The organism is Paenibacillus polymyxa (assembly GCF_015710975.1).
Lineage (GTDB): Bacteria > Bacillota > Bacilli > Paenibacillales > Paenibacillaceae > Paenibacillus > Paenibacillus polymyxa.
Map to the genome: position 1 here is coordinate 1,582,844 of NZ_CP049783.1, position 169,657 is coordinate 1,752,500.

General features: G+C 46.5%; 137 protein-coding genes, 12 tRNA genes, 5 rRNA genes, 2 other RNA genes, 3 pseudogenes and 1 riboswitch (2 of these 160 cut by a window edge). Of the genes and pseudogenes, 41 read left to right on the top strand and 118 right to left on the bottom strand.

What is annotated here, in order from left to right; all coding sequences use genetic code 11:
- From G7035_RS07165 to G7035_RS07185, 5 genes are all read left to right on the top strand, one after another.
- On the top strand, positions 1–897 hold the 3' portion of the coding sequence (locus tag G7035_RS07165) for a Ger(x)C family spore germination protein (RefSeq protein ID WP_019685825.1). 258 nt of this gene lie to the left of the window's left edge; 897 of the gene's 1,155 nt are visible here — the last part of the coding sequence; the start codon falls outside the window, past its left edge; its stop codon occupies positions 895–897.
- A gap of 17 nt (positions 898–914) precedes the next feature.
- Positions 915–2,015, top strand: coding sequence for a GerAB/ArcD/ProY family transporter (locus G7035_RS07170; RefSeq protein ID WP_230877839.1), 1,101 nt, complete (start codon positions 915–917; stop codon positions 2,013–2,015).
- Between the two features lie 208 nt (positions 2,016–2,223).
- Positions 2,224–3,879 carry an SWIM zinc finger family protein gene (locus tag G7035_RS07175; RefSeq protein WP_019685823.1) on the top strand — a complete coding sequence of 552 codons (1,656 nt, stop codon included), beginning with the start codon at positions 2,224–2,226 and terminating at the stop codon, positions 3,877–3,879.
- A complete protein-coding gene (locus G7035_RS07180) occupies positions 3,876–6,839 on the top strand; it encodes a DEAD/DEAH box helicase (protein WP_019685822.1) in 2,964 nt (987 codons plus the stop codon). The genes G7035_RS07175 and G7035_RS07180 overlap by 4 nt, the downstream gene beginning before the upstream one ends.
- A 112-nt stretch (positions 6,840–6,951) precedes the next feature.
- A complete protein-coding gene (locus tag G7035_RS07185) occupies positions 6,952–7,296 on the top strand; it encodes a hypothetical protein (protein WP_016820169.1) in 345 nt (114 codons plus the stop codon).
- A gap of 89 nt (positions 7,297–7,385) precedes the next feature.
- Here the strand turns inward: G7035_RS07185 and G7035_RS07190 are convergent, their stop codons facing one another.
- A complete protein-coding gene (locus G7035_RS07190) occupies positions 7,386–9,485 on the bottom strand; it encodes a pectate lyase family protein (RefSeq protein ID WP_019685821.1) in 2,100 nt (699 codons plus the stop codon).
- Positions 9,486–9,825: 340 nt separating this feature from the next.
- On the opposite strand from G7035_RS07190, the gene G7035_RS07195 reads away from it, so the two are divergent.
- The 8 genes from G7035_RS07195 (at position 9,826) to lacZ (ending at position 21,230) form a co-directional block, all read left to right on the top strand.
- Positions 9,826–10,347: a ClbS/DfsB family four-helix bundle protein gene (locus G7035_RS07195; protein ID WP_019685820.1), complete on the top strand. Its 522-nt coding sequence runs from the start codon at positions 9,826–9,828 to the stop codon at positions 10,345–10,347.
- A 75-nt stretch (positions 10,348–10,422) separates the two neighbouring features.
- Positions 10,423–11,058, top strand: coding sequence for a uridine kinase (gene udk, locus G7035_RS07200; protein WP_013368919.1), 636 nt, complete (start codon positions 10,423–10,425; stop codon positions 11,056–11,058).
- 236 nt (positions 11,059–11,294) lie between these two features.
- Complete coding sequence (locus G7035_RS07205; RefSeq protein WP_017425627.1) at positions 11,295–12,860, top strand: response regulator transcription factor; 1,566 nt, start codon at positions 11,295–11,297, stop codon at positions 12,858–12,860.
- A 39-nt stretch (positions 12,861–12,899) separates the two neighbouring features.
- Positions 12,900–14,714 (top strand): cache domain-containing sensor histidine kinase, encoded by a 1,815-nt coding sequence (locus G7035_RS07210; RefSeq protein WP_019685819.1) that lies wholly within the window; start codon positions 12,900–12,902, stop codon positions 14,712–14,714.
- 311 nt (positions 14,715–15,025) lie between these two features.
- Positions 15,026–16,315 carry an ABC transporter substrate-binding protein gene (locus G7035_RS07215; RefSeq protein ID WP_016820162.1) on the top strand — a complete coding sequence of 430 codons (1,290 nt, stop codon included), beginning with the start codon at positions 15,026–15,028 and terminating at the stop codon, positions 16,313–16,315.
- Between the two features lie 101 nt (positions 16,316–16,416).
- Positions 16,417–17,313: a carbohydrate ABC transporter permease gene (locus G7035_RS07220; RefSeq protein WP_016820161.1), complete on the top strand. Its 897-nt coding sequence runs from the start codon at positions 16,417–16,419 to the stop codon at positions 17,311–17,313.
- Entirely contained in the window at positions 17,310–18,134 is an 825-nt protein-coding gene (locus G7035_RS07225) for a carbohydrate ABC transporter permease (protein WP_013368914.1), read from the top strand. Before G7035_RS07220 ends, G7035_RS07225 begins: the two co-directional genes overlap by 4 nt.
- A gap of 51 nt (positions 18,135–18,185) precedes the next feature.
- Positions 18,186–21,230, top strand: coding sequence for a beta-galactosidase, LacZ type (gene lacZ, locus G7035_RS07230; protein ID WP_019685818.1), 3,045 nt, complete (start codon positions 18,186–18,188; stop codon positions 21,228–21,230).
- Between the two features lie 117 nt (positions 21,231–21,347).
- On the opposite strand, the gene G7035_RS07235 is transcribed toward lacZ, so the two are convergent.
- From G7035_RS07235 to G7035_RS07245, 3 genes are all read right to left on the bottom strand, one after another.
- Positions 21,348–21,746 (bottom strand): hypothetical protein, encoded by a 399-nt coding sequence (locus G7035_RS07235; RefSeq protein ID WP_019685817.1) that lies wholly within the window; start codon positions 21,744–21,746, stop codon positions 21,348–21,350.
- Entirely contained in the window at positions 21,724–22,662 is a 939-nt protein-coding gene (locus tag G7035_RS07240) for a YwqG family protein (RefSeq protein WP_019685816.1), read from the bottom strand. Before G7035_RS07240 ends, G7035_RS07235 begins: the two co-directional genes overlap by 23 nt.
- 114 nt (positions 22,663–22,776) lie before the next feature.
- Positions 22,777–23,670 carry an AraC family transcriptional regulator gene (locus tag G7035_RS07245; RefSeq protein ID WP_016820157.1) on the bottom strand — a complete coding sequence of 298 codons (894 nt, stop codon included), beginning with the start codon at positions 23,668–23,670 and terminating at the stop codon, positions 22,777–22,779.
- Between the two features lie 130 nt (positions 23,671–23,800).
- Between G7035_RS07245 and G7035_RS07250 the strand changes: the two genes are divergently transcribed.
- On the top strand, positions 23,801–26,059 hold the full coding sequence (locus G7035_RS07250) for a glycoside hydrolase family 127 protein (RefSeq protein WP_019685815.1): 2,259 nt from the start codon (positions 23,801–23,803) through the stop codon (positions 26,057–26,059).
- A gap of 221 nt (positions 26,060–26,280) precedes the next feature.
- On the opposite strand, the gene G7035_RS07255 is transcribed toward G7035_RS07250, so the two are convergent.
- Both G7035_RS07255 and G7035_RS07260 read right to left on the bottom strand, forming a co-directional pair.
- Complete coding sequence (locus G7035_RS07255; protein ID WP_019685814.1) at positions 26,281–27,429, bottom strand: RDD family protein; 1,149 nt, start codon at positions 27,427–27,429, stop codon at positions 26,281–26,283.
- Entirely contained in the window at positions 27,413–28,279 is an 867-nt protein-coding gene (locus G7035_RS07260) for a LysR family transcriptional regulator (RefSeq protein WP_029515299.1), read from the bottom strand. The genes G7035_RS07255 and G7035_RS07260 overlap by 17 nt, the downstream gene beginning before the upstream one ends.
- A 134-nt stretch (positions 28,280–28,413) precedes the next feature.
- Here G7035_RS07260 and G7035_RS07265 point away from each other — a divergent pair, with 134 nt between their 5' ends.
- Positions 28,414–29,403 (top strand): zinc-binding dehydrogenase, encoded by a 990-nt coding sequence (locus tag G7035_RS07265; RefSeq protein WP_019685813.1) that lies wholly within the window; start codon positions 28,414–28,416, stop codon positions 29,401–29,403.
- Positions 29,404–29,488: 85 nt separating this feature from the next.
- Here G7035_RS07265 and G7035_RS07270 read toward each other — a convergent pair whose 3' ends face one another.
- From G7035_RS07270 to G7035_RS07280, 3 genes are all read right to left on the bottom strand, one after another.
- Positions 29,489–30,880, bottom strand: coding sequence for an MATE family efflux transporter (locus G7035_RS07270; RefSeq protein ID WP_016820153.1), 1,392 nt, complete (start codon positions 30,878–30,880; stop codon positions 29,489–29,491).
- Positions 30,881–31,157: 277 nt separating this feature from the next.
- On the bottom strand, positions 31,158–32,528 hold the full coding sequence (locus G7035_RS07275; protein WP_019685812.1) for a glycoside-pentoside-hexuronide (GPH):cation symporter: 1,371 nt from the start codon (positions 32,526–32,528) through the stop codon (positions 31,158–31,160).
- A gap of 27 nt (positions 32,529–32,555) precedes the next feature.
- Complete coding sequence (locus tag G7035_RS07280) at positions 32,556–34,499, bottom strand: glycoside hydrolase family 127 protein (protein WP_182096006.1); 1,944 nt, start codon at positions 34,497–34,499, stop codon at positions 32,556–32,558.
- 193 nt (positions 34,500–34,692) lie between these two features.
- Between G7035_RS07280 and G7035_RS07285 the strand changes: the two genes are divergently transcribed.
- Together G7035_RS07285 and G7035_RS07290 are read left to right on the top strand one after the other, a co-directional pair.
- Positions 34,693–35,571 carry a helix-turn-helix transcriptional regulator gene (locus G7035_RS07285; RefSeq protein ID WP_016820150.1) on the top strand — a complete coding sequence of 293 codons (879 nt, stop codon included), beginning with the start codon at positions 34,693–34,695 and terminating at the stop codon, positions 35,569–35,571.
- 110 nt (positions 35,572–35,681) lie between these two features.
- Positions 35,682–37,079, top strand: a complete 1,398-nt coding sequence (locus G7035_RS07290) for a phytase (protein WP_019685811.1) — start codon at positions 35,682–35,684, stop codon at positions 37,077–37,079.
- 150 nt (positions 37,080–37,229) lie between these two features.
- Here the strand turns inward: G7035_RS07290 and G7035_RS07295 are convergent, their stop codons facing one another.
- The 8 genes from G7035_RS07295 to G7035_RS07330 all read right to left on the bottom strand — a co-directional run bounded on the left by G7035_RS07295 (position 37,230) and on the right by G7035_RS07330 (position 49,401).
- Positions 37,230–40,970, bottom strand: a complete 3,741-nt coding sequence (locus G7035_RS07295) for an alpha-L-arabinofuranosidase C-terminal domain-containing protein (protein WP_019685810.1) — start codon at positions 40,968–40,970, stop codon at positions 37,230–37,232.
- Between the two features lie 205 nt (positions 40,971–41,175).
- Positions 41,176–42,168 carry an SPFH domain-containing protein gene (locus G7035_RS07300; RefSeq protein ID WP_016820147.1) on the bottom strand — a complete coding sequence of 331 codons (993 nt, stop codon included), beginning with the start codon at positions 42,166–42,168 and terminating at the stop codon, positions 41,176–41,178.
- 21 nt (positions 42,169–42,189) lie between these two features.
- The gene (locus G7035_RS07305) at positions 42,190–42,984 is read right to left on the bottom strand and encodes a TPM domain-containing protein (RefSeq protein ID WP_019685809.1); all 795 of its coding nucleotides are present in this window, start codon (positions 42,982–42,984) and stop codon (positions 42,190–42,192) included.
- Positions 42,981–44,015 carry a TFIIB-type zinc ribbon-containing protein gene (locus G7035_RS07310; protein ID WP_016820145.1) on the bottom strand — a complete coding sequence of 345 codons (1,035 nt, stop codon included), beginning with the start codon at positions 44,013–44,015 and terminating at the stop codon, positions 42,981–42,983. Before G7035_RS07310 ends, G7035_RS07305 begins: the two co-directional genes overlap by 4 nt.
- A gap of 26 nt (positions 44,016–44,041) precedes the next feature.
- Entirely contained in the window at positions 44,042–44,701 is a 660-nt protein-coding gene (locus G7035_RS07315; RefSeq protein WP_019685808.1) for a PspA/IM30 family protein, read from the bottom strand.
- A 179-nt stretch (positions 44,702–44,880) separates the two neighbouring features.
- Positions 44,881–45,723 (bottom strand): aldo/keto reductase, encoded by an 843-nt coding sequence (locus G7035_RS07320; protein WP_019685807.1) that lies wholly within the window; start codon positions 45,721–45,723, stop codon positions 44,881–44,883.
- A 278-nt stretch (positions 45,724–46,001) separates the two neighbouring features.
- Positions 46,002–48,386: a phosphoketolase family protein gene (locus G7035_RS07325; protein WP_019685806.1), complete on the bottom strand. Its 2,385-nt coding sequence runs from the start codon at positions 48,384–48,386 to the stop codon at positions 46,002–46,004.
- Positions 48,387–48,678: 292 nt separating this feature from the next.
- Positions 48,679–49,401, bottom strand: a complete 723-nt coding sequence (locus tag G7035_RS07330) for a GntR family transcriptional regulator (RefSeq protein ID WP_016820141.1) — start codon at positions 49,399–49,401, stop codon at positions 48,679–48,681.
- Positions 49,402–49,718: 317 nt separating this feature from the next.
- On the opposite strand from G7035_RS07330, the gene G7035_RS07335 reads away from it, so the two are divergent.
- Positions 49,719–50,867 (top strand): glycosyltransferase, encoded by a 1,149-nt coding sequence (locus tag G7035_RS07335; protein WP_019685805.1) that lies wholly within the window; start codon positions 49,719–49,721, stop codon positions 50,865–50,867.
- Between the two features lie 224 nt (positions 50,868–51,091).
- On the opposite strand, the gene G7035_RS07340 is transcribed toward G7035_RS07335, so the two are convergent.
- The 8 genes from G7035_RS07340 to G7035_RS07375 form a co-directional block, all read right to left on the bottom strand.
- On the bottom strand, positions 51,092–52,042 hold the full coding sequence (locus G7035_RS07340) for a ring-cleaving dioxygenase (RefSeq protein ID WP_019685804.1): 951 nt from the start codon (positions 52,040–52,042) through the stop codon (positions 51,092–51,094).
- A gap of 73 nt (positions 52,043–52,115) precedes the next feature.
- Complete coding sequence (locus G7035_RS07345) at positions 52,116–52,514, bottom strand: DoxX family protein (RefSeq protein ID WP_019685803.1); 399 nt, start codon at positions 52,512–52,514, stop codon at positions 52,116–52,118.
- Positions 52,515–52,583: 69 nt separating this feature from the next.
- The gene (locus G7035_RS07350; protein WP_016820137.1) at positions 52,584–52,811 is read right to left on the bottom strand and encodes a DUF896 domain-containing protein; all 228 of its coding nucleotides are present in this window, start codon (positions 52,809–52,811) and stop codon (positions 52,584–52,586) included.
- A 350-nt stretch (positions 52,812–53,161) separates the two neighbouring features.
- A complete protein-coding gene (locus G7035_RS07355; RefSeq protein ID WP_016820136.1) occupies positions 53,162–53,578 on the bottom strand; it encodes a DUF4280 domain-containing protein in 417 nt (138 codons plus the stop codon).
- Positions 53,579–54,100 (bottom strand): hypothetical protein, encoded by a 522-nt coding sequence (locus tag G7035_RS07360; RefSeq protein ID WP_019685802.1) that lies wholly within the window; start codon positions 54,098–54,100, stop codon positions 53,579–53,581.
- A 14-nt stretch (positions 54,101–54,114) separates the two neighbouring features.
- Positions 54,115–55,365 (bottom strand): pentapeptide repeat-containing protein, encoded by a 1,251-nt coding sequence (locus G7035_RS07365; protein WP_019685801.1) that lies wholly within the window; start codon positions 55,363–55,365, stop codon positions 54,115–54,117.
- Positions 55,366–55,441: 76 nt separating this feature from the next.
- Complete coding sequence (locus G7035_RS07370) at positions 55,442–56,857, bottom strand: contractile injection system protein, VgrG/Pvc8 family (protein ID WP_019685800.1); 1,416 nt, start codon at positions 56,855–56,857, stop codon at positions 55,442–55,444.
- A complete protein-coding gene (locus tag G7035_RS07375) occupies positions 56,854–57,528 on the bottom strand; it encodes a hypothetical protein (protein ID WP_019685799.1) in 675 nt (224 codons plus the stop codon). Before G7035_RS07375 ends, G7035_RS07370 begins: the two co-directional genes overlap by 4 nt.
- Before the next feature lie 1,089 nt (positions 57,529–58,617).
- Between G7035_RS07375 and G7035_RS07380 the strand changes: the two genes are divergently transcribed.
- The 5 genes and pseudogenes from G7035_RS07380 (at position 58,618) to G7035_RS27320 (ending at position 62,191) form a co-directional block, all read left to right on the top strand.
- The gene (locus G7035_RS07380) at positions 58,618–59,622 is read left to right on the top strand and encodes a hypothetical protein (protein ID WP_019685798.1); all 1,005 of its coding nucleotides are present in this window, start codon (positions 58,618–58,620) and stop codon (positions 59,620–59,622) included.
- Between the two features lie 158 nt (positions 59,623–59,780).
- Positions 59,781–60,104: pseudogene (locus tag G7035_RS07385) on the top strand (transposase); the annotation flags it as partial.
- 224 nt (positions 60,105–60,328) lie between these two features.
- Positions 60,329–60,556, top strand: a complete 228-nt coding sequence (locus G7035_RS07390) for a P-loop NTPase family protein (protein WP_019685797.1) — start codon at positions 60,329–60,331, stop codon at positions 60,554–60,556.
- A gap of 259 nt (positions 60,557–60,815) precedes the next feature.
- Positions 60,816–61,414, top strand: a pseudogene (locus tag G7035_RS27315) (recombinase family protein); the annotation flags it as partial.
- Positions 61,415–61,573: 159 nt separating this feature from the next.
- Positions 61,574–62,191, top strand: coding sequence for a zinc ribbon domain-containing protein (locus G7035_RS27320; RefSeq protein ID WP_230877454.1), 618 nt, complete (start codon positions 61,574–61,576; stop codon positions 62,189–62,191).
- On the opposite strand, the gene ssrA is transcribed toward G7035_RS27320, so the two are convergent.
- The 10 genes from ssrA to G7035_RS07445 all read right to left on the bottom strand — a co-directional run bounded on the left by ssrA (position 62,152) and on the right by G7035_RS07445 (position 74,028).
- Positions 62,152–62,516, bottom strand: a transfer-messenger RNA (tmRNA) gene (ssrA, locus tag G7035_RS07400). The genes G7035_RS27320 and ssrA overlap by 40 nt on opposite strands.
- A gap of 253 nt (positions 62,517–62,769) precedes the next feature.
- On the bottom strand, positions 62,770–63,249 hold the full coding sequence (gene smpB, locus G7035_RS07405; RefSeq protein ID WP_007428162.1) for an SsrA-binding protein SmpB: 480 nt from the start codon (positions 63,247–63,249) through the stop codon (positions 62,770–62,772).
- Between the two features lie 264 nt (positions 63,250–63,513).
- Positions 63,514–66,123 (bottom strand): ribonuclease R, encoded by a 2,610-nt coding sequence (gene rnr / locus G7035_RS07410; RefSeq protein WP_019685796.1) that lies wholly within the window; start codon positions 66,121–66,123, stop codon positions 63,514–63,516.
- Between the two features lie 188 nt (positions 66,124–66,311).
- A complete protein-coding gene (secG, locus tag G7035_RS07415; RefSeq protein ID WP_013368823.1) occupies positions 66,312–66,545 on the bottom strand; it encodes a preprotein translocase subunit SecG in 234 nt (77 codons plus the stop codon).
- A 330-nt stretch (positions 66,546–66,875) separates the two neighbouring features.
- Positions 66,876–68,162, bottom strand: a complete 1,287-nt coding sequence (gene eno, locus G7035_RS07420; protein WP_013368821.1) for a phosphopyruvate hydratase — start codon at positions 68,160–68,162, stop codon at positions 66,876–66,878.
- Positions 68,163–68,225: 63 nt separating this feature from the next.
- Positions 68,226–69,770, bottom strand: a complete 1,545-nt coding sequence (gpmI, locus tag G7035_RS07425) for a 2,3-bisphosphoglycerate-independent phosphoglycerate mutase (RefSeq protein WP_016820126.1) — start codon at positions 69,768–69,770, stop codon at positions 68,226–68,228.
- Between the two features lies 1 nt (position 69,771).
- Entirely contained in the window at positions 69,772–70,524 is a 753-nt protein-coding gene (gene tpiA, locus G7035_RS07430) for a triose-phosphate isomerase (RefSeq protein ID WP_013308264.1), read from the bottom strand.
- Between the two features lie 59 nt (positions 70,525–70,583).
- Complete coding sequence (locus G7035_RS07435) at positions 70,584–71,765, bottom strand: phosphoglycerate kinase (RefSeq protein ID WP_016820125.1); 1,182 nt, start codon at positions 71,763–71,765, stop codon at positions 70,584–70,586.
- A 122-nt stretch (positions 71,766–71,887) separates the two neighbouring features.
- Positions 71,888–72,898: a type I glyceraldehyde-3-phosphate dehydrogenase gene (gene gap, locus G7035_RS07440; protein WP_013368817.1), complete on the bottom strand. Its 1,011-nt coding sequence runs from the start codon at positions 72,896–72,898 to the stop codon at positions 71,888–71,890.
- A gap of 92 nt (positions 72,899–72,990) precedes the next feature.
- Positions 72,991–74,028, bottom strand: coding sequence for a sugar-binding transcriptional regulator (locus G7035_RS07445; RefSeq protein WP_013368816.1), 1,038 nt, complete (start codon positions 74,026–74,028; stop codon positions 72,991–72,993).
- A 260-nt stretch (positions 74,029–74,288) separates the two neighbouring features.
- Between G7035_RS07445 and G7035_RS07450 the strand changes: the two genes are divergently transcribed.
- Together G7035_RS07450 and clpP are read left to right on the top strand one after the other, a co-directional pair.
- Positions 74,289–74,360: transfer RNA gene (locus tag G7035_RS07450), tRNA-Arg, on the top strand.
- A gap of 210 nt (positions 74,361–74,570) precedes the next feature.
- Complete coding sequence (clpP, locus tag G7035_RS07455) at positions 74,571–75,167, top strand: ATP-dependent Clp endopeptidase proteolytic subunit ClpP (protein WP_013368815.1); 597 nt, start codon at positions 74,571–74,573, stop codon at positions 75,165–75,167.
- A gap of 114 nt (positions 75,168–75,281) precedes the next feature.
- On the opposite strand, the gene G7035_RS07460 is transcribed toward clpP, so the two are convergent.
- The 52 genes and pseudogenes from G7035_RS07460 to rpoE all read right to left on the bottom strand — a co-directional run bounded on the left by G7035_RS07460 (position 75,282) and on the right by rpoE (position 120,035).
- The gene (locus tag G7035_RS07460; protein ID WP_019685795.1) at positions 75,282–76,391 is read right to left on the bottom strand and encodes a PdaC/SigV domain-containing protein; all 1,110 of its coding nucleotides are present in this window, start codon (positions 76,389–76,391) and stop codon (positions 75,282–75,284) included.
- Between the two features lie 238 nt (positions 76,392–76,629).
- On the bottom strand, positions 76,630–77,385 hold the full coding sequence (locus G7035_RS07465; RefSeq protein WP_019685794.1) for an SIMPL domain-containing protein: 756 nt from the start codon (positions 77,383–77,385) through the stop codon (positions 76,630–76,632).
- A 272-nt stretch (positions 77,386–77,657) separates the two neighbouring features.
- Entirely contained in the window at positions 77,658–77,927 is a 270-nt protein-coding gene (locus G7035_RS07470) for an HPr family phosphocarrier protein (RefSeq protein ID WP_013368811.1), read from the bottom strand.
- A gap of 135 nt (positions 77,928–78,062) precedes the next feature.
- Positions 78,063–79,007, bottom strand: a complete 945-nt coding sequence (whiA, locus tag G7035_RS07475) for a DNA-binding protein WhiA (protein ID WP_013368810.1) — start codon at positions 79,005–79,007, stop codon at positions 78,063–78,065.
- Positions 79,008–79,012: 5 nt separating this feature from the next.
- A complete protein-coding gene (locus G7035_RS07480) occupies positions 79,013–79,999 on the bottom strand; it encodes a gluconeogenesis factor YvcK family protein (protein WP_013368809.1) in 987 nt (328 codons plus the stop codon).
- A gap of 12 nt (positions 80,000–80,011) precedes the next feature.
- Positions 80,012–80,911: an RNase adapter RapZ gene (gene rapZ, locus G7035_RS07485; protein ID WP_013368808.1), complete on the bottom strand. Its 900-nt coding sequence runs from the start codon at positions 80,909–80,911 to the stop codon at positions 80,012–80,014.
- A 62-nt stretch (positions 80,912–80,973) separates the two neighbouring features.
- Positions 80,974–81,924: an ROK family glucokinase gene (locus tag G7035_RS07490; protein WP_016820123.1), complete on the bottom strand. Its 951-nt coding sequence runs from the start codon at positions 81,922–81,924 to the stop codon at positions 80,974–80,976.
- A 405-nt stretch (positions 81,925–82,329) separates the two neighbouring features.
- Positions 82,330–83,283, bottom strand: coding sequence for a thioredoxin-disulfide reductase (gene trxB / locus G7035_RS07495; protein WP_013368806.1), 954 nt, complete (start codon positions 83,281–83,283; stop codon positions 82,330–82,332).
- A 39-nt stretch (positions 83,284–83,322) separates the two neighbouring features.
- Positions 83,323–85,091 (bottom strand): annotated as a pseudogene (locus tag G7035_RS07500) (tetratricopeptide repeat protein).
- 233 nt (positions 85,092–85,324) lie between these two features.
- Positions 85,325–86,149 carry a histidinol-phosphatase HisJ gene (gene hisJ / locus G7035_RS07505; protein ID WP_019685793.1) on the bottom strand — a complete coding sequence of 275 codons (825 nt, stop codon included), beginning with the start codon at positions 86,147–86,149 and terminating at the stop codon, positions 85,325–85,327.
- Positions 86,150–86,185: 36 nt separating this feature from the next.
- Entirely contained in the window at positions 86,186–86,926 is a 741-nt protein-coding gene (gene hisIE, locus G7035_RS07510) for a bifunctional phosphoribosyl-AMP cyclohydrolase/phosphoribosyl-ATP diphosphatase HisIE (RefSeq protein ID WP_019685792.1), read from the bottom strand.
- The gene (hisF, locus tag G7035_RS07515; protein WP_016820119.1) at positions 86,923–87,681 is read right to left on the bottom strand and encodes an imidazole glycerol phosphate synthase subunit HisF; all 759 of its coding nucleotides are present in this window, start codon (positions 87,679–87,681) and stop codon (positions 86,923–86,925) included. The genes hisIE and hisF overlap by 4 nt, the downstream gene beginning before the upstream one ends.
- An 11-nt stretch (positions 87,682–87,692) precedes the next feature.
- A complete protein-coding gene (hisA, locus tag G7035_RS07520; protein ID WP_019685791.1) occupies positions 87,693–88,424 on the bottom strand; it encodes a 1-(5-phosphoribosyl)-5-[(5-phosphoribosylamino)methylideneamino]imidazole-4-carboxamide isomerase in 732 nt (243 codons plus the stop codon).
- Positions 88,425–88,520: 96 nt separating this feature from the next.
- On the bottom strand, positions 88,521–89,150 hold the full coding sequence (gene hisH, locus G7035_RS07525) for an imidazole glycerol phosphate synthase subunit HisH (protein ID WP_016820117.1): 630 nt from the start codon (positions 89,148–89,150) through the stop codon (positions 88,521–88,523).
- Between the two features lie 3 nt (positions 89,151–89,153).
- Positions 89,154–89,762, bottom strand: a complete 609-nt coding sequence (hisB, locus tag G7035_RS07530) for an imidazoleglycerol-phosphate dehydratase HisB (protein WP_029514775.1) — start codon at positions 89,760–89,762, stop codon at positions 89,154–89,156.
- A complete protein-coding gene (gene hisD, locus G7035_RS07535) occupies positions 89,746–91,059 on the bottom strand; it encodes a histidinol dehydrogenase (protein ID WP_019685789.1) in 1,314 nt (437 codons plus the stop codon). The genes hisB and hisD overlap by 17 nt, the downstream gene beginning before the upstream one ends.
- Positions 91,060–91,121: 62 nt before the next feature.
- On the bottom strand, positions 91,122–91,766 hold the full coding sequence (hisG, locus tag G7035_RS07540) for an ATP phosphoribosyltransferase (RefSeq protein WP_016820114.1): 645 nt from the start codon (positions 91,764–91,766) through the stop codon (positions 91,122–91,124).
- Positions 91,763–92,968, bottom strand: a complete 1,206-nt coding sequence (locus G7035_RS07545) for an ATP phosphoribosyltransferase regulatory subunit (protein ID WP_019685788.1) — start codon at positions 92,966–92,968, stop codon at positions 91,763–91,765. The genes hisG and G7035_RS07545 overlap by 4 nt, the downstream gene beginning before the upstream one ends.
- Positions 92,969–93,195: 227 nt before the next feature.
- Positions 93,196–94,347, bottom strand: coding sequence for an acyltransferase (locus G7035_RS07550; protein WP_019685787.1), 1,152 nt, complete (start codon positions 94,345–94,347; stop codon positions 93,196–93,198).
- A gap of 145 nt (positions 94,348–94,492) precedes the next feature.
- Positions 94,493–94,987: an acyltransferase gene (locus G7035_RS07555; protein WP_019685786.1), complete on the bottom strand. Its 495-nt coding sequence runs from the start codon at positions 94,985–94,987 to the stop codon at positions 94,493–94,495.
- Complete coding sequence (ppaX, locus tag G7035_RS07560; protein ID WP_019685785.1) at positions 94,984–95,637, bottom strand: pyrophosphatase PpaX; 654 nt, start codon at positions 95,635–95,637, stop codon at positions 94,984–94,986. The genes G7035_RS07555 and ppaX overlap by 4 nt, the downstream gene beginning before the upstream one ends.
- On the bottom strand, positions 95,634–96,689 hold the full coding sequence (lgt, locus tag G7035_RS07565; RefSeq protein WP_019685784.1) for a prolipoprotein diacylglyceryl transferase: 1,056 nt from the start codon (positions 96,687–96,689) through the stop codon (positions 95,634–95,636). The genes ppaX and lgt overlap by 4 nt, the downstream gene beginning before the upstream one ends.
- A 43-nt stretch (positions 96,690–96,732) precedes the next feature.
- On the bottom strand, positions 96,733–97,671 hold the full coding sequence (gene hprK / locus G7035_RS07570; RefSeq protein ID WP_016820103.1) for an HPr(Ser) kinase/phosphatase: 939 nt from the start codon (positions 97,669–97,671) through the stop codon (positions 96,733–96,735).
- Positions 97,672–98,012: 341 nt separating this feature from the next.
- Positions 98,013–99,137 (bottom strand): ABC transporter ATP-binding protein, encoded by a 1,125-nt coding sequence (locus G7035_RS07575; protein ID WP_019685783.1) that lies wholly within the window; start codon positions 99,135–99,137, stop codon positions 98,013–98,015.
- A gap of 103 nt (positions 99,138–99,240) precedes the next feature.
- Entirely contained in the window at positions 99,241–100,383 is a 1,143-nt protein-coding gene (locus G7035_RS07580) for a PucR family transcriptional regulator (protein ID WP_019685782.1), read from the bottom strand.
- 160 nt (positions 100,384–100,543) lie between these two features.
- Positions 100,544–100,616, bottom strand: a tRNA-Lys gene (locus tag G7035_RS07585).
- A 7-nt stretch (positions 100,617–100,623) separates the two neighbouring features.
- Positions 100,624–100,709: transfer RNA gene (locus tag G7035_RS07590), tRNA-Tyr, on the bottom strand.
- 9 nt (positions 100,710–100,718) lie between these two features.
- Positions 100,719–100,791, bottom strand: a tRNA-Phe gene (locus tag G7035_RS07595).
- Positions 100,792–100,869: 78 nt separating this feature from the next.
- A tRNA-Asp gene (locus G7035_RS07600) sits at positions 100,870–100,946 on the bottom strand.
- Positions 100,947–100,964: 18 nt separating this feature from the next.
- Positions 100,965–101,040, bottom strand: a tRNA-Thr gene (locus tag G7035_RS07605).
- 4 nt (positions 101,041–101,044) lie between these two features.
- Positions 101,045–101,120, bottom strand: a tRNA-Val gene (locus G7035_RS07610).
- Between the two features lie 10 nt (positions 101,121–101,130).
- A tRNA-Met gene (locus G7035_RS07615) sits at positions 101,131–101,207 on the bottom strand.
- 28 nt (positions 101,208–101,235) lie between these two features.
- Positions 101,236–101,327, bottom strand: a tRNA-Ser gene (locus G7035_RS07620).
- Positions 101,328–101,456: 129 nt separating this feature from the next.
- A 23S ribosomal RNA gene (locus G7035_RS07625) occupies positions 101,457–104,382 on the bottom strand.
- Between the two features lie 140 nt (positions 104,383–104,522).
- Positions 104,523–104,598, bottom strand: a tRNA-Ala gene (locus G7035_RS07630).
- A gap of 21 nt (positions 104,599–104,619) precedes the next feature.
- Positions 104,620–104,696: transfer RNA gene (locus G7035_RS07635), tRNA-Ile, on the bottom strand.
- A 38-nt stretch (positions 104,697–104,734) separates the two neighbouring features.
- Positions 104,735–104,851: ribosomal RNA gene (gene rrf / locus G7035_RS07640) — 5S ribosomal RNA — on the bottom strand.
- 118 nt (positions 104,852–104,969) lie between these two features.
- Positions 104,970–106,523: ribosomal RNA gene (locus G7035_RS07645) — 16S ribosomal RNA — on the bottom strand.
- The 16S, 23S and 5S rRNA genes sit together here with 10 tRNA genes alongside, the layout of an rRNA operon.
- A gap of 421 nt (positions 106,524–106,944) precedes the next feature.
- On the bottom strand, positions 106,945–107,220 hold the full coding sequence (locus G7035_RS07650) for a pro-sigmaK processing inhibitor BofA family protein (RefSeq protein ID WP_016818582.1): 276 nt from the start codon (positions 107,218–107,220) through the stop codon (positions 106,945–106,947).
- Positions 107,217–107,528, bottom strand: a complete 312-nt coding sequence (locus G7035_RS07655) for a DUF2508 family protein (RefSeq protein WP_016818581.1) — start codon at positions 107,526–107,528, stop codon at positions 107,217–107,219. The genes G7035_RS07650 and G7035_RS07655 overlap by 4 nt, the downstream gene beginning before the upstream one ends.
- 212 nt (positions 107,529–107,740) lie before the next feature.
- Positions 107,741–108,340, bottom strand: a complete 600-nt coding sequence (gene recR / locus G7035_RS07660) for a recombination mediator RecR (protein WP_016818580.1) — start codon at positions 108,338–108,340, stop codon at positions 107,741–107,743.
- Between the two features lie 26 nt (positions 108,341–108,366).
- Positions 108,367–108,678 carry a YbaB/EbfC family nucleoid-associated protein gene (locus G7035_RS07665; protein WP_013368784.1) on the bottom strand — a complete coding sequence of 104 codons (312 nt, stop codon included), beginning with the start codon at positions 108,676–108,678 and terminating at the stop codon, positions 108,367–108,369.
- A gap of 40 nt (positions 108,679–108,718) precedes the next feature.
- The gene (gene dnaX / locus G7035_RS07670; protein WP_019685781.1) at positions 108,719–110,467 is read right to left on the bottom strand and encodes a DNA polymerase III subunit gamma/tau; all 1,749 of its coding nucleotides are present in this window, start codon (positions 110,465–110,467) and stop codon (positions 108,719–108,721) included.
- A 157-nt stretch (positions 110,468–110,624) separates the two neighbouring features.
- Positions 110,625–110,891: signal recognition particle sRNA large type (ffs, locus tag G7035_RS07675), an RNA gene on the bottom strand.
- 111 nt (positions 110,892–111,002) lie between these two features.
- On the bottom strand, positions 111,003–111,200 hold the full coding sequence (gene rpmE / locus G7035_RS07680) for a 50S ribosomal protein L31 (RefSeq protein ID WP_016818578.1): 198 nt from the start codon (positions 111,198–111,200) through the stop codon (positions 111,003–111,005).
- 152 nt (positions 111,201–111,352) lie between these two features.
- Positions 111,353–112,624: a radical SAM family protein gene (locus G7035_RS07685; protein ID WP_019685780.1), complete on the bottom strand. Its 1,272-nt coding sequence runs from the start codon at positions 112,622–112,624 to the stop codon at positions 111,353–111,355.
- A gap of 94 nt (positions 112,625–112,718) precedes the next feature.
- On the bottom strand, positions 112,719–114,056 hold the full coding sequence (rho, locus tag G7035_RS07690) for a transcription termination factor Rho (RefSeq protein ID WP_019685779.1): 1,338 nt from the start codon (positions 114,054–114,056) through the stop codon (positions 112,719–112,721).
- A 259-nt stretch (positions 114,057–114,315) separates the two neighbouring features.
- Positions 114,316–115,569: a UDP-N-acetylglucosamine 1-carboxyvinyltransferase gene (locus G7035_RS07695; protein WP_016818575.1), complete on the bottom strand. Its 1,254-nt coding sequence runs from the start codon at positions 115,567–115,569 to the stop codon at positions 114,316–114,318.
- Between the two features lie 225 nt (positions 115,570–115,794).
- The gene (gene fba / locus G7035_RS07700) at positions 115,795–116,649 is read right to left on the bottom strand and encodes a class II fructose-1,6-bisphosphate aldolase (RefSeq protein WP_016818574.1); all 855 of its coding nucleotides are present in this window, start codon (positions 116,647–116,649) and stop codon (positions 115,795–115,797) included.
- A gap of 248 nt (positions 116,650–116,897) precedes the next feature.
- Positions 116,898–117,266, bottom strand: a complete 369-nt coding sequence (locus tag G7035_RS07705; RefSeq protein WP_014599366.1) for a response regulator — start codon at positions 117,264–117,266, stop codon at positions 116,898–116,900.
- Positions 117,267–117,480: 214 nt separating this feature from the next.
- The gene (locus G7035_RS07710) at positions 117,481–119,082 is read right to left on the bottom strand and encodes a CTP synthase (RefSeq protein WP_016818572.1); all 1,602 of its coding nucleotides are present in this window, start codon (positions 119,080–119,082) and stop codon (positions 117,481–117,483) included.
- Between the two features lie 401 nt (positions 119,083–119,483).
- The gene (rpoE, locus tag G7035_RS07715; protein WP_013368770.1) at positions 119,484–120,035 is read right to left on the bottom strand and encodes a DNA-directed RNA polymerase subunit delta; all 552 of its coding nucleotides are present in this window, start codon (positions 120,033–120,035) and stop codon (positions 119,484–119,486) included.
- Between the two features lie 405 nt (positions 120,036–120,440).
- Between rpoE and G7035_RS07720 the strand changes: the two genes are divergently transcribed.
- The gene (locus G7035_RS07720; RefSeq protein ID WP_019685778.1) at positions 120,441–121,601 is read left to right on the top strand and encodes a S8 family peptidase; all 1,161 of its coding nucleotides are present in this window, start codon (positions 120,441–120,443) and stop codon (positions 121,599–121,601) included.
- Positions 121,602–121,619: 18 nt separating this feature from the next.
- On the opposite strand, the gene G7035_RS07725 is transcribed toward G7035_RS07720, so the two are convergent.
- Genes G7035_RS07725 through G7035_RS07740 form a run of 4 tightly spaced genes read right to left on the bottom strand, consistent with a single transcriptional unit; the run spans position 121,620 to position 126,765 of the window.
- Entirely contained in the window at positions 121,620–123,005 is a 1,386-nt protein-coding gene (locus tag G7035_RS07725) for an MBL fold metallo-hydrolase (protein ID WP_019685777.1), read from the bottom strand.
- A complete protein-coding gene (locus G7035_RS07730; RefSeq protein WP_019685776.1) occupies positions 123,002–124,672 on the bottom strand; it encodes an ABC transporter permease in 1,671 nt (556 codons plus the stop codon). Before G7035_RS07730 ends, G7035_RS07725 begins: the two co-directional genes overlap by 4 nt.
- A gap of 4 nt (positions 124,673–124,676) precedes the next feature.
- Complete coding sequence (locus G7035_RS07735; RefSeq protein ID WP_019685775.1) at positions 124,677–125,747, bottom strand: ABC transporter substrate-binding protein; 1,071 nt, start codon at positions 125,745–125,747, stop codon at positions 124,677–124,679.
- 19 nt (positions 125,748–125,766) lie between these two features.
- A complete protein-coding gene (locus tag G7035_RS07740) occupies positions 125,767–126,765 on the bottom strand; it encodes an ABC transporter ATP-binding protein (protein ID WP_019685774.1) in 999 nt (332 codons plus the stop codon).
- Between the two features lie 201 nt (positions 126,766–126,966).
- On the opposite strand from G7035_RS07740, the gene G7035_RS07745 reads away from it, so the two are divergent.
- Positions 126,967–127,845: a LysR family transcriptional regulator gene (locus G7035_RS07745; RefSeq protein WP_019685773.1), complete on the top strand. Its 879-nt coding sequence runs from the start codon at positions 126,967–126,969 to the stop codon at positions 127,843–127,845.
- Positions 127,846–127,986: 141 nt separating this feature from the next.
- Entirely contained in the window at positions 127,987–128,847 is an 861-nt protein-coding gene (locus G7035_RS07750; RefSeq protein ID WP_019685772.1) for a CYTH domain-containing protein, read from the top strand.
- Positions 128,848–128,974: 127 nt separating this feature from the next.
- On the opposite strand, the gene argS is transcribed toward G7035_RS07750, so the two are convergent.
- From argS to G7035_RS07765, 3 genes are all read right to left on the bottom strand, one after another.
- Entirely contained in the window at positions 128,975–130,654 is a 1,680-nt protein-coding gene (gene argS / locus G7035_RS07755) for an arginine--tRNA ligase (RefSeq protein WP_016818563.1), read from the bottom strand.
- Entirely contained in the window at positions 130,651–131,091 is a 441-nt protein-coding gene (locus G7035_RS07760) for a YwiB family protein (protein ID WP_016818562.1), read from the bottom strand. The genes argS and G7035_RS07760 overlap by 4 nt, the downstream gene beginning before the upstream one ends.
- A 94-nt stretch (positions 131,092–131,185) precedes the next feature.
- On the bottom strand, positions 131,186–132,076 hold the full coding sequence (locus G7035_RS07765) for a LysR family transcriptional regulator (protein ID WP_019685771.1): 891 nt from the start codon (positions 132,074–132,076) through the stop codon (positions 131,186–131,188).
- A 150-nt stretch (positions 132,077–132,226) separates the two neighbouring features.
- Here G7035_RS07765 and G7035_RS07770 point away from each other — a divergent pair, with 150 nt between their 5' ends.
- On the top strand, positions 132,227–133,978 hold the full coding sequence (locus tag G7035_RS07770; RefSeq protein WP_019685770.1) for an ABC transporter ATP-binding protein: 1,752 nt from the start codon (positions 132,227–132,229) through the stop codon (positions 133,976–133,978).
- Entirely contained in the window at positions 133,975–135,714 is a 1,740-nt protein-coding gene (locus tag G7035_RS07775) for an ABC transporter ATP-binding protein (protein WP_019685769.1), read from the top strand. Before G7035_RS07770 ends, G7035_RS07775 begins: the two co-directional genes overlap by 4 nt.
- Positions 135,715–135,833: 119 nt before the next feature.
- On the opposite strand, the gene G7035_RS07780 is transcribed toward G7035_RS07775, so the two are convergent.
- Positions 135,834–137,126, bottom strand: a complete 1,293-nt coding sequence (locus G7035_RS07780; protein ID WP_019685768.1) for an MFS transporter — start codon at positions 137,124–137,126, stop codon at positions 135,834–135,836.
- A 264-nt stretch (positions 137,127–137,390) separates the two neighbouring features.
- On the bottom strand, positions 137,391–138,218 hold the full coding sequence (gene speE, locus G7035_RS07785) for a polyamine aminopropyltransferase (protein WP_017427232.1): 828 nt from the start codon (positions 138,216–138,218) through the stop codon (positions 137,391–137,393).
- Positions 138,219–138,501: 283 nt separating this feature from the next.
- Between speE and G7035_RS07790 the strand changes: the two genes are divergently transcribed.
- The gene (locus tag G7035_RS07790) at positions 138,502–140,559 is read left to right on the top strand and encodes a transglycosylase domain-containing protein (RefSeq protein WP_019685767.1); all 2,058 of its coding nucleotides are present in this window, start codon (positions 138,502–138,504) and stop codon (positions 140,557–140,559) included.
- Between the two features lie 148 nt (positions 140,560–140,707).
- Here G7035_RS07790 and G7035_RS07795 read toward each other — a convergent pair whose 3' ends face one another.
- Together G7035_RS07795 and G7035_RS07800 are read right to left on the bottom strand one after the other, a co-directional pair.
- Entirely contained in the window at positions 140,708–141,172 is a 465-nt protein-coding gene (locus tag G7035_RS07795; protein WP_169315051.1) for a transporter, read from the bottom strand.
- 135 nt (positions 141,173–141,307) lie between these two features.
- Positions 141,308–142,357 (bottom strand): hypothetical protein, encoded by a 1,050-nt coding sequence (locus tag G7035_RS07800; RefSeq protein WP_019685765.1) that lies wholly within the window; start codon positions 142,355–142,357, stop codon positions 141,308–141,310.
- A gap of 122 nt (positions 142,358–142,479) precedes the next feature.
- Here G7035_RS07800 and G7035_RS07805 point away from each other — a divergent pair, with 122 nt between their 5' ends.
- Both G7035_RS07805 and G7035_RS07810 read left to right on the top strand, forming a co-directional pair.
- Positions 142,480–142,872: a VOC family protein gene (locus G7035_RS07805; protein ID WP_016818553.1), complete on the top strand. Its 393-nt coding sequence runs from the start codon at positions 142,480–142,482 to the stop codon at positions 142,870–142,872.
- 89 nt (positions 142,873–142,961) lie between these two features.
- Complete coding sequence (locus G7035_RS07810) at positions 142,962–143,774, top strand: pentapeptide repeat-containing protein (RefSeq protein ID WP_019685764.1); 813 nt, start codon at positions 142,962–142,964, stop codon at positions 143,772–143,774.
- 89 nt (positions 143,775–143,863) lie between these two features.
- Here G7035_RS07810 and G7035_RS07815 read toward each other — a convergent pair whose 3' ends face one another.
- The 4 genes from G7035_RS07815 to G7035_RS07830 form a co-directional block, all read right to left on the bottom strand.
- Positions 143,864–144,106 (bottom strand): hypothetical protein, encoded by a 243-nt coding sequence (locus tag G7035_RS07815; protein WP_230877840.1) that lies wholly within the window; start codon positions 144,104–144,106, stop codon positions 143,864–143,866.
- Positions 144,107–144,141: 35 nt separating this feature from the next.
- Positions 144,142–144,492, bottom strand: a complete 351-nt coding sequence (locus G7035_RS07820) for a YunG family protein (protein ID WP_016818551.1) — start codon at positions 144,490–144,492, stop codon at positions 144,142–144,144.
- Between the two features lie 165 nt (positions 144,493–144,657).
- A complete protein-coding gene (locus tag G7035_RS07825) occupies positions 144,658–145,164 on the bottom strand; it encodes a PTS sugar transporter subunit IIA (protein ID WP_019685763.1) in 507 nt (168 codons plus the stop codon).
- A gap of 348 nt (positions 145,165–145,512) precedes the next feature.
- Entirely contained in the window at positions 145,513–146,019 is a 507-nt protein-coding gene (locus G7035_RS07830) for a YwhD family protein (protein ID WP_016818549.1), read from the bottom strand.
- Between the two features lie 124 nt (positions 146,020–146,143).
- On the opposite strand from G7035_RS07830, the gene G7035_RS07835 reads away from it, so the two are divergent.
- The 4 genes from G7035_RS07835 to G7035_RS07850 all read left to right on the top strand — a co-directional run bounded on the left by G7035_RS07835 (position 146,144) and on the right by G7035_RS07850 (position 150,723).
- Positions 146,144–148,156, top strand: a complete 2,013-nt coding sequence (locus tag G7035_RS07835) for a M1 family metallopeptidase (RefSeq protein WP_019685762.1) — start codon at positions 146,144–146,146, stop codon at positions 148,154–148,156.
- Between the two features lie 11 nt (positions 148,157–148,167).
- On the top strand, positions 148,168–148,995 hold the full coding sequence (locus G7035_RS07840; RefSeq protein WP_019685761.1) for a hypothetical protein: 828 nt from the start codon (positions 148,168–148,170) through the stop codon (positions 148,993–148,995).
- Positions 148,996–149,271: 276 nt separating this feature from the next.
- A riboswitch (cyclic di-AMP (ydaO/yuaA leader) is annotated at positions 149,272–149,409 on the top strand.
- 5 nt (positions 149,410–149,414) lie between these two features.
- Positions 149,415–149,915, top strand: a complete 501-nt coding sequence (locus G7035_RS07845) for a C40 family peptidase (protein WP_016818546.1) — start codon at positions 149,415–149,417, stop codon at positions 149,913–149,915.
- Positions 149,916–150,216: 301 nt separating this feature from the next.
- On the top strand, positions 150,217–150,723 hold the full coding sequence (locus G7035_RS07850; RefSeq protein ID WP_019685759.1) for a GNAT family N-acetyltransferase: 507 nt from the start codon (positions 150,217–150,219) through the stop codon (positions 150,721–150,723).
- 78 nt (positions 150,724–150,801) lie between these two features.
- Here G7035_RS07850 and G7035_RS07855 read toward each other — a convergent pair whose 3' ends face one another.
- Together G7035_RS07855 and G7035_RS07860 are read right to left on the bottom strand one after the other, a co-directional pair.
- Positions 150,802–151,101: a 4a-hydroxytetrahydrobiopterin dehydratase gene (locus tag G7035_RS07855; protein WP_007428083.1), complete on the bottom strand. Its 300-nt coding sequence runs from the start codon at positions 151,099–151,101 to the stop codon at positions 150,802–150,804.
- Between the two features lie 117 nt (positions 151,102–151,218).
- Entirely contained in the window at positions 151,219–151,512 is a 294-nt protein-coding gene (locus tag G7035_RS07860) for a hypothetical protein (protein ID WP_016818544.1), read from the bottom strand.
- A gap of 187 nt (positions 151,513–151,699) precedes the next feature.
- On the opposite strand from G7035_RS07860, the gene motA reads away from it, so the two are divergent.
- The gene (motA, locus tag G7035_RS07865; protein ID WP_013368736.1) at positions 151,700–152,494 is read left to right on the top strand and encodes a flagellar motor stator protein MotA; all 795 of its coding nucleotides are present in this window, start codon (positions 151,700–151,702) and stop codon (positions 152,492–152,494) included.
- Positions 152,487–153,314 carry a flagellar motor protein MotB gene (motB, locus tag G7035_RS07870; RefSeq protein ID WP_013368735.1) on the top strand — a complete coding sequence of 276 codons (828 nt, stop codon included), beginning with the start codon at positions 152,487–152,489 and terminating at the stop codon, positions 153,312–153,314. The genes motA and motB overlap by 8 nt, the downstream gene beginning before the upstream one ends.
- Positions 153,315–153,450: 136 nt before the next feature.
- Here motB and rluF read toward each other — a convergent pair whose 3' ends face one another.
- Positions 153,451–154,152, bottom strand: coding sequence for a 23S rRNA pseudouridine(2604) synthase RluF (gene rluF, locus G7035_RS07875; RefSeq protein ID WP_019685758.1), 702 nt, complete (start codon positions 154,150–154,152; stop codon positions 153,451–153,453).
- 50 nt (positions 154,153–154,202) lie between these two features.
- A complete protein-coding gene (locus tag G7035_RS07880) occupies positions 154,203–156,479 on the bottom strand; it encodes a PAS domain S-box protein (RefSeq protein WP_019685757.1) in 2,277 nt (758 codons plus the stop codon).
- Between the two features lie 328 nt (positions 156,480–156,807).
- Between G7035_RS07880 and tadA the strand changes: the two genes are divergently transcribed.
- Both tadA and G7035_RS07890 read left to right on the top strand, forming a co-directional pair.
- On the top strand, positions 156,808–157,308 hold the full coding sequence (gene tadA / locus G7035_RS07885) for a tRNA adenosine(34) deaminase TadA (RefSeq protein ID WP_017427224.1): 501 nt from the start codon (positions 156,808–156,810) through the stop codon (positions 157,306–157,308).
- Positions 157,309–157,368: 60 nt separating this feature from the next.
- Positions 157,369–157,926, top strand: a complete 558-nt coding sequence (locus tag G7035_RS07890; RefSeq protein ID WP_019685756.1) for a GNAT family N-acetyltransferase — start codon at positions 157,369–157,371, stop codon at positions 157,924–157,926.
- Between the two features lie 123 nt (positions 157,927–158,049).
- Here the strand turns inward: G7035_RS07890 and G7035_RS07895 are convergent, their stop codons facing one another.
- The 12 genes from G7035_RS07895 to G7035_RS07950 form a co-directional block, all read right to left on the bottom strand.
- Complete coding sequence (locus G7035_RS07895; protein ID WP_031462570.1) at positions 158,050–159,126, bottom strand: hypothetical protein; 1,077 nt, start codon at positions 159,124–159,126, stop codon at positions 158,050–158,052.
- Positions 159,127–159,323: 197 nt separating this feature from the next.
- Entirely contained in the window at positions 159,324–159,479 is a 156-nt protein-coding gene (locus G7035_RS07900) for a small acid-soluble spore protein P (RefSeq protein WP_014599349.1), read from the bottom strand.
- Between the two features lie 72 nt (positions 159,480–159,551).
- Positions 159,552–159,722 carry a hypothetical protein gene (locus G7035_RS07905; RefSeq protein ID WP_017427220.1) on the bottom strand — a complete coding sequence of 57 codons (171 nt, stop codon included), beginning with the start codon at positions 159,720–159,722 and terminating at the stop codon, positions 159,552–159,554.
- Between the two features lie 27 nt (positions 159,723–159,749).
- A complete protein-coding gene (locus G7035_RS07910) occupies positions 159,750–160,091 on the bottom strand; it encodes a hypothetical protein (RefSeq protein ID WP_017427219.1) in 342 nt (113 codons plus the stop codon).
- 145 nt (positions 160,092–160,236) lie between these two features.
- A tRNA-Ser gene (locus G7035_RS07915) sits at positions 160,237–160,325 on the bottom strand.
- 90 nt (positions 160,326–160,415) lie between these two features.
- The gene (gene serS / locus G7035_RS07920) at positions 160,416–161,699 is read right to left on the bottom strand and encodes a serine--tRNA ligase (RefSeq protein ID WP_013368725.1); all 1,284 of its coding nucleotides are present in this window, start codon (positions 161,697–161,699) and stop codon (positions 160,416–160,418) included.
- Positions 161,700–161,735: 36 nt separating this feature from the next.
- On the bottom strand, positions 161,736–162,302 hold the full coding sequence (gene pdxT, locus G7035_RS07925; protein WP_017427217.1) for a pyridoxal 5'-phosphate synthase glutaminase subunit PdxT: 567 nt from the start codon (positions 162,300–162,302) through the stop codon (positions 161,736–161,738).
- 16 nt (positions 162,303–162,318) lie between these two features.
- A complete protein-coding gene (gene pdxS / locus G7035_RS07930; protein ID WP_013368723.1) occupies positions 162,319–163,200 on the bottom strand; it encodes a pyridoxal 5'-phosphate synthase lyase subunit PdxS in 882 nt (293 codons plus the stop codon).
- A gap of 132 nt (positions 163,201–163,332) precedes the next feature.
- Entirely contained in the window at positions 163,333–164,721 is a 1,389-nt protein-coding gene (locus tag G7035_RS07935) for a D-alanyl-D-alanine carboxypeptidase family protein (protein ID WP_016818537.1), read from the bottom strand.
- A gap of 331 nt (positions 164,722–165,052) precedes the next feature.
- On the bottom strand, positions 165,053–166,510 hold the full coding sequence (gene guaB, locus G7035_RS07940; protein WP_016818536.1) for an IMP dehydrogenase: 1,458 nt from the start codon (positions 166,508–166,510) through the stop codon (positions 165,053–165,055).
- Positions 166,511–166,853: 343 nt separating this feature from the next.
- Positions 166,854–166,970: ribosomal RNA gene (rrf, locus tag G7035_RS07945) — 5S ribosomal RNA — on the bottom strand.
- Positions 166,971–167,119: 149 nt separating this feature from the next.
- A 23S ribosomal RNA gene (locus tag G7035_RS07950) occupies positions 167,120–169,657 on the bottom strand (it continues 387 nt past the right edge of the window).

A 169,657-nucleotide genomic window follows, 5' to 3' on the forward strand; every position in this document is an offset into this window, starting at 1 on the left:
TCCAGGGAACAGGCCAAGCAGATATCCCGTGCTCCTTTATATAGTTTTATTCGCCTGATTTTGATTAGTGACCAAGCTATACAAAAAAGAAGAATCGATCAGTTGTTAGATACGTTTACTCGCTCCTATAAACCAAGTCGAAAATCACTTGTTATGATCATAAAAGGCAATGCAAAAGAAGCGCTCAATAAGATCGGTAAACATCAAGAGATCCCTTCTATTGACCTTGAAGCAATGGCTAAAAACAGCAATTTAAACTCAAAAATACCTTATAGAATAACATTAGGGGAAATTTCTACGCATATCTCACAAGGAGCTAACTTCATCGTTCAAGGCATAGAAACCAATGGAGGCAACCACTTCTCTGGCGCAGCTCTGATCAGCGGCAAAACGAAGAAATTTGCTTATTGGCTGGACGAAGAGGATGTCATCGGAATCAACTGGATGCTGGGAAAAACGAAGGGCTCAATTATTAGAATTGAGAGCTCAAAGTCAAATCAATCCGTGGTGTTTGAAGTTGAGGATGTCCACACAAAACTTATTCCTCACCTCAACGGGCAGGACCTCTCATTCACAGTTCGAATTAAATCAGATATTAAACTAAACGAAAGCACGGTTAATTCTGAAGACTTCCTGAAGGAATCATTCATTCAAACCGCTAAACAAGAGGCACAGGATGAAATCAAACATAACGTATCCCAATCGCTAAACACACTCCAGAAAGAAATGAGAGCAGATGTGGTCGGTTTTGGCACAAAAGTAAAAGTGAACTATCCCGCTTACTGGGATCGGGTAAAGGAAAATTGGCAAGATACATTCAGTCAAATACCGATCAATGTTAAGGCTGAAGTACAGATCGAGCGAACTGGTGCTTATACAAAAGGAGAGGGTGAATAATGTCTAATATACCTTCCATGAAACATGAAAAAATATCCACAATACAAGCCTTATTTACCGTCACTTCGACCGTGTATGCTGTGGGTATTGTCAGTTTACCAAGAACCATTGCAGAGAAGACGCAAACGCCCGACGTGTGGCAGGGACTTTTGCTGGCAACTCTGCTTGGAATCGTCGTCATTTTTATCCAGGTTAAATTGTGCCATAGATTTCCGGGGAAGACGTTCTATGAGTTCAATCCTGTGATTGCAGGTAAATTCATCGGCCTTCTGATCAATATCGCATTTATTGTATTTTGCATGATGATCTGCTCTTTTGTATGTAGAATGATGGCGGAATTCCTCAAGGGTCTTGCACTGGAGAGAACCCCGATAAGCATGATTCTCTTGCCATTTCTTCTGCTTATCGGGTATCTGACCTGGGGCGGTCTCCATGCAATGGTTCGATTGATTGAGCTTTTTTTCCCTTTAACCTTTATTGTTTTTTTATTGTTGATCGTTCTTAATGTCAACCATTTTAATCTTGATAATTTGCGCCCTGTTTTCCATAAAGGTTGGCGTCCGATCTTTGAATCACTTAAAGTTATACCTTTCTCTACAATGGGTTTTGAATCGATCCTTATCTTAACTAATGTGATGACCCACCCACAAAAAGCATGGAAGGCCGGGTGGATTGGCTACTCGATTGCAATGGGTTTGTATATTTTAATGGTAACGATGGTCATTGGCTGTATGTCAGTAGAAGAAGTTTCCCGATTGCAGTGGCCCGTCGTTTCTTTTGCACAGCAAATTGAATTCCCCGGTGCGTTCCTGGAACGATTTGAAATATTATTTATTATTTTGTGGACGATCAAAATCTTCATGACCGCCTCAAATTATTATTTCTATATTGTTACTGGAATCAGCCAGCTCACCCAAAAGTGGAACAGGTATATCTGTTATCTCCCGTTAATTATATTATTTTGCCTGAGCATGTATCCCCAAAATTTTATTGAAATAGGCAACTTCGATAAAATAATAGGTTACTTTGGAATAGTGGTATGCGCGGCAGTACCCTTGGTGCTTCTCGTCATCTCTATGGTCTTCCATCGAACAGAGAAGCCAAATGGGAAGAAGTAGGGGATACTTCCTCCTCGTTCTTACCAATGAATGCCCCCCTTATGCTATAGCGTAAGGGGATTTTCACTTTTTACCCAGCGGCTATCCTTCGAGATTTTCCAACTGCTCCCTCCACTCAATTTATATTCGTGAACTGATATAATGGAAGAGTTAAGCTACTATTAGATCAATACCAGATCAACTATTCTCTCTTAGGAGACTATTGCATATGAAACCAACCTATCTTATGGATGATATACAGTGGCAGCAGCTCATTCAAAACGTGGCTGACCATTTTAATGATGTGACGATCAAACGAGGTTTTCAGTACTTTAAGCAGGGAAAGGTCAAAGAATTCGCAATGCCTGATGCTGACCATATCGCGGCTGTCGTGGATGGGAATGAACTCTACGAAGTGGATCTCCACTTGAGTGCTTTTGCTGCTAGCAGATGTACATGCCCTGTTCGCACCAACTGCAAGCATATGATCGCCGTATTGCTGAATTACGCGAATGAACAGGAACGTTCCGTGCATGCATTAGTGAACGCTCATTCGGCAGGATTCACACGGCTGACTACACAAGCAGACACCCGTACCACACCTGCTTTCCGGTCGAACCCTTCGCCGGATCACAAGGAAGCAACAAGAGATGCTCTCCGTAAAAAAGCAAGCAACCTACCGGACATGCCCGTTTCCGAATGGCATGATCTGTTCGATCAGTGTATCGCCCTTAATCATGTGCACACTCAAAATTCCCAATATGTGCAAAGTGCTTTAGCTTCGATCTATGCTGTGAAGCCGCCGCTCTCACCCGGTATGCAGCAGCTATATGGACTGCATGCCCATCTGCGTGTACTGGAGAAGCTGGTACCTCAGGCCCCCATGACGGGTTACCCCACTCATACCTTTATGGGCTACTACACCCAAATCGCCGCAGATGAGCTGAAAGAGGCGATTGAACGTGATTTTGAGCGTCCTCTGGAGCTAACTGATGAACCGTTGCACGAAGCTCGTATGGCAGAAACTTTAGCTTATTTGCGCGAGAAAATGCTGATAGAGTCGCGGAACGGTACTTATTTTTCAGACGCGTACTATCAGTTTTGGCTGTACTGGGTGCATCCTGCAAGGCAGAAATCCAGCATATATGCGGAGGAATTGCAGCATTTACATGCAGCTGAAGAGGAGCATAGTGCTACGTTGGCACGGCTTCCGTGGATGCTGGCTCGGAGCTGGATGTATGTTTACCAAGCGCAGAATCCTAAAGCCTGGGAGCTGCTACATGAGGCAGAACAAGCTTTTCCACTAAAAATCTCCTCTAGCCAATTGCTATTGTTCTTACATGCGTTGCGACAGGGCGAAGATTGGATACGTCTCAAAGACGGCCTGCGACATATCGGTCCCCTGCTTCATAGTCATCGGGATTATCATTTACAGGATTATATGCATCATTGGGAGCTGGTTTTGCAGCATCTCCCAGAAGCAGAGCAGGACATGTGGAACACGCTGGTGGATATGCTTCCATTTGCGGGTGGGCTGTATGAAGAGGCCCTACTTGCTCATGAGAAATGGCGGCAATGGATCGACTATCAGCTAAGCATACGCAGTGAACCTTTGAGTTTTCGGGTGAGCGTGCTGCAACCCATCGAAAAGAACGCGCCTGAGTTACTGCTGCCCTTTTACCATCAAGCGGTAGAACGTTATGTGCTGGAAAAAAACAGATCTAGCTATAAAGCGGCAGTTAAACTGTTAAAGCGATTGTTCAAGCTGTACAAAAAAATGAAGCAAGAAACACGCTGGGAGCTGTTCTTCATGACCTTTACCAGCCGTCACAGCCGCCTGCGGGCGCTACAGGAGGAATTGCGGAAAGGGAAATTGTTATCATGAGCCAATATACCGAAACGATTACGGTGTACATCCAATTAACAACCTATGGAGACGCGCTAATTTATGGCGATTCCTCCATGAACTATAGCATTTCCGGTCAAATGTTGAAGCAACGTTTGTTTGCTTGGCATGAGGCTTCATTTTATGGCACCGAGCTAGAGATTCAGCATGTTCAAGACACAGATATTATCGTGCTACCCTCGGAGCAAGTGATTCCTTTTCTGGCAGAGCAGGAGTTGCTGAAGCACATCGAATGGATCTGGGACGAAGCCAATGCCCCGTGGCTTCGGCTGATCTCTCTGTTGGCTCACTGCATTGAAACGAAAGCCTATGTGCCCAGCTTCACGTCGTTCCAGGCGGGGAAGCTGCTATGGAAGTGGGATGCAGAAGCATTGGAAAATGTCCAACCGGCAGAGCTTGCCTTGCTGGACAGCCTGGATGAGAACGAGCGCGATGGCCTGGTAGCGGCGTTCTCGGCCGCTGTTTTTCAGCGCTGGTACGGCACCGAAGCGGAAGCCGCTGACTTGCGAAGAGAATATCCGATTCTCTTCGCTCCCCAACGCCAGGTCGCAGCAGGCCTGGATGCCCAGGCATGGCTGATCGCCATTGGCTGGAAGGCTGATACCGCGCCATTTCGCCCGCTTCTGCAACTGCTGGAGCCAGAGCTGGAGGACGACGAGCCGTCCTGGCAGCTCAAGCTTGTGTTGCAGGACAAGCAGGACCCGGCCTTGCTGGTGCCTGTACAGCTCGCCGCTGACGGTTATGCCTCCGGCTCATGGCCCGAAGCGTGGACGGCGCATGTGCGTGAGCGCTCAGGCGGGTGGCTGGAACGCTTGACCGCTATTTTGCCCGCAGGGCAGCGTGCCGGAAGCCGTGATGACATACTGAGCCGCCCGCTCTCTGACGAAGCCGCATGGCAATTCCTGACGACCGACAGCCAGCGTCTGCTGGAAAGCGGTTGGCAGGTGCTGCTGCCAGCCTGGTGGGAGGCAGCCACCCGCAAGAAGCCAAAGCTGCGGGCCAAGGTTCGCCCAGGCGAAGGGGCGGGAGAGCGCACGAAGGGCAGCTCGCTGTTCGGACTGGACTCCATTGTCCAGTTCGATTGGCGTGTGGCCATCGGCGATGCCGATCTGAGCGAGTCGGAGTTCGCCGAGCTTGTGGCTCGCAACGAGCGCTTGGTGCGCTTCCGCGGCCAATGGATCGCGCTCGACCCTGCGCTGCTGGCGCAAATCCGCCGCGCCATGGCCGGGATCGACAGCACTCAGGGATTGTCCTTTCAGGACATCCTGCAGCTGCATCTGCTCGGCAACACCGACGAGCCTGAAGGCGACGCCTCGGGCGAGCAGCCGGAGGACCCGGCACGCTTCCGACTGGAAGTAGAGCTGAACGCTCATCTACTGAAGCTGATCAGCCAGCTCGGACGGCAATCGGAATGGCCCGCTTTGGACGTACCCGATGGGCTGCAAGCCGAGCTGCGGACGTATCAGCAGGACGGGTATGCATGGCTTGCCTTTTTGCGACGCTTCGGATTGGGCGCGTGCCTAGCCGATGATATGGGACTCGGCAAAACGGTGCAGTTTATCACTTATTTACTGCACCTACAGGACATTGCCGCCGAGACAGGTGTGCGCTCCAGTTCGCTGCTGATTTGCCCGACTTCAGTGCTGGGCAACTGGCAGAAGGAGCTCAGCCGCTTCGCTCCCTCCTTGAAGGTCATGCTGCACTATGGAAGCAAACGGGAGCAAGGAGACTTGTTCCGCGAAAAAGTCGAGCAAGCTGATGTCATCCTGACCTCCTTCGCTACGGCAACTCTGGACCAAGAGCTGCTGCAGAGCATGACTTGGGATTCGATCTGCCTGGATGAAGCGCAAAACATTAAAAATGCGCAAACCAAGCAATCCACAGCTGTGCGCAGCTTCCCTGCACGTCATCGTATCGCGTTGACAGGAACACCTATTGAAAATCGGCTGTCCGAGCTATGGTCCATTTATGATTTCATCAATCCAGGTTATCTGGGCAGCTCACGCGCCTTTAGCAATCGCTTCATGAATGCTATTGAAAAAGAACATAATGAGCAGCGCACGTTGGATTTGCAAAAGCTGGTTCAGCCCTTCATGCTACGTCGCAAAAAGAAGGACCCTGCGATACAGCTTGATTTGCCTGACAAGAATGAGATGAAAACGTACATTCACCTCACCTCCGAGCAGGGTGCGCTCTATGATCAGATTGTTAAAGAACTGATGGAACGGATGCAGAAGCTGGAGGGGATCGAGCGCAAAGGAGCCATTTTATCAGCCCTGACCCAGTTGAAGCAGCTTTGTAACCACCCTGCTCTCTTAACTAAGGAGGCGCTCCTGGATGCAGCAGCTTCTGGTTATAGTCAGCCCGATCTTGAAGCGGTTATTAGCCGTTCATCCAAGCTGGAGCGCATTCTGGCTATGGTCAAGGAGCTGCGGGAAGAGGGCGAGCGCTGTCTTATTTTTACACAGTATATTGGTATGGGACAGATGCTTCAGCAGGTACTCGCTCAGGAACTTCAAGAACCCGTGCTCTATCTGAACGGTAGTACATCCAAAACTGCGCGTGACCGAATGATTGAGCAATTCCAATCGCATACGCTTCCCCCTGACGAGCAGCCGTCTGTGTTTATTTTATCGCTCAAGGCCGGGGGGGTGGGTCTCAATCTGACGGCTGCCAACCATGTCTTTCACTTTGATCGCTGGTGGAATCCGGCTGTTGAAAATCAGGCCACAGACCGAGCCTACCGGATGGGACAAACCAAAGATGTACAGGTTCACAAATTTATCTCGTTGGGTACGCTGGAGGAACGTATTGATGAAATGCTGGAGAGCAAGCAGCAGCTCAGTGACCAAATTATCACCAGCACCGAGGGCTGGATTACTGAGCTGTCTACAGACGCGTTAAAAGACCTCTTCACGCTACGGCGCGATTGGGCATAATGAGGTGCTAAGTTCGTTATATGCCTATTTTAAGGAAGAGTAGTTTATAGCACGGTCCAACACTCCTTTGTGTGCATTTAATATCTCATCACAACAAAGGAGTTGATTTTTAGTGGCCATTCGTCCTCCACAAACGCTGAAATCTACGGGCAGAAAGGTTCCTGTTACGAGATATCGCAATGTGAGTCCAACACAAACCCTTCGTAGATTCACAGTTATCTGGGCTAACAATGATGGTGTACCTTTTAACACGTCTGGATTTTTTGCAACACTCCGGCGTTTAGATGGAACCTTTGTCCAAGCTGCAGGCTTCGACCGCTTTGGTACTGCCCGATTCAACAGAGTCCGCACACCTACGAACCAGCCTTATATTCTGCGTACTTTTAGAGATGATGGAGTATTATTCCGCGTTAGATCCGTACCTGCTGGCGTATCCTCATTTGTCGTTATTGGTTAAGTTCGTACCGAACGCAGCCTAAACATGTTTAACAAAAAAAGCAGTCAGAACAGAGCGCATCTGTCCTGACTGCTTTTTTTCAAAACTACCTACTCGGAATCTTCTTCCACTTGTGCATCTTTCGTAGCGGCTGTATTGTACACCGTTTTGAGCCAGTTCTCACTCGACCAGTTCAGCTTGCCTGCGCCCGCTCCGTCCTTGGCCTGCAATTGAGCAACCAAGTTGGCAGGGTCTTCGGCTGTATAGCTGTATGGCAACGTTGTGAACCCATTCCAAGAGAAGCTCTTAGCCTTTGCTGGATAAGGAGCTAACGGGCTATTCGCAGCGTCACTGCCGCCTCTGAACACGGCACCGTTGTCCGACAAGATAACATCCTCGGCTTTGATTTCACCTGTATAATCCGCTTTGTTAGGGTCTTTTTGATTATTACGCACCGGAGAAAACACATCAATTAAATACGATTTTTCTAGCAGCACTGCGCCGTTTTCTGTTGAAATCGCACCATTACCCACGACGTCAAAATGATATCCTTTGGCAGCGATCGCTTTGGCCATGTTGGACGTAATTCTTTTTTTGGCTCTGGCCAATCCAGCATCATCCATAACGATGTTATATGCATGCGCATTACCACCACGCAAACGTGGCATACGGTCCTGAATATCCAGATAATAATTATGATGCAGCGTCACTTCCAAATCCGCATTGTCGCCTGCCATTTCCGTGGCACCCACCAGATGCGCTTTCTTTTGTCCTGCTGCAATATCAATGATATCTTCTTTACTCATGCCCACTGCACTGCTTCTCAAATAAGCGTACATAGGGTAGGAGGACTTATCTGCTTCCATGGCATTGACTTGTTGGGTTACCCAGCTGTTGGAGCTGCGGTCATCTCCTTTGAACAATGACCAGGAAATTGTAACTCCGTTACTGCCCTTTTTCACATCTACCAGGCCATCATAGGCTTTGTTAAATGTACAATGGTCGATCCATACCTTAGAGCTTGCACCTTCGATGGTAATATAATCCCAGTCATTCTTGTCATAGTTTCCTTTGGTTGCTTCATCCCATTCCCACAGTTCATCAAATTCAAGGTTACGGAAAATCAGATTAGAGCTTCGTTTGATAACAAAACCGGCATGCTTGATTTTCGCACCATTGGCCGAGAAAATCGTAACTCCATTCATATTCTCGATATAGACTTTGCTCACCCCTGTCTTTTTCAGAACAGGATGTGTTTGTACAGGATTGTTGGCGCTAAATGGCATTGCCTTCGCAGCGCTAGGGATTTCATTCCAGCCAAGGTCCAGATCGTTCATAATTTCAATCACTTTAACCTTGCTGCCTTTTTTCAGTGCTTCGTTGAGATCTACAGCATTGTACACCTTTTTGTAATTAGCATCGGTATCGGTAATGTTCCCACCACCTGTATTACCATACGAAAAGCCAGTCAAATTATAATTATTTTTGGAGGTTACACCGGGGTCCATCCCTGGAGTTGGTTGTTCTGTACCCGGACCCGGTGTCGGCTTCACAGGTGGTGTACTTGCATTCCCTTCTGAAGAAGCACCCGATACAATCACATTGTCGAACTGGGCAACTGCTTTAGACGTTACCAGACCCATAGCTCCAGCAGTGAGACTAGTGTCTGTGGCGGATAACTCCAGCTGATCATTAACATACATTTTGATTTCCGAACCGGATAGCTCCAGCTTCACTCTGTACCATGTATTGGTGTCTAGTTTGTATTTTTTATTGGTAGCCAATGTCTTCATAGATCCATTAACTTTTTTACGAATCTCAAGGGCTCCGCCTTTCTTATTGTACAACGATGCTGCATAGAAGTTGTTAGAATCTGTGTATCTACCTGCCACATATACTCGATTAGAGCCATTAAAATCATTTACATATACATCTGCTTGCACACTATAATTCGTCCATGAGGTATTTCCTTTAACGGAATGGCTTTCGCTTCGACTAGATTGTTGGTATGTAGAACCATTCCCGTCCTTGACCACAGACCAGTTCCCCGAATCTGCGGACCAGCCTCGAGCTTCTCCTTGTTCAAAATCATCACTTACCTGTACATTCTCATCAGCCTGTGCATGGCCTAATAGCGGTAATGATAAAGACAGTGCCAACGTACTGCTTAACATTACACTTGCACATTTTTTTAACAAACTCGATTTCATATAACAATTCCCTTCTCAATTGGATTTATGAATACTAAAGCAAACGGTATATAACGTATTGATGGAGGAAATCATATCCATACACCAATGAGGGCCCCTAATCGCTATACTCCAATAATTATAGGCACTTAAATAAATATTAAAATATGTCTAATTACTTATCTTTTGTCTTAATTTTTCTATTAATTTTTCGTTCTTTTTCGCGAACACACCAAATGATGTTTCATAAAATCACAAAAAACGAGATTTTTTTATTTTTGAATAAGACATACGGTTGTCATATTGAGAATGGTACATATAAAGGGTGAGTATCACCAATATCATGTAAAGGAGCGATTAGATGTCTAGCTACGACTACGCTTCCAAATCAGAGTTAAAAGAAGCCATTCATACCGCCTACTTACGGTTTGACGGTGAATTCCAGGACATCGACGAAAGCCACAAGGATACTCGAATCGACGAAGTAGATAAAACACCTGCAGAAATGATAGCCTATCAGCTTGGATGGCTTCATCTTGTCATGAGTTGGGACAGAGACGAACGAGAAGGGAAAACCGTCATCATGCCTGCCCCGAATTATAAGTGGAATAGACTAGGCGAACTATACCAATCATTCTACAAGACCTATTCCCACCACTCTCTATATGAATTACGCGATATGTTCAAGTTGGCTGAGCAAACGTGGCTGGATTGGGTGGACACACTCAGTCATGAAGAACTCTTCACCCAGGGCGTTCACAAGTGGACAGGCACCAATCCGAACTGGCCTATGGCGAGATGGATTCATATCAATTCCGTAGCACCGTTCAAAACATTCAGGGCCAAGATCCGGAAATGGAAGAAATACAACGTGCAACATTGATGAAAAAAAGCGTGCATTGTGCTACAATACTTGAGTTGTATCGGGATACATTTAGGGAAGGGTAAGTGAAACGCCATGCTAATTATTGGTATTGCCGGCGGTACAGGTTCCGGTAAATCGACGGTCGCACGCGCCGTCGTTGAGCGTCTGGGATCTAATAAAGTGACTTTCATATCTCAGGATAACTACTATAAAGACCATTCACATCTGAGTTATGACGAACGTGCTTTGGTCAACTATGATCATCCGTTTGCCTTTGACAACGACTTGCTGATTGAGCATCTTCAATGTCTGAAAAAAGGACAAGCAACTCAAGCGCCCGTGTATGACTTTACGGTTCATGCTCGTTCCACGGACGAGACGGTAGAGCTTCTGCCGAATCATATCGTTATGTTGGAAGGTCTGCACGTACTGTCAGACGAAAAACTCCGCAGCCTGCTTGATATTAAGGTATTTGTGGATACGGATCCAGATGTTCGCATTCTCCGTCGGGTTCTTCGCGATATTGAGGAACGCGGTCGCACCATCCATTCGATCCATGATCACTATTTAACGACGGTTAAACCGATGCACGAGGCATTTATTGAGCCTTCCAAGAAATACGCCGACCTGATCCTGCCTGAGGGAGGACATAACGAGGTTGGTATTCAACTGCTGTCTATTTTGACTGAAAAATATTTGGCAGGAGATCGGACATGGGGTACTGTATAAAGTAATCCCGGTTGTTCAGGCTGTCGAGATTTTCTCGGCAGCCTTTTTTGTCTTTTGTATGCCATTTGAACTAAATTATTTTTGGAATCACCCTGCCGTTTATGTTAGCATGTAAAGATTAAAAGCTTTAGATTTTAGTTAAAGTTGGAAGCGTTATCAACTATGTCCGTCAGATGATTAGGCCCTCGCCTTAATGGCGTCTTTTTTGAATAGATATAATTATGGAGAGTGCTGTCATGAATGAGCTATGCAACATTTTAATTGTAGATGATGAAATATTGGTACGGCAAGGGATCAAACATCATTTGTCGTGGGAACAATACGGATTTCGAATTGTAGGCGAGGCCTCCAATGGGAAAGAGGCGCTGGAGCTGATTGAAGCCTTGCGTCCTCATATTGTCATTACGGATATCGTAATGCCGATCATGGATGGCGAGGAGCTGACACGCATCGTCAGACAGAACTATCCAGATATCGAAGTGATTGTGCTCAGCAGCTACGGCGAGTTTAATTATGTGCGCTCCACCTTTCAGCAAGGTGTGGCTGACTATATTTTAAAGCCCAAGCTGGACACAGATGAGCTGCTTCAGGTGCTCCAGCGAACAGCCCGCAAAATTCCATCCATTCAGTATCAAGAGGATGCCGGGAATAACCAAATTACGATGGAACATGTGATCGAGAAATTGATCTCCGGCTATAGCATAGACTATGAAGCTGAGCTGCTGAAGCAAGCATTCCCTTATGCCCGTTTTGCGCTCATAGGTATAGAACAGTCGGCACAGCAAGATAAGGGACGCTCTACCACTCTCTCTGCTTCAGACCTATTTTCCAAGCTTACAGATCGAGTAGCCTCTGCCTGTGAACACGTGGTTCTGCGCCAGCTGCCATCGGATGGGTATGCGGCCGTTTTTTTAGCCAATCTGGGGCCACGGGAATTAGATGCCTGGATGGCTGCGGTTAGGGAAGTTGCTCAAGAGATGAAGCAGCTCGATCCGCAGACGGGCTGGGCGGTCAGTCATCTATTTGATGATTTTAATCAGATTAGCGATGTCTATCAGGATGAACTGCCGAAGCTGCTAAGCTATCGCTTTTATTTCCCGGAGACAGCACTGCTCATAGAAGATGAACTCCCTCAGCCTGTTCAGGTGAATCGTTCGTTTAACTTAAAACAGTTTACGGAAGAGATGAAGCGTGAGCATTTTGATACAGCTTTTCAGGATTTGAGGTCTTATGTAGCCGCCATGTCCGGCAACTATACCTCGACCGCTTTTGAATTCAAATCGCTGCTCGGAAATATCGTGTTCAACATTACAATTTTGCTCGGGAATCAGGGGTATGATATGAAGGAGCTGGATGCGGCGAAATATTCGTATTTCAAAACAATTAATGATGCCCCTCATGTACATGAAGCCGTACGGTTGCTGGAGACTTTTTTGGAGGAAGCGAACCGACAGATCCTGGCTAAGACGCAGCAAGGAAGTAGTGCAAGCATGAAAAAATTGCTGGAGTATATTGAGGAACATCATGCTGAAACACTCAATTTGACGACCCTTGGGCAATATTTCCATTTTAACCCCTCTTATTTGTCCAGTTATTTTACGGCACACCATACAGAGGGATTTAGCGAGTACCTGAACAAAATTCGGGTTGAAAAAGCTGCTGAACTACTGCGATCGGGGACGCTGCCCATTTCAGATATTAGCAGTACAGTAGGCTATTCGGACCCCAGCTATTTTACTAAAGTGTTCAAAAAAGTGAAGGGATACTCTCCCAGTCAGTACCGCCGGGAACATCTCCATTAGAGAACAAGCGCATATCTGCCAGCAGAAAAGAGATAACATATGAAAAGATATATCCATAAGATCAAATATCAAGGTCTGTTCTTCAAAATCTTTATTGTTATGGTGGTCAGCATCACTGCGGTATCGTTGCTGACCTCTTTGGTGACGATTCGAATGTCTGAACGACTATTCGCTGAGACATTCAGTATTACCAATGCCAAGGTGCTTAGCCAGATTCAATCCAGCTTTGAATCCTTCAATGACTCTATCGTGAATGCTGTAACCCACGCTTCGGAAAATGGAACCGTCAAAAACTATTTGACTAGCGGCCAATCTGACTCGATTAACTCGGCAAGGATTTACTTCGGTATGGCACAGCAAATGAAGCAAATTAAATCGAACGTCGATGCTTATGATGTCGGTGTCGCTGTAACAGGTCTGAACGGACGGAGCTTTTACTCCGATTCCTCCTATTGGCCTGTAACTGCGGAGCAGCTTAAGAGCAGTGCTATTACGGCCCGAAGTGTAGCACGCCCGGCACAGCTTATGTATCAAATGGATACGGAGTTATTTCATCAACAAATGACTAGCACCGTCCAAAAACCCTCACCCTATATTATCGCCTCTAAACCATTTATGGAGCGAACCAGTGGCACCTTGTACGGAATGATCTACATTGCCATTCGGGAGCCAGAATTTCGGCGTTTTTATAACAATTTCACGAGTAACGGTAATGATGTGCTTATTTTGGACAAATCAGGACTGATCGTATCGAGCAACCGTCAGGACCTAATCGGACAACGCTCCAGTGAGCTGCTGGGCTATGCCACCAAAATCAATGAACAGGGACTAAACTATATTAATGCGGATGTAATGAATAAGGAGAGCATCGTTCTTTCCAACTATATCCCTTCATTTGATTTTTATCTGGTGAACATGATCGATAGACAAACCGCGGTTGGGCAAATTATTGACGTTAAATCTGTTGTATGGATCTGCATCGCCATCGTACTGATTGCTTTGGTGATTGTTTTTCTGATTTCTCGTCGCCTGATTCGTTCTTTGACTCGGTTGGTCAAGCAAATGTCGACGATACGTGAGAAAAATTTTGATAATTATATCCCGGTTACGGGCAGCTACGAGGTCAGACAGCTAAGTCATGCTTACAACTACATGCTCGATGAACTAAATGATTATATTCGTAAGCTTTTAGAAACCCAAAAAGGCCAACGAAATGCAGAGCTTGCTGCACTACAACGGCAGATCAATCCACATTTTCTGTACAATACATTGGCTTCAATCAAAATGCTGGTACTCAAAGGAAACAAGGAAACCGCCGCCGAGACGATTAATGCGCTCATTTCCTTGCTGCAAAATACAATCAGCAATGTGAGCGAAACGATCACCATCGAGCAGGAAATGGCCAACATGCAAAATTATGTATTTATTAATCATGTGCGTTATGGGCAGCGGGTACAGGTAAATTATTTTGTATCACCCGATTGTCTGGAGTATCATGTGCCCAAGCTTATCATTCAGCCTTTTATCGAAAACTCTTTTTTCCATGCGTTTAATGAGAAAAATACAGGGCACATCTATATATTGGTGTCGAAAACAGAGGATACATTGATCTGTGAAGTAGTCGACGATGGAGACGGTATGGATTTGGACGGAAATACAGCGCAGGACGGACTGCCGAATCCCAAGAGCAAACGCCAACTATTTACAGGCATCGGCATTCAGAATGTACACAATCGCATTACCCTTTTGTATGGAGAAGAATATGGTGTGACCATCTCCAGCAAGAAGGGCGAGGGCACCAAAGTAAGAATGACACTGCCTCTAATTGTAAAACCCGCTCCTCCTACCCCATAAATATGGAGCGAGAACAGAGTGGGCCGAATGGTGCTTACAAGCAACAGCGATGGGAAGCACCATCGGCTGCGCAGTGGCGCTTCGTGAATATCTTTAGTCCCTCCTATAAAAAGTACCTAAACCTAAAGAAAACACAAATGTAAGCGGTACCTTTTTGGATAAATCATAATAATAAGACCAATCTGTATAAAGATATTCCTAACTGCCAGTAAAGCAAGGATGATAAACTAAATTCATAAACAAGGTAACCGCTTTCAAAAAAAGTTCTACATGGTTAGCAACATATAAAAAAAGAGTAGGGGTTGAACAAAATGAAAAAAATGTCTTTCCTTCTGCTGATTGCAAGCTTGATCTTGTTATCCGCATGCTCCAGCAATTCTGAGAAAGCAGCTACGACCACAGATTCAGGCAAGAAAGAAATTACAGTCTGGGCTTGGGACCCGAACTTCAACATCGCAGCCCTGAAGCTGGCAAAAGATCGCTATGTTGCCAAACATCCAGATGTAACCGTAAACATTGTCGAATATGCTCAAAACGATATCGTTCAAAAAATGAATGCCGGCCTCAACTCCGGTTCTACTAAAGGATTGCCAAACGTGGTTCTAATTGAGGATTACCGGGCACAGAACTTCCTGCAAGCCTATCCCGATTCTTTCCATGATATGACTAATTCGATCAAAGCATCCGACTTCGCTGATTATAAAATCGGGCCGACCAGCTACAACGGCAAGCAATACGGAGTTCCTTTCGACTCTGGCGTTATGGGATTGTATGTAAGAACGGATTATCTGGAACAAGCTGGCTACAAGGTGGCAGACTTGACCAATATTGATTGGGACAAATTCATTGAAATCGGTAAAGCTGTAAAACAAAAAACAGGCAAAGATATGCTGACTCAAGATCCGAATGACCTCGGTCTGATCCGTGGCATGATCCAAACAGCGGGTTCCTGGTACCTGAAAGAAGACGGTAAAACACCAAACCTGGCTGGTAATCCAGCTCTGAAAGAAGCGCTCTTGACGTACAAAGCCTTGTTCGACGCCAACATTGTTAAAATGAATGCCGACTGGAGTCAATTCTTGGCCGCATTCAACAGCGGTGCAGTTGCTTCTGTACCTACAGGTAACTGGATTACACCTTCAATTAAGGCAGAAGCTTCGCAATCCGGTAAATGGGCTGTTGTACCTTTCCCTAAACTGAAAAATATACCTGAATCCGTGAATGCTTCCAGCCTCGGCGGCAGCTCCTGGTATGTCCTCAACTCGGACGGTCAAGATACCGCTGCTGATTTCCTGAAAGAAACATTTGGTTCAGATACAGAGCTGTATCAAGATATGCTGAGCAAAATCGGAATTGTTGGTTCATTGAACGCAGCTTCCAGCGGTAAAGCTTATGACGTGGAAGATGCTTACTTCGGTGGCGACAAAGTATACAAGAAATTTGCTGATTGGACTAAACAAGTTCCAAAAGTCAATTATGGCCTGCACACTTATGCAATTGAGGACATCATGACTGTTGAAATTCAAAACTACCTGAACGGAAAAGATGTAGATGCAGTTCTGAAGGACGCTCAAGGACAAGCGGAAGCACAGCTTAAATAAGTCAGTCCATCTAGCCAAGGCTAAACAATAAAACGATAAGCACTTAAAACCTTGGGCTTGCGAGTTCAAGGTTTTATTGCTGCATAGGGAGTTGACATGGTATGAAGACAGCCGCGCCCAAAATGACTACAACACGTCTTAAAGCAGGTATGACAGGATGGTTGTTCATATCCATCGCAGTGATCATGATTGCCGCCTTTTATTTCTATCCGATGATTCAGGCGCTAATCTTATCCTTTAAGACGGGTACTGGGTCTAATCTGAGCTTTAACGGCATTGATAACTATAAGCGTCTGTTCACTGACAAAATGTTCATTACCGCTGTGAAGAATACGTTTATCTACTTAATTTTCCAGGTACCTTTAATGGTCATTCTGGCTCTGTTTATTTCCGTATTGTTGAATGATAAAAACCTGAAATTCAAAGGCTTTTTCCGCACCGCCATCTTCTTGCCGTGTATCACATCCCTTGTAGCCTATTCGGTTGTTTTCAAGTATCTGTTCTCGGCTGACGGTTTGGTAAACTCCTTGTTGCTGAACCTGCACGTGATTGGCACGCCAATCCAATGGATTACAGATCCTTTCTGGGCCAAAGTAACGATTATTATCGCGATCACATGGCGCTGGACAGGGTACAACATGATCTTTTACCTGTCGGGTCTTCAAAACATTGACAGTTCCATCTACGAAGCGGCCCGTATTGACGGAGCTTCCCCGATCCGGCAGTTTTTCAGCATTACCGTTCCACTGCTTAAGCCGATTATCCTGTTCACCTCGATTACATCGACGATTGGTACACTTCAGCTCTTCGATGAAATCATGAATATTACCAAAGGTGGACCAGGTAACGCGACATCTTCTATTTCGCAATATATTTATAATCTGTCCTTCAAGTATTCATCCGACTTTGGTTATGCGGCGACCGTATCTTATTCCATCGTCATTATGATCATTATCTTGTCGATTATCCAGTTTAAAGTGGCAGGTGAGAAAAAATGATGAAAACAAAAAGAGCATTTACGTACGCCTTTCTGATTCTTGTGTCATTCATTTCGATTTTCCCGTTCCTGTGGATGCTATCCAGCTCCACGAACCTGTCAGTCGATGTGACCAAAGGCAAGCTTCTGCCTGGCTCCCACCTGATGGATAACATGCACAATCTGCTCGAACAAGTAGACATCGTTACTGCGCTCAGTAACTCTGCAAAGGTTTCCATCTCAACGACGTTGCTGGCTATGCTCATTGCATCACTGGCTGGTTATGGCTTTGAAATTTACAGAAGTAAAGCGAAAGACGTTGTCTTCAATATCCTGCTGATGTCGATGATGATTCCGTTTGCGGCGATTATGATCCCGCTTTACCGGATGTTCGGCAGCATTTCTAATGTGATACCGTGGATCGGCATTGATACGCTCTCTTCTGTCGTTATTCCAACCGTAACTACGGCGTTCCTGATCTTCTTTTTCCGTCAAAGCACCAAGATGTTTCCCAAGGATCTGCTGGAAGCTGGCCGGATGGATGGATTATCCGAGCTGGGTCTGTTCTTCCGGGTGTATATGCCTACGATGAAAACAACCTATGCCGCTGCCGCAATTATCACGTTCATGTCCAGCTGGAACAACTACCTCTGGCCTCTGATTGTACTGCAAACGCCAGAAAATCAAACCATCCCGCTGTTGATCTCGAACCTCGGCTCCAGCTATGCACCGGACTACGGCGTTATTATGATTGCCATTGTCCTGTCCACATTGCCGACTGCACTGGTATTCTTCCTGATGCAGAAGCACTTTGTCGCAGGTATGGTCGGCTCGGTAAAATAATAGATTTCTGTATACGGTCTTCATTCAATTTAAAAATAAGGAGTGTTCGCCTTGACCATTCATACCCCTAGTCTGGACTGGCTCACCGATGTAACCAAATTCGCCGTAAATCGCTTGCCTGCCTATTCCGATCATAAATATTACACCACGCTTCAGGAAGCAGAACACCAGGCCGATATGGTCTGGCGTCACAGCCTGAATGGGAGTTGGAAGTTCAACTATGCGACGAATCCAGCCACTCGCCCAGCAGAATTCTATGCCCCTGACTTTGAATATGGCGGCTGGAGCGATATTCAGGTACCAGGTCATATTCAGACGCAAGGCTTCGGCCAAATGCAGTACGCCAATACGATGTACCCGTGGGACGGACATTCGGACGTTCGTCCACCTCATATTCCACAAGACCACAATCCGGTCGGTAGCTATATCAAAAGCTTTGTTTTGCCTGAAAATATGGCTTCTGACGCGCAGCCTGTGTTCATTTCTTTTCAAGGTGTTGAGTCGGCTTTCTATGTATGGCTGAACGGACAATTTGTCGGTTACAGCGAGGACAGCTTTACACCGTCTGATTTTGAACTGACACCCTACCTGCAAGCTGGCGAAAACAAGCTGGCGGTAGAGGTATATCAAAGAAGTACGGGAGCTTGGCTGGAGGATCAGGATTTTTGGCGTTTTTCCGGCATTTTCAGAGACGTATATTTGTACACGATCCCTACTGTTCACGTACGCGACCTGCATGCCAAGGCGGACCTGGATGCTACCTACACGCAGGGCCTGCTGGAATTGAAACTGACTTTGGAGCAACCAGCAACAGCCCATACAACTGTCGATGTGAAGGATGCCACCGGACATATAGTAGCTTCTTTGAAAGCTGACTTTACAGATGGCATCGCCTCGCTGTCAGCAACTTTGGAGCAAGTAGAGCGCTGGAGCGCGGAAAGGCCTTATTTGTACACGTTGTTCATTCAAATTTATGATGCCGATGGAACACTCGTCGAGGTGATCCCACAAAAGGTTGGTTTCCGCAAATTCGAGATGGTGAACAAGGTCATGCATCTGAATGGCAAGCGCATTGTGTTCAAGGGCGTGAACCGTCATGAATTTAACGCTCGTACCGGGCGTGCAATTTCCCGTGAAGATATGCTGTGGGATATTCGGACACTCAAGCAGAACAATATGAACGCTGTACGTACCTCTCATTATCCGAATCAGACACTGTGGTATGAGCTGTGCGATGAGTACGGGATATACGTGATTGACGAAATGAACCTGGAAACACACGGTTCCTGGCAAAAACTCGGCGCGGTCGAGCCTTCGTGGAATATTCCGGCCAATCTGCCTGAATGGCAGGATATCGTTATGGATCGCGCTATTTCCATGCTGGAACGGGACAAAAACCATGCATCCATTCTGATCTGGTCCTGCGGAAATGAGTCGTATGCAGGCGAAGTGCTACGCAATGTCGCTAATTATTTCCGGTCCACCGATCCGAGCCGTCTGGTACACTACGAAGGCGTGTTTCACAATCGTACGTATGATGATACCAGCGATATGGAGAGCCGGATGTACGCCAAGCCCGCTGATATCGAGCAATACTTGAATGACAATCCACAAAAGCCGTATATCAGTTGCGAATACATGCATGCTATGGGCAATTCTGTGGGCGGCATGCACAAGTATACCGAGTTGGAGAACAAATACGAGCTGTATCAGGGCGGTTTTATTTGGGATTACATCGACCAAGCGGTCATGAAAAAAGATCGTTACGGACGCGAGTACCTCGCGATCGGCGGCGACTTTGACGACCGTCCAACAGACTATGGCTTCTGTACGGACGGAATTGTCTATGCGGACCGGAAGGTTTCACCGAAGATGCAGGAGGTCAAATTCCTGTACCAAAATTTGAAGCTCATCCCGGATACCAAAGGTGTGACCATTCGCAATGAAAACCTGTTCGAGGGAACAGGGGACTATGAACTGGTATACAGCCTGTTGCATGAAGGTCAAGAGATCACGCGAAATGTGAGTCATGTGGATGTGGCGGCTCAGACCGAAGCCTATATTCCATTGACGTTCCCAAGCACAGACGGGAAGCCTGGGGAATATGTCATTCACACGGCGCTTGTATTGAAGGAAGCGACGCTCTGGGCTGAGGCTGGGCATGAAGTAGCCTTCGGACAGCATATTTTCATTGTGGAAAATCCAAATCCGCTGAAAGCTCCTACAGGTGGAGCCCTACGAGTGGTGCATGGCGATGTAAATATTGGCGTTCACGGTACAGATTTCAGCATCATGTTCTCCAAAGGAGCAGGCAGCCTGACTTCACTTCGCTACGCGGGACGTGAGATGATCGCTACGCCTCCTGCCCCGTTGTTCTGGCGGGCGACCACAGACAATGATCGGGGTACCGCACTCGGTTTTGAAGCTGGTGGCTGGTTCGCTGCAAGTCTGACGCGTAAATGTGTGGACATCGAGGTCACGGAAGAGCAGGCAGACCGTGTGACCATTACGTTCCGCTACACGCTGAGCATTCATGCCGACGTACAGGTAACGGTAGCCTATACCGTCTTGGCGGATGGCAGTCTGAACGTAAAATCCACCTATGAAGGTGTATCGGGACTGCCTAACCTGCCGATCTTTGCCCTTTCGTTCAAGGTTCCAGCGGACTACCGCCATCTGGACTGGTATGCGATGGGACCAGAGGAGAATTACATCGACCGGGCCTTCGGTGCTAGACTTGGCGTATTCCGCAACGAAGCTGCGGATAACGTGTCCGGGTATGTCGTGCCACAGGAATCCGGCAATCGTACAGGCGTGCGCCGTGTCGATATTACTGACGATTCCCAGCGGGGCATCCGCATTACCGCACCTGCCACCGCGCCGGTGGAATGCAATATATCGCCGTATACAGCGTTCGAGCTGGAAAGTGCATACCATGTGTATGAGTTACCAAACGTGTATTACACCGTTGTCACCGTAGCTGGCAAGCAAATGGGCGTAGGCGGCGACGACAGCTGGGGTGCTCCAGTACATGAAGAATATCAAATCCCAGCCGATCAAAAGCTGGAATTCGAGTTTACCGTGCAGCGGGTATAAATACACTCCCCGCATAGGCAAGTATATATAACAAAAGCCCTTCCGCTGCTTCCCTCATGGAAAGCCGGAAGGGCTTTTGTATTTACGTAATTGTAGAATAGGCGGCGGACGCCCTATCTATTTCAAAACAACTTCAATATCACGTCCAGGATCACTGTACTTGTAGATGCCAGGATTTAGTTCCAATCTTCCGTCTAATTTAATATCTTTATAACGATCAACATTAACGCCTGTGGATACCATACCCTTCGCAATGATCTCAGGTACTACTTCTTTGCCGTTAATTCGCATCGTTGTTTGGCTGACACCTTTGAAGCCAGGGGAACCGGATTTCGATTCGACAATCAAATCTTTTCCCTCTGTATAGTATGCAAAATCAATTTGATAACCGTCCGCTTTAAGGCCAGCGAACTGTTTCTCTTCTTTAGGTTTATGAAGTGTGACCCAATTTTTAGACGTATCACGTTTCTCAATGACAGCATCGGCGCCCCGGCTAGCTCGTAGCCAGATTGACATACGTTCGCGTGAAATCAAGGTTTTTCAAATCCCTTTGATCTATAAAAAACTCCAAATACCCTGCGTCCCACCAGCACATACCGACCTCATTCAAGGATGATACAGAGAGCAAAACATGCCAATTTTCCGAAGCTTGATCGTGCTTTTCCCGATTCGCCTGGTATTCTTGCAGCTGAGGCAGCACTTCAGATCGTAACTGCTCCGCATACTCCGTACTTCCCCTATGCATAGCTTGCTCGGCTTCCTGGTGGATCTGACTCTCACTCTTATGCCAGTTAAATAGAAGACCCTCCAGCCCGTTTCGGCGTAGATAAGCATCCCGACGAGTATTCCCGGCAAAAGACTGATGCTGTCCCCACACCGTGTCGCTATGTTCATATAGAAGCTCATAAAGCTCTTCGTACTGATCTAAAAGGATATCTCCCAGCTCACCCTCCGATGGCAGCGTCAAGATCGGCTGAAAAGAAATTGCATACGAGGTGAAATCCCTGTTCTCGGCACATACTTCAACCTTCCCATTCGGCGGCAAAGTTTTCTTCAAAGCGCTGCTGTCACCGTTATAGTAAAAGACTTTATGGTCAATATCATAAGCTGGCTCATCCAGCCCAAGAAAAAAGTATAATATGCCCTGATGAGGCAATCCCTCGAATGGTGAAAAAGGCAACTCGCTTAGATTGATCTGAGCAATAAACGTATAATATTCTCCGTCTGAATCACACGGCCACTCGATTGAGGGGGGCAAATCCGGGTAGCCAGCAATTCGACTATTGCCAACACGCTCGTAATTTTCTTTATGATCTAGATGAAATTGTATAGCAGCTTGAGCTTCTTGATTGATCTCTTTTTTTAATTCTTCACCAAGTGAATGCTCTTCGAGTATTCGAGTCAGTTCTTCCTTTAATGGTGGTTGTAGCATCTCACTCGCCCCTTTTAACAAAGTATTATGTATTGCACTCTCATTCAATCTCTCTTAAATCAGATTATCAAATTATAGTCTGATAAGCCATGCCTGCTGTAAAGCGGAAATGGACTAGACATTGTTCATAAATGTTTTGTGATAGGCATTCCGGTATTGCGAGGGAGTCATATGGACTCGCTTTTTGAACAATCGCATAAAATACTTCTCATCCGTGTATCCCGCTTCCTCCGCAACCTGCTTAATGCTCATATCTGTACGGGAAATTAGTTCCTTCGCTTTGTTGATTCGAATACTGTGAATGAACTCCAAGGGGCGCATGCCCGTATTTTGCTTGAATAAACGAGATATATAATCCTTGTTGTAATTGAACTTCCGAGCCAGATCGGTCACGGTCAGCGGTTCCTCAGCATGAATTCGAGTCCACTCGATAATCTTGTTCATACTCACGTTCCCCTGTGAATGGACAGGATTGGAGATCAAGCGACTGAGGGCCAGTTCAGATATCTCAATCAGCAGTGAGGTGAACAAATAGTTAGCACTGTGATATGTAAGATAATGTGAGTTGGCGACATGCAAAATTTGATTGACAATAATATGAATCCGATCTCCATTATCTGCCTGTACACTTTGCGGTAAATAGATATCGCGCATTACGCCATGACGCTGCAAAAGCCCGTCCATAGCACTTGTTTCCTGCTTCATTTCCTCACTAGATAATACATTCGGGGTCGCAGGCACATCGAAGTGAAACCAATAAAATTTAACCCCCGGCAATGATTCCCGGTATCCTCGGTGCGTACGACCAGGGTACAGCAATAGAATATCTCCTTCCCCTATTTCAAAATCCTCCTGTTCCTCCCGTATATATACCGTTTCTTGGACACCCAGGATCAACTCAAAGTTCTCAATGGAACGGCTCATATGCTTCCATGGCACCTCGGAAACAAACTCGCCTGCCGAGATTAGTTGGATCGGAGTATCTACATTCACTTTCAGATAGGTCATGTTATCGCCTCTTTAGATTCATGTTCGGATTTGTCCACCCATTGTATGGTTAAGCTACTGACATACCGCGGTTGCAATGCTAATGTAGTGGAGAAATATACACTTCCATCTTAGCTAAGGAGCGATGATTTTGAAAGCACAAGCTTTTGACTTGCATAAAGTAAGTATTGATTCCGGCCCACTTTACCACGCTATGGAACTGAATACGACCTATCTGCTGGGTTTGGAACCCGACCGTTTATTGTCACGTTTTCGTGAATATGCGGGCTTGGAACCCAAAGCGGCTCATTATGAAGGCTGGGAAGCACGCGGCATCAGTGGACATACACTTGGGCACTACCTGTCTGGCTGTGCACTAATGTTTGCCTCTACAGGCGATAAAAGATTGCTGGAACGAGTAAACTATGTGATCGACGAGTTGGAGATATGCCAAAACAGTCATGGAAACGGATACATTTCCGGTATCCCGCGCGGGAAAGAGATTTTTGAAGAGGTCAAATCCGGAGATATTCGTTCCCAGGGCTTTGATCTTAACGGAGGTTGGGTACCGCTATATACGATGCACAAGCTCTTCGCAGGCTTGCGTGATGCCCACCTACTCGCTCATCATCCCAAAGCATTAGCGATGGAAATCAAACTCGGCGACTGGCTGGAGGATGTATTCCAAGGACTGAGCGATGAACAGGTGCAACAGGTGCTCCATTGCGAGTTTGGCGGCATGAACGAGGTGCTGACCGATCTGGCGGAACATTCTGGAGAGACACGCTTTCTGAATCTGGCGGAACGCTTTTATCATGGAGAAGTGCTGAATGATCTGGCAGACAGCCGCGATACGCTGGCAGGACGACATGCTAATACGCAAATTCCTAAAATCATTGGTGCAGCACGGCAGTTCGAAGTGACAGGCAAACCTCTATATGCGGACCTCTCCCGCTTTTTCTGGGATCGGGTGGTTCACAAGCATTCCTACGTAATCGGCGGCAATAGCTATAATGAACATTTTGGTGAACCTGGCAAGCTGAATGATCGTTTGGGTGAGGGCACCTGTGAAACCTGCAACACCTACAATATGCTGAAATTAACAAGACATATGTTCGAATGGGACGCATACGCAGCTTATGCCGACTACTATGAACGGGCAATGTTTAATCATATTCTGGCTTCACAGCAGCCTGTAGATGGACGTGTTTGCTATTTTGTATCGCTGGAAATGGGTGGACACAAGTCCTTCAATTCTCAATATGAGGATTTTACATGCTGTGTCGGGTCCGGTATGGAGAGTCACTCTATGTACGGCACCGCGATTTATTTTCACACAGCAAATACAATCTATGTTAACCAATATGTCCCTTCTACTGTGACGTGGGGGGAAATGGATGTACAGCTCCAACAAGAAACTCTCTTTCCGCAAAATGGGCGAGGAACGCTGCGTGTCATAAGCAAGGAGCCCAAGTTCTTCACGATCAAGCTAAGATGCCCACACTGGGCGGAGCAGGGCATGATGATTAAGATCAACGGGGAAGAGTATGCCGCAGAGGCATGTCCTACCAGCTATATTGTAATTGAACGGGAATGGAACGATGGAGATACGGTCGAGTACGATATTCCTATGACAGTAAGAGTTGAGGAAATGCCAGATAATCCGCGACGAATTGCCTTCATGTACGGTCCACTTGTGCTGGCTGGAGATCTGGGTCCTGTTGAACAGGAGTCCAACGAGGAACGTCTGCTGGCATCTGTTCTGATCGGATCGGCTGATTCCTTGGCAACCAAGCTGACTGCTGACAGGATCGAGCCGAATACATTCCATCTAAGCGACCTGGGTTATATCGGAGAGTTGAAGCTTCGTCCGTTTTATCAGATATATGATCGTTCTTATACCGTTTATTGGGATCTCTTTTCCAAGGAGGAGTGGACATCAACAGAGGCAGAATACCGTACCGCGTTAGCGTACCAGCTGGAACTGGAACGACGTACAGTGGATGTTGTGCAGCCTGCCGAAATGCAGCCTGAACGGGATCATGCCTTTACTGGCGAACATGTAGGCTTGGGGTCCATCTATAACCGCAAATATCGCGATACATGGCCTGGGGGCTGGTTCTCTTTTGTCATGAAGGTGCTCCCTGATGAGCCTGTCCAATTAGCAGTGACCTATCTGAAGGACTCCGACCGCTCTCATCGTGACTTTGACATCATCGCAGATGGTCAGAATTTGGGAGAAGGCAAGCTGGAATCCGAGGAAATGAATAAATTCGAGACGTTTGCCTATGAGTTGCCTCTGTCTGTGACGAGCCACAAAAATGAAGTGACAATTCAATTCAAAGCCCATCCACAAGGCAAGGTGGCGAAAGTGGCTGGATTACGAGTGATCAGACATTCTATTGTATGACCAAATGATCTATATAAATCTACGATAACGCCACTACGCAGGCGGATAGTGTTTCCCAACTCCACCGCTTTGCTTGTCCAGCACTATTCTGCCTGCTCCGTTTTTTGATGTTCATCTTTTAAATTCAGCTTAAATACAAAAAAAACAGATGCTCCTATGAGCTATCTGCTTTTTTTGTTTACCCTAATAACTTCGAATATAGTGGCTGCTTCATGTTCACGTTACATCATGTTCATTTCACGGAAACTGTCTCTAATCTTGCGCAGCTCTTGCTGGGCTCGACCGTACCGGGAAGCGTAGGTCCAAGCAAGCACTTGATGATAATGCGAAGGCGTTTCAATCGTGGTCACATTATACATGATCGGAATCCCGTCTACTTCTCCTTTTAGGGTGAATTCAATGGCTGGGTATCCATTCACCACCCTGTCGGAGGCCAGCCCCAATTCGGGGTCCGTAATTTCTGACACCAAATGGTCTTCAATAATCCCTTTATATTCTTGAAGGGTCATACTGCTGTCAAAGTCGCTTTTCGGTTCAGACAATACAATCAAATATCTATCGGTAAATTCATTTTTAATGGAAATATCCGCTTCCTCATTAATCATATTATCTCGTGACCAATTCCACGGAGCCGTAATCGCAAACTGGTTATCCTTACTGATAAATACCTCTGGCTTCACGATTTGAGTAATGAGCGTAGAAATTAAGGATACAGCAAAGACAATCGAAGCGATCGTCATCAGGATGATTGCTCCTGCAATAATTCCGTTTTTCTTTCTGCCTACCTTCCCCAAATCCCGTACCTTAACTACATATGTATTGGCGACCATATCTCCAATTCGTTGTTTCCGAGGTGTCACCAGCACACAGATGCCGGCGGGCAGCCCCCAGAAAAGCAGCGGATTCGTATCCACCAGATATATGAGCGTACGGATCAACGATTTAATCATGCCTGGTGGCCTTCCTTCTCCATTCACAACCTGAATACGAAGTACAAACTTGCCCAGCGTATAGCCTGTAAGTCCTTCCAGTAACAGATAATAGCAGAAAGAGCCAATCAAGAAGAGAATCACTACCATGCCCAGATTTGGAGTTTCCGTTTCAGATAGTTTCTTCGCTGCGAAATAAACCAGCCCTCCATACCCAAAGACGATAAGAATGAAGTCAATCATCCAGGCGGCCCATCTTCTGAAAAAGATAGAGGCTCCGTATGTCTCTGATAATACCGCCATCCTATCTGGTTCTCGTCGTTGATAGCCGCCATTCCTCACAAATTCTCCCGGTGCTACTGTAGATGGATTTTTCGATAAATGATGTTCTTCCAAATGATACACCCCTGATGTCAATTTAATCCTAGTTAAGTATAGCATCCTTTTTCATCCAGTGGAGCAAGCCTGACAGCGCACTGGAGTAAGCCGAATCCCGCCGATGAACAAACCACACCTCTAATTTGCTATATGTTTCGGGTAAACGATGCGAAGCAATCCTTCCTGCCTCCTTCGCCTTTACAATTGACGAGTGTGGAAGCATGGACACCCCCAGGCCAGAGGCTACACCACCCACAATGACTTCCAATGTCCCAAATTCCATAGTCTGATACGCATCTACACCTGCTTCGCTCAGAAAGCTTTCCGCTCTTGCCCGATGTGTGCAGCCTATATCGAAGAACAGCATAGGCTTGGCGAGCAACTTGCTCATATCACTTTCTCCCGGTTCCGAAATAAGCACCAACTCCTCTTCGAAAGCCGCCATATGCTCTATATTGGGATCATCGACAGGGCCATAGACGAATGCCCCATCTAACTCGTAATTCAATACCTTTTGTACAAGAGCATGCGTCCCCCCGGTCATAAGCGACAGATGCACATCAGGGTATTGAGCGTGATATCCCGTCAATAATGAGGTTAGATGCGTAACCGCAGTCGTCTCAATCGAGCCCAGTCGCAACGGTCCCGCAGGCTGAGCCGAATATTGAGTAGACTTCTCTGCCTCGTCGAGCAAGGTCAGTATGGATTCTGCATACTCCAGCAGATTCTCTCCTGCCGACGTTAGCGTCATTCCGCGGTTAGATCTGCGAAATAGCGGTACGTTCAATTGTGCCTCAAGCTGCTGAATCCGCGAGGTCACATTGGACTGTACATAGTTCAACACTTGTGCAGCCCTTGTGATACTGCCCTCGCGAGCAACCGCCCGAAAAATTTTCAAATCACTGCTTTCCATATATACATCACCTGGTTGGTATGATCATTTATGATACTGACGTTCGATTTTGTTCATTTTACCGGATGCTTGCCGCTCTGTACAATTCAAAGTACATGCAAATGCATCTAAAATCGACTACAGGAGGCTTTAAAATGAAAGCTGTAATACATACCGGCAAAAGCGGCCTTGAGGGCCTGATGTATAAGGACGTTACGGACAGACATCCGGGGCACGGCGAAGTGAAGGTCAGACTCAAAGCCGCGGGCTTGAACCATCGGGATCTGTTCCTCATGGCGGATCGAACCAACAACGATGCTCCACTCATTCTCGGATCGGATGGAGCAGGCGTGATCGAAGCTGTAGGCGCTGGCGTTCCAAACTCGCTGGTTGGCACTGAAGTAATCATCAATCCTTGTATCGGATGGGAAAAGGCGCACCTCGTTCCCTTGGTTCCTGCCATTCTGGGTGGTCCTTCAGATGGAACATTGGCCGAATCGGTTATCATTCCCGTTCAAAATGCAGTCCGCAAGCCAGCTTACCTGTCTTGGGAAGAAGCTGGGGTACTGCCTCTGTCTGCCTTGACCGCTTACCGCGCTCTCTCCACTAGAGGCCAATTTCAGCAAGGGGATCATGTGCTCATCCCCGGTATTGGCGGCGGGGTAGCCACGTATGCCATGCTCATGGCTTTAGCAGCAGGCGCACGGCTCAGCGTCACATCACGTAGCGAAGCCAAAAAACAAGCTGCCCTCACCCATGGTGCTCATCATGCATTCGACAGTGATAGCGATTGGAAAGAAAGTATGAACGGAGACACCGTGGATCTGATCCTTGACAGCATCGGACCCGCTACATTCGACAATTATTTGGATGTCATCAAACCGGATGGTCGAATCGTTACATTTGGCGCAAGCTCAGGAGATCACATAGAGATTCCGCTTCGCTCCATATTTTTCCCACAGATTAGCATCATCGGTACCTCTATGGGGAGCAGCGAGGAATTCGCAGATATGCTCCAATTCATGGAGCGTCATTCCCTTCATCCCATTATAGACGGCGTCTTCCCTCTACAAGATACGGCGCAAGCCTTTTACCGTATGCAGCAGGGAGCGCAGGTAGGCAATATAGGGATCAGCATGGAGTAATACGCACCTAACCATATGCGTCTAGAAAAAAATCCACTACTATAAAGGGCCTCATCCGAGGTCAATTTTATAGTAGTGGACCTATTCAGTCGATCAAACGATGCTGAACCCATTTGTTGCCGCGGAAGCGCCAGAGGAAAACGATCCCCCGCACCCCCCATTCAATATCCATGGCCAGCCAAACACCCACAATTCCCCAATTGAACACAATACCCAAAACATATCCGAGCACTACCCGACATAGCCACATGGACAGCATTGAGGTGAGGGACGTAAATTTGGAGTCACCTGCCGCCCTAAGCGCAGAAGGTGTGATAAAGGCGATGGACCAGAGCGGAATCTGGGCCAACGTATTAATCAGCATGACCATAAAAATGTCATCTACAATTTCAGCAGGCGGATGAAACAGCCCTACCATCGGCTTAAACAAAGGCATTAGGATCAGCCCCATTACAATAAACGAAGCGGACGACAGCCAAATAAACGATTTGGTAAACTTGCGGGCATCGTGTACATTTCGCCGTCCCATGCATTGACCGACCACGGTCACAATTGTAAGAGCCAGAGCATTTGCAGGAATTTGGAACACATTAGCTAGGGATGAGCAAATGGCATTCGTCGCCAATGCATTGGTCCCCAGGTTCACAATGAAAATTTGGGTTAAAATTTTACCCCCATTAAAAAACATCTGTTCCGCCGCAAAAGGAAGACCAATAAACAGAATCTTTTTAAGCATAGCCAGATTAAAATAAAGCATATCCCTAAGCTGGACACGCAAGTCATCATCTACCCTGACCAAATAAATCAACGCGCAGGCAGCCCCTGCATATCTGGACACATTGACTGCAATCGTCATGCCCAGTACACCCATATCCAACAAGTTAATAAATACGACATTCAGCAGTACGTACGAAAAGTTCATGATAAGCGAAAGAGCCAGCGATGCCCTCGTCTTGCCGATCCCTCTCAGCGCTCCACATACCGCTTCAACAATCGCAATCCCTACAAAGGACATACAGCTTCCCAGCAGGTACACCTTGCCGTTAGCCAATACATCAGGCGAGGCGGAGCCAAACAGCACACTTAAAATTGGATTGTACAACACGATCATAAACAGACTGATGCATAAGGCCAGCAAGGAAACGGAGGATATGGTACCGGAGGTTGCTTTAGAGACCATAAGGTCATTACCGCTCCCCTTATACTGCGCCACGACAACCGTTCCCCCGGTAGACACAGCCACAAACACATTAATTAGAAAAATATTTAATGAATCAATCATATTTACGGCACTGACCGCCGCCATTCCTGACGAGCTAATCATAGCCGTGTTCACCAAATTAAGACCTACGATAAAAGCCTGATCAATCAGAAGCGGGATAAACAGGGCGATAATCTGCCGATAATCAATGGACTCTCCTGAAAAATGTCTATTTAGAAAGCCATGCGTTCTCATCCTTACACTCAGTTGACTCATATTATCACATTCTTTTTTATCAAATTGAAAAAAACCCTTCAGCAGAAGAGTCTTTCATGGCGAAAAAATGTATAAAGTTGCAAGGCTAGATGTCTCTGGCTCTTGATTCTGTACACTTTTCTCTACATAGAAGTATCACTCTAAAAGAAAATCCTGTCAATGGTTTTGCTCACATTTGAATAGAAAAAACCGAAAAAACCTGCTCAGCTTAATGAACAGGTTTTTAAGCAGTATGACCATGCTATGAAACGTTATTAACCTCTTGTTATAAGAATGATTATGATCTTCCCGCAATTAAATCTTGTTGAATAGAAGCTTCATTCTTCTCGAATTTCTTATAGAAAAACATAGGAATGATTCCGATTAAGAAGACGATAAACGGTAGCCAGATAAAGCTGAACTGAATGCCAGACAAAGCAGTCGGGGTCTGAACCTTTCCAGCAATATAGCCTGTGCTACCCATAACCCATGCTGGCAATAATCCGCCAATTCCGCTCCCCGCTTTAATACAGAATGCGCTTCCAATAGAAGTCAGGAATCCACTTGCCCGAATTCCATTTTTCCATTCCCCGTAATCTACTGTATCGGACAACATTGCAAATGGCATCGAGCACGCAAAGCCTGATCCTAAGGCACCTATGATCCAACCAGCAATAATAAGGGTTAAGTTTGTACTTCCCATTAAAATCACGACTTGACCTAGTGCAGCTAATATCAATCCGATAATCATGATCGTATTTTTACTTAATTTTCTGGCGAAAAACGGAATCAGAACCATCGAGATCAATTGCAAAGAGGTCAATCCATTGATTAAAGGCACCAAGTCCTTACTATCCAGATTGTATTGCAGATAAAAAATGAGCGTGGCAGAACGAATATTCAAGCCGATCCAGTAACACAGGTTAGCAGCTACAACGAGCATCCAGGGCCAGTTTCGCTTGATAGCTGTAAAGCTTTTAGCAATCGGGACAGATTTCGTTTTCACTGCCGCATTTTCACGCAAATCGCCAAACGCTATGAAAAACATAATAATCGCCATGATTCCAAATAAAACGAGCGTTAAGGAAAAGCCTTTTTGATCATTTCCCTGTCCAAAGAAGGCTACGAGGGGTAATGTGAACGTCGTGGCGATGAAGAAGCCCACGTTTCCCCCGACCATACGGAAAGAGTTCAAGACCACACGTTCATTGGAATTGGTGCTCAGGTTAGGCAGAATAGACGTAATCGGCGTACTGATTCCCGTATACAGGATACCCGCTATGATATAAGTGATAGCCGCGTATGCAATTTTCCCCGATTCACTCCAATTGGGTGTCGTAAACGTAAGGACCATGAACACGGCAAACGGAACAGCTAGCCATAGAAAATAAGGTCTGCTCTGACCATATTTGGACCTGGTCCGGTCAATCAGGATGCCCCAGATCGGGGCATCAATGGCATCAATAAAACGGGTGATAAATAGTAATGTTCCGGCAATCCCGATAGAAAGACCGAATACATCTGTATAAAAATATAACAGATAGCTGGAGATGACACAGTATAGTAGATTGCCAGCCGTATCCGTTAATGAATAGCTGATTTTACGATGAAAAGGAACGGTACTGGTTGCTTTTTCAGGTGGTTCCGTACTCACAATTCTCGTACTCATGATCTTTCCTCTCCTCATGCGAATGAATTATGATTCATAAACCCATACACGCATTTCCCCTTTGGCCCGATTACACCAGGCGTAGTAAGGAATAGCGGTAATTTGTTGAGGAACAAGTTCAAGGGGCTCGGAGCTGTATAATGCATTCGAACTTTTTACCCGATGTCCCTCTATGGTCAGCTTTACAATGCCACCTAGCAGATTTTCGCTAAACTCTTCTGTAATAGGACTATCCTTTGGTAATCTTAGCCCTGCCAGGTTCGCCCCATTATCCGCTTCTTCCAGACAGTACACGACTGGACCGCGTTGGAGAGCAATTTGCTGCTGGTTCATGGAGACAAGCGGGTTGCTCCGAATGCGCTCGACCGGCATAGCCAAATGCAAAGTGACCACATCGCCGTCCTTCCAAGTGCACTGAATCTCGACATAGCCCTTTTCAAGCTGGTCTAGCGCTATAACTTCCCCATTCACCTTGACCTCTGCCTGCTTGCACCACCCTGGGATTCGCAGTGCCCATTTAAATGTAGTTGGCTCTGCTACATGGATCGAAAGAGCGAGATCCGCATCCCACGGATAATGATGAGTTTGTCTAATTTCAACGTCTTGGCCAGATAAATTCATGTTCACCTTGCTGGCAATATACAGATGCGTATACAATGTGTCCTCGGTCTGGGTGTACATATTGTCCTCCACCGATGCAATCATTCGCGCCAAATTGGGTGGACAGCAGGCACAGAAGAACCATTTTTGCCGCTCTGTTTTTACATGTTCCTGATCTTTTCTCGATTTTTGAAAAGGATTGACTTCCAGCGGATTTACGTAGAAAAACCGTTTCCCATCCAGATCCATTCCGCTGATCGTTCCGTTGTATAACGCACGCTCCAGGACATCACCATATTTCCGGTCCGGCGCTAAGCGCAGCATACGGTTAGCCCAGAAAGCCAGCCCTACAGAGGCACAGGTTTCGCAGTACATGCTGTCATTGGGAAGATCATGATGGCAGGTGAATGCTTCCGCATTCACCGTAGATCCGATTCCGGCGGTAATGTACATTTTGTGGTTCGTGACATCATCCCACAGCGTTTCACAGGCTTGTAAAAGGGAAGCATCTCCCGTTTTTGCGGCCAGATCCGCCATCGCAATATACAAATACACTGCTCTTACCGCATGGCCGACGGCCTCTTTTTGCTCCCGCACAGGTTGGTGTGCCTGCTGATATTCAAAGCCAAGGCCAAAATTAATGTTGTTATCATCATTCCAGGTGGGCTCTGTTTGAATATGCTTTCTCTTTTCTTGCTCCTCCACAAAATAAATTGGATGCTGTCCCCGCTGTTCGATAAAATATTGCGCTAATTTAAGATATTGATCCTTAGCCGTTACGTCGTATAATTTGATCAAGGCCAGCTCAATTTCTTCATGGCCCGGATAGCCTTTCCGTTTCCCTTCTTCTGTACCAAAAGTCTGCTGAATCAGGTCTACGTATTTCTCCATAATGTGAAGAAATTTCGTCTTACCTGTCGTTTCATAATAAGCAACAGCCGCTTCTATAAAGTGCCCGGCACAATACAGCTCATGATTATCTCTTAGGTTCGTCCAGCGATTATCGGGTTCCTTGAGCAGATAATACGTATTCAGATACCCATCCTCAGCTTGAGCCCTTCCCAACAGTTCAATAACTTCATCGGCCCGCTTTTCAAGCGCAGAATTTGGATGATCCCTTAAGCTAAAAGCGACCGTCTCCAGCCATTTGGCAAGATCACTGTCTTGGAAAACGGTTCCATAATACTCCCCACTGGATTCACCGGCCGCAATTCTAAAGTTCTCAATCGCATGACTGGGTTCTGTATCTGGTAATTCATCATTTAGTGCTTTCCACTGATAAGGAATGACCTCTTCCGCCACAACCTGCTTATACTTTTTCCAAAATGAATCATCGACGATGACATGCTTCACTGGCTTTGCCGTTTTCATTGAATAAACATCCCTTCCTGGAAATAGAACGCTTTCATTTTTGAAAAAATAAGGATAAAGTAATGATAATATCGAACAGGCTAACCTGAGCGCCCCTTGCTACAGTCCTTATTTTATCAACCTGAATTTATAAAAAAAATCGCGATCTTTAACTAAAACTTATACGATTTCACACACAAAGGAGCTGACTTCTATGAGCAAAACAGACTTTCTATCTTTCCTTGTCCCTCCATTGCCCTATTTCATAGAGGGGAATTTTACTACATATCAAAAAGGAGACTGGCATCCGAATCGCTATAACTTGGGTTATTTTGACGTAATTATCATTAAAGAAGGACTACTGCACATCGGTGAGGAAGATGAATCGTGGAAGATAACTGAAAATCATGCTCTCATTCTTGAGCCGGACAAGCACCATTTCCCCATAGAGGCATGTACAGAACAAACCTCCTTTTACTGGTTTCATTTTCAAACCAACAGTATGTGGTGTGCCCAATCCTCGCCGAATTTTATTATCCCTAGCACCCCCATTCCTGAACTGCATTTTCACTCAGAACATACCACCATCCATCTACCCAAATATCAGAAATTAATTAATCCCCATGAGCTGTTCTCCAAATTGGACTACTTACTAGCCTCTACTCTAAAAACCCGAAAGCTGGCTCTATGGGAGACTCAACAAACATTTGTGAATATTTTTCAGAGTTTGGAATATGATGAGAATTATAAAAGCAGTTCCTCCAAGTTAGCTGAACAGATCGAAATTTTCTTAAAACAAAACTACAGAAATGCGATTACTAATAAAGACCTGGAGGCGCATTTTCACGTACATCAAAATTATCTTGCTAGATGCATGAAGGCCACCTTTCAGCGCACACCACTTGAGTATTTAATGGACTACCGTCTGGATCAGGGACGCAGTCTTTTGCTGCAAACCGACTGGTCCATCCAACAAATTACGGAGGAAACAGGATTCTCCCAAGCCAGCTATTTTTCAAAGTGCTTCAAGGAAAGATTCGGAATGTCGCCGAAAAATTACAGACAGCAATACTGGAAACCAGCCACCAATTGAATGTTTACGTCTCTTTTACATTTCTTTTACATTTCGATTGTATTCTTTTGATATTGTCGCTTTATACTGAGTCGGTTATATCATTTTTACATCAGAAAAGGGGCATACATATGAAGTCAACTAAACTAGCATTATTAACCATGTTAACAGGAATTCTGGTATCACCAGACCTGATCCATGCGGCAGACACTCAACCGTCTGGGTATGCACCACTACGAACACAAGCAGATAAATTGGGGGCAACTATTACATGGGATAGTGATGACCATTCAGTGTTGGTCAAGCTGAAAAATGGCATTGTGGGAACTTTTACAGTCGGTGAGAAGCAATATCGTCTAGCCGGCCAAACCGGAAAAGCAGACCGTGAAATTAAAATAATCAATGGAAATGTATATCTTCCTACAAAAGTGATTACTGCGCTTGAAGCAGAAAATAGCAAATATGCAGATCCTAAAGACGCAGTTCCCACCTATAAAGTGACCCCCTCTGTCGAAACAGAAGCCGTGGAGGATGGAGAAGATGCAGCTGACGACCCTGCCATCTGGCTCAATCCGGTTGATCCGGAGAAGAGCAGAATTTTAGCTACCAATAAAGGCGGCGGAATTTTAGTCTATGACCTGGATGGCAAGCAACTGCAAAACATGAAAGTCGGAAAAATGAACAACGTGGATCTTCGTTACGGTTTCACATTGGGCGGTAAAAAAATTGATATCGCAGGCGCAACCAATCGTACCAATAACACGATCGATATCTTTGCCATTGACGGTGAATCAGGAACATTAACCAACGTGGTTGATAAACCTATTAAAGCAACCATGAAAGAAGTATATGGATTCAGTTTGTACCATAGCCTCAAGACAGATAAGTTTTACGCACTCGTTTTGGGCAAAGAGGGCGAATTCGAGCAATATGAGTTGACTGACAACGGAAACGGCAAAATTGCCGGCAAGCTTGTCCGCCAGTTTAAGCTGGCTACGCAATCCGAGGGCATGGTCGCCGATGATGAATATGGTACGCTGTACATTGCTGAAGAGGATTACGCCATTTGGAAATATAGCGCCGAGCCAGACGGTTCATCCAAGCCGCTGCAACGTGTTGATATTGCAGATGGACGCAGACTTCACGATGACATAGAGGGACTCACATTGTATTATGGCAAGGACGGCAAGGGGTACCTGATGGCCTCCAGTCAAGGCAACAGCAGCTATGCGATCTATGAACGACAAGGTGACAATGCCTATATTAGCAACTTCACGATCGGCGACAGCCCTACCGTAGATGGTACGTCTGTAACAGACGGTATTGATGTTCTTGGCTATGGATTAGGCAAGAATTTCCCTCATGGTATCTTCGTTGCACAAGATGACGAAAATCTCCAAAACGGCAAGAAGTTAAATCAGAACTTTAAAATGGTACCTTGGGAACGAATTGCTACAGGTGCTCCTACCCCGCTAACGATAGACGATGGCACCAATCCGCGTGAATTGGTAAACAGAAGCACGAAGTAATGCCCGTCAGGGAAATCGAGACAACAACGTTCTGACTTGATCCATAGAAAAAAGGGGTGTCCTAAAAGCCATAAAACGGCTCTTGGGACACCCCTTTTTGTTTTTAAGCGAGAAAAGGTTCCAACATCCTTACCCTAACTATCTCGTACCCTACGCTTTAAGATCCAGTACCAGTACATTTACCGAATTAGCCGGTAATTGTAAGAGGACAGAATCTGTATGAAGTGTGACCTGCTGTTCGGTAAGCACTACCTTTTCATCATTTTTCTTATTCACGTTAGGTACATGAACAAGCGAGGAATCGCCGGTTAGTGTAATCAGCTTGGCGCTGGACTCAACATTCAAATCTTGTAGATTCAGCTGCGTTGCCTTATCTACGTTGTCGGCATTCACAAGCTTCACATATACATGTTCAGCATCTCGGGTCACCGAATGAAACACGTCTCTGTTATAAGCCTCCAGCTTGTAATCCAGCACTTTGCTGGTTGTCTTGCCGTCCGTGTAGGAGCAAATCAGGTTGCTGCCCGTTTCTCCCCCATAGTTCACCGTGATGGTGTAGTCGGTATTATCGGCCAGTTCTTCATAGCTGGCTGCTCTCAAGTTGCCCGCAGCTGTACTGGAAGAGTAGTCACCCATGGTATAGCCTTCTATGCCTTGCTTGTAAACCTTCACGCCGGTAGCATTGCCGCCATAGCCAACCGCGTATTCGATGACGTTCTTTTTCTCAGCGGTAATATCCGTGAGACCTGCACCCACATAAAAACCGTCCGTGCCGGAAATGCGGGAAGCAACGACCTCTACCTTATAGTTGTTCCAGCTGTCGTTCAAGATGTACAGGCCGTTCAGACCGCTATCTTGGGCTTTGAGGACAAGCCCCTTGCCTTCCTCCACCGTATATCCCACGGAACCAGGAATAACCTTCCAGGCTGAATTCAATGCCTTGGTAAAATCTTGATCCAGCAGCACACTGCCGTCCTTATTCGAAGTAACAGTCACACGCTTAACCACAACCTCGGCGTTACCTGTCGCGATCTCAATTCCACCCTGAGGAATGAGGTCAATTGGCTGGCCGTTTTTGTAAGTAGAGAACGAAGTGGCCAATACTTTATTACCCAAATATTGGGCATACATTTGCTGCACATAATAGTTTGGTGTAAACCATACAGTTTCGTCATCGAACCAGATACAATCCGGTGTCCATCTGTACGTTCCGTCCGTCAGGACTTTGTTAAACAGCGGCGCATAGGCAGCCAACCGGACGACATCAGCATTATTTTCGAAGCCCGTCATCACTGCTGCTTCTGCGACTGCGCCTGCCAATGTATTTTTATCTGTTGAGGCATACTCCCCAACAAACACCTTCGACGTTTCTTTCCAGTTGACACTGCCATCAGCGTTATAAGCTCTATAGTAATAATTATAGCGGTCCACATTATTCAACAGATACTCATTAGAACGGTAATAGTGCTCATCGGCAATGGTGTCCATATAGTCTTTTTGCTTCTCATACCAGGTTACAGTTTCTTCCGTCACCTGGTTACCGTCCGCAAAAGCAACCTTGGCAGAGCCCTTCATATTACCGCTCAGGAACTTCCAGCCCTGTTGATAGGCATCGTCGTCTGCTTGAGCGCCAACCGTGGAGATGATGTGCAGCTCATATCCTGGGTAGTTTTTCTCCATGTACTCATCAATCGATGTCTTGAACACTTCAAAGTTGGCGAAGAACTCTGTGCCCCAGTTTTCGTTCCCCACGCCCAGATAACGCAGATCGAACGGTGCTTCATGGCCCATTTTTTTACGCATGGCGGCCCATTCATTGTGTTCAAAATCAACGCTGATCGCAAAGTCGATCAGATCCGTAAAATTCTTGATATAGTATTCTCTTAATGCGCCGCCAGCCGGATGAGCATAATCCGAGCGGGCTTGGCAGAGCACACCACAGGCCATAACTGGAAGCGGAGCTGCATTGAGGTCTTCTGCCAACTGGAAGTATTCCATATAACCAAGACCCATGGTCATCATATAGCCCCATACATTAAAGTTTTCCTTGCGCAGCTCGATATCCCCAATGGATTCCTTCCAGTCATATACGTTTTCCCATATAAATGATCCTTCGGAAATACATCCCCCTGGAAAACGCAAAAACTTCGGATGCATGCCGACCAGTGCGTTCACCAGATCTTTTCTCAATCGGTAGTTCGGATTACCCTGATAGTTGGCGTGTGCCGATGAGGATTGCTCTTCCTCTCCCGCCCCCCATACATCTTGTGGGAATAAGGAAACCATATCAATGGAAATGTCGCCTTCAAATGTAAGCGCCAGCTGTCCCAGAACCGTAGCTGTACCTGTCAGCACCAGCTTGGAATCGACGCCGTACTTTTTCCACGTGTTGCCACCTTCCACCTGTACGGTTACCGAATCACTGATGGCCTTTTCCTTCGAGTCTTGCAGTTGCAGTGTGATTGTACCCGCAGATTCGGCCTTTGCCCAGATGGTAAACTCATACTTGGCACCCTCCTGGATGGACATGGCACAATTCTGGTTAGAATCGGAAAAGCCTTTGTTTCGAATCGTTGCCCCATCCGCTACTGTTACGTAATAAGAGTTCACATCCTTGTCTTTTGCGCCCAAAAACTCATTTAATCCACCGCTATGTTGTGGAGCCATCTTGTCCGTATCACCAGACCAGGCGAACAATGGATTGCGGTTCCGTCCTGTAGAGCAGCCGCATTCACCAGAAGCATGGGAATACGTATCAAACTCAAAGGATTCGAAGGAGCGATTTTGTACAAGTTCTGCATATATCCCACCATCTGCCGCGTTATTGATATCTTCGTAGAACAAGCCGTACATCACTTCGCTGACATCCACAACTTCTTTATTCCCATGAATGGTCAGCGTGTATGGAGGCAACTGTTCTGGAAGAACGGATACTTCAAAGCTTTCTTCAATCCTGCTTGAACCTCTGGTCAAGAGAGCCGTAACGGTGACCCCCTGTGCGGAGGTAATCGCCTGAACCTGCCCATGGTCAGAGAGTATGCTAGGCTGGCTGGATTTCCAGGTCACTTCTACTCTTCCACCCATCAGAACCGTTGGCAGGGATATGTCTTTGGTTATAATTGTCGTCGGGAATGACAAATACTTATCGCGGGCAAGCTTCACGATCTCTTCATCTGTCAATGAATCGCACATGACCTCAATAATTTCATCCGCCGTCAAACCTGCTTTATAAATTCGGAAGTCCGAAACCGAGCCAGCAAAGTCTACATCGGCTGCATGTTGGGAACGACCGATAAAATTGTTACTATAGTTGGTCGTATCTGCAAATGTTTCGAACCATTTGCGCAGCTTGGCATAGTTACCACTGGAGGTTTGGCTGATGGAGCCGTCCGCTGCCACTTCACCATTGACATATACCACTGGACCCGCACTGCTTAATGTACCGCCTTTTGTGCCGATGACAGACAGGGCGATGTGCATCCACTCATCCCTGACAAAGCCTCTTCCTGGGTCTACGGACAAATCCACCTCAGTGAAAAGAGTTCCGCGCAGATTCCGTGTCATAAACATATAAGGCCCAGTATGCGCTTTACCAAAGTCAAAAACACGTTCCCACATATCCGTGAATCTGCCGAAGTTTACCCAAGCCGTCACTGTAACACCGGTGTTATCGCTTACATCTTTGAACAGATCAGAAGGGAGCTGAATATAAGATGTTCCGTTGGGTCCTCCCTCAAGTGCCAAAGCCGCTCTTCCGGTAGCATGGGAGATCGTAGGTGCTGCTGTGCCTGAAGCAATCCCGTCATTACCTTGTCCGGAGCTATCCTTGCCGACGTTCTCTGCATCATCAAACTTGTACCGCGCAATGATTTGATCTTGGAATTTGGTCATCTTTGTGGCTCCTATACCTATAGTTTATTAATGTAATACCTAATTAGTTAATATAAATGCGTATTATATAGCTATAGTACCTTATCCTGTGTACTTTTTTCAATCCAATAAATCAGATTTATAAAGAAAATGCTTGAACAAACTACAATAAAAAAGCAGTTATCACAGAGAATACTCTGCAACAACTGCTGTTTGGTTTACAAAACTATCCGTTCAATTTATGTCCACAATTCGGACAAAAGTTAGCTCCCTCGTTTTTTGTACCACAATTCGGACAAAAATTTGGCCTTTTACCGTCGCCAGAAGGAGTGGGGGCATCGGGTGCAGGCTGAGTCTCAGCCTGAGGCTGTTGACTTGGGTTCAAATTTTTCATCATTTCATTGGCTATATTCATGCCCATCATCATACTCGCCATATCCGACGCAGCACCGCCGCCTTTTACATTCCCCGATGCCATACCGTCAGTCATCGTCACTTGTTGGTACTTTTGCAGATTACCGATCATTTCATGAGAAGCCGTCTTCGTAATCATATCCTGAATTTCTTGAGGATAATTGAAGCTCATCACATGAAAGCCTGTAATCGTCATACCGTTGTCCATCACTTGCATATCCAGGTCTTCTTGAATGCCCTTCGAAATATCAGAAGCATTTGCCTGTAGATTAAACATGTCCTTGCCTTCTCTGCTGATCCACTTCATCAATAACTGATCCAACACCGAAGTAATGCGTATTTTAACGTCCTCTACAAGATAACTGTCCTTTACCCCGGCAATCTTATCAATAAGCGTAACATAATCGTTTACTTTAAAATTAAACGTACCGTTGGCCCGAATCGGCATCCCGCCTGGCAATTGGGGGGTCGGAATCAAAACCGGATTTTGTGTTCCCCATTTGACCGTAAACTCCTTCGTATTAACGAACAAGACCTCCACCCGCATGCCGCTGTTAAAACCGAACTTGAACCCTTTTAATGTCGATAGAAATGGAATAATATCCGAGTCCATGTTATATGACCCTTCATTCTCAAAGATACCCTCGATCTTGCCGTTATTAACAAAAATCGCGTCCTGACCGGAGCGGATGATTAATTTACTGCCTTTTTTAATTTCACGATTGCTCCATTTCCAAAAAATCATATCATCCCTAAATTCTTCCCATTCTACTACATTTGCAAATTGATTTCTGAAGAATCCCATGTGCTGTATCCATCCCTTCCGTTAAAATGATCCTCTGCTGCCGCTATGCGAGTGACCGCCGCTGGTGGTTCCACCCCCTCCGCCTGATGAGCTGCTGCTACTGCTCTTTTCAATCTTCCGCTTCGTTGTCGTGGTGTGAGTGTACAGATCTTGATGTGCAAGAACCCCTGACGTGCTTGCATCCTCGTAGGTCTGCCGATTTACCGTAACCCGACCGCCGGAACTCGAAATCATCTTACCTACAATAATAGACGCCAATCCCAGCGCAATCGCCAAGTGAAGCCAGCCTTTGAAAAATATACTGTCCGGATTCACCCCTGGGCGGATAGCCAAATATTTGTGCGCGCCGAGAATATACTTTTGAAAGGCAAGTCCATAGTTGCCATTCGTCAGATCCGGGGTAATTTCATGGCGGATTTTAGTAAGCCTGTCGTCATCCAGATACCGTTCTGCCTTATAAAATCCGGCCAAGTACACCTCTCTATTCCTCATATCCATCGTTAAAATGACTGCATTTCCATGAGCCCTGTCATAACCCGGACCATGATCATCATAAAAATCCTGTGTCATTTTCATAACATCCATATTGTCGGGATTGTTGGTCGTATAAATAATAATGTCTGTCTCTCTTTCAGCTCCGTATTGATTAGCCATAGAGTTCAACACATCATACTCTTCCTGATTAAGTAGACCTGCCTCGTCAAAAATCAATGGCTTCATCTCTGTCGTTGCTGCTTCGCCCTTCATTTCCATAGGAACCGCTAGAAAAACAGCAAAGAACAACAACACAGCCACAATCACTCTATATTTTTTCAATAGAATTCTCCCCCCATTATTAGCCAAGTTATGAACCTTAATGAAAAGAGAGTTATGCCGAAAATGCCTGCAAACCAAGCTGTCACTTTGAACTTGCTAATCGGAGGCTTACCAACTACTTTGCCCGTCTGACCGTTCATCGCAAACGTATGCTCCAATTGATTGTAGTCATAGTGGATGACCCATACTGGGAGCAGGACATAATCCGCTTGTTTTAATGTAGTATCAATTTGCTTTTCCGTGTAACTCACAGACGTATACTCTGACACCGTGGACTGAATATAAGCATCAATATATTCCTTCACTTTGTCTTTCACGCGCGGGAAAAGCTCCTCTTCGTTATAACTATACTTTTCCGCAATATAGCCCGCTAAATATGGCGTTTTAAAAGGTTTGAGCTGATCATAAGGAAAAGGCTCCAATTTATCCATCAGCTCGTCATTCATTTTCTCCGCAGCATCAATCGGAACCTTCACGTAATTCAAACGGATTTTCCGATATACATCAAAATGCTTCGTTTCTGTATATTCGTAATCTCCGCTCGTATAGGTTCTCACTTGGTTACCTTCACCTTGAACCTCAATTTGATTATGTAATTCATATAACCAGAAGGGGACATACATACCGGTTATTCCCTTGATTCGATCGGCTATCATAAATCGGTTCGGTGTCAGTCGGCCATTCTTGCACCATTTTTTGAACGCAGCTATGGCTTCTTCCTTGCTGATCGAAAAAGGAATAACCTGCGCCGGAGCCAGCTTCCCGGTCAGTCGATCACCCAGTACCACGGCAGAACCACAAAAGCTGCACACCGTTGCACTCGTCTCCACTTCGGTCATAATTACTGCTCCACAGTTATTACAATGATACTCATGGGCCTCATCTTCTGAAAAAACACGATTGGTCAGAGGATCAGGAATCGTATCGATGTTGTCCTCTCTTCCGCAGCTATGGCAAGATAACATTCCTGTCTCACTGTCAAAGACCATGCCGCTGCCGCAGTTGGGGCATTTGTATTCGATAACCGGCATCTGCTCACCTCTTCATGTAGAAACTATTATGATTCTTTGGAATTGATTTTCTGCTTGATTGCAGCCAGCTCATCTTCTGCATTGGTACTCTTCTCATATTGCATGAATAACGCATCCAGGTCGTCCTTCGTCTCTCCCCGGAGTTCAGCTATCGCCATCGCTTCATCATATGCCTTGTTTGCCTTCTCTTCCAAGGCCTCAAAGCCAGAATCATGGTCGCCCATAGCATTCAAGGTTTGCTGTGCTTTGGCGATCGCCAGCTTCCCTTTAAGTTCGGCACGCCGCACTTCCAGACGCCCTATATCGGACACCAATTTCTCCTGCATTTGTTTCATATGTACGGCGTTTGCCGAAGCTAATTCATAAGAGGTCTGTAACGATTCCAGTTTCTCTGCCTGCAAGATTTTACGTTCCAGAAACTTTCGAGCCTCATCTTCATTGCCAGCTTCCACAGACTTACTTGCATAATGCTGGAGCTTTTTGATCTCAGCTCTACATTCATCCAGTGCTCTTTTCGCTCTTTTCTCATCAGCTAGTACCGAGGCCGTTTCCGCTTTCACCTTGCCCAGATCACTGTTCAAGTTCCGCATATAATCATCAATGGTCTTCTCCGGATCGCTCGCCTTATCCAATAAGGCGCTGATATTCACCTTCATAATATCCCTAAACCTTGATAAAATCCCCATGATGCCCTCCTTCAAAAAGACTGCATTCCCCCCATATCATACATCATATCCGGTTAAAAATGTTCATCATTCATCATAGCTATATCCAGACTTATCGCATCCTTTCCACTATTACTAAAAAGCAAAGGGTTCAAAAACCCTCTACAGATTTTTGAACCCTTCGAATTCATTGTTGTAGATTACAGTTCTTCATAGGAATTGGGGTCCTGGTCCCATAGCCGTCCATCTTCCCTGCTAAGCGCTGAAATCACGTTCATTTCCTCTGGTGACAACTCAAAATCAAAAATGTCCAGATTTTCCGTCTGATGTTTTATAGAAGAAGCCTTAGGAATTGGGATCGCTCCCAGTTGAATATGCCAACGTAAAATCGCTTGTGTCGCGGTTTTGCCATGAGCAGCGGCAATTTTCCCAATCTCCTCGTTCTCCATCATGCTGTGACCGCGACCCAAAGGGCTCCACGATTCCGTCACAATGCCCTGTTCAGCATCTTTGGTACGCTGATGCTCCTGATTAAATAATGGATGCAGTTCAACCTGATTGATGCTCGGCGCGATACCTGTTTCCCGAATCAATCGTTCAGTATGCTCAGGCAGGAAATTGCAGACTCCGATCGAACGAATATAGCCCCGCTTCTTCGCCTCAATCAATGCCTGCCAGGCTTCAACATACCGATCGATTTTGGGATTCGGCCAATGGATCAAGTACAGATCATAATAGTCCAAACCGCCTCTATATAGTGACTCTTCGATCGTGACAATAGCTTCCTGATACGCATGTCGACGACCTGGAAGTTTGGAGCAAATCAACAATTCTTCTCTCGGTACTGAACTCTGCTGGACAGATTTCCCAACAGCGCCCTCATTTTCATAGTTAAAAGCTGTGTCAATCAGACGGTAACCCGCATCAATCGCGCTGGTTATCACTTTTACTCCATCTGCACCCTTCAACCCAGCAGTTCCAAATCCAATGGCAGGCACCTTAGTGCCATCATTCAATACCTTCTCTGGAATTTGATGGTTCATATTAACAGCCTCCTCTCCTATTCTCTTATACCATAACACCTCTTCAATATTCAGACAAAATACAGTGCACCATTCGGTTCCCATATACTTATTACCCACTTGCTCGTGACTTCCCTATTAAATTCTTAGTGTGCTACATCAAAAAGTGCCTGATCCCCGTTGAAATCATACTTGAATTCAAGGGGCCAGGCACATCTATACTACTACCAAATCATATATTCCAGTTCATGCTTGACTGCTTGGTTGTCCAACACAAAGCTGAAATGTACTATACTTTTTTATTTCAGGCCTTCCCATACCCAGTTCTCTACCTCTGGCAAGTCAATACCTTCTTCACGAATGAACTGATGATGTTTCTTAACTATTGCATCCATTTCATCCGCAATATTTGCGTACTTTCCAGCGTTAGGTAAGCTTAGAACAGCTTCCTTCACCAAGTCAAAACGGTCCATTTGATTCAATACACGCATATCAAATGGTGTCGTAATATCGCCATTTTCACGGTAACCATGTACATGCAGATTATGGTTATGACGGTCAAAGAACAGATCTTTGATCAGACCTTCGTAACCATGGAAAGCGAATACGACTGGCTTGTCCTTTGTGAAAAATTGATCAAACTCAGCGTCAGATAATCCACGAGGATCTAACTTTTGGCTTCTCAGCTTCAGTAAGTCTACTACGTTGATGTAGCGAATCTTCAAGTCAGGCAGTTTTTTATGCAAAATCGAGATCGCAGCTAAGCTTTCAATCGTTGGCTCTGTACCAGCAGAAGCGATGACAATATCAGGCTCTCCGCCTTGATCTGTACTTGCCCAGTCAATAATCTTCAACCCTTTGTCTACCAATTCTTTTGCTTCATCAGCAGAGAACCATTGAGGACGTGGGTGTTTGGACGAAACAACCAAATTGATCTTTTGACGGTCATTTAAAATAGTGTCAAAAACAGCTAAAAGAGAGTTGGCGTCAGCTGGCAAATACTCACGAATAAATTCTGGTTTCTTATCAGCCAAATGTCCCAACAAGCCTGGATCTTGGTGTGTATACCCGTTATGATCCTGTTGGAAGACCGTTGAAGTTGCTACAACATTCAATGATGGGATATCTGCACGCCATCCTTGATCCGTTGCTTTACGCAGCCATTTGAAGTGTTGAGTGATCATCGAGTCAACCACACGCAGGAAGGCTTCGTAACTTGCAAAGAAACCATGACGACCTGTTAACACATAACCTTCCAGCAATCCTTCAGCTTGGTGCTCGGATAATTGGGAATCAATGACACGACCATACGATGACAAGAATTCATCATTAGGCTCAATAATTTGATCCATCCATTGGCGTTTGGTTACTTCAAAAACAGGAGCCAAGCGGTTAGACATCGTTTCATCAGGTCCGAAGATTCTGAAATTACGATTCTCTTCATTTAAAACGACCACATCTTTAACGTATTTACCTAACACAGACATATCTTGCGCAATCACTTTACCAGGCGTGGAGTTATCCAGCGCATAGTTACGGAAATCAGGCAATTTCAAATCTTTAATAAGTTTACCTGCATTCGCAACAGGATTCATTCCCATTCGTTTATCGCCAGTAGGTAAAATTTCAGCAATCTCAGCTTTTAACCGACCGTTTTCATCGAACAATTCCTCTGGTCTATAGCTATTCAGCCATTCTAATAAAGCAGGTGCGTGCTGCATATTTTTTTGATCGACCGGAATTGGAACCTGGTGGGCACGGAACGAATTTGTATTCGGCACGCCATCCCATTCCTTTGGACCTGTCCAACCTTTAGGTGAACGGAAGATAAGCACTGGCCACGCCGGACGAGTAAGGTCATTATTTTCACGCGCATTCTTTTGAATAGCTTCAATCTTTTCGATGGCAGTATCCAATACTTTCGCCATTTCTGGGTGCATGTGATCAGGATCTTCACCTTCAACAAAGAATGGTTCCCAACCCAAACCTTTAAAGAACGAGGTTAACTCTTCTTTTGATTGGCGAGACATAATCGTTGGGTTACTAATTTTGAAGCCATTTAAATGTAAGATCGGCAGCACTGCGCCATCCGTGATTGGATTGATAAATCGGTTAGAGAACCACGAAGCGGCCAATGGACCCGTTTCAGCTTCACCATCCCCAATAACAACAGCCGAGATCAGATTCGGATTATCTAGAATAGCACCTACACCATGAGAAAGGGAATAGCCCAGCTCCCCACCTTCATGGATAGATCCAGGGGTTTCAGGCGCAGCGTGTGAAGCAATACCGCCAGGGAATGAAAATTGTTTGAACAGTTTCTTCATACCTGGGATATCCTGCGTGATTTGCGGATAAATTTCGGTGTAGCTTCCATCAAGATATGAATTTGAAACCATCACTTGGCCGCCGTGACCAGGGCCTTCAATGTAAAGCATGTTCAAATCATATTTATTAATAACACGATTAAGATGAGCATAAATAAAGTTTTGGCCTGGAATCGTGCCCCAGTGTCCAATAGGCTTAACCTTTACATCCGAATCTTTCAAAGGTTCTCTCAACAAAGGATTGTCTTTTAAATAAAGCTGACCTACTGAAATGTAGTTCGTTGCACGCCAGTATGCATCAAGTTTTTCCAAATATGTTTTAGACGAGTAATCTTCTAACACGGGTGATAAAGCCATGGTGTCCACTCCCTAGTAATTTTGTTTGTAATTTATTTCCGGAAATTTCATCTACATGTACATCATAACGCTACGCTGAATTAATTCAACCTTTTTCACAAGTGATACGGTCCAATTTTGTGAAATTTTGAACATACTATGAAATATAAATTAAAAAGACAGTAAAAAAGCTCTTACATTAAAATATATAGAAGGATAAACCAATAAAATTTGTGATAAATGAAGAGTTTGCAGACTCTAATTCTTTTTCAAAACTATAAAAAAAAGACCGGAGAATTCTCCAGTCTTTTCATTAGTGTACCGATACAAAGGTATTAAATTTCAAATATTTGTAGTGAAATCGCATATGCGAAAATTCAAATGGGGTACCGTTATCCAAAAAGAAAACACCCTCCATAATGCCTACGGGTTCATTTTCTTTCAATTGCAGTAGCTTTTGATCATTCTCTTCAGACGGTTCTGCAAAAATAGATAAAAAGGATTTGGTGACGGCCAGGTTCCGCGAGTCCTCCAAATAATTAAAAATGGAACCCTCAATAATGGTCTGATTTAAATCCTGGACAATTTTAATGGGAATATAGCCCGTTTCGATCATAAATGGATCATCATCAAACAGACGCAAGCGAACGATTTTATAAACAAAATCATGAGTGTCCAAGAACAAATCGCGCTGTAGTTCTTCTGTCGGTGGAATGACCTCAAAACTCAATACTTTGATTTTTGGCTTTTTGCCATGCATTTGAAAATTATCAGTAACTCCTAGATTAGAGCCCTCGTAGTTAAAGATAGATTCATTTCTTATGTATAAGGGATTAATAAATGTCCCGGAACCTTGTTTTTTGAAAATAATTCCGACACTCTCCATTTTAGTCAGAGCACGTTTAATGGAACTACGACTAACCTGGTAAGTCTCACTAAGACTACGTTCATCTGGCAATCTCATATCTGCAAACTTTCCAGCGAAAATTTTCATTTTAAGATCGTCAATAATTTGCTTATAGACAAATTGTGTCATATAGTACTCCTCTTTCAGGTCTTCTATAACTCCATATAGTTTACCATAAACATGCCCATTTCATCTCATGTTTGTTTGTGTCCCTTCTACTTTACATCCTTATGCATAATGCTACCATGACATATACATCACACCACTGAAACATATCTGCAAATCAGCAAAAAATACAGCACTTCCACATTAACATCCGCATAGGACCAAGCCTGTTTCGAACTTTGTGGGTTGTTTGACTAGACCAGGCTAAAATCCTTGAATACATTGTTATTATTTATCTCGTTCAAAGGTTCTCTAATTAGAATGGTGGGGGGGAGATCACATTGGCTATCCGCTACAGCGTCATCATTCCAACCTATAATCGCGCCCAGCAGCTGTTGCTCACACTCGCTTCATTTGAATCACAAACCTACCCGAAGCAACTATTCGAAGTCATTGTAGCTGATGATGGTTCTACAGACGGAACGAAAGAAATGGTCGAAGGCTTCAAAGCATCCTATCCTCTTATCTATGTGTCACACCCTGAACAACGCGGTCGATCTGCCGTTCGAAATTTGGGACTGCGCCGAGCAAAAGGGCTATACATCATTTTCTGTGACGCTGACTTTTTGGTGCTGCCTCATTTCATTAAAACCGTGAGCCGTTATCACCGCAAGTATCCCAAATCTGTGCTTTCAGGCATTCCGCACTCGTGGGACGATGCATTTACCCACTATCACCCTGATTTTTCTGTGGAAGAAAAAGAACATTGTCGGAGCATACTTACACAATCCGGCTTATGGAATCCTGACTTTGAAACAGCGAATGAAATTACCCCGGTCATAACGCCAGAAGATATCCTTCATCAAACGGGCGCACTGTCTAAAGTCGTTAGTCCCACAAGGGTTCCTCCCAATACGCAGAAACAATTTGCCTCAACGGACGTAGCTCCCTGGATGATGCTAGTAACTCGTTGTGTGGCCATCAGACGCAACCACTTAATTCGTATTGGAGGTTTCAATGAACGGTTTGTGCTGTACGGACTCGAAGACTGGGATCTTGGCTATAGACTGCATCGCTTAAAAATCCCTTTTTATTGCATCAAAGAGGTGGTCGGGTATCATCAGGAGCATCCAACCCATCTTAGAGGTAACGTTTTAAATACGGAAAATCTAAGAATCATGTATGAAACTTACGGGTTCAATGACTCCTCGTTAAATTTATTTGCTCTGATTCCTCCATCCGAGGATTTTGAGACCTACAAAAATACGCTGCGAGTATTGCGCAGGGGACTCCGTTCCAGGTTAACACGTTCATCAGCTATGTTGTTGAGAAGGACACTACGCATTGCTGCCAAGCAGTTTTATTATCATAACAACACCCCAGCATACCAACAATCATTACGAGCGATACAAAGGAAAGCTGAGAACCGGAAAAGCCGAGTCGCTCATGTGTTACGAGAAATGTTAGTAAAGTCTGAAAAGCTGGTGTAATAACAAGAGGGCGGAAGGTCATGAGATATATACCTGGAAGCAGGTTCTGTCTTGGATAGATAATGTCGTATATTAGATTAGTCAAATCATAAATATAGGTTAATTGCGGAGGATTTTATTTTCAGGGAGTAATCTATCAAATGAAAAATCCACAATCGAATGAGATTGTGGATTTATGTGACTTTATCTGGATGCAAAACAGCAGCTATTTCGTTTGATTTCGTTTACTTTTGTTTATCTGTTAATGTTCTCACTTCAATAGGATGCAGGTTTGCCTCGATCTGAGCCCGCTGCGGTTCATACCACTCTGGTAGCATTAATTTCTGCCCCAAAGATTCCGCAGGTTCATCGTTAGCAAAGCCCGGTGGATCTGTAGCAATTTCAAATAGTATGCCGCCCGCTTCTCTGAAATATATCGCATTAAAATATTGGCGGTCGATGATGGGAGTCGGCTGATACCCATAATGCTGAACTGTGCTTCTCCAGTCTTCATGTTGCTCGAAATCTTTTGCGCGCCATGCAATGTGATGCACTGTGCCTGCTCCACCAAAGCCTAAACCCATCTTGGCAAGCGGAACATCCACGATATTACCGATTTCTCCTGCAGATTGATAACGAGCATATTCGGCATCTTCGTCGATTTTCGTAAATCCGAGTATACTCTCCAATGCATCCATCGTTTTCTGTGGATTGACGCTAAATAGTACGGCGCCTCCGAACCCTTTAATGGCGTTGTCAGCCGAAATGCCATCGTAAGACCAAGTACTGTTCGCTCCTTCCGCACGTTCAACAAGCTCAAGACGTAGGCCCTCATTATCCTCGAATTGAAGATATTGTTCATTAAAACGGCTTGTTTTCGTAACTTCAATACCAAAGCTTTGCAAACGGTGCTGCCAAAAATCAAGTGAACCTGGCGGTACCACATACGAGGTTATGCCCACCTGACCGCCTCCGACTCGCCCTTTGGGAGTTCCTGGTGCCGGGAAAAAAGTAATGATCGTTCCAGGACTTCCTGCCTCGTTACCAAAATACAAGTGGTAAACCTCAGGAGCATCGAAGTTGATCGTTTTCTTCACTAACCGAAGTCCAAGAATACCTGCATAGAAATCGACATTTGCCTGCGGATTACCAGCAAAAGCTGTAATATGATGAATACCTGCAGTTTGAAGTGACATATAAAATCCTCCTTTTAATTGTAGAAATCCTTATTTTTATCATTGGTAATTTTTAATGACTTAGGTTCATGTATTAATGAAGTATTGCATCAATGGAATATGGACCTGCGCCTATCAACGCAATACCGACTACGACAGCAATAAGAACCAGCGGATATTCATAGCCATTAGCGGTGGCCCAGATCCCGTTTTGACCATGTACTTTGACAATCGCTCCAAGCATCGTCATCGTAATCAACAATGCTGCCAGTGGAGTAAGCAGTCCTACAGCAAATAGAGCTCCTCCCAGCAATTCCATCAATCCAGCGGCCACGGCCATCAGTACTCCGGGCTTGATCCCGATTGATTCCATCCAACCACTGGTACCTTTTGGACCATAACCACCAAACCAGCCAAAAAGCTTCTGAGCCCCGTGCCCCACAAATAGCAATCCTACTACCAAACGTATCAACAACAATCCACTCGCCAACATAAAATCACGCTCCATATTATATTTATTATTTAAAGATTTTTAAATTAGAGATATTTGGCAAAGCTAAATTCATGGTTTAACGATTTTAGCCTGCTCTCTTCTAAGTTTTTCAGGAGTTACATCATCACCATTTGGATCGTAAATCGTAGCGTTCAAGAGAATACTTTGTACAGATCCCCGAAAGATTTGAAGGTATTCCTTGCGAAGATCCATTTGCTCCGTTTTTTCAATTTCAGTTAACCCAACTTCTTTTGCTTTGTTTGCCAACTGATTAATTCTTTCTAAAATCGCAATCATGTGTATACCTCCCTGTTCAAAATTTTCTGTTTGTTTTATCTTTAATTTATTTATCTTGATATAAAGATATAATATTTTTTTATTCTTGTCAACACTTTATTAAAAAGGGAAGAAGATAGACCCTTGAGTTGCTTTTCACCCCCATAATATCAAGGCCATCTCCATACTGATATTACTTGTATTTTAAACGTACTATTGCAGTGACCAGACCATCGTAGGTACGATGGATATCCTGATAAGATCGCTTCTTTATCTGGATATCCATCGGATACGAATACGAAGCAGCCTTCAGTTCAACTGTATACACGTCCCGAATACAATTCGAAACCTAACAGCTTTGAAACAGACCCTTAGTCCAGCTCCTGTCCATCATTTTCAATTTGAATATGACCACAATACAGACATTGATGGGTACAGTTTTGTGTCAAAGCAGGCTGTCCTTCGATCTTCACATCACTTTTGCCATTCAGCCACGGCATGGTCAGGACTGGAACACACGGAGCCTTCTTCACGCCATAGATGTCCACCATCTCACTTGCTTGCACAGCTGGATTTAAGGGACTGGAGCAATTTCCAAAAGACTGAATGTTCACCCCTGGAACGTAATCTCCAATGTTCATTTGTGCTTTGTTTTTTACGTAGACGCCATGGCTAAAAGGTCTCTTCAAACGGGTAGGTTGTGTGCCATAACTACAACTTAAGATCGCTCCTGCCACGACATAGCTTTTTTTTGCACCCGTTCCCGGTCTCACCTGGGCTTCTCCCACTTACCCCATCCTCCTTAGTGCTTCTATCTCAACTCTTTGCACTCGAATACCTGTAAAAGATCGGCGCAGCAGGCTTTCTGCCACAGCCAAATGGATATAGATATAAGGTTCGATCAGTCCCTCAATCCGAAAAACAGGAGGCTCTATCTCCCCCTGTCTCAGTAACAAACGCTTCAACGTACCATTGGGGTACCATTCCGTTTGTGCGGACAAACAGTCCACCATCGGCGGACGAAGCACCCAGTATACCTCCTGTCTGGCCTGCTGGAAATCGGTAAGGATGGCTGCTTTCCACTTCAGTTCCGGCATATATTTCTCCAATAATACTTTCATCCGATCGGACACCAGTGGTAGGGGAAATTCCAAAAAATCCGGGTACACTGTTCGTGGATCGGTATGTACAGCCAAAAAAAGAGGTTCATCCTGCTGTTGCTGTCCCTCGGCCTCCGTCAGGATATCTTCTACTTGCAAAGGAGACAGCGCAGCAGGCTCCACCCGATGCTTTACCCGCTCGTCTACCATTAGCCGAAAATATCTCAGTGCAGCCACCCCCTTTTGCTAGCAGCATCCCTGACCTGTGTAGACCACTCCAAACCAATGGCTCCTCTACGCTGTTCATCGGTAAAAATAACTCCTTGTACGTTTGCACCCGTAAAATCAGCCCCGATCAAGCATGCCTCTTTAAAGGATGCACCTGTCACATCTGCTCCAACAAAGCAGGCATCCGTGAGGTCTGCCCCGTCCAAGGACGTTTTTTGTAGTAACGCCTCTTGAAATATAGCTCCTCGCAACTGCGCATCATGAAAACGGGCCCCCTGCAAGCTCGCCCCTGTGAAATCTACGCTGGCAAAACCCAATGGCTCCCAATCCAATGAAGCATCTGATCCATATCCGGCGTTACCCATAACGACATCCAATATGGCCCCTTTCATCGAGCATCCGCTAAAATTGGCCCCATGAAGCAAGCTGTATGTCAAATCGATTCCATTTAGCTGACTTTCCTGCCACACCGTTCCTACCAGGATACAACCATGCAGTCGGCTATGCTCCATTCTGATTTGGCGAAAGGCTGTATAACGGAAATCCAACAGGTTGTAATCCCCATCCGATAGTTCAACTTGGGTCAACGCCTGATAGCTGTACGCATGTTCTTCTTTTTCCTCCAACCACGACTTGATTTCATTTGCCTCCATGGCTCTGCGATCTTCTCGATATACCGACACACTATGATCCATATATTCCCCCACACGAATCTCGAACGTCTCATCTCGCTCCAGCTCTTGAAACTCCGGCAAGCACACAGCCTGTTTCATTGCCGAGCGCACCACATTCACAACGAGCGCATGAATGTGTACTGCTGCCTCCAACATTATCTGCTCCCATTCAAGCTCCGATAGAGAAACTTGCTGCTTCTCTACCTCCCCTCGCAATTGTCGCTGCAAATCAGTCCAGTAAGAATATGCCCAGCTTGTATTCCATTCAAAACGGATCGGCTGCGGATCAAGCATCCATAAAGCATCGGAAATCTCTACGAGATAACCAGGCCGTTCTTCCAGCCACATGGTACGTAGCATAGAGTACGTGATATAACCGATCCTTCCTTTTCTTCCTTGAAGCTGCTCTTGCCGAATATGCTGGCAATATCTCCGAAACTCTTCGACACAGGCCTGAATCCGTTGCTCCTGCGTCATCTTGAACTTCAGTGCCCAGTCTCTGCGGATGAGAAACCATGCCTGATTCAAAATGTCCTGCCATTGCGATTCGAACTCATCCATAGGCTTCTCCATTTGTACTCAACCACCACCTAAAGCTCTCATAAATTCATATCTTCAGGCTGATGCCATTCATCCGCTGCCCTACAGCCTAATTCGACTTCACTTCACTGCCCTTCATATCCGCTGATCCACTCAATTGAATATGACTGCCATTGCAATCCATACGCAGCTCGCTGCCTGCCGACAAATTCATCGTTTTCCCAGCCGACAAGCTCAGATTACCACCCGCCGAGATACTTACCTGTTTATTGCTCATAATATGAATGCCTTCCTTATCGTCCAGCTTGATAAAAATAGCACCATCTTTACCCGTCACGACCAGTTCATCCGGTCCCAAACGAATTTCTTTTCCATGAGGTGTGCGCCATATTTTCATCTGCGGATTGGAAAGCTTGTTATGCCCGCTTCCTCTGTCTGCACGTCGGACTGCACTACCCGCTACCCCATCCTCTTCACGGCTGCCCGGAAAATAGAGTGAAACCGGGTCCCCTTTCTCCGGCATTACGTACCAGCCTGTATGTCCCCCGCCGCTATACACCGTCGAATAGTTGAACCAATGCGCCTGATCGACCGCCTGCTTCTCGTCGCAATCCAGATGGATACGTACCTGATCCTGACGTACGTCTACGACCACCCCGCCTAATGAAGCACCCGCCAGCTTTTCCTGATAATAGCCTTTCTGCCGTAAGCCTTTGTACGAGGCAAGCACATATTGATGCCGCAACAGCCCTTGCCTCATCTCCGTATAAGCCTCAATGACATACAAACTGTGTCCCTGAAAGGTCAACTGAGCGCCCAGATCCAGCACCTCGTCTGTCTCCACCTCATAAAAAATAAAGTCATTTTCGTTTACCTTTGCCTGCTCATTTTCCTGAAAGTAGCGGAAAGGCAGCATCTGCTTGCGTACCGTATAACGGGTATGATCCAGTACTGCCTGTGCAGGGCTGTCTTCAATGCCAAAATAAAATTTAGGACTGTCAAAACGCGCCACAGGCATCAGACTCGTATGATAGCGGGAAGCCATGCGTCTTAAAAAAGCCCAATCCGTTTCCTGATACTGAATCGCAATCCGTCCGATAGGCTCTCCACCTGTCGCTCCATCAATCACATCCAACCCTTCATAATCCTTACCAATCTGCTCCAGCATCTGAGGAATCGTCATTTTGGTATATTGAAAAGAACGGGTGCGTTGCTGAATATCCATCCGATAAGTATGGGAAATCGCCTCTACCTCCAGATAGTACACATCCCGCACAACCTTCACTTCGACCGATAGCGCAATCCCGCTGAATAGCGGCTTACTTTCACCCAATTCATTCTGCTGGCTTACCTCAATCACCGTGTTCTTTTCCGTCGTTTCCACATAGCTGTCTTGCATCTCTTCCGGGATGATCCCTGTAAAATAGAGCCGAGTATGCTCGTTGATTTTCTTCGTGAGGGTAAGCTGCTCCAGCTCAACCAGCTCGTAAGGCTGGATTTGGATATTATCGTAGCCCAGACTCATAGCGAATCCGCTCCTTTCTCAAGCGTAGTTTGTAAGGGCAATGAAACTGCATGAAGCGACTGAACTGTATTTTCCGCTACAGGTATCCATACCTCCATGTCCGATTCCGTACAGTTAAACGTCCCCATCATCACCTGTCCTGCATGGGTGAACAGCAGGATTTCGTTGTACAAATTTGTATCCACGCCTGCAGCAACAAAACGGATCACCCCAATGGACAGACCGGAATGATTTACGATCACTTGAGTGCCCAACCAGTTACGGATCGGTTGTACAGCTCGCAAAGTGTCCGCCATTTGCTCCACAAACTCAGAAAGTTCCTCTTCTGCCAAAGTGGACTCTGTCCGATTAAAGGTGATATTCACCGTTCCATCCTCCGAGGTATAAATAACCTCTGGACGATATTCCGAAGGATACTTAAATTGGGCCTGCTCCAGTGGCATCAAGCTAAAAGATTTTGGGACGCTAACCTCCATTTGTCCGTCCAAAATCATCCTCCATTCCAACGTAATGAACTCATCACCTAACCGCAACGCCTGATTTTTCCCGAAAACGGATTGATCCCGTTCGGATATAACAGTTTGAGAAAGACTCGTATTTACGTTATTAGATGCAACATCATAATTAAGCCTATTTTTGAGACTTAAAATATGCTCGTCCATATAGCTCATAGGGTTAGTCCCTTCTTCGTAAAAAAGATAAGTATTTAATTCAAAATATAAAAGCAAAAGGACATATTTAACAATAACCCATCTTATGTATGTATCGGCCAGAATAGAGAGTTTGTTTACAGAAAGAACCATAGAATGCGTTATTTTCAATGTATATTTCTGAAATTAATATGGAGAAGGGGATGATAGGAATGCACTAAGGATCGGATTGAATCCTTCCTTGCTCAGAATGAAAGCAGGTATTATGTCTTGGAAAGGCCGCTCCCTTAATGCAAGTGATTTTATCAAGCGGTTTGGATAATGGGGGTTTGTAGAGTTGAAGTTACACATGGTCCACAATCGAACTCATTAAAAAGCAAAAACCCACTCAATGAGCGGGTTTTTCAAATGGAGGCGAATCATGGCATGGCAAATCCACAATTTGGCGTCGAGTAATGTTGAGATTGTTTGGTGAGGTGGCATAATTATTTACGAAATTGAATTCAACAAATTAAGTGCACCCGAGCATAAAGCTTGAGCATTATTGTAAAATGAAAATAATGTGTTTATCTTGCTCATAAGCACAATTGAACTATTCATGTACTCTTTTCCGTCCTGTGTCTCTTTAGTTTTTCCTGATTTAGAACCACAAAATTGATTGGGCATATCCTAAAATTACTGACGAAACAAAGCGAATCATCGACACGTTCTTGATTAACTGGGATGTGTCTCCAATCGCTAGAAAAACGGTTGGATTCATTGAAGAGTCGCCGGCTGATATGAACAGAGATGCCGATCGTGGTGGATCAACTGGGAGGAAAAAACACATATCATTAAAGGGTTTGTCCTAGCTATGAGGACGTCTGTTCGGTCATTAAAACAGGTGCGAATCATTTTCGGAGACTGTAAGGAACACTTTATTGAAGAGCCGGCTTAGGAAAAAAAAGACGTTGAAAAGTTATGGATAAACAGAAATTTAAATGGTAATATATACCTTTACAAATTCACATAACAGGAATAAAATTACTGTATTAACAACTAGTGCCCATCAAGCAACGGCAGATAAGTTTGGTCAGCACCAACTCAATTTAATAATAAGGAGCTTCAAGCATGAAAAAGAAAATCGGATTTGTTTTAGTTTCGATGGTCGTTGGTATGTCTTTTATTTCAGGAACATCAAATGCATATGGATTAAATGGAATTATTGCCGGCAAGTTTTCCGTAGAAGAAAAGCCAACGTATAAGTTTACTCTCACTTCTGCTGCCTTAAAAAAGGATGGAGGTATAGTTGCAACGGGTCGAACGTCGAATATTCGTGCTTGGTACAATTCTTACGATGAAAATGGCCGAGTGTTTTGGTCTTCTCAGTCTGAAGTTTTGGTTGAACCAGGCACTACAATTGTCTTATCAGATGGAAGTACACTTTCTTCATCAGAATATGGTGAATGGGAAATCAAAGATGAGTCAGGAAGTACAGTTCAGACTGGGAAATGGGATATGGGGGGACCTGTATATAAAATTAAGCAGCTAAAAAATGGGAAAATACTTTTTGCAGGCTCACGAGGAGCTTACCAAATTTTTGAACCTGACATGACTCCTTTTCGAAGTGGGATGTGGAGTGCAAACGCAGTTATTTATGATGCCGAAGAAATGGATAATGGCAATATATTGTTAGTTGGGACACACGGGAATTGGTCTGTAATCAACAATGAAGGTAAAGGTTTGAAGTCAGGAAGGTATAAAACTTCAGCCATAACAAGTGTTGCCCGATTGTCTGACGGTAATTTAATAGCCGTAACTACTCCTGGTTCATATATTTTGTTCAACCAAGAAGGGACAATCATTGGAGATGGATTGGTGTCAGGAAAAAATGTCGTCAGCTCTCTTCGATCCGTAACATCTTTTCCAGGTAATCATGTAGTAGTCAGAGATGGCAGCAAAGTCCACATATTAAAAATTGAAAATAATACTGCTATGAATGTTTATACTGGAAAAACAATTGTTGTTCCGGATGAAATAGATAATAAAACTACAGTTAAAATTTCTGATAATAAAATTTTCTTTGGTGGAAAAAATGGGATATTCCAAATATTAGAAGTTGATTTGACTCCTTAACTATCATAAATATAATTTCTTTAAAGAGAAGAAAGAGAAGTCCTCTTTCCAGGCTGTCGAGAAAGTCTCGACAGCTTTTTTTATGTTAATTTTATTTAAGACGACACCGCGTTAATGTTATTTAATATAGGTAACTATGTAGAACGGACGGTGTTGATATGCTGCGACCTCATCGAGACAAACAACAATCTTTTGAATTGGTTTCTCTGGAAGAACTGGTACCGCAAGATCATCTGCTTCGTAAAGTGGAGAAATATAATAGACTTCTCCGTTATTCATGAGAAGGTAGGCCCGCTGTATTGTGCGGACAACGGGCCTCCTGCCATTAATCCTACCGTGTTGTTTAAAATGATCTTTCTCGGTTATTTCTATGGCATTCGCTCAGAACGGCAACTCGAGCGTGAAATTCAAACGAACCTAGCCTATCGCTGGTTCCTGGGGCTGGGCTAACGGATAAAGTTTCAGATCATACGACGATTAGTAAATGAAGAATAAAAAAATTCAAGTATGTTCTTGACGCAGAAGTTATTCAAGTAAGTTCTTGTCCAATATTCAAGCAAGTTCTTGTCGCTACACGAATATGAACGATGCATATAAGCTTGCTGATCATATGGACGTGGAGTTGGGTCGAAAATGGCCGGGTTGAGTCGCGGACAGGAGCGCGTGTGCTACTGATTTTATGTCTGGCACGTGAGGTTCTCCACTCATGATCCTGGATGAAGCGTTCGCAGGTATTGATGTCCTCTCCAGAGTGGCCGGGATTATTGATTATTTGGAGGGTCGGCGGCAATCTATACTCATTAGCACGCATGATATTCAGGAAGTGGAAGGCTTGTTTGACTATACTCAATATCCCTTTCAATCTAAAAAACAACGGTACCAACGAAAGCATCATTCAGCGCGAGGTCGTCGATACCGTTTAATCTTGATTTAATACTACTTAGAAAATTTTAATTAGAAAAAATACTTACAGTTTCGAAATATTGAAATCTGCACTTTTCTTCCTGATTTTCTTGGGAAAGTTCAATAAACCAATCTTCAAGCTTATCTTCTTCTTTAAAAATTCTCGATCTCTAAAAGTTCAATTCTAGTTCTGGAAATGAATACATCCAACCCAGTTCTGGATCATTTTCATCATAAAGTGATTTCTCATGATGCGAAGCAATTTCGATGAAGTTCCACAGTTCCAGCAAATGATTGTCGATAGTGAAAAAGGATTATTTGATGTGCTCATTGTTCATAAGTTGGATCGTTTCAGCCGGGACAAATACGACAGTGCTAAATACAAACGCAAATTGAAACTAAATGGCACTCAACTGTACAGCGTCACCGAAAACCTAGACGGCTCCCCCGAAAGTGTCATTCTGGAATCGTTGCTGGAGGGTATGGCTGAATACTATTCTAAAAACTTGGCCCGTGAGGTCATGAAAGGAATGAAAGAAACCGCATACCAATGCAAGCATACAGGCGGTCTGCCTCCTATTGGTTACGCAGTAGACCCTGTAACACGGAAATACATCATTAATGAAGAGGAATGTGGCATCGTCGAAACTGTTTTTTCGATGTTCCTCGCTGGTCATGGGTACAACCAGATCATTAGGGAACTAACAGAGCAAGGCTCACATCACGTTATGGGAAACCGATCAGCAAGGGAACCTTAGGTACCATTCTTCGCAATGGAAAATACACAGGCACCTACATTTTCAACCTCACCGACAGCAAGGATGCGGCTGGTAAACGAAACGGCAATCGGCATAAAAATAGTGAAGATGTGATTCGTGTCGAAGGTGGTGTGCCACAGCTTGTAACCAAGGAAAATTTTCAAAAGGCACAGGAAAAGATGAATCAAAATAAGCGCCAACCTGGCGCTTACAAGGCAAAAGAAATGTACCTGCTTAGCGGACTCATTGTTTGCGGGGAATGTTTGAAAAACGTAGGTATTCAGTATGCCATGATGGGCAATACCAAATACAGCGGTAGAAGCAAACTGAAATATGTCACCTACCGTTGCGGTAACCGTGATCGGACAAAGGCATGTAAAAACCCTGAGCTGCGCCGCGAATACATTGAAGCCTACGTGCTGGCTCAGCTTCAGGAGAAGATTTTTAACGATCAGGCTATCCCTGTTCTGGCTAAACAGCTTAATGAGTACCAGAATTCCAAGCAAACGAGCGTCAAAGCCGACCAACATCGCCTGACCAAGAGTCTGGAAGGTGTGAAGCGCCAGATTGATAACATTGTAAATGCGGTGGCTGGCGGTCTGAACAATCCTACCATTCTTGAAAAGTCGTCCTCACTGGAACAGCAAAAGATTGAGCTAGAAACGAAACTGCTTGAGGCTCAGCAGGTAAAAGAAAAAGCAGCCATCACAGAGGATGCTCTGCGACAACTGCTTTCTGGCTTTCAGAACCACATCACCAGCCGGAACCTTCCTGAGATCAAGAAGTTTATCGGCAGCTATGTAGAAAAGGTGATTGTCTACAAAGAACACGTAGAAGTCATCTTTAAGCTACAAATTGTGGATTTGATCGATGGAGGCGAGGGGAGTCGAACCCCTGTCCGAAGATAACGACACATAAGCTTCTACGGGTGTAGTCACAGTTTTGATGTCACCCGAGTATCGCCCCGTAACCGGCTATACGTTGGGTCAGCCTGATTGTCTTCTTCAGCACACCCCAGGCGGAGATGTGGCAGCGTATCCCACTATAGGTTAGCCCCTACATCCGGCACATGGGCGATGCAGGAGAGGAGCACGCTCACAGGTTATTAAGCTGCGAAAGCGTAGTTGTTTTGTTGTTTGCCGTTTAATAGGCTTTAGCGTTGATGAAGTGGACGCGTCCCCACTACCCGCTACCCATGCTCGAACTATCCCCGTCGAATCCATAAACGCCCCCTTATTATAAAAGGGCTCCACGGATAAATCCGGAAATACCGGAGCATAAGTGCATAATATCAAAAGCTGAATCCTAAGATTCAACACTCGAACCATGTTAAATCAAGATGCATTGAAAAATTACTACTTCGTTAGTATAACATATTACATGTCATAACGAAACGGATTGAAGCCATTATAGCTTGATAAAATAGCACCATTACAGGAACAAGTAACTTATCCACGTAATTTGTACCATTCTAATCAGCAGTAACTTATCTTGCAATTTTTTGCTTCTCTCGTAGAGCACGTTGGATATCACGCTGCGCATCACGTTTGGCAGCCGTTTCTCGCTTGTCATACTGCTTTTTACCTCTACCCAGTCCAAGCAGCAGTTTGGCATAACCGTTACGAACATAAATTTTGAGCGGCACGATGGTGTAGCCTTCCTGTTTCGAGAGACCAATAAGCTTACGAATCTGCTCTTTATGCAGCAGCAGCTTACGCGTACGCGTCGGATCGGTCGGATTGTTACGATTACCTTGTTCAAAAGGGCTGATATGCATATTGTGAATATGAATTTCACCATTACGGATCGTAGCAAAAGCATCGCTTATATTAGAGCGACCATTCCGCAGAGACTTAATTTCCGTTCCCGTTAACACCATGCCCGCCTCGTAGGTGTCCTCAATAAAATAGTCATGGGAAGCTTTTTTGTTCTGGGCGAGCACTTTCCCGTCTGCCTTCTTACCCATGAATACCACTCCTTATACATAACTTAATTCAATCTAGAAATCCAGCTACAAAGAGCTACCCTAGAAATATATTGTAACAAATTTCAGATGGTAAAAGCAAGAAAGTCAAGGCTGCTACATTTCTAATTACCCCAATAGCACACTAAAATCAAGCGGCTTCTATCCATTGCTACAGACAGAAACCGCTCTTATACCTAGGCCTCATTTAGCATGATCTACTGCTCTTGAGAAGCTCTAGTCTCCTAAAAAGTAAGTTGGTTCAACCTACTTTTTCTTTTTCCGTACAAACCCAGCGGTGCTATTCCCGCCGTTACCGCCCTTTTTTTTCCGCTTGCGACGTGCTGCACCTTCACCGCCTGATCTTGCATCACTACCTGGGGTAGCTGCATCACCAATGAATATCCCGCTGGTAGACGTCTTCTTCCGCCGCTTGCTTGCCCCGGATGCTGGCGAATTGTATCCGCCCTTGCCACTGCCAAAACCGAAGCTGCCTGTCGAGCCTGTTCCGACACCGTTTCCACCAACACGCCCTGAACGCCCTGCGGTGCTGATGCCTCCGTTGCCGCCCTCTTTAGGCTTTCCAGCCGCCTCACGACCGCCTTTACGCTCTCTACCAGCTTTGTCCTTGCCGCCCTTGCGGTCACGTCCTTCTCGGCCCCTGCCTTTACCACGGCCCTCGCCACGTGCAAAATCTCCGCCCTGGCCCGATCCACCCGTCCGTTCACGGCGTTGCCGTTGCTTCATATCGACGAGTTCAAAGTCAATTGTGTAATCTTCCATATTCACACGTGCGACGCGAACCTTAACCTCATCCCCAATGCGGAACACCTTAGAGGTGCGTTCTCCGATTAACGCCATATGCTGCTCGTCAAAATGATAATAGTCGTCCGTAAGTGCACTCAGACGCGTCAGACCCTCGACAGTGTTGTCTAGCTCAATGAACATCCCAAAGCTGGTTACACTGCTGATGATCCCCTCAAACTCCTCGCCAACCTTGTCCAGCATGTATTCAGCCTTTTTCATTTGCTCTGTGTCGCGCTCTGCATCCACAGCCACACGTTCACGCTCGGAGGATTGCTGAGCAATGTCTGGCATGCGTGCAGTCAAGTATTCCTGACGCTCATCTGTCAAAGCCCCGCCATTCTCCAACACCTCACGAATAACACGGTGAATTACCAAGTCAGGGTAACGACGAATCGGTGATGTAAAATGAGAGTAATACTCCGCGGCCAGTCCAAAATGTCCTGTTGACTCCGCATCATACTTGGCCTGCTTCATCGAACGCAGCATCATCGTGCTAAGCACCGTTTGCTCCTTCGTGCCCTGAATGTCTTCCAACAATGTTTGCAGTGCACGCGGATGAATAGAATTCCCTCTACCTTTGATCTGATGACCAAAATTAGCTGCGAAAGCCATAAAATTTTGCAGCTTCTCTGGATCGGGGTCCTCATGAATTCGGTACAAGAACGGTACCTTAAGCCAGTGAAAATGTTCGGCTACCGTTTCATTGGCCGCCAGCATAAACTCTTCGATAATTTGTTCGGCTATCGTACGATCCCTTTTCACAATATCGACAGCTTTGCCTTCGTCATCTACAATCACTTTGGCCTCATCAAAATCAAAATCAACCGCACCCCGGCGCATCCGATTTGCACGCAGCTTCAACGCCAAATCCTTCATCGTACGGAATACATCAACCAGGTCCTTGTAGCGTTCCATCAGTTCTGCATCTTCCTCTTCGAGGATTTTGCGAACGTTCGTGTAGGTCATCCGTTCCTTTGTTTTAATCACGCTGGTGAAAATATCATGCTTTACGACCTTCATATGCTCATTGAATTCCATCTCACAGGATAAAGTCAGTCGATCCACCTGAGGATTCAATGAACATATTCCGTTTGAAAGTCGATGTGGAAGCATCGGAATGACGCGGTCAACCAAATACACACTACAACCGCGGTTATATGCCTCCTGATCCAGTTTGGAGTTCTCACGCACATAATACCCTACGTCAGCAATATGAACGCCCAGACGGTAGTTTCCATTCGGCAAGCGCTCTACATTAACCGCATCATCGAGGTCTTTGGCATCCTCACCGTCGATGGTAACAATGACCTTATCGCGCAAATCACGCCGTCCTTGACGTATAATTTCTTCTTCCGTAATCGCATCAGGAGCCTGATCCGCTTCCGCCATCACTTCATCTGGAAAAGCCTCTGGAAGCTGATGCTTGCGAATAACGGACAATATGTCGACGCCCGGATCATCCTTATGACCCAGCACTTCCAGCACTTCGCCTTCCGCCGCTGCACGTCCTTCTGGATAGCTCACAATACGCACGACGACCTTTTGCCCGTTCACAGCTCCGTTGAAGCTGTCCTTAGGAATGAAAATGTCCCGGTTAATACGTTTATCATCCGGCAAAACAAAACCGTATGCTTCGTGACTCTGAAACACACCGACTACCTGAAGCACTGCGCGCTTCACGATTCGCACAACTTCGCCTTCTAATCGGCCACCCGCAGGTCCCTTTGACGTCACTCTTACCAGTACCGTATCTCCATTCATTGCGCTCTTTAAGTCGTTAGCATGAATGTATACATCCGGGTGCTCCCGGTCCTCTGGAATCAAAAAAGCAAAGCCCTTGGCATGGGCCTGCAAACGCCCGCGCTGCAAATCCATCCGTTCTGGAACACCATAACGGTTTGTGCGGGTCAGCAGAATTTTCCCATCTTCCTCCAATGCGTTCAAGAGCTTAAGGAATTCACGAAACTCTTCTGCATCCTTAACGTCAAAATGTTGCTCCAGCTCCTGGTATGTCATAGGCTTGTATGCGGTCTCGCGCATGAAATCAAGTAGTTGTTGCTCTGTTATCATAATTTTGTCCACCTCGGGTGACCTTTAATTTTCAGTAATAAATCCGCATGTTCCTTGTTCCTGATACAAGGCTCTTAATATACTCATACCCTAGTATACACGAATTTAATCGACGGCATCCCTGCCTGTCCAAAATCCAAAAAAGCCCCCGTTTCCCATGAAACGAAGGCTTAAGGTATATACTTATCTTATTTTGCGAAAAATGCAACCAAAACGGAAACGATCATAAAACATGCACCCAAAACAGCAGTTACGCGTTGTAAAATCAAATCCATACCGCGAGCTTTGGTCTTGCCGAACAGATGCTCAGCACCGCCAGAGATGGCACCGGACAAACCTGCGCTTTTCCCCTTTTGCAGTAAAACAACCGCTATAACAGCAATCGAGAACACAACGAGCAGCACTTTCAAAAAGATTTCCATGAAAAATCCCACCTCCTGAGCTTATACATCTGTTTTGCAAAACAACACAGCCTCTTTTATGAAAACATGCACATATCATGCTTTAAATAGCCGGAAATTAACGCAAAACACTATTTTTATTCTACCACAGCTTCCAGTAGATAACAACAGCTACAGTAAGACACTTAGCCATTAAGCTTCTGTAGATAATAGATACATTATTCATAACAAAAAACAGACCTGCTTGCATATAGCGAGCAGGTCTGTTTAATTCATGCGTAAAAGCTTCGAGCGTCAGACTTCGTGATCATAAACCATCGATCTAAGACGCTGTCAGCATTTTTCGCAATATTATTTTTTCAGGTTGTAGAAAGATTTCAGGCCGTGGTATTGAGCCAGTTCGCCCAGTTGATCCTCAATGCGGAGCAATTGGTTGTACTTCGCAATACGGTCAGTACGGGAAGGAGCACCAGTTTTGATTTGGCCTGCATTTGTTGCAACAGCGATATCAGCGATTGTGCTGTCTTCGGATTCACCGGAACGGTGAGAGATTACAGCTGTGTATCCTGCGCGTTTAGCCAATTCGATAGCATCGAATGTTTCAGTCAGCGTACCGATTTGGTTTACTTTGATCAGGATAGAGTTACCGATGTTTTCATCGATACCTTTAGCCAGACGCTCAGTGTTAGTTACGAACAGGTCGTCACCAACCAATTGGATTTTGTTGCCCAGTTTTTCAGTGAGCAATTTCCAACCTTCCCAGTCATCTTCGGAGCAACCATCTTCAATAGTGATGATTGGGTATTTATCAACCCAAGAAGCAAGCAGGTCAACGAACTCAGCAGAAGTGAAGGATTTGCCTTCGCCTTCCAAAGTGTATTTGCCATCTTTGAAGAACTCAGTGGAGGCAACGTCCATACCGAGGAATACGTCAACACCTGGTTTGTAACCAGCTTTTTCGATTGCTTCGATAATAGTGGACAGAGCTTCTTCGTTGGATTTGAAGTTAGGAGCAAAACCACCTTCATCACCAACAGCTGTGTTCAAGCCTTTGGAATTCAGTACAGATTTCAGGTTGTGGAAGATTTCTGCGCCAACACGCAGAGCTTCTTTAAATGTAGGAGCGCCTACAGGCAGAACCATGAATTCTTGTACGTCAACGTTGTTGTCGGCATGAGCACCACCGTTAACGATGTTCATCATTGGTACTGGCAATTGTTTAGCGTTGAATCCACCCAGGTAAGTGTACAGTGGTAAGCCCAGAGCTTCAGCAGCAGCGCGAGCGACAGCCATGGATACAGCCAGAATTGCATTTGCACCCAGTTTACCTTTGTTTGGAGTACCATCCAATTTGATCATCAGTGTATCGATTTCTACTTGGTTCACAGCATCCAAGCCGATTACTTCAGGAGCAATAATTTCGTTCACGTTTTTAACTGCTTGCAGAACACCTTTACCCAGGTAACGGGATTTGTCGTTATCGCGAAGCTCTACAGCTTCGTGAGCGCCTGTGGATGCACCAGAAGGAACGATAGCGCGACCAATCGCACCGGATTCCAGATATACTTCAACTTCAACCGTAGGGTTACCACGGGAGTCGAGGACTTCGCGAGCGTACACATCAGAAATAATAGTCATTTGTACTTAATCTCCTTTGTAATTCATAATTTATTGGTCAAGCCTATACTTATTAAATCAAGCTTACTTGCGGGATGCAATCATAGATTTTCCTGTCATTTCCGCAGGTTGCGGAAGTTGCATCAAATCCAGAAGCGTTGGAGCTACGTCAGCCAGAATTCCATGCTCACGTAGAACGATATTTTCGTCAGTCAAAATGAACGGAACCGGATTCGTTGTGTGAGCTGTGAACGGACGTCCCTGCTCATCAATTTCCATATCCGCGTTACCATGGTCAGCGATGATAATTACCACGCCACCTTTGGCTTTAACTGCATCTACAACACGTCCAACACATTCATCCGTCGTCTCTACTGCCTTAATTGTTGGTTCCAGCATACCGGAGTGTCCAACCATATCCGGATTGGCAAAGTTCAGGATAATCGCATCATGCTTGTCGGCTTCGATTTCCTTAACAGCAGCATCCGCTACTTCATACGCACTCATTTCAGGCTGCAGATCATATGTAGCCACTTTAGGCGAGTTGATCAAAATACGAGTTTCGCCAGGAAGCTCCACATCGCGTCCGCCACTGAAAAAGAAAGTAACGTGCGGATACTTTTCTGTCTCAGCAATACGCAATTGCTTTTTGTTGTTTTGTACCAGCACTTCGCCAAACGTGTTGTCCAGGTTTTTCGGTTCATAGGCAACAAAGCCTCCAACCGTTTCACTGAACAAGGTCAGGCAAACAAAGTGCAGATTTTTAGGCCATTGTGGCCCACGGTCAAAACCACGGAAATCTTCATTGGTAAATACTTGAGACAATTGAATCGCACGGTCAGGACGGAAATTCAGGAATACGACAGAGTCATTGCTTTCAACCAGCCCTACAGGGCTTCCATCAGCCTTCACAATAACAGTTGGCTCCACGAATTCATCGAACACTGATTTTTCATACGATTCCTTTAATGCTTCGAGTGGGTCGGTATATTGAGGACCTTCACCGTATACGATTGCACGGTAAGATTTCTCAACACGTTCCCAACGTTTGTCGCGGTCCATTGCATAATAGCGTCCTTGTACGGTTGCAATTTGGCCAATGCCCACTTCCTGAATTTTAGCGACCAATTGTTGCATAAAGCCTACGCCGCTATCAGGCATAACGTCACGTCCATCCATGAAAGCATGAATGTACACTTCGGTTAATCCTTCTTTTTTAGCCAGATCCAGCATAGCGAACAGATGGCTGATATGGCTATGCACACCACCGTCGGACAGAAGTCCGTACAAGTGAAGTTTAGTGTTGTTCTTCTTCGCATGCTGCACGGCTTTAACCAATGTTTCATTGTCGAAGAACTCGCCTTCACGGATGGACTTCGAAATACGAGTCAAATCTTGATATACGATTCGGCCTGCGCCGATGTTCAAGTGACCTACTTCGGAGTTACCCATTTGTCCTTCCGGCAGACCCACCGCTTCACCAGAAGCCGTCAAAGTAGTATGTGGATACTGTTTTAAATACCGGTCGTAATTCGGTTTATTGGCCTGTGCAACCGCATTGCCTTCCACAGTGTCACGCAGTCCGAATCCGTCCATAATAATTAAAGCTACCGGTTTTGGTGCTGTCATCTTACTTCGCCCCCTCAACAAGCGCGATGTACGACGCCGGTTGAAGACTGGCACCGCCCACGAGCGCGCCGTCGATATCGCTTTGACCCAGGTACTCAGTAACATTTTCAGGTTTTACACTACCACCGTACTGAATACGTACAGCATTTGCTGTATTTTCATCATACAGCTCTTTAATCAGACTACGGATGTAGGAAATCACTTCATTCGCATCCTGCGAAGTGGAGGATTTGCCTGTTCCGATGGCCCAGATTGGCTCATAAGCAACTACAACTTGTGCCGCTTGATCTTTAGCCAGACCAGCAAAAGCTGCTACAGTTTGCACTTTTACAACTTCTTTGGTTTGACCTGCTTCACGGTCTTCCAGCTTTTCGCCTACGCATACGATTGGTGTCAGGCCATGACGGAATGCTGCATGAACCTTTTTGTTCACCGTTTCGTCTGTTTCGTTGAAATACTCACGACGCTCGGAGTGTCCGATCACAACGTAGTCTACGCCCAGATCTTTCAGCATTCCGCCGCTGATTTCACCTGTAAATGCACCATCTTCTGCAAAGTGCAGGTTTTGTGCGCCGATTTTAATAGATGTACCTTTTACTGCTTCAACCAGAGCAGGAAGATTTGTGAAAGGAGCACAGATAACGCTCTCCACTCCTGCAACCTCTGCTTTACCTTTGATCTCTTCGATGAAGGTTTTAGCTTCTGGTACGGTTTTGAACATCTTCCAGTTACCCGCGATAATCGGTGTTCTCAATGGTTTCAACTCCTAACTATTAGGTGCCCTAAAGCCTTTATTACGCGTAATGCGTTTGATTATTTATCGTTAAGTGCAACAACACCCGGAAGTGCTTTGCCTTCCATGAATTCCAGGGATGCGCCGCCGCCAGTGGAGATGTGATCCATTTTGTCAGCCAAGTGGAATTTTTCAGCCGCAGCCGCAGAATCACCGCCACCAATGATGGTGTATGCTTCTGTTGTAGCACAAGCTTCCGCTACTTCACGAGTACCGCCAGCGAAAGGCTCGATTTCAAATACACCCATTGGTCCATTCCAAACAACCAATTTGGAGTTTTTGATAACATCTGCATAGATTTTGCGAGTTTTCGGTCCGATATCCACGCCTTCCCAATCTGCAGGAATGCCGTCGATGTCCACAATGTTCGTGTTCGCTGTAGCGCTGAAATCGTCAGAAATAACGATATCCACAGGAAGGTAGAAGTTTTTGCCAAGCTTCTTCGCTTTTTCAATAAATCCAAGAGCAACGTCCAGTTTGGATTCATCCAGCAAAGATTGACCCACTTCATGACCTTGAGCTTTGAAGAATGTATAAGTCAAACCGCCGCCAATAATTACGTTATCTGCAATGTTCAGCAGGTTGTCGATTACGTCGATTTTGTCTTTTACTTTGGAACCACCAATAATGGCTGTAAAAGGACGATCTGGATTCGACAGGGCTTTACCAATAACAGACAACTCTCTTTCCATCAGCAAGCCGGAAACAGCCGGAAGAAGATGCGCGATACCTTCTGTAGAAGCATGAGCACGGTGTGCTGCACCAAAAGCATCATTCACGAAAATGTCAGCCAGCTCAGCAAATTGCTTCGCCAGTTCAGGATCATTTTTCTCTTCTCCTGGGTAGAAGCGTACATTTTCAAGCAATAGCACATCGCCGTTTTTCAGTTCAGCCACTTTCGCTTTAACAGCCTCGCCAACTGCTTCGTCCACCTTAACAACAGGCTTATTAAGCAGTTCTGACAAACGCACACCAGCAGCAGTCAGACGCATGGATTCAACAACTTGACCCTTTGGACGTCCAAAGTGACTCGCCAAAATAACTTTTGCACCTTTTTCAATCAGGTAGTTAATGGTTGGCAAGGTTTCGCGAATACGCTTGTCATCGGTAATTTTACCATCCTCAACCGGAACGTTAAAATCTACACGAACAAACACCCGTTTTCCATTCAGTTCTATATCACGTACGCTCTTTTTGTTCATCTCCATATTCCTCCGCACCCTTATAATTTTACGAAACAGGAATTTAAGGCACATTTTGATATATAAAGAGCGGAAACAATAACACCTGTTTCCGCTCTATGATGTTGCTCGATAAGGAATTCTTATTTAGCCAATTTAGCGAAGTATTCCAACGTACGGATCAATTGTGCAGTGTAGGACATTTCGTTGTCATACCAAGCTACAGTTTTAACCAGTTGTTTGTCGCCAACAGTCAGAACTTTAGTTTGAGTTGCATCAAACAGGGAACCAAAAGTCAGACCTTTGATGTCAGAAGAAACGATTTGATCTTCAGTGTATCCGTAAGTTTCAGGATCGGAAGCTTCTTTCATCGCTGCGTTGATTTCTTCAGCAGTTACGTTTTTCTCCAGAACTGTTACCAGCTCAGTCAGGGAACCTGTTGGTACTGGAACACGTTGAGCTGCACCATCCAATTTACCTTTCAGTTCAGGGATAACCAGACCGATTGCTTTAGCAGCACCAGTAGTGTTAGGGATAATGTTTTCAGCTGCTGCGCGAGCACGACGGAAGTCACCTTTAGCATGTGGAGCATCCAAAGTGTTTTGGTCGCCAGTGTAAGCGTGAATTGTAGTCATCAGGCCTTCAACGATACCAAATTTGTCTTGCAATGTTTTAGCCATAGGAGCCAGGCAGTTAGTTGTGCAAGAAGCACCGGAAATTACAGTTTCAGATCCGTCCAGAATTTCATGGTTTACGTTGTAAACGACAGTTTTCATGTCGCCAGTAGCTGGAGCGGAGATAACAACTTTTTTAGCGCCGCCTTTCAAATGTTTCTCAGCAGCTTCTTTAGTTGTGAAGAAACCTGTGCATTCCAGAACGATGTCTACACCCAGGTCTCCCCAAGGCAATTCTTCAGGGTTACGGTTAGCCAAAACTTTAACTTCTTTACCATTTACTTTGAAGAAACCGTCATGTACTTCTACTTCCCCTTGGAAAGTACCTTGTGTTGTATCATATTTCAACAGATGTGCCAGCATTTTGGAATCTGTCAAGTCGTTAATTGCTACTACTTCAATACCTTCTACGTCTTGAATACGGCGGAAAGCAAGGCGTCCAATACGTCCGAAACCGTTAATACCAACTTTAACTGTCATGAGTGAGTTCCTCCCAAAGTTCGTTTAGTTTAGTTTTATATATTCAAGACAGACCCGAAAGCCCGTCAAGACAACACAATTAAAAAACCTTATTAATCTCTTAAATAACGGCTTACAATCTCGGCAGCAGCGCCTTCGTCGGTGACAAGAATGTCTTCCTGTCCGAAACGCAATACCGCATGAATAGCAGCCGCCTTGCTCTTGCCTCCAGCCACACCTAACACCGTCTCCGTACGCCTGATGTCCTCCAAACGGAGTCCGAGCGTCAGCATTCTGTGAACAACGACGCCGTCTTCGTTAAAATAATAACCAAACGATTCAGCGACCGCGCCCTCATTGCTGATCTGGGCAAAGGTTTCAGGGTCAAGCTTGCGTCTGTGGGCCATTGCTATGGCGTTGCCTATCCCGTGAATGATAATACGACTCTCTCGAATCAGGCTCAATATATCCTGAATATTCGTATCCTCAAGCAAGGAGTTGTAAGCATGATTGCTGAGCAAATCCGGTACATGGAGCAGACGGTATTGAGCGCCGACCTTGCGAGCCATTGTGGAAGCAATTGTATTTGCCTGCATTTCCATGCTCTCTCCCAAACCCCCGCGTGCCGGTACAAACCATCCGCCCTTAAGCGGGCCGTTAGCAGGTAATGTCAGTTGTTCCGCCACATCTGCAATCGTCGTGCCACCTGTTACAGCGACCACGTCCTCGTCATCCATAACACTCAGCAGCGCCTTTGCGCCAGCACGGCCCAGTTCCTGCTTCGCTAACGGTGAAGCATCCGAATCCCCTGGAACGACAACCACCTTCCTCAAACCGTAGGCTTGACGAATCTGATCCTCCAATTGGGACAGGCCGAACAAGTTGTTCGCAATCGGCTCCAGCTGTTCCAGCAGATCCAGTCCTGCTTTGCTCACCTTCATGCCCACACTCTCAATCTCAATTAGCCCTTGCGCTTTAAGGAGATCAGTCTCAGCGCGCAGTACGCGCTCGGTCATATCCAGTGAAGCTGCCAGTGTTCTGCGTCCAATAACTTCGGACAGCATAATCTGATGCAGGATCGTGTACCTTTTTTTCAAAACATCCATGAGGTCGGGCAGAAGCTGCTTCTGTATTTCTAATATCTTTCGCATGCTTTCCACTCCCGCACACTTCTAAGTTCTGTCTCTATGCTATATCTCTAACTGGTCTTAAAATGTCCCGGGATAACTTTTTAAGTCCCACGTATATCTTACCCAATATTTGCTTCACATGCAAGTCTATCTGAACCTATATTTCTCAACTTTTTATGTGAATATGCGCACGTAATAAAAGCTTGCAATTCAATGCCGTATATCATATAATCATCTGTGTTTCCAATTAATTAGTTGGTTGCTTGTAATGATTCATCTTTGCGCCCGTGGTCCAACGGATATGACGTAGGCCTCCGGAGCCTGAGATCGAGGTTCGATTCCTCGCGGGCGCGTCGTTTTATATGATTGGCTAAATGTTCCATATGATGTTTTTAACCAAAAAGAGCGCTAAGCGTTCTTTTTTTTAATCAATAGTTTGACTTTCTTTGACTTTTTGTTTGAAATTGTTTATCATGTGGTTAATACGGTAACAGTTTATAAATAGGGATGTGTATTCGGCATATCCACCAAATCCACTAACGATTTAAGGGAGGTTTTTTGACGTGAGCTATGTTCCTATGGTAGTAGAACAAAGTAACCGCGGCGAACGCGCCTATGACATTTATTCCAGACTGTTGAAGGATCGCATTATTTTGTTGGGCTCGGACGTCAATGACGTTGTAGCCAACTCAATTATTGCCCAAATGCTGTTTTTGGCTGCTGAAGATCCTGAAAAAGACATTCACTTGTATATTAACAGTCCTGGCGGTTCCATCACAGCTGGTATGGCCATTTTCGATACGATGCAATACATTAAACCTGACGTATCTACCATTTGTGTAGGTATGGCTGCTTCCATGGGTGCTTTCTTGCTAAATGCAGGTGCCAAAGGTAAACGTTTTGCCTTGCCAAACAGTGAAATTATGATTCACCAGCCACTAGGCGGTGCACAAGGACAGGCAACGGATATCGAAATTCGCGCCCGTCGCATTCTGAAAATGCGTGACAAGTTGAACCGCATTCTCGCAGATCGCACAGGTCAACCACTGGAACGCATCGAAAAAGACACAGACCGCGACTATTTCATGTCCGCTGATGATGCCAAGGAATACGGTATTATTGATAAAGTGTTAACTAGCTCCTCTCCAGAAGGTGTATAAGAAAAGTGGTTTTCTTCTGAATAGCTGGTAAATAAAAAGGCTGCCTCGGATTTTCGTATCCGGTAGGCAGTCTTTTTTATTTACTATTAATTTTCAATATATAACTAATCCAGATTATTGATTTTGTCCCGCAAAAGGCTTACCGCCCTGAGGCAGCAGTTGAGCGAACGAGTAAGTAAACTCCGGAATTCCATAAGCGTATGGCGCATAATCATACAAATCAAACACGATGGTTACTCCACTGTTGGTCACATAAAAATTCTGATCTGCGGCCAACTCTTTAAATTTCTCAAAACCTTCGCCAGCCTGGAGCGCATCAATTTTTTTCTTCAAATCAGCATTCAGGAACTTTTTATAGTTAGGATTTGCCTTCAATACGTCAGACAATTGCAACTGCTTACCATCAGCAAGCGAGAACGTATATCCTTTACGTGCCGTCATACCGTGTGCGCCACCTGTATACGAGTAGTCCTGCATAATCACACTTAGAATACCGTCCTTATTATAGGCAATTGCAAAATCATTTTCGAAATCATACGGTCTTTCTGCTGTAACCTCTCCCTCTGCCACCATCTTTTTGCCTGCTGCCAATACTGTCTCTGCATGCTTTTTGAGCACATTATTAATGGCCTGTTGAGCCTCAGGATTCAGCTGGCTGCCGCTGATTTGCGGATACTTAATCTTATAGGATACCTTTGCATTACTCGAAGCTGGAAGCGTCTGAGATGCAATTGTGATCGGATTTAGCTGGCTTTTACTCAATGTTACTGTTTTCTGAGTTGCATTCCACTGCGCATCGATACCCAGATAGTCTTTCAGCAGACTCATAGGAATATATAGCTTCCCGGCGATCATTTTGGCATCCATGCTGCGCGTGTTGATCCCGTTCACATTGGCATAGGCATCCGAGGAGGAGACCCCGATATAGAGCTTGTTGTACCCGCTCCCCACTGTATATGTCCCTTCCTTGGTGTCATAGCTCACCGGAATTCCCAAACTATCACGCAGTGCTGCCACTGGAATCATTGTATTCCCGTTCACTTGTACACCTTTAGCGGCCAACGTTTTACCATTCCATTGAATGGCGATCCCTGGTTGCTGTGTTGTCGCTTGCTGCTGTTTGGTCGAAGCTGCCTCAATATAGGAAACGGGAACGACCGCAACCCCTGCTAAGATTCCCGCTGCCAGCAGTGCTGAGCCCCATTTTTTCGTATGCTTGTTCATCGTAAGTATTCCTCCTATTGTGAATCTGTATTATCTATGTGTTTTGATCACTTTTCTTATTATATCTATACCCTATTGTATGTAGTTTACAATCTGTACACTCACTGATTTCAATCTGTACACCTAACAGCCATTAGCTATGACAGACTCATTACAAAACGGTTTCAATAGACAAAAGAAGCCAACAAGTCACCCTGCAATGTTGCAGGCGCTTGCGGCTCCGTTTTAATGGTCTATACTAGTTCATCTCATATTGGGCAGACACTTGGACTTTCACCGTTACTTGGCCCGACTGTATCTCTGTTCCGCCACTCATATCCATGAGCGCTTTGGACATGGCATTCTCACGTTGTGTGAAAACCTGAGCTTCCCCGCCATCTACTGTCACATTCATCAGAGCCCCTAAGCCGCGTTTAGCTGATTTTGCTACGGCACTGGCTTTGGATTGAGCGTTATCCAACGCTTTTGCAATAGCAGCTTCTTCATAAGAAGAAGGATTCTCTACGGAAAACTGTATATTATCTACGTTGTTTGCACCGGAGTTTGTAGCCTCATCCAGCAGCTGACCAATTTTGTCCAAGTTGCGATATTTCACTGAAAGTGTATGGTTAGCAATGTAGCCTTTGAGCTTCTGTCCTTCCTTCTCGTTATAGGTATAGTTAGGTTGTACAGAGAACTGGCTTGTCTGAATATCGTCTGCACTGATACTCCATTTTTCTTTTAACAGCTGTGTGACCTTGTTTATTTTCGCAGCATTAGCTTTTTGAGCAGCAGCAGCAGTATTTCCTTCCGATTGCACCCCAATGGAGAGATAAGCGATGTCTGGCTTAGCCATTATTTCACCACTTCCACTCACGTTAATTACACCATTCGCCGTCGTCGCCGTTGCAGCATAAGCGCGATCAGCCCCCGTCCACAGCCCTCCTGCTACTCCTCCAGCTAATAATGCTCCTGCAAGAATTGCTGTGCTTACTGTTTTTGTCCAAACTCTCATCGTACTCAACCTCTTTCTTGAAAATGTTTGTACCTTCCAGACGGAAAAAACGGGAAAAGGTTGCAGTCAAGCGGTATAAATTTCCGAAACAAGGCATACCACAGGGGTTTTAATTATTTGTAGCTTGGACTTAATGCGGTCGCTATATTCAAATAAATATACATCAATAGCTCAATGGTGGGACGGGTTGAATACTTTTCTCTGGATACAAAAAAAAGCCCCCGAGGGGGCTTTCACTAAGAGATACATCATATCACAAAGCAGATGTTCGTTTATTGATTTTCCAGCTCAACCTTACTAACCAGACTTACTAAAGCGTTTACAGCCTGTTCGGCGTCCGCACCTTCGGCACTAATATTGATTTCAGTACCTGTACTGATGGCGAGGCTCATAATACCCATGATGCTCTTGGCATTAACCTTTTTGTCTTCTTTTTCCACAAAAATTTCTGATGAATATTTATTCGCTTCCTGTACGAACAGCGCAGCAGGTCTGGCGTGCAGTCCTGTTTTCAAGCGTACGACTACTGGATGTTTTGACATGTCAGCTTACCCCCTCATCAAATAAATCTGGACGCTATTTACTCCATTTTATTTATCACATTATAACATTAACCCGGGACAGACACTAGAAAAAAAACTAAAAAAACCGGGGCTAAGAGCCCCACAGACCCTTTTTTACGGAATCAGGCCGTTTTCCCCCCTGATTTTGTCAGCCATCTCATCAATTTTGCGAAGTCGATGATTTACACCCGATTTACTCACGACCCCTTTTAGCATTTCCCCGACTTCTTTCAAATTCAAATCGGGATGAGCGAGTCGAATTTCTGCCACTTCACGCAGCTTATCCGGCAAGGTCTCCAAACCAACTTCCCTCTCCAGCAGCTTGATATTCTCAATTTGCCGGACAGCGGCTCCGATCGTCTTGTTCAAATTCGCTGTTTCGCAATTAACAATACGGTTTACGGAATTGCGCATATCGCGCATAATGCGTACATCCTCAAACTTGAACAAGGCTTGGTGCGCCCCAATGATACTGAGCAGCTCAATGATCTTCTCGCCTTCCTTGATGTAAAGAATAAAGCCTTTTTTTCGCTCAATACAGCGGGCGTTTAGATGAAACTCATTAGCGAGATCAACTAACGCCTGACAATGCTCCTCATACATCGAAGAAATCTCAAGGTGGTAAGACGACCCCTCTGGATTATTCACAGAGCCACCTGCCATAAAGGCACCCCGCAAATAAGCCCGCTTACAACAGTTTTTCCGAATGATATCACGATTAATCCCGTCAGTGAACAAGAAACCTTCTGAGACAATATAAAGCTCCTTTAGCAGCTCTTGTACACCATTGGGAATACGGACAATATACACATTATTTTTTTTCAAGCGCATTTTTTTCCGTACAAGCAGTTCGATGTGAAGTTGAAAATGCTTTTTGATCAAGGAGTAAATCCGCCTTGCAATCGCGGCATTTTCTGTGGACACGTCCAATATCACCCTTTTATTCGACAGTTGTACGGATCCGAGCATACGTATGAGCGCAGACAGTTCCGCTTTTTCACAGCAGGGCTGGCTTTCAATCATCGTAAGCTCTTTTTTCGTTTGTGCCGCAAAGGACAAGGGACTCATCTCCTTCTTAACATCCAGTTTTGTACCAATTGGTAAATATGCTGGCTCAGTTTGTCGGCATCATGCCGTAAATACGTACGGAACAGAACTAACGTATCTGCCACTACTTTATATCCTCGATCAGCCAGCTCGCCCATGTCTACCTGAACAGGCTTAGCTCCCTGCTCGGCATACATCTCCTGTACTTGGGGTGGAATTTCCCCGTTATTCACAATGACATAGTCAAAGAGGTGATGCCCAACATGCTCATAGATCGCTTGCAGGTGATCTCCCACTGTATAGCCGTCGGTTTCCCCTGGCTGGGTCATCACGTTGCAGACAAATATTTTGATCGCATCTGATTTCACCACAGCCTCAGCAAGCTTTGGCACAAGCAGATTCGGTAAAATGCTGGTATATAGACTGCCGGGACCAATCAGAATCGCATCGGCTTCATTAATGGCTTCCACAGCCTCAGGCAACGGCTCCACGTGAGTCGGTTCAAGAAAAACACGTTTGATTCGTCCGCCCGCTTCTGGGATTTTGGACTCCCCGGTGATCACCGTACCATCCTCCATCTCGGCGCTGAGCACAACGCCTTCTTCAGCCGCCGGTAGTACACGCCCTCGGACAGCAAATACACGGCTAAGCTCACGCACCGCCGTTACAAAATCCCCCGATATATCAGTCATCGCTGCTAAGATCAAATTCCCCAGACTATGGCCTGACAATCCTGATCCAGCACCGAAACGGTATTTTAGCATATCTGACATTACTGGTTCCACGTCAGCCAAGGCAGTCAGCACATTGCGGATATCCCCTGGAGGGGGCATCTGCAGCTCACTGCGCAATATCCCGGAGCTTCCGCCATCGTCAGCGACTGTAACAATAGCCGTAATATCCAGCGGCTTTTGCTTCAAGCCCCGCAGCATGACGGACAAGCCGGTTCCGCCGCCCATAACAACAATACGTGGGCGCTCCCGTTGTGATCCGGTCTCTTTCATGATTTCACCTCATTAATGCCGGTCCCGATCAGCATCCCGATGCGAAACAGAAACGGATTCTGTCTCGCTGGCACCCAGCATTTTTCCTAAATACTCCGATATTGCAACTGAACGATGCTTACCTCCAGTACAGCCAATACCGATAATGACCTGGCTTTTACCTTCTTTGCGATACTGCGGAATCAAAAAGTGCAACATATCCAACAACTTGGTTAGAAACGCCTGGGTCTCCGGCCACTTCATAACATAATCATATACATCGCTATCCTGTCCCGTGTGTGGACGTAGTTGGTCCACATAGTGGGGATTAGGCAGGAAGCGCACATCGAATACAAGATCGGCATCAATGGGAATACCATACTTGAAGCCAAAAGATGTAATGTTCACGGACAGCATACTGCTCTCCAGATGGGAAAATCTCGAAATAATCCTCGCCTTTAAGGTTGCGGGCTTCATCGTACTGGTATCAATAACCTGTGTAGCGGAGCTTTTGAGTTCTTCCAACATCTTACGTTCCAATCGAATCCCGTCCAAAGGCATACCATCTGGAGCAAGCGGATGCCGTCGACGGCTTTCCTTGTACCGCTGTACAAGAACACCGTCATTCGCATTCAAGAATAAAATTTCACAATGAATCGTAAAATGATCTTTAATATAATTTAGCGATTCTGACAAGGCGGTGAAAAATTCTCGTCCGCGTAGATCAATGACGAGAGCCACCTTGCCAATTTTACCGTTAGACTGCTCAATCAACTCGGCAAATTTGGGAATCAGCACAGGGGGCAGATTATCAACGCAGAAGAAGCCCAAGTCTTCAAGGCTTTGCACCGCAATGGTCTTCCCTGCGCCTGACATCCCTGTAATAATAATGAGCGTTGCCCACGGTGCAGCATTTTTTAAATTATCTGTCATATGGACTTCCCTCTCCTTTTGCTTCTTTGCTCTATGTCAGTACCCCTATCGTCAACCCCGGATTAAGAGCGTAGCAGCAACCCAGCAGCCCCTACGATACCCGCGTCATTGCCTAAAACCGCTGGTACGATATATACCCCTTTTTGAAGCGGCTCAGGTGCCAGCTTGGCGTATACGCGACGCATCTCTTCAAACAAAAAGTCGCCTGCTTTAGAAACACCGCCGCCTATAATAAACAATTCTGGATTAAGCACAGCGGCAACCGCTGCCATCGATTTCCCCAAATAAAAGGCAGCCCGGTTCACGATACGCAACGCGACTTCATCCCCGGCTTTAGCAGCATCGAATACTTCCTTGGCAGCAATGTGATCTTCCAGAGCCAGAGAGGTCCGGTCGCCACGTTCCACAGCATCCTTGGCCATACGAATGATGCCTGTTGCGGAAGATACAGTTTCCAAGCAACCCATTTTGCCGCATCCACACTGAATAGCCTCCAGATCAGGCACGACGCTGATATGTCCAATTTCCCCAGCCATACCCGAAGAACCTTGATATATTCTACCATTTATAATAATACCGCCACCTACACCTGTTCCCAGGGTATAGCATACACAGTTTTCTATGCCTTTGCCTGCGCCAGCCCAAGCCTCACCCAGCGCAGCAACATTCGCATCGTTGTCTATTTTTACAGGCTTGCCAATCCGGTTCTCTAGGAGCGCACGGATCGGTACGTCACGAAAGCCAATATTAGGAGCGAGGACAATAATACCATCACGAACATTCGTAAAACCTGCAACACCTGCACCGACACCTTTTAGTTGATCCCACTCATAAGGAGATTGCTCAACAATATGCCGCACATATTTTTCGATATTACCGATGACAACGTCTACACCTTTATCGGTTTCGGTTGGTCCCTCATATGTGTGCAAAAGCTGTCCGTCTTCATTACAAATGCCGACTTTAATCGCGGTACCGCCCAAATCGACACCTACATAGATACTTTCAGACATGTTCCAAGCCACCTTTATGTTTACTTAAAAATCTGGTATAAAATATATGCTTAAAATTCCTGCCTCGTAGGAGTAATCCTACGTTCCAACTATAATTGAAGCCCCCGTTACGGTCAAGGACACTTACCTGTTGAAAAATGTACGATTAGCTGAACTTTTTAACTCATGCCTCCGTAAGAAAAACGTCTATTGACGTACTTTCAAGGAAGCCAGACCACGCTTAACGGAATTTTTCTTGCGATTATAGAATTGTTCAGCTCCGCTGAAAATTTATAAATTCAATAATCATAAAAAGGAGAAAGCCTGTGCAAATGCACCAGGCTTTCTCTTCCTGAACAAACAACGGGGCTTAACAGAGGGGGCTTAGCCCCTCACATGAGCCACTTTGTGTATTATAGACACTCTTTATTGATCCAGTGTTTCGCTCCAGTCGTGGACAGCGCTGCCTTCAAGATACTTCTCGCAATCCATAGCCGCCATACATCCCGTTCCCGCAGCCGTAATGGCTTGTCGATAACGGTTATCCTGCACGTCCCCACAGGCAAAAACACCCGGGATGTTCGTTTCCGTCGTGCCTGGCTTCACTTCAATATAGCCGTGTTCATCGGTATGAATTTGTCCGTTCAGGAAGCCTGTGTTCGGTGTATGGCCAATCGCCACAAACACGCCATCTGCCTCAATCAGCTCATCCTGGTTGGTCTCATTATTGTGTACTTTCAAGCCCTTTAAGCCAGTTTCCCCTGTTACAACTTCCAGAGGAGTCCGATTTAATGCCCAATGTACTTTTTCATTTTCACGTGCGCGGTCTTGCATAATTTTAGATGCCCGCAATTCGTCACGACGATGGACCAAGGTTACGCTGGAAGCGAAACGGGTCAAGAAGCTCGCTTCCTCCATGGCTGAATCGCCACCGCCGACCACGATAATCTTTTTCCCACGGAAAAAGAAGCCGTCGCAAGTTGCGCATGTGCTAACTCCGCGACCTACATTGTCCTGCTCACCCGGAATGCCGAGATATTTGGCGGACGCGCCTGTAGCAATAATAACCGACTCCGCCTCAATGATGCCTTTACCTTCTACCTTCACTTTAAAAGGGCGCTTGCTGAAATCGACTTCCTCTACCCAACCGGAAGTAAACTCAGCGCCAAAACGTTCGGCCTGCTTGCGCATGTTATCCATCAGCTCAGGTCCGAGGATACCTTGCTCAAAACCCGGGAAATTTTCAATTTCAGTCGTTGTGGTAAGCTGCCCACCGGGCTGCATTCCTTCAATGATCAGCGGATTCATGTTGGCGCGTGCCAAATAAATAGCGGCTGTGTAGCCTGCAGGACCTGTACCAATAATTATGGATTTATACATACGTTTGTTGCCTCCTTTAAGTGATGTTTGGAGCAGATGTTAGACCTGCTTTTTAAACGTGGAGAGCGGCTGCTTTAGCTTCTGTTTGATACCACACACGCTGTCAATTTGACGTGCGTAGCGGCTTACGGTCGATACGGAAATACCATAGCGGTCAGCTACTTCCTGATAGGTGACGGAATGATGATGCATTTTGGCTGTCAAATATTCAAGTGCAGCTGCCCATCCCTCAGTATGCTGAACCATCGGGACCTCTGGAGCAAGCCGATCCAAATACTCCTGCCAAAGTGATCTCAAATCATGCTGCATGGCCGGATCGGATGATTTGCTCATGACGGTTAGTACCTTGTCCAGCACGGCCTGCCATTGTGGATCAACTGGCGAAGCAGAGATGTCACCTTCAGTTGTATGCGGATCTTGCTCAGCCTCTAACCGCTCAGGATGTTCTGTTTCCGTGTGTGTATGCTGCACATCCTGCTCTGCCAGCTCTTGCAATACTTGCAAAGCACGGCGTTTGAGTTCACTCTCCTGATCAGGATCTTCTACGAAGGACTCCAGTGCCTGACGCACTTCATCGTCACCGATCAAGCTTAACGCCTGAATAACCTGTAGCTGAGTCGCTCGGTCTCCGTGGCGCAAGGCCCAGAAGAAAGATGATCGGATTAGCGGGTCCTTCTTCATACTGTCAGGCACCTGCTCAGCGCCAAACTTCTCCCACATGCGGAATTGCTCCTCAAACGGGAGATGATAGTGATAGCTGAGCACTTGCAGCGGTGTACCTTCCTGCTGAAGCTCTTCCAATCTGGATAGGAAAAACCTTGGAACCTCCGAGGAAGCATCCTGCTTTTGCAAATGACTCCATAACCGCCGAGCTTCCGCATATCTTCCCGTATTGCTGGCAGCCACCGCTGTGTAATGGTACAAAGAAGCGTCCGCATTGTTCTCTCCATTGCTATGAAGCAACCTGCGGAAATGCCTGTAGGCCTCCTCATGGCGCCCGAGAATCCCCATAGTGGTCGCCAGCTTGAACACCTGCTCCTCCTGAAACGGTATAGTGACCGCCAAGGTTTGAACCAGACGATCCAATTCTGGGCCGCCGCCTTCGTGCTGATAAAAAATCGCCAAGTTGCACAATGCGTGTAAATTACCCGGCTCATCCTCCAACACTTGAATAATGGTAGCCTTAGCATTTTGGAACAATCCCATGTAGTAATACGCTAGCGCCAGATTATTCCGCGCAGCGAACATGTCCGGTTGCTCCTCCGAAATTTGCTTGAGCAGTTGGGCTGCCTGAGCAAATTTTCCTTCCTCCAGCAGAACACGGGCCTGATCATGCTCGACCACTCCCTGCCGGGCCTTAATGCGGTTCAGCTTCGTTGGACGGTCCAGCTCATAATAGAGCAGCTCCATCATTTCCTCGGCTTCATCAAGAAACTGGCCTTCTTCGTCCTCCTCCAGGTACGTGACCAATGCTTTTTCCGCTTCTTCAAACTGCTCCATATTAGCGTAATTATTCGCCATATAGAAATAACATTCTGTCATCGACGAGTCTACGTCACTCAGAACAGAGGACAGGATCTCATTCGAACCTGCATAATCCCCCATCTCTGATAATATACCCGCCATATTGCAATGATTCACCGGATTATCCGGTTCATATTCAACGGCTTTGCGAAAATATTTCAATGCCTTGTCATAATGATTGCGATCAAGCGAGCGCACAGCTTTCTCAAAAAGAAAGATGCGTCGAAACGCAAAGCAATAATCTTAGGGCTAGGTTCCGAAACTCGCAGATGTTTCCCTTTCATAAATAACCAAGGCACCTCCTTTAAAAGTAACTGGCATGTTCATACCCTTCAGTATACCACAACTTCAAAACGACTTGACAGTCGATCCTACCTCATTCCAAAAAACGGTTCCGTACTCGTACCCCAATAGATACATATGCAAAAATACGCAAAATAGCCGAGCGCATTTCCCCTGTATGAAAGGCGCGTTCGGCTAGCAACTAGATATAACATGTAGACCCAATAAATAAGTATTATAGCGCTAACGGAACCCGTGAACGTTCACGGTGCTGAAATACAGCTAGCTCGCGATAGCCAACTTCATATAAAAGCGCCCGCGCCTTCTCCAAGTGCTCAGCCAGCTTTGCCGGATCATGGGCATCCGAGCCGATGGTCAACGGGATACCTAGCGTGAAAGCTTCCTCTAGCATGCGTCGGCTCGGAAACATTTCGGCACAGGGTTTGGAAAGCCCCGATGCATTCAGTTCCATTGCCCGACCACCGCGGGCTACGGCTGAGAGTGCGGAGCGCTCCAATTCACGCAGCTCATCCTCTTCCTCCGGCTTCGGATGATAGCCGAAACGTTTAATGACATCCAAATGACCCATGATGTCATATAAACCTGTAGCGGCCGCCTTGGAAACCGCATCATAATATGTGCGGTATACCTCCAGCACATTTTTGCCTTCCCAATGGTGTACCTGACGGAAGTCAGTGACATCCCACTCACCGAGAAAGTGGACGGAGCCAATCACATAATCCCATGGGTATGCATGGATGATATCTTCAATTTCGCGTTCCCAGCCCTCGATATAGTCGCCTTCCAAGCCAACACGAATATCAATTTGCCCTTTATAGCGCTCCTTCAGATCCAAGCATTCTTCCACGTATCGGGGCAGCTCATCCATAGGCATCGCCATTTCTGGATAATAGTTGGCCGGTTCTACATGCAGCAGCGGCATATGATCGGACAAACCGAGCTGATCCAGCCCCAGTCGAATTCCCTGCTGTACGTACTCCTCCAGACTTCCTATCGCATGCCCGCAGCGGGAATGATGCGTATGATAGTCAATTTTCATGTAGCCCTCCCCTTTTCAAACCCTACAATACCCGTCCTAATCACGACGAGGGCGTTCATGACGGCGATTCAGCTCAGCCAGCACGTCATCGAGTGGTAGCTTGCGCTCCTGCAACAGCACCAGCAGGTGATAAATCAGGTCGCTGACCTCCAGGCGCAGCTCCTCATTATCTTTGTTTTTGGCTGCAATAATCGTCTCGGAGGCTTCTTCGCCAACCTTCTTCAGGATTTTGTCTACGCCTTTATCAAAAAGATAGGTCGTATAGGCCCCTTCAGGACGTGTCTCCTCGCGCTCCTTAATAATTGCCTCCAATTGGGCGAGCACCTCAAAGCGGCCTTCTGAAGCATTGGAAATAGCATTGGTAGGGGTTCCCAATCTTTGAGCTCCTGCATTTCCTGCCCCAGCTGCTACAGCTGTTCCTGGCACGGAAATATCACGGGAAAAGCAACTCGTTGCGCCTGTATGACAGGCCGGACCGCTCGGAATGACACGCACCAATAGAGCATCGCCGTCACAATCCAGCTGGATGGAAGAGATCTTCTGCGTATTCCCTGAAGTTGCCCCCTTATGCCACAGCTCCTGTCTGGAACGTGACCAGAACCAGGTCTCTCCTGACTCCAAAGACAGTTTCAGCGACTCACGGTTCATGTAGGCCAGCGTCAATACCTGAAGCGTAGCATCATCCTGCACAATCGCCGAGACAAGCCCCGCCTCATTCCAGCGGACATTATCCAGTATCTGCTCCAGAGATAGCTGTTGGTTCAATTCGTTGCTCATCGTATCTCCACTCCTCTGCGCTTCAAATCTCGTTTCAACTCAGGAATTCCGATTTCTTTATAGTGAAAAATTGTTGCTGCTAATCCAGCATCTGCTTTACCTGACGTAAACACGTCATAGAAATGTTCCTGTTTGCCGGCTCCGCCGGAAGCAATCACCGGAATCCCTACGGTATCCGAAACAGCGGAAGTCAGTGGCAGGTCAAAGCCATCCTTGGTTCCATCTGCGTTCATGCTGGTCAGCAGAATCTCACCGGCTCCCAGTTGCTCTGCTTCCTTAGCCCAGGCCAAGGCTCGAATACCCGATGGCGTGCGGCCTCCGTGCGTGTATACCTCCCATTCGCCCCACGCCTCATTGTACTTGGCATCAATGGCAACAACGATACATTGTGAACCAAAGCTACGCGCACCTTCCGCAATCAGCTGCGGGTTGCGGACAGCTGCCGTATTTACGCCTATTTTATCAGCACCAGCCCGCAAAATGCGTTTCATATCATCGACATGAGATATCCCGCCACCTACGGTGAAAGGAATGGCAATTTCCCCGGCTGTCTGGCGAACTACTTCTTCCATCGTGGCGCGACCTTCAACCGAAGCGGATATATCCAGAAACACGATTTCGTCCGCCCCTTCCCGGTCATACAGCGCAGCCAGCTCCACCGGGTCACCTGCATCGCGCAAGTTCACAAAATTAACGCCCTTAACCACCCTGCCATCCTTTACATCCAGACAGGGAATAATACGTTTAGCCAGCATGCCTACTCCCCCTATGCCTTTGCTACAGCTTGTACGGCAACCTGTAAATCAATGCTCCCTGTATACAATGCTTTACCCACAATAGCACCGCCTACGCCTTCGTTCGCATAGGTGCTCAGTGTGATTAGATCATCCATCTTGCTGACACCGCCGGATGCAATCACGGTTCGTCCACTGCTTTTGGCAAGCGCTGCGATCGCCTCCACATTCGGACCCTGCATCATGCCGTCACGGGAAATATCTGTGAAAATAAATGTTTCAGCTCCCTTGGAGGCCAACTCAGCAGCCAATTCATCTGCTCGAACCTCCGAGGTTTCGAGCCATCCACGCGTAGCCACATAGCCATTTCGCGCATCTAGACCGATGGCGATCCGATCACCGTAGGTACCCAATACCGCTTCCGTAAAAGCACGATCCTCAATAGCTGCCGTGCCCAAAATCACCCGGCTCACGCCCAGCGACAACAGCCGTTCCACATGCTCGCGCGTACGTAAGCCGCCGCCCACTTGTACAGGTACTTGCACCGCAGAAGCGATCCGCCCAATGAGCGCATCGTTCACTGGTTGACCTGCTTTGGCACCGTCCAAATCAACCAAATGAATGTAGGGGCCACCCAAGCGCTCCCATTCTCGTGCTACTTCCACCGGATTTTCGTTGTATATCGTCTCCTGGTTATAATCACCTTGTACCAGTCGTACACATTTGCCATCGCGAATATCAATCGCCGGGTATATCGTGAACAAAGTTAAGACCCCCTTGTGAGCTATTCAACATCTATATGCCTTTACATCAATCAGCGACCAAAGTTGGCGTACCACCAAATGCAGACTCACGAATCGTTACGCTCGCTTTTTCGCTTCCGCTAGTTCCAAAAACTGACGAAGCAGGCGCATCCCCATTTCTCCGCTTTTCTCTGGATGGAACTGCATGCCATACACATGGCCTCTGCCCACGATAGCCGTTACGGGCCCACCGTAGTCGGTCACCGCCAGCAGATCACTTTCGACCTCCGGCTTCGCATGATAGGAATGCACAAAATACACATGCCCTTCCTCCAAGCCCTGCAACAGCGGGTGCTCCGGCTGAGTCATACGCAGACGATTCCAGCCCATATGCGGCACTTTAACGCCCAGATCAGGAGCAAACCGAACGACCTCGCCTGGTAAAATATTAAGTCCTTCATGACTGCCGTATTCTTCACCACGAGTGAACAATAGCTGCATTCCCAAACAAACACCGAGCAGCGGTTGTCCAGCACTTGCAACCTCCTGAATAACCCGGTCCAATCCGCTGGAACGCAGATGCTCCATCGCATCCCCGAAGGCCCCTACACCCGGCAAAATCACACCGCTGGAGGCACGAATCACTTGAGCATCTCCTGTCACTACAGCCTCAAAGCCAAGGCGCTCAACCGCCTTGCTCACACTATGCAGATTCCCTCTGCCGTAATCCACAATGGCAATGGACATGGACTACAGCACTCCCTTCGTTGAAGGCACTCCTGTCACCCGCGGATCAATGGAGGTCGCCTCATCCAAAGCACGCCCCAGCGCTTTGAACACCGCCTCAATCATATGGTGGGTATTTTGCCCGTAGTGAACAATGACGTGCAACGTCATGCGAGCCTCCAACGCAAATTTCCATAGAAATTCATGCACCAGCTCTGTCGAGAAGCTGCCTACATGCTGAGACGGGTACTCTGCACGATACTCAAAATGAGGTCGATTACTCAGATCAATAACAACCTGCGCGAGCGCCTCATCCATCGGTACAAAGACGCTGGCATAGCGCTTTATGCCTTTTTTATCACCCAATGCTTCCAGCAAGGTTTGCCCCAGACAGATCCCAATGTCCTCGACGGTATGGTGGTCGTCGATATCCACATCCCCTCTGGCCTGTACATTAAGATCAAATTGTCCGTGCTTGGTGAACAAATCTAGCATGTGATTTAAAAAAGGAACATCCGTTTCAATCTCTGCCTGCCCTGTCCCGTCTACTGCAAATGACAGCTGAATGTCTGTTTCATTCGTTTTCCGGCTGACACTGCCTGTACGCCCTGCTTCGTTATTTTCGTTCCCCATCGCCATCCACCGCCTTCTTCTCATTGTCCAATCGAACTTGTATCGCCCTTGCGTGGCCTTCCAGCCCTTCATGCCGGGCAAGCTGCATAATGGTCTCTCCATTGCGCAGCAGTGCTTCCTTGCTGTAATAGATCATACTCGACTTCTTGATAAAATCATCAATGTCCACTGGCGAGGAAAAACGCGCCGTTCCATTCGTCGGGATGATGTGGTTAGGTCCGGCAAAATAATCGCCTACCGGCTCCGAGCTGTACGCTCCCAGAAAAATAGCTCCTGCATTTTCGATCATCCCCATATGTTCCATCGGCTGCTCTGTCATGATCTCCAAATGCTCGGGCGCAAGCCGATTGACAATACGGATGCCCTCTTCCAAATTGTCAACGACAATGATGGCTCCGTATGCCTCTACCGATGCAGCAGCAATATCTCTGCGCGGCAACTCCGCCAATTGGCGCTCTACCTCGGCTGATACTTCTTCGGCCAAGCGTTGCGAGGGCGTAACCAGTATGGCTGAGGCCATTTCGTCATGTTCCGCCTGTGAAAGTAGGTCAGCCGCTACATAAGAGGGATTGGCCGTGTCATCAGCCAATACGACAATTTCACTCGGTCCCGCAATACTGTCGATATCCACTGCACCGTATACCTCACGCTTCGCCAGCGCTACATAAATGTTGCCAGGACCGCAAATTTTATCGACCGGTTCAATACTATGTGTCCCGTATGCAAGAGAGGCAATGGCCTGCGCTCCGCCAACCCTGAATATTTCCGTTACACCAGCCTCTGCCGCAGCTACCAGTGTATAGGGGTCGATCCCTGCCTTGCCGCCTGTCGCTGGGGGTGTCACCATAACGATCTCCGGTACTCCAGCCACCTGAGCGGGAATGACATTCATCAACACCGAGGATGGATAGGCGGCTTTACCGCCTGGAACATACACGCCTACACGTTTCAACGGCCGGATGATTTGACCGAGTAAGCTACCGTCTGGCTGTAAATCCATCCATGAGTTACGCTTTTGCTTGAGGTGAAAAGCGCGAATATGATCCGCCGCTTCTCGAATTGCCTGTATAAATGAAGGCTCTACCTTGTCATAGGCCGACTTTAATTCTTCATCTGTCACACGAAGCTGATCCGCTGTCAGCGATACACCATCAAACGTTTCCGTATACCGCAGAACAGCCTCATCCCCCTCTTGGCGTACCGATTGAATAATGGTACGCACAGCCTCGTTTTGCTCCGGTGTTCCGTAATCCACCTCTCGTTGGAGGCTGAAATCACGGGCTGCTACGATCTTCATTTGCTCATTCCCCCTACCTGCTGCTTGCTTGCAGAATGTTCCTGAACCGTTGCTCCGTTCCTTTAATCCTTCGGTACTACTTCAGTTGGGATCACCTGATGCAATCGATCACACAATGCCTGAATCGGACCATTTTTCATCCGGTAACTGACCCGGTTGGCAATCAAACGACTGGTAATATCCAGTATGCTAATCTGCTCAACCAATCCGTTCTCCCGCAAGGTCTGTCCCGTCTCCACCATATCTACAATGCGATCTGCCAGACCAATTAACGGCGCCAGCTCGATGGAGCCGTTCAGCTTAATGACCTCCACCTGCTGACCTTGCTCCCGAAAATACTGGGAAGCCACATTTGGATATTTGGTAGCGACCCGCTGACGAATACCTGGTTGCCAATCAGGTAAAGCAATTACCGACATCCGGCAACGGGCAATCCCCAGATCCAGTAGCTCATATACATCCTTGTTTTCTTCCAGCAAAACATCCTTACCGACAATGCCGATGTCAGCTGCACCATACTCCACATACGTAGGAACATCGACGGGCTTCGCCATAATAAATTCCATTCCCAGCTCAGGCAATGGGATGACCAACTTGCGGGTTTCATCCACATCCAGTGGAATTGGAACCCCTGCCTGGCGGAACAACTTGGAAGCCTGCTTGTAAATCCGTCCCTTCGGCATGGCTACCTTCAATGTTTCCGTCATGACAATTCCCCCCTTTGTACGGGCCGTCTTCCTTCAGCTGTATAGCTGTATACCTCTGCGTACAGATCCTGCTGCTCACGACGTCGATCCTCCGGTCCCCCCGTGAGTCCTGTCACCACAGTAAAATCCTCTGCACGTAGCTGTGCTGCGGCGGATAGCGCCTCTTGTCGTTCCTGCTCGTCATAACGGATAAATATCGGACGCTTCGTCTCAATTGAAATACCATCCACACCATCGACGATTCGGTTCGTCTTCAATGCGAATCCCGTTGCCGGTACCGATCGCCCAAACTGCTGAAGCAGATTGTCATAACGACCTCCGTTGCATACCGGAAACCCAATTTCCGCTGCATAGCCCTCAAAAGTCATTCCTGTATAATATGAAAAATCACCGATCATGGTAAGGTCAATTAACACATGCTCAGATACGCCGTATGCCTCCAGCACTTCCCACACCTCGCACAAATGTGCAATGGATTGAATCGTCTGCTGCTCCACACTAAGGCGAGTAGCCTGCTCGCAAATTTCCTTCCCACCACGAAGCCGAAGAATGGCCTCCAGCTTATCCCGATGCGCGGGGGCCAAACCTAAAGCTTCAATCGCCGCTCGGTAGCCCACTACATCACGACTGAGCAACAGTTCTTTTAGTGCTTGCTGTTCAGCCTGGCGACCTGGAATGATCTCTTCAAATAACCCGTTCAGGAATCCCACATGTCCCATGGCAATTTTAAAAGAGTTAACACCCGCTGCCTGCAATGATGCAATGGCCAATGCTACAACCTCTGCATCAGCCTCAGGTGAATCATCCCCTACCAGCTCCACGCCTGTTTGAAAAAACTCCGCCTCTCTTCCTGCCTCTTCCTCAATCGCTCGAAATACATTGGCGTGATAGGACAGGCGAAGCGGTACTTCTTCTTCCTTTAGCAACGAAGACACCACCCGTGCAATCGGAGCAGTCATATCAGAACGAAGTACCAACGTAGTCCCCCGGTTGTTGAGCAATTTAAACAGCTTCCGATCAGAAGTAGAACTAGCCACTCCCACTGTATCGTAGTATTCCATCGTAGGCGTCATAATCTGACGGTAACCCCAACGCTCCATACATGCGAGTACATTCAGTTCAATGGCCCGCAGCTTCGACACTGCACGTGGAAGATAATCTCGAACCCCTACAGGAATCTCAAATCCTTTTGGCTTAGACATCTCTATCACCTCATGATTTCACAATATCTTTATCATGGTAAAGTGCTAACAAACTAAAGTATATTCGATATATTATCATGCCCTACTTATGAACGTCAACCAAACGTAGCAGCCCATTTTTACAGCCCGGACAAGTCGCTGTCCCTCTCTATATTTTATCCAATGCAAAATACATGAATCCTAAAAAAAGACTGTCAGCCTTAAGCCAACAGTCCAAGTCAAAGTATTTAGTAGTTTGCCTGTTCATCTTTACTCTGGGATGGAAACTTCGGAACTGTCCCCAAACCGATCCATGAAAATGGTACATATCGAAAAAACAACGTCACAATCAGCCATGTTCCAAACAGCGCCAACACCCATCCGCCAGCAACAGAGAAGACATATTCTATGGGTGTACCATGCAAATCCAGTTTGCGATACACTCGTAATAACGCCGGATGAAGTAAATAAATACCGAAAGAACATGCTCCCAGCCAACTGATGAACATTCGCAGTCTATCACTAGTATGACGATATAAAAAAACCGATAACTGAAACAGCACCAATGCAGATACGAGAGCATATGCATTATGTAGCAGTTCATAGACCAGCGAGTCTGCATAAATGGCTTTGCGGTAGGCTACAAACCATACTTGTACATAAACGACCCCCAGTAATAACCAAGCCGCCCACAGGGCCCACCAGCTGATCAATCGACCGCGACCTATTACCGTGCCTGGGACTGGAAAAAGCCACCTTTTAAACCCTTCGTATCCAATCGCTACAGCGGCACCCAAGGCAAAGTAACTGATATACGTAATCGCAAGGCTTCCTCTCTCCTCTTGCCAAACGTATTTGTTCAGTAGTACAAACCCCCATTGAATGACTAACCCTACTGTCAAAATGACAAAAGCTGCTCTCCGCGGACTCGATAACCAATGACGTAAACGCTGCACTCCCCACAACAACAGCGGAAAGACCAAATAAAATTGGATGATGATAATGACATAATACAAATGCGTATACGCTTTTCCCGTTAGCAGCACGAGCGGAAGATCACTAAGCGGCATCAACCCACGTGTCACCAAGGTCAAATAGTACATAAGAGAAAATAAAACGTAGGGTAACACAATAAACATCAGTCTTTTTCGAAAAAACAAAAGCATACTCTTTCCACGAAGTGGCCGATCGACATAATTGTAAAATAGAACAAAGCCGCTCACAAAAATAAATACAGGCACTGCAAAGCTGCTAAACATATTTAAAAATAAAAAAGGATAAAACAATAGAGAATGACGCGCATCAATCAAAGCCATTGAAGTTGCATGGATGGTAATGACGGCCGCAATTAATATTCCCCGATAAATATCAAGCTCTGGTATACGTTCTTTTTTGACCAAATCAACACGCTCCCATATCGCTTTGCAAAAATATCTTTTATCAATTTTTAAACATAACCAACATGTATTACCCACTTATTATACAGAAAAACTGCACAAGAAAGACCCCTTAATATACAAGGGGCCTTTCTTAATGTACTATTGACTACTCATCCACACCAGAGCGTCTTAAATCACGCAATGGATTACCGCCTACAAAAGCACCTGCCGGTACATCTTTATGCACAACCGCTCCGGCCGCTACCACAGCCCCGTCACCGATGGTAACACCCGGCAAAATGGTTGTGTTTGCGCCGATCAGCACACGATCCCCGATCACCACTTTACCGATGCGATACTCCTGTATAAGGTATTCATGAGCCAGTATGGTCGTGTTATATCCAATGACCGAATTGTTCCCGATTGTGATATGCTCTGGAAAAAAAACATCCACCATCACCATCAGACCGAAGGCTGCATGTTGCCCAACCTTCATCCCCAGCATTCTGCGGTAGATAACATTTTTCAGAGAAAGCACAGGACAATACCGGGCAATCTGTATAAAAATGAAGTTCTTAACGCCTTTCCAAGGGCTCACCGTCCGATAAATTTGCCACAATGCATTGGGACCTTCTACAGGATAGCGGTTCACCTTTCTCACGATACATTGACACCTTGAAGCTCCAGCTTCAGCAAATCCCTCATATCATATAGCATATAGTCTGGTCCATATCCGCGCAGAGTTTCCTCACCCTTGAGCGACCAGGCCACTCCCGCAGATTTCACACCTGCCGCCTGAGCTGACAAAATATCAAAGGAACTGTCTCCAACCATCAACGTATGTTCCGCTTTAGCATTCAAACCTGCCAAAGCCTTGAGCACTGGCTCCGCGTGAGGCTTCGGATGCTCCACATCGTCTACCGTAACAATATAATCCATAGAGGAAGTCAGATTAAACAGGTTAAGTACACGTATCGTGGATGGTCGTATTTTAGTTGTCACAACCCCCAACTTAATTCCTCGTGCACGTAGCTCCTGAATAACCTCAATAACATATGGAAATGGCTTCACCATTTGATCATGATGAATTTGATTATAAGCACGGTAGTCTTTAACTAGCCCAGATACATCCGTTAATCCCGTAAAAGTACGGAGTTGATCGTCCAGCGTTCCCCCCATATGAGGAATAATGTGCTCCCGCGTTAGCGGATCCGCATCTGGATGGTTCAAAATGTGTAAAAATGTGCTGATTATCAACTCATTCGTATCCATAATGGTACCGTCTAAATCAAACAAAATCGTATTTATCATAGATGCTCCTTCTTGTCCTCATCCGTGTCTTCCTTAGATAGCTTATCCGCTGTGGCTGTTGAAGAAACCGCATCCTGCCCAGGACGGGATACTTGTTCTGGCGTCATATCAGGTACCTGATCAATCCCCGTCTTGCTGGAGACAATCGGGTCGCTATATCTCGCAACGGCCGAGCCCTTCCGACGACGAACCAAGATAAAAATCACGGCAGCCACAATGATGAAAATAGCAAGCAACTGTGAGATCCGTACATTACCGTAATTCGGGTCCAAGTACCCCGGTTCAAACCCTAGCCATACCATAGGGGACCACAGAGCATTCACAAAGGAAGCCAGCCAGTCCGGTCCCTGAAAGGCCAAGCTGTCCGTCCGCACCCGCTCGATGAAAAAGCGACCAATAGAGTACCAAATGAAGTAAAATGCAAACATTTCACCCGCACGTACAAATTTCATCCGGCGAATCACAAGCAGCAAAATCACGCCTACAATACTCCACAGCGATTCGTACAGGAACGTAGGGTGGTGAAACACCCCGTTAACGTTCATCTGATTCACAATGAAATCCGGTAGATGCAGCTGACTGCGCAAAAAAGTCTCCTCCGTTGGTCCACCGTAAGCCTCTTGATTGACAAAATTACCCCAGCGTCCAATCGCTTGACCGATTAATAGACCCGGCGCACAAATATCAGCAACACGCCAGAAGTTATATCCTTTATAACGGAAATAAATAACCGCACATATAATAGCACCAATCAACGCACCATATATCGCGATACCGCCATTCCAAATTTTAAAGATATCCCATAGATTATCCCGGTAGTCTTCCCATTTGAAGGCTACATAATAAATACGCGCTCCAATAATGGCCGATGGAACACCCAGAAGCAGCATATCCATAAAGAATTCCTGCGGAATACCGAATCTTTTTCCCTCACGGATGGCGAGATATAAACCCACAAGCGCCGCCAGCCCCAAAATAAGCCCATACCAATGGACCTTGATTGCCCCGATTGAAAAAGCAATCGGATTCAGCAGTAATGTTGCCGTTGACATATGTTTCTCTCACTCCTTGTCCTTCCTTGCAACCGAACGAGCCTTAATCCATCTCTTCCATATCTTCAGAAATCGTAGCAGTCAGCTTGTTTGTAAATTGCAGGGCTGCATTAACGCCCATTTGTTTCAAACGATAGTTCATCGCCGCTACCTCGATAATAACAGCCAGATTTCGGCCTGGACGAACTGGAATCGTAACGAGTGGAACATCTGTATCAATAATGCGTGTAGTTTCTTCATCGAGACCGAGACGGTCATACTGCTTGTCCTGTTGCCATGCCTCCAGGCGGACAACCAGTGTAATTCGCTTATTATTACGAACTGCACCAGCACCAAACAGTGTCATCACATTAATAATGCCTACGCCTCGAATTTCAAGCAGGTGACGAATGAGTTCAGGTGCTGTTCCATGCAACTGAAAATCGGACGTTTGCCGGATTTCTACCGCATCATCTGCTACCAAGCGATGCCCACGTTTGACGAGTTCCAGTGCTGTTTCACTCTTACCAATTCCACTACTGCCTGTAATAAGCATCCCCACGCCATACACGTCACATAATACGCCATGAATAGTTGCCGTAGGTGCCAGCTTTCTTTCCAGAAAACCTGTGATACGGCTCGATAAAATCGTTGTCGCCATATTAGTTCGCAGTACAGGAATATCTCGCTCTGTACTTGCCTCCACTAGCTCGGCCGGTACTTCCAGGCCACGTGTGATGATAATACATGGAGTCAGCTCTGTACACAAACGCTCCATTCGATCCCGTCGCTCCTCAGGAGGCAGCATACCCAGAAAGGCCAGCTCAGACCTTCCCAAAAGCTGTACCCGCTCCTGTGTATGATATTCAAAATACCCGGCCATCTCCAGGCCTGGGCGATTCAAATCGTCCACGGTGATCAGTCTGCGCAGACCCTTTTCACCGGAAATAACCTCCATTTGGAATTGCTGTACAAGCTCGGATACCTTTACCTGTTTAGCCATTGTATTCTCTCCTCATCTGCAAAAACCGGATTCTATACGCCATTTGATTTATGTAGCATTATTCTATTAACCATACAACCCCACGCAGTCTATCCTGAATGAGTCCACACTTCACTTGATTTAACAATAGGATTCCAGGCTATCCCTATCCCGACAGTTGGAGGCCCCAATCTGGAACTCCTGCCAACGAACCTTGTCTAAATCTAGACCTGCACCATTGTACACCCATCGTATCGGAATTTTCCATTGAATGCAATGCCGAAGCTAGTAGCGGATATGATATACAAAAGAGTCGCAGTTCTCCGCTTGGGAAAACTGCGACTCTCTTCCAGAGGCTGATCTTATTCGCCAACCAGAATGCTCAATTCCGATTCCTTATCAAAAATATGAACTTTGTTCATATCAACAGCCAACTTCGCTTTGACACCATCGCGAGTATTGGAACGTCCGTCTACACGGGCAATAATTGTATCGTTTCCAGCACCGCTCAGGTACAACAGCATTTCATGACCGAGGTTTTCCGTTACATCCACAGTGGATGTAAAGATCGTGTTCGGAGAAGCCTCCAAGAATACAGGCTCTTCGTGAATATCCTCAGGACGGATGCCCAAGATCACTTCTTTGCCAATGTAGCCTTTCGCTTTCAAAATCTGTCCCTTACCTTCAGGTACAAACAGATCCAGACCTGGTGCTGTGAAATGCAATGCACCTTCTTTTTCAACCAGCTTACCTGAGATAAAGTTCATTGTAGGAGAGCCGATAAAACCAGCAACGAACAGATTCACTGGACGGTTGTACAGTTCATCCGGGGATGCAGCTTGTTGAATGATACCATCCTTCATAACTACAATCCGATCACCCATCGTCATGGCTTCAACCTGGTCATGTGTTACATAGATAACGGTCGTTTCCAGACGCTTAGCCAACTTCGTGATTTCCGCACGCATTTGACCACGCAACTTGGCATCCAAGTTGGACAGTGGCTCATCCATTAAGAAGACTTGTGGGTCACGTACAATCGCACGTCCCAAGGCAACACGCTGACGCTGACCGCCCGATAACGCTTTCGGCTTGCGATCCAGCAGATGCTCAATATCAAGGATTTTAGCTGCTTCACGTACGCGTTTATCAATTTCTTCCTTTTTAACCTTGCGGAGCTTCAGACCAAAAGCCATGTTTTGGTATACATTCATATGCGGATACAAGGCATAGGATTGGAATACCATCGCGATATCGCGGTCTTTTGGAGCCACATCGTTCACAACACGATCACCAATGTATAATTTACCGTCTGAAATTTCCTCCAGACCAGCAATCATACGAAGTGTAGTAGACTTCCCACAACCGGAAGGACCAACCAATACGAGAAATTCTTTATCTTGAATGTCCAAATTGACATCAACAACCGTAGCTTTTTCTGCACCCGGATATTTCTTGAAAATATGCTCTAAACGTACGCCAGCCATAGCTTTTGCCTCCCCAAGGTCAAGTTTTGAAATCGAATACATTTTCTACTTGTATCTTACCCTAGTACCCAAAGCCTGGCTATTCGCAAACTGCACAAAAATGCTATTTCCTTTTTGTCACTTTGTACAATAGCAGATATAGTTTGACCAAAACTGCATCATTAAACGTCCGCACGTCCAATCCGGTCTCCTGTTTAATCTTGTCCAAACGGTAAATCAACGTATTACGGTGAACATACAGACGCTTGGCTGTCTCACTCACATTACAATCCAGTTGAAAAAAGATATCCAATGTAGCCATCGTTTCTGAGTCTTCCAGTATGACAGATGACTTCATTACCTGCTCCAAAAATAGTACACGCTGCTCCTTGGGAATGCGATTTAACAGTCTCTCCAAATGAAGCTCCCATGAAAGGTGGATGTGCTCTGTTACATGAAAAAGCTTGCCAAGATGGATCGTCTCCCATAATAAATTCAGCTCGTGGGGGAAACTTTGCAAAGGGACCGAAGGCTTGGAAATCGCCAAATGGAATACACCGACCCATTCATTCGCGATAAGCTCATATAACCCCAAGCTAAAAGCCGTAAGTACCTCCTCCAGCGGTTCCGCAAAATCTGCCTCTCTAGTCTCAGGATCTTTATCCCGTTCATCGTCGGCTCCTAATAACAGCTCCTTTTTTGCGAGAATCAGCCAAGATTGTTCGTCTAATGGAGTAAGCAGCACTTCCCCTCCAAAATAGCTCGCTAACAATCGATGAAGCTGCGTATAGGTAATAGCCCCATCCTGTGTTCCCTCGCCATTCAGTAAAAAAGGCACCATACACGCTGATAACGAATCACGAAGCTCCAATTCAGTGGGAACTTCTTCCTCACTGTTTAGGTCGGCAGCCTGCTGTATGAGCCATTGTCCAAAACGATTCATCCGCTCTTCCTCGCTATAGGCTGGGTTGATCGACAAGCGTGGACCATTCTGCCAGACTTGTTCCATGTTCCCCAGTAACGCTTCTATCAACTTCCGTTCTCGATCCGTCAAATATCTGTCCTCTACCGCAAAAGCAGCCAGTTCACCTGCCGATGCACGAAACGGAAAATATAATTTATTCTCACTAACAAACGATCTATCCGGTATAACTGAATCGGCTGTTTCTCCTTCTGCCATCATTTCTGGGCACCAAGGCACTATGGTAAAAGGCGCTTGAATTATATTCTGAAGCTGTTGCTGAATCCATTCTGTATCCAAAGTCACGCGATCACCACTTCACTTTTTTTAGAATATAGATTAAAAACACTAAGCGAACATAATGAACTCATTATAACCCGTCGATACCTTAAAATAAAAAGCTATATAAAAACATAACTTATAACAATACAAAAAAAGCCATCAACTTATAGTTGATGACTTCTGATGAGCCATGAAGGACTCGAACCTTCGACACCCTGATTAAAAGTCAGGTGCTCTACCAACTGAGCTAATGGCTCGTAAAACTGGTGGAGGATGATGGATTCGAACCACCGAACCCGTAAGGGAGCAGATTTACAGTCTGATGCGTTTGGCCACTTCGCTAATCCTCCATATAAAGGTGGCTCGGGACGGAATCGAACCGCCGACACGAGGATTTTCAGTCCTCTGCTCTACCGACTGAGCTACCGAGCCATATCCATTGGCAAAAAAATAAAGTGCGGAGGGATACCCCTTCCCACTTTAGTACGGCGAAAATACTAAGCTGAAAAATGGCGGAACTGACGGGATTCGAACCCGCGATCTCCTGCGTGACAGGCAGGCATGTTAGGCCTCTACACCACAGTTCCCTATATTTTTCAAAAAAATGGTGCCGGCGAGAGGACTTGAACCCCCAACCTACTGATTACAAGTCAGTTGCTCTACCAGTTGAGCTACACCGGCACAATGGTGGAGGCTGAGGGGATCGAACCCCCGACCCTCTGCTTGTAAGGCAGATGCTCTCCCAGCTGAGCTAAGCCTCCTGGGTATGTATGGTAGCGGCGGAGGGGATCGAACCCCCGACCTCACGGGTATGAACCGTACGCTCTAGCCAGCTGAGCTACACCGCCATAACATAATTTACCAGCTTGTCCTAAATGGCGGAGAGAGAGGGATTCGAACCCTCGCACCACTTACGCAGTCTAACCCCTTAGCAGAGGGTCCCCTTATAGCCACTTGGGTATCTCTCCATATGAACGAACTCGCTTAGTGAAATTCTACAAGATATTCAGATTATCAATAAAATGATATTAAATATCAAGCATAATTCCAAGGTTACACCTTGAAAACTGGATCCGAAACTTCATTGCGTCTTATCTTAGGATAAGCCCTCGACCGATTAGTATTGGTCAGCTCCATGCATTACTGCACTTCCACCCCAACCTATCTACCTCGTCGTCTTCAAGGGGTCTTACATACTGGGAAATCTCATCTTGAGGGGGGCTTCACGCTTAGATGCTTTCAGCGCTTATCCCTTCCGTACATAGCTACCCAGCGGTGCTCCTGGCGGAACAACTGGTACACCAGCGGTACGTCCATCCCGGTCCTCTCGTACTAAGGACAGCTCCTCTCAAATTTCCTACGCCCACGACAGATAGGGACCGAACTGTCTCACGACGTTCTGAACCCAGCTCGCGTACCGCTTTAATGGGCGAACAGCCCAACCCTTGGGACCTACTTCAGCCCCAGGATGCGATGAGCCGACATCGAGGTGCCAAACCTCCCCGTCGATGTGGACTCTTGGGGGAGATAAGCCTGTTATCCCCAGGGTAGCTTTTATCCGTTGAGCGATGGCCCTTCCATGCGGTACCACCGGATCACTAAGCCCGACTTTCGTCCCTGCTCGACTTGTAGGTCTCGCAGTCAAGCTCCCTTCTGCCTTTGCACTCTTCGAATGATTTCCAACCATTCTGAGGGAACCTTGGGGCGCCTCCGTTACTCTTTAGGAGGCGACCGCCCCAGTCAAACTGCCCACCTGACACTGTCCTCGCACCGGATCACGGTACCAAGTTAGAACCTAGATACGATCAGGGTGGTATCCCAAGGATGCCTCCTCTCAAGCTGGCGCTCAAGATTCAACGGCTCCCACCTATCCTGTACAGATCGTACCCAAATTCAATATCAAGCTGCAGTAAAGCTCCATGGGGTCTTTCCGTCTTGTCGCGGGTAACCTGCATCTTCACAGGTATTAAAATTTCACCGGATCTCTCGTTGAGACAGCGCCCAAGTCGTTACGCCATTCGTGCGGGTCAGAATTTACCTGACAAGGAATTTCGCTACCTTAGGACCGTTATAGTTACGGCCGCCGTTTACTGGGGCTTCGGTTCATAGCTTCGCTCTTGCGAGCTTACCACTCCCCTTAACCTTCCAGCACCGGGCAGGCGTCAGCCCGTATACTTCGCCTTGCGGCTTCGCACAGACCTGTGTTTTTGCTAAACAGTCGCTTGGGCCTTTTCACTGCGGCCCCCTCGGGCTATTCACCCTACCGAGGCACCCCTTCTCCCGAAGTTACGGGGTCATTTTGCCGAGTTCCTTAACGAGAGTTCTTCCGCGCGCCTTAGAATTCTCTTCTCGCCTACCTGTGTCGGTTTGCGGTACGGGCACCTTCTCCTGGCTAGAGGCTTTTCTTGGCAGTCTGAGATCATGACCTTCGCTACTATAATTTTCGCTCCCCATCACAGCCCAGCCTTACGATGTGCGGATTTGCCTACACATCAGCCTCACTGCTTAGACGGACATCCATCAGTCCGCGTCACTACCCTACTGCGTCACCCCATCGCTCATAGCGGATTACGGTGGTACAGGAATTTCTACCTGTTGTCCTTCGACTACGCCTATCGGCCTCGCCTTAGGTCCCGACTTACCCTGAGCGGACGAACCTTCCTCAGGAACCCTTAGGCTTTCGGCGGATCTGATTCTCACAGATCTTTTCGTTACTCATACCGGCATTCTCACTTGAATGCAGTCCAGCGCTCCTTCCGGTACACCTTCAACCCGCATTCAACGCTCCCCTACCCCTGATGCAAGCATCAAGCCATAGCTTCGGTGGTGTGTTTAGCCCCGTTACATTTTCGGCGCAGAGTCACTCGACCAGTGAGCTATTACGCACTCTTTCAATGGTGGCTGCTTCTAAGCCAACATCCTGGTTGTCTGTGCAACTCCACATCCTTTCCCACTTAACACACACTTGGGGACCTTAGCTGATGGTCTGGGCTGTTTCCCTTTCGACAATGGATCTTAGCACTCACTGTCTGACTCCCGGAACTAAATCTATGGCATTCGGAGTTTGACTGAGCTTGGTAACCCTTGCGGGCCCCGCACCCAATCAGTGCTCTACCTCCACGATTCTTCTTTCCGAGGCTAGCCCTAAAGCTATTTCGGGGAGAACCAGCTATCTCCGGGTTCGATTGGAATTTCTCCGCTACCCCCACCTCATCCCCGCATTTTTCAACATGCGTGGGTTCGGGCCTCCAGTGCGTGTTACCGCACCTTCACCCTGGACAGGGGTAGATCACCCGGTTTCGGGTCTACGTCCACGTACTCATTCGCCCTATTCAGACTCGCTTTCGCTGCGGCTTCAGCTCTTCACCTTAACCTTGCACGGGAACGTAACTCGCCGGTTCATTCTACAAAAGGCACGCCATCACCCATAGATCGGGCTCTGACTTCTTGTAAGCACACGGTTTCAGGATCTATTTCACTCCCCTTCCGGGGTGCTTTTCACCTTTCCCTCACGGTACTGCTTCACTATCGGTCGCCAGGGAGTATTTAGCCTTGGCAGATGGTCCTGCCGGATTCATACGGGGTTTCACGTGCCCCGCACTACTCGGGATCCGTCTCGGAGGGAACAGGTTTTGAACTACAGGGCTTTTACCTTCTCTGGCGGGCCTTTCCAGACCTCTTCATCTAACCGGTTCCTTTGTAACTCCATGTGAGACGTCCCACAACCCCAAGGAGCAAGCTCCTTGGTTTGGGCTAATCCGCGTTCGCTCGCCGCTACTGACGGAATCACTATTGTTTTCTCTTCCTCAGGGTACTTAGATGTTTCAGTTCCCCTGGTCTGCCTCTCACTCACCTATGAATTCAGTGAATAGTGACTGTCGATGAAGACAGCCGGGTTTCCCCATTCGGACATCCCCGGATCAAAGCTTGCTTACAGCTCCCCGAGGCTTTATCGTTGTTCGCCACGTCCTTCGTCGGCTCCTGGCGCCTAGGCATCCTCCGTGTGCTCTTTGTAGCTTAACCTAGACTTTTCTTTCACAGAAAGAAAATGTCGATATATGCTACCTTTATTTCACTTGTTTACACAAGATCAGCTTAAAGGAATATTCTAAAACGCAATTTCGTTTCGGTATCCAGTTTTCAAGGTGCAATGATAAATCTTTTGGTGGAGCCAAGCGGGATCGAACCGCTGACCTCCTGCTTGCAAGGCAGGCGCTCTCCCAGCTGAGCTATGGCCCCAAAAGAAAATATAAAATTATATGGTGGGCCCTAGTGGACTCGAACCACCGACCTCACCCTTATCAGGGGTGCGCTCTAACCAGCTGAGCTAAGGGCCCATAATAAACCACCAAAAAAATTATTCTTTAGTGGTTGCGCTTGGCGGCGTCCTACTCTCCCAGGACCCTGCGGTCCAAGTACCATCGGCGCTGGAGGGCTTAACGGTCGTGTTCGGGATGGGTACGTGTGGAACCCCTCCGCTATCGCCACCAAACGCTTGAGAGTTTGAACTCTCAAAACTGAGCAACGAGTGAGCAACAGGCCTAAACCTGAGTTTTGAAGCTTACGCTTCATATTTGAATGTTTCCGTTGCAGGAAACAATTCTCCATAGAAAGGAGGTGATCCAGCCGCACCTTCCGATACGGCTACCTTGTTACGACTTCACCCCAATCATCTACCCCACCTTCGGCGGCTGGCTCCTTGCGGTTACCTCACCGACTTCGGGTGTTGTAAACTCTCGTGGTGTGACGGGCGGTGTGTACAAGACCCGGGAACGTATTCACCGCGGCATGCTGATCCGCGATTACTAGCAATTCCGACTTCATGTAGGCGAGTTGCAGCCTACAATCCGAACTGAGACCGGCTTTTCTAGGATTGGCTCCAGATCGCTCCTTCGCTTCCCGTTGTACCGGCCATTGTAGTACGTGTGTAGCCCAGGTCATAAGGGGCATGATGATTTGACGTCATCCCCACCTTCCTCCGGTTTGTCACCGGCAGTCTGCTTAGAGTGCCCAGCTTGACCTGCTGGCAACTAAGCATAAGGGTTGCGCTCGTTGCGGGACTTAACCCAACATCTCACGACACGAGCTGACGACAACCATGCACCACCTGTCTCCTCTGTCCCGAAGGAAAGGCCTATCTCTAGACCGGTCAGAGGGATGTCAAGACCTGGTAAGGTTCTTCGCGTTGCTTCGAATTAAACCACATACTCCACTGCTTGTGCGGGTCCCCGTCAATTCCTTTGAGTTTCAGTCTTGCGACCGTACTCCCCAGGCGGAATGCTTAATGTGTTAACTTCGGCACCAAGGGTATCGAAACCCCTAACACCTAGCATTCATCGTTTACGGCGTGGACTACCAGGGTATCTAATCCTGTTTGCTCCCCACGCTTTCGCGCCTCAGCGTCAGTTACAGCCCAGAGAGTCGCCTTCGCCACTGGTGTTCCTCCACATCTCTACGCATTTCACCGCTACACGTGGAATTCCACTCTCCTCTTCTGCACTCAAGCTCCCCAGTTTCCAGTGCGACCCGAAGTTGAGCCTCGGGATTAAACACCAGACTTAAAGAGCCGCCTGCGCGCGCTTTACGCCCAATAATTCCGGACAACGCTTGCCCCCTACGTATTACCGCGGCTGCTGGCACGTAGTTAGCCGGGGCTTTCTTCTCAGGTACCGTCACTCTTGTAGCAGTTACTCTACAAGACGTTCTTCCCTGGCAACAGAGCTTTACGATCCGAAAACCTTCATCACTCACGCGGCGTTGCTCCGTCAGGCTTTCGCCCATTGCGGAAGATTCCCTACTGCTGCCTCCCGTAGGAGTCTGGGCCGTGTCTCAGTCCCAGTGTGGCCGATCACCCTCTCAGGTCGGCTACGCATCGTCGCCTTGGTAAGCCTTTACCCCACCAACTAGCTAATGCGCCGCAGGCCCATCCACAAGTGACAGATTGCTCCGCCTTTCCTCCTTCTCCCATGCAGGAAAAGGATGTATCGGGTATTAGCTACCGTTTCCGGTAGTTATCCCTGTCTTGTGGGCAGGTTGCCTACGTGTTACTCACCCGTCCGCCGCTAGGTTGTTTAGAAGCAAGCTTCTAAACAACCCCGCTCGACTTGCATGTATTAGGCACGCCGCCAGCGTTCGTCCTGAGCCAGGATCAAACTCTCCATTAAAGACCAACCGAAGTTGGTTATAGAAAGAGCGATTAGCTCATTTTGAAACTGACGAGATAAAATATCTCATTGTTTGATTTTGCGAACAAAATCAGTTTACTCACTCGTTGTTCAGTTTTCAAAGATCAAACCTTCATTAATACTCCACTTTGTTTCACCACCGCATCTCAGCGGCGACTTAATTAATATAACATACGGTCGGGATTTAAGTCAACACTTTTTTTAAATTATTTTCAATTTTATTTAAGCACTGCTCACACAAAAAATTCCCGGGCTTTAAAGGCCGAGAATTAATGTATCACATTTCAGAATTCGTCGTCAACTATAATTTATAAAATAAAACAATACCGCATTAGACTAACCAAACCCCATCCTTTTTTTGCACACTCCCCTTCCCTAACAACTGCTACAATAATGTTTTTCAGACAGCCTGTCCGAACAATATTATTTTCAGTCCCAGTAAAAGCGCAATTCCTGGCAAGCCTAATATCGTTACTGCTCCCATCGTCACTGGGTTAATCGGAATATACACCTGTGTAATCCACCCTGAATAATTGATAACATACAGTGCAATAGCTGCCAGAGCCATATGCGCTCCGAATACTACAAACCAACCGATCCCCAGACGTTTTTTGAGGATTAGGTACATCAGTAATCCGGCACAGGCAATCAAGACAAGCCAGACTACCCCTCTCATTCCGCTCTCCGTTTGTGAACCCGGTCAGCATCATTGGCATACCCCGGTTCATCTGCTGGCAGGTGAAAACGATGTAGCCCTTGCTGCTTTGCGCTTTTTAAATGTATTTGATATTTACGCTCCGCAGCTTCCAGAACAAAAATGGCGTAGTCGATTTCATCCTTACCCGTAGCTTCATGAAATAAACGATGTGCTCTTAACCATTCCGCATGCGAAGCTCGAATCTGAGCAAACAATTCCTGGCGATACTCCGCTTCTGTCTTCCCATTCTCCTGACGACGGAAATTTTGCTTCATCCGTTCCCACATTCATTCATCCTCCTCACAAGCTGAATTATGTGTACAGTCTGCAAGACCACCTTATTCATACTTATTGAACAAAGGACAAACTTAGAACCAGAAACGACTATAAAGCCATCTATTCATGCAAATAAAAAAGGAGCCGCAACGGCTCCCTAAGCAAATCAAGGATGTCCCAAGGACATTTCAGTCTCAGAACTTATAACGTATAACTACACCTACTAATTGAGCTCTCTGCGGCCTTCTAGTGCTTTGGACAGGGTGACCTCGTCAGCATACTCCAAATCCCCGCCCACAGGCAAACCGTGAGCAATACGAGTAACCTTGATTTCAAAAGGACGCACTAGCCGTGAAATGTACATAGCCGTGGCCTCTCCTTCAATGTTCGGATTCGTAGCCAGAATCAACTCCTTGACGCGTTCATCACTGAGCCTGGTCAGCAACTCCTTGAGTTTGATATCCTCAGGACCAATCCCCTCCATCGGAGAGATTGCCCCGTGAAGCACATGGTACAAACCATCAAACTCCTTGGTACGCTCCATAGCCACCAAATCCTTGGCATCCTGAACAACACAAATGACGGAAGCATCCCTCGTCTTATCCTGACAGATCCGACAAGGGTCCGTGTCCGTAATATTGCCGCAGACTGAACAAAAGTGAAGATTGCGTTTTACATTGACCAGCGCTTTGGCGAAATCAATCACATCATCTTCCTTCATTTTCAGTACGTGAAAAGCCAACCGGGCAGCTGTTTTTGGGCCTACTCCCGGCAGGCGCGTAAAAGCATCAATCAGCTTTGCAATCGGCTCGGGATAATGCAATAGCGTGTTTCTCCTTTATGAGTAGACTAGAACAAGCCCGGAATTTTCATACCACCTGTAAATTTACCCATATCATCATTAGCCAGTTCATCCGCTTTGGACAAAGCATCATTGACTGCAGTGAGTACGAGGTCTTGCAGCATTTCTACATCATCAGGATCTACAGCTTCCGGTTTGATTGTGATGGACAACACTTTTTTATGTCCACTTACCTCTACAGTTACCACACCGCCACCAGAAGAACCTTCGATTACTTTCCCACCAAGCTCCTCTTGGGCTTTCAGCATTTGTTCCTGCATTTTTTTCACTTGCTTCATCATTTGGTTCATATTGTTCATTTCAATCATCTCCTTTAATGAAGTATACATCTACATTTCATTATTCTTTAATGACTACCAGGTCTTCCCCGAACAGCTGAATCGCTTCATCAATCCAGGGCTCCTTGGACTTTCCCGGCGCATCATGCTCCGGCTCCAGTTGCAATTCTTCGGCAGGCTGGTCAGAAACTCCTTCAATCGCAGCATTCCAATCCTTTTGCATCATCGTTACCAAACGATAAGGATGACCCAACTGCTCATGTAAAACCTTCTCAATGACCTGCTTATTGGCAGGCTTTTCGGTAGTTTCACGATGAATGTTGTTTTTAAACGCGACCAGCACACTGTCCTCTAACACAGAAACCGGCTCACCATCCATAAACCAAGCATGAACCGTAACTTTCGCCTCTTTTACCCCTTGCAAAATCTGGCTCCACTTGCGCCCCACCGCTGCGAATGCTTCGCTTGACTTCTCAGCGATATAGCGATCCAACTGAGAAGGAAGTTTAGCTGGCGCTGAAAGACGTGGAGCAGGGGCACGACCACCAGAAGCCTGACGACCGCCTGAAGATGCCTCCTGACCCGCTCCAGCGGCCAAGCCACCTTGCATTGCACGTTCCAGCTTCTTTTCCAGCTCAGCAAGCTGGCGCTTTAACATGGCCACTTCTTCCTGACCAGCAGCACCAGAGCGCTGTACAGTCGGCTGAGCCGCAGTTCCCGCTTCCCCCGGAATGCTGCATAACTTCAATAGAGCTACCTCAAATAAAGTTTGGGGCTGAACGGCATATTTCATCTCACCTTGATAACGATTAAGGGTGTCGATCATTGCAAAGAGCTGCTCCTTGGTAAAAGCATCTGCCACTTCCTTAAACTGCTCCGGATTCAGCACTCGCTCTGTCATTTTGGTCGCCTGCGGCACCATCTTGATCATTAGCAGATCTCGGAAATAGTACAGAAGATTCTCCATACACTTATCCGCACTTTTACCTTCCTGCATAAAGTTCTCGATCAATTGGAGCACTGTGCCCACATCTTCTTTCAGTAATGCCAAGGCCAATTTACCGAATTGCTCGGATGCGATCCCGCCCGTCATATCCAGCACCTGCTGATACGTAACCCGGCCATCAGTAAACGAGGATATCTGATCCAAAACGCTAACCGCATCTCGCATCCCACCATCTGAAAGACGTGCAATATATTGCAGTGCATCCAAATCAGCCTGGATGTTCTCCTGTTGACATATCAGGTCAAGCCGCTCTGTCTGCTCCTCAAGCGATACTCGCCGAAAGTCAAAACGCTGGCAACGTGAAATAATTGTCGCGGGAATCCGATGCGGCTCTGTCGTAGCCAATATAAACATTACGTGTGGCGGCGGCTCTTCCAGCGTCTTGAGCAGCGCATTGAACGCTTCCGTCGTCAGCATGTGCACTTCATCAATGATATAAACCTTGTGCCGCACTTCTGTGGGCGCATATTTGACTTTATCGCGCAAATCACGAATCTCTTCAACACCCCGGTTAGAGGCTGCGTCAATCTCCTGTACATCCATGACCGCTCCGGCCGTGATCCGTTTACAGGCTTCGCATTCGTTGCAAGGTTCCGGCGCAGGTCCATGCTCACAGTTGATTGCCTTGGCCAAAATTTTGGCCGCACTGGTCTTACCCGTTCCTCGCGGACCACTGAACAGGTAGGCATGGGACGTGCGATTTTCGCGGATGGCATTCTGCAATGTCTGGATAATATGCTGTTGTCCTACCATGTCCTTGAAAGCCTGCGGCCGCCAAGCACGGTACAACGCTATATGTTCCAATGCGCGTTCCCTCTTTCCCATTCACTTTCATGACCATTTATGGTCACTTCATTATACTATACTCCCGTCCGAATCTAAACCAGACACATTTCAAATTATAAGCACAAAAAAAACACCTTCGCATAATCGCCAAGATGTTCCAATTCCTAAGTATATACCGTGCACCTGTTATTGATCGTTGTGATCCGAGCGGCAACCCTGAGCAACAACTCGGGCTAGGCAACCCTCCGGCACAAGAGTGGGCTTGCTTATGGCTGCTTCCTTCCGGACCTGACCAGGTTCACAAGTACTCATTGCGGAGGACCCAACCGTCAACATTGTGCGCAGGGACCAGCCTCACATCAACAACACCTCTAACAGGAATTCAACCTCGCTATAGCGGATTGCGAGTTACAGGGCACCGCTACCTCCCCATCTAGCACGGTGAAAATAAGTATATCTCATGGTTGCACAAAATGCAAATAGCAAATAACGACAAAAAGAGCCTCCTGCAATTGCAGAAGGCTCTAATAACTTTATCTCTTGCGGCAACTTATTACATACCGTATTTCTTTTTGAAACGATCCACACGTCCACCAGCATCAATAAACTTCTGCTTACCTGTGAAGAACGGATGGCAAGCGGAGCAAATCTCCACACGCAGAGATTCTTTTACAGAACCAGTTTCAAACGTATTCCCGCAAGCGCAAGTAACATTAGTTACGTTATACTTCGGTTGAATAGCCTGTTGCATTAACTTTCACCTCTTTCCGCCCTGAACGTCCTATCAGCCCAGAGTTGTATGAACACATGTTCAAATTATAGCACTTGAATATAAGTGTTTCAACATCTTTTTAGCACACAAAACAGTGTAAGATCAGTGTGTTTCAAATAACTCCCGACCGTTTAGGTTCTGGCAAATTTGGGACGTGCTAGCCCTTGCGGCGGCACATGAGTGTAAGAACCGATAACCACATCCGGCAGTTCCTCACGATAAATCTCAAGCATTTGCTTCATACCAAGTATCTCCCCTTGAGCCGGTGGAATCAACTCCAGATAGCTTTCAGGATCAATATTCAGATTACGCATTTGAATCAGCTTGAGCTTAGTGCGTTTGGCAAATTCAATCATTGCCTCAATTTCTTCCTCCCGGTCTGTTACACCCGGGAAAATCAAATAGTTGATGGACGTATACACTCCCTGATCGGACGCATAACGGAGTGACTTTTCCACATTAGCCAGCGTGTATCCGCGCGGCTTGTAATACGCATTGTAATGGTCGTCCAATGCACTAATTGTGCTTACTCGCATGAGATCAAGACCCGCATCCACAATTCCCCGGATATGATCATTCAATCCCGCATTGGTGTTGATATTAATATATCCCATATCTGTAACGGAACGTACTTCTTTGATCGCATCAATAATCAGTTTGGCTTGAGTGGAGGGCTCACCTTCACAACCTTGCCCAAAACTGATGATAGACTCAGGTGTCTTCAAATGTTCCAACATAACTTCTACAATCTCTTCCACGCGGGGACGGAAGTTCATTCTTGTCTGAGGAGATACAAAACCACTGTCATCCGGCTGTTCAGATATACAACCAAAGCAGCCCGCATTACAAGAATAAGATACCGGAACTCCCCCCTCCCAGCGATTCAGGAACGTATTCGAAGAAGTAAGGCATTCGTACCCCAGCGCACAGTTAGACAAATGCTGGTACAGCCTATTTTCGGGATACTGCTCTGTCATCCGCTGAACTCCCAATTTAACTTGATTGCGGTCACAGTTTTCGGGATTCCATTTGGAAGGACTGTCACTCTGCTCTGCTGTTACATAAAACGCCCCATCTTTCCAGACAACGGCTGAATAACCGAACAAGGGGAGTTTATACTCCTTATCCGTCTTCACATATCCCGGCAGACACAGGCGTGTAAAGCCTTGCGGTAACAAAGCCCCTACTGCCTGCATATTTCCCGGAAGAGAGACCATTTCCCCTGTTTCAGGGTTCATACCGACCGGGCGGGTGCTGGGCAGGCTTACCAGTGTGGCTCCTTCCGGCAACGGAATAAGCTCATCCTCCATGATTTCAACAATCATGTCTGCACTACGGGCAAGCCCATACAAAGAAGCATGATCATATACATTGCCTTTTTCGTCGGCATACACCAAATACATTATGGAGCTCCTTTCGTTCCATTAAACGCGCCATTAACCATATGAATAGTAATGGCTGTCTACTTACGGAACAGATAAAATACATGGTTTGGGTTTAATTGGTTGTGGCGGGAACCGACGCTGTGGTAGAACGCGTAGTTCTTCGTTGTTGGCCACCAGAGCTACCTTGCGAGCCGCTGGAAGAAGGTGCTGTCAAATCAAACGAGGCTAAAAACTCAGCGTTAGTTTTGCTGTTACGCAGTTTTTTGAGGAAGCCTTCCACAAAGTCATGGCTTTCCGTCATATTTTTACGAATAGCCCAGATCGTATCTAATTCTTCCTTGTTCAACAACACTTCCTCACGACGTGTACCGGAACGACGAATATCAATCGCAGGAAAGATACGACGTTCTGCCAGTTTGCGGTCCAAATGCAGCTCCATGTTGCCTGTGCCTTTGAACTCTTCGTAAATAATATCGTCCATACGAGATCCTGTATCAATCAGCGCTGTGGCAAGAATCGTCAAGCTACCGCCTTCCTCCACATTCCGAGCTGCGCCAAAAAAGCGTTTTGGACGGTGAAATGCTGCCGGATCAATACCCCCACTCAAAGTACGACCAGAAGGAGGGATGACAAGATTGTACGCACGAGCCAACCGTGTAATGCTATCCAACAGGATGACAACATCCTTTTTATGTTCTACGAGACGCAGTGCACGCTCCAACACCAGTTCTGCCACTTTGATGTGATTTTCAGGAAGTTCATCAAATGTAGAGGCCACAACTTCACCTTTGACAGAACGCTGCATGTCAGTCACTTCTTCAGGGCGTTCATCAATCAACAAGACAAATAGCTCAATCTCGGGATTGTTGGTAGAAATGCTATTGGCAATTTCTTTGAGGAGAAGCGTCTTCCCAGCTTTGGGAGGTGCCACAATAAGTCCGCGCTGTCCAAGTCCGACAGGGGCCAGTACATCCATAATTCTCGTAGACAAATGGTTGGGGGAAGTTTCAAGGACTAATTTGGTTTGCGGATACAGTGGAGTCAGTGCAGGAAAATGTAGCCGCTCAGCAGCTTGCTCAGGACTTCTTCCATTGACGGCGTTAACTTGAAGCAATCCAAAATACCGTTCGTTTTCTTTCGGCGTTCGGCATTTACCGGAAACGAGATCGCCCGTTCTCAGGTCAAACTTGCGGATTTGTGAAGCAGAGATGTAAATATCTTCGGTACTCGGGAGATAGTTGATCGGCCTCAGAAAGCCGTAACCTTCAGGAAGTATTTCCAGAACACCCTGCATAAACATTAATCCACTCTTCTCAGCTTGTGCGCGCAGGATGGCGAAAATTAATTCTTTCTTCTTGAGCGTTCCGTAGTACGGGATCTGGTATTGCTTGGCCAGCTTGTACAGGTCGGTCAGCTTCATTTCTTCCAGATCGGAAATTTGCAGATCCATATAATAACCACCTATTCAATTATTAAGTCCATTCATACAATTAAATGATAGACAATGATATCATAAACACCATCAACATAATTTTAACCAAAACAAATAAAGTTATGCAGCCAGCTGCCTGAATTATACCGAATTATTCCGGTTTTTTGATAAAAGATTGTTAGGTATGGACCAAATCTTATACCAAGCAGCGGCTGCATAGGTGTTACCCGTTATTCCGCTTTGGTTACAGTAAATTCAAACAAAGTACATGGTTTAATTACTCAGTCTGCCGCCACACATCTGCGCCTAAAAGACGCAGGTTCGAAACGAGATGATCATAACCACGGTCAATATACTCGACACCTGCCACCTCGGTTACCCCTTCGCTTACTGTAAGTCCAGCAATGACAAGGGCCGCTCCGGCGCGCAGATCTGCAGCCTTCACTTTAGCCGCATTCAGTTGACCACCTTCAATAATGGCAGACCGACCCTCTACGCGAATTTTAGCCCCCATTCGCACCAGTTCAGGGACGTGCTTAAAACGATTGCTGTACACAAAATCGCTCAACACACTGACACCCTGAGCTTGGGTTAGCAAGCTGGTCATGGGAGATTGTAAATCTGTGGGGAAGCCGGGGTATACCAAGGCTTTAACGTCGACATGCCCATAGGAAGGTGCACCCAGTACGCGAATACTTTCATCATATTCCTCGATGCCGATGCCCATTTCCTGCATTTTGGCAGTGAGAGCCTCCATATGTTTGGGGATTACATTGTCAATCAATACATTTCCACGGGTTGCCGCAGCAGCAATCATATAAGTGCCTGCTTGTATACGGTCAGGTATGATGGAATGACGGCAACCATGCAGCTCCGACACACCTTCAATACGAATTGTCTCCGTACCAGCGCCTTTAATAATCGCCCCCATGGAGTTTAACAGAGTTGCTACATCTATAATCTCAGGCTCTTTAGCCGCATTTTCGATAGTTGTGGCGCCTTTGGCACGTGCGGCCGCCAGCATAATATTAATGGTTGCTCCTACGCTGCTGACATCCAAATAAATCTTGGTGCCGCGCAGTTCTTTGGCGTGCAAATGAATAGCGCCGTGCTCGTTCGTAACCGTGGCACCCAGCGCTTCAAAACCTTTGATATGCTGATCAATGGGCCGGGGTTCAAAATTACATCCTCCTGGCAAACCGATGATCGCTTCCTTGAATCTGCCCAGCATGGCCCCCATCATATAATAAGAGGCTCGTAATTTCTTAACAGGTCCATTCGGCATGGGAATGGATTTAATGGAGGAAGGGTCTATCTTCATCTGGCTACCTTCCCAGGTAACCTTTGCGCCAAGCTCCTCCAATATTTCGGAATACACCGCCACATCACTGAGCAGCGGCAAATTATCCAAAATGACTTCCGACTCTGCCAGAATGGCTGCGGGAATCAAGGCGATGGCACTGTTTTTGGCACCGCTGATGGAAACTGTACCCTGAAGCGGCCGTCCACCGGTGATCATCAATTTTTCCATAAGCTTGAGGGTCCCCCTACGTGTTTTGCAGTCGGTCAAACAATGAACTGAAACCATAAACTTTCAACTTTTTAAGTGGTTAAAATGGAAAGACACCGGCTAAGCGGTGTGCTTTCCATACCACACTATTCAACTGTACAGATTTAAATATTTTGTGCAGCATAATTACAGCTACAACGAAGAAATGCATCCAGTCTATGCAGAGGCATGACTAGTTGGAACTTATTACGCTTTGTTGTTGGAACCGAACTCACGGATTTTACCGATAACTGTTTGTTTGATTGCTTCACGACCTGGTTGGATGAATGTACGTGGATCGTAAGCATCTGGTTTTGCAGCAAGCACTTCACGAACCACTTTCGCAAATGCGATTTGGTTTTCAGTGTTTACGTTGATTTTGGAAGTACCCAGGGAAATGGATTTTTGGATGTCATGTGTAGGGATACCTGTTCCGCCATGAAGAACGAGTGGCATTTTCACAGCATCGCGAATTTCTTCCATTTCTTTAAAGCCCAAGTTTGGTTCACCTTTGTATGGTCCATGAACAGAACCCAGTGCAGGAGCCAGTGTATCGATGCCTGTTTCTTTAACGATACGTACACAATCGTCCAGCTTAGCGTACATTACGTCACCTACAACATCATCTTCTTGACCGCCAACCATTCCAACTTCAGCTTCAACGGAAACACCTTTGGAATGTGCATATTCAACAACTTTCTTCGTTGTTTCGATATTTTTCTCGATTGGGCTGTGGGAATCGTCAATCATAACAGATGTGAAACCAGCGTCGATTGCTTCTTTACATTTGTCAAAGCTAGAACCGTGGTCCAAGTGAATTGCAACTGGAACCGTAATTTTCATGTCATGAATAAGACCTTCTACCATTTTAACAACAGTGTAGAATCCGCCCATGTGACGTGCTGCGCCTTCAGAAACACCCAAGATTACTGGGGATTTTTCTTCTTCAGCAGCGCCCAAGATAGCTTGAGTCCACTCCAGGTTATTAATATTGAATTGACCTACTGCATATTTTCCTTCGAGTGCTTTGTTCAACATGTCTTTCATAGATACCAATGGCATGGTTACAGTCCTCCTAAAGGTGTTTGGGTTTGTCTATATTTTTAGCCGACATCACATACGGGCTTATTATACCACAACCCATGTTAAATACTAAACAAGCTTTTGCATATCAACACATACAAAAATCACGCTCAGGACGCCGTTTTTCCATAGAATTGTATAAGGAGAGGATTTACTTTCAGTATTTCCCATAATCACAAACAAAAAACCCTGTTTTGTTAACAGAGTTCTCAACCAAAATGACTTCCCTAGTCACCTCTGAGTTGTTTGTTCACGGCGATCCGCATTTCATCAATATCAAAGGGCTTGGTAAAATGCATAAGTGCACCTAGCTCCGTCGCCTCTTTAATCATGTCCAGTTCTCCATACGCTGTCATCATAATAACCTTGATGTCGGGATTCATGCTTTTTAGGTGCTTCAGAATTTCAAGTCCGTCCATACCTGGAATTTTCATATCGAGCAGAACCAGATCAGGTGGTTCCTTCTCAACAATCTCAAGAGCAATTTTCCCGTTCGCTGCCTGAAAGGTCTCATAACCCTCACTTCCGAACACTTCCATCAGTAAAATCCGTATTCCATTCTGGTCATCGACGATTAATACTTTTTTCTTTTCCAATGTTTTAACCTCCTAAGATCTTAAAACGAGGATCATGCAGCTATTGCCATAACAGCGTCCGATGACGTACAATATCCGTCCCATACCTAAAACTATATTCGCTCCTGCAAAAAGAAGATCCTGCTCTTATACATAATTGTGGAATATTCTTTCATAATCAGGAAGCATGGGATAAAAAAAAGACCTCCCAAAGGAGGTCTTTCAAGCTGTAGCATTAACCTTGAAGCTGCAATGCCGCTTTTACAAATTCACGGAACAAAGGCTGTGGACGATTCGGACGGGAAGTAAATTCTGGATGGAATTGTACCGCCAGGAACCATGGATGCTCAGGAAGCTCGACAATTTCCACCAAACGTCCATCCGGTGAAGTACCAGAAATACGAAGACCTGCTTTTTCAATAACTTCACGATATTCGTTATTGAATTCGTACCGATGACGATGTCTCTCGTACACCAGCTCGTCGTTGTAGCAAGCCTCTGCCAGGGAACCTTCCACCAGTTTACATGGATACAGGCCAAGACGCATGGTACCGCCCAAATCTTCGATGTCTTTTTGGTCAGGAAGCAAGTCAATGACAGGATAATCGGTAGCCGGGTTAATTTCCGAGCTGTTGGCTCCTTCGAGACCAGCCAGGGAACGAGCAACCTCAATAACAGATACCTGCATACCCAGGCAAATACCGAAGAACGGAATTTTTTGCTCCCGTGCATAACGAATGGTGCTGATTTTGCCTTCAATTCCGCGATCGCCGAAGCCACCTGGTACGAGAATACCGCCAATGCCGCCCAGCATGTCAGCTACGTTCTCGTCCGTTACTTCTTCAGCGTTCACCCAGCGGATTTTCACGTCCGCATTTGCATCAAATCCAGCGTGAGAAAGTGACTCAACAACACTTAAGTATGCATCATGTAGCGCAACATATTTACCAACAATAGCAATTTCAACCGTTTTGTCCAACTTGCTGATTCGATCAACTAACCCTTCCCATTCGGTCATATCCGGTGCAGGTGTTGTCAGCTTCAGGTGGTTAACTACGATTTCGTCCAAACCTTCTTCACGTAGGTTCAACGGAACCTCGTAGAGAGTCGAAGCATCGCGGCATTCTACCACTGCATTCGCATCAATATCGCAGAACAATGCAATTTTAGCCTTCATATCGGAGGACAATTCATGCTCTGTACGGCAAACAATGACATTCGGTTGAATGCCGATGCTGCGCAGTTCTTTCACACTGTGCTGAGTTGGTTTGGTTTTAACCTCACCAGCAGCTTTAATATAAGGAATGAGCGTTACGTGAATGTACATCACATTTTCGCGCCCAACTTCACTTTTAAGCTGACGAATGGCTTCCAAAAATGGCAAGCTTTCAATATCGCCTACAGTACCGCCGATTTCCGTAATAATGACATCCGAACCCGCTTCACGGCCTGCACGGTACACGCGCTCCTTGATTTCGTTCGTAATATGAGGGATAACCTGTACGGTACCGCCCAAATATTCTCCGCGACGCTCTTTGCTGATCACGCTGGAATATACCTTGCCTGTTGTGACATTGCTGTTCTTGGACAGATTAATATCAATAAAGCGCTCATAGTGTCCCAAGTCGAGATCCGTTTCCGCACCATCATCCGTTACAAACACTTCACCGTGCTGGTAAGGGCTCATGGTACCTGGATCGACATTCAGGTAAGGATCAAATTTTTGAATCGTTACCTTCAGTCCCCTGTTCTTCAAAAGCCTCCCCAGTGAAGCTGCCGTAATCCCTTTGCCCAAGGAAGACACAACCCCGCCTGTCACAAAAATATACTTCGTCACTGTTCAAAACCCTCCTAGATAAGATGCAAAAATTCAGGCGACATTATGATGTTATCGTAACCCGTTTGCACGGATTATCATCCATGAAGAAGGCAGCGGTTATATTTTCCAATCCGCCGCCCTTAGCCCTCTTTCATGAGTGAAAACACCCCTATAAAAAACAAAAAAGCACTCCCGTAGTACGGGGCACTTTTATACAAAAAGCAAACATATAAGTGAATCAATCATAAGCCCAAGCAATAGTTTACCCCGTGTCCAATCCGCTGTCAAGGAAGTTATCTGTGTTAATTTGTCCTTTGAACCTGATTGGAATAAATCTATCTGAAAGCTATAAATCAGCAGGGGTTTCAAGAAAACGGTCATGAAAAAGGGGAGAGCGTATCTCCCCTTGCAACCTGTTCCTAACGAAGTGAATCGTCGTCGTCTTCGATCGACTCATCGTCATTTTCATCATCTGTATCTTCCTCATCACTGAGGTCTTCATCGTCAATAACTACGTCATCGTCACTATCATCGTCATCTTCTCCGTCGAACAGCTCGTCTTCGCCATCCTCGTCTTCGCTATCTGCATCGAAGTCGTCATCGGAGTTGTATGTTTCTTCTTCCTCATGATAGTCATCTTCGTCGTCATCGTCTTCATCGTTAATGATACGAGGACGCTTGGCGCCTGTCAGGGCATCTTCGGATTTATCTACCGGATACCAACGTTTCAAGCCCCACAGATTCGTACCGACACAGGCAAAACGCCCGTCAATGTTGATTTCAGTATATAGCTGAGCAATAACGTCATTAATTTCTTCGTCGGACAAGCCGCGCAATTTGGCGACTTCATTCATCAGGTCACGGTAATAATATGGAGTATTGGCTGCTTTCAATACCATAAATGCCAAATCCACCATTGGAGTCTCGTGGACTTTCTCCGGGTCAATCTTCAAGTTGAGTGGTGTACTCACCTAGGGACACTTCCTCTCACACGTAATTCACAAGAACATGTTTCAGAGCATACACGATACATGCAATACTAACATATCCATTATCAAAACTAAGTAAAACCTATTTGGAAGCAAATTGCAAGTTAAACATGGGTATCGTCATAATTTCCAAGAATATCCCTCTGCACAAGACGGCACACGTAAAAAGACGGGGTTCCCCCCGCCTCCGACTGTACCCGCTCCGGGAGAGGCCTCCCAAAGTTGTTGCACAAGAGCTTATGCCCTCCATGTATCGTATGTGTCCATAGCTACTTTGACACGACAAGCAGGCCTATTTCCATAAAAAAGGGGCAAGTTTCCCATGCCGTAGCTGACGCTTGCTCATACAATACCTCAGCATGGCTCATCGGAGGGGGACCGTCTCAAATGGACTATCCGGATTTTTTGCAGCGTTTGCATGAGGGTATTTCGGAGCCGTCCGGCAGTGGACGGAACAAACAGATTATCACGTTCGATAAGCCTCACCAATACCGGGAATGCCTGTCCTATCTCAGGAAGCTGAAACCTGAGCTTGCGGGATTACGGCAAGTACAACCGGCTAGGCTAATCCGTGCTCTCATCGCTCCGCTTTCAGGGGGAGACAGGCTGGGCAAATATCACCACGGTGTTACCGTTGAAGAAGATACCCGCATAAAGGTTCATGCAGAAACGGCTTATATACCGAAAGCAGAGAAAAGCATTTCTATGCCATGGGGAGTCAAACAGGTACGTGCATACAAGGCTTGGCCTTCCTCGACAGGGAATCGGGTCAGAATCGGTGTGATCGACACAGGAGCTGATTTTCATCATCCTGATCTTCGCCATTCCCTTGCCAGAGGTATCAATTTGTTGAACCGGACCATGCTACCCTATGACGACAACGGCCACGGCACTCATATTGCTGGAACCATCGCGGCATCCAACTATGACGAGGGTATGGTTGGCGTAGCACCACGGGCTTTAATTCATCCTGTAAAAGCATTCGATCATAATGGAGCCGCCTATGTCTCTGACATCATTCTTGGTATCGACTGGTGTGTATTAAATCGTGTCGATATTATTAATATGAGCTTTGGTATGAAGTCGCGCAGCAAGGCACTGCTTGATATGGTGAATAAAGCATATCATAACGGCATTGTAATCGTAGCTTCCTCGGGAAATGAGGGTAAGCGTCGAAGTATTGACTATCCGGCCCGCTATTCCCAGACGATTTCAGTCGGAGCTACCGACAAATACAGACGTATCGCTCCTTTTAGCAATCGGGGGCAATTCGTAGACGTGTATGCACCCGGTGAGAAGATCAGATCCTCCTGGATTCATGGAAAGCATCATGAAATGAGCGGCACCTCTATGGCTACTTCCCATGTGACCGGGAGCATCGCACTTCTCCTTTCACTGAGACCGGAACTGGAGCCCGGAGAAATTAAAGCGCTGCTTAAGCGCACTGCCACACCGCTACGCCTTCGTAAAAGTGCTGGACGCACTTCCATCTCCACCAAGCTTGGAGAAGTGGATGCCTTCCGATTGATGCAAGAGGGCACAAAGTGAACCACGATCTGATGAATACTAAACCTCTATCGTTGCACCTGGCTCCAAAGAGTGAACTTCTCTGGCAGGACCTCCATGTTCATTATTTCCTTCTCTTATTAACTCATCTCGTACAAGGTCGGTCTGCAATTTGGGTGCATGAACGAGTACAACCTGTTTGCTAGGCATCTCCTTCAGCATTTGCCGTACATCCGATAATCCTTGGTGCACCTTGTAAATCAAATGCCGAGCTATACAGATGTCATTGGCGTCTGCACGTTCCAACAGATGTTTACCAAAAGAACCATTGGAAGCATGCCCGGTCAATATCACACTGTTCCTAATATCCTCCCCGCTATCCACATCGATCAGCATACTGCGGTGATCCGAAAGATATTGATAATACCAACGCGCCTGCGGGGAATCCATCATGCCGTCTCTTGTTACGATAATAGTGGCCGTGTTCCGTTCCAGCAGACTTATCCGTCCCGCAGTATCACGAGGCACAAACACCCTGTCACTGTTCAACACATGTTTTATTCGTGTGGAAGCTCCCGGACGTAGCCACTCTTTCCATCGATTTAACTGTTTCAATCCGTGCCACAGGTCAGGCTCTATAATTATTGCTTGTTCAGGAAATTGCTCGCTGGCCCATACGATCAATTCCTGTCCTCTGCCAAAGGCAGGCACTGGCAACAACACATGGCCGCCAGACAATAATACCTGCTCCATCTCGACCCTCAGCCGCTCCAGCTTAACAGGCTGCGGGTCTATGTCCATACCATAGGCATTGTCCATGATAGATATGTCCACTAGATTGGACTTTGGCTTGCATCCAGGAAGGTCATCTACCCCCTCTCCCATACACAAGTCCGGTGCATCGGCAGCAAGAAGCTCAGATTCACGGCTATAGTCTCCAGAAAAGAACAGCCGCTTCCCTTCCATTTCTACGATATACCACACTGCACCAGCCAAATGTCCACTGCGTCCCCACATCATTCTCACACCCGGACAAGCTTCATGCCACACTCCTGACGGCGTTTCGTCTTCTAGATAGCGATAGGTAATAGATTGGATATCTTGTTCACTGTAGGGCAATTCGCCGTCTCTCGATTCAACATAAGTTTGCCAGGAGCGAAAATAGGATCCCAGCTGCTCAGCGGTAGCCTTGGTCGTCCAGACCTCTCCCCGATATCCATACTTGTACAGTAAGGGGAGCGCCATGGAATGATCCTCATGTGCATGAGACAGCAAAACAGTAGTTAGCTCCTTCACCTTCTGTGGCGGAAAAACCGGATATTGCCCGGTTCCTTCCTTTTTTACGCCACAATCCAGCATGATACGATGCTGCTTTCCTTCAAAAACATAACAGGAGCGGCCATGTTCGCCCGCTCCACCCCAAATCCTAAGCTTGGTCATCATCATTTCCACTTTCTCCGCGAGTTTAAGCTTTCCATTAAGATCAGTAGCAGTGTGGTCAAACCAACCGATATAACAGCCATCGCCATGCCAAGCGACACCTGTCCCTGCTCAAACTGGGCAAATATATAGGTTGCAGACGTCTGGACGGATGGCGGTAAAATCAGCAACGATCCTACCAGCTCCCGTGAAGCAATGGTAAAGGTCATCATCCAACCAGCGAGCATCCCCGGTCCAATCAGCGGCAGTACAATCCGGCGGAATATGTAAGACGGACGCCCGCCGAATACCTGTCCCGCATGAAAAAGACCAGTGTCCACCTGTGTAAAGGCGCTTTTGACATACTGTACCGTATAAGGAACAAACAAAATAACATACGTCAGAATGACCATGCCATATGTGTTATACAATGGAATGGGCATCCACGGCGAATTCCACCACAAAATCAGACCCACCACCATAACAATTCCCGGCACTGTATTCGGAAGTAAACTGAATGCATCAACTGTCCGTTGGATTTTCGTGCGTGATCCACCGATAACAAGCGCAAACCAGGTGCCCAGCACCACAGCAAGCGTCGATGCACCCAAAGAGAGAAATACACTGTTCAGTAGCGCTTCCATGCTTTCAGAACCCCACGACAGCAGTTCCTTGTAATAGTCAAGTGTAAGGTTGTTCCATGCCAATCCGATTCCCCGCAGCTTCATGGAGGAGGCCGCAATAATTGAAAAGTAAGGGATGCCAATAGCTGCGATGAGCAGCAATAGGATGAACATGACACTCAGTGCTGTAGTCCAGCTGGATACACGAAGACGGGAAGGACGGGAACCTTTACCCCCTATCAGTCTGTATGTGAACTTTCGGTTGATCACCGATTGCACATACCACATAAGCAGGCAGGCCGTTAACAGCACCGAGGCCATGGACGTCGCTTTGCCAAAATCGATGGGCCAACTGGAAATATATTTGTGAATTTCAGAAGTCATAACCTCATACCCGATACGTCGCCCAAAGGTAGCGGGTGTGCCAAACTCGGCAATCGTTTTAACGAAAATGAGCAGCGCACCCATTCCGTATGCCGATAGTAGCAGCGGTAAAATGATTCGACGGAACCTGTACAGAAAGCCTCCGCCCATGACAGCACCCGCCTCTTCCAGACTGCCGCCAATCCTCACCAGCGCCCCGCGTAGCAGCAGGTACAGGAATGGAAACAGATGCAGGCTCATGATCATCACCATGCCGCCAAGGCTGAAGAAGGAAGCCGTTAAGAAATGCATATCCGGGAGCAACTGCTCCATATACCCGTTTTTTTGCATAAACAGGATCCATCCCATGGAACCGATATAGGGCGGAGTCATAAACGGAATCAGCAGCACGACATCCAACCAGCGCCAGTGTGCGAGTCGGGTGTTGGACATGATCCAGGCTAGCGGAAGTGCAAGGACGGTCGTTCCTGCGATCACACAGATGCCTAGCCAGATCGAGTTGAATAGCACTCCTGCAAATTGAGAAGCAGCTAACGTTCGAAAAGGCGCAGCCCATTGAAATGTCCCATCAACATACACACTTTGGATGAAGATTTGCAGCAACGGCAGTACAATTAGGATAAAAAGCGCGATCAGAGCAAGTGTCAGGGACCATCCCCTGATGTGTTTAACAGACAAACCTCCCATCGGCTTATTTGAACATTTGCGTGAACTTTTCCGTCACGTCTGATCCGTGTTCACCCATCCATTCCCAGTTGGTTTTCAGCAATGGGATTTCGTCGAGGTTTGCACGCTTGTCAGCTTTGATATCCGTGCGTCCAGGGAGTAGGGAAGCATCTGCTACTAGTTTCTGTGCTTCGTCCGACAACAGATAATCAATGAACGCTTTGGCATTTTGCTCATGCTGTGTGGACTTGAGGATTGCGGCAGGACGCGGGCTAATGACCGTTCCCTCTGTCGGATAAACGATGTCTATCGGCTCGCCTTTGGCTTTAGCCTTGTAGGTCATGTAATCAACCGCAGCGACGACTACACCTTTAGCCCCCGTAATCACTGGATCCAGCGCTTCCTGATTCGCACCGGCCATGGCCACACCGTTTGCCTTGTACCGCTCAAACAACGTCCAGCCTCCATCGCCCTTGGCGCTCAGATAGCCTGTCATAAAATCCAACGCTGAGCCAGACAGCGATGGATCAGGAATGTTAACCTGATCCTTGTACTCAGGCTTCGCCAAATCGGCCCATGAAGTAGGTGGCGTTTTCACTAACTTCGTGTTAAATGCAATACCCAAAGCAGAAGCACTTGTGCTGAAATAGTGACCCTCCTTATCAGACCAATCCGGGTTTAGCTTGTCCGCATTTTTAGCGTCCGGATAGGGGAGTGTGAGTCCTTCCTTTTTCAAGCCTTGTACAGACGGAAGCGATGCCAGCACAACCACGTCTGCTACCGGATTCGTTTTCTCCGCTTCCATGCGGGCTAAAATCTTACCTGTCGTTCCCTGAAATAACTCTACCTTAACCCCGCTCTGCGCCTCATACCCCGCTATCAGCTTTTTCGCAAGTCCATCCGGGCCTGCGCTGTAAACAACCAACTTCTGATCGGTGGACGCCGCCCCTGCTTGCCCTGCTGATCCATCGGCTTGTGCCCCATCCTTCGATGTCGTAGCCGTTCCGCAGCCTGCCACAGCCAGTCCAAAAGTCAATGTTAAAGCAAGCATAGCCCCTTTTTTCCATCCTGTACGAAAAACACGCCTATTCATCATCTTATATAACCCCTTTTCCCTATGTTTCAAGTTGGTGGATGTATTGCGGGGATACCCAAATATGCATTTGTTCGCCTATGGGCAAGCGGGTGGAGTGATACGCAGTCCATTGCTCGCCGTTTTCGGCTACTAGACGGATTTCATAGCGATCGCCAACATAGCTGACATGCAGGATCTCTACTGTAAAAGTGTGCTGATCCGCTTGTTCCTGTTCCCAACGGACATGTTCAGGTCGAAATAGTGTCCGTTCCAACTCGATCCAGTTGGATTTGCCGATAAAGCTTGCCACCTCTGGATGAGACGGACAACCATAGATCACCTCTGGTGTTCCGGTCTGCAAAATATGTCCACTTTTCATAACCACTACTTCATCAGACATGGACATGGCCTCGATCTGATCATGAGTGACATATAAGGCGGTCAGCCCCAGATCGCGCACAAGTGATATCATCTCAATGCGCATCTCCTCCCGAAGTACGGCATCCAGTGCACTGAGTGGCTCGTCGAACAAAACCAGTCGAGGCCGGATAGCAACTGCTCTTGCAAAAGCAACCCGCTGCTGCTGACCACCGGACAGCTGATGGGGATAGCGATCCTCCATCCCTGACAACCTCACCTTATCGAGCGCCTCCAGCACCACTGCCCGCAGTTCCTTGCCTTGAGCGCTAACAGCCCCTTTTCCCCGCTTGCTCGCTCGCAAGCCGAAGGCCACATTTTCAAACACCGTCATATGCGGCCACAGCGCAAAATCCTGAAAGACCATACCAAAGTGGCGGAGATGTGCGGGAACATCCTTTTTGCGTTCAGCTGAAAAGAGAATTTCCTCTCCCATCGTGATTGTGCCGGTATCTGGTGTCTCCAGACCAGCAATCAAGCGCAAGAGCGTCGTCTTCCCACAACCGGACGGTCCAAGCAGTGTGGTGAACTTGCCCTGTCGTACGACCAGATTCGTCTCATGCAACGCGGTGGTATGGCCGAAGGTTTTACTTAATCCGCGAATATATAGATCCTGATTCATCGCATTACCTGCCTGTTCTTGTGACTGACCCCAGTGTAAAACTTGAATTCGCAACCTGTGTTATTGGGAAGTTAAAACAAAATTAATTATTTCAATGAATTGTGTTAACACTCATAGATTTAATCTATATAGAGGCGGTTGATGCTGTTGCCCAGAGAATAAGCATGATTGTTTGACTTAACTGAAAGCGAGGCATTCTAAGTGAACTTAAGTCTTCTAAAGTTACATATTGTAGAGCTGCTGAACAAGCACCATAAAATTACCACCGTAGCCGAGGTTCTCGGCCTAAAGCAACCCACTGTTACTTTTCATATGAAAAATCTGGAGCGTGAGTTTGGAGTAAAGCTATTTGATACACGTATGGGCAAAATCATCCTGACGGATGCCGGAAATGCGCTGCTGCACTATGCTACCAAGATTAATGCACTTGCGGCTGAGGCTGAGCGGGTTGTCCGTGAGTTCGATACGCTCCAACGAGGGAGTATACGGATTGGCGCAAGCTATGTACCTGCCACCTATCTGCTTCCTGCCGTGCTGCATCGGTTTGCCCGCGAGCATCCGGGCATTCACATTGCCTTGTCCGTGAAAACAGCGCCCGTGATCAAGGACATGCTCGCTCGCCACGAAATTGACCTCGGCATTATTTCGGCAGAGCCGTTTCAATCCCCAACGCTGCTCTCAGAATCCTTGGGAGAAGATGAACTGGTGCTCATCTGCTCACCCACTCATCCGCTCGCTAACGAAACCGATTTAACACCCGAGCGCATCGCTTCTTCCTCTTTTGTGTTGCATGGGAAGGATTCCAGCACACGCCACGTGACTGACAAATGGCTGGAGCGCGGAAGGCGCCGACTTCCATCCTATCTGGAATTGGATTCACTGGAAGCTATCAAACAGGCGGTTATGCTGGGAGAACACATCTCCTTTGTCTCTCGCCTTGCTGTTCAATCAGAGGTTGAGCGGGGTTTACTGATCATAAGACCTATTCCGGGACAGCCTGTTGAGCGGCATATTTATATGGTCAGCAACAAAGATCGTCATCGCTCCGCGCTGATTCACAGATTCACTAAATATTTATGATGGAACCAAGATTAAATCTTAGCTGTCATATAAAAATTATGGTATTTTTTAACCAGAATACCATCTTAGCTTGACATACGACTGACAAATCACCCGTAAAGTGAAGCGTGTAACCTATTCGGACGAACAGGAGAGGATGAAATGAAAACAAGCCTGCGTATCACTAAATTCATGTCAGTAGTAACTCTGAGTGCAGTGCTGCTCGCAACAGGATGGAAAGGTGCAGAGCCCGTACAAGCCGCTGCCAATGCCACACCAAGCTATGAGGTAAAGCTGCTGCTGGATACAGCTCAGGTCCTCAATGCGGATGGCTCTTTAAAAAGCGGTATTGTAAATGAGTTCGGAATCAGTGAAGATGCGCAACGATTAAGCGTCGAGTATTTTGATACAGACTCCTTGCAATTGAATGACGAGGGCTGGAACGTTAGATTTCGCAAAAAAGAGGACAAAAAAAATTATGAGTTAACCTACAAAAAGCGATATACGATCACAAACGGGAATATCGACGCAGCACTTACCCAAGCGAATAAAGAAGGCTTCAGTGCCTCTGATGATAATTATGAGGCTGAGGTGGATTGGGGATACAGCAAGCAGACATTAAGCTTTTCCAATGACAAGAAAACGAACGCCTCCAAAGGATTAGCTCTGCCTTCCCCGGATCAGGCATTAAAACAATTGCAGGACAATCTTCCGGGCAAGCTGCAAAACTGGAAAAGCAGCAACTGGGGCAAACATACCTTGGCAAACTCCAGAGTACGCGGTCCTGTACAGGTCAACAAATATAAGGGCAGCTTTCAGGGCTTGGATACTGACGTTGAAGTATGGCCTATTCGCAGCGCCAACGGATCGGGTACCGACAATATCATCGAAATCTCCTTCAAAACTTCGGATTACAATACTGCCGCAAGCAACCGCACCAAGCTGATGAATCTGCTACAATCCAAAGGATGGCTGATTCCTGCCGATTCCCTGAAAACGAATCTGGTACTGGAACGCTATTAAGCTACTCAAACTTATTGTATTCAAACCAAAAAAAGGAACCGAACGAGCCTCCCTAGAGGGCAGCACGAACGGTTCCTTTAACCATTATACATATGACTACAAAATCATTATGTTGCAGTTGTTTACTTTACATACGTTCCGGTGCAGACACGCCCACCAGCTTCAGTACGTTGGCAATGGTCGTGCGGACCGCGCCAAACAACGCCAAGCGAGCTTGCGTTTGAGCGGCATCCTCCGTGATGACACGCTCTGCTTTATAGTAGCTGTGGAACATGGATGCCAGCTCGTAGACATAGCGAATCATACGATGCGGCGCAAAGTTTGCAGCTGCCACCGATACTTCCTCTGGCAACTCGCCAATTTTGCGCAACAAATCGTATTCATGCTCAGCCGTCAGCTTCGACAAGTCAACTTCTGCCAATGGCAGTACAGCAATACCCTGCTCTTCGGCTTGACGATATACGCTGCATGCACGTGCATGTGCATATTGCACGTAGAATACCGGATTCTCATTGGAGGTAGAAATCGCCAAATCCATATCAAAATCCAGATGCGAATCCATACTACGCATGGTGAAGAAGTAACGAATCGCGTCTACGCCCACTTCTTCCATCAGATCCTCCATCGTTACGGCCTTGCCAGTACGCTTGGACATTTTTACTTTTTCCCCGTTTTGGAACAAGCTGACCATTTGGGCAATCAGCACTTTAAGCTTATCCGGGTCATTGCCCAGTGCTTCCATTGCGGCCTTCATCCGTGGAATATAGCCGTGGTGATCCGCTCCCCAGATGTTGATGATCGTGTCATACCCACGAGCATATTTGTCACGGTGATAGGCGATATCCGGAGTCAGATACGTATAAGTACCGTCATTTTTGATCAATACGCGGTCTTTATCGTCACCATACTTAGTCGTGTTCAGCCAAGTAGCTCCGTCCTTATCATAAATTTCCTCACGGTCACGCAGCTCATTCAGCGCTTTAAGCACTTCACCGTTATCATACAGTGATGTTTCACTAAACCAGGAATCAAAAGGTACACGGAACCGCTCCAGATCACGCTTGATCTTATTCAGTTCCTTTTCCAGACCGTATTCACGGAAATAAGCGGCACGATCTCCCGGTTCCATAGACAACAGAGAATCGCCCTTCTCAGCCACCAGTTCCTTCGCAAACCCGATGATATCCTCACCATGGTATCCGTCCTCCGGCATCTCCGCAGGCTGTCCTAGCTCCTGCAAATAACGTGCTTCAATGGAACGGCTCATATTGTAAATCTGGTTCCCTGCATCATTAATGTAATATTCACGAGTGACTTGATATCCGGCAAAATCAAGCACATTACAGAGCGCATCCCCTACGGCTGCACCACGTGCATGGCCCAAGTGAAGACTCCCAGTCGGATTGGCGCTGACAAATTCGATCTGTACCTTTTTGCCCTCACCTACCTGTACACGACCGTAATCTGCTCCTTGCTCCTGTACTTGTCCGATCACTGCATAGAGGTAGCTCTTGTTCAGGCGAAAGTTAATAAAGCCTGGTCCCGCGATTTCCGCACTTTCAATAGAAGCGGAAGCTAAGTCCATATTCGCAATCAGATCTTCAGCGATTTGACGCGGATTCTTCTTCGCAATGCGAGTGAGCTGCATGGCTACGTTGGTAGCTAAGTCACCGTGTGACTTGTCCTTAGGTACCTCCAGCGTAATGGTCGGCAGCTCTTCGCGACCCACGATTCCAGCAGCCAGCACCGCTGCCTCGATTGCTGAGGTCACCTTTTGATTAATAAGTTCCAGTGGATTGCTTGTCATGATTGTTGCTCCTCCTGTATATGCAAACTGATGGCAAAATGCCCCGAGAAATCCTCAAATACGTATAGATCATAAGTCCAGCTCACTTGTCCGGTGAATCCATCCATCCGAATATCGAGCTTCTGCGTATGCGCAGACATGTTCAGGTTTAAATAAGGCGAGCGGTAAAATCCAGGCAACCTGCGTCCCAGCGCGAACGACTGCTCTGATTGTACCTCACCGTGACGAATCAGCTTTAGCTCATCCGGTCCGATCTTGACTGTGTTCCGTGTCGTACCGCCTTCAGGACTCTCTTGCGGCTCCTCGTACCTTATATATAGATGCTTCCCGCGAACGATTGCTTCTCCAGGAAGCTCCTGTACCACATCTTCTCCGTCATGATGACTATGAAGACGGATTCGAACCTTTGCATTGTGTGGCATGTGTTCAAACTCCATTCTATCGCTATCCTACTGTACTACTATATCCAGTTCCCGATTGCAATTCAAATGAGTTTTTACAAAAAGATGCTTTCGCCCTTAAAAAATTCAACTACTGTAGGTCAGCTACACTGGATGCCTGGCTAAAACTTTCAATGAACCGGGAAGCCAAAGAAGACATGTATTTATCCTTCAACCAGACGGCAGCCACACGAGTGTGCAAATCTTCACACATAATTTCCTTAACAATTAAATGATTATTGCTGCCCAAAGACAATGCGGAGCGCGAAATCATGCCAATACCCAGCCCTTCGTTGGCCCAAAGAAGCGTGGTGCGGGCATCGTCATTTTTGCAAAAGTAGTTTGGCTCAAAGCCATGCTTCATACAGGTATCGTGGATCAATTGCTCAAAACGGCGATATACGATGAGTGGTCTGTTCTTCAGCTCAGCCAATGAAATGGTCTTCTGTTCGGGACTCCAATCATGTTCTTCCGTCATCACTGCTACCATCGGCTCAGTGGACGCATATCTACACCCTAAATCGGTGGTATTAAAAGGGGTTCTGACGATACCGACCTCTACAATTCCTTTGTTCAGAAGATCGAGAATCCGGAAGGTATTTCCCTCATGTATTTCAAATTTTACACCCGCATAGGTTTTATGAAATTCGGAAAGCCTGTCTTTCATCAGGGTTGCCCCAGAGGAAGAAACCGTTCCAATGGTGAGCGTCCCCTTCATCCCCATGGCGAAATCGTTTATTTCCCTTGTCGTAGCATCCGTCAGCTCCAAAATCTGCTTGGCCCTGTTCCGTAAAATGATTCCGGCCTCTGTCAATTGAATACTTCGTGAGCCTCGATGCACAAGCTTTACACCCAGCTCTTCCTCCAGCTGCATAAGCTGTTGACTTAAGGGAGGCTGCGCGATTTGCAGTTTTTTGGCTGCCGCTGTAATCTGTCCAGCGTCTGCAATCGCTAAAAAATATTTGAGATGTCTCAATTCCATCATGAACCTCCGGTCCTGATATATGTAAAACCTATATCTCTAATATATATTAAATATTATTCATATGGTTGAGGATATGCCATAATCATATTCAGATATGCAATTACAATAGAAAACTTTATACAATATTCAGGTTAGGTGATGGTTGATTTGCTGAAATTTGCTGTTTTTTTGAAACCCTATAAAAAGGAAACGATTCTTGGGCCTCTGTTTAAACTAATTGAGGCTATTCTGGAATTGTTGCTGCCTACTATGGTAGCTTTAATGATTAATCATGGCGTTGGTAAGGGAGACACCCATTATGTTTGGCAAATGGGTCTTTTAATGTTGCTCATGACTATACTGGGCTTTGGCAGTTCTCTAGTGTGCCAGTTTTACGCAGCCCGTGCTTCCCAAGGATTCGGAACCACACTGCGCAATACGATGTTTAAGCATATTTCATCGTTTTCTTATGCAGATCTCGATAAATTTGGTACGCCCTCTCTCATCAACCGAATTACGAATGATGTCAATCAGCTGCAAACAGCTGTAGCGATGTTGATTCGTCTGGTTATTCGTGCTCCTTTTATTTGTATCGGGGCGATCATCATGTCCATGATACTGGACTTCCGCCTTGCTTTGGTGCTGTTGGCGGCTACACCCGTTCTGGCTTTGATTCTGTATGTAGTCATTACGAAGGCTTCTCCGCTGTACCAGCTATACCAGAAAAAGCTCGATAAAATCGCTCTGGTGCTAAGCGAAAATCTCACAGGTGTAAGGGTTATCCGTGCATTTGCCAAAAGAGGAGCTGAACGAGTAAAGTTCAATACTGCCTCAGATGACCTGACCCAGACCGCTATTCGTGTCGGCCGTATTTCTGCTCTACTTAGCCCAGCCACCTTACTGGTGGTCAACGGAGCTATTATTGCCATTCTGTGGATCGGCGGTATCCATATCCAATATGGATCTCTTACACAAGGAGAGATTATTGCGTTTATTAATTACATTACGCAGATTTTACTGGCCCTGATTGTGGTGACGAATCTCATTATTCTGTTCACCAAGGCGGCCACTTCAGCCGCGAGAATTCAGGAGGTCCTAGACACGGAAGCTTCGATTTCCGATACTGCCAATTCTGCATCATTCGATCAGGGAAGAACGGGTAAAATCAGCCCAGTACCAGCCATCTCTTTTGATCATGTCTCCTTTGGCTACAATAAGACAGGACAACTGGCACTTAGCGATGTAGTCGTAGACATCTATCCCGGTGAAACGGTTGGAATCATAGGAGGAACAGGCTCGGGAAAATCCACCTTCGTGAATCTGATTCCCCGCTTCTATGATGCAGTAGAAGGTTGTGTACGTGTCGATGGCATCGACGTACGGCATTACAAGCTGGAGCAATTGCGGCAGAAAATCGGGATTGTTCCACAAAAGGCACTGCTGTTCACAGGGTCTATAGCGGATAATATCCGTTGGGGACATGAACATGCCACCGATGAGGAAGTCGCCCGGGCCGCCGCTATCGCGCAAGCGGATGAATTTATTTCTAACTTACCGGAAAAATTCGACGCCCCGATCATGCGAGGTGGACTTAATCTGTCAGGCGGCCAAAAGCAGCGACTTACCATTGCCAGAGCTATTGTAGGCAATCCGGAAATACTGATTTTGGATGATTCCTCAAGCGCACTTGATTTTGCAACTGATGCCGCCCTTCGGAAATCGCTTCGGGAAAATAGCACCCGCATGACTGTCCTGCTGGTCTCACAACGAGTAAGCAGTGTACAGCATGCCGATAAAATCATTGTATTTGATGAAGGCCGGATTGTCGGGATCGGCACACATGATCAGTTGATGAGCAGCTCGGAGGTATATCAGGAAATTAATCGCTCCCAGCTCTCAACGCAGGAGGTAGACCAATGAGTGGCAAGGAAACCTGGAGAAGATTGTTAACCTATGTGGGACAATATAAATCAACAACGTTTTGGGTCATCGTCAGTGCGATTCTCAGCGTGCTCGCCAGTCTGGTCGGACCCTATATGATTGGTCGGGCTATCGACCATATGGTGAATAAGGGAACGGTAGACTTTAGAGGTATTGCACAGATTTTAGCTGGACTAGGCGTTGTATATGTTGTAGGCAGTCTATTTAGTTGGCTGCTCACATATTTGACGAACCGCATTGCTTTTCAGACTGTAAATGATATGCGACGGGAGTTATTCGATCATTTTAATATCCTTCCGTTAAGCTTTCATGACAATCATCCGCAAGGAGATAGTATTAGCCGTTTTGTGAACGATATGGATGCCGTGTCGGATGGCTTGTTGCAGGGCTTTTCCACCTTGATCACCGGATTGATTACTATTGTTGGTTCGATTGTACTCATGCTGTATATCAGTCCAGTGATGACGCTGGTGGTATTAGTGTCTGCCCCCATCACATATGGCGTTGCACGGTTCATTACTACAAGATCGCAACGTATGTTCCGCGAACAGGCCAAAATTTTAGGAAGTCTGAACGGTTATGTGGAAGAAATGATTGGCGGACAGCGGGTAGTTACTGCCTTTCATTATGAAAATCGCTCGCTTGAGGAATTTTCCGCCCGAAACGAGCAGTTGTATCAAGCCGGAGTTAAATCACAGTTTTACGGATCTTTGTCCAACCCTTCCACCCGATTGGTCAACAACATGACTTTTTCAGTCACCGCTATGATTGGCTGTATTTCGATCATTTTGGGTGGGATTTCGGTAGGCGGTTTATCGAGCTTTCTCATCTACACCAATTTGTTTGCCAAACCTTTTAATGAAATCACAGGGGTGCTGACTCAGTTTCAGGCTGCTACGGCTTCTGCTCAGCGCATATTTGCTATTTTGGATTCGCCGCCGGAGCAACCGGAAAAATCGAACGCCGTACAGCTGGAGCGTAGCAAAGGCACGATTCTGTTTGATCATGTGAAATTTTCCTATAATCCGGAACGGACGCTCATCACGAACTTTAGTTTGGAGGTCAAGCCAGGCACCCGCGTAGCTATTGTCGGGCAGACTGGAGCAGGCAAAACCACACTCGTTAACCTGCTCATGCGCTTTTACGATGTGGACAGCGGTTCGATCTCCATCGATGGGGTGAATATCAACGATATGAGCCGGGACAGCCTACGGACTAACTTTGGTATGGTGCTTCAGGATACATGGCTGTTCAGCGGAACGATTCGGGACAATATCGCTTACGGGAAGCCAGAGGCCACAGACGAAGAAGTTATCGCGGCTGCGACAGCTGCCAATGCGCATAGCTTTATCAACCGCCTGCCTCATGGTTACGATACGGTCATCAGCGGGTCAGGCGACAGCCTGTCGCAAGGGCAAAAGCAGCTGCTTACCATCGCAAGAGTGATCCTCGTCGATCCACCTATGCTCATTCTGGATGAAGCAACCAGCAGTATAGACACCCTTACAGAAGCCCGTATTCAAAAGGCTTTTATGAAAATGATCGACGGACGCACCAGCTTCGTCATCGCCCACAGACTATCAACCATCCGCGAAGCGGATCTGATTTTATACATGAAAAACGGTGATGTCGTCGAAAGCGGTACCCATGAAGGACTGCTCGCAAGCGGCGGCCATTATGCCTCGCTCTATAACAGCCAGTTCACTACGGCCTAGCATTGCAGTTATGGTAACAGGACGTTACGTTCGTAAAAAACGTTCTCCTTAAAAGTCGGTTGCTCTTATGCAACCGACTTTTTTGTTGTGGCACAGAAAGGAGCTATTGCTTATGTAATTCATATCCCTGCTCCCGTAGCGGTCGGATGATCAATCGGTTCGTCTTCCTGAAAATCACGCCGATACCACCAGCCGATCAGAACAGCAATGGTAGTCATAGCCGCAGCCAGCAAATACACCTGCACCATGCCGAATCGGTCAGCATACCAGCCCATGAATAATAAAGCCAGGCCAAAAGCGAGATTGGTAATTACATCAATCCCTGCCATCACTTTGGGTAGTTGGGCTGCCGGTGCACTGCTTTGTAGCAAGGTGCGGCGAATAATGCCCGCCATTTGAACAGGTAAGCCTGATACAGCAAAAAGAACAAGCGCAGCCACGGGAATGGTATTTAGCGCAAATACAATGGTAATCAGTACATACACCAGCAAAGCTCCGAGCATGTACAAAAAGCTGTTCTTTTGCAACCGCTTAACCAAGCCAACAACAATTAACCCACCCAAAATCGTGCCGGAGAAAAAGAACGCATTCATAAAGCCCCACCAGCTCTCATCACGATGCAACACTTGGCTGACGTACGCCAAAATAAATACACCGAGCCAGGAGACTCCCCCAATACTGTCCACGCTATCGACGATCATCAGAGAACGAATACGGCGGTTGTGCCAAATGATTTTCCAGCCTTCCCCAAGCTCTTTCCAATGGGAGCCTCTTTCCTTTTCCTTTGCGGGTTCTTCCGCATTTGTTGGGGAATTCGAAGCTTCAAGACCTAGGTGCTTCTGATCCAGCGGATCACGAATGAAGGACGTGACAGTTACAGCCACGAGATAACAACAGGAGGCAATTGCAAGCGTATTCAGGGAACCCAGCCAAGCCACAATAATTCCGCTTAATGCCCAGCCTGCACACCTTACCACCTGATCACTGACCGCTACCATGCCGTTGGCACGCATCAGTCCTTCACCCGTAGCCAAACGGGGTACAAGCGCATTACGCGCAGGATTGGTCCAGCCATCTAGGAAAGACATACCGAACACCATTACAAAAATAAACAGAAACGACCTCTGCTCAGGTACGATCCACAAATAAAGCAGCAGCAACGTAAAAATGACGAACTGCCCAAACTGGGAAAATAGAAGAACCTGCGTCAGCCGAAATCGACCGAGCACGATCGGTGCAACAAGCCCACTAAGCACTTGAGCTGACAACCGGAACAACGGGATTAAAATAGTCGTCATTAAGGAATTACTTGAACTGAATACCAACACCACCACACTCAACATGTAGATGATATCTGCTGCGTTGGAGATCGTCTGAGACCCCAACAGGTAATAAAAAGAGCGTCTGATCAAAAAAGTTTCCCCCTCTTTGGTACATCGCCAATTTATGTATTTCCATAACCAAACCTCCCCTGTCGATTACAAATCTGTTAAATGTCTGGTTTTTTGTATGTTCTACACGCACCCTTAAATTTCCTTCTTTTATCTTAAAAGGAAATTCAGTGTCCACTATATTCTCATCCCTACTACGTTCTGATTTAACACAAAAAAAGCGTCTATAGCGCTCTTTTCGCTCTATACTGGCGATAAAGATCACTACGACGCTTCTTAAAATGTTTACTTTGTTAAATCTTCCACAAATTTAGGCAGTACAAACGCTGCTTTGTGCAGACGCGGACTGTAATATCGAGTGTCCATCTCTGGAATTTGGTTCTCGTCCACTTCGAGCGGATCATATTTCTTGCTGCCCAATGTAAATGTCCATAGACCGCTTGGATAGGTTGGAATGTTTGCACCATACACACGCACAATCGGGAAAATCTCTTTTACATCTTTGTTGACCTTCTGAATCAGGTCAGCCTTGAACCAAGGATTATCCGTCTGCGCCACGAAAATGCCGTCTTCCTTCAGCGCCTCAAAAATACCTTGGTAAAACCCGCGCTCGAACAGCGGCGCTGCCGGACCCACTGGCTCCGTCGAATCGACCATAATCACATCGTATTCGTTTTTGTGTTCGATAATATGCATATAACCGTCATTGACCAGCACTTCCACATTAGGCTCGTCCAACTTCCCGGCAATTTCAGGTAAATATTTTTTAGAATATTCAATGACTTTACCGTCGATCTCAACCAATACGGCCTTTTCCACTTCAGGATGCTTGATGACCTCACGGATAACGCCGCCATCGCCGCCACCCACAACCAAAACCTTTTTCGGATTCGGATGTGTATTTAAGGCCGGATGCGCTACCATTTCGTGATATACAAACTCATCCTTAACCGTTGTCATCACCATGCCGTCCAGAACAAGCATATTGCCGAATTCCTCCGTCTCGATCATTGCCAGATCCTGAAAATCTGTTTTCTCAGAGACGTAGGTTTGTTTGATTTTTGCTGTAATGCCGAAAGAGGGAGTCTGCTTCTCCGTAAACCACAAGTCCATCATTCCAACCTTCTTTCTGATCAAAGTATGTGTCCGGCAATCCGGTAGCATAAACATGGACTTTCCCTTATAACTGCAACACGCAAACGCCGAGTTTGCTATATTTATTGTACCAAACACACTTGAATTTCACACTTTTTGCATTATAAGCGATACCTGAATGGACTGCAAAAGCATTTTTAGGGCTTAATCTTGTTTAAAATAGATACGTATGCGCATCTGATGAATAGACGCTTTCGGATTGACTATACTGAGAACATCAACTATGGAAGGAGGTGGCATGATGACCGATACTACCGGGCGATCCTCCAAGCGTAAACCGCTTTGGCTTCGATGCTTTCAAGGGCTAATGTCTCTCACGATTCTGACGGTCATCGCCGCCTGCATTCTGCTCGCTTATTTGTACACAACCAGTCTTCCACTCGCCGATACAGAACGGAATTCACGTCTGCTCGATAGTCAGGGGCAAGTCATTGCTACCTTCTCTGCCGGAGGCAAGGAATCTATTCCTGTCCAGCTTGATCATATTTCGCCCGATTTAATAGCAGCTACACTGGCTGTGGAAGACCGGAAGTTTTACGATCATTTTGGCTTTGATTTCAAAGGCCTGGGCCGGGCAGTAATCGTTAATTTGACCCGCTGGGATATGTCACAGGGGGCCAGCACGCTGACTCAGCAGCTTGCGCGCAATCTGTACTTATCTCACGAGAAAACCTGGACGCGCAAGGCCAAAGAGGCCATCTATACTGCACAGCTGGAAATGAAGTATTCCAAGGATGAGCTGCTGCAAATGTATTTGAATGAAATTTACTATGGCCATGGGGCCTATGGCATTGAGGCGGCCTCGCAAATGTATTTCGGTAAATCCGCAAAGGATCTGGATTTGGCCGAAAGCGCCCTATTGGCAGGTATTCCGAAAGGACCGACCTACTATTCACCCTATAATCATATGAAAAACGCAAAGGATCGGCAGAAAATTGTACTGGACTCTATGGCACTCATCGGTAAAATTACACCAGCTGAAGCCAGCAAGGCCTATGAGGAAATACTGCCCTTGCGGCCCGAGAGCCAGCGTCGGACAGTGGAAGCAGCTCCCTGGTTTCGCGATTACGTTCGCCAACTAGCGACTCATCAACTTGGGATTAGCGAAGCGGTGCTTGAGCATGGCGGGCTAAGCATTTATACGACGCTGGACATGCACATGCAACAGGCAGCCGAGGCGGCTGTCAATGAGGGCATGAAGAACAGCAACGGACTGGAAACTGCATTAATCTCTATGGACCCGCGTAACGGACATGTCAAGGCTATGGTCGGCGGAACGAACTATGTAGGGAATCAATATAACCATGCGCTAGCCACAACCCGGCAGCCAGGCTCCTCTTTTAAGCCGATCATGTATCTCAGCGCGCTCGATTCTGGTGAATTGACAAGTACGTCTAAGTTCGAAAGCCGACCAACGTTGTTCCACTACGACAACAACCGTAAAACTTATAAGCCCAAAAATTTTGGAGACAAATATTGGGGCGAAATAGATCTGCGGCGCGCCATTGCGGCGTCTGATAATATTTATGCCGTAAGCACCATTTTGCAGGTGGGAGCGGATAAGGTCATGAACCTCGCCAGCAAAATGGGCATTACGAGCGAGCTCAAGCCCGTGCCTTCGCTGGCGCTTGGCGTGTCGCCCGTCAGCCCGTTCGAGATGGCCTCGGCCTTCTCGGTCATCAGCAGCGGCGGGCAAAAAGTGGCTCCGGTAGCGGTGCTGCGCATCACCGATGCGGCCGGGCGATCGCTGTACGAAGCACCGCAGGCTGCACCTGTGCAGGTCGTAAAGCCCGCCTCCGCCTATGTCCTCACACGCCTCATGGAAGGCGTGTTTGAAGAAGGCGGCACCGGCAACCGGGTCGCGAAGCTGATCAAACGCCCGGTTGCCGGCAAGAGCGGCACGACCAACACGGACGCATGGATGGTCGGCTTCACCCCCGAGCTATCCACCGCTGTTTGGGTTGGATATGACAAAGGCAAGGCCATCAGCACGCAGGATGCCCGGCGGGCGGCACCGATTTTCGCACAATATACAGAAAAAGCGCTGGAGAATGTGCCGCCCAAAATCTTCCCGATCCCTGACGGCGTAGTCAGCGCCTATATTGATCCGGCCAGCGGCAAGCTGGCTGCGCCGGACAGTCCCGACAAGCGGCTGGAGGTATTCGTTAGCGGTACCGAGCCAAAAGAGACCCTATCGGGGCAGAATAACCCACAGGCATCGGCACCTGCTGACCAAGCGGAACGGCAAGCCGAAAAAAAATCCTGGTGGGGCAATTTTAAGCGATGGTGGATGGAGTAATAGCAAAAAAAGACTGGAAAACGCCATGATGCGCTCTCCCAGTCTTTTTTATCTTTACTTTACTTATTTCATTTGCCCATTATAGCTCTCTTGCCAGTGCCATCAGCCATTCCCCAGTTAAGCCCCGTTCTTCCCTAAAGCTGCGCTATTACCAAAAACAACTAAACGACTCAATACGGTTGGTGTCTACACCATAGTAAAACCAGAAACGTCCACTCCACCGAAAACCCGCTACCGATGTTCTGCCTACAAAGACAGGGTACATCCAGAAACGCTCTCCGTTCGTCAGCCATACAAACGTATTGCGGTACAAACAACCGAAAATGGCTCCAGGGTCAACCGCAAATGTTGAAACTAGCGGCTTTGGTGGCGTAAATGGTGGTGGTGGGGAAGTTGGTGCTTGAGCTTGTTGCCCACCTTGCGGACCGAACGGCCCTTGCGGCGGCGGTGAGAAAGGCTGTGGCGAAAGGGGGCCTGGCCCTGGTGGCGGACCTACCGGAGACGGAAACGAATCCTGTATATCAGGAAATTGTGGAATTGAAGGACCTGACGGTGTGAATGGACCCGGAGTACCCGGTTGCGTTCCGAAAGGAACTTGTGGCAGTAAAGACATGTGTTTCACTCCTTGTGTTCTAGGCTGATGTATCCTATGCGGGACATCAGCCCGTGGACTGGGCGAATCCCTATATCGCCGCCAAACTCCGTCATTTCGTCCTTTTATACCAAAATTTCTTATATCTCAACCCGGTTAACTCCCCGTCTGGACATGCTCCAGCTCAATTTCATGCACCATTTTGATCTCGATTCGTTTCCTAATCTCATCATACTGTTCCAGCAACCGGTGCTCATACCCCAAATGTTCGTTCATCCAACCTATCATAGAGTCATCCTTATGCTCCGTCGACCAGCTAAACAAATCGCTATAGATTTGAGCAAATGATTCCTCGTTACAGCGAGCGAACCGGATTGGCCGAGCTCTATAGCTGAGCTTTAGTTCCAACATTTCATATAACACATCCAAGCGGTACTCCAATGCCTGTACACCTGCTTTGAATACATCGTAGCTTTTTATATCCTGAATAAGCTCTCTAAAGGTCAACCCTACATGCTGCATAGCAATATAAGACCACACACAACTTCCCGTAGCCGTTCCATGAGCCTCCCAAAGCGGATTCCACAAAATAGATCGGATCGTATCCTTCTGCTTTTCTCCAAACAATGCAATTCCAGCAATAATTCCCGCATTACAGTCTACGGAAGCATGCCGCTCTCCCCAATGCACCAATCGCGGAACCATATCCTCTGTAGTACATTTAAAGCTCAGTAGAGGTAAGAATTCATTAAACAGATTTTGATTTACTGCTTTTTCCAATTCAGTCGCCAATCGTTCACGAAACGATTCGCATGGAAGATGTACGAGCCCCAAACAAGCATCCACGGATGCTGCCCCATAGGGCCCGTTCAACCATGCGACGAGATCAGCCGCAGCTTCCACATAACCCAAATAACCTAACACATGCAGCACACCATCAGGTATATGTTCCTGGGATGTCTGATTTCGAACGTAACGCTCGTACATATCCTGCGCCAGAGCAACATCTCCGCATCTCATGATCGGCCCAAGTAACAAACCCCTAACATAGTGATCAGGATCTTCTACAAAAAGCCAATATAACTCCCAAGCATCCTCCGCGGTTCCGTATTGGGCAACTACATCCGTATAGGCCGAAATAATGCTGGCGTCCAGTTTCCTGCCTGAACCCACCATCTCAATAAGCTTTGCTGTCGCATCTATCATCTGGTTTCCCCTTCCCAGTTATGCCTATCTTTCTTTATGAAGTACTTCTCTAATCATGAATATTTCTATTACTAAAGAGAAAAAATGTTATCATCTATAATCCACTCAAGGGAGCTGATCTGATGCAGGATTCTAGTCCAAAAATCACAACGTTTTTCATGTTCCCCGGTCAAGCAGAGGAAGCCATGCAATATTATACCTCTGTATTTAAGCCGTCTGGTATCATGAGCATTTTTCATCAGGAAGATGGGACCGTGTTACATGCCGTATTCAACCTCAAAGGGCAAACCTTTATGGCCATAGATTATAACCATCAGGACAAACACTCTTTTACTCCAGCTTTATCGCTATTCGTCACTTGTGATTCGGAAGAAGAAATTCATCGTGTGTTTGGTCAGCTATCTCAGGAAGGCCGAGTTTTGATGCCCCTTGAAGCCTCGCCCGTAAGCCAACAGTTTGGCTGGGTCGAAGATAAATACGGTGTTTCATGGCAATTGAATTTGGCAAAAGGGTAATCGACCTATTTTACTTAGCAATACACCATCCTGCATCTTTTTTTGGTATTATTACATGTAGTAGGTGCTAATAAAAGGATGTGTATTTATTGTATACTGCCGATTGTGAAAAATGTTTTGGTTTATGCTGTGTCGCCTTGCCTTATGCCAAATCTGCTGATTTTGCCTTTAACAAGGATGGAGGAACTCCCTGTCAACATCTAAATGCGGATTATCGCTGTGACATTCATAAGAACCTGAGGAATAAAGGCTTGCGAGGCTGTACAGTATATGATTGCTTTGGGGCAGGTCAAAGAATTTCCCAAGTTACATACAACGGAAAAAGCTGGCGAGACGACCCGGCAATAGCTGATGAAATGTTCAATCTATTTCCCATCATGCAGCAGCTTTATGAAATGCTCTATTACCTAAATGAAGCCCTTAGCTTACAAGAAACTCACTCCATCTATACCGAGTTACAAGAAGCAATGGCGAAAACAGAGCAGCTTACGGATCAAGATCGAAAATCCCTCATAGATCTTCATGTACCCACCCATAGGGCGCTAGTCAATGATTTACTTGTACAAACAAGTGAGTTAGTGCGAGAAAAATGTAAGAAAAACATGGAGAACCATAAACTGAGTAAAAAAATCAAAAGTAGAGACCTGATCGGGGCCAATTTAAGAGGCGCTAATCTGAGAGGTGCCAACCTGAGAGGCGTTCTACTGATTGCTGCTGACCTTCGAGAAGCTGATTTGAGCATGACTGACCTTATCGGGGCAGACTTTAGAGATGCTGATTTAAGTGGGGCTAATCTGGAGGGAAGCATCTTTCTTACACAAGCGCAATTAAATTCGGCTAAAGGCAATTGCAAAACCAGGCTGCCCTCGTCTCTAAGCGTTCCCAGCCATTGGCTGCATTAGTTTTATTCGTGAGCAACAATACTTACCTAAACGAAAAAGAAGTAGACCGCCCTCGACAAGGTACCGATCTACTTCTGATATTTTACTGTTCACCCCGTAATTTCACTCGTCCGTTGCATATGGCTCTGTGGTGCTTTCCTGATAAAACAGACTTGATCCTTGCATCCATAATGAATAGTAGATCCTGTATCCTCATAATAACCCAAGTTTTCAAAATTGGCGGGCTTTGTGACCTCAATTAGATTCAGCAAATCCTGCGCAACTTCTGCTATAGAGTCTTTCTCAGTATCTCCCCCTATAGCTGAACCACCCGGCCCCTCGTATGCAGTCAATATCCAGCTTTGCCCAGTCGAATTTGTTGCTTTAATTATGTACCCATATACGATTCCCCTAGTCTCCGGCTTAAAGCTGCATACTGCTCTGCGTTGGTGTCTGAAAATGCTTCTTCCCGGTTGGATTGTACATGCTGATACTGTGGAAGGCTTGAAAATTGTGACTCCGTAAAATCTATAATGTCCTCACCGATGCGATTGTAATAATGCCAGCCACTATCCAGCCATGTCTTCAAAATATCACCGCCAAGCCTGTCCTGAACGACAAGCGCTGTGACACCACATTGTCCGGCGGCAGGATTCTTGGCTGTCCATTTAGAGCTAGACTCCAAAGACCAAGCCTGAAACAACGCCTTTTCTAATTTCAAAATACGGTTTGCATTCAATATACATTTCCCCTTTCACAACCATTCTACATTATCCTAAACTGGACTTACTTATTAAAAGAAAAGACCAACCAAGATCTCCTGGTTAGTCTTCTTCTACATATTTTACCTTTACATTCAAAGAATTTTTTCTATGAGCATGATAGTAGAAAACAAAAATGCTAACTATGCTTTCAAGTGAACTCTTAATACAGGTACATCTGGAGAAGCAGATGGATTATCCAGTATTTCGACATGGCTGATCATATCTTGCCCGTCTGGAACGATTACTGGAGTAATTACAGGTAATCCACCCTGTTGAATTGCATCCAGATCAAATTCCATCAATAATTGCCCTGCTTTAATGCTATCTCCTACTTGGACTTTAGGATTAAATCCCTGTCCTTTGAGGGAAACGGTATTAATGCCGACATGTATCAAAACTTGTACGCCAGATTCATGTTCAATAATGAGAGCGTGTTTGCTTTTCTCCATAACATGAGCAACTTTTCCCGCGAAAGGAGCGGTGACCCTACCCTCAGACGGATGAATAGCGATGCCATCCCCCATAGCTTTTGTCGAGAATGCAGGATCTGGAACCTCTTCCAGGGAAACCACTTTTCCTTTAACCGGCGCTACCATGTCGAATTCTTCAATACGGGGAGCCGCCTTCTTTTTCAACCATTTAAACATAACGATGCCACCTTATTTAGAGATTACATTCATAAACAGCGATAGGAAAAAACTTCATCTTTTTAGGAACCGGTTCCACGAATTAAATAAAAACCGGATTGAAACCGATTTCTATTTGAATTATAGTGAATGCCTTTCCATAATGTCAAGGCGATGATGTTCATAACTTACATGAAAAGGAAGTAGACTACTATTTTATTGTCCGGTACATATTTTATGAGGTCAGAAAACTAACAATTGAAGGCATCATAGAGCTTAAATAGAGATTCCAATTCGGTTCTTCTTACAGGAAAAAGCAGCCTACAGTGGCTGCTTTTCTACAATACTGTTACTTCGTTAATGCTAGGCTTACCCTTCCAGCGCCTGCTTCAATTCCTCAGGCGAAGCGTCCCACCATTCCTGATTATGTGAAATCAGCAGGCTTCTGAGCGCTGCTTTATCTTCGCTGCCGAGATCATCCAGCATGAAACGGCGCTTGAGTGCATAATCCATACGATTAACATGATCGGCAAGAATTTTCCAGCCGCGTTTGGCTTCGTCGTCAATCAGCATCTCGCAGGCCGTCGCGCCACCATACATACGTCCTTCGGGCGTACGGTCCACAGCTACCCATACCAGCCATACCTGGCGTCCGTTCGGTACGTCCTCTTTATTCGTAGAGAACTTGATTCCACGTTCTACTTTACTTTTGGCATGCATGGCACCGACATCAATTTTCGCCTCTCCGCGGTCAATGATGACCGGGGACATGCTATTCAGGTCGATTGAGCCTGCGCCGAAGCCCTTATGTTTACTCTTGCCACTGACAATATTCAGTGCAATCTGCTTTTTGCCGTCCGGTTGATTTTCACTCATGCGTCACTAGACCTCCAATTTCCGTCTTCACACTCATTCTACACTATAAATATTTTAACTAATAATCTCCCGAAAGCAAACATATACATGCTGTAGATGCTTGTCAACGGGAGGTATCCATTGTATGACCCCAGCACGCACCAAAATCGTTTTATTGTCCACACTAGCCCTCGGACTCCTCGCAGGGACGTTATGGTTTGCCTGGCAACCCCAATCGCAATCCGTCTCTCAGTCCGCAGGCAAACCACTATACGGCTCCGAGTCTGAGTCTGCGCTTGCGCCAAATATGGGCAAGCCTCTAGGGGCCAACATCATGCCCGACCTGCCCAAGAACCCTCCACAGCCCGCTTCGGAAATTCTCAGCAAACGGGTGGTGGAATATCACATTGATGTATCTCTGGAAAAAGGACGGGTTTTGCGAGGCACTGAGACACTGACCTGGAAGCATCCGGGTAAGAAAACTGTGAATGATCTGTATCTTCATCTATACCCGAATGCCTTCTCTTCCATGGAAACCACCTTTATGAAAGAATCCGGCGGAAAGCTGCGCGGAGACACCATGCCTAAGGATGGCTTTGGCTCCATGACGCTGACCGAACTAAAAACAGAAGACGGTTTATCTCTCATGCACCGCACTCAATATGTACAACCAGATGACGGTAACGCAAGCGACCGTTCGCTCATAAAGGTGCGTCTACCCAAGCCGGTACGAGGTGGCGAAGAAATCACACTATATATGAAGTTTGAAGTCAAACTGCCTGGCATTTTTGCTCGTATGGGTGCGACAGATGATTTTGTAATGGCTGGACAGTGGTTTCCAAAGCTCAGCGTCTATGAGACTGCAGGACAACGTGGACGCGCCGAAGAGGGCTGGAACCTCCATCAGTACCATGGCAACTCCGAGTTCTATGCCGACTTCGGAATTTACAGTATACGGATTCGGGTGCCTGAAACACACATCGTAGCAGCGACCGGTTTTCCCACCCGTGGTGCAGTACGACAGAACGGCCAAAAAATATATCAATTTTATGCCGATGATGTACACGATTTTGCCTGGTCTGCTTCACCCAACTTTGTAGCCGTAGAAGAACCCTTCTCTTCTACTGAGGTTCCTGGTGTCAAAATCAAGCTCTATCTGGACCCGTCCCATAAGGAACTCAAAGGACGTTACATGAGCGCAGCCAAGGCTGCCCTTTCGTACTACAGCAAATGGTACGGGCCTTATCCATATTCCACTCTATCCATCGTCGTTCCACCCAAAACAGGCAGTGGAGCCGGCGGCATGGAATATCCGACACTCATCACGGCCGCAGCTGCGGACCAACTGAATCCTGGCTATAATCTGGAACGGACGCTGGTTCATGAAATTGGGCATCAATATTTCTACGGAATGGTAGCCAACAATGAATTTGAGGAGCCTTGGCTGGATGAAGGCTTCACCTCCTATGCAGAGGAACGGCTCATGGAACAAGAATATGGGCTTACCCCCAACTTGCCATTACAATCGGGACAGGTAGCTTCCCCACAGCCGCTAAACCGCGAATCCTGGAAGTACGGATCGGCGGCTGAGTATGCGCAAAATGCCTATTCACGAGGTAAATTAGTACTACGAGGTATTGAGCGTCAGGTGGGTATGAAAAAAATGGACCGGATTATGCGGACCTACGTCCAGACTTATCGATTCAAGTATCCGACCTCACAGGATTTTCAACATGTCGTGGAGAGAGTGACCGGACGATCATGGAGCCACTATTTTGAACAATATGTATATGACGGCCAGATGGCGGATTTTTCAGTCGATCGCATCATGAACCACAAGCTGGAGAATGGATACGAAGCAGTCGTGACGCTCAGCAAAAAAGGAGCAGATTATCCCAAAATCCCTGTTCAATTTACCTTCAAGGATGGCACAACGATATTCAAGGCATGGGATGGTGCGGGCAAAAGTACAACTTTCCGACTCAAAAGCGCTTCCCCCGTGTCCTATGTGACTGTAGATCCTCTATACACTATTGCACTGGAGAACAAGCATATTAATAATAGCCTGAAGGCTGAATTGGATGAAAAACAACAAACCCGTTGGAGTGTAAGTGTAACCAAGCTGTTGGAGACACTGCTTGGAAGTCTGTCATGGTGAGGTGTCTATAGATGCGGACTGTTATAAAAGAAGGCTGGGCGCTGGTACGCATACGCTTTTATATCGTTATCATTTTATTTCTGTATCGTCTGCTGTGGGGAGTATTTCTCTATAGGCTGGTACAGTCTGCCGTTATCCCGCTGCTGCTACGTTATCCTGATCAGAGCCAAAACGAACTGGGAAAGACCTTGTTTTGGATGGAGGGCCAGATCGCCTTGATGGACAGCCGGGAAGTACATGTGTACTTGTGGATATTACTAGGGGCGACCGTATTGCGCATACTAATCACTCCCTTCATTAGAGCTGGCATATATCAAAGCCTGCATACCGATGCGTCTGAACCGCAAAGCCTGTCCTTCTTCAAGGGGATGAAACGCCACGGTATGTCATCGCTATTGTATTACATCATCGAGTTGGGTTTGCTGCTGCTTCCCGCCTTTTGGGTGGTACCGAGACTCTATCCTATTGTAGTAGAAACGTTGCAATCTTCCTCTTACCTGCTACATTTGTTGCCCTATGCCATGGGGTGGATAGCTTACGGTTGGGTCATTCGGCAGTGCATCCTGTATATGCAGTTGGGCACTGTCAGTGGTCACACCATACTATCGTCCCTGCTCGCCTTCTTTCGCCAGCTTCTTCCGGCTGTTGGTGTATCCCTGTTGCTCGGTACTTGTGTGTTGCTAGTTTTCGGTCTATTTGGCACCGTGGCGATGATTTGGACGGGTATGTTGGCACTGATTCTCCAGCAATCGTATCATTTTGTTACCAGTCTGGTCAGGCTGTGGCATATCAGTTCGCAGTATCGGCTATGGCACATCGATATCTCCAGCAGAGGCTAACCCCTCACAATATCCTCTCTTCTGCACTTTCAGCTGTCGAAAAAACTTTTTTCTTTCCCGTGCAAACGGCACATAACTGAATACTGTTAACAGAGTCTGTTCCTAGAGCGTTAGGAACAGATTTTTTTTGTAACTTTTTGCGATGAAACATTTGCCAAAGCCTGCTGTCTTTGTTACAATAATCGCAGTGAACTGATAGTAACAACTTTGTAATCTTTATTGTAACCTTTATCTTAAAAACATCGTTGTCGTGAATACTGCTCTCCAAGGTGCACATCTTAAGTTAAGCCTAATTCCTGGCACCTAGGAAGCGGGGGAACCAGTTTGGGTGAATTGATCTCGCAACAGAGTGGTCATAGGGGAACCTTCTACCGAATCCTTAAGCTAACCTCGCAGGCATTGGAAGGGGTATATTTTTTTTGAAGAAGAAGCTAACGATCGCAGCCATGGGTCTCGCCATTGCCTTTACATCTTTTACATTCGGTGGCAGCAGTGCATTTGCAGACTCCAAGATGGACCAGGTCATCCAAGATGCCAAAGGAACGAACTACAGAAGCGGAGGCACTACACTCGAGGGATTCGATTGCTCCGGCTTCACAATGTATGTATTCAACAAACTGGGAATTAAACTGCCGCATCAATCTGGATCACAATTCAAAATGGGTTCTTCTGTATCCCGCGATGAAATGAGACCAGGCGACCTGGTGTTCTTCAACACCACAGGAAGAGGCGTTTCCCATGTAGGTATCTTCGTAGGTGAAGGGAAATTCGCCCACTCCTCGACTTCACGTGGTGTAGTAGTTAGCTCACTGAACGAAAATTATTACGCTAACCGTTATGTCGGTGCAAAAAGAATTATGAGCACAGACGCTTACCATTCTGTAGCTTCAGATATTCCTGATGACGACAACGTAGAATAACTACCGCACAGCAAGCTAACCCTAGCCGCAATTTGATTCTGGCCGGAATCGAATTGCGGTTTTTTATGTCCACTACATCGCAATGATTATCATTACTGACGAACTGACACCTCAAAAGGTTTCAATTTTAGCGAACATCGTCGGTTTTACCGTCACCGCTGGGGAGCATATGAGCAGTAAATCCTTCTTATTGAATGTATACCCGACTTAGGTACGAAATAAACACGCTTGCCATTCTCCTACAACTTGTCTACAATCTGTGGTTAATGATTGAAGTACCTGCATAAGGAGGAATGGAAAAGTGCCGGCCTCAATATCCAACTACCGGATCGTACCGATGGACGAGCATCAAGCGGCTGAAATCTGTGAGTGGCGCTATGATCCCCCCTACAACATATACGGCTGGCTTCCCTGGGAACAAATGAAGGCACTTGAAGTCGAATTTGGAAGTCCCACGCTTCGCCAAGAGCAATATGTTGCGGTCATGGACGAAGAGAATGAGCTGACGGGATTTGCTCAATATTTCCCTATGGTCGGTGTGACCCGGCTGGGTCTTGGAATGCATCCCGAAAGATGCGGACATGGCACAGGCTCCGACTTTGTCCGGGCCATTGCCGAGGAAGCCAGACGGCGTCATCCGCAGAATGAAATTGACCTAGAGGTTCTCACTTGGAATCAGCGGGCTATACGAGCCTACAAGGCAGCTGGATTTGAGCTGACGGATACCTATGAACGCCAGACTCCAGATGGCAGAAAGCCGTTCCATTGTATGGTATATCGTCCTGAACAACAGAATCGGGTTCTATAAATAAGAGCGCCTTCGCTATACAACCGCGATGTTGTAGAGTGAAGGCGCTCTTCATATATACGACAGATCATTACAAACTCAATGACTGCTGCGCATTTTTTCGAAAGCTTCATTATATTGTTGGGCTTCCTTAATATCTACGGCCATAATACCGCCATCGTCCCAGGAGGTCAAACGCAGAGTCACGGTCTTGTAATCAATCGTAATAAATGGATGGTGATTAAATGCCTCAGATATAGCGGCAACTTCATCCACGAAGGCAATTCCTTTCATAAAACTGGAAAAATTATATTTCCGAACGATCCAACGTCCTTCCTCCAGTTCCCAGCCCTCCAGCTTCTCCAGATGTGCTTCAATCTCTTCTTGTGTAAAAGGCATGTTACGAACTCCTCCCCGTTTATACGGAAGCCTTTTAGCCGCTTAAATGCGGCCAAAACTACGATATATTGGTGTACATATTACCACGGCCCCGTTGATAAATCCATAAGACGGTCATCAAATCAATGGGACCGACGTCAGCTCCTCATCCCCGATGAGTACATAGATCCGGTGCTGCTCCGGCTCATAAATCACAACACCGCTGCCTACAGTGATTATAGGTTCTGTGCCCAGTGCATAAAATAAGTCTTCTGCCAAAGCCTCATTGACTTCCTGGCACCCCGCTGGGTCCAGCCTGTCCCAATCTTCTGCTTCCATTTCAAAAAATTCATAGCTATCTGGAATGCGTCCCACAGCCTCTGTCAAATCGTTCAAAATTTGTTCATACTCGCGCCCATGCTTTACTCCCATGCTATTTCCTCCAGTGGTTCAGCGATTCAATACATAATCACTTTATTATACCGGAAATTCGCCCTTAACAAAAAAGAGAGTTTTGTCGATAAATACTATAATCCGTCTCATAATGACGCGCTTGGGGCAAGGACGACCCATGCGGCATGAAAGGATTCAAAATCTATTCTCATGGATGAGGTGTATCATGCAAATTACAACCATTATTGGACTTGTGCTCGGGCTTTTGTCACTGGTCGTCGGGATGATCCTAAAGGGCGCGCCAGTCGTCAATCTGGTCAATAATCCCGCTGCTTACATGATTATTTTCGTCGGAACAGCAGCAAGTATATTCATGGCGTTTCCGATGGATGACATGAAACGGGTGCCAAAGCTGTTTAAAATTATTTTCACCCAGCAGAAATTGCTGGATCGCAAGGAGCTTATCGGTACATTTACCGAATGGGCATCCATTACCCGTCGTGAAGGTCTGCTCGCGCTGGAATCCAAGGTCGAAGAGATCGACGATCCCTTTATGCGCGGCGGTATGCGAATGATTATCGATGGTAATGATCAGGAGTTCGTACGCGATGTTCTGATGGAAGACATTAACGCTACCGAAGATAGACACCGCGCCGGCGCACTAATTTTCTCCCAAGCCGGTATGTACGCTCCAACACTCGGGGTACTTGGTGCGGTTGTAGGTCTGATCGCCGCTCTGGCCGACCTTAGTGACATGGAAAAACTGTCCCATGCCATTGCAGCCGCTTTTATTGCAACGTTGCTCGGTATTTTTACAGGTTATGTCCTATGGCATCCAATGTCCAACAAGCTGAAACGGCTATCCAAAAAAGAAGTGGAACTTAAGTTAATGATGGTCGAAGGTCTGCTTTCCATTCAATCCGGTATCTCGACGATTGCCATCAGCCAGAAGCTAGCAATCTTCCTAACTCCAACCGAACGGGCTTCGATGACCCAGAAGGATGGCGATTCCAGTGAGTAAAAAGAGACATGAACCGCATGAAGAGCATGCTGACGAAAGCTGGCTGTTGCCATATTCCGACTTAATGACCCTTCTGTTGGCTCTTTTCATTGTCTTATTCGGTATGAGCTCGCTCGATGCCAAAAAATTTGAAACTATGGCTCAATCCCTGAGTTCAGCTTTTAGTGGCGGTACTGGCGTGCTGGATCACTCAGCCGCGAATCCGTCGTCACAATCCATGGATATGGGCAAAAATAAAGAAGAGGTATCACAACCCTTAAAATCGAAAGCCACTTCTACCTCTGATCTGCAAAAGCAACTCGCCCAGCGGGAAGAAGAAGATTTAAAGAAGCTTAAAAAGCAAATGGATCAGTATATTCAAAATAACGGCCTGTCCACCCTACTGAACACCAAGTTGAACCAATCCCAGCTGATGATCACCATTAGTGATAATGCCCTATTTTCATCCGGGCAGGCCGAAGTAAAGCCAGAAGCGAGAAAGCTGGCCAAATCCATTTCCAGCATGCTCCAACAGTTTCCTGGTTATGACGTTATCGTATCAGGTCATACGGACAATGTACCTATTTCCAATAGTCAGTTTCCGTCCAACTTTGATTTGAGTGCCAAGCGTTCGCTCAATTTCTTGCGTATTTTGTTGCTCAATCCGCAGCTTGATCCTACCAAGTTTGTATCCATCGGATATGGCGAGTATCGACCATTGGCAGGCAATCAAACTGGAGCAGGACGTGCCAAAAACCGTCGTGTCGAAATTTCCGTTCTTCGCAAATATCAGAACGGTACACAAGTTATTAGTCCTACCTCAAGCTCGAATGAAGGTTGATCATGAATATGTTATATGAACAAAGGCACCGCCGCATTTTTTATGCAGCTGGTGCCTTTTGATTTAGTGATTCCTGTTGTCTAGCCCTGCCATATAGGAGAACCCAGCGCTGAAGGCTATAAGAAGGCCTCTGGCCTTAGCTAAGCGTATAATCAAGCATCTGGCCCAGTTCCAGCTTTTCAGCCTCTGTTAAATCGCGCCAGGCGCCTTTCTGAAGGGACCCCAATCGAATATTCATGATTCGCAAGCGCTGCAGTTTTTTAACTTCATAACCGAAGGCAGCACACATACGTCGGATCTGACGATTTTTCCCTTCTGTCAGAATAATACGGAATACATACTCAGATACACGTGTTACCTCACAGGGCAGCGTCCGATGACCGAGTATCTTCACACCGCTGGACATCCCCTGCAAAAAGGATGGAGTGACCGGACGATCCACTGTTACGATATATTCTTTCTCATGCTTGCCTTCTGCCCGTAAAATCTTATTCACAATGTCCCCATCATTGGTCAATAAAATGAGACCTTCCGAATCCTTATCCAAGCGTCCAATTGGGAATATCCGTTGCGGGTGCCCCACAAAATCGACAATATTGCCTCTAATGTGACTCTCTGTCGTGCTAGTAATGCCGACTGGCTTGTTCAATGCAATATAGACGTGATCGGACTTATCGCGCAGTGGCTTGCCGTTCACACGGACATCATCGCCTTCTTCCGCTTGACTGCCCAGCACGGCCACTTCGCCGTTAATCGTCACGCGGCCGCTCTCTACCAGCTTGTCCGCCTCCCGGCGCGAGCAAAAGCCAGTTTCGCTGATAAATTTGTTAATGCGCAACCTGTGTACCCTCCATTTCTACGAACACACTTCCTCCTGCCCCCAGCCCGTTACTCGGGCTTGGCAATCGGAAGCTGCACGAGGGCGGTTGTTCCCTCTCCCTCTATGCTTTCAATATCCAGTGTGCCTTTATGGCTCTGTATAATACGCTGGCTGACCATAAGCCCTAGTCCTGTACCTGTTTCTTTGTTTGTGAAAAAAGGTTCTCCCAGCTTGGATAGCATTTCTGCAGGAATACCCGTACCCTGGTCCCGTATGAAGATTTTAACGCTTTCTCCCTCTAAGAACAAATGAATTGTGATGATGCCGCCTTTACTCATAGCCTCCATGCTATTTTTAAGTAAATTAATGAATACCTGTTTTAACTGATTTTCTTCAGCATATACCAAGGCAGGCTCGTCCGTAACCTGAAGGTTGAATACAATACCCAACAGATGCGCCTGGCTATCTAGCAAAGAAATAACATCACTCACAATATAACGAACATCTTTTTTCTGAAAATGTACTGCCTGTGGCTTTGCCAATATTAAAAACTCGCTAACGATCAAATTGATGCGATCCAGCTCAGACATCATAATATCGTTGTGTTTCATATTCAACACTTGATTTTGCTGCTGTAGTTGTAGGAAGCCACGTAGCGTGGTTAATGGATTACGAATCTCATGCGCCACGCCTGCCGCCAGTTGTCCTACGGTTGTCAGCTTCTCTGATCTACGTAGCAGTTCCTCCATCCGGTTACGCCCTGTGATATCACGCGAGACACAGATAAAGCCTAAGATTTCGCCTTGTTCATCCAGAATAGGTGAAGTACTCATACTAATCTCTACTGTACTTCCATCCTTACGCATTCGTAGGGTCTCGCTTGATACGATGCTTTCTCCCTGAAGCAGGCTCTCCTTCTGAAATTCATACTCCTCCTGTTGCTGCGGAGGCACAAACTCCAGCTTACGGCCAACCAATTCTTTCTTGGTCCACCCGTACAAAGCTTCGAAGGCATGGTTGACCCGAACAACACGATCCTCCTGATCGGTTACATGAATCGCATCTGCCGTCTGATTAATAACCGATTCTAGATGCTCCTTTACAGAACGGTTTTCTTCATACATTTGTTCAAGTCTTCTCGTATACATCCCCAAGTTGTAGGCCATCGCATTGATGCGCTCACCCAGCTGTGCAAGCTCATGGCCGCCCTTAATTTCTAGCCGTGTATCAAAATGGCCGTCAGCCATCTCGTTCACTTTTCCCAATATCGACTGAATCGGACGGACAAATAGGCTGGCGAGCACGTAGCTTCCAATGATCACAACCTCCAATAGAACAATGGAAATAGCAACTAAACTGATTAATTGCTTGGATATAACAGAAGCGATTGTATCATAATTCATGACAATACGAATGACATAGGAATCACGGTTTGTCGGATAAAAAGGTATGTAACTGACAAGCACCCGTTCGCCTTTAATATAGCAATCTTGTACGATACTCTCTCCCGAAAGGATCGCCCTGGACACAGCCAAACGATCCTCAGGCACTCTCGTTAGTTGATACGTGCCGAATTGGATCGGTTCGTTGTACATGTAGTAGTGTTTTCGATCGTTACCGTTCTTGTCCATCGTAGCGCCACCAAAGGTTGCGGGGTTGATTCCTGTTATCTCCAAAATGCGATAATCCACTTGCTGAGTCTGCTTCACAATCTCAGCTGGGCTCAGGATAGGTATAAAATCCTGGACTGAAGTATCCTGGAAGGATATTCGAATTAAGTAGTTACGTTTTTGATCATAATAAAATCCCCATTTATTAATATGTGAGGAACCTGAATCTGTGTAATCAAAAGAACTGGTCCAAAAATGATCCAGGTTCTGACCATGCGCCATGGCCACCTGTCCATGTTTATATAATTGGTCAACTGCATTTTTCCAATATCCCATTAATGGATCGGATGACGTTAGCTCTTTAGGATTCGAAGATTTGACAACCTTATATCCCTGTCCATCTCGGATCATCAAAGAGATATTAATATCCCTGTGGAGTGTAGCTATCTGTTGTAGCTGTTCCTGCTGGATATTACGAATATCAGGATCGAGCTGATTGGCAGCCAACGTAGCAGAAAGCCACAGATTATATCCGAGCTGCTTGTCAACGGCCTCCCAGCTATGTCGGGTTTGTTCGATAGCTCCTCCGATGATTTTAGCCGTCAGAACCATTTTGGTTTCACTGTCACTTCTTAGATTTTCGTGGGTCGTGTAGTAATTGAGTGCGATGTTTAACAATAGGATAAACAGGACCGACCCCGACAAAATGATCGTTATTCTGATTTTTATCGACACACTGATTTCTCACCTCTTGCCGTATGCTGGCGATTACTGGCAATTGCTAACTCAATGATACCGTAATAGTGCCTGGGATACCAGCATTTACATTTACCGGATATACATAAATACACATCCTGTGAACAATGTTGTCAATAGGCGAGCATTTACCTACAATGTATTAAGATAATCATCCACATATAGTCCACAAATACACAGATGTTATTATAAACTGTGGATAAATCTGTGGACAAGTATGGTGTTATCCACAATTTTATTCACATCATGTTAACAACGGAATACTTGTTCGTTGGATAATTCCGCGTTTGAAAGGAGCATTTTCCCAGTGACCATTATGGATCACGCCTATTGGATGAGAGAAGCCATTCAGGAAGCGTACAAGGCAGAAGCGTTGGGTGAAGTCCCCATCGGAGCTGTCATTGTAAAAGATAATGAAATCATCGGTCGCGGCTACAATTTGCGCGAGACCGACACCGACCCAACTGCACATGCAGAGATGGTTGCCATCCGGCAGGCCAGTGAGCATTTGGGCGCTTGGCGCCTGCTGGATTGCAGGCTGTATGTCACTTTGGAGCCGTGTCCGATGTGCGCTGGAGCCATTGTGCAATCACGCGTCCCCCATCTAATATACGGCACCACAGATCCCAAGGCGGGTTGTGCAGGCACGCTAATGAATTTATTGCAGGAGCCTCGGTTCAATCATTGTACAGAAGTAACCCGCGGTGTACTTCAGGAGGAATGTGCCTCCATGCTAACAAACTTTTTTCGGCAGCTCCGGCAAAAAAGAGCGGCTGCCAAATTGTCTCCTCCTTCATCTCCATCCTGAGGAGGAAAAGTCCAAAGCTCTTCATCTCACTGCTAATTCCGCGTGAAAGGAGATCACCTTATGCCTATGAGCTTGTATAATACGCCTCAAGGTATCTTTTTACGTCCCCTAAGCTTGGAGGATGGCGAAGCCCTTCTCGCCCTTAGACTTCGAAATAGGGACTCTCATGCGCCCTATGAGCCACTGTATGAGGATTCATTTTTCACTCTACAGAAACAACAGGATTACATCCGTGAGAGATTGCGTCAAGCGGAAGAAGATCGAGGGTACTTGTTTGGTATCTTTCTCTTAGAAAAAGAACGGCTGATAGGTTACATCTCCATTTCCAATCTGGTGCGCGGAGTTGGACAATTCGCCGACGTCGGCTATATGATGGATCAACATGAGCAGGGTAAGGGACATATGACGGCCGCTTTAAAGTTGATCATACAGTATGCCTTCCGTGCCTTATCTCTACATCGTCTCCAAGCAGGTACCCTTCTGCATAATGATCGCTCACAACGTGTATTACAGAAGTGTGGCTTTCAACCGGAAGGTATTGCTCGCAAGCTGGTACAGATTCAGGGCGAATGGCAGGATCATCAGATGTTCGGGATTCTAGCTGAAGATGATGTGTGACGAATCTGAACAACTGCACGGAGGACAACTTAATCATGAACAAAAAAACCGCCCGGCCTATGCCGAGCGGTTTTCTTACATCACATTCGAAGAAATGATGTTTGTAATCCTGTCATCCTCTGTTTAAGGAGATACAGTTTGCATTTTTTGTTGTAGTTGTTCGATAGTGAGGACTTGGTCCGCTGTTGGAATCCCCACTTTAAATGATGCTTTTTCATTGATTTTGCTGTATTGCGAATAGCCTGTTACAGACAACTTCACATTATCTTTCGTAGAAGGATCATTCACTTCCACGTTCGCATTCAGATCTTGATACACAGGAACGTTATCCTTGTTCAAAGCAGTGTTAATGTCAAACTGTTTCACTGTCAAATAGTTCTTCAACTCATCCAGCTTTTTGCTAACTTCGCTGGTGTTGGATTGCAGTTCTTTTTTCGCTTCAGCCAGTTCTTCCTTCTTCACTTGAAGCATGCCAGCATATTCGTCTTTAGACATTATATCCAAGACCTTAGGAAGCGCCTTAGTGATAAATGTATTGGTCGCTTGCTTCACGTTATCGTTCGTGATTTTAAACTGAACCACTTGTTTAGCTTCAACGCCTTGTGGCAATTTAGCATCTTTAGGATCAATATCAAAGAAATACGTAGCTTGATCATACTCGCCCATGATCGCAGCAATCACTTCGTTCGCAAATTTCTGAGATTTTTCCTGATCCATGGTTGCAGGGTTAAATTCTTGTCCCGTTTGTTTAGCCAGTTCTTGTGGATCAATGAGCAGGAATTTACCTACAACATCCTGTGGAAGCGGGTAAAATGGAATATTAGGAATTTTAACGTACAATTTATCTTTAGTCATTACCATTGGAATCGTAAAGCTAGTAGAAAGATCACCCTTCAAATGAATGCCAAGCGTCATTTCAGATTGGAAAGGCTCCTTTTGGTATACGCCATCCAGTGTAATATCAGCATTTTTCAGCATGCTAGTTACCATTGCACTTTGCTCAGCTGGCACAGAAGCGGAGGTAATTGTCAGTTCCTTAACGGTAAATTGACTTTTGGATTCATAGGAATTCAACTTCATCGCATTTGCTGTGCCAGTCGTAACAGCTTCCTTCGGTTCTAACTTCTTGCTACAACCTACCAGCGCTACCGTCATTAGCAACACCATAGTGAGGACCAAGACGGATAATTTTTTACTCATTGTGTAGATTCTCTCCTCTCATAATTAACCCCTTTTTTTATGCTAACAAAAAAATACACACCCTCTATTTTAACTCATATTCATAAACGGCGAAACACTTATTGGAAAATTTTCTTGCAATAAGCACAAAGACACCCTGGCTCTCTAACCAGGGTGTACTATACTTCTTAATATTTTTAGGAGAAAAGTCTGACTGCTTATGAACCTTGTCTGTTATGGTGATCCACGTGATTGCGCTGTTTCACCTTCTTGGAACCGGATAACGGCTCTTGTTGATGACTACGCTCACGCTTTTCGTTACTTCCACCAGAATCCTGAGCCTCGGGAACAGGAACAGCTCTAGGTTTGCCCATTTACGCATCCTCCATTCTCAGTCTAAATTATTGGCACATCAACGAATCCGTTTATTACCATTTAAAATAGGACTATAGATGGTTCAGATCTTCCGTTTTATCGTGATTCAGTGAATCCTGATGACGACGATCATTACGATCCTGCTGCACTTGCTGTGCCTGATGACTATTGACTGGACGTTGTTCCAAATCATCGACAATGTTGGACAGGTTTTTATCCAATCCGTTTTTGGCCTTGGTCATGTAACCTTCCTCCTCATTCCTTCATGACTACGAGTGCGTTAATGACTGTAATGTTTGGGCGCATTGGTGAATGTGCCGCGTATAATCGGACACCAGCTGCTGAATGATATCTGTTCGTTCATCCACAGACCGTCCGTCACGCTCTACATCGACTAAGCTAACCTGTACCTCCCGAGAATCTACATACGTACATGCAAAGTTAAAGGAGTACATTTGTCGGCCTTCTACCTCGATATGGATTCGTATAGCCCGGTTATCAGCTTCATCTGCCTGTACCTGTGATTTATCCCCTGAATTCAAAAGAATCGGCAGTTGTTCCTGCCAGGCCTCTACCAGCTTTTGCTGATCTACTGTCATTTCTCGATTCATGCCAGCACCTCCACATCTGATAACGTGTGAAAAAAACAGGTTTTTTATACAACAAAAAAGCCATTCTTCACGATTCCTGATCATTAGCATATAGAGCCTAATGTACCAGCTATCAGATTCGAATGGCTTGGTTTTATTTAGAATATGGCGGAGAGGATGGGATTCGAACCCATGTGAGCTTGCACTCTAACGGTTTTCAAGACCGCCCCGTTATGACCGCTTCGGTACCTCTCCAGGTGGTAAATGGATAAAGCTGCTTCCCTCTATTAAACAACTCAGGCGCAACAAAATTATTTTACCACAGAATTTTTAAGAATGCAAGGCTTACTGTTTAGGAGTTATAACCTCAATGCCTCGCATGTATGAACGTAGCACTTCGGGAATCACAATGCTTCCGTCCTCTTGCTGATAGTTCTCCAAAATAGCAGCTACAGTCCGTCCTACAGCCAATCCTGAACCGTTCAGTGTATGTACAAATTCAGGCTTTGCCTTCGCATCTGGACGAAACCGGATGTTTGCACGACGCGCTTGGAAGTCTTCAGTGTTGGAACAGGAAGAAATCTCACGGTACATGCCGCTCTCCGGCAACCATACTTCCAGATCGTACGTTTTGGCAGACGTAAAACCCATATCTCCTGTGCAAAGTGCCAGAACCCGATATGGAAGTCCGAGCAGCTGCAAAACACGCTCAGCGTTATTCGTCATTTTCTCTAATTCTTCATAAGAGGTATCTGGGTGAACCAGCTTGAGCATTTCCACCTTATTGAATTGATGCTGACGAATCAAGCCACGTGTATCACGCCCTGCTGATCCTGCCTCTGAGCGAAAGCAAGAGCTGTATGCCACATAATATTTAGGAAGCTGATCTGCATTCATAATCTCTTCACGGTGGTAGTTCGTTACCGGAACTTCGGCCGTAGGAATAAGATAATACTCGGTATCACGCAGTTTAAACAGATCCTCTTCAAACTTCGGAAGCTGACCCGTTCCGTACAGACTGTCCCGATTTACAATGTATGGAGGTAGCATTTCTTCATAACCATGCTCACTGCTGTGCAGATCCATCATAAAGTTGATTAGCGCACGTTCCAATCGCGCTCCCAGTCCCTTATAGAACGTAAAACGAGAACCCGTCACCTTAGCTGCAGCCTCAAAATCAAGAATATCTAGATCCTGAGCCAACTCCCAATGCGCTTTGGGTGTAAAAGAAAACTCGCGCGGCTCCGACCAGCGACGAATTTCCACATTATCCTCTTCCGAAGCGCCTACAGGCACAGTCTCATTAGGGATATTAGGAATCGACATCACCAGTTCGTCGATCTGAACTTCCAGTTCCCGCACTTGCTCATCCAATTCTTTAATACGATCGGAGACCTGGCGCATTTCAGCAATAAGATCATCCGCATTTTCCTTATTCTTCTTCAACTTGGCTACTTCACCAGATACGACATTCCGACGATTTTTGAGTCCTTCACTTTCCTGAAGCAACTCACGACGGCTTACATCCAGATCTGTAAAACCATTAATCAGATCCAGAGATTTACCTCTGTTCTGTAAAGCTTTCTCAACCCGACCAAGCTCATTACGCAAAATCTTTATATCTAACACAGGTGATCCCTCCTACACTACAAACCTGACTTTCCGCTATCCGCGGACCATATCCACAAAATACTGATGTAACCGGTAATCGTCTGTTAATTCCGGATGGAAGGATGAAGCCAGCAGATGACCCTGACGGGCTGCTACAATCTCGCCGTTATACTCAGACAGCACATCTACTCCCATTCCGACAGATTGTATTAAAGGCGCGCGTATAAACACCGCACGAACCGGCTCCTCAATCCCTTTAATGTTCAAGTCAGTTTCAAAGCTTTCTCGTTGGCGACCAAAGGCATTACGCGATACTGTAATATCCATGAGTCCCAAATGTGCTTCTTCCTGACCTTGAATCGTCTTGGCCAGTACAATCAATCCCGCGCAAGTGCCAAATACAGGCTTCCCTTGATTGGAAAATTGGCGTATAGCCTCTATAAAATCATACTTGCGCATTAGCTTACCGATAGTGGTGCTTTCACCACCGGGAATGATAAGACCGGACAGCTCATCGAGCTGTTCGATCTTCTTCACTGCTATACCTTCAGCACCCGCACGTTCAACACTTCGTATATGCTCAGCTACAGCGCCTTGCAGCGACAATACACCTATTTTCATGCTGGTCCCTTCTTTCTTACCAACCACGATCTTGCATGCGCTCATGCGATGCCAGTTTGGAAATTTCAATGCCTTTCATAGGAGTCCCCAAATTCTTGGACACTTCTGCAATCAGCTTGTAATCCGTATAATGAGTGGTCGCTTCCACAATGGCCCGCGCAAATTTCTCAGGACTATCCGACTTGAAGATACCAGAACCTACAAATACACCATCAGCGCCTAAATGCATCATCAACGCAGCATCTGCAGGTGTTGCTACACCGCCCGCTGCGAAGTTAACCACTGGAAGCTTACCAAGCTCATGCACTTCCAACAGCAGCTCATAAGCAACTCCGAGGTTTTTCGCTTCTGCATACAGCTCGTCCTTCGACAGGTTTTGCACCTTGCGAATTTGACCATTGATAAAACGCATGTGACGAACAGCCTCAACAATATTTCCAGTTCCCGGTTCACCCTTTGTACGGATCATAGATGCGCCTTCACCGATACGACGCAATGCTTCCCCTAGATCCTTTGCTCCACAAACAAATGGAACGGTGAACTCCCGCTTATCGATATGGAATACCTCATCCGCAGGTGTCAATACTTCGCTCTCATCGAGGTAGTCAACACCTAGAGATTCCAGTACCTTTGCCTCAACAAAGTGACCAATACGAGCCTTAGCCATAACAGGAATAGAAACAACCTTCATTACCTCTTCCACAATCGTAGGGTCAGCCATGCGAGCAACCCCACCCGCTGCACGGATATCCGAAGGCACTCGTTCAAGAGCCATTACGGCTGTAGCGCCTGCTGCCTCAGCAATTTTAGCCTGTTCAGCGTTCATGACATCCATGATTACGCCGCCTTTTTGCATCTCTGCCATACCTCTTTTTACACGCGAAGTTCCCGTTTCCATGTCGTTGCCTCCTGTAAGGGTTACGTTTAGATTTCTAACTTAAGATTTTACCGTACGAACGCCAAATACACAATCATTTCAAGTTGCAAAATAAGTAATGCAGAACAGGTTAGACCGGTTAGCGTTTCATCTTTAGAAGAGATTTTTAATTCCCTGGAACAAATCGCCGAAGAAATCACCAATTGCCCGGAAAAGCATTCGGAACCAACCGCCCTCTTCTACTGCTGTAGTTGTAACCAAATCAACAGTTTTCGTCTGGCCTTTATCCACGCCATCCGTTTTGTATGTGTACGTAATCGTTCCGACTTTTGCCCCTTGCTTCAAAGGTGCCACGAGAGAGCTTGCTGGTGTTATATTCGTTGTAAAGGTTACCTTAGGATTGCTCGCACCCTTAGGCACGATAAAACTTACTGCATCTTTTGTGACGATCGGCACTTCTGTTTCCGTACCTTTGGTCACAGGCACATTCTCAACACCTTTAACCACCGTCTTTGGAGCAACAACCTGCTTCACTTCAAAGTTATCAAAGCCATAGTTCAGCACTTTAGCCGTCTCTGTAAAACGGTGTGCATCAGAGTCAGCGCCCATAACTACACTGATGAGACGCATTCCATTACGTTCAGCCGTACCTGTAAAACAGTTTCCAGCATTAGCCGTATGACCTGTTTTCATTCCGTCTAAACCTGGATAAGCGAATTTTCTAAAGTTAGTAATATTTTTGTTCGCTTCCAGCATCCAGTTATAGTTAATAATCGGTGCTTTATCGGTTGGACGGAATTTGTACGATTGAATTGTGGTAAACCGTGTATAATCTGGATGGTCCTTAATGATGTAACCTGCTAGAGTAGCTGCGTCTCTCGCAGTCATCACAGTTTCCCGGTCTGTGTCCGGTTGAAACCCTGCAGGCATATCCTTGCGATCCAAACCAGTCGAGTTGATAAAATACGTATTTTTCATACCCATTTTCTGAGCTGTTTCATTCATTAGTTTCACAAAATCCTGCTCGGTTCCAGATACGCGTTCAGCAAGAGCTACTGTTGCATCATTGGCAGAACCTACTGCCATGGCAATATAAAGCTCTTCTACCGTATGTTGATCCCCTTGAGCCAAAAAAATACGTGATCCGATACTCTTAGAAGCATTCTCGTTCACTGTAACCTTATCCGTCCACTTAAGTTTGCCTTGCTTAACCTGCTCCGCTACGATGTACTCTGTCATCATTTTGGTCATACTGGCTGGCGGGAGCGGCTCATCTGGATTCATAGAGAGCAAAACCTGCCCAGTGGAAGGCTCAATCAAAATAGCTGAACGAAGTGCCAGACTAGGGGGGTTAATAGAACCTGTTCCCGTGATATTCGTTGCCTCTGTTGCCGCTCCAGCAGCAAAAGTAGCCACGCTTGAATCGAAATTTCCTACAACAGGTAAGGCTGACATATACATCATATTAAGCACCATGACTGCAGTCACACTCTTTTTAATCATGCTGCGTTTATTATTTTTCTTAAAATTGTTCGCTTTCAAATGAATACAAACTCCTCTCGTACCTCAACCCGAACCGCTATGCTATGTATAACGAGACGGTGGTTACAGCCTTTACTTGGCCAAAGAATTAATGTTTTAGTATTATACAGTTTAGTGTCATTTCGTTTCCTAAGATATAGCTTGTCATGAGCATTCTGTGCCCGAATCTTCTTAACTGGTAGGAATCGTCCAAAATACCTAAGCGTCCTAATTCATCAATAACCTCATGAGAAGGCGGACACTTGTCTATTCTATCACAGGGGTATCTCTAAAAAAAGACAGGCAGAGCGAAATGCGCTCTGCCTGTCGTCAAGTCTATTACAGCCGAACTTTATAGAGAGTAGTTTGGTGCTTCTTTCGTAATCTGCACATCATGCGGATGGCTTTCGCGCAGACCTGCACCTGTAATACGGATAAAGCTTGTATCGTTTCGAAGCTCCTCAATATTAGCAGTACCACAATATCCCATACCGGAGCGAAGACCGCCCAACAGCTGGTGAACAGTGTCGGAAAGTGGCCCTTTATAAGCAACGCGTCCCTCAATACCTTCCGGCACCAATTTCTTGTCGTCATCTTGGAAATAACGATCTTTACTACCTTGCTTCATCGCAGCCATAGAGCCCATACCACGATATACTTTGAAGCGACGTCCTTGATAAATTTCCGACTCGCCTGGGCTCTCTTCCGTACCTGCAAAAAGACTTCCCAGCATTACTGCAGAGGCCCCTGCCGCAATGGCCTTTGTAATTTCACCAGAGTATTTAATACCGCCATCTGCAATAATCGGAATATTATATTCACGTGCTACTGTTGCACAATCATAAATAGCTGTTATTTGTGGAACACCAATCCCTGCGATTACGCGTGTTGTACAGATAGAGCCTGGACCAATACCGACCTTAACGACCGATGCTCCTGCTTCAATCAATTCGCGCGTTCCGTCACCTGTAGCTACATTACCTGCTACAATCGTCAGATCAGGATATGTTTTACGCAACTCGCGGACTGCTTCAATAATGTTAATATGATGTCCATGAGCGGAATCCACAACAATCAAATCCACACCAGCTTTTACAAGTGCATCAGTCCGTTCAAACGTATCCTTGGAAATGCCGACAGCCGCACCGACCAGAAGACGCCCTTGTGCATCCTTCGCTGCGTTCGGAAATTGAATAGCTTTCTCAATATCTTTGATGGTGATCAAACCTTTGAGGTAGTTCCCTTCATCGACCAGTGGAAGCTTTTCAATTTTATGCTTTTGCAAAATGACTTCCGCTTCCTGTAAAGTCGTGCCTACTGGTGCAGTTACCAGTTCTTCCTTCGTCATGACTTCACTAATTTTAAGATCAAAGTCGTGAATAAAGCGAAGATCACGGTTAGTAATAATACCCACCAATTTGTTCTCTTCGTTTACAACAGGCACACCGGAAATACGATATTTACCCATAACGGCCTCAGCATCGGATACCAAGTGATCCGGAGTCAATGAGAATGGATTGGTGATAACACCGCTCTCTGAGCGCTTAACCCGATCTACCTCTACCGCTTGCTGCTCAATCGACATATTTTTATGAATAACACCAATACCGCCCTCACGAGCCATCGCAATTGCTAGCACTGCCTCAGTAACAGTATCCATACCAGCACTCATTAAAGGAATGTTCAGCTTCACGTTATCACTCAAACGAGTTGCTACGCTTACTTCTTTGGGCAGTACCACCGACTTACGAGGTACCAGCAAAACATCGTCAAAGGTAAGGCCTTCCTTACCGAATTTATCTTCCCACACCAAGATGATCCTCCTTCAAAATGTTTAGTCTGTATTGGTCTTGTTGTCTGTCCGACATGGACAAATCAAGGCTCTCTGAAAATATATTATTGCAATCTTAGCAAAGCGGTATAGGGGTGTCAAGCCTTCATCAACAGCCCTAACCCGTAGTATTTCCCTGTACAAACAACTGTACTCCTACGAAGGACAACTATTATAAACAAACGGCTTTAAAGATACCTCTCTACTTACAAAAGCATATTTCACTTTGAGTAAGCAACAGAGGAATAAGAATATAAATAAATTCACTTATATACAAAAAAGGATCATGATCTTCTTGAGATCATGATCCTTTTTACTTGTTGCTTGGCGGCGTCCTACTCTCCCAGGACCCTGCGGTCCAAGTACCATCGGCGCTGGAGGGCTTAACGGTCGTGTTCGGGATGGGTACGTGTGGAACCCCTCCGCTATCGCCACCAAACATGAATTTGCCTCGCAAATTCCTTCGTAAGGTTATTCGGTTCATCACAGATTCTGTGAATGAATCGCCATACGCTTGTCGTATGTACTTCTACATACCTTCAAGGTTACACCCTGAAAACTGGATCCGAAACTCATTGCGTCTTATCTTAGGATAAGCCCTCGACCGATTAGTATTGGTCAGCTCCATGCATTACTGCACTTCCACCCCCAACCTATCTACCTCGTCGTCTTCAAGGGGTCTTACTAATTGGGAAATCTCATCTTGAGGGGGGCTTCACGCTTAGATGCTTTCAGCGCTTATCCCTTCCGTACATAGCTACCCAGCGGTGCTCCTGGCGGAACAACTGGTACACCAGCGGTACGTCCATCCCGGTCCTCTCGTACTAAGGACAGCTCCTCTCAAATTTCCTACGCCCACGACAGATAGGGACCGAACTGTCTCACGACGTTCTGAACCCAGCTCGCGTACCGCTTTAATGGGCGAACAGCCCAACCCTTGGGACCTACTTCAGCCCCAGGATGCGATGAGCCGACATCGAGGTGCCAAACCTCCCCGTCGATGTGGACTCTTGGGGGAGATAAGCCTGTTATCCCCAGGGTAGCTTTTATCCGTTGAGCGATGGCCCTTCCATGCGGTACCACCGGATCACTAAGCCCGACTTTCGTCCCTGCTCGACTTGTAGGTCTCGCAGTCAAGCTCCCTTCTGCCTTTGCACTCTTCGAATGATTTCCAACCATTCTGAGGGAACCTTGGGGCGCCTCCGTTACTCTTTAGGAGGCGACCGCCCCAGTCAAACTGCCCACCTGACACTGTCCTCGTACCGGATTACGGTACCAAGTTAGAACCTAGATACGATCAGGGTGGTATCCCAAGGATGCCTCCCCTCAAGCTGGCGCTCAAAGTTCTACGGCTCCCACCTATCCTGTACAGATCGTACCCAAATTCAATATCAAGCTGCAGTAAAGCTCCATGGGGTCTTTCCGTCTTGTCGCGGGTAACCTGCATCTTCACAGGTATTAAAATTTCACCGGATCTCTCGTTGAGACAGCGCCCAAGTCGTTACGCCATTCGTGCGGGTCAGAATTTACCTGACAAGGAATTTCGCTACCTTAGGACCGTTATAGTTACGGCCGCCGTTTACTGGGGCTTCGGTTCATAGCTTCGCCCGAAGGCTTACCACTCCCCTTAACCTTCCAGCACCGGGCAGGCGTCAGCCCGTATACTTCGCCTTGCGGCTTCGCACAGACCTGTGTTTTTGCTAAACAGTCGCTTGGGCCTTTTCACTGCGGCCCCCTCGGGCTATTCACCCTACCGAGGCACCCCTTCTCCCGAAGTTACGGGGTCATTTTGCCGAGTTCCTTAACGAGAGTTCTTCCGCGCGCCTTAGAATTCTCTTCTCGCCTACCTGTGTCGGTTTGCGGTACGGGCACCTTCTCCTGGCTAGAGGCTTTTCTTGGCAGTCTGAGATCATGACCTTCGCTACTATAATTTTCGCTCCCCATCACAGCCCAGCCTTACGATGTGCGGATTTGCCTACACATCAGCCTCACTGCTTAGACGGACATCCATCAGTCCGCGTCACTACCCTACTGCGTCACCCCATCGCTCATAACGGATTACGGTGGTACAGGAATTTCGACCTGTTGTCCTTCGACTACGCCTATCGGCCTCGCCTTAGGTCCCGACTTACCCTGAGCGGACGAACCTTCCTCAGGAACCCTTAGGCTTTCGGCGGATCTGATTCTCACAGATCTTTTCGTTACTCATACCGGCATTCTCACTTGAATGCAGTCCAGCGCTCCTTCCGGTACACCTTCAACCCGCATTCAACGCTCCCCTACCCCTGATGCAAGCATCAAGCCATAGCTTCGGTGGTGTGTTTAGCCCCGTTACATTTTCGGCGCAGAGTCACTCGACCAGTGAGCTATTACGCACTCTTTCAATGGTGGCTGCTTCTAAGCCAACATCCTGGTTGTCTGTGCAACTCCACATCCTTTCCCACTTAACACACACTTGGGGACCTTAGCTGATGGTCTGGGCTGTTTCCCTTTCGACAATGGATCTTAGCACTCACTGTCTGACTCCCGGAACTAAATCTATGGCATTCGGAGTTTGACTGAGCTTGGTAACCCTTGCGGGCCCCGCACCCAATCAGTGCTCTACCTCCACGATTCTTTTTTCCGAGGCTAGCCCTAAAGCTATTTCGGGGAGAACCAGCTATCTCCGGGTTCGATTGGAATTTCTCCGCTACCCCCACCTCATCCCCGCATTTTTCAACATGCGTGGGTTCGGGCCTCCAGTGCGTGTTACCGCACCTTCACCCTGGACAGGGGTAGATCACCCGGTTTCGGGTCTACGTCCACGTACTCATTCGCCCTATTCAGACTCGCTTTCGCTGCGGCTTCAGCTCTTCACCTTAACCTTGCACGGGAACGTAACTCGCCGGTTCATTCTACAAAAGGCACGCCATCACCCATAGATCGGGCTCTGACTTCTTGTAAGCACACGGTTTCAGGATCTATTTCACTCCCCTTCCGGGGTGCTTTTCACCTTTCCCTCACGGTACTGCTTCACTATCGGTCGCCAGGGAGTATTTAGCCTTGGCAGATGGTCCTGCCGGATTCATACGGGGTTTCACGTGCCCCGCACTACTCGGGATCCGTCTCGGAGGGAACAAGTTTTGA

Coding starts and splice junctions, on each gene's coding strand:
- G7035_RS07310 (WP_016820145.1), bottom strand. CDS start 44,015: ATGCCGGTTATCGAATACAAATGCCCCAACTGCGGCAGCGGCATGGTC.
- G7035_RS07175 (WP_019685823.1), top strand. CDS start 2,224: ATGAAACCAACCTATCTTATGGATGATATACAGTGGCAGCAGCTCATT.
- G7035_RS07330 (WP_016820141.1), bottom strand. CDS start 49,401: ATGACACAATTTGTCTATAAGCAAATTATTGACGATCTTAAAATGAAA.
- lgt (WP_019685784.1), bottom strand. CDS start 96,689: ATGTCAACGGCAACATTACTGCTGAATCCGATTGCTTTTTCAATCGGG.
- G7035_RS07650 (WP_016818582.1), bottom strand. CDS start 107,220: ATGAGAGGGGTAGTCTGGCTTGTCTTGATTGCCTGTGCCGGATTACTG.
- G7035_RS07285 (WP_016820150.1), top strand. CDS start 34,693: ATGAGCAAAACAGACTTTCTATCTTTCCTTGTCCCTCCATTGCCCTAT.
- motA (WP_013368736.1), top strand. CDS start 151,700: ATGCAAATTACAACCATTATTGGACTTGTGCTCGGGCTTTTGTCACTG.
- G7035_RS07275 (WP_019685812.1), bottom strand. CDS start 32,528: ATGAGTACGAGAATTGTGAGTACGGAACCACCTGAAAAAGCAACCAGT.
- G7035_RS07360 (WP_019685802.1), bottom strand. CDS start 54,100: ATGGTAGACGAGCGGGTAAAGCATCGGGTGGAGCCTGCTGCGCTGTCT.
- G7035_RS07790 (WP_019685767.1), top strand. CDS start 138,502: ATGACCGATACTACCGGGCGATCCTCCAAGCGTAAACCGCTTTGGCTT.
- G7035_RS27320 (WP_230877454.1), top strand. CDS start 61,574: ATGATGGGCAATACCAAATACAGCGGTAGAAGCAAACTGAAATATGTC.
- G7035_RS07340 (WP_019685804.1), bottom strand. CDS start 52,042: ATGTCACTTCAAACTGCAGGTATTCATCATATTACAGCTTTTGCTGGT.
- G7035_RS07730 (WP_019685776.1), bottom strand. CDS start 124,672: ATGGGAGGTTTGTCTGTTAAACACATCAGGGGATGGTCCCTGACACTT.
- G7035_RS07860 (WP_016818544.1), bottom strand. CDS start 151,512: ATGGGAGTAAAGCATGGGCGCGAGTATGAACAAATTTTGAACGATTTG.
- G7035_RS07805 (WP_016818553.1), top strand. CDS start 142,480: ATGCAGGATTCTAGTCCAAAAATCACAACGTTTTTCATGTTCCCCGGT.
- hisIE (WP_019685792.1), bottom strand. CDS start 86,926: ATGAGCAACGAATTGAACCAACAGCTATCTCTGGAGCAGATACTGGAT.
- G7035_RS07240 (WP_019685816.1), bottom strand. CDS start 22,662: ATGCTACAACCACCATTAAAGGAAGAACTGACTCGAATACTCGAAGAG.
- G7035_RS07235 (WP_019685817.1), bottom strand. CDS start 21,746: ATGTCAATCTGGCTACGAGCTAGCCGGGGCGCCGATGCTGTCATTGAG.
- G7035_RS07315 (WP_019685808.1), bottom strand. CDS start 44,701: ATGGGGATTTTATCAAGGTTTAGGGATATTATGAAGGTGAATATCAGC.
- rho (WP_019685779.1), bottom strand. CDS start 114,056: ATGGATCTGCAAATTTCCGATCTGGAAGAAATGAAGCTGACCGACCTG.
- G7035_RS07375 (WP_019685799.1), bottom strand. CDS start 57,528: ATGAGCTATATGGACGAGCATATTTTAAGTCTCAAAAATAGGCTTAAT.
- G7035_RS07300 (WP_016820147.1), bottom strand. CDS start 42,168: ATGGGATTCTTCAGAAATCAATTTGCAAATGTAGTAGAATGGGAAGAA.
- gpmI (WP_016820126.1), bottom strand. CDS start 69,770: ATGACAGCACCAAAACCGGTAGCTTTAATTATTATGGACGGATTCGGA.
- G7035_RS07370 (WP_019685800.1), bottom strand. CDS start 56,857: ATGAGTCTGGGCTACGATAATATCCAAATCCAGCCTTACGAGCTGGTT.
- G7035_RS07245 (WP_016820157.1), bottom strand. CDS start 23,670: ATGACCTATCTGAAAGTGAATGTAGATACTCCGATCCAACTAATCTCG.
- G7035_RS07365 (WP_019685801.1), bottom strand. CDS start 55,365: ATGGAGAAGCCTATGGATGAGTTCGAATCGCAATGGCAGGACATTTTG.
- G7035_RS07345 (WP_019685803.1), bottom strand. CDS start 52,514: ATGTTGGCGAGTGGATTGTTGTTGATACGTTTGGTAGTAGGATTGCTA.
- G7035_RS07390 (WP_019685797.1), top strand. CDS start 60,329: ATGATCCTGGATGAAGCGTTCGCAGGTATTGATGTCCTCTCCAGAGTG.
- G7035_RS07180 (WP_019685822.1), top strand. CDS start 3,876: ATGAGCCAATATACCGAAACGATTACGGTGTACATCCAATTAACAACC.
- G7035_RS07255 (WP_019685814.1), bottom strand. CDS start 27,429: ATGCTATACTTAACTAGGATTAAATTGACATCAGGGGTGTATCATTTG.
- G7035_RS07825 (WP_019685763.1), bottom strand. CDS start 145,164: ATGTTTAAATGGTTGAAAAAGAAGGCGGCTCCCCGTATTGAAGAATTC.
- G7035_RS07685 (WP_019685780.1), bottom strand. CDS start 112,624: ATGTATTTGGTGTATGCCGACGAAAAAGGCAATGTATATGATCATGCT.
- G7035_RS07170 (WP_230877839.1), top strand. CDS start 915: ATGAAACATGAAAAAATATCCACAATACAAGCCTTATTTACCGTCACT.
- smpB (WP_007428162.1), bottom strand. CDS start 63,249: ATGGGTAAGAAGGCAGACGGGAAAGTGCTCGCCCAGAACAAAAAAGCT.
- speE (WP_017427232.1), bottom strand. CDS start 138,218: ATGGACTTGTGGTTTACGGAGAAGCAGACTCCCTCTTTCGGCATTACA.
- hisF (WP_016820119.1), bottom strand. CDS start 87,681: ATGCTGGCTAAACGTATTATTCCCTGTCTGGATGTAAAGGATGGCAGG.
- pdxT (WP_017427217.1), bottom strand. CDS start 162,302: ATGAAAATAGGTGTATTGTCGCTGCAAGGCGCTGTAGCTGAGCATATA.
- rapZ (WP_013368808.1), bottom strand. CDS start 80,911: ATGACAGATAATTTAAAAAATGCTGCACCGTGGGCAACGCTCATTATT.
- G7035_RS07900 (WP_014599349.1), bottom strand. CDS start 159,479: ATGGGCAAACCTAGAGCTGTTCCTGTTCCCGAGGCTCAGGATTCTGGT.
- G7035_RS07190 (WP_019685821.1), bottom strand. CDS start 9,485: ATGAAATCGAGTTTGTTAAAAAAATGTGCAAGTGTAATGTTAAGCAGT.
- G7035_RS07855 (WP_007428083.1), bottom strand. CDS start 151,101: ATGCCTTTTACACAAGAAGAGATTGAAGCACATCTGGAGAAGCTGGAG.
- G7035_RS07840 (WP_019685761.1), top strand. CDS start 148,168: ATGCGGACTGTTATAAAAGAAGGCTGGGCGCTGGTACGCATACGCTTT.
- G7035_RS07380 (WP_019685798.1), top strand. CDS start 58,618: ATGAAAAAGAAAATCGGATTTGTTTTAGTTTCGATGGTCGTTGGTATG.
- G7035_RS07280 (WP_182096006.1), bottom strand. CDS start 34,499: ATGAAAACGGCAAAGCCAGTGAAGCATGTCATCGTCGATGATTCATTT.
- G7035_RS07905 (WP_017427220.1), bottom strand. CDS start 159,722: ATGACCAAGGCCAAAAACGGATTGGATAAAAACCTGTCCAACATTGTC.
- G7035_RS07800 (WP_019685765.1), bottom strand. CDS start 142,357: ATGATAGATGCGACAGCAAAGCTTATTGAGATGGTGGGTTCAGGCAGG.
- G7035_RS07720 (WP_019685778.1), top strand. CDS start 120,441: ATGGACTATCCGGATTTTTTGCAGCGTTTGCATGAGGGTATTTCGGAG.
- G7035_RS07735 (WP_019685775.1), bottom strand. CDS start 125,747: ATGATGAATAGGCGTGTTTTTCGTACAGGATGGAAAAAAGGGGCTATG.
- G7035_RS07205 (WP_017425627.1), top strand. CDS start 11,295: ATGAATGAGCTATGCAACATTTTAATTGTAGATGATGAAATATTGGTA.
- udk (WP_013368919.1), top strand. CDS start 10,423: ATGCTAATTATTGGTATTGCCGGCGGTACAGGTTCCGGTAAATCGACG.
- G7035_RS07835 (WP_019685762.1), top strand. CDS start 146,144: ATGACCCCAGCACGCACCAAAATCGTTTTATTGTCCACACTAGCCCTC.
- G7035_RS07210 (WP_019685819.1), top strand. CDS start 12,900: ATGAAAAGATATATCCATAAGATCAAATATCAAGGTCTGTTCTTCAAA.
- G7035_RS07350 (WP_016820137.1), bottom strand. CDS start 52,811: ATGATTGCGATTTTAGAAAGAATTAATCAGTTGGCAAACAAAGCAAAA.
- argS (WP_016818563.1), bottom strand. CDS start 130,654: ATGACAAGCAATCCACTGGAACTTATTAATCAAAAGGTGACCTCAGCA.
- G7035_RS07265 (WP_019685813.1), top strand. CDS start 28,414: ATGAAAGCTGTAATACATACCGGCAAAAGCGGCCTTGAGGGCCTGATG.
- fba (WP_016818574.1), bottom strand. CDS start 116,649: ATGCCATTGGTATCTATGAAAGACATGTTGAACAAAGCACTCGAAGGA.
- hisG (WP_016820114.1), bottom strand. CDS start 91,766: ATGACGGAAACATTGAAGGTAGCCATGCCGAAGGGACGGATTTACAAG.
- G7035_RS07490 (WP_016820123.1), bottom strand. CDS start 81,924: ATGTCTGAAAGTATCTATGTAGGTGTCGATTTGGGCGGTACCGCGATT.
- ppaX (WP_019685785.1), bottom strand. CDS start 95,637: ATGATAAATACGATTTTGTTTGATTTAGACGGTACCATTATGGATACG.
- hprK (WP_016820103.1), bottom strand. CDS start 97,671: ATGGCTAAACAGGTAAAGGTATCCGAGCTTGTACAGCAATTCCAAATG.
- G7035_RS07725 (WP_019685777.1), bottom strand. CDS start 123,005: ATGATGATGACCAAGCTTAGGATTTGGGGTGGAGCGGGCGAACATGGC.
- trxB (WP_013368806.1), bottom strand. CDS start 83,283: ATGTATAAATCCATAATTATTGGTACAGGTCCTGCAGGCTACACAGCC.
- G7035_RS07325 (WP_019685806.1), bottom strand. CDS start 48,386: ATGGCTTTATCACCCGTGTTAGAAGATTACTCGTCTAAAACATATTTG.
- G7035_RS07435 (WP_016820125.1), bottom strand. CDS start 71,765: ATGAACAAAAAGAGCGTACGTGATATAGAACTGAATGGAAAACGGGTG.
- G7035_RS07890 (WP_019685756.1), top strand. CDS start 157,369: ATGCCTATGAGCTTGTATAATACGCCTCAAGGTATCTTTTTACGTCCC.
- pdxS (WP_013368723.1), bottom strand. CDS start 163,200: ATGGAAACGGGAACTTCGCGTGTAAAAAGAGGTATGGCAGAGATGCAA.
- G7035_RS07740 (WP_019685774.1), bottom strand. CDS start 126,765: ATGAATCAGGATCTATATATTCGCGGATTAAGTAAAACCTTCGGCCAT.
- G7035_RS07775 (WP_019685769.1), top strand. CDS start 133,975: ATGAGTGGCAAGGAAACCTGGAGAAGATTGTTAACCTATGTGGGACAA.
- hisJ (WP_019685793.1), bottom strand. CDS start 86,149: ATGAAAATTGACTATCATACGCATCATTCCCGCTGCGGGCATGCGATA.
- G7035_RS07465 (WP_019685794.1), bottom strand. CDS start 77,385: ATGAGAGTTTGGACAAAAACAGTAAGCACAGCAATTCTTGCAGGAGCA.
- G7035_RS07260 (WP_029515299.1), bottom strand. CDS start 28,279: ATGGAAAGCAGTGATTTGAAAATTTTTCGGGCGGTTGCTCGCGAGGGC.
- G7035_RS07795 (WP_169315051.1), bottom strand. CDS start 141,172: ATGTCTTTACTGCCACAAGTTCCTTTCGGAACGCAACCGGGTACTCCG.
- G7035_RS07480 (WP_013368809.1), bottom strand. CDS start 79,999: ATGAAAGAGACCGGATCACAACGGGAGCGCCCACGTATTGTTGTTATG.
- G7035_RS07225 (WP_013368914.1), top strand. CDS start 17,310: ATGATGAAAACAAAAAGAGCATTTACGTACGCCTTTCTGATTCTTGTG.
- gap (WP_013368817.1), bottom strand. CDS start 72,898: ATGACAGTTAAAGTTGGTATTAACGGTTTCGGACGTATTGGACGCCTT.
- G7035_RS07910 (WP_017427219.1), bottom strand. CDS start 160,091: ATGAATCGAGAAATGACAGTAGATCAGCAAAAGCTGGTAGAGGCCTGG.
- rpmE (WP_016818578.1), bottom strand. CDS start 111,200: ATGCAACAGGCTATTCAACCGAAGTATAACGTAACTAATGTTACTTGC.
- eno (WP_013368821.1), bottom strand. CDS start 68,162: ATGACTATTATTTCTGATGTGTACGCTCGCGAAGTCCTCGACTCCCGT.
- G7035_RS07270 (WP_016820153.1), bottom strand. CDS start 30,880: ATGAGTCAACTGAGTGTAAGGATGAGAACGCATGGCTTTCTAAATAGA.
- G7035_RS07830 (WP_016818549.1), bottom strand. CDS start 146,019: ATGAGTGAAAATCAACCGGACGGCAAAAAGCAGATTGCACTGAATATT.
- G7035_RS07290 (WP_019685811.1), top strand. CDS start 35,682: ATGAAGTCAACTAAACTAGCATTATTAACCATGTTAACAGGAATTCTG.
- rnr (WP_019685796.1), bottom strand. CDS start 66,123: ATGATAACAGAGCAACAACTACTTGATTTCATGCGCGAGACCGCATAC.
- G7035_RS07545 (WP_019685788.1), bottom strand. CDS start 92,968: ATGTCTAAGCCAAAAGGATTTGAGATTCCTGTAGGGGTTCGAGATTAT.
- G7035_RS07220 (WP_016820161.1), top strand. CDS start 16,417: ATGAAGACAGCCGCGCCCAAAATGACTACAACACGTCTTAAAGCAGGT.
- hisD (WP_019685789.1), bottom strand. CDS start 91,059: ATGAAGATCGTAGCAGCCCGTGATTTCAGCCTCCAACGAGAGGTGGAT.
- G7035_RS07470 (WP_013368811.1), bottom strand. CDS start 77,927: ATGTCAAAACATCCAGTAGTCGTACGCTTGAAAACAGGACTGCACGCC.
- hisB (WP_029514775.1), bottom strand. CDS start 89,762: ATGGGGAACGAAAATAACGAAGCAGGGCGTACAGGCAGTGTCAGCCGG.
- G7035_RS07695 (WP_016818575.1), bottom strand. CDS start 115,569: ATGGAAAAATTGATGATCACCGGTGGACGGCCGCTTCAGGGTACAGTT.
- G7035_RS07460 (WP_019685795.1), bottom strand. CDS start 76,391: ATGAACAAGCATACGAAAAAATGGGGCTCAGCACTGCTGGCAGCGGGA.
- G7035_RS07295 (WP_019685810.1), bottom strand. CDS start 40,970: ATGACCAAATTCCAAGATCAAATCATTGCGCGGTACAAGTTTGATGAT.
- G7035_RS07575 (WP_019685783.1), bottom strand. CDS start 99,137: ATGGCTGGCGTACGTTTAGAGCATATTTTCAAGAAATATCCGGGTGCA.
- G7035_RS07665 (WP_013368784.1), bottom strand. CDS start 108,678: ATGAACAATATGAACCAAATGATGAAGCAAGTGAAAAAAATGCAGGAA.
- G7035_RS07320 (WP_019685807.1), bottom strand. CDS start 45,723: ATGAACCATCAAATTCCAGAGAAGGTATTGAATGATGGCACTAAGGTG.
- G7035_RS07750 (WP_019685772.1), top strand. CDS start 127,987: ATGAAAACAAGCCTGCGTATCACTAAATTCATGTCAGTAGTAACTCTG.
- G7035_RS07760 (WP_016818562.1), bottom strand. CDS start 131,091: ATGGAGTTTGAACACATGCCACACAATGCAAAGGTTCGAATCCGTCTT.
- G7035_RS07895 (WP_031462570.1), bottom strand. CDS start 159,126: ATGAGTAAAAAATTATCCGTCTTGGTCCTCACTATGGTGTTGCTAATG.
- hisH (WP_016820117.1), bottom strand. CDS start 89,150: ATGTCCATTGCCATTGTGGATTACGGCAGAGGGAATCTGCATAGTGTG.
- secG (WP_013368823.1), bottom strand. CDS start 66,545: ATGGAAATCTTTTTGAAAGTGCTGCTCGTTGTGTTCTCGATTGCTGTT.
- G7035_RS07445 (WP_013368816.1), bottom strand. CDS start 74,028: ATGCGAAAGATATTAGAAATACAGAAGCAGCTTCTGCCCGACCTCATG.
- G7035_RS07655 (WP_016818581.1), bottom strand. CDS start 107,528: ATGTGGGAACGGATGAAGCAAAATTTCCGTCGTCAGGAGAATGGGAAG.
- G7035_RS07195 (WP_019685820.1), top strand. CDS start 9,826: ATGTCTAGCTACGACTACGCTTCCAAATCAGAGTTAAAAGAAGCCATT.
- G7035_RS07765 (WP_019685771.1), bottom strand. CDS start 132,076: ATGGAATTGAGACATCTCAAATATTTTTTAGCGATTGCAGACGCTGGA.
- G7035_RS07215 (WP_016820162.1), top strand. CDS start 15,026: ATGAAAAAAATGTCTTTCCTTCTGCTGATTGCAAGCTTGATCTTGTTA.